The 230,686-nt window shown below is 54.9% G+C and carries 203 protein-coding genes, 6 tRNA genes, 3 pseudogenes and 1 other annotated feature (2 of these 213 cut by a window edge); of the genes and pseudogenes, 95 read left to right on the top strand and 117 right to left on the bottom strand.

Features of this window, described 5'->3' with window-relative positions:
* The 8 genes from carB to ribF all read right to left on the bottom strand — a co-directional run.
* Nucleotides 1–2,673, bottom strand: the 5' portion of a protein-coding gene (gene carB / locus ACYAC5_RS03370; protein ID WP_101762143.1) for a carbamoyl-phosphate synthase large subunit. 552 nt of this gene lie to the left of the window's left edge; only the first 2,673 of its 3,225 coding nucleotides appear in the window; it begins with the start codon at nucleotides 2,671–2,673; the stop codon falls past the left edge of the window.
* Nucleotides 2,674–2,686: 13 nt separating this feature from the next.
* Nucleotides 2,687–3,835, bottom strand: coding sequence for a glutamine-hydrolyzing carbamoyl-phosphate synthase small subunit (gene carA, locus ACYAC5_RS03365; RefSeq protein ID WP_309835968.1), 1,149 nt, complete (start codon nucleotides 3,833–3,835; stop codon nucleotides 2,687–2,689).
* Between the two features lie 469 nt (nucleotides 3,836–4,304).
* Entirely contained in the window at nucleotides 4,305–5,120 is an 816-nt protein-coding gene (gene dapB / locus ACYAC5_RS03360) for a 4-hydroxy-tetrahydrodipicolinate reductase (protein WP_008108654.1), read from the bottom strand.
* A gap of 221 nt (nucleotides 5,121–5,341) precedes the next feature.
* Complete coding sequence (gene ispH, locus ACYAC5_RS03355) at nucleotides 5,342–6,295, bottom strand: 4-hydroxy-3-methylbut-2-enyl diphosphate reductase (protein ID WP_064737614.1); 954 nt, start codon at nucleotides 6,293–6,295, stop codon at nucleotides 5,342–5,344.
* A complete protein-coding gene (fkpB, locus tag ACYAC5_RS03350) occupies nucleotides 6,276–6,746 on the bottom strand; it encodes an FKBP-type peptidyl-prolyl cis-trans isomerase (protein ID WP_101762146.1) in 471 nt (156 codons plus the stop codon). The genes ispH and fkpB overlap by 20 nt, the downstream gene beginning before the upstream one ends.
* Before the next feature lie 3 nt (nucleotides 6,747–6,749).
* Nucleotides 6,750–7,256 carry a signal peptidase II gene (gene lspA, locus ACYAC5_RS03345; RefSeq protein WP_101762147.1) on the bottom strand — a complete coding sequence of 169 codons (507 nt, stop codon included), beginning with the start codon at nucleotides 7,254–7,256 and terminating at the stop codon, nucleotides 6,750–6,752.
* Nucleotides 7,256–10,075 carry an isoleucine--tRNA ligase gene (gene ileS / locus ACYAC5_RS03340; RefSeq protein WP_192412412.1) on the bottom strand — a complete coding sequence of 940 codons (2,820 nt, stop codon included), beginning with the start codon at nucleotides 10,073–10,075 and terminating at the stop codon, nucleotides 7,256–7,258. The genes lspA and ileS overlap by 1 nt, the downstream gene beginning before the upstream one ends.
* Before the next feature lie 27 nt (nucleotides 10,076–10,102).
* Complete coding sequence (ribF, locus tag ACYAC5_RS03335) at nucleotides 10,103–11,041, bottom strand: bifunctional riboflavin kinase/FAD synthetase (protein ID WP_101762149.1); 939 nt, start codon at nucleotides 11,039–11,041, stop codon at nucleotides 10,103–10,105.
* Nucleotides 11,042–11,359: 318 nt separating this feature from the next.
* On the opposite strand from ribF, the gene rpsT reads away from it, so the two are divergent.
* Nucleotides 11,360–11,623 carry a 30S ribosomal protein S20 gene (rpsT, locus tag ACYAC5_RS03330; protein WP_036619798.1) on the top strand — a complete coding sequence of 88 codons (264 nt, stop codon included), beginning with the start codon at nucleotides 11,360–11,362 and terminating at the stop codon, nucleotides 11,621–11,623.
* A gap of 53 nt (nucleotides 11,624–11,676) precedes the next feature.
* On the opposite strand, the gene nhaR is transcribed toward rpsT, so the two are convergent.
* The 4 genes from nhaR to dnaK form a co-directional block, all read right to left on the bottom strand.
* Nucleotides 11,677–12,579, bottom strand: a complete 903-nt coding sequence (nhaR, locus tag ACYAC5_RS03325; RefSeq protein WP_101762150.1) for a transcriptional activator NhaR — start codon at nucleotides 12,577–12,579, stop codon at nucleotides 11,677–11,679.
* Between the two features lie 34 nt (nucleotides 12,580–12,613).
* Entirely contained in the window at nucleotides 12,614–13,792 is a 1,179-nt protein-coding gene (gene nhaA / locus ACYAC5_RS03320; protein WP_210080887.1) for a Na+/H+ antiporter NhaA, read from the bottom strand.
* 231 nt (nucleotides 13,793–14,023) lie between these two features.
* Nucleotides 14,024–15,157 carry a molecular chaperone DnaJ gene (dnaJ, locus tag ACYAC5_RS03315; protein ID WP_462062401.1) on the bottom strand — a complete coding sequence of 378 codons (1,134 nt, stop codon included), beginning with the start codon at nucleotides 15,155–15,157 and terminating at the stop codon, nucleotides 14,024–14,026.
* A gap of 104 nt (nucleotides 15,158–15,261) precedes the next feature.
* A complete protein-coding gene (gene dnaK, locus ACYAC5_RS03310; protein WP_101762153.1) occupies nucleotides 15,262–17,166 on the bottom strand; it encodes a molecular chaperone DnaK in 1,905 nt (634 codons plus the stop codon).
* 300 nt (nucleotides 17,167–17,466) lie between these two features.
* Between dnaK and satP the strand changes: the two genes are divergently transcribed.
* A complete protein-coding gene (satP, locus tag ACYAC5_RS03305) occupies nucleotides 17,467–18,027 on the top strand; it encodes an acetate uptake transporter (protein ID WP_101762154.1) in 561 nt (186 codons plus the stop codon).
* A 38-nt stretch (nucleotides 18,028–18,065) separates the two neighbouring features.
* Here satP and ACYAC5_RS03300 read toward each other — a convergent pair whose 3' ends face one another.
* The 3 genes from ACYAC5_RS03300 to tal form a co-directional block, all read right to left on the bottom strand.
* A complete protein-coding gene (locus ACYAC5_RS03300; RefSeq protein WP_192235756.1) occupies nucleotides 18,066–19,376 on the bottom strand; it encodes an MFS transporter in 1,311 nt (436 codons plus the stop codon).
* A 110-nt stretch (nucleotides 19,377–19,486) separates the two neighbouring features.
* Nucleotides 19,487–20,074, bottom strand: coding sequence for a molybdopterin adenylyltransferase (gene mog / locus ACYAC5_RS03295; protein WP_101762156.1), 588 nt, complete (start codon nucleotides 20,072–20,074; stop codon nucleotides 19,487–19,489).
* A gap of 120 nt (nucleotides 20,075–20,194) precedes the next feature.
* A complete protein-coding gene (gene tal, locus ACYAC5_RS03290) occupies nucleotides 20,195–21,148 on the bottom strand; it encodes a transaldolase (protein WP_137385129.1) in 954 nt (317 codons plus the stop codon).
* Between the two features lie 212 nt (nucleotides 21,149–21,360).
* Between tal and yaaA the strand changes: the two genes are divergently transcribed.
* On the top strand, nucleotides 21,361–22,137 hold the full coding sequence (gene yaaA / locus ACYAC5_RS03285) for a peroxide stress protein YaaA (RefSeq protein WP_222234420.1): 777 nt from the start codon (nucleotides 21,361–21,363) through the stop codon (nucleotides 22,135–22,137).
* 204 nt (nucleotides 22,138–22,341) lie between these two features.
* Here the strand turns inward: yaaA and thrC are convergent, their stop codons facing one another.
* From thrC to ACYAC5_RS03260, 5 genes are all read right to left on the bottom strand, one after another.
* Nucleotides 22,342–23,625 carry a threonine synthase gene (gene thrC / locus ACYAC5_RS03280; protein WP_008108676.1) on the bottom strand — a complete coding sequence of 428 codons (1,284 nt, stop codon included), beginning with the start codon at nucleotides 23,623–23,625 and terminating at the stop codon, nucleotides 22,342–22,344.
* 3 nt (nucleotides 23,626–23,628) lie between these two features.
* Complete coding sequence (gene thrB, locus ACYAC5_RS03275) at nucleotides 23,629–24,558, bottom strand: homoserine kinase (RefSeq protein ID WP_462062945.1); 930 nt, start codon at nucleotides 24,556–24,558, stop codon at nucleotides 23,629–23,631.
* Nucleotides 24,559–24,560: 2 nt separating this feature from the next.
* Nucleotides 24,561–27,023 (bottom strand): bifunctional aspartate kinase/homoserine dehydrogenase I, encoded by a 2,463-nt coding sequence (thrA, locus tag ACYAC5_RS03270; protein WP_110867500.1) that lies wholly within the window; start codon nucleotides 27,021–27,023, stop codon nucleotides 24,561–24,563.
* A gap of 26 nt (nucleotides 27,024–27,049) precedes the next feature.
* Nucleotides 27,050–27,172 (bottom strand) — a sequence feature (Thr leader region).
* Nucleotides 27,108–27,179 carry a thr operon leader peptide gene (gene thrL / locus ACYAC5_RS03265; protein ID WP_071531027.1) on the bottom strand — a complete coding sequence of 24 codons (72 nt, stop codon included), beginning with the start codon at nucleotides 27,177–27,179 and terminating at the stop codon, nucleotides 27,108–27,110. It overlaps the preceding feature by 65 nt.
* 189 nt (nucleotides 27,180–27,368) lie before the next feature.
* Nucleotides 27,369–28,073, bottom strand: a complete 705-nt coding sequence (locus tag ACYAC5_RS03260; protein WP_101762160.1) for a tRNA/rRNA methyltransferase — start codon at nucleotides 28,071–28,073, stop codon at nucleotides 27,369–27,371.
* A gap of 588 nt (nucleotides 28,074–28,661) precedes the next feature.
* Between ACYAC5_RS03260 and arcA the strand changes: the two genes are divergently transcribed.
* Nucleotides 28,662–29,378, top strand: coding sequence for a two-component system response regulator ArcA (arcA, locus tag ACYAC5_RS03255; RefSeq protein ID WP_137385127.1), 717 nt, complete (start codon nucleotides 28,662–28,664; stop codon nucleotides 29,376–29,378).
* 46 nt (nucleotides 29,379–29,424) lie between these two features.
* Here arcA and creA read toward each other — a convergent pair whose 3' ends face one another.
* Nucleotides 29,425–29,898 (bottom strand): protein CreA, encoded by a 474-nt coding sequence (gene creA / locus ACYAC5_RS03250; protein ID WP_101762161.1) that lies wholly within the window; start codon nucleotides 29,896–29,898, stop codon nucleotides 29,425–29,427.
* A 194-nt stretch (nucleotides 29,899–30,092) separates the two neighbouring features.
* Here creA and robA point away from each other — a divergent pair, with 194 nt between their 5' ends.
* On the top strand, nucleotides 30,093–30,971 hold the full coding sequence (robA, locus tag ACYAC5_RS03245; RefSeq protein WP_101762162.1) for an MDR efflux pump AcrAB transcriptional activator RobA: 879 nt from the start codon (nucleotides 30,093–30,095) through the stop codon (nucleotides 30,969–30,971).
* 40 nt (nucleotides 30,972–31,011) lie between these two features.
* Here robA and gpmB read toward each other — a convergent pair whose 3' ends face one another.
* Nucleotides 31,012–31,659 (bottom strand): 2,3-diphosphoglycerate-dependent phosphoglycerate mutase GpmB, encoded by a 648-nt coding sequence (gene gpmB / locus ACYAC5_RS03240; protein ID WP_101762163.1) that lies wholly within the window; start codon nucleotides 31,657–31,659, stop codon nucleotides 31,012–31,014.
* Nucleotides 31,660–31,710: 51 nt separating this feature from the next.
* On the opposite strand from gpmB, the gene yjjX reads away from it, so the two are divergent.
* Entirely contained in the window at nucleotides 31,711–32,232 is a 522-nt protein-coding gene (gene yjjX / locus ACYAC5_RS03235; RefSeq protein ID WP_217549141.1) for an inosine/xanthosine triphosphatase, read from the top strand.
* On the opposite strand, the gene trpR is transcribed toward yjjX, so the two are convergent.
* Both trpR and sltY read right to left on the bottom strand, forming a co-directional pair.
* Nucleotides 32,229–32,552, bottom strand: coding sequence for a trp operon repressor (gene trpR, locus ACYAC5_RS03230; protein ID WP_101762165.1), 324 nt, complete (start codon nucleotides 32,550–32,552; stop codon nucleotides 32,229–32,231). The genes yjjX and trpR overlap by 4 nt on opposite strands.
* A 44-nt stretch (nucleotides 32,553–32,596) precedes the next feature.
* On the bottom strand, nucleotides 32,597–34,516 hold the full coding sequence (gene sltY / locus ACYAC5_RS03225) for a murein transglycosylase (protein ID WP_110867496.1): 1,920 nt from the start codon (nucleotides 34,514–34,516) through the stop codon (nucleotides 32,597–32,599).
* Nucleotides 34,517–34,774: 258 nt separating this feature from the next.
* On the opposite strand from sltY, the gene atzF reads away from it, so the two are divergent.
* From atzF to urtE, 8 genes are all read left to right on the top strand, one after another.
* A complete protein-coding gene (atzF, locus tag ACYAC5_RS03220) occupies nucleotides 34,775–36,571 on the top strand; it encodes an allophanate hydrolase (protein ID WP_309835992.1) in 1,797 nt (598 codons plus the stop codon).
* Between the two features lie 2 nt (nucleotides 36,572–36,573).
* Nucleotides 36,574–40,191, top strand: coding sequence for an urea carboxylase (uca, locus tag ACYAC5_RS03215; RefSeq protein WP_309835995.1), 3,618 nt, complete (start codon nucleotides 36,574–36,576; stop codon nucleotides 40,189–40,191).
* A gap of 9 nt (nucleotides 40,192–40,200) precedes the next feature.
* Entirely contained in the window at nucleotides 40,201–40,899 is a 699-nt protein-coding gene (locus tag ACYAC5_RS03210) for a GntR family transcriptional regulator (RefSeq protein WP_192412422.1), read from the top strand.
* A gap of 28 nt (nucleotides 40,900–40,927) precedes the next feature.
* On the top strand, nucleotides 40,928–42,196 hold the full coding sequence (gene urtA, locus ACYAC5_RS03205; protein ID WP_110867492.1) for an urea ABC transporter substrate-binding protein: 1,269 nt from the start codon (nucleotides 40,928–40,930) through the stop codon (nucleotides 42,194–42,196).
* Between the two features lie 185 nt (nucleotides 42,197–42,381).
* Nucleotides 42,382–43,947: an urea ABC transporter permease subunit UrtB gene (gene urtB, locus ACYAC5_RS03200; protein WP_277974502.1), complete on the top strand. Its 1,566-nt coding sequence runs from the start codon at nucleotides 42,382–42,384 to the stop codon at nucleotides 43,945–43,947.
* Nucleotides 43,947–45,023 carry an urea ABC transporter permease subunit UrtC gene (urtC, locus tag ACYAC5_RS03195; RefSeq protein WP_462062394.1) on the top strand — a complete coding sequence of 359 codons (1,077 nt, stop codon included), beginning with the start codon at nucleotides 43,947–43,949 and terminating at the stop codon, nucleotides 45,021–45,023. The genes urtB and urtC overlap by 1 nt, the downstream gene beginning before the upstream one ends.
* On the top strand, nucleotides 45,016–45,807 hold the full coding sequence (gene urtD, locus ACYAC5_RS03190; protein WP_462062392.1) for an urea ABC transporter ATP-binding protein UrtD: 792 nt from the start codon (nucleotides 45,016–45,018) through the stop codon (nucleotides 45,805–45,807). The genes urtC and urtD overlap by 8 nt, the downstream gene beginning before the upstream one ends.
* 1 nt (nucleotide 45,808) lies before the next feature.
* Nucleotides 45,809–46,507: an urea ABC transporter ATP-binding subunit UrtE gene (urtE, locus tag ACYAC5_RS03185; RefSeq protein ID WP_277974499.1), complete on the top strand. Its 699-nt coding sequence runs from the start codon at nucleotides 45,809–45,811 to the stop codon at nucleotides 46,505–46,507.
* Nucleotides 46,508–46,592: 85 nt separating this feature from the next.
* On the opposite strand, the gene ACYAC5_RS03180 is transcribed toward urtE, so the two are convergent.
* From ACYAC5_RS03180 to rbsK, 5 genes are all read right to left on the bottom strand, one after another.
* Nucleotides 46,593–46,994, bottom strand: a complete 402-nt coding sequence (locus tag ACYAC5_RS03180) for a hypothetical protein (RefSeq protein ID WP_277974498.1) — start codon at nucleotides 46,992–46,994, stop codon at nucleotides 46,593–46,595.
* The gene (locus tag ACYAC5_RS03175) at nucleotides 46,972–47,358 is read right to left on the bottom strand and encodes a polymorphic toxin type 44 domain-containing protein (protein WP_192412430.1); all 387 of its coding nucleotides are present in this window, start codon (nucleotides 47,356–47,358) and stop codon (nucleotides 46,972–46,974) included. The genes ACYAC5_RS03180 and ACYAC5_RS03175 overlap by 23 nt, the downstream gene beginning before the upstream one ends.
* 198 nt (nucleotides 47,359–47,556) lie before the next feature.
* Nucleotides 47,557–48,570, bottom strand: a complete 1,014-nt coding sequence (locus ACYAC5_RS03170; protein ID WP_309836001.1) for an aldose 1-epimerase family protein — start codon at nucleotides 48,568–48,570, stop codon at nucleotides 47,557–47,559.
* Nucleotides 48,567–49,892 carry an L-fucose:H+ symporter permease gene (gene fucP, locus ACYAC5_RS03165; RefSeq protein WP_101762178.1) on the bottom strand — a complete coding sequence of 442 codons (1,326 nt, stop codon included), beginning with the start codon at nucleotides 49,890–49,892 and terminating at the stop codon, nucleotides 48,567–48,569. The genes ACYAC5_RS03170 and fucP overlap by 4 nt, the downstream gene beginning before the upstream one ends.
* A gap of 9 nt (nucleotides 49,893–49,901) precedes the next feature.
* Nucleotides 49,902–50,819 (bottom strand): ribokinase, encoded by a 918-nt coding sequence (gene rbsK, locus ACYAC5_RS03160; RefSeq protein ID WP_462062391.1) that lies wholly within the window; start codon nucleotides 50,817–50,819, stop codon nucleotides 49,902–49,904.
* Nucleotides 50,820–51,179: 360 nt separating this feature from the next.
* On the opposite strand from rbsK, the gene deoR reads away from it, so the two are divergent.
* Both deoR and ettA read left to right on the top strand, forming a co-directional pair.
* Nucleotides 51,180–51,950 carry a DNA-binding transcriptional repressor DeoR gene (gene deoR / locus ACYAC5_RS03155; protein WP_101762370.1) on the top strand — a complete coding sequence of 257 codons (771 nt, stop codon included), beginning with the start codon at nucleotides 51,180–51,182 and terminating at the stop codon, nucleotides 51,948–51,950.
* Nucleotides 51,951–52,182: 232 nt separating this feature from the next.
* Complete coding sequence (gene ettA, locus ACYAC5_RS03150) at nucleotides 52,183–53,850, top strand: energy-dependent translational throttle protein EttA (protein WP_008101764.1); 1,668 nt, start codon at nucleotides 52,183–52,185, stop codon at nucleotides 53,848–53,850.
* A gap of 50 nt (nucleotides 53,851–53,900) precedes the next feature.
* Here ettA and nadR read toward each other — a convergent pair whose 3' ends face one another.
* The 3 genes from nadR to serB all read right to left on the bottom strand — a co-directional run bounded on the left by nadR (nucleotide 53,901) and on the right by serB (nucleotide 57,609).
* On the bottom strand, nucleotides 53,901–55,127 hold the full coding sequence (gene nadR / locus ACYAC5_RS03145) for a multifunctional transcriptional regulator/nicotinamide-nucleotide adenylyltransferase/ribosylnicotinamide kinase NadR (protein ID WP_110867484.1): 1,227 nt from the start codon (nucleotides 55,125–55,127) through the stop codon (nucleotides 53,901–53,903).
* A 105-nt stretch (nucleotides 55,128–55,232) separates the two neighbouring features.
* Entirely contained in the window at nucleotides 55,233–56,618 is a 1,386-nt protein-coding gene (gene radA, locus ACYAC5_RS03140; RefSeq protein ID WP_007886867.1) for a DNA repair protein RadA, read from the bottom strand.
* Between the two features lie 13 nt (nucleotides 56,619–56,631).
* On the bottom strand, nucleotides 56,632–57,609 hold the full coding sequence (gene serB / locus ACYAC5_RS03135) for a phosphoserine phosphatase (RefSeq protein WP_101762181.1): 978 nt from the start codon (nucleotides 57,607–57,609) through the stop codon (nucleotides 56,632–56,634).
* Nucleotides 57,610–57,716: 107 nt separating this feature from the next.
* Here serB and ACYAC5_RS03130 point away from each other — a divergent pair, with 107 nt between their 5' ends.
* On the top strand, nucleotides 57,717–58,397 hold the full coding sequence (locus tag ACYAC5_RS03130; RefSeq protein WP_101762182.1) for a YtjB family periplasmic protein: 681 nt from the start codon (nucleotides 57,717–57,719) through the stop codon (nucleotides 58,395–58,397).
* Here the strand turns inward: ACYAC5_RS03130 and yjjJ are convergent.
* From yjjJ to ACYAC5_RS03110, 4 genes are all read right to left on the bottom strand, one after another.
* Nucleotides 58,394–59,716 (bottom strand): type II toxin-antitoxin system HipA family toxin YjjJ, encoded by a 1,323-nt coding sequence (gene yjjJ, locus ACYAC5_RS03125; RefSeq protein ID WP_280172434.1) that lies wholly within the window; start codon nucleotides 59,714–59,716, stop codon nucleotides 58,394–58,396. The two genes, ACYAC5_RS03130 and yjjJ, sit on opposite strands and share 4 nt — an antisense overlap.
* Nucleotides 59,717–59,837: 121 nt before the next feature.
* Nucleotides 59,838–60,521 carry a pyrimidine 5'-nucleotidase gene (yjjG, locus tag ACYAC5_RS03120; RefSeq protein ID WP_137385112.1) on the bottom strand — a complete coding sequence of 228 codons (684 nt, stop codon included), beginning with the start codon at nucleotides 60,519–60,521 and terminating at the stop codon, nucleotides 59,838–59,840.
* A gap of 8 nt (nucleotides 60,522–60,529) precedes the next feature.
* Nucleotides 60,530–60,970: a ribosomal protein S18-alanine N-acetyltransferase gene (rimI, locus tag ACYAC5_RS03115; RefSeq protein WP_101762185.1), complete on the bottom strand. Its 441-nt coding sequence runs from the start codon at nucleotides 60,968–60,970 to the stop codon at nucleotides 60,530–60,532.
* Nucleotides 60,942–61,352 carry a DNA polymerase III subunit psi gene (locus ACYAC5_RS03110; RefSeq protein ID WP_101762186.1) on the bottom strand — a complete coding sequence of 137 codons (411 nt, stop codon included), beginning with the start codon at nucleotides 61,350–61,352 and terminating at the stop codon, nucleotides 60,942–60,944. The genes rimI and ACYAC5_RS03110 overlap by 29 nt, the downstream gene beginning before the upstream one ends.
* 232 nt (nucleotides 61,353–61,584) lie before the next feature.
* Here ACYAC5_RS03110 and rsmC point away from each other — a divergent pair, with 232 nt between their 5' ends.
* The 4 genes from rsmC (at nucleotide 61,585) to ACYAC5_RS03090 (ending at nucleotide 63,072) form a co-directional block, all read left to right on the top strand.
* A complete protein-coding gene (gene rsmC / locus ACYAC5_RS03105; RefSeq protein WP_101762187.1) occupies nucleotides 61,585–62,616 on the top strand; it encodes a 16S rRNA (guanine(1207)-N(2))-methyltransferase RsmC in 1,032 nt (343 codons plus the stop codon).
* A gap of 132 nt (nucleotides 62,617–62,748) precedes the next feature.
* Nucleotides 62,749–62,835: transfer RNA gene (locus ACYAC5_RS03100), tRNA-Leu, on the top strand.
* 34 nt (nucleotides 62,836–62,869) lie between these two features.
* Nucleotides 62,870–62,956, top strand: a tRNA-Leu gene (locus ACYAC5_RS03095).
* 29 nt (nucleotides 62,957–62,985) lie between these two features.
* Nucleotides 62,986–63,072, top strand: a tRNA-Leu gene (locus tag ACYAC5_RS03090).
* A gap of 93 nt (nucleotides 63,073–63,165) precedes the next feature.
* On the opposite strand, the gene ACYAC5_RS03085 is transcribed toward ACYAC5_RS03090, so the two are convergent.
* A complete protein-coding gene (locus tag ACYAC5_RS03085) occupies nucleotides 63,166–63,450 on the bottom strand; it encodes a DUF1435 domain-containing protein (RefSeq protein ID WP_110867479.1) in 285 nt (94 codons plus the stop codon).
* A gap of 227 nt (nucleotides 63,451–63,677) precedes the next feature.
* On the opposite strand from ACYAC5_RS03085, the gene ACYAC5_RS03080 reads away from it, so the two are divergent.
* From ACYAC5_RS03080 to ACYAC5_RS03070, 3 genes are all read left to right on the top strand, one after another.
* Entirely contained in the window at nucleotides 63,678–64,772 is a 1,095-nt protein-coding gene (locus tag ACYAC5_RS03080) for a GGDEF domain-containing protein (RefSeq protein ID WP_137385109.1), read from the top strand.
* A 166-nt stretch (nucleotides 64,773–64,938) separates the two neighbouring features.
* The gene (gene fhuF, locus ACYAC5_RS03075) at nucleotides 64,939–65,733 is read left to right on the top strand and encodes a siderophore-iron reductase FhuF (RefSeq protein WP_101762190.1); all 795 of its coding nucleotides are present in this window, start codon (nucleotides 64,939–64,941) and stop codon (nucleotides 65,731–65,733) included.
* 95 nt (nucleotides 65,734–65,828) lie between these two features.
* Complete coding sequence (locus ACYAC5_RS03070; RefSeq protein WP_008107722.1) at nucleotides 65,829–66,293, top strand: YbaK/EbsC family protein; 465 nt, start codon at nucleotides 65,829–65,831, stop codon at nucleotides 66,291–66,293.
* Here ACYAC5_RS03070 and ACYAC5_RS03065 read toward each other — a convergent pair.
* The 4 genes from ACYAC5_RS03065 to ACYAC5_RS03050 form a co-directional block, all read right to left on the bottom strand.
* Nucleotides 66,290–67,510, bottom strand: a complete 1,221-nt coding sequence (locus ACYAC5_RS03065; protein ID WP_101762192.1) for an MFS transporter — start codon at nucleotides 67,508–67,510, stop codon at nucleotides 66,290–66,292. The two genes, ACYAC5_RS03070 and ACYAC5_RS03065, sit on opposite strands and share 4 nt — an antisense overlap.
* A gap of 241 nt (nucleotides 67,511–67,751) precedes the next feature.
* On the bottom strand, nucleotides 67,752–68,729 hold the full coding sequence (locus tag ACYAC5_RS03060) for a nucleoside hydrolase (protein ID WP_110867476.1): 978 nt from the start codon (nucleotides 68,727–68,729) through the stop codon (nucleotides 67,752–67,754).
* Nucleotides 68,730–68,741: 12 nt separating this feature from the next.
* Nucleotides 68,742–69,764 carry a LacI family DNA-binding transcriptional regulator gene (locus ACYAC5_RS03055; protein WP_101762194.1) on the bottom strand — a complete coding sequence of 341 codons (1,023 nt, stop codon included), beginning with the start codon at nucleotides 69,762–69,764 and terminating at the stop codon, nucleotides 68,742–68,744.
* 75 nt (nucleotides 69,765–69,839) lie between these two features.
* On the bottom strand, nucleotides 69,840–71,222 hold the full coding sequence (locus ACYAC5_RS03050; protein WP_101762195.1) for an MFS transporter: 1,383 nt from the start codon (nucleotides 71,220–71,222) through the stop codon (nucleotides 69,840–69,842).
* 584 nt (nucleotides 71,223–71,806) lie between these two features.
* Between ACYAC5_RS03050 and ACYAC5_RS03045 the strand changes: the two genes are divergently transcribed.
* Nucleotides 71,807–72,361: a histidine phosphatase family protein gene (locus ACYAC5_RS03045; protein ID WP_110867474.1), complete on the top strand. Its 555-nt coding sequence runs from the start codon at nucleotides 71,807–71,809 to the stop codon at nucleotides 72,359–72,361.
* On the opposite strand, the gene ACYAC5_RS03040 is transcribed toward ACYAC5_RS03045, so the two are convergent.
* The gene (locus tag ACYAC5_RS03040; protein ID WP_192412442.1) at nucleotides 72,358–73,311 is read right to left on the bottom strand and encodes a YncE family protein; all 954 of its coding nucleotides are present in this window, start codon (nucleotides 73,309–73,311) and stop codon (nucleotides 72,358–72,360) included. The two genes, ACYAC5_RS03045 and ACYAC5_RS03040, sit on opposite strands and share 4 nt — an antisense overlap.
* Before the next feature lie 414 nt (nucleotides 73,312–73,725).
* Here ACYAC5_RS03040 and ACYAC5_RS03035 point away from each other — a divergent pair, with 414 nt between their 5' ends.
* The gene (locus tag ACYAC5_RS03035) at nucleotides 73,726–74,739 is read left to right on the top strand and encodes a glycosyltransferase family 32 protein (RefSeq protein WP_101762198.1); all 1,014 of its coding nucleotides are present in this window, start codon (nucleotides 73,726–73,728) and stop codon (nucleotides 74,737–74,739) included.
* On the opposite strand, the gene ACYAC5_RS03030 is transcribed toward ACYAC5_RS03035, so the two are convergent.
* Nucleotides 74,713–75,636 (bottom strand): LysR family transcriptional regulator, encoded by a 924-nt coding sequence (locus ACYAC5_RS03030; protein ID WP_192412446.1) that lies wholly within the window; start codon nucleotides 75,634–75,636, stop codon nucleotides 74,713–74,715. The two genes, ACYAC5_RS03035 and ACYAC5_RS03030, sit on opposite strands and share 27 nt — an antisense overlap.
* A 120-nt stretch (nucleotides 75,637–75,756) precedes the next feature.
* Between ACYAC5_RS03030 and ACYAC5_RS03025 the strand changes: the two genes are divergently transcribed.
* On the top strand, nucleotides 75,757–76,146 hold the full coding sequence (locus tag ACYAC5_RS03025) for a tautomerase family protein (RefSeq protein WP_101762200.1): 390 nt from the start codon (nucleotides 75,757–75,759) through the stop codon (nucleotides 76,144–76,146).
* A 213-nt stretch (nucleotides 76,147–76,359) separates the two neighbouring features.
* Nucleotides 76,360–78,651, top strand: a complete 2,292-nt coding sequence (gene opgB, locus ACYAC5_RS03020; protein WP_192412448.1) for a phosphatidylglycerol--membrane-oligosaccharide glycerophosphotransferase — start codon at nucleotides 76,360–76,362, stop codon at nucleotides 78,649–78,651.
* Here the strand turns inward: opgB and ACYAC5_RS03015 are convergent.
* Nucleotides 78,648–79,361, bottom strand: a complete 714-nt coding sequence (locus tag ACYAC5_RS03015; protein WP_192412450.1) for a GNAT family N-acetyltransferase — start codon at nucleotides 79,359–79,361, stop codon at nucleotides 78,648–78,650. The two genes, opgB and ACYAC5_RS03015, sit on opposite strands and share 4 nt — an antisense overlap.
* Nucleotides 79,362–79,468: 107 nt before the next feature.
* On the opposite strand from ACYAC5_RS03015, the gene pdxR (ACYAC5_RS03010) reads away from it, so the two are divergent.
* Entirely contained in the window at nucleotides 79,469–80,917 is a 1,449-nt protein-coding gene (gene pdxR, locus ACYAC5_RS03010) for a MocR-like pyridoxine biosynthesis transcription factor PdxR (RefSeq protein WP_192412451.1), read from the top strand.
* On the opposite strand, the gene ACYAC5_RS03005 is transcribed toward pdxR (ACYAC5_RS03010), so the two are convergent.
* From ACYAC5_RS03005 to ACYAC5_RS02990, 4 genes are all read right to left on the bottom strand, one after another.
* A complete protein-coding gene (locus ACYAC5_RS03005) occupies nucleotides 80,914–81,426 on the bottom strand; it encodes an RcnB family protein (protein WP_192412452.1) in 513 nt (170 codons plus the stop codon). The two genes, pdxR (ACYAC5_RS03010) and ACYAC5_RS03005, sit on opposite strands and share 4 nt — an antisense overlap.
* A gap of 156 nt (nucleotides 81,427–81,582) precedes the next feature.
* A complete protein-coding gene (locus ACYAC5_RS03000; RefSeq protein ID WP_225614464.1) occupies nucleotides 81,583–82,728 on the bottom strand; it encodes a serine hydrolase domain-containing protein in 1,146 nt (381 codons plus the stop codon).
* Nucleotides 82,729–82,911: 183 nt separating this feature from the next.
* On the bottom strand, nucleotides 82,912–83,694 hold the full coding sequence (locus tag ACYAC5_RS02995) for a MetQ/NlpA family ABC transporter substrate-binding protein (protein ID WP_101762205.1): 783 nt from the start codon (nucleotides 83,692–83,694) through the stop codon (nucleotides 82,912–82,914).
* 17 nt (nucleotides 83,695–83,711) lie between these two features.
* A complete protein-coding gene (locus tag ACYAC5_RS02990; RefSeq protein ID WP_192412454.1) occupies nucleotides 83,712–84,728 on the bottom strand; it encodes an isopenicillin N synthase family dioxygenase in 1,017 nt (338 codons plus the stop codon).
* 215 nt (nucleotides 84,729–84,943) lie between these two features.
* Here ACYAC5_RS02990 and ACYAC5_RS02985 point away from each other — a divergent pair, with 215 nt between their 5' ends.
* Nucleotides 84,944–85,621, top strand: coding sequence for a YecA/YgfB family protein (locus tag ACYAC5_RS02985; protein ID WP_176970789.1), 678 nt, complete (start codon nucleotides 84,944–84,946; stop codon nucleotides 85,619–85,621).
* Between the two features lie 82 nt (nucleotides 85,622–85,703).
* On the opposite strand, the gene ACYAC5_RS02980 is transcribed toward ACYAC5_RS02985, so the two are convergent.
* On the bottom strand, nucleotides 85,704–86,753 hold the full coding sequence (locus ACYAC5_RS02980; RefSeq protein ID WP_192412455.1) for a DUF1176 domain-containing protein: 1,050 nt from the start codon (nucleotides 86,751–86,753) through the stop codon (nucleotides 85,704–85,706).
* A gap of 212 nt (nucleotides 86,754–86,965) precedes the next feature.
* On the opposite strand from ACYAC5_RS02980, the gene ACYAC5_RS02975 reads away from it, so the two are divergent.
* The gene (locus tag ACYAC5_RS02975) at nucleotides 86,966–90,208 is read left to right on the top strand and encodes a DEAD/DEAH box helicase (protein WP_192412456.1); all 3,243 of its coding nucleotides are present in this window, start codon (nucleotides 86,966–86,968) and stop codon (nucleotides 90,206–90,208) included.
* Here ACYAC5_RS02975 and ACYAC5_RS02970 read toward each other — a convergent pair.
* Nucleotides 90,205–91,107, bottom strand: a complete 903-nt coding sequence (locus tag ACYAC5_RS02970) for a LysR family transcriptional regulator (RefSeq protein ID WP_192412753.1) — start codon at nucleotides 91,105–91,107, stop codon at nucleotides 90,205–90,207. The two genes, ACYAC5_RS02975 and ACYAC5_RS02970, sit on opposite strands and share 4 nt — an antisense overlap.
* Nucleotides 91,108–91,195: 88 nt before the next feature.
* Here ACYAC5_RS02970 and ACYAC5_RS02965 point away from each other — a divergent pair, with 88 nt between their 5' ends.
* On the top strand, nucleotides 91,196–91,975 hold the full coding sequence (locus ACYAC5_RS02965) for an NAD(P)H-dependent oxidoreductase (RefSeq protein ID WP_462062379.1): 780 nt from the start codon (nucleotides 91,196–91,198) through the stop codon (nucleotides 91,973–91,975).
* A 30-nt stretch (nucleotides 91,976–92,005) separates the two neighbouring features.
* Here ACYAC5_RS02965 and ACYAC5_RS02960 read toward each other — a convergent pair whose 3' ends face one another.
* From ACYAC5_RS02960 to ACYAC5_RS02950, 3 genes are all read right to left on the bottom strand, one after another.
* On the bottom strand, nucleotides 92,006–92,335 hold the full coding sequence (locus tag ACYAC5_RS02960; protein ID WP_008107769.1) for a DUF1493 family protein: 330 nt from the start codon (nucleotides 92,333–92,335) through the stop codon (nucleotides 92,006–92,008).
* 128 nt (nucleotides 92,336–92,463) lie between these two features.
* Entirely contained in the window at nucleotides 92,464–92,850 is a 387-nt protein-coding gene (locus ACYAC5_RS02955) for a DUF1090 domain-containing protein (RefSeq protein ID WP_192412458.1), read from the bottom strand.
* Between the two features lie 468 nt (nucleotides 92,851–93,318).
* Nucleotides 93,319–94,029, bottom strand: coding sequence for an IclR family transcriptional regulator (locus ACYAC5_RS02950; RefSeq protein ID WP_192412459.1), 711 nt, complete (start codon nucleotides 94,027–94,029; stop codon nucleotides 93,319–93,321).
* A gap of 171 nt (nucleotides 94,030–94,200) precedes the next feature.
* Between ACYAC5_RS02950 and ACYAC5_RS02945 the strand changes: the two genes are divergently transcribed.
* Both ACYAC5_RS02945 and ACYAC5_RS02940 read left to right on the top strand, forming a co-directional pair.
* Nucleotides 94,201–94,893, top strand: coding sequence for an RraA family protein (locus ACYAC5_RS02945; RefSeq protein WP_462062376.1), 693 nt, complete (start codon nucleotides 94,201–94,203; stop codon nucleotides 94,891–94,893).
* A complete protein-coding gene (locus tag ACYAC5_RS02940) occupies nucleotides 94,893–95,843 on the top strand; it encodes an NAD(P)-dependent oxidoreductase (protein WP_462062374.1) in 951 nt (316 codons plus the stop codon). Before ACYAC5_RS02945 ends, ACYAC5_RS02940 begins: the two co-directional genes overlap by 1 nt.
* 309 nt (nucleotides 95,844–96,152) lie before the next feature.
* Here ACYAC5_RS02940 and ACYAC5_RS02935 read toward each other — a convergent pair whose 3' ends face one another.
* Nucleotides 96,153–97,493 (bottom strand): MFS transporter, encoded by a 1,341-nt coding sequence (locus ACYAC5_RS02935; RefSeq protein WP_110867458.1) that lies wholly within the window; start codon nucleotides 97,491–97,493, stop codon nucleotides 96,153–96,155.
* Nucleotides 97,494–99,030: 1,537 nt separating this feature from the next.
* On the opposite strand from ACYAC5_RS02935, the pseudogene ACYAC5_RS02930 reads away from it, so the two are divergent.
* Nucleotides 99,031–99,765 (top strand): annotated as a pseudogene (locus tag ACYAC5_RS02930) (SDR family oxidoreductase).
* Between the two features lie 681 nt (nucleotides 99,766–100,446).
* Here the strand turns inward: ACYAC5_RS02930 and ACYAC5_RS02925 are convergent.
* A complete protein-coding gene (locus ACYAC5_RS02925; RefSeq protein WP_225614465.1) occupies nucleotides 100,447–100,770 on the bottom strand; it encodes a hypothetical protein in 324 nt (107 codons plus the stop codon).
* Nucleotides 100,771–101,372: 602 nt separating this feature from the next.
* Here ACYAC5_RS02925 and ACYAC5_RS02920 point away from each other — a divergent pair.
* From ACYAC5_RS02920 to ACYAC5_RS02910, 3 genes and pseudogenes are all read left to right on the top strand, one after another.
* Nucleotides 101,373–102,263: a GNAT family protein gene (locus tag ACYAC5_RS02920; RefSeq protein ID WP_309836047.1), complete on the top strand. Its 891-nt coding sequence runs from the start codon at nucleotides 101,373–101,375 to the stop codon at nucleotides 102,261–102,263.
* A gap of 292 nt (nucleotides 102,264–102,555) precedes the next feature.
* Nucleotides 102,556–103,593, top strand: coding sequence for an efflux RND transporter periplasmic adaptor subunit (locus ACYAC5_RS02915; RefSeq protein WP_110868042.1), 1,038 nt, complete (start codon nucleotides 102,556–102,558; stop codon nucleotides 103,591–103,593).
* A gap of 1 nt (nucleotide 103,594) precedes the next feature.
* Nucleotides 103,595–103,708: pseudogene (locus ACYAC5_RS02910) on the top strand (efflux RND transporter permease subunit); the annotation flags it as partial.
* A gap of 311 nt (nucleotides 103,709–104,019) precedes the next feature.
* On the opposite strand, the gene ACYAC5_RS02905 reads toward ACYAC5_RS02910, so the two are convergent.
* Nucleotides 104,020–104,104, bottom strand: a tRNA-Leu gene (locus ACYAC5_RS02905).
* 273 nt (nucleotides 104,105–104,377) lie between these two features.
* On the opposite strand from ACYAC5_RS02905, the gene ACYAC5_RS02900 reads away from it, so the two are divergent.
* Complete coding sequence (locus tag ACYAC5_RS02900; protein ID WP_101762213.1) at nucleotides 104,378–104,887, top strand: YjjA family protein; 510 nt, start codon at nucleotides 104,378–104,380, stop codon at nucleotides 104,885–104,887.
* A 45-nt stretch (nucleotides 104,888–104,932) separates the two neighbouring features.
* Here the strand turns inward: ACYAC5_RS02900 and pdxR (ACYAC5_RS02895) are convergent, their stop codons facing one another.
* Nucleotides 104,933–106,309 (bottom strand): MocR-like pyridoxine biosynthesis transcription factor PdxR, encoded by a 1,377-nt coding sequence (gene pdxR / locus ACYAC5_RS02895; protein WP_462062373.1) that lies wholly within the window; start codon nucleotides 106,307–106,309, stop codon nucleotides 104,933–104,935.
* A 110-nt stretch (nucleotides 106,310–106,419) separates the two neighbouring features.
* Here pdxR (ACYAC5_RS02895) and ACYAC5_RS02890 point away from each other — a divergent pair, with 110 nt between their 5' ends.
* From ACYAC5_RS02890 to ACYAC5_RS02880, 3 genes are all read left to right on the top strand, one after another.
* Nucleotides 106,420–106,899 carry a carboxymuconolactone decarboxylase family protein gene (locus tag ACYAC5_RS02890; protein ID WP_192235827.1) on the top strand — a complete coding sequence of 160 codons (480 nt, stop codon included), beginning with the start codon at nucleotides 106,420–106,422 and terminating at the stop codon, nucleotides 106,897–106,899.
* Nucleotides 106,900–106,994: 95 nt separating this feature from the next.
* A complete protein-coding gene (locus tag ACYAC5_RS02885) occupies nucleotides 106,995–107,630 on the top strand; it encodes a hypothetical protein (protein ID WP_101762216.1) in 636 nt (211 codons plus the stop codon).
* A 133-nt stretch (nucleotides 107,631–107,763) separates the two neighbouring features.
* Nucleotides 107,764–108,441, top strand: coding sequence for a MarC family NAAT transporter (locus tag ACYAC5_RS02880; RefSeq protein WP_110868046.1), 678 nt, complete (start codon nucleotides 107,764–107,766; stop codon nucleotides 108,439–108,441).
* 90 nt (nucleotides 108,442–108,531) lie between these two features.
* Here ACYAC5_RS02880 and ACYAC5_RS02875 read toward each other — a convergent pair whose 3' ends face one another.
* The 3 genes from ACYAC5_RS02875 to ACYAC5_RS02865 are packed head-to-tail and all read right to left on the bottom strand — an operon-like array spanning nucleotide 108,532 to nucleotide 112,331.
* Nucleotides 108,532–109,788, bottom strand: a complete 1,257-nt coding sequence (locus ACYAC5_RS02875) for a c-type cytochrome (RefSeq protein ID WP_280172412.1) — start codon at nucleotides 109,786–109,788, stop codon at nucleotides 108,532–108,534.
* A gap of 4 nt (nucleotides 109,789–109,792) precedes the next feature.
* Nucleotides 109,793–111,562, bottom strand: a complete 1,770-nt coding sequence (locus ACYAC5_RS02870; RefSeq protein ID WP_110868048.1) for a GMC family oxidoreductase — start codon at nucleotides 111,560–111,562, stop codon at nucleotides 109,793–109,795.
* A 37-nt stretch (nucleotides 111,563–111,599) separates the two neighbouring features.
* Nucleotides 111,600–112,331: a gluconate 2-dehydrogenase subunit 3 family protein gene (locus ACYAC5_RS02865; protein ID WP_101762220.1), complete on the bottom strand. Its 732-nt coding sequence runs from the start codon at nucleotides 112,329–112,331 to the stop codon at nucleotides 111,600–111,602.
* A 532-nt stretch (nucleotides 112,332–112,863) separates the two neighbouring features.
* Between ACYAC5_RS02865 and ACYAC5_RS02860 the strand changes: the two genes are divergently transcribed.
* The 3 genes from ACYAC5_RS02860 (at nucleotide 112,864) to ACYAC5_RS02850 (ending at nucleotide 117,588) form a co-directional block, all read left to right on the top strand.
* Nucleotides 112,864–114,432, top strand: a complete 1,569-nt coding sequence (locus ACYAC5_RS02860) for an ABC transporter substrate-binding protein (RefSeq protein WP_462062371.1) — start codon at nucleotides 112,864–112,866, stop codon at nucleotides 114,430–114,432.
* A gap of 295 nt (nucleotides 114,433–114,727) precedes the next feature.
* On the top strand, nucleotides 114,728–116,230 hold the full coding sequence (locus tag ACYAC5_RS02855; RefSeq protein WP_277974458.1) for a helicase HerA-like C-terminal domain-containing protein: 1,503 nt from the start codon (nucleotides 114,728–114,730) through the stop codon (nucleotides 116,228–116,230).
* Nucleotides 116,231–116,310: 80 nt separating this feature from the next.
* Nucleotides 116,311–117,588 (top strand): DUF445 domain-containing protein, encoded by a 1,278-nt coding sequence (locus ACYAC5_RS02850; RefSeq protein ID WP_210080925.1) that lies wholly within the window; start codon nucleotides 116,311–116,313, stop codon nucleotides 117,586–117,588.
* Nucleotides 117,589–117,620: 32 nt separating this feature from the next.
* Here the strand turns inward: ACYAC5_RS02850 and lptG are convergent, their stop codons facing one another.
* Nucleotides 117,621–118,697 carry an LPS export ABC transporter permease LptG gene (gene lptG / locus ACYAC5_RS02845; RefSeq protein WP_137385080.1) on the bottom strand — a complete coding sequence of 359 codons (1,077 nt, stop codon included), beginning with the start codon at nucleotides 118,695–118,697 and terminating at the stop codon, nucleotides 117,621–117,623.
* Complete coding sequence (gene lptF, locus ACYAC5_RS02840; RefSeq protein ID WP_110868051.1) at nucleotides 118,697–119,797, bottom strand: LPS export ABC transporter permease LptF; 1,101 nt, start codon at nucleotides 119,795–119,797, stop codon at nucleotides 118,697–118,699. Before lptF ends, lptG begins: the two co-directional genes overlap by 1 nt.
* Before the next feature lie 269 nt (nucleotides 119,798–120,066).
* Between lptF and pepA the strand changes: the two genes are divergently transcribed.
* The 4 genes from pepA (at nucleotide 120,067) to ACYAC5_RS02820 (ending at nucleotide 125,639) form a co-directional block, all read left to right on the top strand.
* Complete coding sequence (gene pepA, locus ACYAC5_RS02835; protein WP_101762227.1) at nucleotides 120,067–121,578, top strand: leucyl aminopeptidase; 1,512 nt, start codon at nucleotides 120,067–120,069, stop codon at nucleotides 121,576–121,578.
* Between the two features lie 171 nt (nucleotides 121,579–121,749).
* Nucleotides 121,750–122,211 carry a DNA polymerase III subunit chi gene (locus ACYAC5_RS02830; RefSeq protein WP_061718226.1) on the top strand — a complete coding sequence of 154 codons (462 nt, stop codon included), beginning with the start codon at nucleotides 121,750–121,752 and terminating at the stop codon, nucleotides 122,209–122,211.
* 2 nt (nucleotides 122,212–122,213) lie between these two features.
* On the top strand, nucleotides 122,214–125,069 hold the full coding sequence (locus tag ACYAC5_RS02825) for a valine--tRNA ligase (RefSeq protein ID WP_101762228.1): 2,856 nt from the start codon (nucleotides 122,214–122,216) through the stop codon (nucleotides 125,067–125,069).
* A gap of 66 nt (nucleotides 125,070–125,135) precedes the next feature.
* Nucleotides 125,136–125,639, top strand: coding sequence for a GNAT family N-acetyltransferase (locus tag ACYAC5_RS02820; RefSeq protein ID WP_192236081.1), 504 nt, complete (start codon nucleotides 125,136–125,138; stop codon nucleotides 125,637–125,639).
* Nucleotides 125,640–125,794: 155 nt separating this feature from the next.
* Here ACYAC5_RS02820 and miaE read toward each other — a convergent pair whose 3' ends face one another.
* Nucleotides 125,795–126,556, bottom strand: coding sequence for a tRNA isopentenyl-2-thiomethyl-A-37 hydroxylase MiaE (gene miaE, locus ACYAC5_RS02815; RefSeq protein WP_101762230.1), 762 nt, complete (start codon nucleotides 126,554–126,556; stop codon nucleotides 125,795–125,797).
* Between the two features lie 60 nt (nucleotides 126,557–126,616).
* Nucleotides 126,617–127,039, bottom strand: coding sequence for a ribonuclease E inhibitor RraB (gene rraB / locus ACYAC5_RS02810; protein ID WP_008104254.1), 423 nt, complete (start codon nucleotides 127,037–127,039; stop codon nucleotides 126,617–126,619).
* A gap of 161 nt (nucleotides 127,040–127,200) precedes the next feature.
* Here rraB and argF point away from each other — a divergent pair, with 161 nt between their 5' ends.
* The 4 genes from argF to ridA all read left to right on the top strand — a co-directional run bounded on the left by argF (nucleotide 127,201) and on the right by ridA (nucleotide 130,327).
* A complete protein-coding gene (gene argF / locus ACYAC5_RS02805; protein ID WP_137385078.1) occupies nucleotides 127,201–128,208 on the top strand; it encodes an ornithine carbamoyltransferase in 1,008 nt (335 codons plus the stop codon).
* A 243-nt stretch (nucleotides 128,209–128,451) separates the two neighbouring features.
* Nucleotides 128,452–129,387 carry an aspartate carbamoyltransferase gene (pyrB, locus tag ACYAC5_RS02800; protein WP_137385077.1) on the top strand — a complete coding sequence of 312 codons (936 nt, stop codon included), beginning with the start codon at nucleotides 128,452–128,454 and terminating at the stop codon, nucleotides 129,385–129,387.
* Nucleotides 129,388–129,397: 10 nt separating this feature from the next.
* Nucleotides 129,398–129,862 (top strand): aspartate carbamoyltransferase regulatory subunit, encoded by a 465-nt coding sequence (gene pyrI, locus ACYAC5_RS02795; RefSeq protein ID WP_007886734.1) that lies wholly within the window; start codon nucleotides 129,398–129,400, stop codon nucleotides 129,860–129,862.
* A gap of 78 nt (nucleotides 129,863–129,940) precedes the next feature.
* Nucleotides 129,941–130,327: a 2-iminobutanoate/2-iminopropanoate deaminase gene (gene ridA / locus ACYAC5_RS02790; protein ID WP_061718232.1), complete on the top strand. Its 387-nt coding sequence runs from the start codon at nucleotides 129,941–129,943 to the stop codon at nucleotides 130,325–130,327.
* Between the two features lie 156 nt (nucleotides 130,328–130,483).
* Here the strand turns inward: ridA and ACYAC5_RS02785 are convergent, their stop codons facing one another.
* Entirely contained in the window at nucleotides 130,484–132,868 is a 2,385-nt protein-coding gene (locus tag ACYAC5_RS02785; protein ID WP_192412480.1) for a beta-N-acetylhexosaminidase, read from the bottom strand.
* A gap of 268 nt (nucleotides 132,869–133,136) precedes the next feature.
* On the opposite strand from ACYAC5_RS02785, the gene nrdD reads away from it, so the two are divergent.
* Both nrdD and nrdG read left to right on the top strand, forming a co-directional pair.
* Entirely contained in the window at nucleotides 133,137–135,275 is a 2,139-nt protein-coding gene (gene nrdD / locus ACYAC5_RS02780; RefSeq protein ID WP_192412482.1) for an anaerobic ribonucleoside-triphosphate reductase, read from the top strand.
* Entirely contained in the window at nucleotides 135,272–135,838 is a 567-nt protein-coding gene (gene nrdG, locus ACYAC5_RS02775; RefSeq protein ID WP_192412485.1) for an anaerobic ribonucleoside-triphosphate reductase-activating protein, read from the top strand. The genes nrdD and nrdG overlap by 4 nt, the downstream gene beginning before the upstream one ends.
* Here the strand turns inward: nrdG and ACYAC5_RS02770 are convergent.
* Nucleotides 135,731–136,765 carry a permease gene (locus ACYAC5_RS02770; protein WP_192412487.1) on the bottom strand — a complete coding sequence of 345 codons (1,035 nt, stop codon included), beginning with the start codon at nucleotides 136,763–136,765 and terminating at the stop codon, nucleotides 135,731–135,733. The genes nrdG and ACYAC5_RS02770 overlap by 108 nt on opposite strands.
* A 239-nt stretch (nucleotides 136,766–137,004) precedes the next feature.
* Between ACYAC5_RS02770 and ACYAC5_RS02765 the strand changes: the two genes are divergently transcribed.
* A complete protein-coding gene (locus ACYAC5_RS02765) occupies nucleotides 137,005–137,526 on the top strand; it encodes a type 1 glutamine amidotransferase domain-containing protein (RefSeq protein WP_101762238.1) in 522 nt (173 codons plus the stop codon).
* Nucleotides 137,527–137,564: 38 nt separating this feature from the next.
* On the opposite strand, the gene ACYAC5_RS02760 is transcribed toward ACYAC5_RS02765, so the two are convergent.
* A complete protein-coding gene (locus ACYAC5_RS02760) occupies nucleotides 137,565–137,990 on the bottom strand; it encodes a YhbP family protein (RefSeq protein ID WP_192235854.1) in 426 nt (141 codons plus the stop codon).
* Between the two features lie 80 nt (nucleotides 137,991–138,070).
* Between ACYAC5_RS02760 and ACYAC5_RS02755 the strand changes: the two genes are divergently transcribed.
* Nucleotides 138,071–138,358 carry a GIY-YIG nuclease family protein gene (locus tag ACYAC5_RS02755; RefSeq protein WP_101762240.1) on the top strand — a complete coding sequence of 96 codons (288 nt, stop codon included), beginning with the start codon at nucleotides 138,071–138,073 and terminating at the stop codon, nucleotides 138,356–138,358.
* Here ACYAC5_RS02755 and ACYAC5_RS02750 read toward each other — a convergent pair.
* Nucleotides 138,342–138,848: a GNAT family N-acetyltransferase gene (locus ACYAC5_RS02750; protein WP_101762241.1), complete on the bottom strand. Its 507-nt coding sequence runs from the start codon at nucleotides 138,846–138,848 to the stop codon at nucleotides 138,342–138,344. The genes ACYAC5_RS02755 and ACYAC5_RS02750 overlap by 17 nt on opposite strands.
* Entirely contained in the window at nucleotides 138,842–139,366 is a 525-nt protein-coding gene (gene ubiT / locus ACYAC5_RS02745) for a ubiquinone anaerobic biosynthesis accessory factor UbiT (RefSeq protein WP_192412755.1), read from the bottom strand. The genes ACYAC5_RS02750 and ubiT overlap by 7 nt, the downstream gene beginning before the upstream one ends.
* Nucleotides 139,367–139,569: 203 nt before the next feature.
* On the opposite strand from ubiT, the gene ubiU reads away from it, so the two are divergent.
* The 3 genes from ubiU to ACYAC5_RS02730 all read left to right on the top strand — a co-directional run bounded on the left by ubiU (nucleotide 139,570) and on the right by ACYAC5_RS02730 (nucleotide 142,587).
* The gene (gene ubiU / locus ACYAC5_RS02740; protein WP_137385068.1) at nucleotides 139,570–140,565 is read left to right on the top strand and encodes a ubiquinone anaerobic biosynthesis protein UbiU; all 996 of its coding nucleotides are present in this window, start codon (nucleotides 139,570–139,572) and stop codon (nucleotides 140,563–140,565) included.
* Between the two features lie 9 nt (nucleotides 140,566–140,574).
* On the top strand, nucleotides 140,575–141,459 hold the full coding sequence (locus ACYAC5_RS02735; RefSeq protein ID WP_192412489.1) for a U32 family peptidase: 885 nt from the start codon (nucleotides 140,575–140,577) through the stop codon (nucleotides 141,457–141,459).
* Between the two features lie 117 nt (nucleotides 141,460–141,576).
* Complete coding sequence (locus tag ACYAC5_RS02730; protein ID WP_192412491.1) at nucleotides 141,577–142,587, top strand: luciferase-like monooxygenase; 1,011 nt, start codon at nucleotides 141,577–141,579, stop codon at nucleotides 142,585–142,587.
* A 3-nt stretch (nucleotides 142,588–142,590) separates the two neighbouring features.
* On the opposite strand, the gene ACYAC5_RS02725 is transcribed toward ACYAC5_RS02730, so the two are convergent.
* A complete protein-coding gene (locus ACYAC5_RS02725; RefSeq protein WP_192412493.1) occupies nucleotides 142,591–143,508 on the bottom strand; it encodes an AraC family transcriptional regulator in 918 nt (305 codons plus the stop codon).
* Between the two features lie 183 nt (nucleotides 143,509–143,691).
* On the opposite strand from ACYAC5_RS02725, the pseudogene ACYAC5_RS02720 reads away from it, so the two are divergent.
* A pseudogene (locus tag ACYAC5_RS02720) lies at nucleotides 143,692–144,434 on the top strand (SDR family NAD(P)-dependent oxidoreductase).
* 68 nt (nucleotides 144,435–144,502) lie between these two features.
* On the opposite strand, the gene ACYAC5_RS02715 reads toward ACYAC5_RS02720, so the two are convergent.
* The 17 genes from ACYAC5_RS02715 to rlmE form a co-directional block, all read right to left on the bottom strand.
* Nucleotides 144,503–146,413, bottom strand: a complete 1,911-nt coding sequence (locus tag ACYAC5_RS02715) for a DEAD/DEAH family ATP-dependent RNA helicase (protein ID WP_137385063.1) — start codon at nucleotides 146,411–146,413, stop codon at nucleotides 144,503–144,505.
* Between the two features lie 16 nt (nucleotides 146,414–146,429).
* Nucleotides 146,430–146,486 (bottom strand): protein YrbN, encoded by a 57-nt coding sequence (gene yrbN / locus ACYAC5_RS02710; protein WP_098053093.1) that lies wholly within the window; start codon nucleotides 146,484–146,486, stop codon nucleotides 146,430–146,432.
* 104 nt (nucleotides 146,487–146,590) lie between these two features.
* Entirely contained in the window at nucleotides 146,591–147,475 is an 885-nt protein-coding gene (nlpI, locus tag ACYAC5_RS02705; RefSeq protein WP_008104288.1) for a lipoprotein NlpI, read from the bottom strand.
* 129 nt (nucleotides 147,476–147,604) lie between these two features.
* Nucleotides 147,605–149,743, bottom strand: coding sequence for a polyribonucleotide nucleotidyltransferase (pnp, locus tag ACYAC5_RS02700; protein WP_101762248.1), 2,139 nt, complete (start codon nucleotides 149,741–149,743; stop codon nucleotides 147,605–147,607).
* Nucleotides 149,744–150,052: 309 nt separating this feature from the next.
* Nucleotides 150,053–150,322 (bottom strand): 30S ribosomal protein S15, encoded by a 270-nt coding sequence (gene rpsO, locus ACYAC5_RS02695; protein WP_036620269.1) that lies wholly within the window; start codon nucleotides 150,320–150,322, stop codon nucleotides 150,053–150,055.
* A 133-nt stretch (nucleotides 150,323–150,455) separates the two neighbouring features.
* Nucleotides 150,456–151,400, bottom strand: a complete 945-nt coding sequence (truB, locus tag ACYAC5_RS02690) for a tRNA pseudouridine(55) synthase TruB (RefSeq protein WP_277974450.1) — start codon at nucleotides 151,398–151,400, stop codon at nucleotides 150,456–150,458.
* Nucleotides 151,400–151,807, bottom strand: a complete 408-nt coding sequence (rbfA, locus tag ACYAC5_RS02685; RefSeq protein WP_101762250.1) for a 30S ribosome-binding factor RbfA — start codon at nucleotides 151,805–151,807, stop codon at nucleotides 151,400–151,402. The genes truB and rbfA overlap by 1 nt, the downstream gene beginning before the upstream one ends.
* A gap of 65 nt (nucleotides 151,808–151,872) precedes the next feature.
* The gene (gene infB, locus ACYAC5_RS02680; protein WP_064737725.1) at nucleotides 151,873–154,563 is read right to left on the bottom strand and encodes a translation initiation factor IF-2; all 2,691 of its coding nucleotides are present in this window, start codon (nucleotides 154,561–154,563) and stop codon (nucleotides 151,873–151,875) included.
* A gap of 17 nt (nucleotides 154,564–154,580) precedes the next feature.
* The gene (gene nusA, locus ACYAC5_RS02675; protein WP_101762251.1) at nucleotides 154,581–156,068 is read right to left on the bottom strand and encodes a transcription termination factor NusA; all 1,488 of its coding nucleotides are present in this window, start codon (nucleotides 156,066–156,068) and stop codon (nucleotides 154,581–154,583) included.
* A gap of 24 nt (nucleotides 156,069–156,092) precedes the next feature.
* Nucleotides 156,093–156,545 (bottom strand): ribosome maturation factor RimP, encoded by a 453-nt coding sequence (gene rimP, locus ACYAC5_RS02670; RefSeq protein ID WP_137386838.1) that lies wholly within the window; start codon nucleotides 156,543–156,545, stop codon nucleotides 156,093–156,095.
* 212 nt (nucleotides 156,546–156,757) lie between these two features.
* Nucleotides 156,758–156,834: transfer RNA gene (locus ACYAC5_RS02665), tRNA-Met, on the bottom strand.
* 59 nt (nucleotides 156,835–156,893) lie between these two features.
* Nucleotides 156,894–156,980: transfer RNA gene (locus tag ACYAC5_RS02660), tRNA-Leu, on the bottom strand.
* Between the two features lie 49 nt (nucleotides 156,981–157,029).
* Complete coding sequence (gene secG / locus ACYAC5_RS02655) at nucleotides 157,030–157,365, bottom strand: preprotein translocase subunit SecG (protein ID WP_007886689.1); 336 nt, start codon at nucleotides 157,363–157,365, stop codon at nucleotides 157,030–157,032.
* A gap of 214 nt (nucleotides 157,366–157,579) precedes the next feature.
* Complete coding sequence (gene glmM / locus ACYAC5_RS02650; protein WP_101762253.1) at nucleotides 157,580–158,914, bottom strand: phosphoglucosamine mutase; 1,335 nt, start codon at nucleotides 158,912–158,914, stop codon at nucleotides 157,580–157,582.
* 3 nt (nucleotides 158,915–158,917) lie between these two features.
* Entirely contained in the window at nucleotides 158,918–159,751 is an 834-nt protein-coding gene (gene folP / locus ACYAC5_RS02645) for a dihydropteroate synthase (RefSeq protein WP_101762254.1), read from the bottom strand.
* 130 nt (nucleotides 159,752–159,881) lie between these two features.
* On the bottom strand, nucleotides 159,882–161,789 hold the full coding sequence (gene ftsH, locus ACYAC5_RS02640) for an ATP-dependent zinc metalloprotease FtsH (protein ID WP_036620266.1): 1,908 nt from the start codon (nucleotides 161,787–161,789) through the stop codon (nucleotides 159,882–159,884).
* Between the two features lie 175 nt (nucleotides 161,790–161,964).
* A complete protein-coding gene (gene rlmE, locus ACYAC5_RS02635; RefSeq protein WP_007886684.1) occupies nucleotides 161,965–162,594 on the bottom strand; it encodes a 23S rRNA (uridine(2552)-2'-O)-methyltransferase RlmE in 630 nt (209 codons plus the stop codon).
* A gap of 125 nt (nucleotides 162,595–162,719) precedes the next feature.
* On the opposite strand from rlmE, the gene yhbY reads away from it, so the two are divergent.
* Nucleotides 162,720–163,013 carry a ribosome assembly RNA-binding protein YhbY gene (gene yhbY / locus ACYAC5_RS02630; RefSeq protein WP_007886683.1) on the top strand — a complete coding sequence of 98 codons (294 nt, stop codon included), beginning with the start codon at nucleotides 162,720–162,722 and terminating at the stop codon, nucleotides 163,011–163,013.
* Nucleotides 163,014–163,139: 126 nt separating this feature from the next.
* Here the strand turns inward: yhbY and greA are convergent, their stop codons facing one another.
* Nucleotides 163,140–163,616 (bottom strand): transcription elongation factor GreA, encoded by a 477-nt coding sequence (gene greA, locus ACYAC5_RS02625; protein ID WP_110868068.1) that lies wholly within the window; start codon nucleotides 163,614–163,616, stop codon nucleotides 163,140–163,142.
* Between the two features lie 246 nt (nucleotides 163,617–163,862).
* Here greA and dacB point away from each other — a divergent pair, with 246 nt between their 5' ends.
* From dacB to pmrB, 3 genes are read left to right on the top strand one after another with little or no spacing between them, the layout of a single operon-like run.
* The gene (gene dacB / locus ACYAC5_RS02620; RefSeq protein WP_137386837.1) at nucleotides 163,863–165,296 is read left to right on the top strand and encodes a serine-type D-Ala-D-Ala carboxypeptidase; all 1,434 of its coding nucleotides are present in this window, start codon (nucleotides 163,863–163,865) and stop codon (nucleotides 165,294–165,296) included.
* Nucleotides 165,296–165,958 (top strand): two-component system response regulator PmrA, encoded by a 663-nt coding sequence (pmrA, locus tag ACYAC5_RS02615; protein ID WP_101762257.1) that lies wholly within the window; start codon nucleotides 165,296–165,298, stop codon nucleotides 165,956–165,958. Before dacB ends, pmrA begins: the two co-directional genes overlap by 1 nt.
* Nucleotides 165,955–167,016 (top strand): two-component system sensor histidine kinase PmrB, encoded by a 1,062-nt coding sequence (pmrB, locus tag ACYAC5_RS02610; protein ID WP_277974448.1) that lies wholly within the window; start codon nucleotides 165,955–165,957, stop codon nucleotides 167,014–167,016. The genes pmrA and pmrB overlap by 4 nt, the downstream gene beginning before the upstream one ends.
* 6 nt (nucleotides 167,017–167,022) lie before the next feature.
* Here pmrB and ACYAC5_RS02605 read toward each other — a convergent pair whose 3' ends face one another.
* On the bottom strand, nucleotides 167,023–169,293 hold the full coding sequence (locus tag ACYAC5_RS02605; RefSeq protein ID WP_277974447.1) for a TonB-dependent siderophore receptor: 2,271 nt from the start codon (nucleotides 169,291–169,293) through the stop codon (nucleotides 167,023–167,025).
* A gap of 259 nt (nucleotides 169,294–169,552) precedes the next feature.
* Here ACYAC5_RS02605 and fes point away from each other — a divergent pair, with 259 nt between their 5' ends.
* Both fes and ACYAC5_RS02595 read left to right on the top strand, forming a co-directional pair.
* Nucleotides 169,553–170,782, top strand: coding sequence for an enterochelin esterase (gene fes / locus ACYAC5_RS02600; protein WP_277974446.1), 1,230 nt, complete (start codon nucleotides 169,553–169,555; stop codon nucleotides 170,780–170,782).
* Nucleotides 170,767–174,678 (top strand): enterobactin synthase subunit F, encoded by a 3,912-nt coding sequence (locus tag ACYAC5_RS02595; RefSeq protein WP_277974445.1) that lies wholly within the window; start codon nucleotides 170,767–170,769, stop codon nucleotides 174,676–174,678. Before fes ends, ACYAC5_RS02595 begins: the two co-directional genes overlap by 16 nt.
* Nucleotides 174,679–174,853: 175 nt before the next feature.
* Here the strand turns inward: ACYAC5_RS02595 and ACYAC5_RS02590 are convergent, their stop codons facing one another.
* The 3 genes from ACYAC5_RS02590 to fepD are packed head-to-tail and all read right to left on the bottom strand — an operon-like array spanning nucleotide 174,854 to nucleotide 177,617.
* Nucleotides 174,854–175,651, bottom strand: a complete 798-nt coding sequence (locus ACYAC5_RS02590) for an ATP-binding cassette domain-containing protein (protein WP_192412514.1) — start codon at nucleotides 175,649–175,651, stop codon at nucleotides 174,854–174,856.
* Entirely contained in the window at nucleotides 175,648–176,631 is a 984-nt protein-coding gene (gene fepG, locus ACYAC5_RS02585) for an iron-enterobactin ABC transporter permease (RefSeq protein WP_192412516.1), read from the bottom strand. The genes ACYAC5_RS02590 and fepG overlap by 4 nt, the downstream gene beginning before the upstream one ends.
* Entirely contained in the window at nucleotides 176,628–177,617 is a 990-nt protein-coding gene (fepD, locus tag ACYAC5_RS02580) for a Fe(3+)-siderophore ABC transporter permease (protein ID WP_192412518.1), read from the bottom strand. The genes fepG and fepD overlap by 4 nt, the downstream gene beginning before the upstream one ends.
* 141 nt (nucleotides 177,618–177,758) lie before the next feature.
* Here fepD and entS point away from each other — a divergent pair, with 141 nt between their 5' ends.
* Nucleotides 177,759–179,009 carry an enterobactin transporter EntS gene (entS, locus tag ACYAC5_RS02575; RefSeq protein ID WP_462062361.1) on the top strand — a complete coding sequence of 417 codons (1,251 nt, stop codon included), beginning with the start codon at nucleotides 177,759–177,761 and terminating at the stop codon, nucleotides 179,007–179,009.
* Here entS and fepB read toward each other — a convergent pair.
* Nucleotides 179,004–179,969 carry a Fe2+-enterobactin ABC transporter substrate-binding protein gene (fepB, locus tag ACYAC5_RS02570; protein ID WP_210080947.1) on the bottom strand — a complete coding sequence of 322 codons (966 nt, stop codon included), beginning with the start codon at nucleotides 179,967–179,969 and terminating at the stop codon, nucleotides 179,004–179,006. The genes entS and fepB overlap by 6 nt on opposite strands.
* 176 nt (nucleotides 179,970–180,145) lie before the next feature.
* Here fepB and ACYAC5_RS02565 point away from each other — a divergent pair, with 176 nt between their 5' ends.
* Genes ACYAC5_RS02565 through ACYAC5_RS02545 form a run of 5 tightly spaced genes read left to right on the top strand, consistent with a single transcriptional unit; the run spans nucleotide 180,146 to nucleotide 185,002 of the window.
* Nucleotides 180,146–181,327 carry an isochorismate synthase gene (locus ACYAC5_RS02565; RefSeq protein ID WP_192412532.1) on the top strand — a complete coding sequence of 394 codons (1,182 nt, stop codon included), beginning with the start codon at nucleotides 180,146–180,148 and terminating at the stop codon, nucleotides 181,325–181,327.
* A 10-nt stretch (nucleotides 181,328–181,337) separates the two neighbouring features.
* Complete coding sequence (locus tag ACYAC5_RS02560) at nucleotides 181,338–182,954, top strand: (2,3-dihydroxybenzoyl)adenylate synthase (protein ID WP_192412535.1); 1,617 nt, start codon at nucleotides 181,338–181,340, stop codon at nucleotides 182,952–182,954.
* An 18-nt stretch (nucleotides 182,955–182,972) separates the two neighbouring features.
* Nucleotides 182,973–183,827 (top strand): isochorismatase, encoded by an 855-nt coding sequence (locus tag ACYAC5_RS02555; RefSeq protein ID WP_110868078.1) that lies wholly within the window; start codon nucleotides 182,973–182,975, stop codon nucleotides 183,825–183,827.
* Nucleotides 183,824–184,582: a 2,3-dihydro-2,3-dihydroxybenzoate dehydrogenase gene (gene dhbA, locus ACYAC5_RS02550; RefSeq protein ID WP_277974442.1), complete on the top strand. Its 759-nt coding sequence runs from the start codon at nucleotides 183,824–183,826 to the stop codon at nucleotides 184,580–184,582. Before ACYAC5_RS02555 ends, dhbA begins: the two co-directional genes overlap by 4 nt.
* Before the next feature lie 3 nt (nucleotides 184,583–184,585).
* The gene (locus tag ACYAC5_RS02545; RefSeq protein ID WP_137385048.1) at nucleotides 184,586–185,002 is read left to right on the top strand and encodes a hotdog fold thioesterase; all 417 of its coding nucleotides are present in this window, start codon (nucleotides 184,586–184,588) and stop codon (nucleotides 185,000–185,002) included.
* Between the two features lie 41 nt (nucleotides 185,003–185,043).
* Here the strand turns inward: ACYAC5_RS02545 and cgtA are convergent, their stop codons facing one another.
* From cgtA to rplU, 3 genes are all read right to left on the bottom strand, one after another.
* On the bottom strand, nucleotides 185,044–186,219 hold the full coding sequence (gene cgtA, locus ACYAC5_RS02540; RefSeq protein ID WP_008104343.1) for an Obg family GTPase CgtA: 1,176 nt from the start codon (nucleotides 186,217–186,219) through the stop codon (nucleotides 185,044–185,046).
* A gap of 249 nt (nucleotides 186,220–186,468) precedes the next feature.
* On the bottom strand, nucleotides 186,469–186,726 hold the full coding sequence (rpmA, locus tag ACYAC5_RS02535; RefSeq protein ID WP_007886647.1) for a 50S ribosomal protein L27: 258 nt from the start codon (nucleotides 186,724–186,726) through the stop codon (nucleotides 186,469–186,471).
* A 15-nt stretch (nucleotides 186,727–186,741) separates the two neighbouring features.
* Nucleotides 186,742–187,053, bottom strand: coding sequence for a 50S ribosomal protein L21 (rplU, locus tag ACYAC5_RS02530; RefSeq protein WP_007886644.1), 312 nt, complete (start codon nucleotides 187,051–187,053; stop codon nucleotides 186,742–186,744).
* 252 nt (nucleotides 187,054–187,305) lie between these two features.
* On the opposite strand from rplU, the gene ispB reads away from it, so the two are divergent.
* The gene (gene ispB, locus ACYAC5_RS02525) at nucleotides 187,306–188,277 is read left to right on the top strand and encodes an octaprenyl diphosphate synthase (protein ID WP_101762272.1); all 972 of its coding nucleotides are present in this window, start codon (nucleotides 187,306–187,308) and stop codon (nucleotides 188,275–188,277) included.
* A gap of 236 nt (nucleotides 188,278–188,513) precedes the next feature.
* Nucleotides 188,514–188,795 (top strand): helix-turn-helix domain-containing protein, encoded by a 282-nt coding sequence (locus ACYAC5_RS02520; RefSeq protein ID WP_101762273.1) that lies wholly within the window; start codon nucleotides 188,514–188,516, stop codon nucleotides 188,793–188,795.
* Nucleotides 188,796–188,863: 68 nt separating this feature from the next.
* Here ACYAC5_RS02520 and murA read toward each other — a convergent pair whose 3' ends face one another.
* The 7 genes from murA to mlaF all read right to left on the bottom strand — a co-directional run bounded on the left by murA (nucleotide 188,864) and on the right by mlaF (nucleotide 193,644).
* Nucleotides 188,864–190,123, bottom strand: coding sequence for a UDP-N-acetylglucosamine 1-carboxyvinyltransferase (gene murA, locus ACYAC5_RS02515; protein WP_110868080.1), 1,260 nt, complete (start codon nucleotides 190,121–190,123; stop codon nucleotides 188,864–188,866).
* 46 nt (nucleotides 190,124–190,169) lie between these two features.
* The gene (ibaG, locus tag ACYAC5_RS02510) at nucleotides 190,170–190,427 is read right to left on the bottom strand and encodes a BolA family iron metabolism protein IbaG (protein WP_008104351.1); all 258 of its coding nucleotides are present in this window, start codon (nucleotides 190,425–190,427) and stop codon (nucleotides 190,170–190,172) included.
* Between the two features lie 114 nt (nucleotides 190,428–190,541).
* Complete coding sequence (mlaB, locus tag ACYAC5_RS02505; RefSeq protein ID WP_277974441.1) at nucleotides 190,542–190,847, bottom strand: lipid asymmetry maintenance protein MlaB; 306 nt, start codon at nucleotides 190,845–190,847, stop codon at nucleotides 190,542–190,544.
* Nucleotides 190,847–191,482, bottom strand: coding sequence for a phospholipid-binding protein MlaC (mlaC, locus tag ACYAC5_RS02500; RefSeq protein WP_101762276.1), 636 nt, complete (start codon nucleotides 191,480–191,482; stop codon nucleotides 190,847–190,849). Before mlaC ends, mlaB begins: the two co-directional genes overlap by 1 nt.
* A gap of 18 nt (nucleotides 191,483–191,500) precedes the next feature.
* Nucleotides 191,501–192,037: an outer membrane lipid asymmetry maintenance protein MlaD gene (gene mlaD / locus ACYAC5_RS02495; protein WP_137385047.1), complete on the bottom strand. Its 537-nt coding sequence runs from the start codon at nucleotides 192,035–192,037 to the stop codon at nucleotides 191,501–191,503.
* 4 nt (nucleotides 192,038–192,041) lie between these two features.
* Nucleotides 192,042–192,824, bottom strand: coding sequence for a lipid asymmetry maintenance ABC transporter permease subunit MlaE (gene mlaE / locus ACYAC5_RS02490; protein WP_007886633.1), 783 nt, complete (start codon nucleotides 192,822–192,824; stop codon nucleotides 192,042–192,044).
* 4 nt (nucleotides 192,825–192,828) lie between these two features.
* Complete coding sequence (mlaF, locus tag ACYAC5_RS02485; RefSeq protein ID WP_192412539.1) at nucleotides 192,829–193,644, bottom strand: phospholipid ABC transporter ATP-binding protein MlaF; 816 nt, start codon at nucleotides 193,642–193,644, stop codon at nucleotides 192,829–192,831.
* A 227-nt stretch (nucleotides 193,645–193,871) separates the two neighbouring features.
* Here mlaF and ACYAC5_RS02480 point away from each other — a divergent pair, with 227 nt between their 5' ends.
* The 11 genes from ACYAC5_RS02480 to npr all read left to right on the top strand — a co-directional run bounded on the left by ACYAC5_RS02480 (nucleotide 193,872) and on the right by npr (nucleotide 201,873).
* Complete coding sequence (locus tag ACYAC5_RS02480) at nucleotides 193,872–194,855, top strand: calcium/sodium antiporter (protein WP_137385046.1); 984 nt, start codon at nucleotides 193,872–193,874, stop codon at nucleotides 194,853–194,855.
* A 13-nt stretch (nucleotides 194,856–194,868) separates the two neighbouring features.
* Complete coding sequence (kdsD, locus tag ACYAC5_RS02475) at nucleotides 194,869–195,849, top strand: arabinose-5-phosphate isomerase KdsD (protein ID WP_110868082.1); 981 nt, start codon at nucleotides 194,869–194,871, stop codon at nucleotides 195,847–195,849.
* A gap of 12 nt (nucleotides 195,850–195,861) precedes the next feature.
* On the top strand, nucleotides 195,862–196,428 hold the full coding sequence (gene kdsC / locus ACYAC5_RS02470) for a 3-deoxy-manno-octulosonate-8-phosphatase KdsC (RefSeq protein WP_101762280.1): 567 nt from the start codon (nucleotides 195,862–195,864) through the stop codon (nucleotides 196,426–196,428).
* On the top strand, nucleotides 196,425–196,997 hold the full coding sequence (gene lptC / locus ACYAC5_RS02465) for an LPS export ABC transporter periplasmic protein LptC (RefSeq protein ID WP_101762281.1): 573 nt from the start codon (nucleotides 196,425–196,427) through the stop codon (nucleotides 196,995–196,997). Before kdsC ends, lptC begins: the two co-directional genes overlap by 4 nt.
* Nucleotides 196,972–197,526, top strand: coding sequence for a lipopolysaccharide ABC transporter substrate-binding protein LptA (lptA, locus tag ACYAC5_RS02460; RefSeq protein ID WP_462062359.1), 555 nt, complete (start codon nucleotides 196,972–196,974; stop codon nucleotides 197,524–197,526). The genes lptC and lptA overlap by 26 nt, the downstream gene beginning before the upstream one ends.
* Nucleotides 197,527–197,531: 5 nt before the next feature.
* Entirely contained in the window at nucleotides 197,532–198,257 is a 726-nt protein-coding gene (gene lptB / locus ACYAC5_RS02455) for an LPS export ABC transporter ATP-binding protein (RefSeq protein ID WP_008104371.1), read from the top strand.
* Nucleotides 198,258–198,305: 48 nt separating this feature from the next.
* Nucleotides 198,306–199,745, top strand: coding sequence for an RNA polymerase factor sigma-54 (gene rpoN, locus ACYAC5_RS02450; RefSeq protein ID WP_101762282.1), 1,440 nt, complete (start codon nucleotides 198,306–198,308; stop codon nucleotides 199,743–199,745).
* Nucleotides 199,746–199,766: 21 nt separating this feature from the next.
* Nucleotides 199,767–200,054 (top strand): ribosome hibernation promoting factor, encoded by a 288-nt coding sequence (gene hpf, locus ACYAC5_RS02445; protein WP_101762283.1) that lies wholly within the window; start codon nucleotides 199,767–199,769, stop codon nucleotides 200,052–200,054.
* 160 nt (nucleotides 200,055–200,214) lie between these two features.
* The gene (ptsN, locus tag ACYAC5_RS02440) at nucleotides 200,215–200,697 is read left to right on the top strand and encodes a PTS IIA-like nitrogen regulatory protein PtsN (protein ID WP_176970221.1); all 483 of its coding nucleotides are present in this window, start codon (nucleotides 200,215–200,217) and stop codon (nucleotides 200,695–200,697) included.
* A gap of 52 nt (nucleotides 200,698–200,749) precedes the next feature.
* The gene (gene rapZ, locus ACYAC5_RS02435; protein ID WP_101762285.1) at nucleotides 200,750–201,604 is read left to right on the top strand and encodes an RNase adapter RapZ; all 855 of its coding nucleotides are present in this window, start codon (nucleotides 200,750–200,752) and stop codon (nucleotides 201,602–201,604) included.
* Entirely contained in the window at nucleotides 201,601–201,873 is a 273-nt protein-coding gene (gene npr / locus ACYAC5_RS02430) for a PTS phosphocarrier protein NPr (RefSeq protein WP_008104379.1), read from the top strand. The genes rapZ and npr overlap by 4 nt, the downstream gene beginning before the upstream one ends.
* Before the next feature lie 5 nt (nucleotides 201,874–201,878).
* On the opposite strand, the gene mtgA is transcribed toward npr, so the two are convergent.
* Nucleotides 201,879–202,601 carry a monofunctional biosynthetic peptidoglycan transglycosylase gene (mtgA, locus tag ACYAC5_RS02425; RefSeq protein ID WP_192412544.1) on the bottom strand — a complete coding sequence of 241 codons (723 nt, stop codon included), beginning with the start codon at nucleotides 202,599–202,601 and terminating at the stop codon, nucleotides 201,879–201,881.
* Nucleotides 202,602–203,477: 876 nt separating this feature from the next.
* The gene (gene arcB / locus ACYAC5_RS02420; RefSeq protein ID WP_192412546.1) at nucleotides 203,478–205,832 is read right to left on the bottom strand and encodes an aerobic respiration two-component sensor histidine kinase ArcB; all 2,355 of its coding nucleotides are present in this window, start codon (nucleotides 205,830–205,832) and stop codon (nucleotides 203,478–203,480) included.
* 902 nt (nucleotides 205,833–206,734) lie between these two features.
* On the opposite strand from arcB, the gene ACYAC5_RS02415 reads away from it, so the two are divergent.
* Nucleotides 206,735–212,266 carry a glutamate synthase-related protein gene (locus ACYAC5_RS02415; RefSeq protein WP_280172393.1) on the top strand — a complete coding sequence of 1,844 codons (5,532 nt, stop codon included), beginning with the start codon at nucleotides 206,735–206,737 and terminating at the stop codon, nucleotides 212,264–212,266.
* 129 nt (nucleotides 212,267–212,395) lie between these two features.
* Nucleotides 212,396–214,150: a sulfite reductase subunit alpha gene (locus tag ACYAC5_RS02410; RefSeq protein WP_192412549.1), complete on the top strand. Its 1,755-nt coding sequence runs from the start codon at nucleotides 212,396–212,398 to the stop codon at nucleotides 214,148–214,150.
* Nucleotides 214,151–214,202: 52 nt separating this feature from the next.
* Here the strand turns inward: ACYAC5_RS02410 and sspB are convergent, their stop codons facing one another.
* The 5 genes from sspB to zapE form a co-directional block, all read right to left on the bottom strand.
* Nucleotides 214,203–214,691, bottom strand: coding sequence for a ClpXP protease specificity-enhancing factor (sspB, locus tag ACYAC5_RS02405; protein WP_462062358.1), 489 nt, complete (start codon nucleotides 214,689–214,691; stop codon nucleotides 214,203–214,205).
* A 3-nt stretch (nucleotides 214,692–214,694) separates the two neighbouring features.
* A complete protein-coding gene (sspA, locus tag ACYAC5_RS02400) occupies nucleotides 214,695–215,336 on the bottom strand; it encodes a stringent starvation protein SspA (RefSeq protein WP_008104394.1) in 642 nt (213 codons plus the stop codon).
* Between the two features lie 329 nt (nucleotides 215,337–215,665).
* Complete coding sequence (rpsI, locus tag ACYAC5_RS02395; protein ID WP_007886600.1) at nucleotides 215,666–216,058, bottom strand: 30S ribosomal protein S9; 393 nt, start codon at nucleotides 216,056–216,058, stop codon at nucleotides 215,666–215,668.
* Nucleotides 216,059–216,073: 15 nt separating this feature from the next.
* Nucleotides 216,074–216,502, bottom strand: coding sequence for a 50S ribosomal protein L13 (gene rplM / locus ACYAC5_RS02390; protein WP_007886599.1), 429 nt, complete (start codon nucleotides 216,500–216,502; stop codon nucleotides 216,074–216,076).
* Between the two features lie 238 nt (nucleotides 216,503–216,740).
* Nucleotides 216,741–217,868: a cell division protein ZapE gene (zapE, locus tag ACYAC5_RS02385; protein WP_192412560.1), complete on the bottom strand. Its 1,128-nt coding sequence runs from the start codon at nucleotides 217,866–217,868 to the stop codon at nucleotides 216,741–216,743.
* A gap of 190 nt (nucleotides 217,869–218,058) precedes the next feature.
* Between zapE and zapG the strand changes: the two genes are divergently transcribed.
* The 3 genes from zapG (at nucleotide 218,059) to degS (ending at nucleotide 221,104) form a co-directional block, all read left to right on the top strand.
* Entirely contained in the window at nucleotides 218,059–218,463 is a 405-nt protein-coding gene (gene zapG, locus ACYAC5_RS02380) for a Z-ring associated protein ZapG (protein WP_064737767.1), read from the top strand.
* A 104-nt stretch (nucleotides 218,464–218,567) separates the two neighbouring features.
* Entirely contained in the window at nucleotides 218,568–219,938 is a 1,371-nt protein-coding gene (gene degQ / locus ACYAC5_RS02375; protein ID WP_101762291.1) for a serine endoprotease DegQ, read from the top strand.
* A gap of 86 nt (nucleotides 219,939–220,024) precedes the next feature.
* Nucleotides 220,025–221,104 (top strand): outer membrane-stress sensor serine endopeptidase DegS, encoded by a 1,080-nt coding sequence (gene degS / locus ACYAC5_RS02370; protein ID WP_110868088.1) that lies wholly within the window; start codon nucleotides 220,025–220,027, stop codon nucleotides 221,102–221,104.
* Between the two features lie 23 nt (nucleotides 221,105–221,127).
* On the opposite strand, the gene epmA is transcribed toward degS, so the two are convergent.
* The gene (gene epmA / locus ACYAC5_RS02365) at nucleotides 221,128–222,105 is read right to left on the bottom strand and encodes an elongation factor P--(R)-beta-lysine ligase (protein WP_101762293.1); all 978 of its coding nucleotides are present in this window, start codon (nucleotides 222,103–222,105) and stop codon (nucleotides 221,128–221,130) included.
* Between the two features lie 136 nt (nucleotides 222,106–222,241).
* Here epmA and ACYAC5_RS02360 point away from each other — a divergent pair, with 136 nt between their 5' ends.
* Nucleotides 222,242–222,766 (top strand): lipocalin family protein, encoded by a 525-nt coding sequence (locus ACYAC5_RS02360; RefSeq protein ID WP_101762294.1) that lies wholly within the window; start codon nucleotides 222,242–222,244, stop codon nucleotides 222,764–222,766.
* A gap of 39 nt (nucleotides 222,767–222,805) precedes the next feature.
* Here ACYAC5_RS02360 and ACYAC5_RS02355 read toward each other — a convergent pair whose 3' ends face one another.
* Both ACYAC5_RS02355 and efp read right to left on the bottom strand, forming a co-directional pair.
* Nucleotides 222,806–222,940 (bottom strand): entericidin A/B family lipoprotein, encoded by a 135-nt coding sequence (locus ACYAC5_RS02355; protein WP_007886592.1) that lies wholly within the window; start codon nucleotides 222,938–222,940, stop codon nucleotides 222,806–222,808.
* Between the two features lie 145 nt (nucleotides 222,941–223,085).
* Complete coding sequence (gene efp / locus ACYAC5_RS02350; protein WP_034826669.1) at nucleotides 223,086–223,652, bottom strand: elongation factor P; 567 nt, start codon at nucleotides 223,650–223,652, stop codon at nucleotides 223,086–223,088.
* Between the two features lie 42 nt (nucleotides 223,653–223,694).
* On the opposite strand from efp, the gene epmB reads away from it, so the two are divergent.
* Entirely contained in the window at nucleotides 223,695–224,723 is a 1,029-nt protein-coding gene (gene epmB / locus ACYAC5_RS02345; protein ID WP_192235896.1) for an EF-P beta-lysylation protein EpmB, read from the top strand.
* A 37-nt stretch (nucleotides 224,724–224,760) separates the two neighbouring features.
* Here the strand turns inward: epmB and ACYAC5_RS02340 are convergent, their stop codons facing one another.
* The 4 genes from ACYAC5_RS02340 to ACYAC5_RS02325 form a co-directional block, all read right to left on the bottom strand.
* On the bottom strand, nucleotides 224,761–225,108 hold the full coding sequence (locus ACYAC5_RS02340) for a DUF4156 domain-containing protein (protein WP_008104416.1): 348 nt from the start codon (nucleotides 225,106–225,108) through the stop codon (nucleotides 224,761–224,763).
* Nucleotides 225,109–225,305: 197 nt separating this feature from the next.
* Nucleotides 225,306–226,958 (bottom strand): chaperonin GroEL, encoded by a 1,653-nt coding sequence (gene groL / locus ACYAC5_RS02335; RefSeq protein WP_101762297.1) that lies wholly within the window; start codon nucleotides 226,956–226,958, stop codon nucleotides 225,306–225,308.
* 46 nt (nucleotides 226,959–227,004) lie between these two features.
* Nucleotides 227,005–227,298 (bottom strand): co-chaperone GroES, encoded by a 294-nt coding sequence (locus ACYAC5_RS02330; RefSeq protein WP_101762298.1) that lies wholly within the window; start codon nucleotides 227,296–227,298, stop codon nucleotides 227,005–227,007.
* A gap of 191 nt (nucleotides 227,299–227,489) precedes the next feature.
* Nucleotides 227,490–227,942 carry an FxsA family protein gene (locus ACYAC5_RS02325; RefSeq protein ID WP_192236087.1) on the bottom strand — a complete coding sequence of 151 codons (453 nt, stop codon included), beginning with the start codon at nucleotides 227,940–227,942 and terminating at the stop codon, nucleotides 227,490–227,492.
* 375 nt (nucleotides 227,943–228,317) lie between these two features.
* Here ACYAC5_RS02325 and aspA point away from each other — a divergent pair, with 375 nt between their 5' ends.
* Nucleotides 228,318–229,754: an aspartate ammonia-lyase gene (gene aspA, locus ACYAC5_RS02320; RefSeq protein WP_101762300.1), complete on the top strand. Its 1,437-nt coding sequence runs from the start codon at nucleotides 228,318–228,320 to the stop codon at nucleotides 229,752–229,754.
* Nucleotides 229,755–229,871: 117 nt separating this feature from the next.
* On the top strand, nucleotides 229,872–230,686 hold the 5' portion of the coding sequence (locus tag ACYAC5_RS02315; RefSeq protein WP_101762301.1) for an anaerobic C4-dicarboxylate transporter. 487 nt of this gene lie beyond the right edge of the window; 815 of the gene's 1,302 nt are visible here — the first part of the coding sequence; the start codon lies at nucleotides 229,872–229,874; its stop codon lies off the right edge, out of view.

Below are 230,686 nucleotides of genomic sequence, written 5' to 3'. Positions count from 1 at the left end.
TTTCACCGAGTAATACGGTGGAATCACTTCTTTAGTGACGCCCTGCTCAGCCAGCGTTTTACCTGCCATCACGCGCGCGGCAACCTTCGCCAGCGCCACGCCAGTGGCTTTCGACACGAACGGCACGGTACGCGCGGCACGTGGATTCACCTCAATCAGGTAAACTTCATTGTCCTTCACCGCGAACTGCACGTTCATCAGGCCACGTACGTTCAGCTCGAAGGCCAGTTTTTCCACCTGCTGACGCATCACGTTCTGGATTTCAGTGCTCAGCGTGTAGGCCGGCAGTGAACACGCGGAGTCACCGGAGTGCACGCCCGCCTGCTCGATGTGCTCCATGATGCCGCCAATCAGCACGCGCTCGCCGTCGCAAATCGCATCGACATCCACTTCAACCGCGTCGTCGAGGAAGCGATCCAGCAGCACTGGCGCATCGTTAGACACCGATACAGCGGTCTGGAAGTAACGCTTCAGGTCGATTTCGTCGTAAACGATCTCCATCGCGCGGCCGCCCAGCACATAAGAAGGACGCACCACCAGCGGATAACCGATCCCAGCCGCTTTCTCAACGGCCTGTTCCAGCGTGGCAACGGTGGCGTTAGCCGGCTGCTTCAGGCTCAGGCGATCAACCGCCTGCTGGAAACGCTCACGGTCTTCTGCACGGTCAATCGAGTCCGGGCTGGTACCAATCACCGGCACGCCAGCCGCTTCCAGCGCGCGTGCCAGTTTCAGCGGCGTCTGGCCGCCGTACTGTACGATGACGCCTTTCGGCTTCTCGATACGCACGATTTCCAGCACATCTTCCAGCGTGACCGGCTCGAAGTACAGGCGATCCGAGGTGTCGTAGTCGGTTGAGACGGTTTCCGGGTTACAGTTGACCATGATGGTCTCGTAACCGTCTTCACGCAGCGCCAGCGCCGCATGCACGCAGCAGTAATCAAACTCGATGCCCTGGCCGATACGGTTTGGACCGCCGCCCAGAATCATGATTTTTTCACGATCCTGGTTTGGATTGGCTTCGCACTCTTCCTCGTAAGTTGAGTACATATAGGCGGTGTCGGTGGCGAATTCAGCCGCGCAGGTATCAACGCGTTTATAAACCGGATGCAGGTTAAATTGCTGACGCAGCTTACGGATTTCGCCTTCAGATACGCCCGCCAGCGCGGCCAGACGGACATCAGCAAAGCCTTTACGCTTCAGCGCGCGCAGGAACTCCGCGTTCAGCGAGTTCACACCTTCGCGTTCAACCTGCTCTTCCAGACGCACCAGCTCTTCAATCTGCACCAGGAACCAGCGATCAATGTTGGTGAGGTTGAACACACCATCAACTGACATGCCGGCGCGGAACGCATCGGCGATGTACCAGATACGGTCAGAACCGGCATCTTTCAGTTCGCGGCGAATGCGCGTTAACGCTTCTGGATCGTCGAGGCTGACTTTCGGGTCGAAACCGTTGGCACCGACTTCCAGACCGCGCAGCGCTTTCTGCATCGATTCCTGGAAGGTGCGGCCAATCGCCATCACTTCACCGACCGATTTCATCTGCGTGGTCAGACGATCGTTGGCACCGGCGAACTTCTCGAAGTTGAAGCGAGGAATCTTGGTAACAACGTAGTCGATAGAGGGTTCGAACGACGCAGGCGTTAAGCCGCCGGTGATGTCGTTCATCAGCTCATCAAGGGTAAAGCCCACCGCCAGTTTCGCCGCCACTTTGGCAATCGGGAAGCCGGTCGCTTTTGAAGCCAGCGCTGACGAACGCGATACGCGCGGGTTCATTTCGATGACGATCATACGGCCATCTTTCGGATTCACCGAGAACTGCACGTTCGAACCACCGGTTTCGACACCGATTTCACGCAGTACCGCCAGCGAGGCGTTACGCATGATTTGATACTCTTTGTCGGTCAGAGTTTGCGCGGGCGCCACGGTGATAGAGTCACCGGTGTGGATGCCCATTGCATCGAAGTTTTCGATCGAGCAGACGATGATACAGTTGTCGTTTTTATCGCGTACCACTTCCATCTCGTACTCTTTCCAGCCAATCAGCGACTCATCAATCAGCAGCTCATTGGTTGGCGACAAGTCCAGACCGCGTTCGCAAATCTCTTCGAACTCTTCGCGGTTATAGGCGATACCGCCGCCAGTGCCGCCCATCGTAAAGGAAGGGCGGATGATGCACGGGAAGCCAACGTCTTCGGCCACCGCCAGCGCTTCTTCCATGGTATGCGCGATACCGGAACGTGCGGTGCCCAGACCAATGCTCTTCATCGCCACGTCGAAGCGACGACGATCTTCGGCTTTATCAATGGCATCGGCAGTTGCACCAATCATGGTAACGCCGAACTCAGCCAGCACGCCCTGACGCTCCAGCTCCAGCGCACAGTTCAGCGCTGTCTGGCCGCCCATGGTTGGCAGCACCGCATCCGGACGCTCTTTTTCGATAATCTTGCGTACCACTTCCCAGTGAATCGGCTCGATGTAAGTCGCATCGGCCATTTCCGGGTCGGTCATAATGGTTGCCGGGTTCGAGTTCACCAGAATGACACGGTAGCCCTCTTCACGCAGCGCTTTACACGCCTGCGCACCGGAGTAGTCAAATTCACATGCCTGGCCGATAACGATCGGGCCAGCACCAAGAATCAGGATGGATTTTATGTCTGTACGTTTTGGCATCGTGGGCTCCTGATTACTTCGCGTTAGAACGGTATGCTTCGATCAGTTCGATAAAGTGATCGAACAGTGGCGCCGCATCGTGCGGGCCTGGGCTCGCTTCCGGGTGTCCCTGGAAGCTGAAGGCCGGTTTGTCAGTGCGATGAATGCCCTGCACGGTTTGGTCGAACAGCGACACATGCGTCACGCGCAGATTGGCCGGTAATTGGCTGTCATCAACCGCAAAACCGTGGTTCTGTGCGGTGATCATCACGGTGTTGTTATCAAGATCCTTCACCGGATGGTTGCCGCCGTGGTGGCCGAGTTTCATCTTGATGGTTTTGGCGCCGCTCGCCAGCGCTAACAGCTGGTGCCCAAGGCAGATACCGAATACCGGAACATCGGTTTTCAGGAACGCCTGAATGGCGTTAATGGCGTAGTCGCATGGCTCCGGGTCGCCAGGACCGTTCGACAGGAAAATACCGTCTGGATTAAGTGCCAGAACCTCTTCTGCCGAAGTTTGCGCCGGCACGACCGTCAGGCGGCAGCCGCGATCCACCAGCATACGCAGGATGTTGCGCTTAGCGCCGTAATCGTACGCCACCACATGGAACGGCAGCTCTTCCGCCGTTTTCTGCTCCGGCAGGTCACCTTCCAGTGTCCAGCTACCTTGCTGCCACGCGTAGGTTTCCGCGGTGGTCACTTCTTTCGCCAGATCCATGCCTTTCAAGCCCGGGAACGCCTGCGCTTTCTGCAGCGCCAGTGCGGCATCCGGATTATCACCCGCAATAATGCAGCCGCTCTGTGCACCCTTCTCGCGCAGCAAACGGGTCAGTTTACGCGTGTCGATATCGGCGATGCCAACGATGTTATTGCGCTGCAGGTAAGCTGCCAGACTTTCTTCGCTGCGGAAGTTGCTGGTAATCAGCGGCAGATCGCGAATAACGAGGCCTTGAGCATGGATTTGGCTGGATTCTTCATCGGCGGCGTTAACGCCAACATTGCCGATATGGGGATAAGTGAGGGTAACGATTTGGCGGGAATAGGAAGGATCAGTGAGGATTTCTTGATAACCGGTCATTGAAGTGTTGAAAACAACTTCCCCCACTGCCGACCCCGTAGCCCCGATGGCCCGACCGTGGAATTGGGTTCCGTCTTCCAGAACCAAGAGCGCTGACTTAATCAAAACATCCTCCAGGGAATAAACAGTCACAATATTTGCATATTAATTCAAAAGGAGTACCAGAATCAATGCAAAACCCGCCTGAGTACTCGAATTTTGGCAAATTGCGCGCATTCTAATGATCGCCCCGCACCTTGTCTACAATATGTGGTTATTTTTTTGTATATTTCGGGCAACTGAATGTTAAAAACGGTGAAAGGCGATAAAAGAGTGAGACAACTCGGAAAAATAATCGGTTGCCTGACGGCGATAATGGCAAACTGGTGCTGGCGCGCATAAATTTTTGACCAAACGGTCAAAATTAGCCATCGCAAGCCTGATAATCACTCATCAACTTCGACAAATAAGCACTTCGAACCAATAATATAGCAAAATGGTCATTTACAGATAAAATAAAGGGCAATGATCACATTGCCCTAGTCAATCAAGGTCTTACCGATTGAAATAACCACATCACGATGGTTCACAACACTCACAACATCGATAAATCCAGCACATCACGCATGTCGTAAAGGCCAGATTTCTTGTTCTTTAACCAGCTTGCCGCTTTAACTGCACCATTTGCAAAGGTCATACGGCTGGAAGCCTTGTGGGTAATCTCTACGCGCTCACCAATATCTGCAAACATCGCGGTGTGTTCGCCGACGATATCACCAGCGCGCACGGTAGCAAATCCGATGGTTTGCGCTTTACGCTCACCGGTATGACCTTCACGGGCATACACCGCGTGCTCATCCAGATTCCACTTCATGGCATCGGCAATCGCTTCGCCCATCGCCAGCGCAGTACCTGATGGTGCATCAACTTTGTGACGATGGTGCGCTTCAACGATTTCAATGTCCGCGTAGTCGCCCATCACCTTCGCTGCCTGCTGCAGCAGATTCAGCACCAAGTTGACGCCCACGCTGAAGTTAGCGGCAAACACGATGCCAATCTCTTCAGCAGCCGCGCGAATCGCCGCTTTACCGGCTTCATCAAAACCGGTGGTACCGATCACCATCGCTTTGTTGTGCTGTCGGCAAAACGCCAGATACTCCAGCGTGCCTTCCGGACGGGTGAAATCGATCAGGACATCGAAGTCGTTAACCACCTTTTGCAGGTCGTCAGAGACGATCACGCCCGTTTTGCCGATGCCCGCCAGTTCGCCAGCATCTACGCCCAGCAATGACGAACCGCTACGCGCCAGTGCTGCGCCTAACGCAACACCTTCCGCCTGCTGTACGGCCTGAATCAAATTGCGTCCCATGCGACCCGGCGCACCAACGATAGCAATGCGGATTTCACTCATAATTATTCATTCCTGATACAAATCTATGCATGTAAAGCGTAAACAGGTTAACGGTCAGATAACAGTCACGCCACAACAATAAAGGGATATAAGAATTTTATGCCAGCCGCGAAACATTATCAGTAAAAGCAATCCCGCATGCTGGAAGCAGGATTTTCTACAGCGACAGGCAAAGAAAAGGCCGAACAATGTCGGCCTGATTTTACTGCGGTGTAAACCGCTTACTGCACGTTTCGCACGTCGACGCGCAGCTCTTTTGGCACTTCAAACACGATGTTCTCTTCACGGCCAATCAGCTCAATCGCCGCTTCACCGCCGAGCTCACGCAGACGTTGAATCACCTGTTGCACCAGAATATCAGGAGCAGAAGCGCCCGCTGTTACGCCGATGACCTGCTTGTCTTTGACCCACTCTTCCTGGATGTCATCAGCCGAATCAATCAGCTTCGCCAGCTTACCAGCACGCTGCGCCAGTTCGGCCAGACGGTTCGAGTTAGAGGAGTTTTTCGATCCCACTACCAGCACCACTTCAGCATCACGCGCTAAGACGCGTACCGCTTCCTGACGGTTGGTGGTGGCGTAGCAGATGTCATCTTTACGTGGACCGATAATCGCCGGGAAGCGCTGACGCAGTGCATCAATCACGTCCGAAGTATCATCGACTGAAAGTGTGGTCTGCGTCATAAAGCACAGGTTGCTCTCATCTTTGACGTTCAGCTTGAACACATCTTCCGGCGATTCCACCAGATACATGCCGCCGTTAGGATTGCTGTACTGGCCCATGGTGCCTTCCACTTCCGGATGCCCCGCGTGACCAATAAGAATCGCTTCAACACCTTTACGGCTAGCGCGCGCCACTTCCATATGCACTTTGGTCACCAGCGGACAGGTCGCATCAAACAGCATGGTGAGGTTACGCGCTTTGGCTTCGGCGCGAACCGCTTGCGATACGCCGTGCGCGGAGAAGATCAGAATGGCGTTATCCGGCACTTCAGCGATCTCTTCAATGAAGATCGCCCCACGTTCGCGTAAGCTACTCACCACGTAGCGGTTATGCACCACTTCGTGACGCACGTAGATGGGCGCGCCGTACATCTCCAGCGCGCGCTCAACGATGCTGATGGCGCGATCAACGCCTGCGCAAAAACCGCGTGGGTTAGCTAACAGGATTTGCATCGTTGGCCTCCAGCGCCGGATCAATCTCCAGCACTTCAATGTCAAACTGAATGCGCTGGCCCGCCAGCGGATGGTTGAAGTCTACGGTGATCGAGTCACCGGAAACTTCACGGATCACGCCAGGCATTTCGCTGCCGCCGCGGCCGCTGAACAGCATGATGGCACCCACTTCCGGCTCGCCCGCATCGTTAAAGTCACGACGTGAGAAGTACTGAACCAGATCCGGGCTGGTGCCGCCAAACGCATCTTCCGGCTCCAGCGTAAATGCGTGCTTGTCGCCCACTTTACGCCCGAGTAGCTGCTGTTCCAGCGCACCCGACAGGCTGCCATCACCCAGACGGAACAGCGCAGGTTTGCCGTTGGCGCGCGTGGATTCGGCCGTCGAGCCATCCTCCAGCTTCAGCGTAAAATGCACCAGCAACGCGCTATCGCGCTGAACTAAGTCTGTCATCAGTTACCCTTTCTGTTTAGCCGGTTTGCCGTTCGGGCTGAGAAAACCTTCCAGCACCACCAGCGCCGCGCCGATGCAGATGGCACAGTCGGCGATGTTAAAGGTCGCGAAGTGCCAGTCACCGACATAGAAGTCGATAAAATCGACCACAAAACCGTGATACGAACGGTCAAACAGGTTACCCAACGCCCCGCCGATAATCAGCGCGTAGGCAATATTGGTTAATTTGTTGCTGGCAGCGTTGCGATACATCATCACCAACAGCGCCACCACGATAGCAATGGCGATGCCGGCGAAGAACCAGCGCTGCCAGCCGCCTTTGTCGGCCAGGAAGCTGAACGCCGCGCCATAATTATGTGCGTAGAACAGGTTCAGGAACGGCATCAGCGGCTGCGTTTCATGCAGCATCATGTTGTTGATGACCCACATCTTGCTGCCAAAATCGATGGCAATCACCACCAGCACCAGCCAAAGCCAGCGCAAACCGGTTGAAGAGAGCGCTTTACTCATCAGGCAAATTTCCGCTGTTCGCCATTGCCGGCGACGTTGGTGTAGCAACGACCACACACCGCAGCATGCTCCGGGTTCTGGCCAACGTCAGTAGTGTAATGCCAGCAGCGCGGACATTTCTCGCCTTCTGCTTTGTGCAGCGCGATTTTCAGACCTTTGAACAGCTCGCTCTGCTGCGCTTCATCGCTGGCAGTGGCGTAATCCGCCACGGTCGCGCCTGAAGTTAACAGCACGAAACGCAGCTCATCGCCCAGCGCCTGCAGCTTGGCTGCCAGCTCGGCATCCGCATACAGCGTCACCGTCGCTTCCAGCGCACCGCCGATGCGTTTGTCGCTACGCGCTTGCTCAATCACCTTGTTCACTTCACCGCGGACTTTCAGCACATCATCCCAATAAGCATCGTTCAGCGTTTCGTTATCTGCCAGACCAAACAGATCCTGATACCACTCTTCGGTGAACACGTACTTCGCGCGCTCGCCCGGCAGGTAGCCCCAGATTTCGTCTGCGGTGAAGGACATGATTGGCGCCATCCAGCGCACCAGCGCTTCAACGATGTGCCACAGCGCGGTTTGGCAGCTGCGACGCGCCAGGCTGTCGCCTTTCGCGGTGTACTGACGATCTTTGATCACATCGAGATAGAACGAGCCCATTTCGATTGAGCAGAAGTGCATCAGACGCTGCACCACTTCGTGGAAATCGTAGTTTTCGTAGGAGTGCACGATATCCTGCTGCGCTGCCAGCGCACGGCCAACCGCCCAGCGATCCACCACCACCATCTCTTCCGGCTTGACGCAATCGGTCGCCGGGTTAAAGCCAGCAAGGTTTGCCAGCAGGAAACGCGCGGTGTTACGGATACGACGATAGCTGTCTGCGGCACGCTTCAGGATTTCGTCGGAAACCGCCATCTCACCGGAATAATCGGTAGAAGCGACCCACAGACGCAGAATGTCCGCACCCAGCTTATCCATCACATCCTGCGGCGCCACGGTGTTGCCGATCGATTTCGACATCTTGCGGCCCTGACCATCCACGGTGAAACCGTGCGTCAGTACCTGACGATAAGGCGCTTTGCCTTTCATCGCCGTGGAGATCATCAGAGAAGACATGAACCAGCCGCGATGCTGATCCGAACCTTCCAGGTACATATCTGGCGTATGGCCGCCGAATTCAGGACGCGCATCCACCACCGCGTAGCTGGTTGATCCGGAGTCGAACCAGACATCTAAGGTGTCTGGCACTTTGACGTAATGGTCAGCGTCGTCGCCCATCAGGTCGCGCGGATCGAGATCCCACCACGCCTGAATGCCGTCCTGCTCAACCCGTTTCGCGACTTTCTCCATCAGCTCCAGCGTATCCGGATGCAGCTGCTCGCTCTCTTTATGCACGAACAGCGCCATCGGCACGCCCCACGTACGCTGACGTGAGATACACCAGTCCGGACGGTTCGCTACCATCGCTTCGATACGCGCCTGGCCCCAATCCGGGATCCACTGCACGCCTTTGATCTCTTTCAGCGACTGCGCACGCAGGCCTTTCTGATCCATGCTGATGAACCATTGTGGCGTGGCACGGAAGATGATTGGCGTTTTATGACGCCAGCAGTGCGGGTAGCTGTGCAGCAGTTTCTCAACGTGCAGCAGCGCGCCCTTCTCTTTCAGCAGCTCAACGATCATGTCGTTGGCTTTAAAGACGTTTACGCCATCCAGCGTCGGGTAGGTGCCTGGCAGATACGCGCCATCCGGCCCCACCGGATTGGCGGTTTCCAGACCGTATTTCTGACCGATAACATAGTCATCCGGGCCATGGCCTGGTGCGGTATGTACCGCACCGGTACCGGCTTCCAGCGTCACGTGCTCACCCAATACCACTTTCGATTGGATCTGCTCGAGGAACGGATGCTGGAACAGCTGCAGCTCCAGCGCCGCGCCGTTGCATTCGCCCAGCACGGTCCAGTCGCTGATGCCCGCGCGCTTCATCACGCTCTCAACCATCTCTTTGGCGAGAATCAGGCTGCGACCGTCGATCTGCAGCAGCTGGTATTCAAATTCAGGATGCAGCGAGATACCGCGGTTGGCTGGCATGGTCCACGGCGTGGTGGTCCAGATCACCAGTGAAACCGGGCCTTCTGAAGCAGCGACGCCAAACTTCGCGCGCACCGCATCGGCATCCACGGCATTGAACATCACATCGATGGATGGCGAAGTTTTGTCGTAATACTCCACTTCCGCTTCAGCCAGCGCCGAACGGCAATCCATGCACCAGTGCACCGGCTTAGCGCCTTTGTGCAGATGGCCGTTGCCGATGATTTTACCCAGCGCACGGATGATGTTGGCTTCGGTCTGGAAATTCATCGTCAGATAAGGACGATCCCAGTCACCGAGCACGCCGAGGCGGATGAAGTCATTTTTCTGGCCTTCAACCTGCTCTGCCGCATATTGGCGGCAAGCGGCACGGAATTCAGACGCGCTCACTTTTTCGCCCGGCTTACCAATCATCTGTTCAACTTTGTGCTCAATCGGCAAGCCGTGGCAGTCCCAACCTGGAACGTACGGCGAGTCGTAGCCCGCCATGCCTTTCGACTTAACGATAATGTCTTTCAGAATCTTGTTAACTGAGTGACCAATATGAATGCTGCCGTTCGCATAAGGAGGGCCATCGTGCAAAATAAAGGTTTTTTTCCCTTTTTTGGCTTCGCGGATGATGCCGTACAGGTTGTCATCATACCAACGTTGCAGCATTCCCGGTTCACGCTTGGCCAGATCGCCACGCATCGGGAACCCCGTTTCCGGCAAATTCAGGGTAGATTTATAGTCACTCATCAGATTCTCGATTCCGTATTTCGGTCATTAAACCGGTGTTTTTAGCCCAAAGAATTGGCGGGCTGTCACCACATCTTTCGCAATTTGTTCTTTCAGCGCGTCCAGCGAAGCGAAACGCTGTTCATCGCGAATCTTCTGTTTCAGCACCACTTCAATGTGACGCCCATAGAGATTCATATGTGTGTCGAGCAGATGAACTTCAAGCTGCTGACGTAAACCTTTTACCGTTGGGCGCGTACCAATATTGGCCACGCCGGGCAGCGGCTGATCGCCAAGGCCCAACACTGCCACCGCAAACACGCCTTTAACCGGCGTAACGGTGCGACGCAAAGGGAGATTAGCCGTTGGGAAACCGATGGTGCGCCCGAGTGCATCGCCGTGCACTACGCGGCCTGAGATGCTGAACGGATGGCCCAGCAGCGCTTCGGCTTGCGCAAAATCATCCTGCGCCAGCGCCTGACGAACGGCGGTGCTGCTGATGCGCTTGCCGCTGTCACAATAGGTCTGGGTGCTGATAACCTCAAAGCCATACTCCGCACCGGCTTTCTGTAATAACAGGAAATCCCCCTGGCGACCAGCGCCGAAGCGGAAATCATCGCCTACGGCCAGGAACTTGACGTTGAGCTTGTCTACCAGCAATTCGGAAATAAAACTCTGCGCCGAATGCGCAGCGAAGCGACGATCAAAACGTACGCAGAGTACGGCATCAACGCCCGCTTGTTCGAGGTACTTCAGCTTTTCACGCAAACGCGTAAGGCGCGCCGGGGCTTTGTCGCCGGCAAACAGCTCAAGCGGTTGTGGCTCAAATACCATCACCACCACCGGCAGATTGCGTTTTCGTCCTTCGGCAATCAGCTGCGCCATCAAAGCCTGGTGGCCGCGATGTACGCCGTCGAAATTGCCAATGGTCAGGACGCAGCCGCGATGCTGCTCTTTCAGATTATAAATACCGCGGATAAACTTCATGGCTGACTCAAACCGGTGGAAATCGGCGGATTATACCCTTGAATGGCGTTTAGGTTAACCCGTATACGTGCCTTTCCTGCTTCTGGCGCGGCTTATTCCACGCGTGGGCAATTGCTTAGCAAGGATCTGAAGATTTTTGCTGCGAAATACTGTATTCAACGCCGCGTTGCTGGTAGAATCCTGCGCCATCAATTACGTAATCGAGTGTTGTTTTTAAAACGACGCTTATTTGCACAAATCCATTGACATAAGAAGGCGCAAAAGGCATAGTCCTCGGCCTTTGATTTGTCCATATAGATCACATTTGGGAGTTGGACCTTGGCTAATATCAAATCAGCTAAGAAACGCGCCGTAACATCTGAGAAACGTCGCAAGCATAACGCAAGCAACCGTTCAATGATGCGTACTTTCATCAAGAAAGTATACGCGGCTATCGCAACAGGCGACAAAGCTGCTGCGCAGAACGCATTCAACGAAATGCAACCACTCGTGGACCGTCAGGCTGCTAAAGGTCTGATCCACAAAAACAAAGCTGCACGTCATAAAGCAAACCTGACTGCTCAGATCAACAAACTGGCTTAATCGCCCGTCTGTTAATCGCTTTGTAAAAAAGAACCGGCGTTTAGCCGGTTTTTTTATGCCTGCAATTCAGGGGTAAACAGCGCACTAAAGTCGCGATGGCAGATCCGCTGTACCGCCGGATGCTGAATCATCCGTTCGGCAAAGATCACGTGATACTCCTCCATCACCGCATCCAACCGCCCAATCTCTTTGATGGCGTCATCCCGGTAAATCTCGTCGCCATACAGCGTCGGAGCCACAAATATCGCGTTGTTAAGCGCACCAAAAGCTTTCATTAATGCCGCATCATCAAACTCGCCCAGAATCTCCACTTGCAATCCCTGGCTGTGAATCCAGTTCAGCAGTTTACGACCCAGCATCGAGCGACGCCCCGGAATCAGCAAACGCCGCTCTTCCAGGCTGGCAGGAAACGGCAGCGTCGGTAACGGTGTGTTGCACCAGAAGCTGATCGGACACTCGCCCAGCTTGACCGAAAACAGCCCTTCCTGCTGAGTCGAATCAATTGGGCAATCGGAAAGAATCATATCCAGCTTGTGCTGGCTTAACTGTTCCAGCAGCATCTCGTGCGTTGATTCAAAGCAGCGCAGATGGATTCCCTCTTCAGCCACCACCGCAGCCTGCAGCACCTTGCTCACCAGTTGCTTAGACAAGGCATCCGCTACGCCAACATCAAACAGCAGATGCGACTCTTTGCGGTAGTTAACGATATCGAGCATCTCCTGGCTCAGCATGAACATGCGGTCGGCATAGCGGAACACCAGCTGACCAAGCTCCGTCGGCACTAAACCGCGCCCCTGACGACGAAACAGCACGCCGCCGAGTTGCTCTTCCAGCGATTTAATCTGGCCAGTAACCGTCTGTGGCGCCAGGCACAGCACATCCGCCGCGCGCACTACCGAACCGGTTTTACACACCTGCCAGAAATAGTAGAGATGATTAAAGTTGAGCTGATTCATCGGCAAAAAAGGAGGCTTTCGCCCCCTTCCTCTTTTAACGCAATTTGATGCGCAGCAGCGTGTAACCAATCACCGCTGAGAGCAGCGAGCCACTGAGAATCCCCAGCTTGGAGAAGGTCACCAGTTGCTCATGGGCGGCATCAAACGCCAGCGAACTGATAAAGATCGACATGGTGAAGCCGATACCGCACAGCACACCAATCGCCATGATATCGCGTATCGTGGTGCCCGCCGGCAACACCGCCAGCCGCCACTTCACCGCCAGCCAGCAGAACAGCGTGATACCCAACGGTTTACCAATCAGCAAGCCGAGAATGATGCCCAGCGGCTCTGGCGACAGCGTATCCATAAAGGTAATGCCGCTCAGCGAAATGCCGGCGTTGGCAAAAGCGAACAGCGGCAGAATCAGCCAGTTTACCCACGGCATTAAACCATGCGCCAGGTGCTCGGCTGGAGAGTGGCCGTTCTTCTCTTCCAGCGGCACGAAGAAGCCAACAATCACGCCCGCTAACGTTGCGTGCACACCCGATTTGAGCACCGCCGTCCACAGCACAATGCCGACCAACATATAGATGGCAATGTTACGCACGCCACAACGATTGAGAATCGCCAGCAGCACAATCGCACCTGCCGCCACGCTCAGCGACAGCACGGAGAGATCGCTGGTATAGAACAGCGCGATAATCACGATAGCGCCGAGATCATCAATAATCGCCAGCGCCATCAGGAACACTTTCAGCGCGGTTGGCACGCGGCTGCCCAACAGTGCCAGCACGCCCAAAGCAAAGGCGATATCAGTAGCAGTAGGAATTGCCCAGCCGTTACGTGCAATAGGATCGCCATGATTGAGCAGCAGGAAAATCAGTCCCGGCATAACCATGCCGCCAATTGCCGCAATCACCGGGAAAATGGCGCGATCGCGGCTGGCGAGTTCACCGGTGATCAGTTCACGTTTCACTTCCAAACCAATTAACAGGAAAAACAGCGCCATCATGGCATCGTTGATCCACAGCAGCAGGTTTTTGCTGATGTCTAATGCACCGAAGCGAATCTGCACCGGTTCGGCGAGAAACGATTGATAAGCTTGAGCGGTTTCCGCGCTGTTAGCCAAAATCATTGCCGCGACGGCCGCCAGAATCAGCACCATGCCGTTGCTGGCATCGCTGGCAATAAAGCTTTTCAGTAAGCTTCGAAGAGAACGGGGTTTGTTCACAACTCCTCCTGAGTAGAGACATTTAGGCTGAGAAGTGTAGCGACTCAAACACCTCGTTAAAAGCAGCTTATGTCTCGTTAACGACTCGATAATACCGATGCATTACGAAACGGTTTCTGCTTTTATCTCACGCCAGGCAGATTGAGCTTATATCAGGAGCGACGCGTTGGCGGGAAAACATAAAAAAAGCGGAGAGTTTCCTCTCCGCTTTATTAAGCATGCCAGACGGGATTAACGTGTTAAATCGTCAAAAAACTTCTTCACGCCGTCGAGGAAGCTTTTGGAGCGCGGGCTGTTTTTCTCACCGCTCGGGCCGCCAAAACTCTCTTCCAGTTCACGCAGTAACGCTTTCTGTTTGTCATTGAGGCTAACTGGCGTTTCCACCACCACACGACACAGCAAATCGCCTACCGCACCACCACGCACCGATTTCACGCCTTTACCGCGCATGCGGAACAGCTTGCCAGTTTGCGTTTCAGAAGGCACTTTCAGGTTCACACGTCCATCAAGCGTCGGCACTTCAATCTCGCCACCTAATGCTGCCATCGCAAAGTTAATCGGCACTTCGCAATATAGGTTGTTATCTTCACGCTCGAAGATCGGGTGCTTTTTCACCGAAACCTGAACGTACAGATCGCCCGCTGGTGCGCCCTGTTCGCCCGCTTCACCTTCGCCGGTCAGACGAATGCGATCGCCGGTATCCACGCCTGCTGGAATTTTCACCGACAGGGTTTTACTGCGCTCAACGCGACCGTGACCATGACAAGCATTGCAAGGATCTTTGATCACTGAACCGCGACCGTGACAGGTCGGACACGCCTGCTGCACGGTGAAGAAGCCCTGACGCATCTGCACCTGGCCTGCGCCATGACAGGTATGGCAGGTCTGCGGTTTGGTCCCCGGTTTCGCGCCGCTGCCGTGGCAGACATCGCACTCTTCCAGTGTTGGAATGCGGATCTCTTTGGTCACGCCGCGTACCGCTTCTTCCAGCGTTAGCTCCATGTTGTAGCGTAAATCGGCGCCACGTGCGGCACGCTGACGGCGGCCACCACCAAAAATATCGCCAAATACGTCGCCAAAGATATCGCTGAAGTCGGCACCGCCGCCGCCGAAGCCACCACCGCCGCCCATGCCGCCTTGTTCAAAGGCTGCGTGACCATATTGGTCGTAGGCCGCACGCTTCTGTGCGTCGGTCAGAATTTCGTAGGCTTCCTTAATTTCTTTAAACTTCGCTTCGGCTTCTTTATTGTCCGGATTACGGTCCGGATGGTATTTCATCGCCAGGCGCTTATAAGCCTTTTTGATTTCACGCTCATCTGCGGATTTAGAGACGCCTAAGATCTCGTATAAATCACTCTTAGCCATATTTGTTCTGCCCTTAACATGATCGCACGGGCGTGGAGAGATCTCCTACGCCCGTGCTGGTTTCAACGGCTGTCAGGCCAGCCGTCGCGCCCGGTCAGGGGCAATTATTTTTTGTCTTTAACTTCTTCGAACTCAGCGTCGACAACGTCGTCTTCTTTCTGTGCAGAAGCATCGCCTGCATCAGCTGCCTGACCCTGCTGCTGTGCCAGCTCCATCAGTTTGCTGGACACTTCCATCAATGCCTGCATTTTGGCTTCGATTTCTGCTTTGTCTTCGCCTTTCAGCGCGGTGTTCAGCTCGGTCAACGCAGCTTCGATTGGCGCTTTGTCGTCAGCAGACAGTTTGTCGCCCGCTTCGTCCAGCTGCTTACGGGTGCTGTGCGAAATCTGATCGCCCTGGTTACGGGTCTGAACCAGCTCTTCGAACTTGCGGTCAGACTCGGCGTTCGCTTCCGCGTCACGCACCATTTTTTCGATCTCTTCTTCATTCAGACCAGAAGAAGCCTTGATGGTGATCTTCTGCTCTTTACCGCTGTTTTTGTCTTTCGCAGACACGTGCAGGATACCATCCGCATCGATATCGAAGGTGACTTCGATCTGCGGCATACCGCGCGGTGCAGCCTGGATACCGTCGAGGTTGAACTGGCCCAGGGATTTGTTATCACCTGAACGCTTACGCTCACCCTGCAGCACGTGAATCGTCACGGCAGACTGGTTATCTTCAGCGGTAGAGAACACCTGGCTGTGCTTGGTTGGGATGGTGGTGTTCTTGCTAATCAGCGAAGTCATCACGCCGCCCATGGTTTCGATACCCAGCGACAGCGGAGTCACGTCCAGCAGCAGAACGTCTTTCACTTCACCCGCCAACACGCCGCCCTGAACCGCAGCACCCACGGCTACCGCTTCATCCGGGTTCACATCTTTACGTGGCTCTTTACCAAAGAACTCAGTCACTTTGGCCTGAACCATTGGCATACGCGTTTGACCGCCCACCAGGATCACGTCGTTGATGTCTGAAACAGACAGACCTGCATCTTGCAGAGCCACTTTCAACGGCTCGATAGAGCGAGAAACCAAGTCTTCAACCAGTGATTCCAGTTTCGCACGTGTTACTTTGATGTTCAGGTGCTTAGGACCGGTCGCATCCGCCGTGATGTACGGCAGGTTAACGTCGGTCTGCTGTGCTGAAGACAGCTCGATCTTGGCTTTCTCTGCCGCTTCTTTCAGACGCTGCATGGCCAGCGGATCGTTGTGCAGATCGATGCCCTGATCTTTCTTAAATTCAGCCACCAGATAGTTAATCAGACGGCTATCGAAGTCTTCACCACCAAGGTGGGTATCACCGTTGGTTGCCAGAACTTCAAAGGTTTTCTCGCCATCAACGTCATCGATCTCAATGATTGAGATATCGAAAGTACCGCCGCCCAGGTCGTATACCGCGATGGTGCGGTTGCCCTGACCTTTATCCAGGCCGTAAGCCAGTGCAGCTGCGGTTGGTTCGTTGATGATACGTTTTACTTCCAGACCCGCGATACGGCCGGCGTCTTTGGTCGCCTGACGCTGCGCATCGTTGAAGTAAGCTGGAACAGTAATAACCGCTTCAGTGACGGCTTCACCGAGGAAATCTTCCGCGGTTTTCTTCATCTTTTTCAGCACTTCAGCAGAAATCTGCGGCGGTGCCATTTTCTGGCCTTTTACGTCCAGCCATGCGTCGCCGTTATCTGCGCCGATGATTTTGTACGGCATAATTTTAATATCACGCTGTACTTCTTCGTCCTGGAAGCGACGGCCAATCAGGCGCTTGATCGCAAACAGGGTGTTCTGCGGGTTGGTCACAGACTGACGTTTAGCCGGTTGACCCACCAGAGTTTCGCCATCCTGTGCATACGCAATGATCGACGGCGTGGTGCGATCGCCTTCGGCGTTTTCCAGTACGCGTGCTTTACCACCATCCATAACTGCAACACATGAGTTGGTTGTACCCAAGTCAATACCAATAATCTTGCCCATCTAAACGTCTCCTACTTAAATTCTTTGCCAATTTGGGTTGTGAAACAGAGATGCGGTCAAACTGACCACTTTCAACTGCTGAAGCAGGCTTTTTTTGCTGCCTCACAACGCTCGATGACAAGTAAATGGGGCCGGTTCGATGCGCATCAAGGGTTAAAACTAAAAAAAATTTCACTCTCTCGTCGATTCAGATCAAAGTTGGCCAAAAAGAGGCCGCTTATTATGCAGCGCCTCGCGCCCCCAGCGGTTTGCGCGGGTGTAAAACACGAACAACATCTTCAACGCTGCTTCTGAGGAATTATGAGCAATACCACGCTGGCGAATCCCGCCCCGTTGGGCCTGATGGGATTCGGTATGACCACCATCCTGCTCAACTTACACAACACCGGCCTGTTTGCGATGGATGTGATCATCCTGGCGATGGGGATTTTCTACGGCGGCATCGCACAAATTTTTGCCGGGCTGCTGGAGTATAAGAAAGGCAACACCTTCGGGCTGACCGCCTTTACCTCTTACGGCAGCTTCTGGTTAACGTTGGTGGCGATTCTACTGCTGCCAAAACTGGGGCTGGCAGAGGCGGCCGACGGCCACTTCCTTGGCGCGTATCTCGCGCTGTGGGGCGTGTTCACTGCATTCCTGTTTTTCGGCACGCTGAAGTCACCGAAAATGCTGCAGTTCATCTTCGCCAGCCTGACGCTGCTGTTTGCGCTGCTGGCTATCGGCCACCTGACCGACAACGCGGGGTTGCTGCGCGTTGCCGGCTGGATTGGCATTATTTGCGGTTCGAGTGCGTTCTATCTGGCGATGGGCGAAGTGCTGAACGAGAAGTTTGGTCGTACGGTATTGCCGATTGGCGAGTGACAAATGAATAGCGGAGCTGTTTGGCTCCGCTTTTTGCATTATGACGAGTGCAGCGACATATCTAACTGCGCATACTGCTGACGGCTATCGCGCCACAGCCAGATTCCCACCATAAAGCCAATTATCGCCAGCGCCAGCACATACCAGGCAGGCGCCATTGGCGTCAGGCTCATCATCAGCGTTACGCTAATCGGCGTCAGACCACCGAAAATCGCGTAAGCAACATTGTACGAGAATGAGATGCCGGTAAAGCGCACCGCCGCCGGGAATGCGCGCACCATCACCAACGGCACTACACCGACGACCCCCACGCTCAGGCCCGCTAAACCGTACCAAACAAACAGCATTTCCGGCGTGCTACTTAACTGATGGAAGAAGTTCCAGCTGCCGATCGCCAGCAGTATTGAACCGACCATCAGCGAACGCGCCGCGCCGAAGCGATCCACCAGCCATCCGGCGATAACACAACCCAGCAGCAGCATAATGGTGGCGAAGCTGTTGGCCTGCAGACTGAGCGCGGCGGGAATGCCATGCTGTTTTTGCATCAGCGTCGGCGCCATCAAAATCACCACCACAATGCAGGCCGACAGAAGCCAGGTGAGCAGCATCGAAATTACGATGCCGCGCTTATGGCTGGCAAAAATGGTTTGCAGCGGCATTTTTTCTGCCAGCGCTTTACGCTGCTGCATCTGCTGGAACACCGGGGTTTCATGCAGCCAGCGACGCAGATACATCGCCAGCAAGCCAAACACACCGCCGAGGAAGAAAGGAATGCGCCAGCCATGATCGCGCATCGCAGCCGGTGACAGCGTGGTGTTCAGCACCGTTGCCACCAGCGAACCGAGCAGAATCCCTGCGGTTAAGCCTGCGGTCAGCGTGCCGCAGGCAAAACCAATGCGTTTTTCAGGCACATGTTCGGCGACAAACACCCACGCGCCAGGCACTTCACCGCCGATAGCCGCGCCTTGCAGCACGCGCATTAGCAGCATCAATAACGGCGCAGCGATGCCAATGCTGGCATAAGTGGGCAATGCGCCCATCGCCAACGTCGGCAGCGCCATCAGCAGAATACTGAGGCTGAACATCTTCTTACGCCCCACTTTGTCACCAAAGTGCGCCATGATAATGCCGCCTAACGGACGCGCCAGATAACCCGCAGCAAAGATGGCGAAAGTCTGCACCTGACGCAACCATTCAGGAATGTCAGGCGGGAAGAATAGTTCGCCAATCACGGCGGCAAAGAAGACGAAGATAATGAAGTCGTAGAATTCCAGCGCCCCACCAAGGGCGGCCAGCGACAGGGTTTTGTAATCCTGCCCGTTGAGTCGGCGCGTTGCGTGCGTATCCATAATCCAGCGGTATCCAGAGGCAAAACAACTTATGTAAAGATTGAATTACTATACCGTCAATATTTTGCCACACCAGTGCCGCTGGATTTTATGCCTGAAAATGCCGATTTTTAGTCATTTGTCTCACGACGGGCGCTTTTTGGGCGAAAAGCTGCTACCACATCGGCATGAGTTTCCACATACGGCCCTTCCAGTAGCTGTAAACAATAAGGTACAGCGGCAAAAATCCCCGGCACCTTTACCGTTCCATCTTCCGCTTTCAGCCCTTCCAGCGTTTCTTTAATGGATTTTGGCTGGCCCGGCAGATTGAGGATCAGCGACTGCTTGCGGATCACGCCAACCTGGCGAGACAAAATAGCGGTCGGCACAAATTGCAGGCTAATTTGGCGCATCTGCTCGCCGAAGCCCGGCATTTCACGGTCGGCAACCGCCAATGTGGCATCTGGCGTCACATCACGCCGCGCCGGTCCGGTGCCGCCGGTGGTGAGGACCAAATTGCAGAACAGCTCATCGACCAGCTCGCAAATCGCCTGCTCAATCATTGGCTGCTCATCCGGTACCAGACGCGTTTCAATTTCAAACGGCGTAGCCAGCGCGGCGGTGAGCCAGCTCTCTAACGCCGGAATGCCCTGATCCTGATAGATGCCGTTAGCAGCACGATCGGAAACGGAAATTAATCCAATTCGTAAAGTATCCATAGAGTTATCGCTGTGGTTAGCTGCATGGCAGCAAATGACGTGAGTAGTTAGAAGGATAATACAAGAAGCGGGGGAAAAAACGTAAAACCGTGGCAGCGGTTGCCGCCACGGCCAATCACCTTACAGCAGCTCGGCGATCATCTTCTCAAGTTTGCCCTGATCGATGGCAAAGTTGCGGATACCTTCAGCCAGTTTGGTAACGGCCATTGGATCCTGGTTGTGCTGCCAGAAGAACTCAGCTTCGGTCATCTTCGCTGGACGCGCTTTCACTTCGCCGGTGTAGCTCAGTTTACGCTCAACGGTGCCTTCGCTCTCAGCCAGCTCTTTCAGCAGGCCCGGAGAGATGGTCAGACGGTCGCAGCCAGCCAGCTCAATGATTTCACCAACGTTACGGAAGCTTGCGCCCATTACCACGGTTTCATAACCGTGCTGCTTGTAGTAGCTGTAGATTTCAGCCACAGACACCACGCCTGGATCTTCGTGGGCTGCATACTCTTTCTTATCGGTGTTCTGCTTGTACCAGTCGAGGATACGGCCAACGAATGGGGAGATCAGGAACACGCCCGCTTCGGCACAGGCACGCGCCTGCGCGAAGGAGAACAGCAGCGTCAGGTTACAGTTGATACCTTCTTTTTCCAGCTGCTCAGCAGCACGAATGCCCTGCCAGGTTGACGCCAGTTTGATCAGGATACGGTCATTGCTGATGCCCGCATCGTTGTACAGTTTGATCAGGCTACGCGCTTTAGCGATGCTCGCTTCAGTGTCGTAAGAGAGGCGCGCATCGACTTCAGTCGAGATGCGACCAGGGATCAGTTTGAGAATTTCCAGACCAATGTTGACGGCCAGCTTGTCAGAAACCAGCGCCAGCTGATCTTCTTTGTTGCTGCTCTGCTGACGTGCCCAGGTAATGGCTTCGTCAATCAGTTTGCGGTATTCAGGGATTTGAGCGGCGTTGAGAATCAAAGAAGGGTTCGTGGTCGCGTCCTGCGGCTGGTAAAGTTTCATCGCCGCGATATCACCGGTGTCGGCGACCACAGTAGTCAGCTGACGCAAGGAAGTAAGTTTGTCCGTCATGGTTCTCTTTCTCTTAGGTTGACTGTCAGGGTGTAAAAGGCTGTTGCGATAATATCACGCACAAGTGACGGCGCAACACCACGAAGTGCCCTTTACGATAGCGCTAACAAATGGGAGCGATTTGCCGATCCATGCCGCTTTTTTGCTACACTCCTTGCGACATTTTCCCTTCAATTCCCTGATAAACCTGCGGGTCAAAGAGGACGTACACGATGCTGATGGTTATCTCACCAGCGAAGACACTGGACTATGAAAGCCCGCTGGCGACACAACGTTTTACCCAACCGGCGCTGTTAGAAAAATCACACCAATTAATTGACGTTGCGCGCGATCTTTCACCGGCGCAAATCAGCTCACTGATGGGCATTAGTGACAAGCTGGCGCACCTGAATGCCGATCGTTTTAACCAATGGCAGCCGCCCTTCTCGCTGGAGAATGCGCGTCAGGCGATCCTGGCGTTCAAAGGCGATGTGTATACCGGTTTGCAGGCCGAAACTTTTAGCGACGACGATTTTGACTTTGCCCAGCAGCACCTGCGCATGTTGTCGGGTCTTTACGGCCTGCTGCGCCCACTCGATTTGATGCAGCCTTATCGCCTGGAGATGGGCATCAAGCTGGCGAATCCGGCCGGGAAAGATCTTTACGGCTTCTGGGGCGATTTGCTGACTGAGAAGTTAAACGAGGCGATTGCTGAGCAAGGCGATGACGTGCTGATCAATCTGGCATCCGATGAGTATTTCAAAGCCATCAAGCCGAAGAAACTCAACGCCGAGTTGATCAAGCCGGTGTTCCTCGATGAGAAGAATGGCAAATTTAAAGTCATCAGCTTTTACGCCAAGAAAGCGCGCGGTTTGATGAGCCGCTATGTGATTCAGAACCGCCTGACCAACCCTGCGCAGCTGAAGAAGTTCGATGTGGATGGATATTTCTTTGACACGGCAGAAAGTAAAGATAACGAGCTGGTGTTTAAGCGCCGCGAACAGAAATAGTTCAGCAAGCGCTGCCCTGGATTGTGCTCGCTGCCCCCCTCCTTGGTTCGTGCTCGCTGCCCCCCTCCTCGGTCCTCCCCCATAAATGGGGGAGGAAGATGCTGCAATATGTGAGTTTGGAGGCTGCGTGTGGCAGCGTCTCCTTCCCCCGCTAGCGGGGGAAGGCCGGGATGGGGGACAGCGAGCACTGACCCCAGTCAGCACTTACTTCAGCAAAAACGCCCGCAGCTCCGCGAAATCGCCTTTCAGGTTGTGCGACAGCAGTGGCAAATCGGCGCGCTCGGCCAGCTCTTTTGGCAGCGGCAGATCCTGACCCAGAATCTCATCCACGCTCTCTTTGAACTTCGCCGGATGCGCAGTCCCGAGGAACAGGCCATATTCGCCCTCCTGCAGGTTGTCGCGCAGCAAACGGTAAGCAATCGCCGCATGCGGTTCAGAGATATAGCCAATCTCTGCCAGCTCGCGCATGGTGGATTTGGTAGTTTCATCGGTTACCGCGCCGTACGCCAGATCGGTCAAACGCCAGGTTTTGCGGCGGAACAGCTCTTCCACGCGCGGCCAGTTGTTCGGCTGGCTGACATCCATGGCGTTCGACAGCGTTGCTACCGTGGCGTTTGGCTGCCATGCGCCATTGCCGAGGAAGCGTGGCACGGTATCGTTCGCATTGGTCGCAGCGATAAAGCGCTTAATCGGCAGACCCAAAGATTTCGCCAGCAGGCCAGCCGTTAAGTCACCGAAGTTACCGCTCGGTACCGACACCACCAGCTGATTGCGCTTCTCTTGTGGCAGCTGCGCCACCGCTTCGAAGTAGTAGCAAATCTGCGCCAGCAGACGGCTAATGTTGATAGAGTTCGCCGAGTTCAGGCCAATCGCCTTTTTCAGCTCTTCATCATCAAACGCCTGCTTCACCAACGCCTGACACGCATCGAAATCGCCTTCAACCGCGATGGTTTCGATGTTGCCGCCCAGCGTACAGAACAGTTTCTCCTGCAGCGGGCTGATTTTGCCCTGCGGATAGAGAATCACCACGCGCACGTTTTCCATGCCGTAGAAGGCATGCGCCACGGCGGCGCCGGTATCGCCGGAAGTGGCGGTCAGAATGGTGATCTGCTCATCCGCACCGCTCACATAGGAAAGCATCTGCGCCATAAAGCGGCCGCCGAAGTCTTTGAACGCCAGCGTTGGACCGTGGAACAGCTCGAGGCAAGCCACATCATCGCTGACCTTCGCCACAGGCGCCGGGAAAGCAAAGGCGTTTTTCACGCGCTCGGCCAGCTGATGCGCCGCAATTTCATCGCCAATGTAGGCAGAGAGAATTTTGCTGCTGCGGCTGACGAAATCCATCTCCAGCATGGCATCGATATCGGTCAGTTCGAATTCCGGCAGTTCGAGCGGGAAAAACAGCCCTTGCTGCGAGCCGAGGCCCTGTTTAACGGCCTGAGCAAAACTAACCTGCTCGTTGTGATCCTTAAGGTTGTAGAGTTTCATGCGTTATCCCAATTTACGTGCGCCAGCCGTATCAAGACGGCAGATGTGGACGAAACCTTCTTCATTCTGCAGATAGTGCTGGCTCAGCCAGTCCGCCATCCGCTGTGCCGTTGCCATCTCGTTGCAAACGGCGAAAAGTGTCGGGCCGGAACCCGAAATGCCGCACGCCTGCGCGCCAACATCCTGCGCTGCTTTACGCGCATCGGCGAAGCCCGGCAGCAGTTTGGTGCGATACGGCTCGGCGATAACATCCTGCATAAGTTTAGCCGCCAGCCCAGGCTGACGCGTATGACAAGCGTGAATAAAGCCTGCCAGCAGGCGGCCATGCTTAATGGCATCCTCTTTGCGGTACTGTGCCGGCAGAATGGCACGCGCTTCGGCGGTGGAGACTTTAATCCCCGGATACGCCATCACCCACAGCCATTCGTCAAAGCACGGCACGTCCTGACTGATGATGCCGTTCTCTTCAATCATCAGCTGCACGCCGCCAAGGAAGCACGGCGCAACGTTATCAAAGTGTACGCTGCCGGAAATACGCCCTTCCAGCTCGCCCATCAGCGCCAGCAGTTCGGTGTCGTTGAGCGGTTTGCCGCAGAATTCGTTCATCGCCATCAAACCGGCAACCACCGAACAAGCACTTGAGCCGAGTCCGGAACCAATCGGCATATTCTTTTCCAGCGTCATCGCCACCGGAACTTGCTTGCCAATCGCCTGGCAAAAACGCTCCCAGCACTGATAAACGATGTTCTCCTGCGGATTGGTCGGCAGTTTGCTGACAAAACGCCCGGAGTTCACCAGGCTAAAGCTGTCGGCGGCTTCCACGGAAACACAGTCCCCCAGCAAGGTGCCATCCACCGGCGAAACCGCCGCGCCAAGCACATCAAAGCCGACGCTGACGTTACCTATCGAGGCCGGTGCATAAATTTTTACCATCATCAAACTCCCAACTTCCACGACAGCGTACGCAGCAGGTCAGCAAATACGCCCGCTGCTGTGACATCATTCCCTGCACCATATCCACGCAGAACCAGCGGGATTGGCTGATAGTAGCGGCTGTAGAATGCCAGCGCATTCTCACCGTTCTTCACTTTGTACAGCGGATCGTTGCCGTCCACCGCGTCAATCTTCACTTTGCAGACGCCACCCTCTTCTATCGCGCCGACGAAGCGTAATACTTTACCTTCGTCACGCGCTTTGGCAACGCGCGCGGCAAAGGCGTTATCCAGCTCCGGCAGACGTTGCATAAACTGCTCAACGTCGGCGATCTCCGTCAGGCTGGCGGGCAGCAGCGGTTCGATATCGATATCGCTAAGCTCCAGCTGATGCCCCGCTTCACGCGCCAGAATCAGCAGCTTACGCGCCACATCGGTGCCAGAAAGATCGTCACGTGGATCCGGCTCGGTAAAGCCCATCTCACGCGCCATTTTGGTCGCTTCCGACAGCGAAACACCCTCATCAAGCTTGCCGAAGATAAAGGAGAGCGAGCCAGAGAGAATACCGGAGAACTTGATCAGTTCATCCCCGGCATTCATCAGGTTTTGCAGGTTTTCGATCACCGGCAGACCGGCACCGACGTTGGTGTCGTACAGGAACTTTCGGCGCGATTTTGCTGCCGCTGCACGCATCTGCTGGTAATAATTCCACGACGACGTGTTGGCCTTTTTGTTCGGCGTGACGACATGGAAACCTTCGGCGAGGAAATCGGCATATTGATCGGCAACCGCCTGGCTGGAGGTACAATCGACGATCACCGGGTTTAGCAGATGATACTCTTTCACCAAACGCATCAAGCGACCAAGATTGAACGGCTCTTTGGCTTCGTTCAGTTCTGCCTTCCAGTTGCTGAGATCGATACCGTGTACGTTGGTCAACAGCGCCCGCGAGTTAGCGATGCCGCACACGCGCAGATCGATATGCTTCTGTTTCAGCCAGGTCTGCTGGCGATGCAGCTGATCCAGCAACGCTGCGCCCACACCGCCAACGCCGACCACGAACACTTCAATGACCTGATCGGTAGCGAACAGCATCTGATGCACCACACGCACGCCGGTGGTGACTTCATCGTTGCTCACTACCACCGAGATGGAACGCTCAGACGAGCCCTGCGCAATCGCCACGATATTGATGTTGGCTCGCGCCAGCGCCGAGAAGAATTTAGCCGAGATGCCGCGCAGCGTGCGCATGCCATCACCGACCACCGAGATCACCGCCAGCTGTTCCAGCACGTCCAGCGGATCGAGTAAGCCATCTTTCAACTCCAGATAGAACTCCTCCTCCAGCACGCGACGCGCACGCGCCTGCTCGCTTTGCGGTACGCAGAAGCTGATGCTGTATTCCGAAGAGGATTGGGTGATCAGCACCACGGAGATGCCGGTGCGTGACATTGCGGCGAAAACGCGCGCCGCCATGCCGACCATGCCTTTCATGCCCGGACCTGACACGTTGAACATCGCCATGTTATTCAGGTTAGTAATGCCTTTCACCGGATTCTCATCCAGCTCGCCTTCGCCACCAATTAAGGTGCCCGGCGCTTGCGGGTTAGCGGTGTTTTTGATCAGGCAAGGAATCTGGAACTGGGCGATGGGCGCGATGGTACGCGGATGCAAGACTTTGGCGCCGAAGTAGGAGAGCTCCATTGCTTCCTGATACGACATCGATTTTAGTAAGCGCGCATCAGGTACCTGGCGCGGGTCGCAGGTATAAACGCCGTCAACATCGGTCCAGATTTCACAGCAATCAGCGCGCAAACACGCAGCCAACACGGCGGCGGAGTAGTCAGAACCGTTGCGGCCCAGCACCACCAGTTCACCTTTCTCGTTCCCGGCGGTGAAACCGGCCATCAGGATAAAGTGATCGGCTGGGATCTGGCTGGCGGCGATGCGACGCGTGGATTCGGCGATATCAACGGTGGATTCAAGGTAATGACCAATCGCCAGCAACTTCTCCACCGGATCGATAACGGTAACTTTGTGGCCGCGCGCCTGCAGCAGCGCTTCCATAATAGCAATCGACAGCTTTTCGCCACGGCAGATGATGGCGGCATTCACAGCGTCCGGGCATTGGCCCAGCAGGCTGATGCCGTGCAGCACTTGTTTCAGCTGTGCAAATTCCAGTTCAACGCGGGTTTTCAGTCCGTCATAATCAAAGCCCGGCTGCGCATCACGCAAGCCTTGCAACAGATCGGCAAAAATACGTTCGGCATCGCTGATATTCGGCAACGTGTCCAGGCCGCTGATGGTTTTCTCAATCATCGCCACCAGATGATTGGTAATTTTTGCTGGTGCAGAGAGTACGGTCGCAACCTGTCCCTGTTGTGCATTGCTTTCCAGAATATCCGCCACACGGAGAAAACGTTCCGCATTGGCTACTGAGGTTCCGCCGAATTTCAGCACTCGCATATTTGAAGCTCTCCTGAATTTTTGCCGAAAAAAAAGCCCGCACTGTTTAGGTGCGGGCTTTTTTCTTTGTTTTTCCTGTATGCGTCAGCCCGCACCGTTACCTGTGGTAATGGTGGTGGTAATAATAATTGTGGTGTTCAGGCTGAGTTTACGCATTTAGATTTTTTTCTGTCTGTCTTTGTCTTGTCCGTCTGCCTTCCAGAAGTAAAGCAAAGCGCACGTTAAGTCAACGAATTTGTCTTAGCCGCGCCGTCCCTGGCGTTGCGCAGTGCTGCGCTTGCTGAGGCAAAAATTATCGCGATCGTTCAGGAGATGCGGCGGATTGCCGCATCAGTCACTAGCATCTCAGGATTTATCCGAGCAATTATCTATAAGTTTTTTTTCTACGTCGTGTAACAAACGATGCAGCATGGCGCTGTCACGCTGTTCCAGCAGGCCGATGCGCTGATCGATCCAGTCCGCCATTTTGACGTCATCACTCACATCCAGCTTGACCAGCAACTGATGAAAGCGCTGGCGCAATGCCTGCAACTGCTGCTCATTCGCCACTTCTGCGGTCTCAGCCGCAATCTGATTGAGCGCCGACAGCTGATAGCAATACACCATCACTGCCTGACCGAGATTCAGCGACGGATAATCATTGGCCATCGGAATGCCGGTTAACAGATCGACCTGCTCCAGCTCTTCATTGGTTAAGCCGCTGTCTTCACGGCCAAACACCAACGCGATGCGGCTCAGCCATTGGCGCTTCTCCTGCAGGATGTTTTCAACCTGGCTGGGCGTAGCGTAATAGCGGAATTTCGCGCGGCTACGTGCGGTGGTCGCTACGGAAAAATCGACATCCTTGAGCGCCTCGCTCAGCGTGGCGTAGGTTTTGACGTTATCGAGGATCTCACCGGCGCCGTGCGCCACTCGACGTGCTGCGGGATCTTGCCAGGCATCGCTGGCGACAATGCGCAGCTCGCTAAATCCCATGGTTTTCATAGCGCGAGCAGCCGCACCGATATTTTCCGGACGAGCGGGAGAGACAAGGATTAAGGGGAAATGCATGATTTTTCCATCGAACTGTTAACAACTCGCATTATGTTGGCATGCAGCAGAGAAAATACCAACTGCGGCTAGTGGAAAAATAAGATGTTAACGATGTTAAAAGAGGGATAAATCCAGCTGTAGTGGAAATTAGCGGGCATAAGCAAAATTATCGGACCTATTGAATATAAAACCCTTTTCTTTCATATCATTGAAATATAATTTCCTGTGTGTTTTAGTTTTGGTTTTATAAGGACGAAATGTAGCAAAAATGCTGCATTTTGTGAGCTAAACTAGCAATCCTGGAGAAGTTTTTCATAAAAGTGTTAACGTGCTACACTTGCATTTGATATAAGTCAACGAAGCGTTGTTTTTATGCTTATCGGTTGTTGTTGGTGCTGTTAGGTTGCTGTTAATACGGTTAGGATGAGCGCCTGTCCGAGATCCTCGGGGCGTGCAAATATCCATCCTGACTGGCTGAGCTAACACTGAAGTTGACGTAGATGGATGGTGTATTCCGAAGATTATTTCGTATACCGGTTGCAGCACATTAGCGTAACCGACGTACGCCCTGTTTTCGATTTGTTGGCAAATTTTAGGTAGCGAAACATGCAGACCCCGCACATTCTTATCGTTGAAGACGAACTGGTCACGCGTAACACCCTCAAAAGTATCTTTGAGGCAGAAGGTTACGTGGTCTATGAAGCCACCGACGGCGCCGAGATGCATCAGGTTTTGACGGACAATGACGTCAATCTGGTGATTATGGATATCAACCTGCCAGGTAAAAACGGTTTGCTGTTGGCGCGCGAATTGCGTGAGCAAGCAAACGTCGCGCTGATGTTCCTTACCGGCCGTGATAATGAAGTGGATAAAATCCTCGGTCTGGAAATCGGTGCCGATGATTACATCACCAAACCGTTCAACCCGCGTGAGTTGACGATTCGTGCACGCAATTTGCTGTCGCGCACCATGAATCTGGCGATGCCAAGTGAAGAACGCCGTACCGTTGAAAGCTATCGCTTCAACGGTTGGGAGCTGGATATCAACAGCCGCTCACTGATCAGTCCAAACGGCGACCAGTACAAGCTGCCGCGCAGTGAATTCCGCGCCATGCTGCACTTCTGTGAGAACCCAGGCAAAATCCAGACGCGTGGTGACTTGCTGAAGAAGATGACCGGCCGCGAGCTGAAGCCGCATGACCGTACCGTGGATGTCACCATCCGCCGTATTCGTAAGCATTTCGAATCCACGCCAGACACGCCAGAAATCATCGCCACCATTCACGGCGAAGGTTACCGCTTCTGCGGCGAACTGCAGGATTAAAAATTGAAAGAAAAAACGCCCGTCAGGGCGTTTTTTTATGCCTGCATCAATGCCACGGCATAATCGGCACGGCGCTCAGCGCATTCTTCGGCGATCCATCCACCACCTTGTCGGAATAGCTCAGGTACACCAGCGCATGACGTTTCTGGTCAAAGAAGCGCACCACCTGCAGCTTCTTAAACACCAATGATGTGCGTTTTTTGAACACCACTTCACCTTGCGCCTTGCCTTGTGCGATTTTCTCGCTAAGCTCTACCGGTCCCACCTGTTGACAGGAGATGGCCGCGTCGGACGTGTCTTCCGCCAAACCTAGTCCCCCTTTGATACCGCCGGTTTTTGCCCGGCTGATATAACAGGTTACATTTTTTACGTCGGGGTCATCGAAGGCTTCTACCACGATCTTATGATCGGGGCCAAATATCTTGAATACCGTGTCAACTGAGCCGATCTCTTCGGCCTGAACGCCAGCACTGAATACATATGTTGCCAACGTGATTATAAGAATACGAGCTATTGTCATTGAGTTACCATTGCCAATCGAATAGATGAGAATGTAATGTACCGTCAATCGAACAGAGAACCAAACCTAAAAGGGTTTTAACCCACATTGACTTAGCACACTCGATTAGCAAACCGCCCCCACGCTTTTGTGCATTTCGTGCTATTATTCGACGACTTCATAGTTGCGCCACCAGAGAGTTATGAGGATGTTTTATGGACCAAGCCGGTATCATTCGCGATTTGCTTGTCTGGCTGGAGAGCCATCTGGATCAACCGCTTTCATTAGATAACGTTGCGCAGAAAGCAGGCTACTCCAAGTGGCATCTACAGCGGATGTTCAAGGAAGTAACCAGCCACGCGATTGGTGCGTACATTCGCGCGCGTAGGCTGTCGAAAGCCGCGGTGGCGCTTCGCCTGACCAGCCGCCCCATCCTCGACATCGCGTTACAATATCGCTTCGATTCGCAGCAGACCTTTACCCGTGCGTTTAAAAAGCAATTCAACCAAACGCCGGCCTGGTATCGTCGCTCATCGGAGTGGAACTCGTTTGGCATTCGCCCGCCAATTCGTCTCGACGATAACAGCATGCCGGAAGCGCAGTTTGTCACGCTGCCTGAAACGGTGCTGGTCGGCCAGACGCAGAGTTACTCCTGTACGCTGGAGCAGATTTCCAGCTATCGCGATGAGATGCGCCTGCATTTCTGGAAGCAGTTCCTGCTGGAAACCGACACGGTGCCGCCGGTGCTGTATGGCTTGCATCAGGTGCGCGCCAGCCATGAAAAAGATGATGAGCAGGAGATTCTCTACACCACTGCGGTGCCTGCCGATCAGCTGGCAAAAAGCATGCAGTCGAATCAGAGCGTGATTGTGGAAGCCGGTGATTACGTGCAGTTCACCTACAACGGTGCGCGCAGCGCGCTGGGTGAATTTATCCTGCTGCTGTACGGCACTTGTATGCCAACGCTGGGATTAGTGCGTCGTCAGGGACAGGACATCGAGCGTTTCTACACGCACGGGGGTAAAAAGCGTAGCGAGCCGCCAACGGAAATCCGCTGCGAATACCTGATTCCGATTCGCCAACAGAATAACTAATAAAAAAATGCCGTCATCGCGACGGCATTTTTATTTTGGCTTAGCGTTGAAGCTCGTCTAACGCTGGCGCATCCAGATGCGACACATCTCCCGCCGTCTCAACCACCCAACCGGCCGCCAGCCACGCGCTCTGCTGATGATCCACGCGCGAGATCGAGCAATTCCGCAAACGCAAACGACGTTCCGCATGCGCAGGCAAACCGAGAATGGTACTGACCAACACGCCCAGCGCCATCCCGTGGCTGACAATCAGCGGACGGCTGCCGGCAGGCAACTCCAGCAGTGCATTCAGCGCTTCGTGCATACGCGTCGCCATCTCCGCCATCGATTCGCCACCCGGAATACGTCCAGCAGTGGTGCCATCCACCAGCGTTTTCCGCCAGTGTTCCTCTTCTTCGGTTAAGCCATCGAGTGGACGTTGTTCCAGGCAGCCCATATTGAGCTCGCGCAGACGCGCATCGAGCGTCACGGTGCAGCCACACGCATCGGCGATAATCTCTGCCGTACGCCGCGTCCGTCCCAAATCGCTGGCAATCACATGGGTAATGCCCAGCGATTTCACTCGCTCGCCCACTTGCTGAGCCTGCTGCTCACCTTTTTCCGTTAACGGGCTGTCAGACTGCCCCTGAATGCGCCGAGCCGCATTCCATACCGTTTCACCGTGACGAACAAGATAGACCTGTAGCATGCTTAATTTCCGTTATACTGCGACAAATTTGCCTCGAGGGTTCAAACAATTATGTACCATGTTGTCGCAGCCACCATCAACCCGGCAAAAATTCGCGCGATTGCTCAGGCGTTCAACGACGTTTTCGGCGAAGGATCCTGCCACATCGAAGGGGTTGAGGTCGAGAGCGGCGTCGCAGCCCAGCCACTTAGTGATGTTGAAACGCGAACTGGCGCACGTCAGCGGGTAGAGAACGCGCGTCAAACGCGTCCACGGGCCGATTATTGGGTGGCGATCGAAGCGGGCATTGAAGGCGATTGCGCCTTTGCGTGGATGGTGGTTGAAAACGCGCAGCAGCGCGGAGAATCACGTTCGGCCAGCTTTACGCTGCCGCCGATTGTCGTGGCAGGCTTAGCCGCCGGGCATGAACTGGGTGATGAGATGGCACGCTTAACCGGTGTGGAGAATATCAAACACAAAGGTGGCGCGATTGGTGCCCTCACCCACGGCCTGCTTAGCCGCTCCAGCGTCTACCATCAGGCGTTGATTCTGGCGCTGTGTCCGTTCACCCATCCGCTCTACAGCCAGCGTTAACCGCGGCCAAGACGCGCTTCCAGCCAGCGTTTCAGCTCTGGCGGCGCCTCTTTGAGACTATTAGACCCGCGCGTGATGGTGGCGATGCCGACGCCCAACTCATTCTTCAGTTCACGCTGGCTCATATCGCCGTTCATCAGCTCTTCAATAATGCGCAAACGCGTCCCGTAGGATTCACGTTCATCCGGCGTCATCATCAGTTGTAATAACGGCAGCGCCACGCCATCGGCAAAGGCATTTTGCATCAGTTCGATAAATCGCAGCCAGTTATCTTCAACAGGCTGAGCCGATTCCGGCTGGGAAGAAAGGGGTTGGCTCATGAAGGGCTTCCGTACTCATTAACGAGTACGGAAGCATAGCACAGTCAATACTGGCGATTCCACTCACTGTCGGCGAGAATCTTGTCCGGTTTGCCCATGAAGTAACGGTAATAGGCATCGTAGGCCAGCACGTTTTTCACGTAGCCACGCGTTTCGGAGAACGGGATGGTTTCGATAAACGCCACCGCATCCAGATTACCGCCGCTGGTTTTCTGCCAGCTGCGCACGCGTCCCGGACCGGCATTATAGGCGGCCGAAGAGAAGATGCGGTTCTGACCAAACTGCTGATAGACATACTCCAGATACTGCGTACCGATCTGAATATTGGTCTGCGGATCCAGCAGCTGGCTGCTGTTCACATAGCCGGGAATGTTATACATCTTCACGGTATGCGTCGCCGTAGCGGGCATCACCTGCATCAATCCGCTGGCGCCCACCGGTGAACGCGCTTTCGGATTCCACGCGCTCTCCTGGCGTGAAATCGCCATCGCATAACTCTGCGGAATGCCTTTGTCGCTGGTGTATTGCTGGTAAAGGTTTTGCCACGCCAGCGGGAAGCGCTCTTTCAGGCTATCCCACATTTTCGCGGTGATGGTGGCCTGCACGCTGAGATCCCACCAATCCTGCTCGTTAGCGTAACGCGCCAGCATCTGCTGCTGCGAACGGGTTTTGCTGGAGATCAGATTGGCCCACTCGCTGCGTGCCAGGTTATCCAGCCCCCAATACATCAGTTCACGCACGCGCGCCATTTCCGCACCTTGCGTCACGCTGCTGTCGGCTGCCGGAGCCTTGTCGACCTGCAACGGATACTCCACGCCCAAACGCTGCGCCGCGACCATCGGATAGAAGCCGCGCGCCTGCATCAGCTTCCGCAGAATATCGTTGGCTTCCTCTTTGCGGCCCTGCGAAATCAGCAAATCCGCCTGCCAGTATTGCCACTCATCTTTCTCTTTGGCTTCCACAGGCAAACGCGCGATCCAGGTATTGAGACCACGACGATCGTTCTGGCTCAGCGCCAGGCGTACGCGGCGCTCCACCAGCGCGGTAGATTCGCTGTTCATCACCACCGCATCACGCCAGCGCGCCTGCTCGCTGGTGAGATCCGCGCCCATCATGCGCCACACCACGGTCTCTTTCAGGTCCTGCTCATCGGCCTGGCTCATCTTCTGCGCCTGCACCAGCTGCGGGATCATCATGCGCGCGTTATCCATATCCTCACGCGCCACGCGGGCGAAGGCGTAGCTGGTCGCCATGCGGGTGAAATCGGTGGGTCCCATGCTGCTGGCAAAGGTGGTGACGGTTTGCGGATTCTGCTGCAGCGCAATCAGCGCGCTGGCGGTGGTTTGATAATCCGCCGGCAGCATTTTCGCCAGGTAATTCACCAGGCTGTCGTTACCGGCTTTCATCGCCAGACGAATACGCTCGAGAATGGTGATCGGCGAGAGTTGCCCGCTGGCTTGCCATACCGAAAACAGCTTGTCGCAGTCGTTCGGCAACGCGGTGCCGCGCAGCCAAATCTCTTTCGCACCGGCAAACGCCGCCTGCTGCTGGCCGGTCGCCCACTTAGCGTAGTACCAGTTACAGCGCGCCTGCACCGGTTTCGGTTCATCCGGGCTGAAGCTGAGTACGCCCTGCCAATCCTGACGGTTCGCCAGCACATTCACAAAGCGCGTTGAGAGCGAGCGTGCCGGTGGCAGCGTAGGATACTGTTGAATAAAGTTCTTCACCGCCAGCGGCGTCTCTTGATCGAGATCCTGCGCCAGCAGGCGATATTGCAGATACGGGTAGAGCGGATAATCCTGCAGCGTCGGCATCAGCTGCGTCACCTGGTCCATCTGTTTGTTATCCCAGGCTTGCTTGATTTGCGCATAGCGCTGTCGCTGCTGATCCAGCGAATCGGCCCATACGCTGCTGGCCGTGCTGACCAGACAGATCCCTAGCATCCAGTAACGCCACTTCTCCATTACGCTCTCCTCTCAGTGCTGCGATCCAGCTCATGCCAGACTTCCTTCATGCTAACCAGGCCAACCGTCTCTTGCCATGTTCTTCACAAAATTTACGCTCGCGCACCGCCGTTGCGCAGCGTTTGCGCCGCCGTTGTGCAATTTATCATCAGAAAAACGTATTACACATCAATTAACTACGCGGTTTCATCGGCTTACAAAAATGGCACGCGCTTTGCTCTGTTGAATTCCATCTTGTATACCAGTTGGAATTCACACATGGCATTGACCTTTGGCTTTACGCTCCAGGATTGGCAACGCAGTTACCAACAGGATCCACAACAGATTACCGCCTTGCTGGCGGCTCATCTCGACGCCATCGACGCGCAGGATAACGCGTGGCTCTATCTTGCCACGCCCGCGCAACTGCAGGCACAGATTGAACCGCTGCTGGCGAGCTATCAGCGCAACCCGGCGGCGCTGCCGCTGTTTGGCGTGCCGTTTGCGGTAAAAGATAATATTGATGTCGCCGGCTGGCCGACCAGCGCCGCCTGCCCGGCCTTCACCTACACCGCCGAAGCCGATGCCTTTGTTGTCGCGCAGCTCAAAGCAGCAGGCGCGGTGGTGATTGGCAAAACCAACCTCGACCAATACGCCACCGGCTTAGTCGGCACGCGTTCGCCGTTTGGTGCGGTGAGCAACACCTTCAATCCTGATTACGTCAGCGGCGGCTCCAGCTCCGGTTCTGCGTCGGTGCTGGCGCGCGGTCTGGTGGGCTTCTCGCTCGGCACCGACACCGCCGGTTCGGGCCGCGTGCCCGCCGGTTTTAACAACATTGTCGGCCTCAAGCCGACCAAAGGTTGGTTCTCTGCCAGCGGCGTGGTGCCCGCTTGCCGCCTCAATGACACCATTTCCGTTTTCGCGTTAACCGTCGAAGATGCCTTCGCGGTGGCTACCGCAGCGGGCGGCTATGACGCGGGCGATGCCTATTCGCGCAGCAATCCGCACACCGCGCCAGCCAGCTTCAAAGCGCAGCCCGATTTCGCCATTCCCGCCACGCCTGAATTCTTCGGCGACAAGCAAGCCGAAGCGGCCTGGCTGGCGGCGCTGGAGCAATTGCAGGCCGGCGGCGCCACACTGCATCCAATCGATTTTTCTCTGTTCCATCAACTCGCCGAGCAGCTCTATTACGGTCCGTGGGTTGCCGAGCGCACCGTGGCGGTGGGCGAGATGATCCATCGCCCGGAAGAGATGGATCCGGTGGTGTACGGCATCGTCAGCAGCGGCCTGAAATACACGGCGGTGGAAGCCTATCAGGCGGAATACCTACGCGCCGAACTGACGCGCCAGATTCAGCAAACGCTGGCGCAGTTCGATGCGCTGTTGGTGCCCACCTCGCCAACCATCCATACGCTGGACGAAATGCAGCAGGAGCCGGTGCACTACAACTCGCAGTTCGGCACCTACACCAATTTCACCAACCTGGCCGATCTCAGCGCGCTGGCGCTGCCTGCGCCGTTCCGCGCCGATGGATTGCCCGCCGGCATCACGCTGATTGCACCTGCGTGGCACGATCGCGCACTGGCTGGTTTTGGCCTGCGCTGGCAGCAGCAGATGGCGCTGCCGCTCGGTGCCACTGGCAAAGCAGCGCCCGCACAATCATACGCGCTGCCGATTTCAACCGATCACGTCCGCGTGGCGGTGGTGGGTGCGCATCTCACCGGCATGCCGCTCAACTTCCAGCTCACCACGCGCCAGGCGGTGCTGGTCGAGGAGACGCAAACCGCCAGCCATTACCGTCTGTTCGCCCTGCTCGATGGCCCGATTAAGAAGCCGGGCCTGCTGCGTGGCGAGAGCGGTGCGGCGATCACCGTGGAACTGTGGGATATCCCGCTGGCGCGCTTTGGCGAGTTCGTGGCGGAAATCCCGGCCCCGCTCGGCATTGGCTCGCTGACGCTGGCCGACGGACGCATCGTAAAAGGCTTTATCTGTGAACCGGCGGTGCTGTCGCAGGCGCTGGAAATTACCGAATTTGGCGGCTGGCGCAACTGGCTGGCCTCTCTGGGGAGTAAATAAGCATGTTCAGCACCGTTCTGATTGCTAACCGTGGCGAAATCGCCTGCCGCGCCATTCGCACCTTAAAACGCCTCGGCGTGAAAAGCGTCGCCGTCTATTCCGATGCTGACCGCAACGCGCGCCACGTCAAAGAAGCAGACGTCGCCATCGCCCTCGGCGGCGACAAAGCCAGCGACAGCTATTTACGCATCGATAAAATCCTCGCCGCCGCGCAGGAAACCGGCGCGCAAGCCATTTGGCCGGGCTACGGTTTCCTGTCAGAAAGCCTGCCGTTTGCCGATGCCTGTGAAAAAGCCGGCATCGCCTTTGTCGGCCCCACCGCGCAGCAGATTGGCGAGTTTGGCCTGAAACACCGCGCGCGTGAGCTCGCCGCCAGCGCAGGCGTGCCGATGACGCCGGGCACGCCGCTGCTGAGTTCGCTGGAAGAAGCTTTAAGCGCCGCCGACACCATCGGCTATCCGGTGATGCTGAAAAGCACGGCAGGCGGTGGCGGCATTGGCCTGACGCGCTGCGCCGACGCCGATGCGCTGCGCAATGCGTGGGAGAGCGTGCGCCGCCTTGGCGAGCAGTTCTTCAGCGATGCGGGCGTGTTTTTAGAACGCTGCATCGATCGCGCGCGCCACGTTGAAGTGCAGATTTTTGGCGACGGCAGCGGCAAAGTGATCGCGCTCGGCGAACGCGACTGTTCGCTGCAGCGCCGCAACCAGAAAGTGGTGGAAGAGACGCCTGCCCCCAATCTGCCGCAGGCAACGCGTGAAGCGCTGCTCTCTTCTGCAGTACGCCTTGGCGAGCTGGTGAATTATCGCAGCGCCGGTACGGTGGAATACATCTACGACGCCGAACAAGATGCCTTCTACTTCCTCGAAGTAAACACCCGCCTGCAGGTTGAACATCCTGTCACCGAATGCGTCACCGGCCTCGATCTGGTTGAGTGCATGCTGAAAGTCGCCGCTGGCGATGCCCTCGACTGGGCGCGCCTGCAGCAAGCGCCCGCTGGCGCATCGATTGAAGTGCGTATCTACGCCGAAGATCCGCTGAAAAACTTCCAGCCCAGCCCCGGCGTGCTGACCCACGTCAGTTTCCCGGATGACGTGCGCGTTGATGGCTGGATCGCTACCGGCACCGAAGTCTCGGCGTTTTACGATCCGATGGTCGCCAAACTGATCGTGCATGCCGACACGCGCGCAGCGGCGCTGGCGAAGATGCAGCAGGCGCTCGACGCCACGCAGCTGCACGGCATCGCCAGCAATCTCGATTATCTGCGCCAGATCGTCGCCACCGACGCCTTCCGCAGCGGCAACGTGTGGACGCGCTTCCTCGATAGCTTCACACCAGCCGCCAGCGTGATTGAAGTGCTGCAACCCGGCACCTTCAGCAGCATTCAGGATTTCCCTGGCCGCCTCGGTTATTGGGATATCGGCGTGCCACCGTCCGGCCCAATGGACGATTTCGCCTTCCGCCTCGCCAACCGCATTGTTGGCAACCACGACAGCGCCGCCGGACTGGAATTCACGCTGCAAGGCCCCACGCTGCGCTTCCACAGCGATGCCGTTATCGCCCTGACCGGCGCTGATTGCCCAGCCGACGTCGATGGCGAAAACATCGCCTACTGGCAGCCCGTCAGCGTCATAGCGGGACAAACCCTGACGCTGGGCCGCGCGCAGAGCGGCTGCCGCACCTACTTAGCGGTACGCAACGGGTTCGATGTGCCGGAATATCTCGGCAGCCGATCCACCTTCTCACTCGGCCAGTTTGGCGGCCACGCCGGACGCACTCTGCGCGTCGCCGACATGCTGCCAATTTCTCAGCCGCAGCTCGCTGCCTGCACCACGCCCGCGCCGGTCAGCGCACCGCAGGCGCTCGATCATGCGCTGGTGCCGCACTACGGCACTGAATGGCGCATCGGCGTATTGTATGGACCGCATGGCGCACCGGATTTCTTCACTCAGGCGGCGATTGATGAGTTCTTTGCCAGCGACTGGCAGGTGCACTACAACTCCAACCGCCTCGGCGTGCGTTTGGTTGGCCCGAAACCGACATGGACGCGCGCCAACGGCGGCGAAGCCGGCCTGCATCCGTCCAACGTGCATGACTGCGAATACGCCATCGGCGCGGTGAACTTCACCGGCGACTTCCCGGTGATCCTGACGCACGACGGCCCTAGCCTCGGCGGCTTCGTCTGCCCGGTGACCATCGCCAAAGCCGAACTGTGGAAAGTCGGCCAGGTGAAACCGGGCGATAAAATTCGCTTCCACCCAATCAGCGCCGACGAAGCGGTGGCGCTGGAAAAAGCCCAGGCGCACAGCGTGGCCACGCTGCGCAGCAGCCACGCGCCGGCCTTTGCGGTGCCCTCTTTAGCAGCCAGCGCTATCGGTTCCGCCACCTTGCTGGCGGCGCTCCCCGCCACGGCAACCACGCCAGCGGCGGTTTATCGCCAGGCGGGCGACAAATATGTGCTGATTGAGTACGGCGATAACGTGCTGGATCTGGCGCTGCGTCTGCGCGTGCATCTGCTGATGAATGCGCTACGTGAACGCGCGGTGCCGGGCGTGGAAGAGCTGTCGCCGGGCGTGCGCTCTCTGCAGGTACGCTACGACAGCCTGATTCTCAGCCAGAAACAGCTGATGCAGCTGCTGCTGGAACTGGAAGCCGGGCTCGGCGATGTCAGCCAGCTGAAAGTGCCGTCGCGCATTGTCTGGATGCCGATGGCCTTCGAAGATAGCGCCACGCTCGGCGCGGTCGAACGTTATCAGGAAACCGTGCGTGCCAGCGCGCCGTGGCTGCCAAATAACGTCGATTTTATCCAGCGTATTAATGGCCTGCCGAGCCGCGAAGCGGTGCGCGACACCCTTTTTGATGCCAGCTACCTGATTCTCGGCCTTGGCGATGTCTATCTCGGCGCGCCGTGCGCGGTACCGATCGATCCACGCCATCGCCTGCTGAGCTCCAAATACAGCCCGGCGCGCACCTTTACCGCCGAAGGCACGGTTGGCATTGGCGGCATGTACATGTGCATCTACGGCATGGATTCACCCGGCGGTTATCAGCTGGTGGGCCGCACGCTGCCAATCTGGAACAAGTTCCTCAAAAATGAACAGTTTGCGGCCGACGAGCCGTGGCTGCTGCACTTCTTCGATCAGGTGCGCTTTTATCCGGTAACGGAAAACGAACTGACGCAGCTGCGCGATGACTTCCGCGAAGGCCGCGCCACGGTGCGCATCGAAGAAACGGTCTTCGACTTCGCCGCCCATCATCAATTCCTGGCGGAAAATGCCGCATCGATCAGTGATTTCCGCCAGCGTCAGTCCGCCGCCTTCGAACAGGAAGTGACGCTGTGGGCGCAGGAAGAGCAGAACGCGCCGCTCACCAGCGAGGAGACGCTGGTGGTGGCCGAAGCCGACGACGATGCGCTGGCGGTGTGCGCCGATATGAACGGCAACATCTGGAAAGTGCTGGTGCAGCCGGGCGACGCGGTGGAAGCCGGTCAAACGCTGATCATCGTGGAAGCGATGAAAATGGAACTGGCGATTGTCGCGCCGCAGGCCGGCACGGTGAAACGCATTGCCTGCCAGGCAGGACGTCCGGTGAGTCCGGGCGATGCCCTGCTGTGGCTGGAATAAGGAGCTGGCATGAACACGAGCCCTCGTAGCAAAGGTCGTCCGGAAGCACTGGCCGAAAAGGTTTATCAGGCGCTGAAACAGGACATTTTTGAGTTCCGACTGATGCCGGGCGATCGCTTCAGCGAAAACGAAATCGCCGATCGGCTGGAAGTGAGCCGCACGCCGGTGCGTCAGGCGCTGTTCTGGCTGGAGCGCGAGGGCTACGTCGAAGTGTGGTTCCGCAGCGGCTGGCAGGTGAAGCCGTTTGACTTTGAATATTTCGAAGAGCTGTACGACTTTCGCACCGTGCTGGAGTGCGAAGCGGTGCGCCGCTTGTGCGCACTGCCCGCACCGCAGTGCATCGACATGCTCACCGCGCTGAAAAGCTTCTGGATGGATGCACCGCCTCTGGCGGATGGCAAAGCGGTTTCGGCGCAGGATGAAGCCTTTCACATGGCGCTGGTGGCCGCCGCTGGCAATCAGGAGATGGCGCGCATCCACGCCGAACTGACCGAAAAAATCCGCATCATTCGCCGTCTCGATTTTACCCGAGACGACCGAATGGAGGCGACATACCGCGAGCACGCTCAGATTTTACGGGCGATTTTCCAGCAACAAACCGAGGAGGCGCAGCGCATTTTAACCGACCACATCGCCGTCAGTAAGGCAGAGGTCAGAAAGATCACATTGCATATGTTACAGCAGGCTCGACTTCAACCCATTGAATAACAATACAAACATCGTGAGGGTTTTACTGATGAAAAGACGTTCGTTGCTCAAGGCTTTCGCGCTCTCTGCCTCTGTGGCCAGCATGGGCTTTGCCTTTGCGGCGCAGGCTGCTGACACCATCAAGGTGGGCATTATGTCCTCGCTCTCCGGCACCATGGCGATCTCCGAAACGCCGCTGAAGGATGTGGCGCTGATGACTATCGATGAGATCAACGCCAAAGGCGGCGTGCTGGGCAAAAAGCTGGAACCGGTGGTGGTCGATCCGGCCTCCAACTGGCCGCTTTTCGCTGAGAAAGCGCGCCAGCTGCTGACCCAAGACAAAGTGGCGGCGGTGTTTGGCTGCTGGACTTCGGTATCGCGTAAATCGGTGCTACCGGTGTTTGAGGAGCTGAACGGCCTGCTGTTCTATCCGGTGCAGTACGAAGGCGAAGAGATGTCGCCGAACGTGTTCTACACCGGCGCCGCGCCGAACCAACAGGCGATTCCGGCGGTGGAATACCTGATGAGTGAAGATGGCGGCAGCGCGAAACGCTTCTTCCTGCTGGGCACCGACTACGTCTATCCGCGCACCACCAACAAGATTCTGCGCGCCTTCCTGCACACCAAAGGGGTACAGGATAAAGACATCGAAGAGGTCTATACGCCGTTTGGTTACAGCGATTATCAGACCATCGTCTCCAACATTAAGAAGTTCTCTGCCGGTGGCAAAACCGCGGTGATCTCCACCATCAACGGCGACTCCAACGTGCCGTTCTACAAAGAACTGGCCAATCAGGGCATCAAAGCCACGGATATCCCGGTGATCGCCTTCTCCGTCGGCGAGGAAGAGTTGCGCGGCATTGATACCAAACCGCTGGTCGGTCAGCTAGCGGCGTGGAACTACTTCGAGTCGGTGGATAACCCAACTAACCAGAAGTTCGTCGCGGATTACCGCGCCTACGCTAAGGCGCACAACCTGCCGAACGCCAACACCGTGGTGACGAATGACCCGATGGAAGCGACCTACGTTGGCCTGCACATGTGGGCGCAGGCGGTAGAGAAAGCGGGCACCACCGATGTGGATAAAGTGCGCGCGGCGATGGCGGGACAGACCTTTAAAGCCCCGGACGGTTTCACCCTGACCATGGATAAAACCAACCATCACCTGCATAAGCCAGTGATGATTGGTGAAGTGGAAGAGAACGGTCAGTTCAACGTGGTGTGGCAGACCGAGCAACCGGTACGCGCCCAGCCGTGGAGCCCGTACATCGCGGGTAACGATAAGAAGCCGGACCATCCGGTGAAATCAACGCAGTAGGGGTTGTGCTGGCTGTCCCCCATCCCGGCCTTCCCCCATAAATGGGGGAAGGAGACGCTGCCACATGCATGTTCATTGCTGGCATTGGGCAACGTCTTCCTCCCCCATTTATGGGGGAGGACCGAGGAGGGGGACAGCCACACCAATCCAAACCAAAACAACTTCTCACCATCAGGGCCAGAACCATGACAATCCGCCGTTATCTCTGCTGTCTGCTGTTACTGCTGCCCTGGCTCGCCCAGGCGGGCGATGGCGCAGACTTCGCGGCCGCCAGCCGCGCGCAACAAGCCACGCTGCTCCAGCAGTGGGCCGCCGCACCGCAGGCCAGTCGCTTGCCGCTGCTGCAGGCGCTGCGCAATGAAACCGTGGTCATCGACCAAAAACAGCAGCCGTTCAGCAAACAAGGCGAAGCGTTGCAGCCGCTCGACAGCGCGCAACAGCCCGACGGCGACACCAAAAAGCTGTTCATGAACAACCGCCTGCGCGTATTGATCGCCAGCGCCCTCGCCGCCCATCAGCTGGTGAGCGATGATGCCGCGATCCGTTTACGTGCCGCACAACAACTGCAAAATGATGGCGTCGCCGATATGCTGCCGCTGATTGAGCAGCGTCTGACGCTGGAAAAAGACGCGAAAGTGCACGACGTACTGCTGATGGCAGCGGCCAACCTGCAACTCGCCAGCCCGGATGCGGCGCTGCGCCTTAAGGCTGTCAAACTGCTCGGCGAATCCAGCGATCCCAACATGCAGGCCAGCCTCACGCGCTTAACCCAGGCCAGCAATGAACCCGATGCCAGCGTGCGTGATGCCGCCGCCGCCAGCCTGAAGCAGATTAAACAGCGCCTGATGTGGGGCGATCTGCTCGGTCAGGCGTTTACCGGCCTGTCGCTCGGTTCGATTCTGCTGCTGGCCGCGCTCGGTCTGGCGATCACCTACGGCCTGCTGGGCGTAATCAACATGGCGCACGGCGAAATGCTGATGCTGGGTGCCTACGCCACCTGGTTTGTACAAAGCCTGTTCCAGCAGTTCGCACCGCAGTGGCTGGCCTGGTATCCGCTGCTGGCGCTGCCGGTGGCCTTTCTGGTCACCGCCTGCATGGGCATGCTGCTGGAGCGCACCATCATCCGCCATCTGTACGGACGTCCGCTGGAAACGCTGCTCGCCACCTGGGGTATCAGCCTGATGCTGATTCAGCTGGTGCGCATGCTGTTTGGCGCGCAGAACCTGGAAGTGGCTAACCCAGGCTGGCTCTCCGGCGGGCTGCAGCTGTTACCGAATCTGGTGCTGCCGTACAACCGTATCGCGGTGATCCTGTTCGTGTTTGCCGTGCTGGGCCTCACCTGGCTGCTGCTGAATAAAACCCGTCTCGGCCTGAGCGTGCGCGCCGTGACGCAGAACCGCGCAATGGCTGACTGCTGCGGCGTGCCGACCGGACGCATCGATATGCTGGCGTTTGGCCTCGGTTCTGGCATCGCCGGACTCGGCGGCGTGGCGCTGTCACAGCTCGGCAACGTCGGGCCGGAGCTCGGTCAGGGCTACATCATCGACTCCTTCCTCGTGGTGGTGCTGGGTGGCGTCGGCCAACTGGCGGGCACCGTGGTCGCGGCCTTTGGTCTTGGCATTCTTAACAAAGTGCTGGAGCCGCAGATTGGCGCGGTGCTGGGAAAAATCCTCATCCTCGTGCTGATCGTGCTGTTTATCCAGAAACGTCCGCAGGGCCTGTTTGCCTTCAAAGGGAGGGTGATTGACTGATGAGCCAGCCAATGACGTTAACTATTGCGCGCAAAGCGCCACGCCTGACGCTCAGCCTCGGCGTGGTGATCGCTGTGCTGCTGCTGGCGCTGCCGTTCTGCGCCCTGCTGCCCGCCACCCATCCGCTGGCGATCTCCACCTACACGCTAACGCTGGTCGGCAAGATTCTCTGTTACGCAGTGGTCGCGGTGGCGCTCGATTTAGTGTGGGGTTACGCCGGGCTGCTGTCGCTCGGTCACGGCCTGTTCTTCGCGCTTGGCGGCTATGCGATGGGCATGTATTTGATGCGCCAGGCCTCCGGCGACGGCCTGCCCGCGTTCATGTCTTTTCTTTCATGGAGTGAGCTGCCGTGGTTTTGGGCGGGCACGCAACATTTTGTCTGGGCGCTGTGCCTGATCATGCTGGTGCCGGGTTTACTGGCGCTGGTGTTTGGCTTCTTCGCCTTCCGCTCGAAAATCAAAGGCGTTTACTTCTCAATCATGACGCAGGCGCTGACCTACGCTGGCATGCTGCTGTTTTTCCGCAACGAAACCGGCTTCGGCGGTAATAACGGCTTTACCGGCTTCACCACATTGCTCGGCTTTAACGTCACCGCTACCGGCACACGTATTGGGCTGTTTGTCGCCACGGTGCTGCTGCTGCTGGTCAGCCTCGGCATTGGCTTCGCGCTGGCACGCAGCAAGTTTGGCCGCGTGTTGACCGCGGTGCGCGATGCGGAGAACCGCCTGATGTTCGTCGGTTACGATCCCAAAGGCTTCAAGCTGTTTGTCTGGACGCTGTCGGCGGTGCTGTGCGGGCTGGCGGGCGCGCTCTACGTGCCGCAGGTTGGCATTATCAACCCCAGCGAAATGTCGCCAACCAACTCGATTGAAGCGGCGATATGGGTGGCGCTGGGCGGACGCGGCACGCTGATTGGTCCGCTGCTTGGCGCGGCCATCGTTAACGGAGCCAAAAGCTGGTTCACCGTCGCCTTCCCGGAATATTGGCTGTTTTTCCTTGGCCTGATGTTTATCCTGGTCACGCTGTTCCTGCCGCGTGGCGTGATTGGCCTGCTGCGCCGGAGGCGTGATGACTGAACACCTGTTTACCCAACCTCATCCCTCGGATCGCTATCGTGAACAAAGCGATCCGGTATTGCAGCTGGAGAAGATCAACGTGTCGTTCGACGGCTTTCGTGCGCTCACCGATCTCTCACTGAAGATCGGCGTGGGCGAACTGCGCTGCGTGATCGGCCCCAACGGCGCGGGAAAAACCACGCTGATGGATGTGATCACCGGTAAAACCCGGCCGGATAATGGCCAGGTGATCTACGACCAAAATACCGATCTCAGCAAAATGTCGCCGGTGGAGATCGCGCGCGCCGGTATTGGGCGCAAGTTCCAGAAACCCACGGTATTCGAAGCGCTGACGGTGTTTGAGAATCTGGAAATCGCGCTGAAAAACGACAAATCAGTGTGGGCCAGCCTGCGCGCGCGGTTGAACAGCGAGCAGCAGGATCGCATTGATGAGGTGCTAAAACTGTTGCGATTGGGCGGCGAGCGTCAGCGCAAAGCCGGTTTGCTGTCGCACGGTCAAAAGCAGTTTCTGGAAATCGGCATGCTGCTGGTACAGGACCCGCATCTGCTGCTGCTGGATGAACCGGCAGCCGGCATGACCGATGCCGAAACCGAATACACCGCCGAGCTGTTTCGCAGCCTCGCCGGCAAGCATTCGCTGATGGTGGTCGAGCACGACATGGGCTTTGTTGAAACCATTGCCGATCACGTCACCGTGCTGCATCAGGGCCAGGTTTTGGCCGAGGGATCGTTACGCGAAGTGCAGGCGGACGATCGGGTTATCGACGTTTATCTGGGGCGTTAACATGCTGCAAGTCGCGGAACTGAATCAATATTACGGCGGCAGCCACATTCTGCGCGGCCTGTCGTTTGAAGCGAAGCCGGGTGAAATTACCTGCATGCTGGGACGTAACGGCGTGGGTAAAACCACGTTACTGAAATGTTTGATGGGGCTGATTCCGGCTAAATCCGGCGAAATTCGCTGGCAGGATAATGTGATCAACAGCCGCAAGCCGCATCAGCGCGTGCAGGCCGGTATCGCTTATGTGCCGCAGGGGCGCGAAATCTTCCCGCGTCTGACGGTGGAAGAGAATCTGCTGATGGGGCTGGCGCGTTTTTCTGGCGCACAGGCCAAAGCGGTGCCGGAGGAGATCTATCAACTGTTTCCGGTGCTGCGTGAGATGAAAGCGCGCCGCGGCGGCGACCTGTCGGGCGGACAACAGCAGCAATTAGCGATTGGCCGCGCCCTCGCCTGTTCACCAAAGCTGTTGATCCTCGATGAGCCAACCGAAGGGATCCAGCCGTCGGTGATCAAGGAGATCGGGGCGGTGATCCGCCAGCTGGCGCAGCGCGGCGATATGGCGATCCTGCTCGTTGAGCAGTTTTATGATTTCGCCGCCGAACTGGCCGACAGCTATCTAGTGATGTCGCGCGGCGAGATCGTGCAGCGCGGCGCCGGATCCGCCATGGAAGCCGACGGCGTACGCGGATTAGTAGCGATTTAGTTGAGCTTGATAATTCAAAAGAGCGGCTTAACGGCCGCGTCTACAAGCAGGAGGCACGTCGTTTCGAGCATTTTAAATATTTTAATTAATTTTCAAATTCAAAATCTGCCGTGCCAACTTTACTGCTCACTGACACTATTTTTCCACTCCATCCAAAGGTGATATGCCCATTAGCTGATATGTTAATTGAGCGGATGCTTCCTACACCTTCAATGAGAGGTTCCAACGTTTTAAGTTTATTTAAAACTTGTTTTTCGTTGCCGGTAATCTCACTGGTTAAATAATATCGATAAATAACAGGAACAGTGGCACCGCCAGCACTGTATTCAGTCATATATAGCCAGGAAGATTGATTGATTTTTTGACTACGCTTCAACACATCATTATCGCGTGAGCTTTCATTACCGATGACTAAAAAACCAATAATAATCAGCAAAAGAAGAGTCAGTATCAAATGAAATCGCTTAATAACCGTGCTGTTTAGCATACTCAATTCCCTCGCGTATATTGCGTTGATCTGTGGGATCATCTCCATAGGGAGGAACATCATACCACTTTCCCCAGCGAGGTTTTGATGTGCCAGCGAGTGTTTGAGCAAATCCCGCGCCCATCAGCAAAATGTCATCGGGTATGCCAGCCGCTCTGCCTGAAGCGCCAAAATTGAAGTTTCCAAAAGCAGCCCAATTGAAGTCGAATTGTTTGTAATCCCAAGGGCCGCGATTGCGTACTTTTTGATAAAACCAGTAATAGGTTGCCGGTGTCGCCATACCTCTCGACATACCATTACATCTGGCTTCACGCATATTATTCTGAATAATTAATGCACCAGGTCCTATCGGTACAGATGCCATAACCCTTCCCTGAACGTAAATTTAAATCAAATTACTATAATGCACATCCTCTTATTTAATAATTTGATCTAAATCATTAGGTCATTGCAATTAACCGAGGGGAGATAGGGGTATATTTGATATTTTTTAAATGATTTTTAATATCAACATCCGCTGTTGATATTGATTTTAAAATGGCGATCCTAAGACCGCCATTGATTACAAAATCCCGGTCTCAACGCTGAAATGGCGCTGTTCGCCGGGGGCCAGCTCAATCAGCGTGCCAGCGCGCTGTGCGGCTTTGAAACCCTCCGGGCGGCAGGTTGACGGCAGCACATAGGCGGCGACCTGCTGATCGCGGTTATGCAGCATCCAGCGCGTGGCGTGCGGGAATTGCTGGCTGGAAAAGCGCGTCATCAGGGCAAACCCTTGCGGTGAGTGCAGCTCGAACTGCATCTCATCGCCGTACTGCTGGAGATCGTCGGCGAAAAACACGATCTCCGGATCGCACATCTGCGGCTGATCCAGCTGCTGAAACGCCTGCGGATCGCGCGCCAGTTGATCGGTATATGCGCGCCACTGTGGGGTAGGCTTGACGTGCGCCGGGATCGAGCTGCGCAGCTGGAACGCACCGGTCGGGATCGACTGCTGGAAACGCCCTTGATCCAGCCAGGCGCTGTTCAGATGACACATATACTGCAGCGGCATCGGAGCGCCTGCCAGGTTAGTGACGTTCATCTCAATGTGCAGGCGCGCAGCATTGGCCTCAAGGCGCACCGCCGGTGCGGCAAGATAGTGATGGCCAAAGCCCTTCACATATTCGGTTTCGCCCTCCAGCGACAGGCGATCGTCCTCCAGCACGATCCATGCGCTGTCCATGCGCGCGCAGGCCATTTCGCCATGCAGCGGATGATCGTCATCCTCTGCCGGACAGCCGTTGGCCAGCAGCCCGGAGTGGAAAGCGAAACAGCCGTAGGTATCAATGATCGAACTGCCAGGCAGCGGCTGCTTAAAGCTGTGGCTCATGGTCAGCGAATGGCCGTCAAAGTTAGCGTCCCACACCATCTGACCGTAAAACGGCAGTACGATCACCGTGCCGCGTGGATTGCTGATGCACACCGCTTCCACACCTGCGGGATAGCGAAACAGCTCGACGTGGAACGTCTCGTTGCGCAGCAGCGTGGCTGGCGTTTCATGAAACTGCTCACGACGTAACGGTAAACGGGTTTTCATGGCATCTCCTCAACTAAACGACCGGCTGCTTCTGCCTGTTTTTTATGACGCAGCTCGCCCCAGAAGAAGTAACCCACCCAGGCGAAGCACAGCAGCGAAACGCCGAACGCCAGCTGCATCGAGCCCAGATGATCGGAGACGAAGCCCTGAATCGCAGGAATAAAGGCAGCACCGACAATCGACATCACGATAAACGCGCCCGCCACTTCGGTGTATTTGTTATCGACGGTAGCCAGCGTTCCAGCGTAGATCGTCGCCCAGCACGGACCAAACAGCGCACTGACCAGGATGGCGGCATACACGGCGGTAAAGTTCGGCACAAACATCACATACGCCAACGCCAGAACACCCAGCAGCGAGTAGGCAATCAACACTTTTTCCGCACGGAAGCGCGTCATCAGGACGTTGGCGATAAATTTACCGATAAAGAAGCCGATGAAGCTGTAAATCATAAAGTTAGAGGCATGGCGCTCATTGACCGCGCCGAGCGTCAGCGCCAGACGAATGGTGAACGACCACACCGCCACCTGCATGCCGACATACAAGAACTGCGCCAGAATCCCGCGTTTGAAGTGACGATTCGCCGCCAGATAGCGGAAAGTTTCGCCGAGCGACGGCAACGATTTTTCACTGCTTTCCGGTTTGCAGCGCGGATAGCGGGTGAACAGAAACAGCAGCATCACTACCACCAAAACCATCACCAGATATTTGTAGGGTTCCAGCGTGTGCTCCAGCATGGTGAGACGGAACGCATGCGCCTGTTCCGCATTCATGCCGGCCAGCTGACTTTCCAGACTGTCGCCCTCCTGAAACACCAGATATTTGCCCAGCACGATGCCCATCAGTGCGCCCACCGGATAGAAAGTCTGGCTGATATTCAGGCGCAGCGTGGCGTGATCGCGATGACCAATCATCGAGCTGTAGGTGTTGGCGGCGGTTTCGAGGAAGCTCAAACCGATAGCGATGGCGAAAATCGCTGCCAGGAACATGGTGTAGGTTGCCATGTGCGACGCAGGATAGAACAGCACGCAGCCCACAATATACAGCGCCAGGCCCAATAAAATCGCCAGTTTATAGGTGGCTTTGCGGATCACCAGCGAGGCCGGAATAGCGATCAGGAAGTAGCCGCCGTAGAACGCGCTCTGCACCAGCGCGCTGGCGAAATCGCTTAACGCGAACACGCTTTTGAACTGGGTGATCAGGATGTCGTTCAGACTCGCCGCACAGCCCCACAACGGGAACAGGCACGAGAGCAAAATGAACTGGAACAGCGGCGTTTTATTCAGATAGCCATCAGATTGCTGAACAATGTTCGGTTGCATAACTCGACCTCAGTGAACGTTGAGAAAACGCTGGAAGGTTTCCGCGTCGGGATAGGAGCGCTGCGTGCCGCGACCGGTCACGCTGCAGGCGGCATAAGCCGAGGCTTGCGCCATCGCGGCCGGGATATCGCCGCTTTTCACCAACTCGTGGGCGAAGCAGCCGATAAAGGCATCGCCCGCGCCGCTGGTATCCACCGCTTTTACCGCGGTGGGGGCAACCTGATGCACGCTGTCGCCAGACATCCACAGCGAACCGCGCCCGCCCAGCGTGATGATCAGATTTTTCAGCCCGCGTTTGAGCAGCGATTGCCCCGCCAGCTTCACCTCTTCATCCGTGGTGACCGGCATGCCGGTGAGGATCTCCAACTCGGTTTCATTCGGCATGAAAAAGTCGCATTTGCAGGCGTAGTCGATATTGAGATCCGCCACCGCCGGTGCCGGATTGAGGATCACTTTGATGTCATGCTGACGGGCAAAATCAATGGCGTAATAAACAGTCTCCAGCGGGATCTCCAGCTGCAGGATGATCAACTGGCAGCTTTTCAGTGCTTCGGCGGCGGCATCGATATCGGCTGGCTTCAACTGCTGGTTGGCACCTTTGATAATCAGAATGCGGTTCTGCGACTGATCGTCGACGAAGATCGGTGCCACGCCGCTGGAGGTGCCTGGCGCGGTGGTGACGAAGCGGGTATCAACGCCTTGCTGCTGCAGATTGGCCACGGTATTCGGCGCGAACAGATCGTCGCCGACTTTACTCACCATCATCACGCTGCCGCCCATCTTCGCCGCTGCCACAGCCTGATTGGCACCTTTACCCCCGCAGCCGATGGCAAAATCGGGTGCTTCCAGCGTTTCGCCCGCTTTAGGCAGCTGATTGGTATAGGTAATGAGGTCCACCATATTTGACCCAATAACCGCAATATCCATTGTTTTCTCCCGGTGAATTTTTAGCTTTATAATGTTATTAAAATAACAATATCAGGTTAATAAAGTTAATTGTGTGATAAATTTCACACCTCGACATCCTGATAAAAAGCCGATAAACAGCCATTAATTGGTAGAAATGAATGTTATTATTCTAACAATGGAACAACATTGAGAATCAGAGCGAAGCGGCTTGAGAGCAACACGTTGGCGGCATTGCATGAGGTTTGCGGGCCGATCTCATTACAGGTAAGATTGAAAACTGGCCTGCTGGATACGTCGCAAATCATTAAAATATGTGAGATTTATCGTGATTTTTGACCAGGCCACTTCGACTTCAGGATTAATTACGCAGAGATGATCATGGAAACCCGGCGCGACGAACGTATTCACAAGTTGGCTCAGGCGCTGAAACGCACCGATAAACTGCACCTGAAAGACGCGGCGCAGCTGCTCGGCGTGTCGGAAATGACCATTCGCCGCGATCTCACCGAACCGGCTTCAACCGTGGTGCTGCTGGGCGGCTATATCGTCAGCGATCCGAAAAGCCACGCCGGACACTATTTCATCTCCGATCAGCACGGTCAGAACGCCGCACGCAAACAGCGCCTGGCGCAGGCTGCTGCGGATCTGATCAGTGAAAATGACACGGTATTTTTTGATTGCGGCACCACGCTGCCGTACATCGTAGATGCGATTCCTGACACCTTGCCGTTCACCGCCATCTGCTGCGCGATGAACACTTTCCTGGCGTTGAAAGAGAAACCGGCCTGCAACGTGATCCTGAGCGGCGGTGAGTTCCACGCCGATAACGCGCTGTTCACGCCGATTGGCGCGCACTCGATCCTCGACGATCTCTGCCCGACGCTGGCCTTTATTTCGGCGGCAGGTATCGATCAGGAACAGGGCGCCACCTGCTACAACATTAACGAGCTGGCGATGAAGCACCACGCGATGCTGCGCGCACGTCAGCGCGTGCTGGTGGCGGACAGCAGTAAATTTGGCAAAGTGCTGCCCGCGCGTATCGGTGAATTGCGCCGTTTTGATTTGCTGGTCAGCGATAGCGCACCCGAACCGGCGCTGAAGAGCTGGCTGGCACAACAGAATATTCCGCTGCGATTGCCTAAAGCTTAGAATTCCTCTGTTTCTATTACCGGGAAACAAAACCAGACCCTAAATACTTCGTGTTGCAGGAAGGCGGCAAGTGGGTTCATCCCCAGGCGCATACATTAGTATGTGACTGGGGTGGACACACGCAGCCAACGCACCTGCAGCGCGAAGTATGACGGGTATGAATAAAGGGTGAAAACAGCTAAACTTCTGTACCTAAAGTTCATAACTCACAGACCAAAAGGCTCAATACAACGTGGCTCAATTCGTCTATAGCATGCATCGCGTCGGCAAGGTCGTTCCGCCGAAGCGTCACATCCTGAAGAATATTTCTCTTAGCTTCTTCCCTGGAGCAAAAATCGGTGTACTCGGCCTGAACGGCTCGGGTAAATCGACGCTGCTGCGCATCATGGCCGGTATCGATACCGATATCGAAGGGGAAGCACGCCCACAGCCGGGCATCAATGTGGGTTATCTGCCGCAGGAACCGCAGTTGAACCCGGAGCACACCGTGCGTGAATCCGTTGAAGAAGCGGTATCCGAAGTGGTTGGCGCGCTGAAGCGCCTCGACGAAGTGTATGCGCTGTATGCCGATCCCGATGCGGATTTCGACAAGCTGGCCGCTGAACAGGGCCGTCTGGAAGAAGTGATCCAGGCGCACGATGGTCACAACCTCGATACCCAGCTGAACCGTGCCGCCGATGCGATGCGTCTGCCAGACTGGGATGCCAAAATCGCTACCCTTTCCGGTGGTGAGCGCCGCCGCGTTGCGCTGTGCCGTCTGCTGCTGGAAAAGCCAGACATGCTGCTGCTCGATGAACCGACCAACCACCTGGATGCCGAATCCGTGGCGTGGCTCGAGCGCTTCCTGCACGACTTCGAAGGGACCGTTGTGGCGATCACGCATGACCGTTACTTCCTGGATAACGTGGCTGGCTGGATTCTGGAACTGGACCGCGGTGAAGGTATTCCGTGGGAAGGTAACTACTCTTCCTGGCTGGAGCAAAAAGATCAGCGTCTGGCGCAGGAAGCTTCTTCTGAAGCGGCGCGTCGCAAATCTATCGAGAAAGAGCTGGAGTGGGTGCGTCAAGGCGCGAAAGGCCGTCAGTCGAAGGGCAAAGCCCGTCTGGCACGCTTTGAAGAGTTGAACAACACCGATTACCAGAAGCGTAACGAAACCAACGAACTCTTCATTCCACCTGGCGCTCGCCTTGGCGACAAAGTGCTGGAAGTGACCAACCTGAAGAAATCGTATGGCGATCGCGTGCTGATCGACGATCTGACCTTCTCTGTACCGAAAGGCGCGATTGTCGGCATCATCGGCCCGAACGGCGCGGGTAAATCTACGCTGTTCCGCATGATGTCAGGCCAGGAGCAACCCGATTCCGGCACCATCGAGCTGGGCGAAACCGTCAAGCTGGCGTCGGTTGATCAGTTCCGTGACGCGATGGACAATTCCAAAACCGTGTTTGAAGAAGTGTCTGGCGGTCAGGACATTATGCGCGTTGGCAACACCGAGATGCCAAGCCGTGCCTACGTTGGTCGCTTCAACTTCAAAGGCACCGATCAGGGCAAACGCGTGGGCGAGCTGTCAGGGGGTGAGCGCGGTCGTCTGCACCTCGCCAAGCTGCTGCAAGTCGGCGGCAACCTGCTGCTGCTCGATGAACCAACCAACGACCTCGACATCGAAACTCTGCGCGCGCTGGAAAACGCCCTGCTGGAATTCCCGGGCTGTGCCATGGTGATCTCGCATGACCGTTGGTTCCTGGACCGTATCGCCACCCACATCATCGATTATCAGGATGAAGGCAAAGTGGAGTTCTTCGAAGGTAACTTTACCGAGTACGAAGAGTACAAGAAACGCACCCTCGGCGCCGACGCGCTCGAGCCGAAGCGTATCAAGTACAAGCGTATGACGAAGTAAGTCTGTTGCTGTGAAAAAGGCGCCATTAGGCGCCTTTTTTTATGGCTGAATCAGCTGCCCAGCATCTGCTTTACTAACTCGACACAACGCAGGAAGCGCGTGTCATAGTCATCTTCTTTAACGTGCACAAACTCGATATTGTTTTCACGCAGCATGGTGATCAGCATGGTCTGGAACTCGCGACGATCCATTGAGCTGCCGAGGCTGCGCAATCCATCCGCCACCCAGGGCACGTTGTTTTCCAGCAAAATCACCAGGTCGAAACGGTATTCATCAATTAACGCCTGCACAAACGGGTGCTCGCGACCTTCGTACTTGAGGCAAAACGCCTGCGTAGTGATGAAATCGGTATCGATAAAGGCGACTTTACTGGCGTACTTTACGGCGAAGTCGATGTACTGGGCCTGACCGAGCGCGATTTTGTCGTAGTCGGAATATTGCAGCGCCATCTCGTCGCCACCGAGGTGCGAGAAGACATAATCGCGGCCATATTCCCATGCGCTGGTGGTGTTGAAGATGTTCGCCAGCTTGTTCACCAGCGTTGATTTGCCGCTCGACTCGCCGCCCAGCACCGCCACGGTGCGCACGAAGAATGGCTTCACTTCGGTCGGGATGTATTCCCAGTAGCGGAACGGATCCTGACGAATCTGCCCGCCGCTGATGTTCATAAAGGATCGATTGGGATCGATCACCACCGCCGGAATGCCGAGGTGCTGCTCATACATCGCGGCATCCGGCTCTTCACTGGTGTAGATACAATTCGGCTCAATGCCCTGCTCAGCCAGAAAGGTTTTGACGCCGCCGCTCCACACATCCCAGCCGTGCGGATAAGGTTCAATGCCCTCTTCATCAAACGAATGGATGCGGATATTTTTCTGGTATTTGAAGGTTTGCAGCAACCAGCGTAGTCGATCGCTGATGGTCGGCTGCTGCGACATGGCGCTGTTTTCAAACAGTTCACGATCGCGCGGCTCGTCGTGGCCCATGATGATATGCAGCTCATCCACCTGACTGCAGGCGCGCTGGATTAAATATATGTGGCCGGTATGCAGCGGATAAAATTTCCCGAACACCACGCCAACGGTTTTATCGCGGCGCGGAAATTCCAGGCCAAGAAAACGGTGCAGCGCTTCCAGCTTCTGCGCACTCGGGCTTTTAATTTTGGCGTTGAGCAGCTGGCTTAAGTAGCCTTTGGTCATTCCGCTGGCGTCGGCAACCTGCTGCAGCGTGTGGCCTTGCTGGCGAATGGCTGTTTTCAGGTAGTCAAACGATGACATTTAGTGCCTCCTGCGTGGAATAAAGGGCGGTGCGGCCTTTAAGACGGTGCGCATAAATGCGCACCCTACAAACGTAGGGTCGGCATTCATGCCGACCGGTAAAACTTACAACTCATCCAGAATCGCTAACGCATCCGCCAGCTTCTTCGCGCTGTACACCTTCATCCCTTCGACCGGTTTCTTCGGTGCATTACCGGCCGGGACGATGGCGCGCTTAAAGCCGTGTTTCGCCGCTTCGGAAATGCGCTCCTGGCCGCTCGGCACCGGGCGAATTTCGCCGGCAAGGCCCACTTCACCAAAGATCACCAGATCCTGCGGCAGCGGACGATCGCGGAAGCTCGATACCATCGCCATCAGCAGCGCCAAATCGACGCTGGTTTCGGTGACTTTTACGCCGCCGACCACGTTAACGAACACATCCTGATCCGCCATCTGCAAGCCACCGTGGCGATGCAGCACCGCTAACAGGATTGCCAGGCGATTCTGCTCCAGACCCACCGCGACGCGGCGTGGGTTGCCCATCATCGAATGGTCCACCAGCGCCTGAATCTCGACCAGCAGCGGACGCGTACCTTCCCACAGCACCATCACCGAACTGCCCGAGGTGATCTCATCACCGCGAGACAGGAAAATGGCCGATGGATTGCTGACTTCGCGCATGCCTTGTTCGGTCATGGCGAACACGCCGAGCTCATTCACCGCGCCAAAGCGGTTTTTATGGCTGCGTAAGGTGCGGAAACGGGAATCAGCGTCGCCATCCAGCATCACCGAACAGTCGATACAGTGTTCCAGCACTTTCGGGCCGGCCAGCGAACCGTCTTTGGTGACGTGACCGACCATGATGATCGCCACGCCGCGCGTTTTGGCGAAGCGTGTCAGGTAGGCGGCCGTTTCACGCACCTGCGCTACGCTGCCCGGCGAGGATTGGATCTCCGCCATGTGCATTACCTGAATCGAGTCGATCACCATCAATTTCGGCTGCTCCTGCTCGGCGATCAGGCAGATCTGCTCGATGCTGGTTTCCGACAACATATTGAGGTTTTCGGTCGGTAATCCCAGACGATGGGCGCGCATCGCCACCTGTTGCAGTGACTCTTCGCCGGTGACATACAGGGTTTTCATCCCTTCTGCCAGCTTGCACATCACCTGCAGCAGCAGCGTCGATTTACCGGCACCCGGATTACCACCAATTAAGATGGCGCTGCCCGGCACCACGCCGCCGCCCAATACGCGATCGAACTCTTTGAAACTGGTTGAGAAACGCGGCAGGGCTTCGAGGCTGATCTCCGACAGCTTCTGCACGCGGCTAACGCCCGCGTTGCCGCCGGCATAACCGCTCAGGCGCTCATTACGCGCCGCCGCAGGCGAGGCGGCAATGCGCACCTCGGTGATGGTGTTCCACGCATGGCAGGCGCTGCATTGCCCCTGCCAGCGCGGATAATCAGCGCCGCATTCGTTACAAACGAAGGCGCGTTTTGCCGCTTTGGCCAAATCAAATCCTCAGTTAACGCTCTTCGTGAATCAGGCTGCCGGTCAGGATGCAGAACACACCCATCAGGTCAGCATGACGGATGATGATTTCCGTCTGCTCATTCACTTTAGGTTTAGCATGATAGGCGATACCCAGCGCCGCGGTTTTAATCATCGGCAGATCGTTGGCACCATCGCCAATCGCCACGGTTTGTTCCGGAGCAATTTCAAAGCGCTGTGCCAGATCGTTCAGGGTATCGGCTTTAAATTGGGCGTCGACAATTTGTCCCAGCACCTGGCCGGTTAACTTACCGTCGCGAATTTCCAGCTCGTTGGCCACCGCCGCGGCTAAATGCAGCGTCTGGCGCAAATAGTCGGCGTAGAAGGTAAAGCCGCCCGAGGCGATCGCCACCTGCCAGCCCAGCGCCTGCAGCTTCTGCACCAGCGTGGTTAAGCCTGGCATCAGCGGCAGCGCATCGCGCACTTGCATCAGGATATTGGCATCGGCGCCCGCCAGGGTGCCGACGCGCTCGCGCAGGCTGGCTTTGAAATCCAGCTCGCCGCGCATCGCGCGCTCGGTGACTTCCGCCACCTGCTCGCCGCAACCCGCCAGTTTGGCGATCTCATCGATGCACTCAATCTGGATCGCGGTGGAATCCATGTCCATCACCAGCAAACCTGGCGTTTTCAGATGCGGGATTTTGCCGAGCGGTGCCACATCAAAACCGGCTTCATGCGCCAGTTTGCTGGCGCGCGGCGTCAGCGAGCCTGCCAGACGTATCACCTGATACTCATCGACATTCCAGGCGCTGACGATCACCATCGCCGCCCCCAGCTTATGCTGATAATCGGTGAGTTTTTGTTTATCGAGCCCGCGCCCATACAGCAACCAGCCAGTCCGACCAGCACGGTAATCCAGCGGCATCACTTCATCACCGCTGAGGGAAAGGGGTAAACCCGGCCAAAGTGAAACATCGGCGGGCAGATCGCACCAGGTAAGACGATTTGGCATTACAGCTCCTGTAGGGACAACAAAACCACGCAAGAGGCTACCTTGTCTGCGCGGGTTCTGGCAACATAATTGCCAGCCTTTCTGCTGTTACATCACACGGGTTTCTGATGGTTAAAACCGCACTGAAATTTCGCCTGCATCGCACGGTGATTGTTCTTATCTCGCTGGCTCTGTTAGTGGTTCTGATGCAAGGCGCATCCTGGTTTAGCCTCGGCCATCAAATGGCTCGCTCTGAACAAGTGGAAGAACTGGCGCGCACGCTGACCAAACAGGTGGCGTTTAGCCTTAAACCGTTGATGGATAACAGCGACGATAACCGCACGCAGATTGCCGCCATCCTCAATCAGATGACCGACAACAGCCGCATTCTTGATGCTTCCGTTTACGCCGATGATGGCAGCCTGGTGGCGCACAGCGGCGAAAGCATTAATGTGCGCGATCGGCTGTCGCTGGATGGCAAACGCGCTGGTAGCTACTTCAACCATCAAATTGTGCAGCCGCTGGAAGGCAAAGATGGCCCGCAAGGTTTCCTGCGCGTCACGCTGGATACTCACGTGCTGGTGACGGAATCACGTCAGGTGGATAACACCACCAACATCCTGCGCCTGATGATGTTACTGGCGCTGGCCATCGGCATTATCCTGACGCGCACCCTGCTGCGCGACCGTCGCACCCGCTGGCAGCAATCGCCGTTCCTGCTAACGGCGAGCCGCACGGTGAAAGAGGATAAAGAGAAAGAGCAAGAAGAGGCGGCGGCAGCAACCACAGAGACTGAAAAAGAGCGTTAAGCCATTTTATGCATTGTTACTTCCATCGCTTCCAGTTGCTGTAATGCCTGCCCGGCAATGCTGCGGAAGTTCGCGCTGAACGCAGCATCCTCTGCAATCGCCTGCCAGTAGATTTTCGCCATAGCGCTGGCAGCGCGCCACACGGCGCCTGACAGCGCGAAATCCAGCGTCAGTTTGACTTCATCGCGCATGTGCCCCTGAGAATTGGGCGCCAGCGCCATCGGCAGCATGTCGTAAGCCGGTGTCAGGCTGAAACGTTCTTCATCAGTAAAGAAAGACAGATTGCCCGCGTGCATGTCGCTATTGGCAATCAGTCGTCCAAACGCCCACTGCAAAGTCCCGCGTTCAACCGCTACCGCATCAACACGTTGCTGACGCTGCAACTCACGCAGCGCATCCGGCCAGTGTTGTTGATGGCCGATAAACTCTGCGCTTACCGCTTCTAATGAACTCATGCAGCGTCGACCACGTTGATGAATGCGATCAAAACGCTGCACTTCGAGGAACAATTGTCCTTCACTATCAATCAGCTGGCTATGTGCGGCAGGCAATCCCGCCGCCAGTAAATGTTGCAACGCCAGATGCTCCGCGCGTAACAAATCACGCCAGCGCTCAGCATTATCACTTTGACGGGCGACGGTAAATTTCACCAGACAATGACGATCGCCATTCGCCGTTGCGGCATAGCACAGGAATTTCGGTTGTTCGCCGCCAGCCGATGAGCCCGGTTCATCGCCGCTCAGCGCCTGTTGTGCCATCAGCGGATAACGCGCGATTTTTTGCGCCTCGCTGATGGCTTGCGGTGCGGGCTGTTGCAGCCAACGCTGGTATGTCATGTCGCCAACAATAAAAGCGCCCGGCATATCGATGCCGCCGCTTGCCAGCGCCATCAGGCACTGCTCATCACTCCAGAGACGAATATCATCCGTCAGCCCGAGCTGTGGCGCGTATTCACGGCCCCATTGTCGGCCCAGAAAACCTTGCGGACGCATCTCCTGCAGGAACCACGGTAAGCCGTCATAAAAGCGGCCTTGATCGTGCTGGTCCAGATGCAGACAACTGCCCTGCGGCCAGGTTGGCAAAAGGATGCCAGCGGGCGATGCCTGACCTTCAGCAGAAATACGATACAGCGGGAAGCGGCTTTCACCCCGGATGGGCCGCAGCAACGCATAACGCGTCGCGCGCGCTTTGCCCCATTTGATAATCTGCGGCTGCTGACACAGTTGGCGTGAAAGCGTGGCCTGGCTGATATGCAATCGAGCCAGCAGATCCGCCGCGCTAAGCGGTCCTTCCAGCAGCAAACTTTGTAGCTCAGCCATTGCCGCCACCTTGTCTGATGAATAGATTAATGAATAGATTCATGCATAGATAATAACATAAAAAAAGCCCGCACAGCGGGCTTCTCAGCATCATCACGATGGTAACGATGAATAGATACTTTTAACCTTCAGTCAAAATCGCTTCCAGCTCGGCCAGCGTTTTCACCTGCCAGGTTGGCGTGATGTGATCGGGTAACGGACGCGTGCCGTGATCGATCCAGCAGGTCTTCAGGCCGGCATTCATGCCGCCGAGAATATCTGATTCTGGCGTATCGCCGACCATCAGCACGCGGCTGCGATCCGGGTTGCCCAGCAAGGCCAGCGTGTGATCAAAAATCGCCACGTCAGGTTTCGGTACGCCAACTTCTTCAGAAATCACCAGCGCATCAAACACATCGAGGAATCCGGTACGCTCAAGTCGCGCCTGCTGTAACGCAGTGAAACCGTTGGTGATGATAGCGATTTTCACTTTGCCTTTCAGCGTTGATAACAGGTGGGCTGCGCCTTCCAGCGGCAGGCAGATATCGGCCATTGCGCTGAGGAAATCACTGTTGAGTACTTCGGGTGCGACGCTCAGCTTTTCGCCCCACAAGGTGAAGCGGCGCGTTTGCAGCTGCAGTGCGGAAATGGTGCCGTTCTGGTAATCGACCCACAGCGGCTTGTTGATCGCCTGATAATCGGTGTAATCCTGCGCAGAAAATTGCACGTCATAGCGGGCAAACATGCGCTGCAAACCAGCGTAAGCATCGAAATGGAAAAGCGTTTCGTCTGCATCAAACAGGATGCAGTCCCAATCGTTTAGCATGGTGCTCCTTAAAGCGTTAGCGCCATAATGATGGCATCTTCTCGTCCGCTGGCAGTGGGATAATAGTTGGGGCGTACGCTCACCTGATGGAAATCCAGCTGCTCATACAACGCAATCGCCGGCATATTTGAGGCGCGCACTTCCAGCCATAACGTCATGACGTCGCGCTGCTCGAGCTCAGCAATCAGATGCTGCAACAGCTGGCGCGCCAGGCCGCGGCGCTGGAAGTCGGGATCCACCGCAATATTGAACAGCGACGCTTCATCCAGCACCACTTGGGTGATGGCGAATCCGGCCAGCTTACCTTCAACTTCAATGCGGATATTAACGAAACGTTCGCCTTGATTGCTGCTAAACGTCTGCTCGCTCCACGGAAAAGCATGTGCGCGGCGCTCAATCGCCAGCAGCTGCGGCTGGTCTTCAGGGGTGACTAAAGAGATGGCTGTCATGGTTACACATCTGTTGCCACAGGGCGCGTTTTGCTGCGCCGCTGCTGATCAGTTCATTGAAAACGGCGGTGTTGAAGGTAATGCCGTTAAACGGATGTTCGCTCTCAACGCCCAGCAGCCAACCGGCGCAATCGACCTGCTCCGGCAGCATTTGCAGCTGGTCTGGCGTTAACGCCATGACCTGCGCGGGTTGAATGTTCAGCGCGCGCAGCACGTCGCGAATCAGCGGTTCTTGTAGCGTGGGTGCCTGTTCGGCCACCAAAACCAAACGCGTGTCGGGCAAAAGCGTGACGGCAATTTCTCCTTGCAGCACGCGCGGACGCCGCAGCTGATACTGCGTAATCCCCATTTGCTGTAGAAGCCAGTCGCGCCTTGTGCTCATGCTATTACCCGTTATGCTGCCAGAATGCGACGCTATGCTAGCAAACCCATCGAACATGCGCCAACAAAGCACCCTACACAAAATAATTCGAGTTAGAGGAAGGCGGCAAACGAGTGAAGCCCGATGAGCTTACTTCAGGTAAGTGATTCGGGTGAGCGAGAGCAGCCAACGCACCTGTAACTTGAAGTATGACGTGTATATAATCGTCGCTCTGATTTAACAGGAGTGCCCCATGTCTGCTTTTACCCCGGCCAGCGAAGTGATTCTGCGCCACAGTGATGAATTTACTGCCCGCAACGTTTTGTTTGCTGGCGACCTGCAGGATGACCTGCCCGCCCAGCTAGAAACCGCGTCGAGCCGCGTGCATACCCAGCAATATCATCACTGGCAGAACCTAAGCCATCGCCTTGGTGAACGTGCGGTTTACAGCATGGTTGCAACCGCTGCCGATGTTGAAGGCTGCGATACGCTGGTTTATTACTGGTCGAAGAACAAACCCGAAGCGCAGTACCAGCTGCAAAACCTGCTCTCTCTGCTGCCGGTAGGCTGCGATATCTTCGTGGTGGGTGAAAACCGCAGCGGCGTGCGCAGCGCCGAAGGCATGCTGGAAGCGTGGGCGACGCTGGAGAAAGTTGATAGCGCGCGTCGTTGTGGCCTGTATCACGGTCGTCTCGATAAGCAGCCAACCTTTGATGCCAGCAGCTACGGCCATACTTATCAGCTCGAGGATCTCACCATCCATACCTTGCCGGGCGTGTTCAGCCGTGATGGTCTGGATATCGGCAGCGATCTGCTGCTCTCCACGCTGACGCCGCATTTCCGTGGCAAAGTGCTGGATATCGGTTGTGGCAGCGGTGTGCTGGCAACTGTGATGGCGAAAGTGTCGCCGCGCGTGCGTCTGTGGCTGTGCGATGTGCATGCTGCTGCGATTGAAGCGAGTAAAGCCACGCTGGCCGCCAACGAACTGGAAGGTGAAGTGTTTGCCAGTAACGTGTTCTCTGACGTTACCGGCCGTTTCGACATGATCATCTCTAACCCGCCGTTCCACGATGGCCTGCAAACCAGCCTTGAAGCGGCTAACACGCTGATTCGCGGTGCGCTTAAGCATCTGAACAGCGGCGGCGAACTGCGTATCGTGGCTAACGCCTTCCTGCCATATCCACAAATTCTGGATGAAACCTTTGGCAATCACGAAGTGCTGGCGCAAACCGGACGCTTCAAAGTCTATCGCGCCGTATATGGTCGCGGTGCCAAAACGCGTTAACAGCAGCGCGGCGGCAGAAACGTTGCTTTTTACAGCGATCGTTTTGCCGTCGCGAAATATGTGTTGACGCAATGAGTAAAATCTCTAAAATGCGCCTCCGTGGTTAGCAATACTTTAGGGTGTTGTTAGTTTGCGATGGTGGCGGAATTGGTAGACGCGCTAGCTTCAGGTGTTAGTGTCCTTACGGACGTGAGGGTTCAAGTCCCTCCCTTCGCACCAAACTAAAATCACACAGTTTATATCTGCGCACTGAGCGATGGTGGCGGAATTGGTAGACGCGCTAGCTTCAGGTGTTAGTGTTCTTACGGACGTGAGGGTTCAAGTCCCTCCCTTCGCACCAATGCGACGATATAAACAGACAACTAAGATGCGATGGTGGCGGAATTGGTAGACGCGCTAGCTTCAGGTGTTAGTGTTCTTACGGACGTGAGGGTTCAAGTCCCTCCCTTCGCACCAACAGTTGTCACTCCTTTCGAGCAGTAAATCCCCCGAAAGATTTTTCAACGAACTTCACGCTCTCAGCGTGATGTTGTCGTTTCTGCGATTTGATCAGATAACGTGGAAATTGACCGACACCGCCGCTAAGCCGCCCGCCAATGCCAGACAAGATGGCAGCAACAGATAGTGACGCAGGCGATGGTGAAACAGCATCACCACGGTCAGCAGCAGTGCCACAATCATCACCACTCGCCATTGACTGAAACTCGGTTCCCATAACGCAAAAATCGGCATCGCCGCGCAGGGTAATAACACGCCCCAACCGCTATCCAGACGTTTACCCATTACCCAGCTCACGCCCCATAGTCCGCAGGCGGCTATTATCGCCATGATCATCGCGCAACCCTCAAATGATAAATATTCGCATTATCATATGACAATATTTCTCATCTTGCAGCGAATTTTTGTCGCAAGCCATGCCGGATGACAGAATTACTGGAAAATGCTAAATTGCCGCCGATAACAATATCGCTAACACAACAATAACGTGCTCTCTATCCGGGTAGGTAAACTATTACTTGCGGGTAGCGCTTTGATATATCAGGGCTGTCACGAGAATAATAATGAAATTACAATCTTATGATGAGTTGAAACAGAGTAAATATCGGCTGTCGCTGATGCTATTTCTGTTTCTTAATGTCGCCGTTTCGCTTTTTTGCCTGCTGCCGATTTTAGGCAGCGATAGCCCAATACGCTCGCTGCCGGTGGACGTTGTAGCGGGCTTCAGCTCCACGCTGCTGGTTATTTGCTTAATGGCGTCAAAACAAAAATTACCGCTATTAAATCCTGTGGCTTTTATTTTGGGTGCGCTGTGGGCGTGGCATATTAACCACAGATATCATCTGGTTTACTATTTTGATGGCAGCTTTTTAATTATCAGCCTGTTAAGCGTGTTCTTTATCAGTGCCATTGCGCTGAGTGATTATTTGATTGCATTCTGTTTACACATCACACCGCCGGTATTAACCGTGCTGTTATTGGATGATGGTCAGCATTTAATGATGATCTTATTCACCATTACGCTGCCATTAATCGGCTTTTCACTGCACCATTTAATGCGTCGTCGCTTTGATACCTTCACCCGTCGGCTGGTTAGCCAGCTGTATGAGGAAAAAGAGAGCTTCAGCGATTTGAGCATGCTCGATCCGCTTACCGGCTTGTACAACCGCCGTGGATTGAAGAATCGCCTTGATACCATTCTGGAAAACCACGCCGGCAGCCACTTTGTGCTGCTGCTGGATATCGACCACTTCAAAGCCTACAACGACAATTACGGCCATGCGATGGGCGATCAGGCGCTGGCGCGCGTGTCCGTGGCGATCCGCGACGCGGTGCGTTCGCGCGATGTGGTCACACGCTACGGTGGCGAAGAGTTTCTGGTGCTGATGACCAATGTAAACGCCTCAATCGCAATGAAACTGGCTGAACGCATTCGTCAGTACGTGGTGGATTTGGAAATTCCGCACCGCTTCAATGAGAAAGTCTCGACGCACGTCACCATCAGCGCTGGCATCGCGCCCATCTTTGCTGACGATTTTGACCAGGCAGTCGCCAATGCTGACCGCGCGCTGTATGTGGCGAAAAATCAGGGACGTAACACTATTCTGGCGTGGGAGGATTTGCCGAAATTGACGCAGGCGAGTAATGAACTGATATAAAGCCTTGTCATTACCCAACGCACACCTCGTCGCGGCGCAATTTATTGCGCGATAAAACGCGCCGCGACGAAATGTGCGTTAACAGTTGCATGTGCAGAAATGTTGTTCAAAATGCTGGGAACGATTATCATTTGTCTCTCGATTCCCGTTATCACTCAGGACCGGCATGGCCATCATCACGCGTCAGGATCATCGCTTCAGCGAGCATCCACTGATCTTTATGCAGAGCGATCGCAGTTTAGCGAGCGCACTGGAAGATCTGATGCGCGATCAACGCAGCTACATGCTGGATAACCTCAAGCTTGGCCAGCCGGCACCCGCCGGGACGTTAACTCTGGCTGAATGGTCCAATCCGCTTCACTATCGCCGCCTGACGCAGCGCTACAGCGATTATCTCTATCGCGATCATCCTGATGTGCAGCAGGAAGCTAAGCCGCTGCAATCGCTGTGGGCGCAGTGGTATTTTGGCCTGCTGCTGCCACCGCTGATGATGGCGTTATTGCAGGAACCGCGTGCGCTGAACTGCTCGCCGCATCTGATTCACGTTGAGTTCCACGAAAACGGCCATCCGTGCGCTTTCTGGCTGGATGTGCAGGAAGATGAGGATGCGCGCTACCTCAATGCACAGCAGCGTATCGATCGCCTGATTCAGCAATGCCTGATTCCGGCGGTTAACGGCATGACGCAGCACGGTGATATCAATGCGAAGCTTATCTGGAACAACATGGGCTTTTCGTTTTACTGGTTCCTTGGTGAATTGAAAAACCAGTTGCCAGAAGAGAAGATTTTGCAGCTGGAACAGGCGCTATTTTTCAGCAAATCCCTGCTCGATGGCAGCGATAATCCGCTGTATCGCACCATGATCCCGCGTAATGGCGAAATGGAACGACGCAGCTGCTGCCAGCGCTATCGTATCCCCGATGTAGAACGTTGCGGTAACTGCACGTTAAAAGCGGTGTAGCACCCGCGCATTCTGTTACAGATTCTCCTTTTCTCCCGTTTACACTTTTCCAGGCTTATGGCATTTTTTCGGCTCTGTTTTTACCGGAGATAACAATGAGCCTGGAGTCGGTACGGCACTTCTTTGCCGAACATGCACCGGATATCGACATCATCGAGATGCCGGAAAGCACCGCCACCGTTGAGCTGGCCGCACGCGTTCATGGCGTTCAGCCTGGGCAAATCGCCAAAACCCTGTCGCTGAAAGTGAAAGATGCCATCGTGCTGATCGTTACGCGCGGCGATGCGCGTCTCGACAACCGCAAGCTGAAAGCTGCGCTCGGCGCCAAGGCGCGCATGTTAAGCGTGGATGAGGTGGTGAACTGGACCGGACATCCGGTCGGCGGCGTTTGCCCGTTCGGGCTGGAAAATCCGCTTACCGTCTATTGCGATGTGTCGCTGCGCAGCTTTGATGAAGTGCTGCCCGCAGCCGGATCGATTCATAGCGCGGTGCGCATTTCGCCGCAGCGCATGGCGGAACTCACCGCGGCGAAATGGGTTGACGTCTGCGAGGCGCTTTAAGACGACTCGCGCGCGGCGGCACCGGAGATTTCGATGCCGCGCGTCTCGCGACCAAAGGCCACTAATACGCAAATCAGCACCGCCACCGTTCCGGCGACAATCGCCATGCCCAAACCATAATTGCCGCCGTGCGCCTCGGCGATACGCGACTGCAGCGTCGCATTCACGGAGGCGATCAAATTCCCCAGCTGATAGACAAAGCCCGGCAGCACCGCGCGCGCATTGGCGGGCACCAGTTCGGTAAGATAGGTCGGCACCACGCCCCACGCGCCCTGCACCATAAACTGCATCAGAAACGCGCCGATACCGATCATCCATGAACCGCTGGAGAAGGCCCACAGCGGCAACACCGGCAGCGCGAGGAATGACGCCAGAATAATCGCGCGCTTGCGGCCAATGCGCTCGGAGAGTGCACCAAAGGTAATGCCGCCCAGCATCGCCGCGATGTTGTAGCTGATGGCAATGATGCTGACGGTGTGCGGATCAAACTGATGCTGCACTTTCAGGAAGGTGGGATAGAGATCCTGCGTACCGTGGCTGAAGAAGTTAAAGCAGGCCATCAGCAGCACCATATAGATACAGATTTTCCAGTGCTGGCGGATAATCGGCAGCAGCGCATTGCTCTCTTTCCGCTCGCGCGCCGCCAGCCACACCGGCGATTCCGGCACTTTGAAGTAGATAAACGGCAGCAGCAGAATCGGCAACGCGCCAATCAGGAACATGCCGCGCCAGCCGACCGTTTCGAAGAACAAACCAAAAATCACCGACGCCAGCAGATAGCCGCACGGATAACCAGCCTGGAAGATGCCGGACATCAAGCCGCGCGAGCGATCCGGAATGGTTTCCAGCGCCAGCGACGACGCCACGCCCCAAATCCCCCCCATCGCCACGCCGTAAATCACGCGGAAACCGAGGAACGCCGTGAAGGTGGGGGACCACGCCGACAGCAGCTCAAACGCCGAGAACATCACGATATTGAGCATCAAAATCGGTCGGCGGCCGTACTTCTCCGCCAGCCGACCAAACAATAGCGCGCCGATCGGACGCACGGCGAGCGTGAGCATGATGGCAAGAGAAACATCGGAGACGCTGGTATGGAAATATTGGGCAAGATCGCTGAGGACAAACACTAAGATGAAGAAGTCGAACGCATCCAGCGTCCAGCTCGCGAAACTGGCAAAAGCCACGTTGCGCTGGGTCGCAGTCCAGTTGAACATGTTGGTATCCTGTCTGATGAGCTTCCGGTTCGTTGGCCGGATTTATAGTAGAAGTTACCGCGCGAATAATTTCACGGGTTACTAATTTGTTAACTATTTGTATATAGCATGTCAGAAAGGCGGGCTGTGGTAGGAATTGTCAGCGAGTGATGCGCGGTGTAAAAAAACGTGTCATTGATGGAGGCAATATCCTGTAGCGGCGCGTTTTATCGCGCCGTTACGGCAGGTGCAGTCAAGGGTTTTATAACTGATTAAATGCCTTTTCGATCATCTCAAGCAGCAGCGCATTATTAACGGTTTGAATCACATGCACCAAGGCGCCGGTCTGCGGTGGCACGCCAATATCCAGCCGCAGCGGCGTGCGATAACGCCAGCTTTTGCCGCGCGTGGCGCCAGGTCGCAGCTCAATATCCACATGATAATCCACGCCGTCGGCGACACGCTGATTCAGCAGCCACGCCACCACCAGCGCGTCGTGTATCCAGCAACCTGGCAGATGACGGGTGCGGATCGAATAATCGATCCACGGCCGCAACGTCTCGCGCACAAACTGCGGCAACGGATGATCGTTAGCGGTCAGCCGCGTGAGATCCTGCTGCGTCATCAGGGTTTGCGTGGTGGCGTCCATTGGTACCAGCGTGATGGCAGCACCGCTGTGCAGCACCTGATGCGCGGCTTCCGGATCGAGGCCAAAATTGGTGTCTTTGATGTAATCATCCAGCGCGAACACACCACCCATAATCACAATCTCTGCCACCGATTCAGCCATCTCTGGATAACGCTGCAGTGCCAGCGCCACGTTGGTCAACGGGCCAATGGCTACCAGCGTAAACTCGCCGGGATTGTCACAAATCAGTTGGCCCATTACACCAGCCGCATCATGTCCATCCGCCGGAATACGCTGCGGTTGACGAACGCCGCGCCACAGTTCACCGAGCTTTTCATCAGCAACGTGGTCAAGACGCGCACGCCACGGCGCAGGATCTTCACGCAGCGCCTGCAGCGCGCCCTGCACCACCGGAATGTTGCGTCCCAGCCGCTGCAGCAGATCTTTCGCAACCTGCGCACCCACCGCGCTCGGCGTGTTGCCGGTCACAGTGGTAATCAGTTCCAGCGACAGTGACTTTGAGGCCAATGCTAACGCCAGCGCGAGGCCATCGTCGGTGTTGGCGCCCGCTATACCGTTTCCCGGATCACAATCAATAATCAATCTTTTCATAGTGTTATAATTTTATTCTTGTTGAGTAAGCTGGCAGCCACAGGACTCACCGATTTCTAAATGGTGAGGAAATTCCGCCAGCTTTGCGTCGCCATCCCAATTTTTAAGCATGGCAATCGCACTGCGCGCCATATCGCGCAGCGGCTGACGTACGGTGGTGAGCGTCGGCACATGAAACGCCGACTGATCGGTACCGTTAAAACACACCAGCGCGACATCCTGCGGCACGCGCAGTCCATGCTCCGACAGCGCACGAATGCAGCCAATCGCCTGGCCTTCATTACTGGTAAACAGCGCGCGCGGCACACGACCGCTGGCCACCATGCGCTGCGCGGCGTCGTAACCGCCCTGCCGCGTGTAGCTGGCAGGGAAAATCATTGCCTCATCTGCCAGCAACCCTTTCTGCGCCAGCGCATCGCGCCAGCCGTGAATACGGTCCTGCGCGTTAAGCATGTCCAGTGGACCGCTGATCATGCCCACCTGCTGATAACCGTGGCTGAGCAGATGCGCGGTCACCTGGCACGCCGCTTCGCGCTCATTGACGCGCAGCATGCCAACGCCTGGACGCGGCTCAATGCGATCCAGCATCACCAGCGGCGTACCGCTGGCCTGAATCACATCGATGTAGGGATGGCGATCGACGCTGTTGTAAAACAGGCCATCAACCTGACGATTTAACAGGCCCTGAATAATCTCCAGCTCGCGTTTGCGATCGTCGCCGGCATCCCCCAACAGCATGACGTGGCCGTGATTCATCGACTCCTGCAACAGCATGTGCGCCATCGAGGCAACAAAGGGATTGCCGATGTTTGGCACCACTAAACCAAAGGTTTTAGTGCTGCCCGAAGCCAGCGCGCGCGCTACCGCGTTGGGGCGATAGCCGGTCTGTTTGATCGCCTCCAGCACGCGCTGACGCGTGGCTTCTGCCACCGGACGCGGGCCGTTATTGATCACGTAACTGACCACCGCCACCGAGGTGCCGGCGATTTTTGCCACGTCCGTGCGCGTTACGTTTCCGGTTGGAGATTTCGCCATTCCTTTGCCCCTGCGTAAATGCCATTGGCCGGAATATCCGGCCAATGGGGGTTGTGATTTACGCGATCCTGCTGGTCAGATGGCATCTTCCGGCAGATTGAGATCGCGTCCGCGCGTTTCCGGCGCCACGAAAGTGGTGAGAAAACCGATGCTGGCCATCGCCGTGAAGTAAACCGCGATCGGCCACCAGTGTCCGGTAAACGACAGCAGCGCCGCCGCCACTAATGGTGCGGTGCCTCCTGAAAGGATAGACCCCAGCTCTTTCGCTACCGCCATCTTGGTATAACGACGCTTCACGCCAAACATCTCGACGCCCCACGCTGCCTGCACGCCGAAAATACCCAGCGATGCCAGCGCCATGCCGACCACAATCACCGCGATGACAATCGTCGGGTCGCGGCTGTCCATCAGGCTAAAGGCGGGCCAGGCGTAGAACATCAGCAATAAGCAGAAGCAACGATAGGTTATACGGCGACCAAAGCGATCCGACAGCCAACCGGCAAACGGAATAATCACGAAGCCAAGTAACGAGGCGATGAACACCGCGGTGGTGGGCACCGACTTATCGATCATTAGCACTTTGGCGACGTAACCGACGATAAAGCCCTGCGCCAGATAAGAAGGGCCGTTTTCGCCGATGCGTAAACCCACCATGGTCCAGAAGGCGCGGGTGCGACGCCAGAAACTGCGCGTATCCACTTCTGCTTTCGCCTGCGCCAGCGTGGCGTTTCGTTCGGCCTGCAATTCCGCCTGCTGGCGTTCAAACACTGGCGTTTCTCGCAGATGACGACGGATCCACAACGCCACCACCGCAATCAGTACGCTGCTGAGGAACGGAATACGCCAGCCCCACGCCAGCAAGCTCTCTTTGTCCATCTGGATCACCGCCAGCCAAACCAGCGAGGCGATCAGCGTGCCGCTGTTCGAGCCCAGCGCAATCACCGATGAGACCAAACCACGACGCTCAACCGGCGCGTATTCGCCCAGCATCACTGTGCCGCCGGACAACTCTGCGCCCGCCCCCAAACCCTGGGTAAAGCGCAGCAGCACCAGACACGCCGGTGCCCAAACGCCAATGCTGGCATAGGAGGGAATCAAACCGATTAATGTAGTGGAGGCGCCCATCAGAATGATGGTCGAGATCATCACCGTTTTGCGGCCTTTACGATCGCCGATCCAGCCGAACAGCAAGGCACCAATCGGGCGGGCAATAAAGCCAACCGACCAGGTGGCAAAACTCGAGAGCAAGGCGATAGTCGGCGTGGCTTCGGGGAAGAAGACATCACCAAAGATAATGCCGGCAGCGAGGCCATACAGCGCAAAATCCGCATATTCCATCGCGGTGCCGAGCCAGCACGAGAAGGTGGCGCGCCAGAAATCTTTGCGGCCGGATGATGTTTCAAGCCGCGCGTCGGCAGCTGAGGAGGATGTCAGTGAGCTTTGTTGCGAAACCGTCATAACCCAATCCCTGAATGAGGTAAAAACAGCAAACGCCCTTCCGTGGGTCAGTTCCCTTGCAACAAGCGGAACTCCCCGGTGGCGACGTTCAGTAGGCAAACCTGGATGAAAAATCAGTAATGAATTCCCTGGTGTTGGAATCCGCTTCTTCGCCTGTTCCCGCCGATGTAATTTTCATCGATCGCATTAGTAAGGCAAATGTAACTGGGTCATCTCAAGGCCAACTTCGTCTCTGGCACCGTGAGTTATCACTATGGGCATAGTCTATCTACGCGCGTAGATAAATCAAGCAAAAATAGTGACATTTATTAGATAAACTTCACTATAACTCATGAGCACAAGATAAAAGAGGCGTTAATTCATGACATTACATCTAATGCGCGTATGCAAGAAATGTCTGATTACAACGTAATTAACGATTATTGCTTACCATTTAACGGCGCATACTGCATCTTCATCGCGCTGGTTTTCGCACAGTTCAGTTAAAGTTTAATGACACACCCGCAATATTCTTAAATGCCGTCACCGGTGCGCGACTGACTCAGCGTCTGCATTACACTGGAGAAAGATCACTCAGGAGCGCTATGACCATTATTCTTATGCGACACGGTAAACCCAATCATCCGGTCACGGGGCGCTTCACGGCTCGGGCGCTGGCCGACTGGTGTGAAGGTTACGATCAGGCTGATATTTGCGACTCCCCGCCGCCGCGCAGTCAGACCATTGCGCGCCTCGCGAGTGTGATCGCCACCAGCCCGCTGCCGCGCGCCCGTTCGTCATTAACGCGTCTCGGTTTACAGCCGCACGCGGTGGATGAGGTTTTTAGCGAAGTGGCGATACCGACGTTGCCGTTTGAACGCTTGCATCTGCCGCTCAACGTCTGGCTGGCGCTATTACGCTTGTTGTGGCTGTGCGGCTATGCCGGCCATGTCGAATCGGTGCAGCATGCGCGTGAACGTGCCCGTCTGGCGGCGGATAAACTGGTGGTGCTGTCGCAGCAAGGCACGGTGTTATTGGTTGGGCACGGCATCATGAATAAGCTGATTGCGCGCGAGTTACGCAAGCGCGGCTGGCAGGCCGAAAAACATGCCAGCAGCCGCCACTGGAGCAGTGCGATTTATCATCGCCCGTTTATTTAAGGTTTGAGCTGAAAGTAACTCAGCACTTCACAACCGGTACCGGCCTGCGGCGTGGCAATCACTTTCATCTGCTGCAGATCAATCAGGCTGAGCGAACCGTCGCCCTCATTAGCAATCAGCAAGCTGTGATTATCCTCACTGAAGCAGCCATCCATCGGCTTGTTGCCAACATGAATATCGCCGAGCGGATTGAGCAGCTCGTCAAACAGCGTCACCACCGGCTCCTGATCGCCAATCGCCACCAGCCGCTCGCCGTTGGCACTGAAGCGCACCACCTGACACGGTTGCTGGTGGCCCGGCAACGTCAGGCGCTGGCGGATGCGATGGCTTTGCCGATCCACCACATACAGCAGCGGCGCATCGGCGGCGCTCGCCACCAGATAAGGATGTTTCGGCGAGGCGGCGATGCCGGAAATCGGGCCGGGCATCAGAATATTGTCAATAATCCGCCCTTCCGCCTCACACAGATCCACTACGGTAATGCTGGCGTCCTCTTCATTCTCGGTGAACAACTTGCGACCGCTGGGCGACAAAGTGAGTCGGTGCGCATTGTGCGAAGGCAGCTGAATGGTTTTCTCCACGCGATCGCTAACGGGATCAATCACTGCCACCACCGCGCTGTTTTCACAGCAGAGATAAACTTTACCGTCTCGTCCCAGCTGGCCGCTGTGCGGTGCTTTTAACGGCGACAGATCGATAAAACCGCTGATCTGCCGTAGGCGCAGATCGATGATCGCCACTTTGCGCCCGGGATGCGGATTGTCGCCGTGAATGCCGTCGCCGTAGATCGGCACGTAAGCTTTCTCCAGCTGCGGCAGCATCAGAAGCTCGTGTGGACGCGGCGGAAAGGCATTTAACTCTTGTTCAACGGCAAAGGTTTCGGGATTGAGAAACAGCACGCGATTGCCCTGCTTATCGACCGCCAGTAATCCACGGTTGTGTCGCTGCATAGTGTCTCCTTTTGTTCGTCACCTCCTTTAAGCGTAGCCAACCCGCAATCAGGAGGGGATTTTCCCGGCAGACCAGCGAAAAATGTAGCGAGGTTAACACGTGATCTCACACGCAATTTTTAATCCGCCCCGCGACTTACGCCACGCCATTGTTATTTTATTAGGAATATTCTCAATGAGATAAAATAGAATAATCAACAATCCACGCGGTTATTTATCGTTAATTTAAAGCTTAACGGATCCTTGATTTTCCGGTTTATCTGAAAGGATCAAAAAGTGATAGCCGCGCCGCACAGAATGTTTTATTAAGCATAGGAGAGTACTTTTTACACACAGCCTAAAGGACAATCAAGAGCGCTCAGCGCCGCGATTCAGGGACGCCTTGCCAGCATAATCACAATAATCAGGTGCATCATGAATAAAAAACGCCTTCAGCCAGCGTTAACCCTCTGGCATAACTGGAAAAGACTCGCTTTTACCAGCCAGACTTTCCTGCAGAAAAAACAGCATAATGCGCTCTGTGCGCCGGAATACGATCCCAGCCAGGAGGACAATATCGTGTTACTTTCTGGCGAAAAAGATCTGCCAGAGATTCCAAAGAAAGTCTGGATGTATTGGGATAATGAATATTTACCGAAATCAATGGCGTTAAATATTAAAAAGATTCGTCAGGATAATCCCGATCATGAAATTCATTTATTAAATCGTTTAACGATAAAAGAAGTTTTACCGGATTTTATCTTTACCTCGACCCAATTAACCGCCCAACAACGCAGCGAAGTGATTCGTCTGGAATTACTGTTGCGTTATGGCGGCATTGCCATTGATTGCAGCACTTTATTATTTGAAGATCTCTCCTGGGTACATCGCGCGCATCAGGAACGTCGCATGGATGTGATTGGTTATTATCACGAAAACGCCACCGTCAACTATCTCGCGCCGGTGATTGAGAGCTGGTTCCTGGCGGCAACCGCCAATAATCCCTTTATCCGCGAGTGGCAAAAACATTACGCGCCGATCAAACATCTCGGCGAACAGAATTACTTCAGTGAATTAACCAAGCGCGATGATTATTCCCTGCTGACGCAGAAAATTGCGCAGCCGCAGCAGCAATTAGGTTCTCTGGCGCAGCAGATCGCCATGCGCGAACATCGCCGGGTGAATCTCTATCTGCGTAAATGCGAGGCGAACGCTTATTACTATCAGCGTTTAAGCGGCTGGAAAAGCGAGGCGTTTGCCCACGCGGTGCTGTTTCACCAGCGTCCACTCACGCCGCCACCGGTGATTAAACTCAGCGGCAATGAGCAGTTGCATCTCGACTTCAACCTGCGGCTCGGCAACTACAACCGCGGCAGTTTGTTGGGTCAGATGATGCAAACGCCTGCGCCGATCGCGCTGGCATCACCCATCAACAAAGCGCGCGCGTAACCAGTGAATTAAGGTGGTTACCGCCCGTGGTACCTGTGCGGCATACGGGCGCACCACCCACAACCGGTCGGCGAACGCATCCACCGCTTGCCACTGCGGCAGCACCTGCTGCAGCGTGCCGCTGGCGAGTGCCGCGCTGGCACTGAAATCCGGCAGCATCGCAATGCCCAAACCCTGCAATGCGGCATCGCGGATCGACTCGCTGTTGTTGGTGGCAAAGTTGCCCTGAATCTTCACCTGCACGGTTTCGCTGCCGCCGTCCGCTAATCGAAAGCGCCACTGCGGCGATTCGAGTCCGCGCGGATAATAAAGACAATTATGCTGCTGCAACGCCTGCGGTGAATCCGGCAGGCCGTTTTGCGCCAGATATGCCGGCGACGCCACCAGCAGCGCGCGGGTTTCACACAGCGGCAGCGCAACATGGGTTTCAGGCAGGCTATCACTGTGGCGAATCGCCAGATCAAAGCCTTCACTGCCGAGCGACACCAGACGATCGGTGACATCCAGCTGCAAGCGCACCTGCGGATAGTCGCGCAGGAAATCGCCAATGATCGGCACCAGTTGCTGACGCGCAAACGCCACCGGCGCTGTGACGCGCACCATGCCACGCACTGGACCGGCTTCATCGCGCACGCTGAAAAAGCTCTGCGCGATACTCGCGAAGGGATCGCGCAGCTCATCCACCAGCTTTTCACCGGCGGAAGTCAGTCGCACGCTGCGCGTGGTGCGCTGTACCAACGCCACGCCCGCCATCTTTTCCAGCTCTTTAATCTTCTGACTCATCGCCGCTTTGCTGACGTCTAATCGTTCCGCCGCGCGCGTAAAACTGCCGAGCTCAGCCAGCACGGTTAACCAGTGCAAATGGACCCAAAGGTTATCGGTTTTAATTTCTTTCATATCGATTGTTCAAAATAATAAATAATCAATTCAACCAGCGCGCTTTTTCTTTCCGGCAGCAAGCGGCAGCATAGCGCCACATCCTACTCTTTTCATGTGAGCAAAAACGAGGTTTTATTTATGCCGTTACTGACATTCGACGTTATTCAGGGCCGTTCAGAATCAGAAATCCGCACATTGCTGGATGCCGCACACCGTGCGGTCTTAACCGCCTTCAAAGTCCCGGCGCGCGATCGTTATCAGATTGTTCACGAAAACAAAGGTTATCAGATGGTCTTTCAGGATACCGGCTTGGGCTTTGCGCGAACCGACAATCTGGTCATGGTGCGCGTGTATACCAGCCCAAGAAGTGAAGAGCAGAAGTGCCTGTTTATGGCAGAGTTAGCACGCGAGCTGCTGGAAAATTGTGGCGTACAGGGCACGGATTTGATGATTAGTTTTATCACCAACAGTAAAGGCGACTGGAGCTTTGCCGACGGCGAAGCGCAATACCTCACTGGAAAACTCTGATTCCCTTCTCTGCCCTCACTGGCAGCAGTCCGTCCGTTGCTGCCAGGCTAAACCACAGTCAGCCTGAACCCGCCTTAAACGAATCGGAATGCATCGCACAAATCTGGTTGGATGTGTTGCAGCCATGTGACACCCAATATAGATTGTCGCAAAATCCCCGCAGAGGGTCGTTGGCGCAAGGATTGCGTATTCATTCAAAATGAGGATCTGACGTTGTCCGAATTGGTTTCGGTAGTACTCTTTTTGGCTGCGATTGCAGTCTACTCCTTCAAAGCCGGGCGAAATAAATTTTGGTTTAGTCTGATCCTGCTGCTGCTCACGCTGTTTATCGTGCTTAACGTCACGCTGGTCGCCAGCAACTATTTTACCGGCGATGGCATTAATGACGCGGTGCTGTATACCCTGACCAACAGCCTGACCGGCGCGGGCGTGAGCAAATATGTGGTGCCCGCCATCGGACTGATCATCGCGTTGTTCTCGCTATTTTGCCTGCTTTCATGGTTATTGCGCCGCCGTAAGCGGCCGCACCACCTCGGCTGGAGTTTGCTGGCGATTGCCTGTGCTGCGGGTTCGGTACAAACCACGCCTGCGTTCCGCCAGGTGAAAGAGCTGATCGCCTCACATTCGCGCCTCGCCGATTCGGACTTCGAAACCTATTACAAAACGCCTAATAAGGTGATCGCCGAGCCAAAGCTCAACCTGGTCTACATTTATGGCGAAAGTCTTGAACGGACCTACTTCGATCAGCAGGCATTTCCCGGTCTGGCCCCGGAACTCAGCCGCGAAAAAGATAACAGCATCGATTTCAGCCAAACCGAACAATTGCCTGGCACTGATTACACCATCGCGGGGATGGTGGCTTCACAGTGCGGCATCCCGCTGTTTGCGCCTTTTGATGGCAACGCCTCGGCCTCGCTCTCCAGCTTCTATCCGCAGAATATTTGTCTGGGCGACATTCTTAAAAACTCTGGCTATGAGAACTGGTTTATTCAGGGTGCCGATTTACGCTTCGCCGGTAAAGACACTTTTCTGCTGTCACATGGCTTTGATGCGGCCAATATGTATGGCTCGCAGGAGCTGAAAAGTCGCGTCGCCGATCCCGGCTATCGTAATAACTGGGGCTACTACGATGACACGGTGATGGACGAGGTGTTTGAGAAATATGAAGAGCTATCGCGCGCGCAAAAACGCTTCGCATTGTTCACTCTCACCGTCGACACCCATCACCCGGATGGTTTTATCTCGCGCAGCTGCCAGCGCAAAAGCTACAGCTATGATGGCAAACCAAACCAATCCTTTAGCGCGGTCGCCTGCTCGCAGGAGCATGTGGCGCGTCTGATTGAACGCATCAAAGCGTCGCCGTGGTTTAAAAACACCATCATCGTGGTGACCTCCGATCATCTGGCGATGAATAACACCGCGCATCGATACCTGATCAAGCAGCCGCGCCGTGACCTGTTTATGGTGATTCGTGGCGATCAGCCTCAGGCGGAAGTGCTCGACGCCAAACGCAGTACGCTGGATAACGGCGCCACGGTGCTGGATATTCTCGGCGGGGATAACGCGATTGGACTTGGTCGCAGCGGCCTCTCTTCCACCTCGCTGTCAACCGAGTTTGAAGACATGGCGAAGCGCGTCACGGCGTGGAAAGCGGATATCATTCAACTGTGGAATTTCCCCAGTAAGATGGACAGCTTTACCGTCGATCAACAAAAAAACACCTTCAGCTTCTCCGGCGCAACCTTCAAATTGCCGATTCTGTTCCGCGTCTCCGATAAGCATGTTGAACCGCTGCCCGAAGGCGAATACGCGGAGCCACTGCGTTATCAGCTGGCTAAATTTGCTGCCGACGACAAATTCGTTTGGGTTGATCGCTGCTTTAAAATGGCGCGCCTGTGGCAGCCAGATTTAGCTCTGTCGAACGATTTGTGTGTTTCGATGGGACAGATGGGCGCCAAACCCAGCGTTACCCGCATTGATAAACCGCAGTGGAAAGCGAAAGTCAGCTTCCCCAAAGCCGAAGTGAGTGCGGCAACCTTCCAGCTCAACGAGCAGCAGATTCGGATTGAAGACAACGCGATTCGCTACAACGCGGACAGCTTCCTGTTATCAGTGCCTGGCGCGCCAACCAGCGTCAAAAGTTTTAAAGGGATATCTCGCCCGGAAGAGTGGGGACGCTGGTCAAATGCCAATCTGGCCCCGGAAGTGAATATTGAGTACACCGATCCGCTGCCGGAACGCTTTGATGTGGTGATCACCGCGCGGGCGTTCGGTCCGAATGCGCACCGTCCGATTCCGGTGCGCGTTGGCGATGAAGAGCAGCAACTGAATTTAGGTGAAGATTTCTCCACCACCACGCTGCATTTCACCAATCCAACCGGCAGCCGCAATTTGATCATTGCGCCGCCGGAGCCGCAGGAGTCGAATGTCGGCAATATTATCGGCCAGGATCCCCGCAAACTGGGGATCGGCATGGTGGATATAAAAATAATTCCGCAAAACTAACGTAGGGTGCGCAGCGCCTCCAGCTTTTCGCGTTGCGTCCCCTCCGCCGTAAAGTTCTCTGCCGCCAGCCAGCTTTCGAAGCCCTGTTTCACCTGCGGCCAATCGCTATCAATAATCGAGAACCAGCAGGTATCCCGGCTGCGGCCTTTATAGACAATCGCCTGACGGAAAGTCCCTTCGAACTGAAACCCTAAACGCTGTGCCGCGTTTCGTGATGGCTGATTGCAGCTGTCACACTTCCACTCATAGCGCCGGTAGCCCAGTTGCTCAAAGGCGTAGCGCATCAGCAGATAGTGCGCTTCAGTAGCCATGCGCGTTTGTTTGAGCAACGGCGAGAAGGCGACGTGGCCGATCTCCACCGATCCGTTTGTCGCATCGATGCGCATTAACGCCAGGCTACCGACCGCGCGGTTGCTAACGGGATCGATCACCGCGAAATGCATCGGATCACGCCCGTTTTCCAGCTGACGCGCATAGGCAACATAGGCCGCTTCATCGGCAAAAGGTTCGGCGAACATATAGGTCCAGTCACGGCCATCTTCAGCCAGCGCATAGGCTGCATAGAGTTCGCGGCCATGACGCTCGGCACTCAGCGGTTCAAGGCGGCAATAGTCACCGGTGAAGGTTTCATAGCTCGGCCAGGCGCGGGGTTGCCAATCTGGCAGCGGAAATCCTACCGGTTGTCCGTAATCATTCGTGTGTTGCGACATAGCTTAATTCCTTTATCAGTCAGGGCCAGAATCGCAGAGTGCCACTTTGCTGGTGTGTTAAAAAGCGCCACAATGGTTGAAATTGATGGATCCACGGAACCGCGTAAATGAGTGATATTGCACTGCATCGATTATTATTGGCCCCGCTAGAGACCAACGGCGAGCTGACGCTGCAACAGCAGCTGTTCCAGCGTATCAAGCAGGCGATTCTGAGCGGCAAACTCGCTGCCGGTACGCGTTTGCCCGCAACACGCCAGCTGGCGCTGGATCTCGCGGTTTCACGCAATACGGTGATCGCCGTTTGGGCGCAACTGCAGGCTGAAGGATTTTTGCTGAGCGATCGCCAGGGCAGTCGCATCAGCAATATGGCGCAGCTACCGCAGGAAACTCAGCCGCCCGCCAGCAGCGAAATTGTCTTGTCACCACGCATCGCTCAGTTGCGATCCAGCCATCGCACATTGAGTCAGGAGATGGCGCTGCGGCCCGGCGTTCCTTTGTTGGCACATTTCCCGTTGGCTCAGTGGCGACGGGCGCTGAACCGCGTGATGCTGCATCAGCCGCAGCAACTGCTGGGCTATGGCGATCCGCTCGGCGAACGCACGCTACGCGCCGCGCTGGCGCAGCATCTGGCATTAGCGCGCGGCGTGCGCTGTACGCCCGAACAAATCGTAATTACCGAAGGCGCGCAGCAGGCATTAACGCTGTGCGTGGCGCTGCTCAGCAGCCCTGGCGACATCGGTTGGGTGGAGGAGCCGGGATATCGCGGGGCGAAAGCGGCGATGCGGCTGGGAGATATGCGTATTGAACCGATAGCGGTCGATGCACAAGGTCTGGCGCCGCAGCCGCAGGACTGGCAGCAGCGTCCGCCGCGCCTGATTTACACCACGCCAACGCACCAATATCCCACCGGCGCAATCATGAGCGCACCGCGTCGTCTGGCGCTGCTGGCGGCCGCGCGACAACAGCAAACGTGGATTATCGAAGATGATTACGACAGCGATTTTCGTTACAGCGGCGAGCCAATCGCCGCCATGCAAGGCATGACGCAGCCAACGCCGGTGATCTACGTCGGCTCGTTCAGCAAAACGCTGTTTCCGGCGCTACGGCTCGGGTTTATGGTATTGCCGCCGCAGCTGGTCTCGCCGCTGCGCCCTGCGCTGCATGAACTGCTGCGCGGCGGGAATCGTCCTGAGCAGCAGGCGCTGGCGCTGTTTTTACGCAGCGGTGATTTTAGCCGTCATCTGAGCAAAATGCGCCGTCTGTACCGCCAACGGCAGGCGACGTTGCGACAGGCATTACAGCAAACGTTTGGCACACAGGTTCCGTTGCTGGGCGGCGAATGCGGCATGCATCTGGTGTTATCACTGGCTGCGGATCAAAACGATATGGCATTGGTGGATCGGCTGATCCAGAGTGGCTACGCGCCGGGCGCGCTGTCGGGATTTTATCTCGGGGAGCAGAAGCAACAAGGGCTGGTGCTGGGTTACGGTAACACCAGCACCAGCCAGATTACGGCGGGCGTCGCGCAGTTAGCGCGTCTGCTGCGGGGGAATTAACCGCGGAAGAAGATTTCGCCTGATTTGCCCATCACGATCTTACCGGTGTCATCGGTGATCAGGATGTAGTTGGCATTGATGTACGCCCAGTGCGTGCCTGGCTGCGGCGCTGGCAGATGGCGTGGCTTCCACTCAACAATGGTGTACTGTTTTTTACGGTACTCATCTGGCACCACATCGCCCACTTTGTACTCTTTGTAGTCGATGATGATGGTGTTCAGATCGTAGTTGTTTGGCGCTGCCGCATTGCCGCTTTGCGGTGGACGAATCGGCGCGACATCGCCGCTGGATTCAGCCGGTTCATTGCTGGCAGGCGCATCAGCGGCCGGCGCCTGAGCAGGCGCATCAGCGGCGGGTGCCTGGGTTTGCGCGTCGGGTGCGGTTTGCTGCACCTGTGGCGGCATGGGTACGGCGTCTGTTTGCTCGCCTTCCGCCAGCGCGGCCGGAGCAAGGCTTAAAGCGCCCAGAAAAATTCCTGCAGAAAGAAGATTGACGTGTGTCCTGCGCATGGGTGATTTCCACTCTGGTTAATTATTAACTGTCCATTTAACTGACACGTTAAGCACGCAGAAGGTTCCCCCGGCGCGCTTAGCGCGTCAAATTTCGCTGCTCAGCATACCTCAGCTCAGGCGCTTTTTGGCGCAGTAAAATTGCAAGCAACCATGTTAGTTTTTGTCGTGCGCTTTATTTGCCAGATCCATCAATAACGCGATGCCCAGATAGTTACTCCAGTTAAACGCGTTCTGCAGCACCACAATCGCATTGCCGTTCTGTTTATCAAAGCCAATAAAGCTGGAGTAACCGCCGATATAGCCAACCTGATAGGTAATCTGCTGATCGCCGTAGGTATCCGTAACCCAGGCGATATTTTGTGACTGATTGCCGTGCTGTTCGTAGCCGTGATTGACCTGCGCAAACGCCGCATTGAGCGAAGCGCCCGCGCCGTCATGCAGGTGCGCATCCAGATAGCGAATCAAATCGCGCGCGTTGCTGTAGAGGCTGGCGGCCGCCACCATATTGTTTTTAAACGCCCAGTCCGGCGTGATTTGCCCGCGAGGAATCAGCTTAGGCTGATCGCCGGCATGACCGAGCGCACGCCACGGATAGCCGCGCAGGCTCTGCGGCTTGAAGCTGCTGCTGGTCATGCCCAGCGGCTGGAACAGATTACGCTGCGCCAGCGTTTCGATGTCCTGATGGAAGCGATATTTAAGGATGTAGCCCAACAGCGCATAGCCGAGATTGGAATAGCGCGCGCCAGGATGCGCGGGCGCGTCAAAGTCGGCCAGATAATCCAGCACGGCGTCGCTGTCGAGGTTGCCATAAAAGTTCTCTCCGCTACGCAGATAGCCCATAAATTTCATGAACATCGGCAAATCCATATCCTGACGCGGCAAGCCCGAGGTGTGCGTCACCAGCTGCAACAGCGTGATGCGTTTGGCATCGGCGCTCAGCGGCACGTTGGGCGGCAAAAGCGTCGCTAAGGTGTCGTTCCAGTGCAGTTCACCGCGATCCACCAGCTCTATAATCACCTCCGCGGTGATGCCTTTACTCAGCGAGCCGAGCGCAAATAAAGTGTCTGGCGTAATGGGATAACGGTGCAGCGCATCGGTGACACCAAAACTGTAAAATTCAGGCTGGCTGCGTTGATGGATAATGGCGATGCTGATGCCAGAAACCTGCTTTTGCTGCATGTAATGGCGCACGATGTCATCCACGTTTTCATTAAAAGTCGCGTGTGAAAGATAGACTTTATCGCTAACGGGCGCGGAGGTTTGCGACAAGGTGCCGCAGGCGCTGAGCAATACGCTCATGCCCAGCACAATGATGCATATTGTTAAACGATGGCACAGCACCCGTTTATTCCTGGCGAAGGTAATCATGGCAATGGATTGAGCGAATTTTTATGTTTTATAAAGGGTGCGACGGGTGTTGGTGGCGAAATATAGCACAGAAGAAAGTCAGCGCCACCTGCCAAAAACAGGTGGCGGCGGGGATTATTGATTAACGGGAATAACCGATCCTTTATAGTGCTGGTTAATAAATTCAGCAGTTTGCTTTGACTCCAGATCTTTCGCTAGTTCCAGAATACGCGGATCGTGCGCCAGTTTCGGCGTAGTGACCAGCACGTTGGCATATGGATTATCTTTCGCCTGTTCCAGCGCCAGCGCATCCTTCGACGGCACTAAACCAGCCTGCAACGCGTAGTTGCCATTGATGATCGCCAATTGCGCATCATCCAGCGCGCGCGGCAGCTGCGGCGCTTCCACTTCGATAATCTTCAGATGGTGCGGGTTGTCAGTAATGTCTGCGGAAGTCACCAGCGTGTTGGCGCTGCTGCTTTTCAGTTTGATCAAACCATTGGCCTGCAACAGATAAAGTGCGCGGCTCAGATTGGTGACATTATTCGGTACCGCCACCTGCGCGCCATCAGGCAGATCTTTCAGTGATTTCACTTTGTGCGAGTAGATGCCAAGTGGCTCAATATGCACGGTGGCGACCACAGAAAATTTCTCGCCCAGCGCTTTTTCCTGATCGCGCAGATAAGGCACATGCTGGAAGTAGTTGGCATCCACGTCACCGCGCGCCAGCAGTTCGTTGGCGTTGAGGTTGCCGTTGAGTTCAATCACTTTGAGATCGAGTTTCTTGTCGCTCTGTTTGATGTGGTTGAGGATTTCGCTGTGCGGTACGGCATCGGCCGCCACGCGCAGCGCGGCCGCCGAGGCGTAAGTGCTGAACACCGAAACCATCGCCAACGCGGCTATCACCTTTTTATTCATCTGCTTCCCTTAGTTTCTTATGATTTAACGCGATTGAGAGTGTCAGCGTAATAACGCTGCGCCACGTCGCGATGCGATCGCAAACGTCCTTTGAGATAGTTCCAGCCCACTTCACGCAGCAGCGGATTGCTGGGATCGCTGGTCGGTCCGCGCGCTTCTGCCGCCAGCTGCGGCGGTAATTGATACAGCGGCACTTCGGCGTCGAGCTGCGCGCCGAGGAAGAAAGCGATGGAGATGCGCTGCTGTTTTGCCGGCGGCGACACCACGCGATGCACGGTGGCGCGCAGATAACCGTTGGTGGCGATCTCCAGCAGTTCGCCGATGTTCACCACAAAAGCGCCCGGTTTCGGCAGCGCATCGATCCACTGATCTGGCGTGACTTCAACCTGCAATCCGCGTTGATCGTCCTGCAACAGAAAGGTCAGAAAGCCGGAATCCTTATGCGCGCCGACACCTTGCTGGCTAGCAGTGGCATCCTGACCAGGATAGCGAATCAGCTTCACATGTTCGTTGGGGTGCGTGCCGTACAGCGCGTCAAACGCGTCCGGCGGCAGCGACAGAGATTTGGCGAAGGCGCGCAGTAAACGCAGCGCCACGTCAGTCATCGCCTGCTGCCACGCGTGGATCACCGGACGCAGCTGCGGTAGCGCCTGCGGCCACAAATTGGGCCCTTGCAGCTGCTTCCACGCCGGATCGTCTGGTTGCAACGTCAGGGCGGCCCGTTCTGCACCGATATCAAATTGCTCACGCTGATCGCGCTGCTCACGGGTGTATTCCACGCCCGCGCGGTTGTAGCCGCGAAAATGCGGTGAATGGATCATCGAAACGCGCTGCTTCTCTTCATCTGGCAAGGCAAAGAACGCGCGCGTGATGCTTTGCACGTTCTGCAGCAGCTGCGGATTGATGCCATGATTCACCAGATAGAAGAAGCCGACGTCTCGCGCGGTTTCGCGCAGCTCGGCGAGGTATTGCGCCTGTTCCGCATCCGGCAGTTCCAGCAGGGCTAAATCCAGTACCGGCAATGTGCTGGCCATACTTTTGCATCCTTCGTGCAGAAAAATTCTGCCTTTACGCTGCCATCTGCTGACAAATGCAGCCAATACTGTTGCGCGATAAGTTATGGCGAATCATTTTTAGGAGAGGTTCAGCAATCGATATGCAAAAAGCGATAAATCGCGCCCGCTTCCCGCTATAATCGCCGCCAATTAACTTTGGGCATGGCCCATCAATGAACAGCAGGAGACGCCGTATGAACCAGGGTCCGTTAACCGAAAAAGAGCTCAACTGGCTTGAAGATATGCTGGAGAAATACGGCAACGAACACTCGGTGGTGGATACCGCTGAGCTGGACGGCATGCTGACGGCGTTGCTCTCAGGCCCGAACGACATCGAACCGAGCGAATGGCTGGTGGCGATGTGGGGCGGCAAAAAGCACATTCCAAAGTGGTCGAATGAGCGTGAGATGGATCGCTTTATGACGCTGACCTTCCAGCATCTGAACGACATCGCCGAGCGTCTGGCCGAGTTCCCGGAGCAGTTTGATCCGCTGTTTGGCACCCAAGAGATGGAAGGCCAGGAATTCACCGTGGTGGAAGATTGGTGCTATGGCTATTTGCGCGGCGTGGCGCTGGATGCGGACTGGTCGCTGCTGCCAGAATCACTGCAGCCGATGATGGAGGCGATTGCCTTGCACGGCAGCGAAGATCATCTGGCGAAGCGCGAAGCCTTCACCCCGGAAGAGTTTGAAGCCAGCATCGAGGCGATTCGCCCCGCGGCGCTGGAGCTGCATGAATACTGGCAGGAACAGCGCATGGCACAGCCCGATCCTGAACCTCAACTGCCGCACTTTGCCGGCGAGAAAACCGGCCGTAACGATCCTTGCCCGTGCGGCAGCGGTAAAAAATATAAGCAGTGCTGCGGTAAATAATATTTGCACCTTCCGTAGCGGCGCAATTTATTGCGCGTCCCTGGCCTTTTAATCGCGCCGCTACCGATATGTGCGGTTTTTATCAGGGAGCCGGTTTCACCTCGGTCACCCAGGTTGGCAACTGCCATGCGCCGCCCGCACGAATCGCGCGGCACATGCCGGTGGTGGCATCGCTGCTCTGCTCAAACGCTTTGCCATCCCACACCCACGCCGCTGTACTCCAGCAATCGCCGATGCCGCGCCCTTTCTGCGCTTCTGAGATCACACCTTCACTGTAATCAGAGCCGGAATCCGTCACCAGCTGCGGCGTGCCCTGCAATGCTTTATCGATCAGCCAATAGCCATAACCTTCGTTATACGCTCCGCGCCAGCACAGCGCGGCGATCAGCACATGCGCATCATCAACCGGCGTTAAGGTCAGCGGCTCCGCACCCTCTTCCGGCTGATCGTCGGACGGAGCCAGATTGTCGCAGCTGTCGTCGTCGGTGAGTGAGGCAATCAGCTTTGGCTTCAACAGCGCCAGCTCATCGGCCGTCAACGGACGCGCATCGGCCTTAGTCACTTTTACCTGCTGAATCACCGGCATCGCCATCGCTGCCGGTACGCTGCTTTCCGGCTTGTTGCCTTTGCGCACCAACGCGCCCGGCGTACTAAGACGACCTTGCGCATCATCCATCTTCAGCAGCACAGCAAATGCGCCATTGCTGGAGAGATCGAAAGGCTCATCACCACCGCGAAACTCCACTTTGCCGCTGCCTTTAATGCCGTTAATTAGCGCCTGGGTTTGTTCATCCGTCAGCGTCCATTCGTCGTTATCGGCTTTCGCCACGTCGCCCAGCGCACGGTCATCAATCCACAACGCTAAGTTGTTCACCACTTTAGAATCGTCATCGCCGGTATCGGCCAGCACCACGCGACCGTGCGTCACCGCATTGGGACCGCCCGCGCGCACCAGCAACACCGAGCCGCCCGCGCCCTCTTCGGCGCTGTAACCAGCGGCACGACAGGTCAGCGTGTTATCGCAGGCCAGTTCCCAGTCTTTGTGGCTAAAGGAGACGCCGTCTTGATCTGCCAACAGCGGCGCACTCAGGCTGGCAAGTAGCGACATCGCCAGCAGCAATCGGGTAATCATGCCATCTCTCCATAATGGTAAAGGTGGCTAGTGTGATGATTTTTGTGACGCGGGAGAAGTGAATTTTTAAGGTCACGTGGATGGCCAAGAACTAGCAGCCGCCGGGTCGTTTACCACTAACCATTCCACAGATGAGCTAATCATTGAAAGCTAAGCGTTCAAAGCAGTAGTATAAGAATTAGCAGGTAAACATTCAGAGGATATAAATTTTCATGGACGAGCAAAGCAAAATCTCGAGTACTCAACAGGCCATAAATATTCTTGATTATTGGCACAAAATAGAGTTTTTCGAATCAACTGACATTAAAGATCTTGAAGATAATGCGGATGGCGTAATTCAACTTAACATTGAAGAATTACAAGATATTACTTCACTTCCCTGGATTGAACCACAGCAAGTCAGGCGCGCAGGCAGTGACTATTTACCTGAGAAAAAATACCGCTACGAACTCTTTTTTGGCATTTTTGATCGTGACGAAATATTCCAGCAAGCCAAACCTTTCGTTGCTGAAAACAGTGATATCGAGAGTGATGCACTCGGTAATGAAGGTCGTACATGCTCGATAAAATGTAAGATTGACCATAATGGCGTTATCGATAGTGATAGTTTTGAATTTTCTACCGTAACCTGGGCATTAGGTCAGATAGCAGAAGGTGGATTAGATCGGCTTAACTTTGATTCATATGAAGTTGATACAAAAAAATTACAACAGCGCTTTAAAGAAATTATTACGGTCGCTGATAATTTAAAAAAACAACACCACCTACCGTCTGTTTTAACCACTTTCGAAATCATTGCGTTTTTAAAAGCAATGGCACAATGGACGCCTTTCACTCCTCAAATCCCTGCTCCTGCGTTATTCATTAAGTTAAATGAAACTACACCTAAAAAAATTCATATCTCGTCCCCGCTAGACCTGGATTTAATTTCAGGCCTGAGCGACATAGCTGAAAAGAAACTTTTAAACGAACCGGAGTATTCTTCGAACTCTGCCGCCCACTACTCAAATGAAATAAGTATATTAAACAGCTTCTACTTACGTGATATCGAGCTGATAATACAAGATATCAAGCGGAATAAGCTAGAAGCTAATTCTCCATTAGGTCGCTATCTAACCGGAAGTCGTAAAAGAAAAGCAGATCTTCTTCTACCGGCAGGACGAACGCTATTAATTGATAAATTACGATTATCCCAGCTTCCTGCCGGACGCTGGCTTTCAGATAGCAGACACAATATGAGTTTAATGCAACAATTTGCCATTAATACTCTTGAACAAGAACTGACGCATCAAGGGCTATATTCAGTTAATGGTCCTCCAGGAACGGGAAAAACCACATTACTACGTGATGTAATTGCGAATAATATAGTCAAGCGTGCTGCTATTCTTGCAAGTTTCGATCGGGTTGAGGATGCCTTTTCTGGCTCGTTTACCATCGACGTTAATGGCGACACACGAAAGATTCCCTGCCTGCGCTCTGAACTGTGTGGCTACGAAATGGTGGTTGTTTCAAGCAATAATGCTGCTGTTGAAAACATCTCTCGCGAACTACCGCAGTTAAAAAGTCTTGGCGATGATTGGCAACATCATGATTATTTTAAATCAGCCGCGCGTAAACTTGCAGCATTTTCACGCATTTTGAAAGAAGATGAAAAGCAAGAAGATAAAACCTATTTAATTAAACCTCTTGCGCCAGAAGATGATTGCTGGGGATTGATTGCTGTAGCTTTAGGTAAGAAAAAGAATCGCGATCGCTTCAAAGAAAGAGTTTTCACACAAAATCATACAAAAGCTGTAACTACACCACCGGCTGATGAATACAGACATCTGTTTGAATCCTTAAAAAATAAAGACATAGTGAGCTTCTCAACAGCTAAAAAAGCCTTTATTCAGGCGCAACAAAACTATCAAGGTATCATTCAGGAAGTTCAGCAACTTGAACGTCTGAATGATCTGTCCAATATTTTCCATCAACAGCAGCTTAAAATAGAACAGTTACGCTTACGAATATTTTCACTCCACGCCCGAACAACGCGGTGCGCTGAACGTTTACCAAAATGGTGGACGTTAAGATTTGGAAAGATCTCTCGTCTTAAAGTCATTATTAAAGGATTAAAAAAGAGATTAGGCTCTGCTTTGGCACTATTGGAGTTGACTGAACAACGTTTAAGTCAAACGAGACGTGAACTGGATGCAAAACAACAAGATTGCTCAACGTTAAAGATTAAATATCAAGATACCATTTTTGCTGCGGATGATTTCAATATTGAGGCTGAGGACATTCAACGTACCGCTTTCGGTCAAGGCGCAATATTGAATGCAGCCCGTAGTCGACTTTCAGCATGTGCCCTTGATTTACACCAATCATGGCTGAAAGAAGCTTATAAAGAGTGCAACTTACTTAAAGTTATATTCTCCGTCAGCGACGCCATTAACGGTGGTGTAGCAGATAGCAAAGCCTGCCGTGCGTTGTGGCAACTTCTATTTATGATTGTGCCGGTGGTTTCTTCTACATTTGCCTCCGTGCATCGTCAGTTCATGCATTTAGGTGCTGGCGATATTGGATGGTTATTTATTGATGAAGCTGGGCAGGCAACACCTCAACAAGCGGCTGGAGCATTATGGCGCGCGAAACGTACTGTTGTGGTGGGAGATCCATTACAGATTGAGCCCGTTTTTACTATTCCTCCAGCATTCGTTGAAGCTCTTGCACAGCGTGCCTTCGCTGATGATTGGCGCCAGTGGTCTCCAACAACACAATCAGTACAAAATCTTGCAGATAGAGTGAACCCCTATGGTTCAGCACAAATATCTAATAAGAATTGGCTCGGCAGTCCGCTGCGCGTCCATCGGCGCTGTGATGAGCCAATGTTCAGTATCGCCAACACAATTGCTTACAACAATAAAATGCTACATGGTCGGGACAAGCGTTGGCCTACTGAAAATGATATTTGGGGAGAGAGTTGCTGGTTAGATGTCTGTGGTGAAGTGGAAGGAAAACATTACGTTCCCGCACAGGGGAAAAAAGTCCTCATGATGGTAAAGGACTGGTTTGAATATCATGGCGCGCTGCCCGACGTCTATATTATTTCACCCTTCAAACAGATAAAAAACCAACTTAAATTCCTGTTGAGTCAGGAACTAAAAGGCATCAAGGATATCAATCGCTGGATTGATGATAGGATTGGTACTGTTCATACCTTTCAGGGAAAAGAAGAAAAAAATGTCATTATTGTGCTCGGTTTATCGGCTAATAATTCTGGCGGAGAGAAATGGGCATCTTCAAAACCCAATTTGTTAAACGTTGCAGTAACGCGTGCGCAGAAACGGGTTTATATCATCGGCAGCAAGGCCATTTGGGCAGGATGCGATTATTTTAATATCGCTAACGAAATGCTAAGCAAAATGGCGCCTCCGGAAATCTCGGAAAAACTTGAGGTTGTGCAGTTTGATTAAGAACGTGACAGCGCCGCCACAATCTGCTGCCGCAGCCACTGCTGGGCCGGATCGCGGTGTAGACGTTCATGCCACAGCAGCAAAATATCAAAGCCCGGCACCTCCAGCGGCAGATCGACAACCGCGAGGTGCGAAGCGTGACGCACCAACCGCTCGGGCAGCACCGCCACTAAATCACTGCTCGCCAGCGTTTCCTGCATAAACAAGAAGTGCGGCACCGACAGCACCACGCGGCGTGAACGCCCGAGCTTCGCCAGCGCATTATCGGTGGCGGCGCTAAAGCCACCGCCATCGGGCGATACCATGACAAATTCCAGCTGACAGAATTGATCCAGCGTCGGCAGACGTTGCAACTGCGGGTGATCGCACCGTCCCGCCAGCACATAGCGCTCGCTGAACAGTTTGCGTTGATGCAGCGTCGGCGGCGCGTTATCGCCCGTATGAAACACCACATCCAGCTCGCCTTTTTCCAACTGCTGCGCCACCAGCGGCGGATTCAGCGCCAATATCGCCATACGACTTTGCGGCGCAGCAGCGCGGATCAGGTTGAGCGCAGGCAGCACCAACGCTGACGAGGTGTAATCGGTGGCGGCGATGCGCCAGGTGTCATCGGCATTGGCCGGATTAAAGGCATCGGGCGGCGCGACCGCACGCTCAACCGCTTCCAGCGCCAGACGCAGCGGCTCACGCAGAGCTGCTGCGCGCGCCGTTGGCAGCATGCCACGCGGCCCCGGTAACAATAGCGGATCGTCAAAATGCCTACGCAATCGCGCCAACTGAGCGCTGACGGAAGGCTGCGAGAGATGCAAACGCTGCGCCGCGCGCGTGACGTTGAGTTCGCTTAACAGCACGTTGAGCGTCTGCAGCAGATTCAAATCCAGCGAGTCGATATTCACTATGGCTATACCTGAGATATCAGCAATTGATTTCCACTATAGCCAGCGCCGACTTAATCTGCAGTGGTTTTCATCTTACAGGATTAAGCCCATGAATGTACTGATTGTGTATGCCCATCCGGAACCGCGTTCGCTGAGCGGTTCACTCAAAGACTTTGCCGTGCAGCATTTGCAGCATGCAGGACATCAGGTGCAGGTCTCTGATCTCTATGCGATGCAGTGGAAAGCGCCGCTCGACGCTGCCGACACGCGCGCCCCGTTAGTGGGCGACCACTTCGATGCTACGGTGGATTCCCGCTTCGCCTACGATCATCAGTTGCAGGCCGCCGATATCGCCGCGGAGCAGGAAAAATTGCGCTGGGCCGATACGGTGATTTTTCAATTTCCACTGTGGTGGTTTTCGATGCCCGCCATCATGAAAGGCTGGTTTGACCGCGTTTACGCCAACGGTTTTGCTTACGGCGTGGGCGAGCACAACGAACAGCATTGGGGCGATCGTTACGGCGAAGGCAATCTTAGCGGCAAACGTGCAATGCTGGTGGTGACGACCGGCGGATGGGAATCGCATTACAGCCCGCGCGGCATTAACGGCCCGATCAACGATCTGCTGTTTCCGATTCAGCACGGCATGCTGTTTTATCCCGGCTTTAGCGTGCTGCCGCCGCTGGTTTTCTATCGTGTACAAAAGTCAGCAGCAGAACGATTTGCTGGCTGGTGCGATGCGCTGGCTACAAGGCTGGATACGTTGGCGGAAACCGCGCCCAGTGTCTACCGTCAGCAGAACAGCGGCGACTATGAGATTCCTGCGCTGACCTTAAAGGCGGAGTTTGTCCCGGAAGAGAGTGGCTTTGGCGTGCATGTGAAGCGGTGAAAGGTGGCAGACTCGGCGCTGAGCCTGCTGTTACTCGTACAGCCAGCGCCCCGCTTTTGCTGATTCAATCAACATTCCCAGCGTGAAATCGGGTACCACCGGCACTTCACGCTTATTGAATGGATTGAGAATCTGCGCCAGCGAGGGCTCATCGGGATAGTAGGTTTCAATGACGAATCCGCCGCGATCGACGCTGAACTCGCCGAAGAACTCATCCATCAGCGCAGCGGCTTCTTCACGCTCGAAGTTAAGATCGCTATCAATATCAATCTGCGGCGTCAGCGTCTTTTGCTTAAACAGGTAAACGCCGTCGTAACGCCGCACCAGCTCGTAGATACGCTGCTCAATTTCAACTGTCATCGCTTCTGCACCTCCACTGATTTCACCGGAGCGCCATTCTGCCATGCAATCCCAACAGTTGGATGAAAAAAATCTCTGCAGGAGAATTTTGAGACAAAGAGCCAGTTTTCCCAGCCGGGATGCCTGGTTTATTGCGTTAATGCATCCTGCGCTTCTTTCAACTCATCTCGCGCGTCAGCCAGTTTACGCTGCTGCTTCTCAATTTTATCGCCGCGGCCTTTGGCCTGCGCTTCCCTTAGATCTTGTTCGCGCTCCTGCACTTTCAATTGCTTCTCGGCCACTTTCTGCTGGCGCGCTGTAAGCAAGCCGCTGTCGGTGCAATTTGCCTTGGTTTCGCGTAACGCCTTTTCCAGACCGGCGATGCGCGCAGCATTGCCATGCTCACGCGCCATCGCCAGCTCTTGCTGGATATCCTGCTTTTTAGCGGCGCAGCCGGTGGCTGGGTTGGCAGCCTGAACAGACGTCACGGTCAAAGCAGAGAAAAGAATCGAAAGGGAAATCAGGGTGTTTTTCATGGTGAACTCTTGGTTTACATTGATGGGCGCTATTATACGAAGAGTTCTTAACAAGATCTTAAGTACCACACATCAGCACTAACTTTGCATAGAATCAGTATGGCTTTGCCGTGATAACGACGGGAATGGTATAAATGGAATTATTGTATTTATAAGCAGGGAGATTATTAAAAGAAAAAACCTTACCTTTCACATTCAAATAAATCACTCCATTTTCAATCTTACTTAGTGCTTTAGAATCAGAAGTAATGAGGAAGGGTGAATAATCATTACTTAAAGCCTTCTTGAATGCCTCTATAATTTATAAAAAAAGATGGTTAATTAAGCTGGTAGCGATGCAGGGTTATTTTCGCTGTGCGATTCACCCGGTTATCTTCTTCATACCCAGGTGAAATAGTTAGCATTCATACTGCCGAAGTTAGCAATACTCGCGGCATATCATTTACAAGGCGAACCTATCCAGGCCAGCTAGAGCGAATAAAAATGATCACATTTGATCTTAGGGGCGCCGAGCTTTAGGGAGAGTCTGTAAGCCGTCTCTTTCATTATCTTGCCCACACCGCTGTCGCGCATCGATTGCGTTAAACGCGATGACGGACCTGTTAATGCCAGCGCGGCGAGCAGTTTGTTTCCCTCACCAAAAACGGGAAGAGAGAATGCAGCAATGTGCGGATCACGCATGCCGGAGGTAAAGAGCGGTAATTCTGGGGCAGATTCAAGAAGCGGTTCATTGAGTCCCCAATGGCGAAGCACTTGCCCTATTGCTGAATTATCCAGCGGCAAAAGTGTACCGGGTAAGCGCGTTTCTCGTAATCCTTCGGAGGGCTCCGCTCTGAATAAGCAAAGCCTTTGACCGTTCTCAATCACATACCATGTGGCGCTTTCACCCGTCGCCGTCGCCAGCGCGTGCAGTTCAGGCTGGACAATACTAGCCAGATGAAATGACTGTTCATAGAGCTTGCCAAGATAAAGCAGTCTGGGACCCAACGTGTAAACGCCGCTGTCGCGTCTGATGACGTAGTTCATGCGTTCAAGTGAGTTCATAAGACGGTAAACCGTCGTTTTATGGTAGCCCGAAAATTGTGCCAGAGCGGTGAGCGTCAACGCCTCTTCGCCAGGCTTAAAACAATCCAGTAGTGCCAGCGCTTTCTCAACGGCAATTACGCCTTCATTCCCCATCGGTACGGTCTCCTGTTTGCGACGGTAAGAGTTTACCGTGCAATTTGTGATTCACATCGTATTTACATCACAAATGAAAGCTTAACGCTGGTGCGATCTGATTTAACATCGATATAGTGGTTTTACATAGTACAACATAGTTGTATCAGGTAAAACATGAAGAGGTGATTTATGCCACACGCAGAGAATACGTTCATCAAGCGCGACCTTACCCGTACAGCGCCCGAGCTGGTCAAACAGGCTGCTGAGTTTCAGGCCGCTATTCTTGCCGATGTTGCCGGACGTCGCGGTACGCTGCACGGTCGCGTAAAGCCCGTTTCACCCACCATGAAAGTTGCTGGCCCCGCCATCACGGTAGAGGTTCGGCCGGGCGATAACCTTGCCATTCACGCGGCGCTCGCCATCGCTCAGCCTGGCGATGTTATCGTCGTCGACGGTAAAGGCGATATCAGCTGTGCTTTGATTGGTGAAATCATGTCCACTCAGGCAGAAGCGTCGGGCATCGCAGGAATCATCATCGATGGTGCAGTTCGCGACGCCGACGCACTGTGCGAAAACGGCTTCCCGGTGTTTTCCGCAGGTCTGAATCCTTGTGGCCCGACCAAATCTGTCGCGGGCCGCGTTAACTATCCTGTTTCTGTTGCCGGAGCGACCATCCAGCCTGGTGATTTGATCATTGGTGATGTCGACGGCGTGGTCGTTCTGCCACGTGAAGATGTACCAGCGCTGATTGAGCTGGCACAGAAAAAACTGGATGCCGAGACCAAACGCATTGCCGCCATCCGTGAAGGCGATATTCGCGCACCCTGGCTGGAAAAAGCCCTGCTTGCGGCTGGAATGTTGAATGAAGGGGAGGAATTGTGATGGCATCTTCTCATCCCGTAATTTTGGTAACCGGCAGCGATTTGGCGCAGGAAGCGTTAGGCCTGCTCAAGGGCTTTGATATCGTTTACGCAGGCATAAAGCCCAGTGAAGACGAATTGTGTCAGCTGTGTCACCAACACGATCCGGTGGCGATTATTGTTCGATACGGCAAAATCAACGCCCGCATCATGGATGCCGCACCTCACCTGCGGGTTATTTCCAAGCACGGCAGCGGCATTGATGTTATCGATCAAAAAGCGGCGGCTGAGCGCCATATCAGCGTGCAGTCAGCGCCCGGTGCTAATGCAGCAGCGGTGGCTGAACATACATGGACGATGATATTGGCCTGCGCCAAAGCGGTTCTCCCGCTGGATCGCCGAATGCGTCAGGGACATTGGGACAAATCGACCCACAAGTCGGTTGAGCTTGAAGGCCGAACGCTGGGTCTGATTGGATTGGGTGCGATTGGCGGTCGGGTCGCTCGCATTGGCAAAGCGTTTGGTATGAAAGTCCTTGCCTATGACCCGTTCGCCAAGTCCTTTCCCGACGAGTGTGAATCCTCCACGCTTGAAGCTCTGCTACAACAGGCAGATGTGATTTCATTGCACTGCCCATTGACGGAACAGACACAGCACATCATCAACAGCGACAGGCTGAGTCAGTGTAAAAAAGGCGCGATTCTCGTCAATACTGCACGCGGTGGCCTGATCGATGATAACGCGCTTCTAACGGCGCTGGGTGACGGCACCCTTAGCTGGGCTGCTCTGGATAGTTTTGCTGTTGAGCCGCTGACCGCACCACATGTCTGGCAGGCTGTTGATAACGTCATCCTGTCGCCGCACATTGGTGGCGTCAGTGACAACTCATACGTGAAAATGGGAACAGCTGCAGCGAGTAACGTTTTGAAGGTGCTGGCTGAACCGATCAAAAGTGAAAGTGCCCTGTCTTAATGCATTAACCCTCCCCACCATTTGTTAAACGACCTTACCAACTTGCTTGCCGGTAAGGTCGTTCATCAACCTCGGCTATCACTGCAAATCTCCGTCACTCCCTCAGCGTTGCCCCTTCGATAAGACAGTTACGTCTTTCCAATCCAGACTTGTCACTGAGATCTCACTGACGTTTAGCGGCTTGATAACGAGAAGTGCATAGCTTGGATGAGGCGGAACGTGAACTTCTTTTGGAGTGGATTGATGGTGGGAGGAATGGGAGAAAAGCCTCCCGCAGACGCTCAGATAAGCGCCCGCGGGAGGGTGACGTTATTTACTCACCGGCGACGCGGTGTTTTCGACTTCAATGTTTAACTCTTTTTTGCGGCCCATGATCAGCACGGCGATACCGCCAATACCACACAGAATCGCCAGCGGCACCATAGCCAGTGTGTGGCTGCCCGTGGCCTGGTTGATGATGCCGTAAACGTTGACCATCAGTCCGCCGCCGATCAGGTTAGCCATGGCGCCAATCGCAGCCAGACCGGCGGCCGCAGTAGTGGAAGACATCCATCCCGATGCGAGCGCCCAGAACGGACCTTTCATTGAATACGCGCCTACCAGTACCAGCGACAGAATCACCACGCTGCCCGTCAAACTGTTGGTGATAAAGGCAGATAACAGACCACCCGCAATCAGGAAAAGGGTTAACGCGGTATGCCAGCGACGCTCGCCGCTGCGATCGGAGCTTCTGCCCCACACAATCATCAGGATAGATGCCAGACCGTAAGGGATGGCGTTCACCAAACCGGTGGTAAAGTTATCCAGGCCATATGATTTAAGCAGTTGCGGCGACCAGACGCTCAGCGTTGAGCCTGCCGCAGAAGCGCCGGCATAAATCAGCGCCATCACCCAGATATGTTTATGGCGCAGCAGTTGCCATAAAGAGATGTGGCCGATCGCTTTCTTCTTCGCGTTCTCGGCTTCAAGCGTGCTATTCAGCCACGCCTTTTGTTCCTGATTTAACCAGCTGGCATCGCTTGGTCTGTTGCTCAGCATAAAGAAGGCGGCAATACCCAAAACCACCGCTGGAATGCCTTCCAGGATGAACAACCAATGCCAGCCGCGCATGCCGTACCAGCCATCAAGTGACAATATGGCCCCAGAAATGGGCGAGCCGATAAAATTCGCTGCAGGGATGGCAACCATAAAGGTGGCGATCACGCGGGCGCGATATTTACCCGGAATCCAGTAAGTCAGATAAAGAATCACGCCAGGGAAGAATCCAGCCTCAGCTGCACCCAGTAAAAAACGCAATACGTAAAGTGTATTGGCACTCTCAACGAAGGCGGTACAGACCGAGATAATGCCCCACGAGACCATGATGCGAGAGATCCAAATCTTCGCACCGATTTTCTGCATCGCAAGGTTGCTGGGTACTTCAAAAAGAAAGTAACCCACAAAGAACAGGCTACTGGCCAGACCAAAAACGGCTTTAGATAATCCCAAATCTTCATTCATCTGTAGCGAGGCCATACCGATGTTGCCACGGTCAATGATGGCAATCAGATAGCAGACGATGAGAAAGGGCAAAATGCGCCAAACCACCTTCTTAACGGTCTGCTGCTCTATATCGGCAGAGAAAGACGTGGTGTGCTTTTTCTCAGACATGATAATCCTCACAAGTTTGTCATGGCCTTACGCGATGATATGTTCGCAATGCCGATTGTTGTACTGTGTAAAACTTAGATGTACAGAGTACAATCATTATCTCGACAAACGCCCTTCTGTGCCTGAAGTTGTAATCAGGTTGTGTCTTTTGTCACAGAAAGGTATCTGATGATTTTCATTTTTGTGATGCTGGCGAGATTTCTTTTTCGCGCGCACCGCGGGTCTACTGAAAATCATAAGAAATGAGGTAAGTAAAACGGCAGGAATGGAAAAATTAACTGAGACTAATAAAGGAAATATAAATCAGCAATATCAATCAATTAAATGTATTCCCCAATTTCGCAGGATGGATATCATCAACAGGCGCTGCTATTAAAACTCACTGTGACGATACAAAGCGAAACCAATAAACAAAAAGTCATGTTTTGATCGGGTGGGCGTTGAATTGTACTTCAGGAGAAAAAGACAATAGAAGAGGAAGTGCCCCGTCGACCTTAGCATAACCACAATAAGGCTCGGACGGATTTGGACCAAAAAAAAGCCTTTCGGCTTTAATTTTAGTAACTTGCGGACTGTTACGAAAGTGCTCGTATCTTTAAATGGTGCCGAAGGCCGGACTCGACAATCAATTCAAATGCTTGATTTTAAATAAAAAATAAAAATCCGGCACTGCTAATGCCCCCTTATGTGCCCCCGATTTTTTTTTTGGCGAAATCTTCATAGATATCCTTTCACTAAATATTTGTATTGCCCGTTTCAAGTAAAAGCCTGCTTAATGTGGCGGATTCGTTCTAAGGTTGAAATCCACATAATCATTTTCCACCTAAAAAAAGATTTTAATAATTATCCTTCACATTATTCACTTATTGATTTTTATGATTAGAAACATAACCTTATACTGTGAATGATTGGTGCAGGGTGATGATTATCATTCATATCAGGTGAAGTCTGGACGTAAAAAACCGGCTTTCGCCGGAAAATATAGTCATATTGCTGTGGGCTCATCGCACCCTAGCAGCTAATCGCTCGTGCTTTCTCCCGTGAGATCGAGATTGGATTGCATCACTGACTTTTTGTGAAGCTTTAGTCAGTGATGCCCCGCGCAACCGAATGATGCTCTTAAGTAGCAGGTCAAACATATTTATGTTATGCGGAATCGTATGGCGGTTGGCTTCAATGTAAGCGCGATAGGAATGATAGAAATAGCGCTTAGGGGCTGAAGTGGCCGAAAGCTCGCATTCTACATATTGAGTGCACTTGGCTCTTACGCCCTGTGGATGGCTGAAATGCTGCCCAGTTACAGCTAGAAAGTTGTTACCTGAGCTTGAAGCATCTCGCCTTCTCCCGCGTTTATTTAACCTAATGTCCGCTTTGTGCCAGAAGCGGACATTGCTAATCCCCTGACACACGCTAAACAGTTTGCAATGCAGCTTATTTCTGTTCCTCATGTAAAAAGGGCATTAACTGAAAGATGTCACTTAACTTCCTCATGTATATCTACATCCACACATAGTCATCAGGAAAAGGATGAATGAAGATGCAGAGAGGTAAAAGAGCTGTTATTACCGGTGGCGGCGGGGGATTTGGTCAGGCGCTGTGCGTGTGGCTGGCACGAGAGGGGGTAGAGGTGGATTTTTGCGGACGGCGGGCTGAAGATATTTAAAAAACCTGCAGCAGCATCACTGCTGAAAGCGGCATTGCAAAAGGGTATATCTGTGATTTAACCCGGCCTGAATCCATTTCTCAGTTTTCTTCACAGTTGTTAATTTCAAACAAGCCGATAGACATTTTAATCCTGAATGCTGCTCAGTGGTTGTCAGGGAGATTAGACGATCAGCCTGACACAGAAATTATCAACACCGTCAGTTCAGGTCTGACAGGTTCGATTCTACTGACTCAGGCTCTGCTGCCCGGGTTAAGACGTTCAGACAATGCTGATATCGTCTCAATTATATCTTCATGTGGGATCCCGAATTTTACGGATTCAATTGCGCACCCTGCTTTTTTCGCCAGCAAACATGGGTTTAGCGGGTTTATCACCAAACTGTCACAGCAGTTGTCCGAAGAAAACATACGTGTGACCGGGTTGTATCCACCGGATTTCGAACTTACAGGGTTAGATACGTCTTTTGATACAGAATCCAGAATGGGGGAACGTCTGATGAATGGGCACTCAGTCTGGGAAACAGTTCGTTTTTTGCTGACTCAGCCACGTAGTTGTCATATAAGCAGCATCTACTTTCAAGGTCCAACTCGCGAAGAACTGGGATAAGAGCGGATAAAAGCCAGTGGAGTTAAACAAACATTCATACTTCGGCATCTCGCTCACAGCCGAGATCCAAACGTTTTAATATTACGCCCTATCTCTGTGAGATCAGACAGGACACTCAACCATGGTCTGTACCCACGCATTCTTCCCCGGAGGAAGGTTACATTCAATGCGAAAAAAACCTACAGAGTCATATACATGAAATATCTCACAGTAGGACTCATTATGCTGGTATCCAGCCAGGCAATGGCAGGCATAAAATCTGCACAGACTTACCCTTCCTGCGGCATTGCAGGCCCAGCGTAACGTCAAAGCGGAAACGGGAGGCATCATCGAAGATCTGCTTGATGCGAATATTTCCTCAAGGGTCAACGTGTTGCAGGCTGATATCATAACGGCACGCAAGGCCCGTCAACTCACACAGGCACAGGCTGACACGCTATGGCAGCACTCCACACGGGTACGCAGATTTGTTAAGCAGCAGGGGTTCCTGAGCGCTACAGAGAGTACCTCCGCGCTGCGGGGATCTGTGTGGCAATCTGGCTGGAGGTTAGCCCTCTACGCGTTAACGTTGTTCGCAAACTGTGATATTCCAGGGACGCCCTGCTCATAATGAACAGGGCGACATAAATCGATCCCTGCCCCCACTTACGCTTCAGTATTTATTGCTTTTCCGATACCTGACTATTTAAAATCGACCTGCATCAGTTCGGCAATTGTCGCGTCACGCGTTGTCAGCACGCAGCGATCCAGATAATCGGTGAACCTGGAAGGCTTACTCATACCAAGCTGCAGCAGTTTAGAATTATCAAACACCACATTCAGATTTGAGAAATGGCCGTAAAGGTTCATCGCACGCAGCATGATCCGTTCGTTGCTCGGGCCAAACAGATCCTTAAATGTTCTTCTGCTGTCAGAAAGCTGTTTATAGGAAACCTTTTGATAATCAATACCCAGAGCCCTGCCCCCTAATAAACCTGTTGAACCAGTAATAAGGATATTTTTCATGATAGTGCCATTCCATTCTGGTTGATCAAAGGAAAGCTTTAACAGAACGCCTTCCGAACACAAAAAAACCAAAAAAAACACAAAAATAAATTAACTATTTATGGTGAATTTAAAGATAAATTAAGGATTGACGTTAGATCCCACACTGACGATTTAATCACTTATCAGGTCGTAAACCAGACCAGTATAAAGCTAATAACTATCGCCAGACTCAACAACAGTGTAGATACTTCATTGAACTTTTTCATTTAGCTTATGTTTATATTCCATGCGCAGGAAGCAATTCTTAAAAATCATTACCACCCTGTTGATTTCACAATCTGATTTGAACAATTCTTTCCATTTAGGATCAAGCTTTATTTGTATTTTTTTGCGAACTAATAATTAATTTAGTGAGTGAACCTTTTATGCGCTTATTTATTGAGGATCAGTTCAGACTGTGTGTAGAACATGTGTAGAAGCTAAAAAAGACAATTTATAGAATAAACCCCTGCATTTGTTTACCCCTTGTTTAATACTCATCAATTATACCCTTGCCTGTCATGAAATATTTGCGCACAAATCATTAAGCGGCCCCTTGTATTTCACTTTAGGTAACAGGCATGTTTACAACATATTTAAAACTTAAAAATACCGGCTGGGAAGAATGCACGCTTTCTGCGTATGCTCAGATTTACACTGCATTCGGGGGGAGCGTGTGCACCCATCCCCGCGTTCTCGCTTATCTTTCCGAGCGTGGAGGCGTCCGTATTCAGTACTATATGAAAAGGCAAGACGGGCAACCCATTGCTGGCGTGTTTTCTGTCAATGGCTCTCTGGAATATAAAAATTCAACGCTTCCCTTTGTTTTTGATGATCTTATCCTGCCGATAAAAGCGGGTGTAAAAGTCATACTTCCTTTTAAAACCAAGCGGTTATCACCTCATTCTCAGGGTGTCATATTTAACAGCATCCGTCACAATCTGTTTAAGAAAAAAATGGCTCACATCAAGTCCGATTTTTCCGTGAAAACCGCTAAGAAGCGTATCGGAGAGGTGCGACGATTTACAAAAGCGGGCGGAACAATTGAGGATGTGACTTCTTTTTCCCCTGCTGAACTTTCGGCTATCTATCAGCACCTGTTCGATTTGCGGTGGCAAAACAGTCTTAAGTGCACTGACACCGGGATCCTGACTGAGACGTTCTCCATGTTCAGAGACATGATCTTTGGCAAAATATTATTCATCAATGACTCACCCTGCGCTTTTGATCTCAACTATAAAGTTGAGTGCCCATCATGGTATTACTTCGAGGACTTTAATGGCGGTATCGACCCGCAGTTTAAATCTATGGGGGTCGGCTCTGTTTTGCTCTGGGAAAACATCCAGCACGCCAGAGCGTTAGCCGCGTCATTGGATAAGCAATTTATATTTTCTCTGGGTGCCTATAACCCAGACTGGTATTACAAAAAACAGTGGTGCGATATTATGCCCTCGGGTCGTACGCTGTTCTGAAGTTGGAAATATGGATTTTTTTGCATTTGCCTCCCGCATTTCACACAGGTAATACACGTACCTATATAGAGAAAAACATTTTGCTTCTACACACAATCTCAACACACTCTCAACGGTGAATAAACGCGTGTCCGGTAACATGGGTCATCACTCTTTAATACGAGAAACCCATGTTGTCCCTCAAACTGTTTTCTCTGCCTTTACTTCTGGTTGCCATAATTGCCGCGCTGACAGGCTGCGATGATAAAGCCGTTACGGAAGCTGAAGCACTGCACCTCAGGTTGCCGTTGAGGTGATTCAACCACAGGTGTTAGCGGTCAGCGAGACGCTTCCGGGCCGCGTTAACGCGCTGCAAACAGCAGAAATACGCCCGCAGGTGAGCGGTATCATTAAGCGCCGCCTGTTTGAACAGGGCGCAGAAATTAAAAAAGGGACGCCTCTTTTCCAGATCAATGCGGCACCTTTTGAAGCGGAAGTCTCCAGTGCGCAGGCCGGTTTACTGCGTGCTAAAGCCGCCAATGACAAAGCCCAACAGCAGGCTGCCCATCTGCGGCCACTGATGAAAACGGGCGCGGTGAGCCGTCAGAGTTTCGATGAGGCCATCGCGAATGCCCGACAGGCCGCGGCAGATGTGGCGCAGGCCAGCGCCGCGCTCAGGCGCAAAGAACTCGACCTGAGTTTTGCCACCGTCGGGGCCCCGATATCCGGACGTATAGATCAGGCTCTGGTTTCCGAAGAGGCTTATGTGACAGCCAGCGACAGCACTCCTCTGGCCCGCATTTACCAGACAGACCCCATTTATGTGGACATCCACCAGCCCGCCGGGGTTTACCACCAGCTGCGCCAGCAGTCGGCAAGTCAGAAGGCCACTACGACGGGCGTGCCGGTTAAGGTTTTGTTACCCGGTGGCGCTGTCTATCACCAGCCGGGCAGAATCCTTTTCTCCGGCATTAGCGTCGATACCGCGACAGGCGACGTTATAGTCCGCATCGAGGTGAGTAATCCGAATCGCGAACTCCTGCCCGGCATGTTTGTGCGGGTTGAGATCCCCCGTCAGCATTATGAGGATGCGCTGATGGTTCCCCAGCAGGCTGTCTCGCATCAGGAAGGTCACGCTGTACTCTGGGTGGTTGACAATGAGCAAAAGGCCCGCCAGATCAACGTCCGTGTCGGGGAGCTAATCCATGGCGCCTACCGCATTGCCGAAGGCTTACCTGCCGGCAGCCGTGTGGTCGTTCAGGGCATGGATAAGCTTGGCAACGGCATGAACGTCGCGGCAGTGATTTCAACCGCTTCCCCTGCAACACTGACCATGAAGGCCGGAGAGTAAAATGGCTCAGTTTTTCATTAAGCGCCCGGTTTTCGCTCGGGTGGTCGCATTGTTCATTATTCTTTTCGGGATTATTGCGATCCCGAAACTGCCGGTGAGACGCTGGCAGAGCCTGCATTTCGTATGCAGGTACGTTGAACCACCATAGACTTGTTTTGGGGCTGGAAAACGCCACACATCGGGCTTGAATGCGTGCGATCAAACTGTTTTGGGATATTTAGAGGCGTGGGCTGCGTCATAGCTTTTCAAGTTGACAACTGTACGTGTTTGAAGCTTGGAACTACACGCCGCTATGAGATAGTATTCCCGAAGATCTGCCACTACTAACTAAGCGGCAATTTCTGGTGAAAACTTAGATCATTTCTTACATACATGAGAGATAGAATTTTACGTCTAACTCACTGTTTAATAAGAAATTAAATTTAATGGTGCCGAAGGCCGGACTCGAACCGGCACGTATCTCTACGGTTGATTTTGAATCAACTGCGTCTACCGATTTCGCCACTTCGGCACTGAAGAGGATGCGGAAAACGTTGGGGATTATACCGTTACGAACAGCGTGCGCAACCGGAATCGTTAGGGATGTGCGCTAAGCGTTGAAAAAAACAGCACTTCGCGGATAACTGCTTGTTATACCATCGATCCCGCCAACCGACGTTCAAAAATTAAAACCCAGAACGGTCCCAATTTTCCCCAATCAGCCCGATTAACTGGAACTTTCCGAATTCAAACCTCTCTTAACCAAAACTGACGCAGTCAGAACATAAAAGACAACGAGGTTGAGATGAAAGTACAACGCATGATTTGGGGATGGGGCATCGCGGCAGCCATGGTTGCGGGGAGCGCATCGGCAGCAAGCTGGCAGGATCAGCTGAGCAGCGCGGCATCGCAGCTGTCACAGCAAAACAACAGCACCAGCAACACCAGCACCACGCAGAATGGCGGCATGTCGCTCTCATCGCTTACCGGCCTGCTCAACGGCGGCGATAAAGCGGTGAGTTCCAACAGCATGACCAACGCCGCAGGCGTGATGTCCTACTGCGTGCAGCACAACGTGGTGGATAACAACGTGAAGTCGGTAAAAGATCAGGTGCTGAGCAAACTCGGCCTGAACAGCACCACCGCGCAAGAGCAGAAAACCGATTACCAGCAGGGTTTGCAAGGCTTGCTTAACACTGGCAACGGTCAGCAACTGAATTTGCAAAGTCTGAGCAACTCGCCGATGGGTGAGAAGCTGAAAACCAAAGCCTGCGATGTGGTTCTGAAGCAAGGCAAAAAATATATCGGCATGTAAGGACGCGCCGATATCAAGGCGCGAGCTGTCCCTCGCGCCTTTTCTTTAGTCCAGTAACGCTCGCGTCTCCAGCACCGTTCTCTGCAACAACTCCCGCGCCTGGTCCAGCGACCGAATGTTGGTATAGCCAATCACCAGGCCATAGCGTTTCTGTGTCTGCATATACCAGCCAGAAAGCGGCAATACGCGCAGCTGATGCCGCTGCCAAATCTCCGCCAGCGCCGTGTCCTGCGTGCCGCGCGCCAGGAAGGCGACAATGTGCATGCCGCCATCCGTCAGTTCAAAATCAAACACATCCGGGAAACATGCCTGCAAGGCATCCAGCATCATGCGGCGTCGCTGCTGATAAAGCGTGCGCATCTTTTTGATATGACGATAGAAATGCCCTTCGCTGAGGAACTGCGCCAGAATCTTTTGCGGCAGCAGCGACATACCGGTTTCAAGAATTTCCCCCAACTCGCTGAAGCGCGCGATGGTCTCTTTCGGCATCACCAGATAACCCACGCGCATCGCCGGCATCATGGTTTTGCTGAAGGTGCCGGTGTAAATCACCCGATCGTGCACATCCAGGCTTTTCAGCGCCGGAATCACTTTGCGCGTGTAGTGAAACTCGCCGTCGTAATCATCTTCAATGATCCAGCTGTCATTGTGCTGTGCCCACTCCAGCAGTTGATGTTTGCGCGGCAGTGATAAGGTTACCGCCAGCGGGCTGTGATGCGTAGGCGTGACGATGGCGAAACGCGCATCGGCGTGATAGCGCAGCAGATAATCCACATCCATGCCTTGCCGATCGACCGGCACGTAATGCAGATTCGGCGCGATGCGCTTCAGCAGTTTTTGCCCGAAGAAATAGCCGGGATCTTCAAACATCACCTTGTCGCCAGGCTGCGCCAGCACCGCCAGAATCAGTCGCAGGTTGGCGCGATAGCCGCTGGTGATGAAAATCTGTTCCGGCTGGCAATTGAGCCCGCGCGAAATGTTCAGGTAGCTGGCGATGGCTTCCCGCAGCGGCTGATAACCCATGACCGGCGGCAAAATCATCTCATCCGCGCGCAGGCTGCGCGACGCTTTGCCGGAAATCAGCAGCCATTTTTTGTGCGGAAACGCATCCAGCGCCGGGATGCCAAGCCGCAGCTCGCCTTTGCTCTCACGCTGGGTTAACGCGCTCACTGGCGGCGCAGGCACTGCCGTTTTCCCGGTTGTTTCCGGCAGAATCAGTTCGGGATTAACGCGCGTGCCCTTCGCGCCCTGACTGACAAAATAGCCTTCGCCGATCAGGATTTCATAAGCGGCTTCCACCGTTTTTCGCGCCACTTGCAACTCACTCGCCAGCGTACGGATCGCCGGTACGCGGTCGCCCGGCTTCAGCTGCCCTGCAAGAATCTGCTGGCGATAACGCGCATAAATCTCTTTATAACCCACGCCATGCCCTACCTGTTTTTACGTTTTTTGACCCTTTTCACTCAGACATGGAAGTTTAAGATGCCCGCATCACCTTCGCATTGAAAAACGACTGACCTGAGGAAAAAAACTTGACTGCACGCGTTAACCACTTCAAAACCGTTCCGACACTGGTCAAAGCCATGTCCGATCTCTCCATGAACGTCAGTAATGTTTCATTAGAAACCTCACTGAAGCATCTGGTCGATCTGCGCGCCTCGCAGCTCAATCAATGCGCGTTCTGCGTCGACATGCATGTGAAAGAGGCCAAACTGCACGGCGAGCGCGAGCTGCGTCTGCATCATGTGGCGATCTGGCGCGAATCCCCGCTGTTCACCGCCAAAGAGAAAGCGGCGCTGGCGCTGACCGAAGCGCTGACGCGTCTGGGCGATAACGGCATCGACGAAGCGCTGTATAGCGAGGTGCGCGCGCACTTCTCCGAAGTGGAGACCAGCGAGCTGACGTTCTGTATCGCGGTGATCAACACCTGGAATCGCCTGATGGTGCTGTCGCAGATGACGCCGGGCGCACTGGACAGCGCTTATGGGTTGGATCGTGCTGATTTACGTTAATTTTTACCGCCAGTCGCTCATGCTGCTGGCGGCACCATGTTCATCTGCGCTGCCTGAGGCTATAGTGAGATTTTGCACCACACAGGACAGCGCACATGAAAGGCATCAACATTGCGATTTACTTCGATCCCGACCAGATTCACATCTGCGTTCACCAGCAGGATGACAGCTATCTCAGCCAACACTTTATTTACGACGACAGCGTAATTGAAGAGATCTATCAATGGCTGGAGCAGTTCACGCCTAATCGCACCCACATTTGCCTGATTGAGCACGATACCGCCGATATCCTTGCCGATGAGTTGGTGGATAACGGTTATCACGTCCATCAGGTGACGCAGCACGATCTCTTGACCTGGTTCGCCAACGAACCGCCTGCCGAACCCGATGGTTCACCGGTGCGCGCGCTGCTGCGTTATCTGGAGAACGAGCAGCCATCCGAATACCAGTCACGCACGCCGCAGATTGAAGCGTTGATGGATCTGCTGGATGAGCTGGACGATCTCGAAGGTGTGGATGAAGTTGAAGATGAAGACAATCTGCCGGATGACGTGCTGCGCCTGATGAAGCAGAAGAAGATCAGTGCGCAAGACGCCGCCCAACGCCTGCTGCCGGATGTGAATGAGCGCATTCGCGAGCATTTAATCAATTATCCCGAACTGATGACGCCTGAGCTGCTGCAGGATTTCTTCCCTGAGCTGATCGAGGCGCTGGATACGCCGAAGCACTAATCAATGAACGCACGCACCGCAGCGGCGCGATTTATCGCGCGGTTTTGACCGACTCTCCATCCTCTTAACGCGCAATAAATTGCGCCGCTACGAGCCGTGCGATTATCGAATAATTTTTCAAATGGGACATTTCATGCTGGAATTGTTTAAAGCCATCGGGCTGGGATTGGTGGTGATTTTGCCGCTCGCCAATCCGCTGACCACGGTGGCGCTGTTTCTCGGCCTGGCCGGAGAGATGAATTTCCAGGAGCGTAATCGCCAGGCGATGCAGGCCTCGATCTACGTGTTCCTGATCATGATGGTGGCGTGGTATGCCGGCAGCGCGGTGTTGCACACCTTTGGCATCTCCATTCCCGGCCTGCGCATGGCGGGCGGATTGATTGTGGCGTTTATCGGTTTTCGCATGCTATTTCCGGCGAAACCGGTCGGGCATTCGGTCGAAGCCGAGCACAAGCAGGATGAACTGGACGCGACCGACAGCAACCGTGAAACTGTAAACATCGCGTTTGTACCGCTGGCGATGCCGAGCACCGCGGGGCCGGGCACCATTGCGATGATCATCAGTTCCGCGTCGACGGTTAAATCGGGCGTAGATTTCCCGGCATGGGTGGTTGCCGTCGCGCCGGTGCTGACGTTTTTGGCCGTGTCGGTGATTTTGTGGATTTCGCTGCGCAGTTCCGGCGCCATCATGAAGCTGGTTGGTAAAGGTGGCATCGAAGCGATTTCACGTCTGATGGGCTTTTTGTTGGTGTGTATGGGCGTGCAGTTCGTGATTAACGGCGTGTTAGAAGTGATTCACAATTATCATTGAGACCACGTTAAAAGACGCGTAATGAATTGCGCCGCTACGGTATTTGCGCCTATCCGTAGCGGCGCGGTTTATCGCACAGTTTTAAGCGATTTACTCGCCTTTCAACGTTTTACGCACTTCTGCTACCTGATCTTTCGTCACCGCTGGCGCATTGTTGCTCCAGCCCTGACGAATGAAGGTCGCCAGTTTAGCCACTTGATCATCATCCAGACGCTTAGCAAAACCAGGCATTGCCAGCGTTGATGGCGCTTTCTCAGTGGATGGCTGCTGCGCACCGGCCAGAATGGTGTGGATCAAACCAGTTGGATCCTTGGCATTGACGATGGTCGCCTGATCCAGCTCCGGGAAGATCCCCGGCGCACCTTTACCGGTGACAAAGTGGCAGGCGCCGCAGTTGTCGATATACAGACGCTCACCTTCCGACAAGCCTTTCGCAGCGGTCAGTTTCGCTTCCGTCGCCTGCTGTTTCTTCACGTCATACGCCTGCAGCGCCGGGTTGCCGCCAAGGAACTTCAGATAGGAGGCAATCGCTTTCAAGTCGGCATCTGTCATGTGCGAGCTCGAGTGCTCAATCACTGACTTCATCTCACCGCCCACCGCCGCTTTATCGTTACGACCAGTTTGCAGGTAATCGACAATCTCCTGCTCGCTCCAGCGCGGCAGACCGCGCAGTGACGGCACATCCCAGCTGTTCAGGCTGCCACCAGCAAGGAACTGATCGTCGCCGCTATCCAGCGCTTTCTCATTCATGCCGAGGCCGCGTGGCGTATGGCAGCTGCCGCAGTGCCCCAGGCTTTCGACGATGTAAGCACCGCGATTAACCTCTTCTGACGCGCCGCCAATCGGCTGGAATGGCTTGTCAGAGGTAAACGCCCAGTTCCAGAAGCGCATGCCCCAACGCTGGCTGAACGGGAAGCTCAGATCGGTTTCCGGCGGCTGCTCGCTGCTCGGCTTCACGCCTTTCATGAAGTAGACGTAAAGCGCGTGCATATCGGCGTCGGAGATTTTGGCGTAATCCGGGTACGGCATCGCCGGATAGAGACGCGACCCGTTCGGCAATATGCCTTTGCGCACCGCGTCGGAGAACTGCTGCTCGCTGTAGTTGCCGATGCCGTGCTCTTTGTCCGGCGTGATGTTGGTGGAGTAAATGGTGCCGAGATTCGACTCAATCGCCAAACCACCAGCGTAATCCCCTTTACCGGAAACGGTATGGCACGCCATACAGTCGCCGAGACGCGACAGGTATTCACCCTGCTTGATCAATTGAGCTTCATCTTCCGCGTGTGCCTGCAGTGCAAAGCTGCCCAGCAGCACGGCGTTGGCGATTAACAATGATTTTAATTTCATGCGCTTATGCCTGTACCAGTGGACCGGGATTTTTCAGATAATGTTCTTTAATGGCTTGTGCCGCCATCAAGGTGATCGCGCCGATGGTATCGGTCGGGTTCGCCTGGAAGTTTTGCGGGAAGGCGTTGCCGCCCGGCACAAACACGTTATGAACATCCCAGCTCTGCAGGTACTTGTTCAGTGCAGAAGTTTTCGGGTTATCGCCCATCACCGCGCCGCCCACGTTGTGGGTCGAAACGTATTTGGTGAGGTCAAAGTCCGCGCCCATTGGCAGGAAGCTCATGCTCATGCTGTCTGGGTTCAGCTCTTTGGCGATGTTGCCGACGATGCCTTTCAGGTGCTGTTGCAGCTTCAGTTCGTTCTCTTTCCAGTTGAACGTCATGCGCAGCAACGGCTGACCGCGATGGTCGGTGTAATTCGGATCCAGATCCAGATAGATATCGCGATACGACTGGCAGGTGGTGGTGATGCTGATCTTCATGGAATGGTTGTACCACTCCTCCAGACCTTCTTTGTAACCCATGCCCCACGATGGCGTGCCTTTCGGCAGCGCAGCAGCCATTGGCGTGCCGGTGGCTTGCGAGCTGTGGATCTTGGCGCCGCCAAGGAAACCGAGGCCCGGACCGTCGAAGTTGCCTGGCGAGATGTCGTTGAACATCTGGCCGGTGGCGCCAGCGGTGGCGTAAGAGTTGAAGTTTTTGTCTTTGAAGAACAGGGTTGCGCCGCCGTTCGACAGGAACGCGTAGTTACGTCCCACCACACCTTCTTCGGTGATTGGGTTATACGGCTTGCCGATACCGGAGAGCAGCATCAGGCGCACGTTATAGAGCTGGAAGCTGGACAGCACCACGATCTTCGCCGGCTGGAACACTTCGTTGCCGTCCACATCGTAGTAAATCACTCCCTTGGCGGTTTTCTGGTCGTCATGCAGTACCACTTTCACCACTTCCGCATGCACTTCGTATGAGAAGTTCGGCATACGTTTCAACGCATCCATTACCGCCGTTTGTGGTGAGGCTTTAGAGTAGTTGAGGCACGGATATTTCGAGCAGTAGCCGCAGTAGTTACACGGTGCGATCTGGTTGCCGTACGGGTTTTTCCACGCGCGTGATACGCACGCAGATGGGTTCGGGAACGGATGGTAGCCGAGTTTGGTGGCCGCCTCTTTGAACATCACGTTGTTCAGCGTATCTTCCAGTGCAGGCAACGGATAAGGTTCAGAACGCGGACCTTCAAACGGATCGCCGCCCGGCAGAATCTGGCCGCGCAGGTTGCCGGTGGTGCCGGATTGACCGCAGATCAGCTCAAACTTGTAGTAATACGGCTCGATCTCTTCCCAGGTGAACGGGAAGTCCATCACGCGCATATCTTCCTGCAGGATGCCCGGCTTGTAGGCCTCATCGACGTAGGTTTTCAGCTTCAGGTCGGTTGGGGTTGGACGAATCAGCACCGCCGTCCAGTGCATGCCCGCGCCGCCCACGCCGGTTCCCGGCGCAAACGCGCCCCATTTACGGGTCGGCAACGCCGTCTGGCTGCTGTTGTAACGCACGGTGACCGCCACTTCTTTTGGCGTAGCGAACACTTTGTTACGCACGTTGTAGGCGTATTCATCAGCCGGTTTCGGATAAGCGAAATCCGGGTAATCACGCTCGCCGCCACGCTCTAATGCGCGCACGTCGAGTCCCGCCATCGCCAGTTCAATACTCATCAACGAGCCGGCCCAGCCGAGGCCGCAAACGACGACGTCGACTTCTTTCTTTGTAATCTGTGCCATGTTAATCCTGTCTCACATACCAAAAACGGGGGTGTGCTTACGCGCTTTCACCCAGGAGGCTGACCGGTCCCAGCGGGTACGGCACGTTGTGCTGCTTCACCCATTCGGTAAAGCTGGCGCGTGCGCCCGGGAAGCCGATGGCAATCCAGGCTTTCATGCCTTTGTTGCCGCCGTACATCGGGTCAGCGAGGTAGCCGTGTTTGGTATCTGCAAGCAGCTGGCCGAAGAACTGCGAGGCCTTCAGGTTCTCTTCGCCCAGGGCGGCGAAGTCAATGCCGTCGTTTTTGTTCACTTTGGTGAGCACCGCATCTTTCTCTTCCAGTGACAGCTCATGGAACGGTTTCTGGAAATTGCTTTGCGTCCACTGATTCACCAGCTTGATACCGGTTTGGTACATCTGCTGTGGCGTGAACGGGATTTGATAACCCATGGTGGCAGGTGCATGCACGTTGAACGGACCCTGCATGTAGATCTCTGCCCCGAACTCCGGGCTGTGCAGCTGCTGATCGATAAAGATCGGCACGTTGGTTTCCAGTGCACCTGGCGCTTTACCTTTGCCGCCGGCTGGAATCAGGCGATCGGTTGCGGCCAGAATAAATTGCCACTCATCAGCACTGAAAAAGATCGGTTTATAGTCGGCGAGCTCGGGTGCTGCCATTTCCGCAGCTTGCGCCGCAGTTAATCCCTTAAATACCAGGTCACTTAATGGCAAAGCCAAAAGCGACCCAAGTAAAAACTTACGTCTGGTGGTCGGTTTATTTAGAAGCATGGCGCGACGACTCTCACTTGCTAAGAAAGATAATTATTTTTGTTAATAGCTTTATAAATCGGTAAATAACCTGGCAATCTTAGGGATATAGGTATTTCAGAATGTAAAAATTCAATTATGGATGTGTTTTGATGAAATTCAGTCATCATGTTGAATTTAGGTTAAGGCTTGGTAAAAGGCTTTCGAGGCGAAAAAACAGGGTTTAACCGTACATTTGATGGGAAAGTGGCACGAATCAGTGGGCATTTGACCAGGAATTATCGCGCAAAGAAATAATCGCAGAAATGAACCAATGAAAAAAAATCATACTTCCATACCAGAGAACCATTCTCATTTATAACATCTTATTTACTTTATTGACCAGCAGATGAACAATCTATTTCGTGGAAATGACAAGTCGCGCACAAAATAAACGCAATAATTCCCCCAGGTAATCAATTTTTATATTCCGGCACAGCTCAGAACAAACCGGCATTTTGCCAAAGCGACGGCAGAGATAGAGTGAATTTATCTATCACTCAGGACAATAATAATGCGCTCACTGATTTTGCTCGTCGCTTTATGGGGCAGCAGTTTTGCACTGCACGCCGCCACACCGAAAGATACCCTTGTCGTCGCCGTCCCGCTCGACGGCATTATTAGCTTCGATCCCGCTGAAAGCTTCGAAACCGTCAGTAACAGCGTGCAGCACAACATCTACCAAACATTAGTGGAGGCGGATCGTCATGATCCGCAGAAGCTGGCACCGCTGCTGGCCACCCACTGGCAACAGGGCAGCACGCCGCACAGCTTAGTGTTCAACATTAAACCCAACGCACACTTCTCCAGCGGCAATCCGGTGACGGCGCAGGATGTGATCTTCTCACTGACGCGCGCGGTGCAGCTGAACAAAGCGCCCTCTTTCATCCTCGCCGAATTTGGCTGGACCAATGAAAACATCGCCAGCCAGTTCAAAGTGCTGAATGACCATCAGCTGGAGATTCAGTGGCCAGCGCAGATTGGTCAGAATCTGGCGCTGCGCCTGCTGACCGCGCCGGTGGCCTCGGTGGTGGATAGCAAAACCGTGCAGCAACACGTCGCCAATAACGATCTCGGCAACGGCTGGCTGCATACCCATTCCGCCGGCAGCGGCGCATTTATCCTTCAGCAATATGTGCCGCAGCAGGCGCTGGTGCTGAGCGCTAACCAACAAGCGAATCCGCAGCCGAAGCTGAAACGCATTCTGCTTAAAGGCGTGGCGGATGCCAGTGCGCGTCGTCTGCTGATTCAGCAAGGCGATGTTGATGTGGCGTATCAGCTTGGCCCGGATCAGATTGATGCGCTGAAGAGCGACAAGAATCTGCGCATTGAAGCCTTCCCTTCCAGCCTGGTTTACTACCTCGGTTTCAATACCAAAGATAAAGCGCAACCGGCCTTGGGCAATCCGGCGCTGTGGCAAGCCGCGCGCTGGTTGGTGGACTACAACACCCTCTCGAAGGATTTGCTGAAAGGTCAGTACCGCATTCATCAGAGCTTCCTGCCGCAGGGTTTTGACGGCGCGCTGGACGATCGGCCGTTCCACTACGATGTGGCGAAAGCCAAAGAGATTTTAGCCAAAGGCGGCATCAAGCCGGGGACGAAGTTTGCGCTGACGGTGATCAATCAGCCGCCCTACATTGACGTGGCGCAGGCGCTTCAGGCCAGCTTCGCCCAAGCGGATGTGCAGATTGAGTTGCAGCCGGTGGCGGAATCGGAGCTGTGGAGCAAAATGCGCGGTCGCGATTTTCAGTCGATCTTCATTTACTGGGGCGCAGACTATGTCGATCCAAACACCAACGCCAGCGCCTTTGCCTATAACGTGCCGGGCGGTTCCAAAACCCTGGCGTGGCGCGTCGGCTGGGATATTCCGGATCTGAGTGCGAAAACCCGCGCAGCGGCCGGTGAAAGCGATGCTGTTAAGCGCCGTGCGCTCTATACCGATTTGCAGAAAACCGTGCAGCAGAACTCACCGTTCGTGGTGACGCTGCAGGGCGCGCAGCAGGTTGCGGTGCGGAATAACGTGAATCATGTGCAGCAAGGGATTGGTGTGAGTTTGCTGTTTTTTGATACGGTGCAGAAATAGTTTTGGATTGTGCTCGCTTTCCCCCTCCTCGGTCCTCCCCCATAAATGGGGGAGGAAGATGCTGCCATATGTTCGTTCAGAAGCTGCATGTGGCAGCATCTCCTTCCCCCGTTTACGGGGGAAGGCCGGGATGGGGGGCAGCGCGCACCTAATCTCCTTCCCCCGTTTACGGGGGAAGGCCGGGATGGGGGACAGCAGGCACATAATTACGCCTTTTTCGGCACAATCCTCCTCCCTCCTCGCGCGCCGCTTGCTATCCTTCTGGCATAACCTATTGCCTGAGAGCGAAAAAATCATGACCACTCCGTTACTGATTGCCCAAACGCCTGACGTTCAACTGCATCTTCTCTCCAACATGGCGAACCGCCACGGTTTGATCACCGGCGCTACCGGCACCGGCAAAACCGTTACGCTGCAAAAGCTGGCGGAATCCTTCTCCGATATCGGCGTGCCGGTGTTTATGGCCGATGTGAAAGGCGATCTCACCGGCATTTCCGCCGCAGGCGAAGGATCCGAGAAGCTGCTGGCGCGCCTGGCGAAGATTGGCGTCAGCGACTGGCAGGCGCAGAAAAATCCGGTGATGGTGTGGGATATTTTTGGTCAGCAAGGCCATCCGGTGCGCGCCACGGTATCCGATCTCGGCCCGCTGCTGCTGGCGCGGCTGCTCAACCTTAACGACGTGCAATCGGGCGTGCTGCAAATCATCTTCCGCATCGCCGACGATCAGGGCTTGTTGCTGCTGGATTTCAAAGATCTGCGCGCCATGACGCAATACATCGGCGACAACGCCAAAGCCTTCCAGACGCAATACGGCAACATCAACAGCGCGTCCGTTGGGGCGATTCAGCGCGGATTACTGGCGCTGGAGCAGCAAGGTGCCGAGCACTTCTTTGGCGAGCCGATGCTGGATATCCGCGACTGGATGCGCTGCGATAGCAACGGCAAAGGCTTTATCAACATCCTCTCGGCAGAAAAGCTTTATCAAATGCCGAAACTCTACGCCACCAGCCTGCTGTGGCTGCTGGCCGAGCTGTATGAGCACTTGCCCGAAGCCGGCGATCTCGATAAGCCGAAAATGGTGTTTTTCTTCGACGAAGCGCATCTGCTGTTTACCGACGCGCCGCCGGTGCTGCTGGAGAAAGTTGAGCAGGTGATTCGCCTGATCCGTTCGAAAAGCGTTGGCGTCTATTTCGTTACGCAGAATCCCGCCGATATTCCCGATAACGTGCTGGGCCAGCTCGGCAACCGCGTGCAGCATGCGTTGCGCGCCTTTACCCCGAAAGATCAGAAAGCGGTAAAAAGTGCCGCCGAAACCATGCGCGCCAATCCGGCGTTTGATACCGTCGAGGCGATTCAGGCGCTCGGCACCGGCGAAGCGCTGATCTCCTTCCTCGATGAAAAAGGCAGTCCATCGATGGTGCAGCGGGCGATGGTGATTGCGCCCGGATCGCGCATGGGGCCGGTTACGCAGGATGAACGCAATGGCCTGATCAACAATTCGCCGCTGTACGGTAAATACGATAGCGAAGTCGATCGCGAGTCGGCGTTCGAAATGCTGCAAAAAGGCGTGCAGGCCACCACGCAGCAAGCCAATGCGCCGGAAGCCAAAGGCAACAAGGTCGCCGTTGATGACGGTATTCTCGGCGGTCTGAAGGACATTCTGTTCGGCACCACTGGCCCACGCGGCGGCAAGCGCGACGGCGTGGTGCAGAGCGTGGCGAAGAGTGCCGCGCGCCAGGTCACCAATCAGATCATTCGAGGTGTATTAGGAAGCCTTCTTGGCGGCCGCCGTCGCTAATACCCGGCATACTTCAAGCCGCAGGTGCGTTAGCTGTATGTCTTCCTGCAACTCGAATTGTTTAGGGTATTTAAGGAACTATGGATAAATTCCAACAACTTAAGCGCAGCAAACGTCTGGCGCTGTCACTGCTGCTGATTGCGGCAGCCACCTTTATTGTGACGCTGTTTCTGCCAGCCAACTTCTGGGTGCTTGGGCTGAAGGCAATCGCAGAAGCGGCGATGGTCGGCGCATTAGCCGACTGGTTCGCCGTGGTGGCGCTGTTCCGGCGCGTGCCGGTGCCGTTTATCTCGCGTCATACAGCAATTATTCCGCGCAATAAAGATCGCATTGGCGAGAATCTGGGTCGCTTCGTGCAGGAGAAATTCCTCGATACCGATTCGCTGCTGGCGCTGATTCGCCGCCACGATCCGTCGCAGATGCTGGCGCAGTGGCTGAACACGCCGGGCAACGCCGATCGCATTGGTCGTCATCTGTTACAGGTGATGCGCGGTTTTCTCGATCTCACCGATGATCAGCGCATTCAGCGCTTTCTGCGCCGTGCGGTGCATCGTGCGCTGGATAAGGTCGATCTCACCCAATCCAGCGCGCTGCTGCTGGATAGCCTGACGAAAAATAATCGCCATCAGGAGCTGCTGGATGCGGCGGTACAACAGCTGCTGCGCTTGCTGCACAAGCCCGGAACGCGCGAGTTTATCGCCGCGCAGATTGTGCGCTGGCTCAAGCGCGAACATCCGATCAAAGCCAAAATGCTGCCCACCGAATGGCTGGGCGAACACAGCGCCGATTTGGTGGCGAATGCGGTGGATTCGATACTCGATCAGGTCGCGCTCGATCAGGGGCATGAGTTGCGCCTGGGCTTTGACCGCGCGGTGCAGCGGCTGATTGAGCGGCTGAAAAGCGATCCTGAAATGGCGGAACGTGCTGAAAACATCAAGAGCTGGCTGAAGGAAGATGAGTCGTTCAATCGCTACATTGGCGAGCTGTGGCAGGATTTACGGGGCTGGCTGAAAGACGATCTAAATAGTGAGGATTCACGGGTGCAGGAGCGCGTCAGACTGGCCGCGCTGTGGCTGGGCGAGACGCTGGCGGCTGACGAAGCGCTGCGTGCCTCGATGAATCAGCATCTGGAAGATGCCGCACGCAGCGTAGCGCCGGAGTTTGCTGCCTTCCTGACGCGCCATATTAGCGATACGGTGAAAAGCTGGGATGCGCGCGATATGTCGCAGCAAATTGAGCTGAATATCGGCCGCGACCTGCAGTTTATCCGCATTAACGGCACGCTGGTTGGCGGGACGATTGGACTGATTTTGTATGTGTTGTCGCAGGTGCCGGGTTGGATCGAGCGTATTCAGTAAAAAGGTCGCCATGAATGGCGACCTTACAAGGCTTAGCGGCGTTTCATCAGCAGGAACAAGCTGATGGCGAAGAATGCTCCGCTCGGCAGAATCGCACCCAGAATCGGCGGCAAACCGTATACCAGGCTTAGCGGGCCAAAAATCTGGTCCAACACGTAGAACAGGAAGCCAAAGCTAATCCCCGTCACCACGCGCACGCCCATCGATACGCTTCGCAGCGGACCAAAGATAAACGACAGCGCCATCAGCATCATCACCGCCACAGAGAGCGGCTGGAAGATTTTGCTCCACATATTCAGCTGGTAGCGCCCTGCAACCTGGCCGCTCTGCTTGAGGTATTTGCTGTAGTTATACAGGCCGGTGATCGAGAGCGCGTCCGGGTCCAGCGCCACTACGCCGAGCTTGTCAGGCGTCAGGTTGGTTTTCCATTCGCCGCTCAGGCTTTGCGAGCCGGTAATTTGTTTGGCATCTTGCAGATCCGATTCATCGACCTGCGACAGCGCCCAGACCTTTTTATCCGCATTCCAGGCGGCACTCGCCGCATAGCGTACGCTGAGTAAACGGCGCTGATCGCTGAACTTATAGATGCTGACGCCATCAATCTCGTTATCGCCTTTGATGCGCTCGATGTAGATGAAGTCGTTGCCGTCTTTCGCCCACAGGCCGTTTTGCGTCGAAACCAGCGAGCCACCGTACAGCTGCTGCGCACGGTAGTTACGCGCCATCTGCTCACCCTGCGGTGCAACGAATTCGCCCACCGCCATGGTCAACAGCACCAGCGGAATCGCCGTTTTCATCACTGCCAGCGCTACCTGCATGCGGGTAAAGCCCGATGCCTGCATCACCACCAGTTCGCTACGCTGCGCCAGCGTGCCCAAACCGAGCAGTGCGCCCAGCAGCGCCGCCATCGGGAAGAAGATTTCGATATCTTTCGGTACGCTGAGCAGCGTGTAGTAACCGGCGTCGAGGGCGGTATAAGCGCCCTGCCCGGTTTTACGCAGCTGATCGACGAATTTGATAATGCCCGACAGCGACACCAGCATGAACAGCGTCAGCATGATGGTGTTAAAGATGGTTTTGCCGATATAGCGGTCAAGAACCTTAAACATCAGACCGATCCTCCACGGCTAAAGCGCGCGCGGATGCGACGCATCGGCACGGTATCCCACATGTTCAGCAGCACCGCCAAAGCCAGATAGGAGAAGTTCACCACCCACATCCAGATGGCCGGATCGAAGCGGCCTTTCGCGGCGTTGGAACGCAGAGAACTTTGCAGTAAGAAGAAGATCAGATATAGCAGCATGGCAGGCAGCATCGACAGCACGCGGCCCTGACGCGGGTTCACCACGCTAAGCGGCACCACCATCAACGCCATAACCAGTACGGCAAAGATCAGCGTCAAGCGCCAGTGCAACTCCGCCTGGAACTGCGGGGTTTTGGTCTTGAGCAGCGTGCTAATATCCGCCTGATCGGCATCGTTCGGATCGAGCGTGGCTTCTTTGTAGCCTATCACCGCCTGATAGTTGACGAAGTCGGTGATGCGGAAGTCACGCAGCAAGGCGGTGCCTTCAAAACGCGTGCCTTTATCCAGCGTCACCACCTGCGAGCCATCTTTGTGTTGCTCCATGTGGCCGCTATCAGCCAGCACCACCGAGGGACGCGCGTTGCCTTTCGGACGCAGCTGCGCCAGGAACACGTTGCCGAAGGTATTGCCCTTCACATCTTCAACAAACAGCACCGCATTGCCGTCGCTAGAGGTCTGGAACTGCCCAGCCGCCAGCGCCGCCGCGCCTGGGTTAGATTTGGCGTTTTGCGTCACTTCCTGCTGATAACGTGATGACCATGGCCCTAACCAAATGACGTTGACCGCCGCCACAAGCGAGGTGAACAGCATCAGGATCATCGCGGCTTTAATCAGCACACTTTTGCCCAGGCCGCAGGCATGCATCACCGTGATTTCACTTTCGGTGTACAGCCGCCCAAGGGTCATTAAAATCGCCAGAAACAGGCTTAGGGGCAGGATAAGTTGTGCCATTTCAGGCACGCCGAGTCCTAACAATGTCAGAACTAAGTTTGTTGGGATTTCGCCATCCACCGCAGCTCCCAAAATCCGCACTAACTTCTGACAAAAGAAGATCAGCAGCAGGATGAAGAGGATAGCCAGCTGGCTTTTGAGCGTTTCCCGAACCAGATATCTAATGATGATCACGCTTAGTACGCCTGTGATAACTTGTCTTTTTGCAGGAAAATCGCTAGTTTCAACGCTTATCAGCCATTTTTCTTCATCAATGGCCGTCATCGTAGCTAAAATAGTATGACGAACGCGTTAGTGTGGTGAAAAAACAACATACTTGTCACCACCACTCATTATGACTACCGGCGTTGAATTGTCATGGCGTCGCAACGAATTAATGAGTTACGAGCGCGCTACATTCTAACGACAGCCAAGGCCGTTGTCTTTAAGATTCAGGAGAGTGCATGGAGTTCAGTGTAAAAAGCGGTAGCCCGGAAAAACAGCGTAGCGCCTGCATTGTTGTTGGCGTTTTCGAACCGCGCCGTTTGTCACCCATTGCTGAGCAGCTGGATAAAATCAGCGATGGCTACATCAGCGCCCTGCTGCGCCGCGGTGAACTGGAAGGAAAAGTGGGCCAAACGCTGCTGCTGCACCATGTGCCGAATATCCTCTCCGAACGCATCCTGCTGATCGGCTGCGGTAAAGAGCGCGAGCTTGATGAGCGCCAGTATAAGCAGGTCATTCAGAAGACAATCAATACTTTGAACGACACCGGCTCAATGGAAGCGGTGTGCTTCCTGACTGAACTGCACGTCAAAGGTCGCAATACTTACTGGAAAGTGCGTCAGGCGGTCGAAACCTCTAAAGAAGCGCTCTACAACTTTGATCAGCTGAAAAGCAACAAAGTCGAGCCGCGCCGTCCGCTGCGTAAACTGGTGTTCAACGTGCCGACCCGCCGTGAACTTACCAGCGGCGAGCGTGCCATTCAGCACGGTTTGGCCGTAGCTGCCGGTGTTAAAGCCGCCAAAGATCTCAGCAATATGCCGCCAAATATTTGTAACGCCGCGTATCTGGCGTCGCAGGCGCGTCAGCTGGCGGATGCGTACAGCAAAAATGTCACCACCCGCGTCATCGGCGAACAGCAGATGAAAGAGTTGGGGATGAACGCCTATCTGGCGGTTGGCGCAGGTTCGCACAATGAATCGCTGATGTCGGTGATTGAGTACAAAGGCAATCACGATCCAGAAGCGCGCCCCATCGTGCTGGTTGGCAAAGGCTTAACCTTTGATTCCGGCGGTATCTCGATCAAACCGGCCGATTCCATGGATGAGATGAAGTACGACATGTGCGGTGCGGCGTCCGTTTACGGCGTGATGCGCATGGTGGCGGAACTGAATTTACCGCTGAACGTGGTGGGCGTGCTGGTGGGCTGTGAAAACATGCCTGATGGCAAATCGATGCGTCCGGGCGACGTGCTGACCACTATGTCAGGTCAAACCGTTGAAGTGCTGAATACCGATGCCGAAGGCCGTCTGGTGCTATGCGATGCGCTGACCTACGTTGAACGCTTCGAGCCAGAAGTGGTGATTGACGTGGCCACACTGACCGGCGCCTGCGTGATTGCGCTGGGTCATCACGTTAGCGGTTTGATGTCGAACCACAATCCGCTGGCGCACGAGCTGATCAGCGCATCTGAGCAGTCCGGCGACCGCGCCTGGCGTCTGCCGATGGCGGATGAGTATCAGGAGCAGCTGGAATCCAACTTTGCTGATATGGCGAACATTGGCGGCCGTCCTGGCGGTGCGATTACCGCCGCCTGCTTCCTCGCGCGCTTTGCGCGTAAGTTTAACTGGGCGCACCTGGATATCGCCGGTACCGCATGGCGTTCCGGTAAAGCCAAAGGCGCAACCGGCCGTCCGGTACCGCTGCTGTCGCAGTTCCTGCTGAATCGCGCAGGGTTGAACGGCGACGATTGATTTGGTGATGGCTGTCCCCCATCCCGGCCTTCCCCCACAAGTGGGGGAAGGAGACGCTGCTACATGCGAATTCACAACTAACATAGGGCAGCATCTTCCTCCCCCACTTGTGGGGGAGGACCGAGGTGGGGGACAGCAAGCACCCAGCCCCCCTCTCATCCAAAGGATCCCATGAAAAACGCCACTTTCTATGTGATGGAGTCTGAGAGCGCCGACGACGGCCTAACCGCCATCGAAGCGTTGGTGTGCTCTCTTGCCGAAACACGCTGGCGTGACGGCAAACGCATCCTGATTGCCTGCGAAAACGAAGAACAAGCCAATCGGCTGGATGAAGCGCTCTGGCAACTTCCGGCAAACGCTTTTGTGCCGCACAATCTGGCTGGAGAAGGCCCGCGCTACGGCGCTCCGGTTGAGCTGGCCTGGCCACAGCGTCGCGGCAGTTCACCGCGCGATCTGCTGATCAGCCTTCTGCCACAGTTCGCAGATTTTGCTACTGGTTTCCATGAAGTGATAGACTTCGTTCCTTATGAAGAATCCCTAAAACAACTGGCGCGCGATCGCTACAAAGCCTATCGCAGCGTTGGTTTCCAATTGAATACGGCGACGCCACCCTCGCCGCAAACGACAGTGTAGAAATGGAAAAGACATATAACCCGCAAGATATCGAGCAGCCGCTCTACGAGCACTGGGAACAGCAGGGCTACTTTAAACCGAATGGCGATACCAGCCAGGAAAGCTTTTGCATCATGATCCCGCCGCCGAACGTCACCGGCAGCTTGCATATGGGTCACGCTTTCCAGCAGACCATCATGGATACCATGATTCGCTACCAGCGCATGCAGGGTAAAAATACCTTGTGGCAGGCCGGTACCGATCACGCCGGTATCGCTACACAGATGGTGGTAGAACGCAAAATCGCCGCTGAAGAGGGCAAAACGCGCCAGGATTATGGCCGCGATGCATTCATCGACAAAATCTGGCAGTGGAAAGCGGAATCCGGCGGCACCATTACTCGCCAGATGCGTCGTCTCGGCAACTCGGTTGACTGGGAGCGCGAGCGCTTCACCATGGACGAAGGTCTGTCCAACGCCGTGCGCGAAGTGTTTGTCCGCCTGTACAAAGAGAACCTGATTTACCGTGGCAAACGCCTGGTAAACTGGGATCCAAAACTGCGTACCGCAATCTCCGATCTGGAAGTGGAAAACCGCGAGAGCAAAGGCTCGATGTGGCACATCCGCTATCCGCTGGCTGACGGCGTGAAAACCGCTGAAGGCAAAGATTATCTGGTGGTGGCGACCACGCGTCCGGAAACCCTGCTGGGCGATACCGGCGTCGCGGTTAACCCGGAAGATCCGCGTTATAAAGATCTGATCGGCAAAGAGCTGATCCTGCCGCTGGTGAACCGTCGTATTCCGATCGTTGGCGATGAACACGCTGATATGGAAAAAGGCACCGGCTGCGTGAAGATCACGCCTGCGCATGACTTCAACGACTACGAAGTGGGTCGTCGTCATAAGCTGCCGATGATCAACATTCTGACCTTTGATGGCGACATCCGCGAGCGCGCGGAAGTGTTCGATACCAATGGCGAAGTCAGCGATGCGTGCGCGGACGACATCCCGGCACAGTTCCAGAAAATGGAGCGTTTCGCCGCGCGTAAAGCGATGGTTGCCGCCATTGATGAGATTGGCCTGCTGGAAGAGATCAAACCGCACGACCTCACCGTGCCTTACGGCGATCGCGGCGGCGTGGTGATCGAGCCAATGCTGACCGACCAATGGTATGTGCGCACCGCACCGCTGGCGAAAGTCGCGGTTGAAGCGGTAGAAAATGGCGATATCCAGTTCGTGCCGAAGCAGTACGAAAACATGTACTTCTCATGGATGCGTGACATTCAGGATTGGTGCATTTCACGTCAGCTGTGGTGGGGACACCGCATCCCAGCATGGTACGACAACGACGGCAACGTCTATGTTGGCCGCACCGAGGACGAAGTGCGTCAGGAAAACAATCTGGCTGCCGATGTGGCGCTGCGCCAGGATGACGACGTGCTGGATACCTGGTTCTCGTCCGGTCTGTGGACCTTCTCGACGCTGGGCTGGCCGGAGAACACCGAAGCGCTGCGTACCTTCCATCCAACCAGCGTGCTGGTGAGCGGCTTCGACATCATCTTCTTCTGGATTGCGCGCATGATCATGCTGACCATGCACTTTATCAAAGATGAAAACGGCAAGCCGCAGGTGCCGTTCAAAACCGTTTATATGACCGGTTTGATACGCGATGAAGAAGGCCAGAAGATGTCCAAGTCGAAAGGTAACGTCATCGATCCGCTGGATATGATTGACGGCATTTCTCTGGAAGATCTGCTGGAGAAACGTACCGGCAACATGATGCAGCCGCAGCTGGCTGAGAAGATCCGCAAACGTACCGAAAAGCAGTTCCCGGACGGCATCGTGCCTTCAGGTACCGATGCGCTGCGCTTCACCCTTGCCGCGCTGGCTTCTACCGGTCGTGACATCAACTGGGATATGAAGCGCCTCGAAGGCTACCGCAACTTCTGCAACAAGTTGTGGAACGCCAGCCGCTTCGTGCTGATGAATACCGAAGAGCAGGATTGCGGACAAAACGGCGGCGAAATGAAGCTGTCGCTGGCGGATCGCTGGATTCTGAGCGAATTCAACCGCAGCGTAAAAGCCTACCGTGAAGCGCTGGATAACTATCGCTTTGATATCGCGGCCAACATTCTGTACGACTTCACCTGGAACCAGTTCTGTGACTGGTATCTGGAGTTGACCAAGCCGGTGATGACCAGCGGTAGCGAAGCGGAACTGCGCGGTACGCGTAATACGCTGGTCACCGTGCTGGAAGCGCTGCTGCGTCTGGCGCACCCGATCATTCCTTACATCACCGAAACCATCTGGCAGCGTGTGAAAGGCCTGAAAAACATCGATCACGATACCATCATGCTGCAGCCGTTCCCGCAGTATGACGCGGCGAAAGAGGATGCCGAAGCGCAAGCCGATATCGAGTGGATGAAGCAGGCGATCGTCGCGGTACGTAATATCCGTGCTGAGATGAACATCGCACCAAGCAAGCCGCTCGACGTGCTGCTGCGTGACTGCTCTGCCGCCGCGCAGCGTCGCGTCGAAGAGAACCGCACCTTCCTGTCGCGTCTGGCGCGTCTGGAAAGCCTGACCATTCTGCCTGCAGGCGAGAAAGGCCCGGTTTCGGTCACTAAGATTGTTGAAGGCGCTGAGTTGCTGATTCCGATGGCGGATCTGGTCAACAAAGAAGCCGAGCTGGAGCGTCTGGCGAAAGAGCTGGTGAAACTTGATGTCGAAATTGAGAAGATCCAGACCAAGCTGGCGAACGAAGGCTTTGTCTCACGTGCGCCGGAAGCGGTTGTCGCCAAAGAGCGTGAGCGCGTGGCTGAGCTTGAGCAATCAAAAGCAAAACTGTTTGAACAGCAGGGCGTGATTGCGGCATTGTAAGCGCTTCAGTCCAACTGCTTAATCGAAGCCGGGCACTGCCCGGCTTTTTTATACCGGAAGATAATGATGACCAGCGACGCTCCCATCAATTTAAAGGTGCGCCCCATTTCAGCCGCCGATAACCCGCTGATTGCGCAGGTGATCCGTGATGTGTCAGCCGAATTTGGCCTGACGGCGGATAAAGGCTACACCGTGTCCGATCCCCATCTCGATCGCCTATTCGAACTCTACAGCGAAGCCAACAGCGCTTACTGGATTGTGGAACATGACGGTGTGGTGGTGGGCGGCGGCGGCGTTGCACCGCTGGCCTGCAGCGCGCCGGATATCTGTGAGCTGCAGAAAATGTATTTCCTGCCGCAGGTGCGCGGCTTAGGTCTGGCACGCGATCTGGCGCTGCGTGCCATGGAATTCGCCCGTCAGCAGGGCTTTCAGCGCTGCTATCTGGAAACCACCGGCAGTTTGACGCGTGCGATTAAGTTGTATGAGTCGCTGGGGTTCGAGCTGATTGATAGCGCGATGGGTTGTACCGGGCATGTGGATTGTGAAGTGCGGATGCTGAAGGTGTTGTGATGTGCTGGCTGTGTGTGCTCGCTGTCCCCCTCCTCGGTCCTCCCCCATAAATGGGGGAGGAAGATGCTGCCACATGTCAGCGTTGAAGCTGCATGTGGCAGCATCTCCTTCCCCCGCTAGCGGGAAGGCCGGGATGGGGGACAGCGCGCACAAACCTAAACCGCCGGCACCCCACTATGAAACCGCAGTTCGCCATCCGGCTCGCTGATTAAGCGCGCTTCTGCCTCGCCAAACACCTGCACGCGCGGCGCAATCTCCTTCGGCGAAATCTGCTGCGCCAGCTTCAGGTAATCCTGATAGTGACGCGCTTCCGAGCGCAGCAGCGAAATATAGAACTTCTCCAGTTGCTCATCCAGATACGGCGCCAGGCTGGCGAAACGTTCGCAGGATCGCGCTTCGATGTACGCCCCGCAAATCAGCTTATCCACCAGCGCTTCCGGCTCGTATGTGCGAATCTCGCGAATCAAACCTTTGGCATAGCGGCTGGCAGTGATTTTGCGATACGGCAAACCGCGCGACTGCATGATTTCCCACACCTGATAGAAGTGGTGCAGCTCCTCTTTCACCAGCAGCACCATCATCTCCACCAAATCATCGGCCCACGGCAGCTCGTTGCGCACGATAATGCTTTTGGTCAGATTCTTGTGGGCATTGATAAAGTTGCCGTCCTGCTCGTCGCGGTAGATAAAATCTTCATACGGCTTGAGCCATGCCAGAATGGCATCACCACTTGGCTTATCCGCCACGTATTTACGGATGATGAACACCGCGGTTTGCGCGGCTTTTAATTCACAAACCATGTGATCGGTGAGCAGCAACGTCAGATTTTCCGGCTTGCGTGCTTCATCAATCCACGCTTGTGGCGTGCGGCAATGCAGGAATTGATAGATCGGTTCTAATAGCGGAGCGTAATTCATGGGCAGTCTTTTGTCTTACGGGGAAACGTGTTCAGGGCGGCGAGTGCCGCCCATTAATGCTTAGTGACGCACACCGTTGTCTTCTTCGTCGTCGATGAACTCGCCATCGTCGTCTTCATCTTCGGCATCAGGATCTTCAAAGTAGGTGCCCCACCCGTCGTAATCGACGTTGTAGCTGCCCGCCAGATTCACCAGCTGCTCAACCTGCGCATCAATCAGCTCTGGCTTCAACGCGCCTTCGCTCAGGATATCCACACACATTACGGTGGTGCCGTCTTCCAGCTCCAGCTCTTCTGGCTCGCTCACTTCGTAGCCCAGCTTGAAGGCATCAACCGCGACCTTCTCCAGCGAGTCGAAGTTGTTGCAGGAGAGATGATGCTCAATAGTGTAAAGCGCATCTGGATCGCTGCCGTCTTCCAGCAACTCTTCAATGATCAGTCGCGTCTCTTCGCGCTGTTCTTCCAGCAATGCTTCATATGCCATGGGTGTGTCCTCAAATATTCGGCTGAATTCAATTATTTTCCCACACTGCCTCGCGCGCCACTACACAAAACAACAAGTTTCTTAACGCCGGGGTTGAAAATGCATATTCATACGGTTAAATTGAATTTTAATTCATTTAATGTAGTCATCCGGAGCGCTGTATGAGTCAGCTACATCAAAGACATTTCCTGAGATTGCTGGATTTCACCCCAGCCGAAATCGATTCTCTGCTGAGTCTGGCAGGTGAATTAAAACACGCAAAGAAAAATGCCAGCGAAACGCAGTACCTGAAAGGCAAAAACATCGCGCTCATCTTCGAAAAAGACTCGACTCGTACCCGATGCTCTTTCGAAGTTGCCGCTTACGATCAGGGCGCTAACGTCACCTATCTCGGCCCAAGCGGCAGCCAAATCGGCCATAAAGAGTCGATGAAAGACACCGCGCGCGTGCTGGGACGCATGTATGACGGTATTCAATATCGCGGCTACGGCCAGGAACTGGTGGAAACCTTAGCGGAATTCGCTGGCGTGCCGGTGTGGAACGGCCTGACCACCGAATTCCACCCCACGCAGCTGCTGGCCGATCTGCTGACAATGCAGGAACATCTGCCGGGTAAATCGCTGAATGAAATGACGCTGGTTTACGTCGGCGATGCACGCAACAACATGGGCAACAGCATGCTGGAAGCCGCTGCGCTGGTCGGCCTCGATCTGCGTCTGGTGGCGCCAAAAGGCTGCTGGCCGGAAGCGGAACTGGTGGAGCAGTGCCGCGTGGCCGCACAGCAAACCGGTGGCAAAATCACCCTGACCGAAGATATCGCCGAAGGCGTGCAAGGTGCCGACTTCATCTACACGGATGTGTGGGTGTCGATGGGCGAAGCCAAATCAGTGTGGGAAGATCGCATCGCCCTGCTGCGTCCTTATCAGGTTAACAGCGCGATGCTGGCGCTGACCGGCAATCCGCAGGTGAAGTTCCTGCACTGCTTACCGGCCTTCCATGACGACAAAACCACGCTGGGCCGTCAAATGGCCGAGCAGCACGGTTTGCACGATGGCATGGAAGTGAGTAATGAGGTGTTTGAATCTGCGCACAGCATCGTGTTCGATCAGGCTGAAAACCGCATGCACACCATTAAAGCGGTGATGGTCGCGACACTCGGCAAGCTATGATTGGTGGCGCCGCAAACGTTTACCTCGCGCGCGATATTTGCTTGATGCAAATCAGTGAATGCGTATAATGCGGCCCAATTTGCCGGAGGAAACATGCAACAGCGCAGCGCACAATTTGACGCTCAACGACGCCTGACAGCGGGCGGCGCATCTGTTTCTTTCCGTCATCAATCGATCGTAAAAAAAGCCCCTTAAGCAGGGGCTTTTTTTTGTCCGCAATCCGGCAGCGCAGAGGAGAACGCTATGGCCAACCCGCTATATCGCAAGCACATTATTTCCATCAACGATCTCAACCGCGACGAGCTGGAGCTGGTGCTGCATACCGCTGCCCAGCTGAAAGCCAATCCCCAGCCGGAGCTGCTGAAACACAACGTGATCGCCAGCTGCTTCTTTGAGGCTTCAACGCGTACGCGTTTGTCGTTTGAAACCGCGATGCATCGTCTCGGCGCGTCAGTGGTGGGCTTCGCCGACGGTAGCAACACCTCGCTCGGCAAGAAAGGCGAAACCCTCGCCGATACCATTTCGGTGATAGGGACTTACGTTGATGCCATCGTGATGCGTCATCCGCAGGAAGGCGCCGCGCGTCTGGCGACGGAATTCTCCGGCGGCATTCCAATCCTCAACGCCGGTGATGGCGCTAACCAGCATCCAACGCAAACGCTGCTCGATCTCTTCACCATCCGAGAAACGCAAAATCGCCTGGATAACCTGAATGTGGCAATGGTCGGCGACCTGAAATATGGCCGCACCGTGCATTCACTGACGCAGGCGCTGGCGAAGTTTGATGGCAACCGCTTCTTCTTTATCGCGCCGGATGCGCTGGCGATGCCGGCGTACATCACCGATATGCTGGATGAGCAGAACATTGCCTGGTCACGCCACGACACCATCGAAGAAGTGATGCCAGAACTCGATATTCTGTATATGACGCGCGTGCAGAAAGAGCGCCTCGATCCGTCGGAATACGCCAACGTTAAAGCACAGTTCATTCTGCGTGCCGCTGATTTAGCCGGTGCGCGCGACAACATGAAAGTGCTGCATCCGCTGCCGCGTATCGACGAGATCACCACCGACGTGGATAGCACGCCGCACGCCTGGTATTTTCAGCAGGCTGGAAATGGCATCTTCGCTCGCCAGGCGCTGCTGGCGCTGGTACTGAATCGCGAACTGGCACTGTAAGGAGAAAGCGATGACTCACGATAATAAATTGCAGGTTGAAGCCATCAAACGCGGCACGGTGATTGACCATATCCCGGCGCAGGTCGGCTTTAAGTTACTTTCGCTGTTTCGTCTGACCGAAACCGATCAGCGCATCACCATCGGCCTCAACTTGCCGTCGGGCGAGATGGGCCGTAAAGATCTGATCAAGATCGAAAATACCTTCCTGACCGACGATCAGATCAATCAGTTGGCGGTTTATGCGCCGCTCGCCACGGTAAACCGCATTGACGAATACGAAGTGGTGGCGAAGATCGCCCCCACCTTGCCGGATCGTATTGACCGCGTGCTGACCTGCCCGAACAGCAACTGCATCAGCCGTAACGAGCCGGTATTCACCAGTTTTGCGGTGAAAAAGCGCGAAGATGATGTCCATCTGAAGTGCAAATATTGCGAGAAAGAGTTCGCGCGCCACGTGGTGCTCGGTCACTGGTAATCGCCCGCGTCGTCCCTATAATGGGACGATTCATTTCGCGGCGGACATCGGTCGGCCGCGCACTTTCAAGGAGAAACAATGTCTCGCGAAATCAGTACTTCAAACGCACCCGCAGCGATTGGCCCTTACGTGCAGGGCGTGGATCTCGGCAGCATGATCATCACTTCAGGCCAGATCCCGGTTGATCCGGCCACTGGCGCCGTGGCCGACGATGTTTCCGCGCAGGCACGTCAATCACTGGAAAATGTGAAGGCGATTGTCGAAGCCGCCGGCCTGAAAGTGGGCGATATCGTGAAAACCACCGTGTTTGTGAAGGATTTGAATGACTTCGCCACCGTGAACGCGACTTATGAAGCGTTCTTCACCGAGCACAACGCCAGCTTCCCAGCGCGTTCGTGCGTGGAAGTGGCGCGCCTGCCGAAAGATGTGAAGATTGAGATCGAGGCGATTGCGGTACGTCGTTGATTTGGTTGGTTGGTGCTGGCTGTCCCCCATCCCGGCCTTCCCCCGCAAGCGGGGGAAGGAGATGCTGCCACATGCAGCTTCATCACTGACATATGGCAGCCTCTTCCTCCCCCATTTATGGGGGAGGACCGAGGAGGGGGACAGCCAGCACAATATTTATTTAAACGATCGCAGCAACTTCTCCAGCGGCCGCACCAGCGCCAGCACTGTTTCGTCCTGCACCTGCGCTGCCGCATCCAGTTGTGAATGCATCTGCGCCACCTCACCTGCGCCATACGCCTGATTACGTTCCAGCGCATTGACCAAATCCAGTCCCATCCGGCTCAACTCTGCTACTTGCTGTACTTGCTGCTGCAGCGGCTTGAGCTGATAGCTGCGCAGAATTAGCGGCATCACCGCATCGCTGTTGTTCTGCCAGCGCTGCAATTGCTGACGGATGGCATGCGCCGCCGCATGATCGGCGCGATTGGCGATCAAGCGATCCACCTGCTTATCCAGCACACGCACCGCGTTGCTCTCGGCCGGCAACACATCCGCCAAACGATTGAGCGGTTCAAAATAGTCATAATGTCCCGCCTGAAATTTCAGATGCTGGCGCGTGTAGTATTGCGCTGGCTCCAGCACTTCGGCCAATATGCGCAGCGGCGTGATGTCACTGCTGTTCGCCAGTCGCATCATCTGCACTTCAGCCTGCTGATGCTGCTGCAAGCCGACAGAAACAGTGCTCCAGCGATCCACCGCGCTCAGGCGCTGATACATGTTATCGCTGTCGGTGACATCCTGCGCCGACCATAACCGCTCCGCCACCACAAAGGCGCGCGGCCACAGGCGTGTATCGATTACCCGGCTGTTAACATTCTCCGCCCACAGCGCCGCTTCGCCGCCAATCAGGTTGTTCTGCATCTGTTGCGGCGTCGGCAGCGATGGCGCAATGCCGGCTGGCACCTGCGGCAACTTGCTGCCTTCTGCGGGATAGCGCACGTTGCCCACCAGCATATAACCGGTCAGCTTGTCTTGCGTTAGCGTCACCATCGGCTGGAATGGCCCCATCCACGTATCGACGCTGAACGTCAGCTGTGTGGGCGACAGCCAGCGGATATCACTGATCATGCGACGCGCTTTGCCGCTGAAATCGATAAAGCCGCGCCAGCCTTTTTTCCCTTCTATGAGGGTTAAGCTGCCTTTCAGCGCGCTGCCTTTCAAACGCGGCATGGTGAATTGCCAGCTCTGCGCCTGCTCACCAGCCTGCACCTGATCCGCGCCGTTGAGCCCCTGCGGCCAGGGTTCATTGCGATAGTGGTAAGCGGCGGTTTGCGGCTGATCGAGATAGAAACCGGTGGAGAGGATGCCGCGGAAGTCGTTTTTCGCCACCGTGCCCAACGCATCCTGTCCTTGCCACGATTGAATCAGAATGCTTTTAGGCAGATCAGGATGGTAAACCTCATCCCAGCCGATCATGCGGCGCTGATGCGCTTCAAGGATTTTCTCAACGCGCTGATTAAACCAGGCTTGCAGCGCATGCGTATCCTTTAAACCGTGGTCGCGCATAAACTGCTGAATGCGTGTGGAATCATTCCACTGGGTTGGATCAACCTCATCACCGCCAATGTGGATGTAGGGATCGGGGAAGATCGCCGTCACTTCGCCCATTAAGGTGTCGATAAAGCGAAATACCGCTTCGTTGCTGGGATCGAGCAACGGCTTAAACACGCCCCAGCCGCGCTCCATCTGATACGGTCCCGGCGCGCTCATTAACTCCGGCATCGCTACTGCTATCGCCGACGAATGACCGGGCAGATCGATTTCCGGTACCACGCGTACGCCGCGCTGCGTGGCGTAGCGCACCACATCGCGCATCTGCTGCTGCGTGTAGTACAAGCCGTCACTGGCTTTCTCCTGCAGCTGCGGATAGTGGCTGGAGGCAAATCGCCAACCTTGATCGTCGGTTAAGTGCCAGTGAAACACGTTCATACGCGCGGCGGCGATGCCGTCGATTTGTCGTTTCACGGTTTCAATTGGCAGGAAGTGGCGCGCCGAATCGATCAGCACGCCGCGCCACGGAAAGCGCGGTTTGTCGTCAATGGTGACGTAGGGAATTTCGGTGCCATTTTCGGTGTTTTCAATCAGCTGCAGCACGGTTTCCATGCCGCGCATCGCGCCAAAGCGCGTGTTGGCTTTCAGCAAGACGCCATCGCTGTTAACCAGCAGATGATAACTTTCGTCGCTGTCTGGTTGGGGAAGCGGATCAACCGCCTGCGCGATTTGTACCTGAATGCTGGGATGATCGCTGGATGCGCTGGCCGGCAGCAGCGGCCAGCCGGTTTGCCGCGCAATGCGCGCGCGCCAGCGCGATTCAGCACCTTCCAGATGATCGCCCGAGATATGCAACGTGAGCTGCGGTGTTAACGCATACGCCCCGCCGCCGCCTGGCTGGACAACGCTTTGTGGCCACGGCATCAGCGGTAAATCTCCAGTCGGCGCGGCGAAGGCGGAAAAAGTCATGGATAAACAACAGGCAAGCAGAGTTCTTTGCAATGGCATCTGGGCATCCTTGTAAATGAAACAACGGACCAAAATGGGCAAAAGGCCCATTAAACCTGTTTCGCTTTGCAAAGCAAGTGGCGACAAACTGAAATCAAGGCGGGTTAATACTTTTGTATTTTAGCCAGATTAACCATTGCGCGGCTTTCATTCCTGGTTGTGGCTTCTTTGTTGTAGGTCAAACCGCCGGCGATTAATCTCAGCGCAAACACCACATATAGCGATTAAACTCCTTAAAATTATCTACATATAGTTTCATGGAGAAGAAATGGCGACGGTGGTGATTAAGCGTGACGGCTGCAGAGTGCCGTTTGATGCGCAGCGGATCGAGGCGGCAGTCAACGCGGCTGCAGCTGCGGCACAAATCGATGATACGGCGTGGTGCGCGCAAGTGGCGGCGCAGGTCAGTCAACAGCTGGCTGACAAGGCTGAAGTGGATATCCGCGACATCCAGTGTGCGGTGGAAGAGACGCTGATGAGCGGGCGCTGGCCGCAGCTGGCGCGTGCCTACATCGAATATCGCCATGACCGCGATTTAGCACGCGAGCAGCGCGGTAAACTGCATCACGCTATTCGCGGTTTAGTGGAGCAAACCAACGCCGCGCTGCTCAATGAAAACGCCAATAAAGACAGCAAAGTGATTCCCACCCAGCGCGATCTGCTGGCTGGCATCGTCGCCAAACATTACGCTCAGCAGCAACTCTTGCCACGCGATGTGGTGCTGGCGCATGAACGTGGTGACATCCACTATCACGATCTCGACTATTCCCCGTTCTTCCCGATGTTTAACTGCATGCTAATCGATCTGCACGGCATGCTGACCCACGGTTTTAAGATGGGCAACGCCGAGATCGAGCCGCCCAAATCAATCGCCACCGCCACGGCGGTGACCGCACAGATCATCGCGCAGGTCGCCAGCCACATTTACGGCGGCACCACCATCAATCGCATTGATGAAGTGCTGGCACCGTTCGTTACGCTCAGTCTGGAAAAACACCGCGCGGTGGCGCTGGAATGGCAGATTGCGGATGCCGAAGCCTATGCGCGCGTTCGCACCGAGAAAGAGTGCTACGACGCGTTTCAGTCGCTGGAATATGAAGTGAATACGCTGCACACCGCCAACGGCCAGACGCCGTTTGTCACCTTTGGCTTTGGCCTCGGCACCGACTGGGCCGCGCGCCTGATCCAGCAATCCATTCTGCGCAACCGCATTGCCGGATTGGGCAAAAATCACAAAACCGCGGTATTCCCGAAACTGGTGTTTGCTATCCGCGAAGGCGTGAATCATCGGCCTGGCGATGTTAATTACGATATCAAGCAGCTGGCGCTAGAGTGCGCCAGCAAGCGTATGTATCCGGATATCCTCAACTACGAAAAAGTGGTGGAAGTGACCGGCTCGTTTAAAACCCCGATGGGCTGCCGTAGCTTCCTTGGCGTCTACGAGGAGAACGGCGAGCAGATTCACGAAGGCCGCAACAATATTGGCGTCATTAGCCTCAATCTGCCGCGTATCGCCCTGCAAGCCAAAGGCGATGAAGCGCAGTTCTGGCGCTTGCTCGATGAACGTCTGGCGCTGGCGAAACGTGCCTTAATGACGCGTATCGCCCGGTTGGAAAAAACCAAAGCGCGCGTAGCGCCGATTCTCTATATGGAAGGTGCCTGCGGCGTGCGCCTGAAAGCGGATGACGAAGTGGGCGCCATTTTCCGCAACGGCCGCGCCTCAATTTCCCTTGGCTACATCGGCTTGCATGAAACGCTGAATGCGCTGAGCGGCAACCAAGTGCATCCGTATGACGCCAATTACCTGCGGGAAAAAGGCGTGGCGATTGTCACGCACCTGCGCCGCGCGGTGGATGCGTGGAAAGCGGAAACCGGCTACGGCTTCAGCTTGTACAGCACGCCGAGCGAGAATCTGTGCGACCGCTTCTGTCGCCTCGATGCCGCCGAATTTGGCGTGGTGGCCGGCGTTACCGACAAAGGGTATTACACCAATAGCTTCCATCTCGACGTGGAGAAGAAGGTCAATCCGTACGACAAGATCGACTTTGAAGCGCCCTATCCCGCCATCGCTAATGGCGGATTCATCTGTTACGGCGAATATCCCAACATCCAGCACAACCTCAAAGCGCTCGAAGATGTCTGGGATTACAGCTATCACCGCGTGCCCTATTACGGCACCAATACGCCGATTGATGAGTGCTACGAATGCGGCTTTAGCGGCGAGTTTAGCTGCACCAGCAAAGGGTTTACCTGCCCATGCTGTGGTAATCACGATCCGGCGCGCGTGTCGGTGACGCGCCGCGTGTGCGGCTATCTCGGCAGCCCGGATGCGCGTCCGTTTAACGCCGGTAAGCAGCAAGAAGTACAGCGGCGCGTTAAACATCTGGAGACAGGAAAACTGGGATGATGCGCATCCACGGCTATTATCCGGTTGATATCGTTAACGGGCCCGGCACGCGCTGCACGCTGTTTGTCGCGGGCTGCGAACATCAATGTCGCGGCTGCTACAACCAAAGCACGTGGCGGCTGGATTCCGGCGTGCCGTTTACGCTGGAGATGGAAGAGCAGCTGATCGCCGATCTTAACGATCGGCGCATTGTGCGCCAGGGCTTGTCGCTGAGCGGCGGCGATCCGCTGCATCCGCACAACGTGCCGCATATACGTCGTCTGGTGAAACGCGTGCGGCGTGAGTGTCCGGATAAGGATATCTGGCTGTGGACCGGATATGAAATGGCGGAACTCAGCGCGGCGCAGCGCGAAGTGGTGGAGGAAATTGATGTGCTGATTGATGGACGCTTTATCGAAGCGGAGAAAGATGCGCGGCTGCTGTGGCGCGGCAGCCGCAATCAGAAGATTTGGTGGTTACGCCAGCCACAAAGCGAGCACGCCGAGCAGCATGCCGCTGCCTGCCACGCCGATCAGCGCGATCCACAGCGCCCGTGCGGGAAAGGCGCGATGCAGCATCAATAACGACGGCACACTCACGGCGGGCAGCGTGACTAGTAACGCCAGCGCGGGCGCAATGCCCATGCCCGCCAGCATCATGGTCTGCACAATCGGGATTTCCGCGGCGGTAGGAATCACAAACAGGCAGCCGGCGATTGCCATCAACATCACCCAAAACAGCGTATTACCCACCGCGCCATCCGCGTGCGGGAACAGCCACACGCGCGCGGCGCCGAGCAACAATACCGCGACGATATACAGCGGAATGGTGTTGCAGAACAGTCGCCACATCACCCGCAGCCAGCGTGACAGAAACGGCTGTTCATCGCGGGCCGGGATAACGGGCGCGGTAACGGCTTGATCCGGCACGCTGCGCTGCACCAGCCACGCGATGCCCAACACCATCATCAAACCTGCCACCAGCCGAATCGCCGCAAAATGCCAGCCGAGCACAAAGCCCATAAAAATCAGCGTGGCAGGATTGAGCAGCGGATTCGCCAGCCAGAACGCCATCGCCGCACCGCTGGAAACCTGTGACTGACGTAAGCCAGCGGTCACTGGTGCCGCACAGCAGCTGCACATCATGCCCGGCAAACCTAATCCAGTGCCCATCAGCGTCGAGCCAAAGCGTGAGCTGCCCATCAGACGCAGCAGCCAGGCGCGCGGAATCAGCACCTGCACCAACGATCCGAGGATCACCCCGAGCACGGCCGCTTTCCACACGGCGAGGAAATAGACCATGGCGTAATCAAGCGCCGCGCGCCACGGTGAGTCCGCCGCATTGGCCAGAATCGATTTACCGATCGAATGCGTTTCGGCAGCAGTAAAGGCTTTGCCGTAATAAGGCTGCCATTTGACATACCACAGGCCGATTACTACCACGGCGAGGAACAGCAGCGGTTTCCACCAGGCGAAGCGTGTCGCCGGGGCATGAGAAGGGAGTTGGGTCATCACGGAATTCCGTATTCAACTGAATAACGATGCCGCGTTAGGATACGCGGCGGAAAGGCCTTAGTGTCATTCAGGTCATTTCATTGCGCCATGTGGAAATCGCCTAAACTTGATCCGGCGCGGAAATTTACCTCCCGGAAGAATTGCCGGCTGGCTTGCTTTTTGCGACATGGCTACCAGGCTTGTTGGGTTAGAAGTGCAACGAACATAAGGTTCGTGATCAACAAGGAGGAAAAAAGATGAGCAAGAAAATAGCGGTACTGATTACCGATGAATTTGAAGACTCAGAGTTTACCTCACCGGCGGAGGCTTACACTCAGGCGGGCCATGAAGTGGTTACCATCGAGTTTAAGGCCGGCAACATCGTTAAAGGGAAGCAGGGTAAAGCTGAGGTCAACATCGACAAGGCTATTGATGATGTGAATGCAGCCGAGTTCGATGCGCTGCTGCTGCCCGGCGGACACTCGCCCGATGCCCTGCGCGGTGACGATCGTTTCGTCAACTTCACCAGGGAGTTTGTCGCCAGCGGCAAGCCGGTGTTTGCCATTTGCCATGGCCCGCAGCTGCTGATCAGCGCGAACGGCGTGCGCGGCCGCAAAATGACCAGCGTAAAAGCCATCGCCATCGATCTGCGTAATGCCGGTGCGGATTTTTACGATAAAGAAGTGGTGGTGGATGATGACAAGTTAGTTACCAGCCGCACGCCTGAAGACCTGCCCGCGTTTAATCGCGAGTCGCTGCGGATTTTGAACGCGGCCTGATAGTTTTTCCTGCATTGGGGTCGCCGTGAATGGCGGCCCTAAGGCCGGGTCCAGATAATCTTTTTGCCAAAGCCCAGCGCATTGTCGGTCATCTTCACTTCGTCGAGCACGATTTCCCACAATGGTGCGGTGACCTTCTTTGCCACTGGAAAACGCTTCTGATAGGCGTGACGCGCAATAACTTCCCTGTCTCCGCTTAGCAGCTGAATCACGCCGCGATACTGCACGCCTTTAATCAGCAGCACACTTTTGGGCTGGCCATTCACCGTGCCCGCCACGCGCGGATTTGACTGGATTAATGCGCCATGGCGCGTGTCCGGTTCAGTCATCAGCCAGAACGCCATGTTCGCGGCATCAAATACATAAAAGCAGTTGGCACACCACAGATCGTCGCCGTGGCTGGCAGATAACGACAGCACGTGCTGTTTTTTTAAGTAGCGAATCAGATGAGCATGGTCGGACAAAATTGGACTCCGTGCGGCGAATAGCGATGCGGCCTGAAGCGCGCTACACTGCCTGCCAGCTAATTTTCGGGATAAGTATGATGGAACAAGGCTGGCAGCTTTATCTGCTACAAACCGCCGCAGGGATGCTATATACCGGCATCACCACCGATGTTAATCGTCGGCTGCAACAGCATCAGCAGGGACGCGGCGCGCGTTCGCTACGTGGCAAGGGCCCGCTGACGCTGGTGTTTCACTGCGATGCGGGCGATCGGGCGGCGGCGTCACGCCTGGAATATCAGGTGAAGCAGCTGAGCCGCGCGCAAAAGCTGCTGCTGGTTGCACAGCAGCCGCCCTGCTTAGTGGCTTGGTTTAGTCGAAACGGTTAAACGGCAGCGCGAATTCGATCAGCCCTTCTGCGCCGACAAACGCATCGTCGGCCAGTTTGTAAACCTGAAAGGCCGCTTCACTGCCTAACCAGCGACAGTGCAAACCATGACGTGCCGCCGGTTCAAAGCCGAGTGGATTGTAGAACTCAGGATCGCCCAGCACCACCACGGCGCTGTAGCTGAACTCATTCAGTGAATCCAATCCTTCATACACCAGCCGTTTAGCAAGGCCCTGTTTGCGCACCGATTCATCCACGGCGAGCGGCGCCAACGCGACCCAGTTGCGGTCTTCTCCCTGCAGGGTCACCGGACTGAAAGCGGCATAACCCAGCACCTGACCTTCATCATCCGTGGCAACTACACCGAGAGTCAGTAAGCCATCTTCGCGCAGTTGCTGTATCAGTTCCGCTTCGGCAGCGGTAGCAAAACTGCGCTTTAACAGGCTATCGATGCCTGCTGCATCAACGCCAATTTCAGTACGAATCAACATGAGATCCCCGCGCGCGCCTCAGCGGCCTTCGCGTCCTGTTTCATTCCTGTCTCAATAAAAGCAGCGAGCTGCTGCAATCCCGTGCGTAATGGCGTGGGCATGGCATCCAGTTCAATGGCATCCATCAGGTTTTTCACCTCAAGTCCCAGCTCAGTGTCACCTTCAATCACCAGACGGCGTTGAAAGAACAACATATCGGGATCCGCTTTGCGTGCTGCCACCAGCAACAGATCGTTGGCTTCACCGCGAAACCAGACATCAGCCTCGGTGTCGCGCGAAACGGTCAGGCGCCCTGCTTGCAGGGTGGTGATCCAGCGCAGATTCACATCGGCAACCTCAATCCCCAGATAACGCCCTTCCAGAAAGTCTAACTCACCTTCAGACAAAGCATGACGAAATTGCCAGTTTAGGAGTTGTTGCAGAATAGCTTTTTTTAGCGGGAAAGGGGTAATGGAAACAGGTAAAGCAAGGAATTCTGGCCCTTTTTTAACAATCAGACCGCGTAAGCGCGCAAACATCATCGTCATTCCCTTCAGAAAATTTCATCTATTTTGCCACATCTGACCGGCTTCGCCTCCACTGAGATCAAGGAAATCGCCGCCTGGCTGGACGAAAAACCTTCACTCCCGATCATCAATGCCGCTTTCACTGCCTTAAATCAACATTGCTGTCGGGTCAGTTATTTACACTCTTCGGCTTCAGAATCCGGGGAGGAAAATGTATGGAACTGCTGTGTCCGGCGGGGAATTTGCCTGCGCTGAAATCGGCGGTGGAGCATGGTGCTGACGCGGTGTATGTCGGCCTGAAAGACGATACCAATGCCCGCCACTTTGCTGGCCTCAATTTTACCGATAAGAAACTGGCTGAAGCCGCACGCTATCTGCATCAGCATCGGCGCAAACTGCATGTGGCAATCAACACCTTCGCCCATCCTGATGGCATCAATCGCTGGCAAAGCGCGATTGATGTTGCCGCTCAGAACGGCGCGGATGCGTTGATTCTGGCCGATATTGCCACGCTGGAGTACGCGGCAAAACACTATCCGCAGGTTGAGCGTCACCTTTCGGTACAGGCCTCCGCCACCAATCTGCAGGCCATCCATTTTTACCATCGTCATTTTCAACTCAGCCGCGTGGTGCTGCCGCGCGTGCTGTCGATGCATCAGGTCAAACAGCTGGCGCGTGAAACGCCGGTACCGCTGGAAGTGTTCGCTTTCGGTAGCCTGTGCATTATGGCTGAAGGCCGCTGCTACCTCTCTTCCTGGCTGACCGGCGAGTCGCCTAACAGCGCGGGAGCCTGCTCGCCGGCGAAATTTGTGCGTTGGCAGCAGACGCCAAAAGGCATGGAATCGCGCCTGAATGAGGTGCTGATTGACCGTTACGCACCCGACGAGAGCGCTGGCTATCCCACCTTGTGCAAAGGCCGTTACGAAGTGGATAACCAGCTCTATCACGTACTGGAGGAGCCCACCAGCCTGAACACCTTGTCGCTGCTGCCTGAACTGCTGCGCGCCAACATTGCCTCGGTGAAAATTGAAGGACGTCAGCGCAGCCCGGCCTATGTGGCGCAGGTAGCGAAAGTGTGGCGTCAGGCCATTGATCGCTGCATGGCATCGCCGGAACAGTATGCCGTGCAGGAACCCTGGATGCAGGCGTTGGGCGAGTTATCAGAAGGCAGCCAAACCACGCTCGGTGCTTATCACCGTGACTGGCAATAAGGAGATCGCATGAAATACGCCATCGGGCCGGTGCTGTGGTACTGGCCAACTGCAACGCTGGAAACCTTTTATCAACGCGCCGCCGAGAGCAGCGCGGAGATCATTTATCTCGGCGAAGCCGTCTGCAGTAAAAGACGCGCTACCTCGTTCCATCAATGGATGGACATCGCGCGCATGCTGGCGCTTCAGGGCAAGCAAGTGGTGCTGAGTACGTTGGCACTGCTGCAGTCGCCATCGGAAGTCAAAGAGCTGCGCCGCTATGTCGAGAACGGAGAGTTCCTGCTGGAAGCCAATGATATCGGCACCGTGAACATGGCGGCGGAGCGCAAATTGCCGTTTGTCGCCGGCCCAACGCTGAATGTGTATAACGCGCAGACGCTGCAACTGTTGCTGAAAGAAGGCATGACGCGCTGGTGCATTCCGGTGGAGATGTCCCGCGACTGGCTGATTCAACTGCTGCAACAGTGCGATGCGGCGGGTGTGCGCGAACAATTTGAGGTGGAAGTGCTTGGCTATGGTCATCTGCCGCTGGCGCTGTCAGCACGCTGCTTTACCGCACGCGCCGAGAATCGTGGCAAAGATGATTGCCAAACCTGCTGCATCAATTACCCAACCGGCCGTCGCGTGCTCTCGCAGGAAGGCCAGCAGGTGTTTGTGCTCAACGGCATTCAGACCATGAGCGGCTATTGCTACAACCTCGGCAATGACCTGAGCGGCATGCATAACTGGATCGACATTGTGCGTTTGTCGCCCCAGGGCGAAAGTACGCTCGCCGAAGTGGATCGCTTCCGCGCCAACGAAGGCGGTCAGGCACCGCTAATGATGGCGCGCGGCAGTGATTGTAATGGTTATTGGCGTCGCCTGGCGGGAATGGCACTGGAAGGCGGCAGGTAAAGGCACATTCCGGCTATATTCCTGCTGTTATTAGCAGTTTTAATATAGGTAACGATGAGTAATACTCACAAGCGCAGGTCCGACTAAACACCTGCGCCATCCCTATTTGGAGTGCCCATGTCTGAGAAAAAAACTGTTCGCCTGTCCGTGTTGGATCTGGCCCCTATTCCACAAGGTTCCACTGCACGCGACGCGTTCCATAATTCGCTGGCACTGGCCCGTCAGTCCGAAGCATTGGGCTTTCACCGCTACTGGCTGGCGGAACACCATAATATGACGGGGATTGCCAGCGCCGCGACGTCAGTGCTGATTGGCTATTTAGCGGCCAATACCGAAACGCTGCGCCTCGGTTCAGGCGGCATTATGCTGCCCAATCACGCGCCGCTGGTGATCGCCGAACAGTTTGGTACCCTCGAGTCACTCTATCCTGGGCGCATCGATTTGGGACTGGGCCGCGCGCCGGGTTCCGACCAACGCACCATGCTGGCGTTGCGTCGTCATCTTTCCAGCGGCCAGGCAGATAGTTTTCCGGAAGATGTCTCTGAACTGATTCGCTGGTTTGACGCCGAAGAGGGAGAACATCCACCAGTACAACCGGTTCCAGGTTTAGGATTGAAAATTCCGGTGTGGCTGCTCGGTTCCAGCCTGTACAGCGCGCAACTGGCCGCTCAGCTGGGTTTGCCGTTTGCATTTGCCTCGCATTTCGCGCCGGATCTGCTGTTCCAGGCGCTGCATCTCTATCGTGAGAAATTCAAACCTTCCACACGTCTGGCGAAGCCGTATGCGATGGTGTGCGTCAACGTCGTCGCAGCCGATAGCGAACGTGACGCCCGCTTCCTGTTCACCTCGATGCAGCAGCAGTTTATTAACCTGCGTCGCGGCAAACCGGGTCCGCTACCTGCGCCGGTGGAGAACATGGATAATCTGTGGTCGCCGTCCGAGCAATATGGCGTGCAGCAGGCACTCAGCATGTCGATTGTCGGCGATAGCGATAAAGTCCGCAGCGGCCTCGCCGCGCTGATGCGTGAAACCCAGGCGGACGAGATTATGGTTAACGGCCAGATTTACGATTCGCAGGCGCGTCTGCGCTCCTTCGCGCTGGCAATGGAAGCAGCGCGCACGCTGTAAACCTCATTGCGGTGGGTTTAACCACTCTGGGCCCACCGCAATGGTTCGCACGTCTCGCGCCGGTGACTGACCGTGAAAACGGCTGTATTCGCGACTGAACTGCGAAGCACTTTGATAACCCACCCGATAACCCGCCGTGCCGGCATCCAGCTTCTCAATCAACATCAAACGCCGCGCCTCGTTGAGCCGCAGCTGCTTTTGATACTGCATCGGCGTCATCGCCGTTACCGCTTTAAAGTGATGATGCAGCGACGAAATACTCATCCCTACGCTGCTCGCCAGAAAATCCATTTTCAACGGCTGATGAAAGTTTTCGCGTAGCCAACGCGCGGCGCGCGCCACTTTGTTGCCTGGCCGTTCCGTCAACGCCATGTTGAGAATGCGCGGCCCTTCGGGTCCAGTCAGCAAACGATAGAAAATCTCCTGCTCAATCAACGGTGCCAGCGCAGCAATGTCCTGCGGGTGATCCAGCAACTCGACCAAACGCATCACCGCATCCACCAACGGGGGCGCGACTTTATGCACGGCGATACCGCGCTCGCTCACCGCCGTGCTGCCGAGTTGATGGTGCGGAAAGTGTTCCAGATAACGCATCAGACGCGTTTCGTTGATGGTGATGCCCACACCAAGATTCGGTTTCTCTGGCGTTGCCATGACCACGCAGGATTGCACCGGCATATCAAGCGTCACCAACAGTAAATCGCCCGGCCCGTAATGCATCACTTCATCACCCATGCGCAGCGCTTTTTGCCCCTGCGCGATCAGGGCAAAGCTCGCCCAGGTCGCCACATGCGCCAAACTGGTGGGCTGAGAACTGCGGCCGAAAGAGAGAAAATCGATTGGGCAATAGTGACGACCATCCTGCGGTGCGTGGCGAGCAATAATTGTCACCAACTGCTGCCATTGTTCCTGATGAATCATGCGCTCGGTGCTCCGCGGTAAGAAATCACTGATTTAATATTCTCGCTTGTGGTTGGCGCTGCGACTAGTCCTTGAACAGCAGATTTGCAGGATCGTGCAAGAAGCTTGCAGGATTGCGCTACCACCCGATTGTATGGACAGCGCATGCTTTATTTTCCCCGAAATCTCAGGTGGAGAGACACGATGAAAACACTTGAAGGTAAAATTGCGCTGGTGACGGGCGCTTCGAAAGGCATTGGTGCCGCCATCGCCATGACTTTCGCGGCGGCCGGTGCTCGGGTAGTGGTGAATTATCTTCAGGACGAAGTGGGTGCGGCGGATGTGGTGACCGACATTCAGGCGCTGGGTAGCGACGCCATCGCCGTACAGGCTGATATCTCACGCGAGGCCGATGTGCAGCGCTTGTTCGCTAGCAGCATTGAGCAGTTTGGCGCGCCCGATATTGTGGTGAATAACGCCGGCATTTTTCACCACGGTGACTTTGCCGAGCTTAGCCTCAGCGAGATGCAGCAGCAGCTGAATGTGAATCTGCTGGGTACCTTGCTGGTGTGTCAGCAGGCGGCAAAACATTTCCCCGCACGCGGCGGTTCCATCATCAACCTTAGCGCTTTAAATAGCCAACGCAGCACGCCCGGCTCGGTTGGGCAGCAACCAAAGGCGCGATCGATACCTTAACGCAGGGCCTCGCACGCGAGCTTGGGCCACGTAATATTCGCGTCAATGCGTTAGCACCCGGCATTATTTTGACTGAAGGTTTGCTGGCGGCGAAGAAGATGCACCCGGAGTTGAAAGCACAGCTGATAGCGGCAACGCCGCTCGGACGCTTTGGCTTGCCGGAAGATGTGGCGCAGGTGGCGCTGTTTCTGGCGTCAGAAGAGTCAGCTTACGTTAGCGGTGAACGCGTGCTGATTGCTGGTGGCGTGTAAAATTTACTTTCCACAGGCATAAAAAAAGGGACGCATTAGCGTCCCTTTTTACTTTTCGCGTTTATCGCTTATGCGTCACGACGACGTGGTGCAGCAGCGCCTTCTGGACGCGGGCCACGACCACCTTCACGGCTGAAGCGTCCGCCTTCACGGCCACCTTCACGACGTTCGGAGAAGCGACGTGGAGCGCCTTCGCCACGTGGAGCACCATCACCGCGCGGTGCGCCATTGCCACGACGTTCGCCGCCAGCAGATGGACGACGTTCGCTACGCTCGTGCACTGGCGCATCACCCATCAGCTGCATATTCATCGGTTTGTTCAGAATACGCGTACGAGTGAAGTGCTGCAGCACTTCGCCCGGCATGCCTTTCGGCAGTTCGATGGTTGAGTGAGTACCAAACAGCTTGATGTTACCGATGTAACGGCTGCTGATGTCACCTTCGTTAGCGATCGCGCCAACGATGTGACGAACTTCAACACCATCATCACGGCCCACTTCAATGCGGTACAGCTGCATTTCGCCAACGTCACGACGTTCACGACGTGGACGATCACCATCACGGCTGTCACGGCTTTCGCGTGGACCACGAGAATCACGTGAATCGCGACGCTCACCACGGTCAGGACGATCGCTGAACTCGCGACGCGCTGGACGCGGTGCTTCTGGTGGCAGAATCAGTGGACGTTCGCCCTGAGCCATTTTCAGCAGTGCTGCGGCCAGCGTTTCGATATCCAGATCTTCGCCCGGCTGCATTTTGCTCAGCAGTGCGCGGTACTGGTCCAGATCGCTGCTTTCCAGCTGCTGCTGTACTTTAGCCGCGAACTTAGCCAGACGACGCTCACCCAGCAGTTCTGCGTTCGGCAGCTCAACTTCTGGAATAGTCAGCTTCATGGTGCGTTCGATGTTGCGCAGCAGACGACGCTCGCGGTTCTCGACGAACAGCAACGCACGACCTGCACGACCAGCACGGCCGGTACGGCCGATACGGTGAACGTAAGACTCTGCATCCATTGGGATATCAAAGTTTACGACCAGACTGATACGCTCAACGTCCAGACCACGTGCTGCAACGTCGGTTGCGATCAGGATGTCGAGACGACCATCTTTCAAACGCTCCAGCGTCTGCTCACGCAGTGCCTGGTTCATGTCGCCGTTCAGTGCTGCGCTGTTATAACCGCTGCGCTCCAGCGCTTCGGCCACTTCCAGCGTGGCATTTTTGGTACGCACGAAGATGATGGCTGCATCGAAATCTTCCGCTTCCAGGAAACGAACCAGCGCATCAGTTTTACGGCCGTAAGCGGTCCAGTAAGACTGAGAAATGTCCGGGCGCGTAGTCAGGCTTGACTGGATGCGCACTTCCTGTGGATCTTTCATGAAGCGCTTGGTAATACGACGAATCGCTTCTGGCATGGTGGCTGAGAACAGCGCGGTCTGATGACCGTCTGGAATCTGCGCCATGATGGTTTCAACGTCTTCGATGAAGCCCATACGCAGCATTTCATCCGCTTCGTCCAGCACCAGACCGCGCAGGTTAGACAGATCTAACGTGCCACGCTTCAGGTGATCCAGCAGACGACCAGGGGTACCGACAACAACTTGTGGTCCCTGACGCAGTGCGCGCAGCTGTACGTCATAACGTTGGCCGCCGTACAGGGCTACCACGTTAATGCCACGCATGTGTTTAGAGAATTCTGTGACGGCTTCAGCAACCTGTACCGCCAATTCGCGGGTAGGTGCCAGCACCAAAATTTGCGGTGCTTTAACAGTAGGATCAATGTTGTTTAGCAGCGGCAGTGAGAATGCCGCAGTTTTACCACTACCGGTCTGCGCCATACCCAACACGTCACGGCCAGCCAGCAGGTGAGGAATACACTCAGCCTGGATTGGAGAAGGCTTTACGTAGCCCATACCGTTCAGTGATTCGAGGATGTCGGCGTTCAGGCCAAGGTCAGCAAAAGTGGTTTGAATATCAGTCATGTAGTACACGTGCCTCTTAGATTGCGGCGGCCAGTCTACATAACTCGTCGTGAAAACTTTCAGTCATTTTCATCAAAAAGTGTGAACCGGCTCAAATTAGAAGTTTTGACGAACAGAAAAGCCCTCATCTCTGAAGATGATGACTTTACAGGTATTCAGGCAATAAAAGTTCGTCAGCTATTGCTGGTCAGATTCTGATAAATCGTCTTGTGTCTGGCCGAGTTGCGCCAGTTCCAACAATGCGTATCGGTGCTCAACAAAGTTATTAACGTTGTTGGCCACCGCCAGTTTGAACAACGCTTTCGCGTCGTCCTTCTCCCCCAGACTTAGGTAATACTTACCTAAATAGAAGTTGGTTTCACTGAGATGTTCAGCGAGCGAGGTGTTATCCGTTGCGTCCGCCTTGAGACGTTCCATCAGCGTTTTTTCACTGATGTCGCCAAGGTAGAACTCGACAATATTCCATCCCCATTGATCGCGAACCGCTTTGTCATGACGCTGTCTCAGCGTAACTTTTGCCTTGTCGGCATCCATATCGCTTTCAACGAGATAGAGCCAAAGGCTGCGGAATGGATCGTTAGGATCGTCTTGATAAAACGCCAGCAGATCATCTTGCGCTAACTTGTATCGACCGCCGTAATAGAGGGCGATACCACGGTTTAAATGCGCATAGTTGTAAGTTGGATCAAGCTCAAGTACAGAATCAAACGCTTCATAGGCAGCATCAAAGTTACCTGCCTGCGTTAAGTATATACCGAGATAGTTGAATACCTCAGGCATATCTGGTCTTATAGACAGCGCTTGCGAAAAATCGTTCCGCGCTAATGCCCTCAGACCCAAACTATCATACAACACTCCGCGCTCATATAATAGCTGTGCGCGTTCATCATCGGTCAGGGCACGACTGGCAAGAATTTGTTCCATTCGCGCCAGGATCACCTCTTGCTGCAGTGTGGGCTGCAAAGGTACTGCCAGAACTTCGTTCTTACGCCAATTGGAGTTGCTGCATCCTGCCAGCGTGATAGCTGTCGCAACAAAACACCAGCGCAAAAAAGGCTTCATTTCCCACTCCCGAATACAAACATTGGGACAACCATCCTGTCATCCTCCTGCTGTGCACAAGGATTCCCGCCCTCGCGATGATCTAAACACCTCTCCCCGCAAAGCAGGGAGAGGTAAATCGGTAAACGCTTACTCGGCGTCAGATGCATCAGATGCAGCGGTAGCAACTTCTTCCGCTGGTTTCTGCTCTGTCGCTTCTTTGATGCTCAGGCGTACACGGCCCTGACGGTCCACTTCCATGACTTTCACTGGAACTTCCTGGCCCATCTGCAGGTAATCGGTCACTTTCTCTACGCGCTTGTCGGCGATCTGAGAGATGTGCACCAAACCTTCTTTACCGCCGCCGATTGCCACGAAGGCACCGAAATCAACGATACGTGTCACTTTACCAGAGTAAACGCGACCAACTTCGATCTCAGCAGTGATCTCTTCGATACGACGAATGGCTTCTTTGGCTTTCAGGCCATCAGTAGCAGCAATCTTCACGGTACCGTCATCTTCGATTTCGATGGTGGTGCCGGTTTCTTCGGTCAGCGCACGGATCACTGAGCCGCCTTTACCGATGACATCTTTGATCTTGTCTGAACTGATTTTGATGGTGTAAATGCGCGGCGCGAACTCAGAAATTTCCTGACGCGGCGTGCTGATTGCCTGTTCCATCACGCTCAGAATGTGCAGACGCGCACCCTTCGCTTGGTTCAGAGCAACCTGCATGATTTCGCGGGTGATGCCTTCAATTTTGATATCCATCTGCAGCGCAGTGATACCATCGCGGCTACCCGCTACTTTAAAGTCCATATCGCCGAGGTGATCTTCGTCACCCAGGATATCAGACAGAACCACAAAGTTGTCGGCTTCTTTAACCAGACCCATCGCAATACCGGCTACGGCTGCTTTGATCGGTACGCCAGCATCCATCAGTGCCAGAGAAGCACCGCACACGGAAGCCATTGAAGAAGAACCGTTAGATTCGGTGATTTCTGAAACCACACGCACGGTGTAGGGGAAATCCGCTTGCTTAGGCATTACTGCCAGCACGCCGCGCTTCGCCAGACGACCGTGACCAATTTCACGACGCTTCGGTGAGCCAACCATACCGGTTTCGCCCACGCAGTATGGAGGGAAGTTGTAGTGGAACAGGAAGCTATCGGTACGCTCGCCCATCAACTCATCCAGATTCTGCGCATCACGTGCGGTACCCAATGTTGCGGTAACCAGCGCCTGCGTTTCACCACGGGTAAACAGTGAAGAACCGTGCGTGCGTGGCAGTACGCCAGTGCGCACATCCAGGCCACGAATCATATCTTTCTCACGGCCATCGATACGCGGTTCGCCACGGATGATGCGGCTACGAACAACGCTCTTCTCGAGATCGTGCACGATGTCAGCGATATCGCCAGCATCCAGCGTTTCATCTTCAGCCTGCAGTGCAGCGATGGTCGCGTCTTTCACTGCGCCAACCTGAGTGTAACGCTCTTGCTTATCAGTGATGCGGTAAGCGTCGCTGATGCCCGCTTCTGCCAGTGCAGTAACGCGTGCGATCAGTGCATCGTTAGTTGGCAGTGGCTGCCAATCCCAACGTGGTTTACCCGCTTCGGCAACCAGCGCGTTGATGTTTTCGATAACGATCTGCTGCTGGTCGTGGCCGTATACCACAGCGCCCAGCATCTGTTCTTCGGTCAGGATGTCAGCTTCTGATTCCACCATCAGCACCGCGTTCTGGGTACCGGCAACAACCAGGTTCAGACGTGATTCGTTGATTTCATCAGCAGTTGGGTTCAGTACGTACTGATCGTTGATATAACCCACGCGCGCTGCGCCGATTGGGCCATTGAACGGCAGGCCTGACAGAGCCAGCGCAGCAGAGGCACCGATCATCGCAACGATGTCTGGGTTAACCTGTGGGTTAACAGAAACAACGGTTGCAATAACCTGCACTTCGTTAATGAAGCCTTCCGGGAACAGCGGACGAACTGGACGGTCAATCAGGCGTGAGATCAGGGTTTCGCCTTCGCTTGGACGGCCTTCACGACGGAAGAAGCTACCCGGGATACGACCAGCAGCGTAAGTACGCTCCTGATAGTTAACCGTCAGCGGGAAGAAATCCTGACCTGGTTTAGTTTTTTTCTGGCCAACAACGGTAACGAATACAGCAGTGTCATCCATGCTCACCATTACTGCAGCGGTAGCCTGGCGCGCCATCATGCCGGTTTCCAGCGTGACGGTATGCTGACCATATTGGAATTTGCGTACGATCGGGTTCAGCAAAATTTAAGTCCTTAAATTCAGAGGCGCAGCCCATTCTGGCGCGCCGGGGATTACCGATCTTCAGTTGCATCCTCGCGACTAATGACAACCTTAACCGCCCATGCGGTAAAGCCTCTCATTAGCCGCGCGAACCTCTGCAAGCAAAGATCACTCTCTGCAACAATACATGAGTTTGGTCCGGATTGCTGCGGATTGCTCGAAAAAAGGGGCCATAAAGGCCCCCTTTTCGCGAAACTCGCACAAATCTGATCGTCAGATGCGTTTTTTTGCATGGTGCATGCGCTACATCCTTGATCAGATTCTTCAGACTTAGCGACGCAGACCCAGGCTTTCGATCAGACCGGTGTAGCGAGCAACGTCTTTACGCTTCAGGTAGTCCAGCAGCTTACGACGCTGAGATACCATGCGCAGCAGACCGCGACGGCTGTGGTGATCTTTCTTGTGCTCAGAGAAGTGACCCTGCAGGTGGTTAATCTGGGCAGTCAGCAGGGCAACCTGAACTTCAGTTGAACCGCTGTCGTTGGTACCACGACCGTATTTAGCAACGATCTCTGCTTTAGCTTCTACGCTTAGAGACATAATAAACTCCGTTAGATAATGAATGTATGGGTGCCGATCTCTAATTCAGCAGCCCGCTTTTAAAGCCGCGCCATTCTACTCCTCGCCTGATAGCAACGCAAATGCGCCGTTAGGTCAAATGCGAGAGGCTTGATTACGCAGGAAATTCTACCACCAGACGACGCGGCGCCACGCGCCCATCGTCGGCAATTTCGGCCATACCAATGAATTTGTGCTCATCACCTTCCGTCACGCGCACCAATCCTTGTTCCGGCGCATCCGCCACCTGAACCGGCATACCTTGTTTGAAATAAGCCGCCACCGTAGGCAGCAAATTCACCATCGGGAACTCTTCTGCCGGACTATCCATCGGCAGCAATAACGCATCGAGCGCACTGTAATCCGGCGTTTCCGCCATGTTGACGGTGGCCGCCACTTCCTGCAGCTGCTCCAGCGTCACCATTCTTTCGATCGGATAACGCGCCACCTGCAGACGACGCAGCATGATAACGTGCGCACCGCAGCCAAGCCGTTCACCGAGATCGTCGATGATAGTGCGGATGTAAGTGCCTTTAGAGACGTGAATCTCCAGCTCCAGTTCATCACCTTCCCAGCGAATAAACTGCAGCTCAAACACTTTGATCGGGCGCGCTTCACGCGGCACGGTTATGCCTTCACGTGCGTACTCGTACAGCTTGCGTCCCTGATACTTCAGCGCGGAGAACATGGTCGGCACCTGCATGGTGTCGCCACGAAAATAGTCCAGCGCTGCATTCAGTGCCGCCTGATCAAAAGTAATTGCACGCGTCTCAACAATATTACCGTCGGCATCAGACGTATCGGTGCGTTCACCCAGGCGAGCAATGACGCGATAACGCTTGTCCGAATCGAGCAGATACTGCGAAAACTTGGTGGCTTCGCCGAGGCAAATCGGCAGCATGCCGGTCGCCAGGGGATCGAGGGCGCCGGTGTGGCCCGCTTTGTTCGCGTTGAACAGACGTTTTACTTTCTGCAGCACATCATTGGAAGATGCGCCTTGGTGCTTATCCAGCAGAAACACACCGTGGACGTCGCGACCGCGACGACGAGGACGACTCATTAGTCCTCCTTGTCATCTTCCGCCGGGCTATCGCCACGACGCTCAACATCGCTCTTAATAACGTTGCTGACCAGGTTCGACATGCGCATACCTTCGATCAGCGAGTTGTCGTAGAAGAAGGTTAGCTCCGGCACGATGCGCAGGCGCATCGCTTTACCTACCAGCGTGCGGATATAGCCAGAGGCTTCTTTCAGCGCCTTCAGGCCGTTTTGCACTGCTTCTTCATCTTTATCATTCAAAAAGGTCACAAACACCTTGGCATAGGCAAGATCGCGCGACACTTCGACGCCCGAAACCGTCACCATCATACCGAGACGTGGATCTTTAATTTCGCGCTGCAGGATAATTGCGATCTCTTTCTGCAACTCCTGAGAAACGCGCTGTTGGCGGCCAAATTCTTTTGCCATTATTCTTTCTCCCAAATAATTCGGGAGGCCAGAGGCCTCCCAAATTGCAACACATCAAATGATGATCAATCGATGGTGCGTTTAATTTCAATCACTTCGAACACTTCGATCATATCGCCAACGCGAACGTCGTTATAGTTCTTCACGCCAATACCACATTCCATGCCGTTACGAACTTCGTTAACGTCATCTTTGAAGCGACGCAGTGATTCCAGTTCGCCTTCATAGATAACCACGTTGTCACGCAGTACACGGATTGGGTTGTGACGTTTGATGATACCTTCAGTGACCATACAGCCCGCGATGGCACCAAACTTCGGTGATTTGAACACGTCACGTACCGCAGCCAGACCGATAATCTGCTGTTTGAACTCTGGAGCCAGCATACCGCTCATCGCAGCTTTCACTTCGTCGATCAGATTATAGATGACGGAGTAATAACGCAGGTCAACGTTTTCAGCGTCAATCACGCGGCGAGCAGATGCATCAGCACGCACGTTGAAGCCGAGAATGATGGCGTTGGATGCTGCAGCCAGCGTGGCGTCGGTTTCGGTGATACCACCCACGCCTGAACCGATAATGCGTACTTTCACTTCGTCGGTAGAGAGTTTCAGCAACGAATCAGAGATGGCTTCAACAGAACCCTGTACGTCAGATTTCAGTACGATGTTCAGCTCAGACACTTCGCCTTCAGTCATGTTGGCGAACATGTTCTCCAACTTAGACTTCTGCTGACGCGCCAGCTTAACTTCGCGGAATTTGCCCTGACGATACAGTGCAACTTCACGCGCTTTCTTCTCATCACGTACTACAGTCGCTTCATCACCCGCAGCCGGCACACCGGACAGACCGAGGATTTCGACTGGAATGGATGGACCCGCTTCCAGTACTTCACGACCCAGTTCGTCACGCATCGCACGTACACGGCCATATTCGAAGCCGCACAGCACGATATCGCCTTTGTTCAGCGTACCTTCACGTACCAGCACGGTAGCAACCGGGCCACGACCTTTGTCGAGGAACGATTCAATCACCACGCCGCTCGCCATACCTTCACGGATAGCAGACAGTTCCAGAACTTCAGCTTGCAGCAGAATCGCATTCAGCAGGTCGTCGATACCGGTACCGGCTTTCGCAGAGACGTTAACGAACATGTTCTCACCGCCCCACTCTTCCGGAAGAATTCCGTATTGGGTCAGTTCGTTCTTAACGCGGTCTGGATCAGCATCTGGCTTATCAATTTTGTTAACCGCAACAACCACTGGCACACCGGCTGCTTTCGCATGCTGGATAGCTTCAACGGTCTGAGGCATCACGCCATCGTCAGCAGCCACAACCAGGATAACGATATCCGTGGCCTGCGCACCACGAGCACGCATTGCGGTAAACGCGGCGTGTCCCGGGGTATCGAGGAAGGTGATCATACCGTTGTCAGTTTCAACGTGGTAAGCACCAATATGCTGGGTAATACCGCCCGCTTCGCCTGATGCCACTTTCGTTGAACGAATGTAGTCAAGCAGCGAGGTTTTACCGTGGTCAACGTGACCCATGATGGTGACGACTGGCGCACGGCTTTCCTGCGCAGCATCGGTGTCACGATCGTCCATTACCGCTTCTTCCAGCTCATTCTCGCGGCGCAGGATCACTTTGTGACCCATCTCTTCCGCAACCATCTGAGCGGTTTCTTGATCGATAACCTGGTTAATGGTCGCCATGGCGCCCATCTTCATCATCGCTTTAACGACCAGAGAACCTTTGATCGCCATTTTGTTAGCCAGTTCAGCAACGGTGATGGTTTCACCGATTACAACATCGCGGTTAACCGCCTGAGCTGGCTTGTTAAAGCCCTGCTGCAGGGTGCTTGGCTTACGATGCTTACCGCCTTTGCCGCCACGCACCTGAGCACGCGCTTCTTCGCGATCGGTTTTAGCTTCAGAGTGCTTGTTGCCTTTCTTAACCGGACGAGCCGCTTTGGTGGTGCGGGCACGTGCACGGCCAGCTTCTACCTGGCGATCGTTCTCGTCTTCTGCCTGGCGGGCGTGAGTAGAGGTAGTGACGTGATAATCGCCTTTATCCTCTTCTTCAGGTTTTGCCCATTCAGCGCCTTTCTCTTCAGCCAGGCGGCGGGCTTCTTCAGCCACGCGGCGCGCATCTTCTTCCAGCTTACGGCGTGCTTCTTCTTCTGCTTTACGTTTCAGTTCGGCAGCTTCTGCTTCACGACGGGCTTTATCAGATTGCGCAGCCTTGGCTACTACATCGGTAGGTTGATTAGTCAATTTCTCTTTTTCCGCTGCTTCACGTTTAGCCTTGTCAGCGGCTTCGCGCTTGGCTTTGTCTTCGGCTTCACGTTGCGCTTTCTGTTCAGCTTCGCGACGGGCTTGTTCTTCCGCCTCGCGACGCGCCTGCTCTTCCGCTTCACGCTGCGCCTCGGCTTCCGCTTCTGCCTGAGCTTGCTCAGACTCTGCATCGCCTTTCACGTATGTGCGCTTTTTGCGGACTTCGATTTGTACCGACTTACTTTTACCCCCGGTGACGGGAATATTCAAGGTGCTGCGCGTCTTGCGCTGCAAAGTCAGCTTGCTTGAACCGGTCTGACCGTGCTCACGATTCAGGTGAGACAGTAAGGTTTCTTTCTCTTGCTGGGATACCGCATCGTTTTCAGACTTACGAATCCCTGCATCAGCAAATTGCTGTACCAGGCGATCGACCGGGGTCTGAATTTCGGCGGCCAGCGATTTTACGGTTACATCTGTCATGCTGTTCCTTCCTGTTATTACGCGTCATCGCCGAACCAGCAGATATTACGTGCAGCCATAATCAGCGCACCGGCTTTCTCGTCATCCAGCCCTTCAATATCTGTCAGATCGTCAACACCTTGCTCAGCGAGATCTTCCAGCGTGCAAACGCCTTTCGACGCCAGGCGATACGCCAGCGCACGATCCAAGCCCTCAAGATTCAGAAGATCCTCAGCGGGCTCCTGATTACCAAGGCTCTCTTCTTTCGCTAATGCCAGGGTGGTTAACGCATTTTTTGCTCGTTCACGCAGGGCTTCAATGGTCTCTTCATCGAGGCCGTCGATTTCCAGCAGCTCGTTGATTGGCACATAAGCCAATTCTTCCAGCGAAGAGAAGCCCTCTTCCACCAGAATGGTGGCGAACTCTTCGTCGATGTCGAGATGTTTGGTGAACATATCGATCGCTGCATGGGCTTCAGCTTGGTGCTTAGCCTGCAGATCATCGACGGTCATCACGTTCAGTTCCCAACCGCTCAGTTGGGAAGCCAGACGCACGTTTTGGCCGTTACGGCCGATCGCCTGAGCCAGATTGCCGGCTTCAACAGCGATATCCATGGTGTGATTATCTTCATCCACCACAATTGACGCCACATCGGCTGGCGCCATAGCGTTGATAACGAACTGCGCCGGGTTGTCGTCCCACAGCACAATGTCGATACGCTCGCCACCCAGCTCGCTCGAAACCGCCTGGACACGCGCACCGCGCATACCGACGCAAGCGCCCACTGGATCAATACGTTTATCGTTGGTCTTCACCGCGATTTTGGCGCGTGAGCCCGGATCGCGCGCTGCCGCTTTGATCTCGATAACTTCTTCGCCAATTTCTGGCACCTCAATGCGGAACAACTCGATCAGCATTTCTGGTTTAGAACGGGTGACGAACAGCTGCGCGCCACGCGCTTCAGGGCGAACGGCATACAGCACACCGCGGATACGATCACCTGGACGGAAGTTTTCACGCGGCAGCATGTCTTCACGCAAAATCACGGCTTCAGCATTGCTGCCGAGGTCCAGTGAAATGTTGTCACGGTTCACTTTCTTCACCACGCCGGTGATGATTTCGCCTTCGTGTTGACGGAACTGATCAACCACCATTGCACGCTCAGCTTCACGTACTTTTTGTACGATAACCTGCTTAGCAGTTTGGGTGGTGATACGGTCGAAGGTGACAGATTCAATCTGATCTTCGACAAATTCGCCCAGATTGAACGCTTCGTCTTCATAACGGGCTGCATCCAGCGTGATCTCGCGAGTCGGCTGCGTGACTTCTTCTACAATCTGCCAGCGACGAAAGGTGTCGAAATCGCCGCTGCGGCGATCAATGCTGACACGCACTTCGATCTCTTGCTCATACTTCTTTTTGGTCGCAGTGGCCAAAGCGCTCTCCAGCGCTTCGAAGATTTTCTCACGCGGCAGGGCTTTTTCGTTAGAAACGGCTTCTACTACAGCTAAGATCTCTTTGTTCATCCTGGTTAGCCTCAATCCGGACTTTTAAAAGTGGGGGACCAGGTTCGCTTTCTGAATGTTGCTCAGCGCGAACACTTCATCGTTACCCTCAACGGTCACCGTGATCATCTCGCCTTCAACAGACTTGATGATACCCTGCCATTTACGGCGGTTTTGTACGGCCATGCGTAGTACCAGGCTCACCTCGTCACCGACAAAACGTGCATAGTGTTCAGCAGTGAAAAGAGGACGTTCGAGACCCGGCGAGGAAACTTCAAGGTTGTAAGCCACGGTAATTGGATCTTCCACATCCATTACTGCGCTAACCTGGTGGCTAACATCGGCGCAATCATCAACATTGATACCCTCTTCACTATCAATATAGATGCGCAGGGTTGATGTGCGACCACGAATAAACTCAATACCGACTAATTCGTAGCCAAGCGCTTCTACTGGAGCAGAGATCAACTCTGTCAATTTTTGCTCTAATGTGGACAAGCCCACCCCCAAGACATAAAAAAAGGGCCTATAGCCCAGTGTTTCGATTTCCTGATAACAAAAAACCCCGAATATTCGGGGCTTTTTGTGACTGGACCCTGTACGCCGCATAGCGGCTTCGGAGCACAATCCAAAAGAATTTTTTTCAAAAATCACTGAGATTGCGTCCGTCGATGCATACAGTATATTTGAAAAAGAACTCTAAGGGAAAGTGGTTGCGGGGGCCGGATTTGAACCGACGACCTTCGGGTTATGAGCCCGACGAGCTACCAGGCTGCTCCACCCCGCGTCCGAAAACGTGGCGAATAATACGCCGACCTTGCAAAAAATGCAAGTTAAACTGAGATTTGGTACCGAGGACGGGACTTGAACCCGTAAGCCCTTTCGAGCACTACCACCTCAAGGTAGCGTGTCTACCAATTTCACCACCTCGGTACATCACTAGACTGCGACGTTGTTTTATCGCACTACAGCGTTGACGATCTTACTGCGGGATATCATTGCCCGGTGTTGCCGGTTTAGCTGGCTGAGTCTGCTGTTCAGACTGCGCCGGCGCAGTGAGGTTATCCCACTCGCTACCTTTGGCTGTTTTATTACTGTTCAGGTTACCCAGAACCAGGCTGATGATGAAGAACAGCGTAGCCAGTACCGCGGTCATACGAGTCATAAAGTTGCCAGACCCATTTGAACCAAACAGCGTACCAGAAGCGCCTGCACCGAATGAGGCTCCCATATCAGCGCCTTTGCCTTGCTGCAGCATGATCAAACCCACGAGGCCAATCGCTACAATAAGGAAAACAACTAACAGAGCTTCGTACATAATCAACCTGTTTCCTTGCGCGTATCTGCACAGTTAAAGCTTCAACCAATATCGATGGGGAGTCTCGTCATCACCCATCAGAAGCGGGTGTGAATACTAACCAAAGGCACATACCTCTGCAAGTGCAATTTTCACCATCGCTTTCGATTGCGGAAAAAAGCACCATCCCGGTGATTTTGCAGGCGGAAAGTTTAAAAACTCCCCGCCTGAAAACTTACACCGCTTTTACTGCATCCGCGATTTTATGCGCCAGCGCACTGACCTGCGCCTCATCTTCACCTTCCACCATCACACGAATCAGGGGTTCAGTACCGGATTTGCGCAGCAACACACGACCGCGTCCCGCCAGCGTTTTTTCAGCTTCCGCAGTCACAGCTTTCACGCTTTCGCTTTCCAGCGGATCGTGCTCGCCAGCGAAGCGCACATTGACCAGAATCTGCGGCAGCATTTTCATGCCGCTGCACAGGTCATGTAGCGTCATGTGGTTGCGTACGATTGCAGTGAGCACTTGCAAACTTGCTACAATGCCGTCGCCGGTGGTGGTTTTATCCAGCAGAATGACGTGACCGGAGTTTTCCGCTCCTAAACGCCAGCCCTTCTCCTGCATTTTTTCCAGCACATAGCGGTCGCCCACTTTCGCACGGGTAAACGGAATACCCAGCTGTTTCAGTGCCAGTTCCAGACCCATGTTGCTCATTAACGTGCCCACCACGCCACCGCGCAGCTGGCCCTGACGCAGCCCTTCACGCGCAATGATGTAGAGAATTTGATCGCCATCGACTTTGTGACCTAAATGGTCAACCATCATGATGCGGTCGCCATCACCGTCGTACGCCAGTCCGAGATCGGCCTTCTCTTCCAATACGCGATGCTGCAGCAAACGCAGATCGGTCGCACCGCAATCTTTGTTGATGTTCATGCCATCCGGCTGCACGCCGATAGCAATCACATTCGCACCCAGCTCACGCAGCACATTAGGCGCAATGTGATACGTCGCGCCATTCGCACAATCGACCACAATCTTTAGCCCATTCAGGCTCAGCTCGCTTGGGAAAGTCCCTTTGCAGAATTCGATGTAACGACCAGCAGCATCGACAATGCGACTGGCGCGGCCCAGTTCAGCCGACTCTACGCAGGTGATCGGCTTTTCCATCTCCAGTTCGATGGCTTCTTCAACTTCATCCGGCAGCTTGGTACCTTCAGCCGAGAAGAATTTGATGCCATTGTCGTCAAAGGGATTATGAGAAGCTGAAATGACAATACCCGCTTCCGCGCGGAAAGTGCGGGTCAGATAAGCAATTGCAGGTGTCGGCATCGGGCCGGTGAAGGCCGCTGACAATCCCGCCGCCGCCAGGCCCGCTTCCAGTGCCGATTCCAGCATATAGCCTGAAATACGCGTATCTTTACCAATCAATACTTTGCGTGAACCCTGGCGCGCCAGCACCTTACCCGCCGCCCAGCCCAACTTGAGTACAAAATCAGGGGTAATCGGTGCTTCACCGACTTTGCCGCGAATCCCATCTGTACCGAAATATTTACGATTACTCATGCTTTATCCTTTTGCTCTCCGTGTCGCTTCGACGACGCGCATCGCTTCGACAGTCTCTTTCACATCATGCACGCGAATAATTTGCGCCCCTTGCATGGCGGCAATCACCGCACAGCTGAGGCTTCCGGTCAGACGCTGGGCCGGACCGACATTTAGCAACTGCCCAACCATCGACTTGCGTGACATTCCTACCAACAGCGGTAAGCCGTAGTGGTGGAAATGGCTGAGGTTGGCCAGCAGTTCATAGTTGTGGCTGAGATTCTTACCGAAACCGAAGCCAGGATCGAGCATCAGGTTATCTTTTTTGATGCCGGCGGCTTCACATCGCGCAATCTGTGCAGCGAAGTAAGCATCCACTTCGCTCACGATGTGGCTATATTCCGGTGCCTGCTGCATGGTGCGCGGTTCTCCTTGCATATGCATCAGACACACCGGCAAGCCTGTTTCTGCCGCCGCCGCCAGCGCGCCCGGTTCGGACAAAGAACGAATGTCATTGATAATGTGAGCACCCACTCGCGCCGCTTCACGGATTACTTCTGGCTTGGAAGTATCGACCGAAATCCACACCTCAAAACGCTGCGCGATGGCTTCCACCACCGGAATAACGCGTGCCAGCTCCTCTTCCACGCTAACTTCATCAGCGCCCGGACGCGTTGATTCACCGCCCACATCAATAATGGTGGCACCGGCATTCACCATTTCATTGGTGTGCGTCAGCGCATCGACCAGCGTGTTGTGACTTCCACCATCAGAGAAAGAGTCCGGCGTGACATTCAAAATACCCATCACATGGGGAAAAGAGAGATCGAGATGGGAATCACGGGCGAACAACTTCATGGCGAGAATCTCCTTGAGGAATCACTGAATCGCGGAATGTAAAAAACCCCGGACTGACCGGGGTTTGCATTGTAACAAGTATTGCGGGAGGGAGAACTGGCGGTGAGCAACGCCTCCCGCCAGAATGCCATCACATGATCTTGTCTGAACCCGGCGTTTTCGGGTCATCAACAGGACGTGGAGCCTGCGTAGAGTCGCCGTTACCCACAGCAACTTTCGCCTCTTCCCAACCTGCTGGTGGACGCACTTCGCGGCGTGCCATCAGATCGCTGATCTGCGGTGCATCGATGGTCTCATACTTCATCAGCGCGTCTTTCATCGCGTGAAGGATGTCCATGTTTTCATTCAGAATACGGCGTGCGCGCTGATAGTTGGTATCAATAAGGTGTTTAACTTCCTGATCGATAATGCGCGCCGTTTCATCTGACATGTGTTTTGCTTTCGCCACTGAGCGACCGAGGAACACTTCGCCCTCTTCTTCAGCGTAAAGCAATGGACCCAGCTTCTCAGAGAAGCCCCACTGCGTGACCATGTTGCGTGCTACGCTGGTCGCCATTTTGATGTCAGATGAAGCACCGGTAGAAACATAGTCCGGACCATAAATGATCTCTTCCGCCAGACGTCCGCCGTAAGCCACAGAAATACGGCTTTCCAGCTTCTGACGGTTGGCGCTGATCTCATCACCTACTGGCAAGAAGAAAGCCACACCCAGAGCACGACCACGTGGAATGATGGTGACCTTGTGCACCGGATCGTAACCCGGAACCAGCGTACCCACGATCGCGTGACCCGCTTCATGATAAGCCGTCGATTCTTTCTGCTCTTCGGTCATCACCATGGAGCGACGTTCCGCACCCATCATGATTTTGTCTTTGGCTTTTTCAAACTCAACCATCGAAACAACACGCTTGTTGCCGCGAGCAGCAAACAGCGCAGCTTCGTTGACCAGGTTAGCCAAATCCGCACCGGAGAAACCAGGCGTACCACGTGCGATAACTGATGGATCCATATCGGTTGCCAGCGGCACACGACGCATATGGACTTTCAGAATCTGCTCACGACCACGCACGTCTGGCAGACCCACCACAACCTGACGGTCAAAGCGGCCTGGACGCAGCAGCGCCGGGTCAAGGACGTCTGGACGGTTAGTTGCCGCGATAACGATGATGCCTTCATTACCTTCAAAGCCATCCATCTCAACCAGCATCTGGTTCAGCGTTTGTTCACGTTCATCGTGACCACCGCCTAAACCGGCGCCACGCTGACGGCCAACCGCATCGATTTCATCAATAAAGATGATGCACGGTGCCGCTTTCTTCGCTTGTTCGAACATGTCACGCACACGAGATGCACCGACACCGACAAACATTTCCACGAAGTCAGAACCGGAAATGGTAAAGAACGGGACTTTCGCTTCACCAGCAATCGCTTTCGCCAGCAGCGTTTTACCGGTACCCGGAGGGCCGACCATCAGGACGCCTTTCGGAATTTTACCGCCCAGCTTCTGGAAACGGCTCGGCTCACGTAGATACTCAACCAGCTCACCAACTTCTTCTTTGGCCTCATCACAACCGGCCACGTCAGCAAAAGTGGTTTTGATCTGATCTTCGGTCAGCATGCGGGCTTTGCTCTTGCCGAAGGACATCGCGCCCTTGCCGCCGCCGCCCTGCATCTGCCGCATAAAGAAGATCCACACGCCAATTAGCAGCAGCATTGGGAACCATGAGATGAAGATGGAAGCCAGCAGGCTTGGTTCTTCAGGCGGTTCGCCAACGACTTTGACGTTTTTGGTCAACAGGTTATCGAGTAACTTAGGATCGTTGACGGGGATATAGGTGGTGTATTTATTGCTGTCTTTTTTGACAACGTTAATCTCACGCCCGTTAATTCGTGCCTCGCGGACCTGATCTTGGTTCACTTCCGATAGGAAAGTTGAATAATCAACCCTACGGCCATTCGACTCGCTGGGCCCAAAGCTCTGGAATACAGACATCAGCACGACCGCGATGACTAACCAGAGAATCAGGTTTTTCGCCATGTCACTCAAGGGATTAACCTCATATTACAACGATGTTAACAGACAGCGTAGGGTACTATAGATCCTTCATACCTGGAATCGCAGTGCGGATGATTTTGCTTGTTTACCCTGAAACTCAGAATTACACATCAGAGTAAACGCATTGGTCGTCTTGCTTTGATTCCGGCAATTCGGGCTAAAGTTTGCGCCCCGTCGCCACAATGTACACTTCGCGCGAACGTAATCGCGAAGCGTCCGGCTTACGAATTTTTACTTTCGTAAACAGGGAGCGAATTTCCCGCAGGTATTCATCGAAGCCATCTCCCTGAAACACTTTCACGACAAAACTGCCGCCTGGGGCCAGGATATCCCGACACATTTCCAGCGCCAATTCTACCAAATACATCGAACGTGGAATATCAACCGCAGGTGTACCGCTCATGTTGGGTGCCATATCAGACATCACCACCTGCACCTTTTGGTCGCCAACGCGCTCCAGTAAGGCGTTAAGTACCGCCTCATCACGAAAATCGCCCTGCAAAAAATCAACGCCGACAATCGGATCCATTGGTAACAGATCGCAGGCGATGATACGACCACTTGATCCGATAAGCTGAACCACGTATTGCGACCAACCGCCGGGTGCCGCACCGAGATCAACAACCGTCATCCCGGGTTTGAAAATCTTGTCACCCTGCTGAATTTCTTCAAGTTTAAACCAGGCACGCGAACGTAACCCTTTTTTCTGTGCCTGCAGCACATATTTATCGCTAAAGTGTTCCTGTAGCCAGCGACTGGAACTGGCCGAACGCTTTTTACCCGTCATAATTTTTCCAATTAAATCGTCATCGTAGCGATAAATCAGCACGCAATGGTCGCGTTGATTTGGCGATATACCCGAGATGGCGGTAGAATGAACCGTTTTCAATCCCTGAGTAAGCAAAAAATACGATGAATCTGAGTACCAAACAAAAACAGCACCTGAAAGGCCTTGCCCATCCGCTTAAGCCGGTTGTCATGCTGGGCGGAAATGGCCTGACCGAAGGCGTGCTTGCCGAAATCGAACTGGCGCTCGAGCATCACGAATTGATCAAGGTAAAAATTGCCTCGGAAGATCGTGAAACTAAGCAGCTGATCGTGGACGCTATCGTGCGTGAAACTAAAGCAGGCAACGTACAGGTAATCGGCAACACGCTGGTGCTGTATCGCCCTGCCAAAGAGCGTAAAATTACTCTTCCGCGTTAATCATGCCTTTAAAGGCGGCGACGGGCAAAGAAAGTGCCACGCTCCTGCATGTGATAAAAGGCCGCAATGCGGCCTTTTTCCTTTCTTTACAAAATGCAGCGACATATTGCAAAGCGTAGCAATATCTTAAAGGTATTCCACCTTCAGGACTTCATATTCCACATCCCCGCCTGGGGTTTTCACAATCGCGACATCGTCGGCTGATTTTCCAACCAATCCACGCGCCATCGGCGAATTCACTGAAATCAGGTTCTGCTTGAAGTCAGCTTCATCGTCACCCACGATGCGATAGGTGAACTCTTCATCCGTATCCACATTGAGAATGGTCACGGTAGCGCCAAAAATCACGCGACCGGTTTTCGGCATGGCAGTCACATCAATGACTTGCGCATTGGAAAGCTTGGCTTCAATCTCCTGAATACGCCCCTCGCAGAAACCCTGTTCTTCGCGAGCCGCATGATATTCGGCATTCTCTTTCAAATCGCCGTGCTCACGGGCTGTGGCGATGGAGGCGATGATGCGCGGACGCTTCACAGTTTTCAGTTCGTTCAGCTCTTCGCGCAGCTTCTCAGCGCCTTTCAACGTCATCGGAATCTGATTCATTTTGGCTCCTCGTCATCTATCCTGGTTAACGGCGTCATCCTGACCGGTGACAGCAGAAAACAGCTTCTGCAGCGCGTTACCTCTTTTCACAAGCAAAAGAAGCCTGACCCGGAAAGCTTTCCGGGTCAGGTTCGGTTTTGCATTTTGATACGTATTTTACCCCAGAGTTCCCTGTGGGTCATCGTTTACTTTGCACCGTCCGGGGACGTAGTATTGACGCCCTCACCCGTCAGTTACCGCGAGATTATGCGATTTTCACGACTTGTTACCGGATTAACCTGTGCGTTTATGCTGCAGGCACAAGCAGCTCCCGTTGAAGAATACATGCAGTATTTGCCAGACGGCGCAAACCTGGCGCTGATGGTACAAAAAGTGGGCGCATCCACCCCGATAATCGATTATCACGGCAAACAGATGGCGTTACCGGCCAGCACCATGAAAGTGGTGACAGCGCTGGCGGCTTTATTAGAGCTCGGGCCCGATTTTCGTTTCCAGACCACCATGGAAACCAAAGGAGCGGTCAATGACGGCACCCTGAATGGCGATTTAGTGGCACGATTTGGCGGCGATCCTACGCTGAGCCGCCAGGATCTGCGCAACATGGTCACAGCGCTGAAAAAGCAGGGCATCACCCATATTAAGGGCAATCTGGTGATCGACACCTCGGTGTTCGCCAGCCACGATATGGCGCCAGGCTGGCCGTGGAACGATTTGACGCAGTGCTTCAGTGCGCCACCGGCAGCGGCCATCGTCGATAAAAACTGTTTCTCAGTATCGCTGTATAGCGCCAATACACCGGGCGAAAACGCCTTTGTGCGTATCGCCTCCTATTATCCGGCCCATATGTTCAGTCAGGTGCGCACCATTGGCCGCAACAGCGGTGACGGACAATATTGCGAGCTGGATGTGGTGCCAGGCGAGCTCAATCGTTACACCTTAACCGGCTGCATGCGTCAACGGTCAGAGCCGCTGCCGCTGGCCTTTGCCGTGCAGGATGGTGCTGCGTGGGCCGGTGAGATACTTAAAGCCGAGCTGCGCGCCGCCGATATTGATTACAGCGGTCATTTGGTTCGCCAGGCGCAAGTGACGTCGCCGGGTACCGTGTTGGCTTCAACGCAATCAGCGCCGCTGCACACGCTGCTGCACACTATGCTGAAGAAGTCGGACAACATGATTGCCGACACCGTGTTCCGCACCATCGGCCATCATTACTTCAATGTGCCTGGCACCTTCCGAGCGGGTTCAGATGCGGTACGTCGTATTCTGCGCGAAAAAGCCGGGGTCGATCTCGGCAACAGCATTCAGGTTGATGGTTCCGGGCTGTCGCGTCATGACCTGATCGCGCCAGAAACCATGATGCAAGTGCTGCAATACATTGCGAAAAATGATTCGACGCTGAATTACATTTCGATGCTGCCGCTGGCCGGTTACGACGGCACGCTGCAATATCGCGGCGGTCTGCATGAAGCAGGGCTGGATGGCAAAGTCTCGGCGAAAACCGGTTCGCTGCAGGGCGTCTATAATCTGGCAGGATTCATCACCACCTCCAGCGGCGCGCGCGTCGCCTTTGTCCAGTTCCTGTCCGGTTACGCGGTACCGCCGGAAAATCAGAAAACGCGCCGCATTCCGCTGGTACGTTTTGAGAGCCGCCTCTATACGGATATCAACAAGAACAACTGATGAAACTGCTAATCGTTGAAGATGATGCGCTGTTGCAATCGGGCCTCGCGCAGGCATTAAGCTCGCAAGGCTACGCCATCGACTGCGCCAGTACCGCCGCAGAGAGCAACGCGCTGCTGCGTAGCGGTCAGTACAGCCTGATCGTGCTCGATCTCGGCTTGCCGGATCGCGATGGCGCATCACTGCTGCGACAATGGCGACGCGACGGCATTGCGGTGCCGGTACTGATCCTCACGGCGCGCGATGCGCTGGAGGATCGCGTTGATGGTTTGGATGCCGGCGCTGACGATTATCTGGTGAAGCCGTTTGCATTGGTTGAACTGCAGGCACGCGTGCGGGCGCTCATCCGCCGTTATCAGGGCCACAGCGATAACCTGCTGCAACAGGGCGATCTGACACTCAATCTCAGTTCACAACAGGTTCTGCTGGAAGATCAGCCGCTGGAGATCACGCCCAAAGAGTTCGCACTGCTCACCCGCTTACTGATGCGCGTGGGGCAAAACGTACACCGCGAAACGCTGCAACAGGATCTCTACAGCTGGAATGACGATCCCGGCTCCAACACTCTCGAAGTTCACATCCACAATTTGCGTCGCAAGCTCGGGAAAGATCGCATAAAAACCGTGCGCGGCGTCGGTTACCGTCTGGAAATCCGCGAATGAACAGCATGCGTCAGCGGTTATTGATTATGCTGGCGCTGATTCTCCTCACCTGTCAGGTGATGAGCGCCATCTGGCTCTGGCATGAAAGCCGCGAGCAGATCAGTTTTTTAGTCAACGAAACGCTCTCTGCGCAGGCGCGTAACGATCGGGTAGAAAACGAGATCCGTGAAGCCATTGCCTCGTTGCTGCTGCCTTCCTTAGTCATGGTCGCCCTTACCTTGCTGCTGTCGTTTTGGGCGATTAACTGGATTATTCGTCCGCTGAAATCGCTGCAGGACAGCCTTGCGCATCGTTCAGCGGATAATCTGACACCGTTGCCGATCTACTCCGAAATGGATGAAATCGTGGCGGTAACCACCTCGATCAACCAACTGTTTTCACGCCTCGATCACACGTTGCAGCAGGAGCGCCTGTTCACCGCCGATGCGGCGCACGAGCTGCGCACGCCGCTGGCCGGATTGCGCCTGCATCTCGAGCTGCTCCACCAGCAGAACGTGCCGCAGAGCGAGATGCTAATTGAACGTATCGATCAGCTGATGCACACCGTGGAACAGCTGTTGATGTTATCGCGCGCCGGGCAAGCGCTGGCGGGCGGTCACTATCAGCAGTTGCAGTGGCAACAGGACATCATGCAGCCGCTGGAGCCAGAAATGACCGAGCTGTATCAACAGCGTCAGCAAATCCTGCACTGGCCGCAGAACGACGATGTGCCGCAGCAAGGTGAAGCGGTACTGCTGCGCCTGATGCTGCGCAATCTGCTGGAAAACGCCTCGCGCTACAGCCCGGCTGGCAGCGAAGTCGTGGTGAAGATGCAGCAGGACCAGCAGCAGGTGATCATTGAAGTGTGGGATCAGGGTCCCGGCATTGAAGCCGCCGCTGCGGAAGAGCTGACGCAGGCGTTTCGTCGTCGCGATCAGCGTTATGGCGGCAGCGGTTTGGGTTTGAATATCGTGCTGCGCATCGTGCAGATGCATCGCGGCAGGCTGGAGCTGGTGAACCGTGAAGATCGCAGCGGGCTGATTGCCCGCTGCTATTTACCGCATCAACTGATTGGCTAAGCGCCGTTAGAAGTGGGTATTCAGGCTCATAAAGTAAGTACGACCAGATTCGTTGTAGGTATTCGCACCCGCTCCATACAGATAAGAGTTGGTGTTGGCGTTACCGGTGGTTTGCGCATTACCTTCGCGATAGTGACGTTTATCGAACAGGTTATCGATGCCCACCGTGACGCTGGCGTACTTGTTGATATCGTAGGTACCGCTCATACCGATAATTGAGTAAGGACTCACTTTATCCGTTGCGCTGCCGGTCGAAAGATTCCCTTTGTAATCATACTTCTTCGGCGTCTGCGTGCCGTACCAGGTCAGCGTAGTTTGCAGCGACAGATCCTGCGTCGCCTGCCAGCTCAGCGTCGAATTCAGCGTGTATTCCGGAATCACCGATAAACGATCGCCGGTCTCTTTGTTCTTACTCTGCAGCATATAGGTGAAGTTGTTATTCCACATCACGCTGTCGGAGAACGGCACGTTGACGGTGCCTTCCAGCCCTTCCACCACCGCTTTCGGTACGTTTTCCCACTTATAAATATCTGTGGTGCCATTGGATGCTTTGCTCACTGGCGAGTAACCGGCTTCGATCTTGTTGCGATAATCGTTGCGGAACCAGGTTAAACCGGCCTGATAACCTTCGTGTTTCCACTCCAGACCAATCTCTTTATTGATGCTGTTTTCCGCTTTCAGGTCGCTGTTACCCTGCAGATAACAGGCGCCGGTGCTGGCCGCACAACCCTGACCGTTGCTGTACAACAAGTAGTTCGGGTTGGTCTGATACAGGCTCGGCGCTTTATAGGCGCGACCAATCCCCATCTTCAGCGTGAAGTCATCGCCCAAACCTTGTGACAGGTTGAGCGACGGGCTCCAGTTATTGCCAACAATCGAGTGATGATCAAAACGCAGGCTTGGCGTCAGCATAGTGCTGTCGGTCAGCTCCATGTTGTCTTCCGCAAACAGCGAGAAAATCTCTGCCTGGGAATACGGGCTGCGACCGGTGTTATCGATGCCCGGCACCGAACCGTAGCTCGCTGCCTGCGTGTTGGAAGAGCCATCCTTCATGCGCTGCTGGTTCCATTCGGTACCCAGCGTCGCCGTTTGGTTAAACAGCAGCTCAAATGGAATGCTGACTTCGCTATGCAGCAGCACGTCATCCAGCTGAATGGTGTTGAAACCGCTGTTAGAGAAGATGCCTTCGGTGCCGCCGGCCAAACCTTCATTGATGCGCGAGTTGCGGGTTTTCTCGTAGCGCGCGTAGGTATTGGTGCTGACGCCGTTATCCCATGCGCCGGTCCATTTCAATGAGACGTTCTGGCGATACAGGCGGTTAGTTTCATCACCGTACAGACTTTTCACCAGCGAGCTGGTGTTGGTGTTCTGCGTATCACCCGCATACAGGTTGCCCTGACGGCTGTAACCGGCCTGCAGCTCCAGCGTCTGCATCGGTGCAAACGCCCAGCTCAGCAAGGCATTGATATCTTTATTAACTGAACCTTCACGACCGGCCGGATAGCTGCCCGCATAGCTGCCGGTGCGCGCCGCCGCATGCCCTTCGTTGATGTCATAGGCATCGGCCTGGGTTTTGGCTAAACCACCGTACAAACGGAAGTTGAAATCATCGCCCAGCGGCCCTTCCAGACTGAAGTTAGTGCGCTTAGTGGCGCCTTCCGCTTTATGTTCCGGCACGTTGTAATAGGTGTTCCAGGAACCGTGCCACTGCTGATCGGTCTGTTTTTTGGTGATGATATTCACCACACCGCCCGCCGCGCCGTTACCGTAACGCACCGCCGCCGGTCCGCGAATCACGTCGATGTGATCGATCATCTCCGGCGGCACCCAGTTGGTGTCGCCACGCGTATCACGCTCGCCACGCCAGCCAAGGCGCACCGAGTTGCGGCTGGTGATCGGCATGCCGTCCACCATGATCAAGGTGTTTTCCGGGCCCATACCACGAATATCGATCTGGCGATTGTTACCGCGCTGGCCGCTGGTGGAGTTGCCTGTCAGGTTAACGCCTGGCATGGTACGGATAATTTCAGACACATCACGCGCGGGCGGATGTTTTTTGATTTCGTCGGCGGTAATGGTTGAGACGCCCGGCGCTTGCAGGTTCTGCTGCTGCGCGGTGACCATCAAGGTGCCGCCGTCCATTGATTGTGCGTCAGTCGTGCTGGCAGAGGTTTTGCTGGAGGAAGTCTCTGCTGCCCAGGCGCTGCTGGAAAGCAGTGAGGCGCTGAGCCCCAGTTCAATCAGAATGGCTAACGATAACCGTGAGTAATTTTTCATTTTATACGTTCCTGGATGGCCAGCAAAAAGCCGTTGAATGCTTAACTGGCGAGCCGGTGAGAAGATCCCTGTCCATATCGCGCCCAGTTCCAGACCCTTCAAACCATCCGTAGCGCAACCTTACCGAACGGTAAGCATCTGGCGGAACAGGCGTGCTCATTTTTGAGCGCAGTCACCCTATTGCAAATGCAAATTATTATCAATAGTATTATTCATCAAGCTTATGTAAATCTCCGCGTAAACACCGACTGGCAGCCCTATGACCTGGCGAAATGATGTAACCGGCAGTGCGGCCTGGTGGCAGGCGCAACAATCCCAAGGTATTCCCCGCATTGAGTTAGTAGACGATGGCCAATGTCAGGTCACTTTCTTCTGGCGTGATCCGCAAGGCGATGAGACGCAATCGTCGACCCAGCGCGTGTGGATTAACATTACCGGCGTGACCGATCACCACCAGCGCCGCCCGCCGCAGTCGTTAATGCGTGTGGCGGGCACCAACGTCTGGTATTGGCAGACCTCGCTGCCCGCCAACTGGCGCGGCAGTTACTGTTTGATGCCCGATGAACAGGCCACGGACTTCACTGGCGTTGCCGACATGTCCACGCTGCGCAACTGGTGGCGCGACAAATTTCCGACGGCGCAGGCCGATCCTTTGAACAGCTTACGTGGCTGGTCCGGTGGTCGCGGCATGGGCGTCTCGCCGCTGCATCTGCCTCACGCACCCGATCAACAGCTGTGGCAAGCGGTGGATAACGGCACAGCGCCAACCATTGAACTGCAACAGCAACAATGGGATAGCGCGCTATTAGGCAACAGCCGCAAGGTGTGGATTTACACCACCGGCGCAGCCAATCCCGCACAGCGTCCGCTGGCCATCATGCTTGACGGGCAATTCTGGGCGCACAGCATGCCGATTGCCGGACCGCTGCAGCAGCTCACTGATGCCGGTTCTTTGCCGCCAGCGGTGTATCTGTTTATCGACATCATTGACCGCGAACACCGCAGCCGCGAGCTGCCGTGTAACGCGCAGTTTTGGCAAGCCATTCAGCAAGAACTGTTACCGCAAATTGCACAATCAACGCCTTATCGCCAGCAGGCGGACAGTACCATCGTCGCCGGACAAAGCTTTGGCGGCCTGGCGTCGGTGTTTGCCGCGCTGCACTGGCCGGAAACCTTTGGCAACGCGCTCAGCTTATCGGGCTCCTTCTGGTGGCCGGAACGCGGCAATCCGCACGGCTGGCTGCTGCAGGCGCTGGATAACGGTCTTGCACCGCGTCAACCGCTGCGTTTCTGGCTCGAAGCGGGCAAACGCGAAGGCTTGATTCTGCAAGCTAATCAACAACTTCAACAGCAGCTTAGCGCTGCCGGCTATCAGGTGAATTACCTGCCGGTGGAAGGCGGCCATGACGCGCTCTGTTGGCGCGGCGGCCTGCTGAATGGCCTGCAAGCGCTGTGGAGCAAACCGGAGCATCCATGTCCGAATCCCTGATGAATAAGCCTATGACCGACCAACAAACCTTGCCGTTAGTCGCGGCACAGCCCGGCATCTGGATTGCCGATCAGCTGTCACCTCATCACAACGCTTACGCGGTGGCGCACTTTGTCGAACTGCGCGGTGAGATTGATAGCGCCCTGTTGGCGCAGGCGATCGTTGCGGGCATGCAGGAAGCCGACACGCTGAATATGGCCTTTGGTGAGGTGGAAGGCGAAGCCTTGCAGTGGCCGCAGCCACACGCCTTTAGCCTGCCGCAGATTGTCGATTTGCGCGCGGAGGCCGATGCGCCCGCCAAAGCGCGCGCGCTGATGCGTGACGATATGAATGGCGAACTGCGCGTATTGAGCGGCGCAAAGCTGTGGCATCACCGCCTGTTCCGTCTCGACGATCAGCATTGGTTTTGGTATCAGCGCTATCATCATTTGGTGGTGGATGGCTTCAGCTTTACCGCGCTGACGCGCCGCATAGCCAATCTCTACAGCGCGGCCGTACGTCAGCAAGCCGCTGAACCGACGCCGTTTATTCCGTTTAGCGAAGTGGTGGACGAGTATCAGCGCTACCGCGAATCCTCCTCCTTTATGCGTGACAGCCAGTTCTGGCGCGAAAAAGGCGCGGCGCTGCCCTCACCGGCTTCGCTCTCGCCGCTGCCGCTCGCCGGACAACATGCCAGCACCGATCTGCTGCGCCACAGCGTTACGCTGGATCGCAGCACCTTCCAGAGGCTAGTGCAGCAGCATCCGCACGCCAGCGCGGCCGATCTCGCCTTTGCGCTGGTGGCGCTGTGGCTGGCGCGTCTCAGCGGGCAAAACGACTTTGCCGCTGGCTTCATCTTTATGCGCCGCATCGGCTCGGCCGCCTTGTGCGCCACCGGTCCGGTGATCAACGTATTGCCGATGGCAATCCATTACGATCCGACGCAGCCGATCGGCGCGCTCGCCGCCCAGCTGGCGGGTGAAGTGAAAAAGATGCGTCGTCATCAGCGCTATGACGCCGAACAGGTGCAGCGCGATCTCGGCCGCCTCGGCGATGGCGATCCGCTGTACGGTCCGGTGATCAACCTGAAGATGTTTGACTACCAGCTCGATTTCGCTGGCGTGGAAGGCATCACCCATCAACTGGCGTCCGGGCCGGTGCGCGATCTGGAGATCGCCATTTACATCAGCGAGCACGGTGAACTGACGCTGGAGCTGCTGGCCAATGCCGAACGCTACAGCGAACAAACTTTGCAGCGTCATGCCAGCCGCTTTGCCCTGCTGCTCGATCAGCTGGCGCAACAGCCGCAGCAGCCGTGCGGCGAACTCGATCTGCTCACTGCCGAAGAGCATGCGCAGATTGCCGCAATCAACCAAACCGCCTATCCGCTGCCAGCAGAAACGCTGGCGTCACTGTTAGCGCAGCAGGCGGCACGCACCCCCGATGCACCGGCGCTGGCCGATGCGCAGCATCAGCTTAGCTATCGCGCGATGCAACAGCAGGTGTTTGCGCTGGCCGCCGATCTCAGCGCCGCCGGCGTGCAGCGTGGCGATATTGTCGCCGTGGCGCTGCCGCGTTCAGTGCAGCTCTCCCTGGCGCTACAGGCGATTGTTTCGCTCGGCGCTGCCTATTTGCCGCTCGATACGGGTTATCCGGATGACCGCTTACAGCTGATGCTGGAAGACGCCGCGCCAAAAACGCTGATCACCTGCGCAGCGCTCAGCGCGCGCTTCAGCGCCATCGCGTCGGTCAATCAGCTGCATTTTGATGTGCTGTATCACAATGCCCATGCACCGCAGCCGGCCAGCGCGCCGACGCCGCAGGATGGCGCCTACATCATTTACACCTCAGGTTCGACCGGTCGCCCTAAAGGCGTGCTGGTGGGGCATGAAGCCATCGTCAATCGCCTGTTGTGGATGCAGGATCGCTATCCGCTGCAAGCCGACGACGTGGTGCTGCAAAAAACCCCGAGCAGCTTCGACGTTTCGGTGTGGGAATTCTTCTGGCCGCTGCTGGTCGGTGCGCGGTTGGTGATGGCACCGCCAGAAGCCCATCGCGACCCGGAAGCGCTGCAGCAGCTGTTTGCCCGCTACAAAGTCACCACCACGCATTTCGTCCCCTCAATGCTGGCGGCCTTTGTCGCGGCGCTGGACGATCAAGCGGCGATTGCCCGCTGCGCCAGCCTGCGTAACGTGTTCTGCAGCGGTGAAGCGCTGCCGACGGATTTATCGCGCGAGTGGGAAAAACTGACGCGCGTGCCGCTGCACAATCTGTATGGCCCAACCGAAGCGGCGGTGGATGTCAGCTGGTATCCGGCGTTTGGGGCTGCCCTGGCCGCCGTCGAAGGTGCCAGCGTGCCGATTGGTTTCCCGGTGTGGAATACCGGCCTGCGCATCCTTGATGCCCGCATGCAGCCGGTGCCGCCGGGCGTGGCGGGCGATCTCTACTTAACCGGCGTGCAGCTGGCGCATGGCTATCTCGGCCGTCCCGATCTTACTGCCAGCCGCTTTATCGCCGATCCTTTCATGCCTGGCGAGCGCATGTATCTCACCGGCGACGTGGCGCGCTGGCTGGATAACGGTGCGGTGGAATATCTCGGCCGCAGCGACGATCAGCTGAAGATTCGCGGTCAGCGTATCGAACTGAATGAGATCGATCATGTGCTCAGCGCGCAGCCCGGCATTGAGCAGGCGGTCACACACGCGGTGATACTTGGCGATACCGCGGCGCAAGGTGATGCGCGTCAGCTGGTCGGCTACGTGATTGCCGGGCAGCCGGTTGATAGCGACGCGCTGCGCCAGGCGCTGGCGCAACGCTTGCCCGCGCATATGGTGCCGGTAGCCATTGTGCAGCTCGACGCCTTCCCGCTCAGCAGCAATGGCAAGCTGGATCGCAAAGCGCTGCCGTTGCCCGCATCCGCCGGCGCCAGTGCGGGACGTGCACCGCACGCCGGGCTGGAAACCACCTTAGCTAATGCTTTCTGTCAGCTGCTGGCGCGCGAGGAAATCAGCGCGCAGGATGACTTTTTCGCCCTCGGCGGCCATTCGCTGCTGGCGATGCGCTTAGCGGCGCAGCTGCGCCGTGAGCTGCAACAGCCGGTGTCGGTGGGACAAATCATGGTGGCCTCCACGGTGGAGAAGCTGGCAACGCTGCTCAGTGATACGCAATCCCATCAGCAAGCCGGTTTCGAAGCGGTGCTGCCGCTGCGTCAGGGCAACGGACCAACGCTGTTCTGCTTCCATCCGGCGTCAGGGTTTGCCTGGCAATTCAGCATCCTGCAGCGTTATCTCGATGCGCGCTGGTCGCTGGTCGGCATTCAGTCGCCGGATATCAGTAGCCCGCTGAACCAAAGCGCGCATCTGGATGACGTGTGCGACGCCCATCTGCAAACCCTGCGCGACGTGCAGCCGCACGGACCTTACTATTTCCTCGGCTATTCGCTTGGCGGCACCCTGGCGCAAGGCATTGCGGCCCGGCTGGAAGCGGCCGGTGAAGAGGTGGCGTTCCTCGGCCTGCTGGATACCTGGCCACCAGAAACGCAAAACTGGGATGAGAAACGCGGCGAGAACGTGCTGGATCCGGCGGTGCTGGAAGAGGTGAACCGCGAGCGCGAGCAGTTTATCGCCGCGCAGCGCCATCAGGCCGGCGAAGAGATGCGTGCGATGTTCGATACCATCGAGGCCAACTACGCCAGTTCGGTGCGCCTGCTGGCGACCGCACGCAGCGCGCGTTTCAACGGTCGCGCCACGCTGTTCCTCGCCGAACAGACGCAGCAGCCAGGACAAGATGCGCGCCGCGCCTGGGCACCCTATGTTGGTGAACTGGAAGTGTGGCCGATGGATTGCGCCCACGTGGAGATCATTTCACCGCAGATGTTTGAGCAGATTGGACCGTTGTTGCAGCGGTTGTTGGGATAGCGATCTTTCCCTCACACTAACCCTCTCCCGCAAGCGGGAGAGGGAACAATCAGGAGCCGCTGACGGGAGAGGGAATGTTTAGGTGTGGTAACGGGTGTAACATACAAGCTGGGTCGGCCCCTGCTCCCGCAAGCGGGAGAAGGCTGGGATGAGGGCCCGCGCGCACCGTGTTTAATTATCCCCCGCGCCCCAGCGGCACAATCATTGGCGTATGCGCCACCGGATCGTCCACAATCACGCAGCGCAAGCCATACACCTGCTCGATCAACGCGGGCGTCACAATCTCCGACGGCTTCCCTTCGGCAACAATCCTGCCGTCACGCATCGCAATCAAATGCGTGGCATAGCGACAAGCGTGATTAAGATCGTGCAGCACCACCACCAGCGTTCGCCCATGCTGTTGATTCAGCTCCTGCATCAATTCCAGCAGCTCAATTTGATGGGTGATATCCAGCCAGGTGGTCGGTTCATCCAGCAGCAGCAGCGGCGTTTCCTGCGCCAGCACCATGGCAATCCACACGCGCTGACGCTGACCGCCCGATAACGTATCCACCGACTGCTGGGCCAAATCGGCCACGCCGGTGGCGCGCATCGCGTTCTGCACCGCCGCTTCATCTTCCGCACGCCAGCGACCAAACAGCGCCTGATGCGGATAACGTCCGCGCGCCACCAGCTCGGTGACGCTGATGCCCGCCGGCGCGTTGGAACTTTGCGGCAGCAGACCCAAACGCCTCGCCACTTCTTTGGTGGGATAGCTGGCAATGGCCGCGCCATCCAGCAACACCTCACCTTTTAACGGCGTATGCAGGCGACTCAACGTGCGCAGCAGCGTCGATTTTCCGCAGGCGTTAGGGCCGATAATCACCGTCAGCTCACCTTGCGGAATCGTCACTGACAGATTCTCTGCCACCACCTTTTTGTCATAGCTCAGCGTTAGGCTATCGCCGCGCAGACGTGAAGGGATATCGGTCATTGGCGTCGCGCCTCCCGCACCAGTAAAGCGATCAGATAAAGTCCACCGAGAATGACGGTTATCACGCCAACCGGTAATTGATATGGCAGGAACAGATGCTGTGCGGCGAAGTCTGCAGCAATCAATAACAGCGCACCGCACAGCGCCGCCAGCGGCAAGGCACCTTTGACGCCGCCGCCAAGACGACGGGCAATCTGCGGCGCCAGCAGCGCGACAAACGAAATCGGCCCGACCAGCGCGGTTGACGCCGCCGTGAGCACCACGCCAATCAGCATCAGCCACATGCGGCTGCGCTCCACCGGCACGCCAAGCGCGCAGGCGGTATCGTCGCCCATCTCTAGCAAACGCATCCGCCGCGCCAGCAGCGCCATCAACAGTAACGCCAGCAGCAGTACCGCAATCACCGGCGGCGTTTTTGCCCAGGTAATGCCGTTGAGCGATCCGGCGCTCCACAAGCCCGCACTCAGCGCCGACTCCAGCGAGGCGCTGATAATCAGCCAGGAATTCAACGCCATCAGCAGCGCGCGCACGCTGATGCCGACGATAATCAGCCGGAAGGTCTCTACGCCGTTGCGCCAGGCAAACAGATAGACCAGCGCCGCCGTGGCGATGCCGCCAATCAACGCTGCGCCGGTCATCGCCGTGACGCTTTGATTAAACAGCACCAGCGCCACCAGCACGCCGCTGTAAGCGCCGGTGTTGAAACCGAGAATGTCCGGGCTGCCGAGCGGATTACGCAGCAGCGACTGGAAAATTGCGCCGCTGATGCCTAACGCCGCACCAATCAGCAGCGCCATTAGCACGCGCGGCAAGCGCCATTCCAGCACGATCAGTTTGACGTTGCTGGCGCCCTGCCCGAGCAGAATTTGCCAGATTTGATCACTGCTGATCTGCAATGCACCGCGCGTCATCGCCATATAAGCCAGCAGAGCGCAGGCGCACAGCAGCCAAAGCGTATGTAACCCGACACGACGCGTCATAGTGCACCCCGGCCCAATTTACGGCGCACCAGCGCAATCAGCATCGGCGCACCGAGCATCGCCGTGACGATGGAAACCCGCAGCTCGCCCGCCACCAGCAGGCGGCCAAGGATATCGGCGGCGAGCAGCAGAATCGGCGTGATCAGCGCGGTCGCAGGCAGCATCCAGCGGTGATCGTTGCCCACCAGCCAGCGGGCAAAGTGCGGCGTCATTAAACCGACAAAGGCAATCGGGCCCACCGCCGCGGTGGCTGCGCCGCACAGCAGCGCAATCGCCAACAGGCCAAGCAGTTGGGTGCGCGCCACCCGCGTGCCGAGCGCGGTCGCCATGTCGCCACCCATACTCAAACTGTTCAGCGCCTGCGATAGCGCAATGGCCACCACGCTGCCGATCAGCACCGCCGGGAACAGCGTGCGCAGCGTGGTGAAATTGCGAATATCCAGCGAGCCGCTGTGCCAGAAGCGCAGATGATCGTAGATGTCGGGATTGAGCAGCGACAGGCCAGAGGTTAATCCTTCCAGCACCGCGCCCAGCGCCACGCCGGCCAGCGTCAGACGCACCGGATTGACACGCCCGCCGCCAATCGCGCCGGTCATCGCCACCAGCACGGACGCCAGCAGCGCGCCGCCAAAGGCGAAGCCGAGCCAATCCACCGGCGAGTCAGCACCGAACAGCGCAATGCCAATTACCACCGCGAAACCTGCTCCGGCGTTGACGCCAAGAATGCCGGGATCGGCCAGCGGATTGCGCGTCAGGCTCTGCATCAACGCACCAGCGAGGCCGAGCGCCACGCCCGCCAGCAAACCGGCCAGCGTACGCGGCAGGCGCGCGTCACGCACAATGACGCACTCCGCGCTGTGACAGGAGGTGGTAAGCGAATGATAAACATCGGGAAGCGGTATTGATTTTGCCCCCAGCATTAAGCTGAGCGCGATGAGGAGCAAGAGCAGAATCCCTGAGCCTGCTAATGCACGAATCTGGCGCATAGCGTTCTAAACCTTCACTGTTCAACGTCGTTGCATGCGCGATGTAACTTGATAATGGTTATCGTTATTACTCGCGTTCAGCTATGTTACCATGACTCGCCTCGCGGACGATGAGGAAAATTGGTGCAATAAGGCGAACACATGAACAAATCTTCCCACTTTATCGATCTCTCGCTGCTGAAAACTCACCCGGCTTTTCGCGCGGTGTTTATCGCGCGTTTTATCTCGATTGTCGCGCTCGGCATGCTCGCTGTGGCGGTGCCGGTGCAGATTCAGCACATGACCCATTCACCGCTGCTGGTGGGCTTGGCGGTGACGCTGGCCGCTGCCGGCATGTTTATCGGCCTGCTCACCGGCGGCGTTTTGGCGGATCGCCATGAACGCAAAAAGCTGATTTTGTTTGCCCGATCCACCTGCGGCTTAGGTTTTATCGCGCTGGCGATTAACGCCGCGCTGCCAGAACCCTCTCTGATCGCGGTTTATCTGCTGGGTTTCTGGGATGGTTTTTTCGGCGCGATTGGCGTCACCGCGCTGCTGGCGGCGACGCCCGCGCTGGTCGGTAGGGAAAACATTATGCAGGCGGGCGCTATCACCATGTTGACGGTGCGCTTCGGCTCCATTTTATCGCCCGCGATTGCTGGTCTGGTGATTGCTCACGGCGGCGTGACGTGGAACTACGCACTCGCTGCCTTTGGCACCTTACTTACCGTGTTAACGCTGCTGAAATTGCCCACTTTGCCGCCGCCGCCACAACCGCGTGAACATCCGCTGAAATCCCTCGCCGCTGGCGTGCAGTTTCTTTTCGCCAGCCCGATTGTCGGCATGGTGGCGCTGATTGGCGCATTAGTCACGCTGGCCAGCGCGGTGCGCGTGCTCTATCCGTCGCTTGCGCCGCATTGGTCAGTGAGCGCTGACCAGCTTGGCCTGATGTATGCCGCCGTGCCGCTCGGCGCAGCTATCGGCGCGTTCACCAGCGGTAAACTGAAACACGCCGCGCGTCCCGGACAGCTGGTGCTCGGCAGTGCGATTGCAGCGTTTGTCGCGTTGGGTTTGTTTAGCCAGATGCCGAACCTGCCGCTGGCGTTAGCCTGTTTAGTCGCTTTCGGTTACTTCAGCGCCATCAACAGCCTGGTGCAGTACGCGATGATTCAGGCATTAACGCCAGATCATCTGTTAGGCCGCATCAACGGCTTGTGGACCGCGCAGAACGTGACCGGCGATGCGATTGGTGCGGCGGTGATTGGTGCGATGGGTTCATGGCTGCTGCCACCGCAGGCCGCCGCGGTATTTGGCTTTACGTCGGCGCTGCTCGGCATCGTGATGTGGTGGGTGATGGGCCGTTTACGTCGTTACCATCCGCCAGCACCGGAGCTGACGGAACAGGCATCATGATTTAACGAACAGCTTCTCCAGACGCGCCAGTAGATTGCTGGCGCTGTAGTAATCAAGACGGAAGGAATCGACGCCCAGCTCGTAAACCTGCTTGCCCTGCACCGCCGCGTTTTGTGCAAGGAACGGATTGTTCAACACCGATTGCGTGGTTTTATCGTCAGCGGCGAACAGCAGGAAGGTTTTACCGGTCAGGCCGCTGGCAACGTTTTCGCCCGACAGCTGAATGATGTCTTTGCGCTGTCCCATGCTGTGTCCCTGCTCAACCGTCGCCGGTGGCGTTGCCAGGGTGAAGCCAAGTTGTTCCAGCAGCTTGCCCTGCGCCGAAGCCGCGGTCCACACATTGACTGCGCGTCCGCCGCCGTTCCATACCATGGCGGAGACCGGCTGCGGTGGCAGCGTGATGGCTTTTTTCAGCGCCGCTTCACGATCGTCGAAAGCTTTAATACGTTGCGCCGCCTGCGCTTCATGCCCGGTCGCCTGGCCTAACTGCGTGACGACCTCCTGCCAGCTTTTGTCGTCGTAATTGACCACCAGCGTCGGTGCAATAGCCGAAAACTGTTCGGCGAGCTTGATGGCAGAATCGTTGCCGGTGGCGCTGACGATAATCAGATCCGGCGCTTGCGCGGCAACCGCTTCGGCATTCGGCTCACCGATATACAGACGTTGAAGATGTTGCTTTTTGGCAACGTCGCTCCACTGGCGGAAGAAACCCTGATCGTCGGCCAGGCGACTGTTCGGCGCAGTCGCGCCGGAAGCAATCACCGGCGCATCAATGGCCAGCAGCGATCCGGTCAGCGTGACGCTGGTCGAGACAATGCGCTGCGGCGCGTGATTGAGCGTGATCGATCCGTTGGCACCCTGAACGGTGCGCGGCCAACCCTGTTCGGCATGAGCGACGCTGGTGAAAATCTGGAAAACACCTATAAGGGCTGCAATGCCCCAAAAACCGCATTTATTCATAAGTTTTGGTCCACTTTTTAGCATATTTCCCTGCTGAGCGTCAGCGCCTGATTACGGCTAAACGCAGCTGAAATCCCGCGAATGGATTGACACTTTTGCCCAATCGACGTAGGTTACAGGCCCATAATAAAAATGATAATCATTCTTAATAATCTTATCATTTATAGGTGAAAATTATGGTGGAATCTTCCACGTTTGAAAATGCCTGGCTGAAGGATTATTCCGCGCTAAGCCGTGGTTTCCTCTTTACCTCGCCATGGCGTAGTTTGGCAACGCAAGGATGCTATACCACCGTTACCGCGCCGGTAGATGACGCCGCGTCGCTGGACGGTGATTTCCAACAACAGTTACGTCAGCATTTTGCCGCGGCGAAAAAACAGGGCATCGACAATCCGATTCTGGTCGGGGCGATCCCGTTTGACGTCAGCCAGCCCGCCGCGCTGTTTATTCCTGAATCCTATCAGACGTTTAATCGCGCTGACCTGCAAAACGCGTTGCCGGAAAACGTCAGCGATCTGCCGCAGGTGCGACGTCGCACCGCAGTGCCGGATCACGATGTGTTTACCACGATGGTGGCAGATGCGGTGGCGGCCACGCAGCGCGGCGATCTGGATAAAGTGGTGCTGTCGCGTCTGATGGATATCGTTAGCGAACAGCCGGTTGATACCGCAGCGCTGATGCAGCGCGTGATTGCGCAGAACCCCAACAGCTACCATTTCCATCTGCCGCTGCCGCAAGGCGGTGCGCTGATTGGTGCCAGTCCGGAGCTGATGCTGCGCAAACAGGGGCGCGATTTTAGCTCTTGTCCGCTGGCGGGCTCAGCGCGGCGCAATCACGACGATGCCCAGCAGGATCGTGCCGCTGGCGATACGCTGATGGATTCCGGCAAAGATCGTCATGAGCACAAACTGGTGACCGACGCGATGCGCGACACCTTGCAGCCGCGCAGCCGTTTGCTGTCGGTGCCGACCATTCCGTCGCTGATTACCACCGCCACGCTGTGGCATCTCGCCACGCAAATCGACGGCGAAGTGCAGGATGAGCGCGAAAATGCGCTGTCGCTGGCCTGCCTGCTGCACCCGACGCCTGCGTTGAGCGGTTTCCCCCATCAGCGCGCGCAGCAGCTTATTCAGCAGCTGGAACCTTTTGATCGCCAACTATTTGGCGGCATCGTCGGCTGGTGCGATAGCCAGGGCAATGGCGAATGGGTGGTCACCATCCGCTGCGGCACCGTGCATGGCACGCGGGTGCGCCTGTTTGCCGGCGCGGGCATCGTGGCCGACTCACAACCCGAATCAGAATGGCGTGAAACCGGCGTGAAGCTGGACACCATGTTGCGCGCCTTTGGACTGCAATAAAGGAAAGAACATGAGCATTCCCTATACTCGCTGGCCGGACGACCTGGCTGCGCGCTATCGCGAAAAAGGTTACTGGCTGGATGTGCCTATGACCGACATTCTGGCGCGTCATCAGCATAATGATGCCATCGCGGTGATTGATGGCGATCGCCAGATCAGCTATCGCGAAATGGACGTGCTGAGCAGCAACCTGGCCGCCGCGCTGCAGCGCCGTGGCCTGCAAAATGGCGATACTGCGCTGGTGCAGCTTGGCAACGTGGCCGATTTTTATGTCACGGTATTTGCGCTGTTTAAGCTCGGCGTAGCGTCAGTATTTGCGCTGTTCAGCCATCAGCGCACCGAACTAAGCGCCTATGCGGCGCAGATCGAACCTAAACTGCTGATTGCCGATCGCACTCACACGCTGTTTGCTGATGATAGCTTTATCAACGCGCTGTGCGCCGCGCAGCCTTCGCTGCAGCAGGTGATTCTGCGTAATGACAACCAGCCGGAAAATACGCTGGAAGCGCTGATGGCGGAAGCCGCGGGTGATTACCTCGCCACACCAACCGCCGCTGATGAAGTGGCGTTTTTCCAGCTCTCCGGCGGCAGCACCGGCACGCCGAAGCTGATTCCGCGCACCCACAACGACTATTACTACAGCATTCGCGCCAGTGATGAGATTTGTCAGGTGACCGCCGATACGCGTTATCTCATCGCCCTGCCCGCGCCGCATAACTTTGCCATGAGCTCCCCGGGTTCGCTCGGTGTGTTTTATGCCGGTGGTCAGGTAATTCTGGCTGCCGATCCCAGCGCCACGCTCTGCTTCCCGCTGATTGAGAAGCATCAGGTCACCGATACCGGTTTGGTGCCGCCGGCGGTGAGTTTGTGGCTACAGGCGATTCAGGAATGGGGCAGCAATAAACAGCTGGCTTCGCTGCAACGCATTCAGGTGGGCGGCGCCAAGCTGGGCGAAACCCTTGCGGCACGTATTCAGCGTGAAATTGGCTGTCAGCTGCAGCAGGTTTTCGGCATGGCCGAAGGTCTGGTGAACTACACGCGCTTTGGCGACGATGAGAACATCATTCTCACCACGCAAGGCCGCCCGATCTCTGAAGATGACGAAGTGTGGGTCGCTGACGAGCACGGCAACGCGCTGCCAACCGGCACCATCGGTCGCCTGATGACGCGCGGCCCCTACACCTTCCGTGGCTATTACAAGAGCCCGGAACATAACGCCGCCAGCTTCGACGCCAACGGGTTTTACTGTTCGGGCGATCTGATTGAGATCGACGCGCAGGGCTACATCACCGTGCAAGGGCGCGAAAAGGATCAGATCAATCGCGGTGGCGAGAAGATCGCCGCGGAAGAGATCGAAAATCTGCTGCAACGCCATCCGGATGTGATCCACGCCGCGCTGGTGTCGATGAACGACGAATTGATGGGTGAAAAGAGCTGCGCCTTTATCGTTGCTAGCCAACCGATCAAAGCGGTGGCGTTGCGTCGTCACCTGCGAGAACTGGGTGTGGCCGAGTTCAAATTACCTGACCGTATTACCTGCGTCGATGCTCTGCCGCTGACGCCTGTCGGCAAGGTGGATAAAAAACGTTTACGTCAACAGCTTGCCGACCAACAAGCGCAAGCCTGACCTGTTCCGGAGATTGTAATGGCTATTCCAAAACTGAACGCTTACGCGCTACCCGCAGCAACTGAACTGCCAACCAATAAAGTGAAGTGGGCGCTTGAGCCTCAGCGTGCCGCGCTGCTGATTCACGATATGCAGGCTTACTTCCTTAATTTCTGGGGCGAAAACAGCCCGCTGGTTAATCAGGTGGTGGAAAACATCGCTCGTCTGCGTGCTTACTGCAAAGCGCAGGGCATACCGGTGTTCTATACCGCTCAGCCGAACGAACAGAGCGATGCCGATCGCGCACTCCTCAACGACATGTGGGGACCGGGCCTGAACAAACATCCGGATCAGCAGAAGATCGTGGATGCGCTGGCGCCGGATCAGGACGATCAGGTACTGACCAAATGGCGATACAGCGCCTTCGTGCGCTCACCGCTGGAATCGATCCTGCAGGAGATGGGCCGCGATCAGTTGATCATCACCGGCGTGTACGCGCACATCGGTTGCCTGACCACCGCGACTGACGCCTTTATGCGTAATATCCAGCCGTTTATGGTGGCGGATGCGCTGGCCGACTTCACGCGCGAAGAGCACATGATGGCGCTGACTTACACCGCAGGTCGCAGCGGTAAAGTAGTGATGACCGCCGACCTGATGCCGCTGCCGTTGAGCAAAGACGATCTGCGTGCGCTGATTCTGCCGCTGCTGGAAGATGACGATGTGCCTGCAGATGACGAGAACCTGATCGATTACGGTCTGGATTCAGTACGCGTGATGGCGCTGGCGGCGCGCTGGCGTCAGGTGCACAGCGACATCGATTTCGTCAGTCTGGCAAAAAATCCGACCATCGATGGCTGGTGGGCGCTGTTATCAAGGGTGCCAGCTAAATGAGTGCAACTTTCGATTTCAATGGAAAAATCGTCTGGGTAACCGGCGCAGGCAAAGGGATTGGTTACCACACCGCGCTGAGCTTCCATCAGGCGGGCGCGCAGGTTATCGGCTTCGATCTGCGTTTCGATCAGGCCGACTATCCTTTCGCCACGCAGGTGCTGGATGTGGCGAACGCCGCCGAGGTGAAAGCGGTTTGTCAGCGTTTGCTGGCAGATCAGCCACGTCTCGATGTGCTGGTGAACGGTGCCGGCATCCTGCGTATTGGCAGCACCGATGAACTGTCGTTCGACGATTGGCAGGCGTGTCTGGCGGTGAATGCCGGCGGCGCGTTCAACCTGTTTCAGCAAACCTTGCCGGTGTTTCGCCAGCAGCGTGCGGGTGCGATTGTGACTATCGCCTCTAATGCGGCACATGCGCCGCGCCTTGGTATGTCCGCTTATGGCGCTTCCAAAGCGGCGTTGCGCAGCTTGTGTCTGACCGTGGGTTTAGAGATGGCGCCTTACGGCGTGCGCTGCAATATCGTTTCTCCGGGTTCCACCGATACCGATATGCAACGCAGCCTGTGGCATACGCCAGAAGCCGAGCAGGAGATGATCAATGGTTTCCCGGATCAGTACAAGCTGGGGATCCCGCTGCGTAAGATCGCTAAACCGCAGGAGATCGTTGCTAACGTGATGTTCCTCGCGTCGGATCTTGCCAGCCACGTGGTGCTGCAGGATATTGTGGTCGACGGTGGCGCAACGCTGGGATCCTAAGTTATGGCAATCTGGAAACGTTCGGTCGATGTTGAAACGTTGAATAAGATGGGTGAAAACTCGCTGGTGGCACACGTTGGCATTGTGTTTACCACCATCGGTGAAGATTATCTCGAAGCCACCATGCCGGTGGATGCCCGCACGCAGCAGCCGTTTGGCCTGCTGCACGGCGGCGCTTCTGTGGTGCTGGCGGAGTCGATGGGATCGATCGCCGGTTATCTCAGCATCGAAGAAGGTAAAAGCGTGGTGGGGATTGAGGTGAGCGCCAGCCACCATCGTGCAGTAAGCAGCGGTGAAGTGCGCGGCATTTGCCGCCCGCTGCACCTTGGTGCGCGTAATCAAAGCTGGCAGATTGAGATTCGTAACGCCCGCAATCAGCTGTGCTGCACCTCGAGATTGACGGTGGCGGTGCTGGGTTAAGACATAAAAAAAGCGGCCTTCGGGCCGCTTTTTTTGTGCGATTAACGCTGGTAAATGATTTCGACGCCTTCGTCGTCCTCTTCGTCCCAGTCGTCATCCCAATCGTCGTCTTCTTCCACTTCCTGCGCCGTTTCCATGGCTTCACGGTGATAATCATCCCACATGAAGGCCACTTTCTCTGGCTCTTTAGCTTCTTCTTCGGCTTCTTTTGGATTTTCGATGATAAAGCTCATCACATCCCAGCAAAGATCTTTCACGCCATCATGGCTAGCCGCAGAGATTAGGTAATATTTTTCTTCCCAGCCTAATGCTTCCACTACCGCTTTGGCACGGCTTTCCGCTTCTTCTCGGCTCAGCAGGTCACATTTGTTGAATACTAACCAGCGCGGCTTCTGGAACAGCTTATCGCTGTATTTTTCCAATTCGCCAAGAATGATGCGGGCATTTTCTACCGGATCAGATTCATCGATAGGGGCAAGATCGATCAGGTGCAACAGCACGCGGCAGCGCTCAAGGTGCTTCAGGAAGCGAATACCCAGACCTGCGCCATCCGCTGCACCTTCAATCAGGCCAGGAATGTCGGCGACAACAAAGCTCTTTTCGTTGTCCATACGCACCACGCCAAGGCTTGGCACCAGCGTAGTGAACGGATAATCCGCAACTTTGGGTTTCGCTGCGGATACCGAGCGAATAAAGGTCGATTTACCGGCATTCGGCAGACCCAACATACCAACGTCAGCCAGCAGCATCAGTTCCAGTTGCAGATCACGCTTCTCGCCCGGTGTTCCCATGGTTTTTTGACGCGGGGAACGGTTAACTGAGGATTTAAAGCGCGTGTTACCAAGGCCATGCCAGCCGCCTTTCGCCACCATCAGCTTCTGCTCATGACGCGTCATGTCGCCCAGCGTTTCGCCGGTACCCTGGTCAATTACGCGGGTACCAACGGGCACTTTAACGATGATGTCTTTACCACGTTTACCGGTGCAATCACGGCTTTGGCCATTCTGGCCACGTTCGGCACGGAAAGACTTTTCAAAGCGATAATCGATCAGGGTGTTGAGGTTTTCATCCGCCAACAAATACACGTCGCCGCCGTCGCCGCCGTCGCCGCCATCCGGGCCGCCTCTTGGAATATATTTTTCACGGCGGAAGCTTACGCAACCATTGCCGCCATCACCCGCGACCGCAAGGATCGTCGCTTCATCTACAAACTTCATTTTATTTCTCCGTCACGCTGTCGTTCACGGCAGCTTGCAGGCCGCAAACGGGTCCGCCAGGGTCTTCTGCGCTGACCGACGGCGGATAATACAAGACTGGCAAAGCCAGGAGTACATAAATTGTACAACAACTGTGCTAAAGCGTAACTGTTATCCAGCAAGCTCAGTAGCAGAATGTAAAAAGCCCCGCAAAGCTGCGGGGCCTTTCATTCGTGTATTCAGACGTTAGACGTCTGCAGCACGACAACCTTACTCAGCAACGATGCTGATATATTTACGGTTGTTCGGGCCTTTAATCTCGAATTTTACTTTGCCGTCTGCGGTGGCAAACAGGGTGTGGTCACGACCACAACCTACGTTGCTACCTGCGTGGAATTTGGTGCCACGCTGACGAACGATGATGCTACCTGCCAGAACAGATTCGCCACCGAAACGTTTTACACCCAGACGTTTTGCGTTGGAGTCGCGACCGTTACGGGTCGAGCCACCAGCCTTCTTATGTGCCATTTGTCAGATCTCCTCTTACGCGCCGATCACAGTGATTTTCACATCTGTGAACCACTGACGGTGACCAGCTTGCTTACGGTAGTGTTTACGACGACGAAACTTAACGATTTTAATTTTCTCGCCACGACCGTGAGCAACAACTTCTGCCTTGATCACACCGCCTGAAACCAGTGGCGCGCCGATTTTCACGTCTTCGCCATTTGCGATCATCAGAACCTGGTCAAACTCAATGGTTTCACCGGTTGCGATGTCCAGCTTTTCCAGGCGAACGGTCTGACCTTCGCTTACTCGGTGTTGTTTACCACCACTTTGGAAAACCGCGTACATATAAAACTCCGCTTCTGCGCGTGCCTTTCTATTCATCAGGCGGCGCGATAAATATTCACAATAGGGCGCGAATTCTACGCAATACTCCAGCAGAAGACAAGAGCACTTTGCACTCTCTTGCAGAAAAAAAGCGCAAGGCGAATGCAAACGTTTCGCAACCCGATTTTTCAAGTACAATCAGTAACAGATTACCTGAACTCACGCTGTGTAAAGCGCTTACCATGCAAAAAACGAGTAAAGCTGAAAAGACGAATGAACTTAGAACAGATTAATGAATTAACCGCGCAGGACATGGCGGCCGTCAACCAGACCATCCTCGAGCAGCTGAATTCAGAAGTCTCACTGATTAACCAGTTGGGCTATTACATCATCAGCGGCGGGGGCAAACGCATCCGTCCGATGATCGCTGTGCTGTCGGCACGCGCGCTGAATTATCAGGGATCGTTGCACATCACTAATGCGGCGCTGATCGAATTTATCCATACGGCGACGCTGCTGCACGATGATGTGGTGGATGAATCCGATATGCGCCGTGGCAAAGCCACCGCTAACGCCGCGTTCGGTAATGCGGCAAGCGTGCTGGTGGGCGATTTTATCTATACGCGCTCATTCCAGATGATGACCAGCATGGGATCCTTAAAGATCCTTGCGCTGATGTCGGAAGCGGTCAACGTGATCGCCGAAGGAGAAGTGCTGCAGTTAATGAACTGCAACGATCCCGATATCACTGAAGAGAGCTACATGCGGGTGATCTACAGCAAAACCGCTCGCCTGTTCGAAGCTGCTTCGCAAGCGTCGGCGATTTTAGCTGAGGCGACGCCCGCGCAGGAAAAGGCGTTACAGGATTATGGTCGCTACCTTGGCACCGCTTTCCAGTTAATTGATGATTTGCTGGATTACAGCGCAGATGGCGAAACGCTGGGCAAAAATACCGGTGATGACCTGAGCGAAGGTAAACCGACGCTGCCATTGCTGCACGCGATGCACAACGGGACGCTTGAGCAGGCGCAGATGATCCGTAAAGCCATTGAAGAAGGTAACGGTCGTCATCTGCTGGAACCGGTGCTGGCAGCGATGCAACAGACTGGCTCGCTGGAGTGGACGCGCAAACGCGCTGAAGAAGAGGCAGATAAAGCCATCGCAGCCCTGCAGGTATTACCCGAAAGCCCGTGGCGCAGCGCCCTCGAAGCGCTGGCGCACATGTCAGTACAGCGCGATTTCTGATTTCAACGGGGCCTTCTCTGGCCCCGTTTCCTTCCTCACTATTCTCCCTTTTTACTTACATCTCTTGCATCGCTTTTGCGAAAAGCGACGCAGTTTCGTGCGCCAGCCAAACATTTACTGGAAAATTACGGGAAACATTTGCTATAAAAACGCGGGTTTTTTCCAGATATCTCTGCCACGGGAGCGCCTTTTTACAGCGGAGATGAAGTAATAACACGGACATGGAGAAGAGAGTTATGTACACAAGGAAAGCGGATTGGCACCCGGCAGATATCATTGCTGCATTACGTAAGAAAGGCACATCACTGGCAGCGCTGTCACGCGAATCAGGGCTCAGCTCCTCAACGCTGGCCAATGCGCTGTCGCGTCCCTGGCCCAAAGGTGAGTGGCTAATCGCCAATGCGATCAAGGTTCATCCGGCAGACATCTGGCCAAGCCGATATTACGATCCTGTTACCGGCCAGTTATTGGATCGCAAGAAGTGCATACGATCGCCGAAGGATCGTAAAAAGATCTGACTGTAATACCAATGAAAAAAAACCAGCCGCGTTGCCGTGACTGGTTTTTTTGATCTACGAAGCAGAAATTATTCGCCGCTTACGCGCTCGATATTTGCACCCATCGCTTTCAACTTATCTTCGATGTGCTCGTAGCCACGGTCGATGTGATAGATACGATCCACTATCGTGGTGCCTTCCGCGATACAACCCGCCAGCACCAGACTCGCTGATGCACGCAGATCGGTGGCCATCACCTGCGCGCCCGACAAGGTTTCTACGCCATGACAAATCGCTGTATTGCTCTCAATTTCCGCGTGCGCGCCCATACGAATCAGCTCAGGGATATGCATAAAGCGGTTTTCGAAGATGGTTTCGGTAATCACACCGGTTCCTTCTGCCACCAGGTTCAACAGTGTGAACTGCGCCTGCATGTCAGTAGGGAAGCCAGGATGCGGCGCGGTACGGATATTCACCGCTTTTGGACGCTTACCGTGCATATCCAGGCTGATCCAATCTTCGCCCACTTCGATCTCTGCACCAGCCTCACGCAATTTAGACAGCACGGCATCCAGCGTATCTGGCTTCGTGTTGTGGCAAACAACTTTGCCCCGTGAAATGGCTGCTGCGACCAGGAAAGTACCGGTTTCGATACGATCTGGCAGCACGCGATAAACGCCGCCGCCCAGACGCTCAACACCTTCAATGGTAATTTTGTCTGTGCCCGCGCCGGTGATTTTCGCACCCAACGTGTTGAGGAAGTTTGCCGTATCGACAATCTCCGGCTCACGCGCGGCGTTCTCAATGATGGTGATGCCGGTGGCCAGCGTGGCCGCGCTCATGATGGTAACGGTAGCGCCGACAGACACTTTATCCATCACGATATGCGCGCCCTTCAGACGGCCATTGACAGAAGCTTTAACGTAGCCCTCTTCCAGCTTAATTTCCGCACCCAGCTGTTCCAGGCCAGTAATGTGCAGATCGACCGGGCGTGCACCGATAGCGCAGCCGCCCGGCAGTGAAACCTGGCCCTGACCAAAACGCGCCACCAGCGGACCCAGCGCCCAAATCGAAGCACGCATGGTTTTCACTAAATCGTATGGCGCACTGAAAACATTAACTTCGCGAGCATCAACGTGGACCGAACCATTGCGCTCAACGCGCGCACCCAGCAGATTCAGCAGCTTCATGGTGGTATCGATATCACGCAGCTTCGGTACGTTCTGAATCTCTACCGGCTCTTCAGCCAGCAGCGCAGCAAACAGAATCGGCAACGCAGCATTCTTCGCCCCGGAAATGGTCACTTCACCACTTAAACGGGTGGGGCCTTGCACACGAAATTTGTCCATTAACACCGCTCTCAATTATCTATCAATAAAACAACCGGTGAGGCACTTAGAAACCGTTGAGTTTACGGTCGCGCGCCCACTCGGCTGGGGTATAAGTTTTGATGGAAACCGCATGAATACGGTTATCCGCAATATATTCCATCAGCGGCGCGTACACAGCCTGCTGCTTCTTCACGCGGCTCAGTTCGCCGAACATTTCGCCCACCGCGATGACCTGAAAATGGCTGCCATCGTTGCTGAGTACGTGTACTTCTTCTAATGCCAGCGCCTGCATCAGCACGGCCTGAACTTCACTATTTTCCATCGCTCGTTACTTCGCTTAATAATAATAAGGCAGACATCTTAGAGGAAAGCGCCTGACTCTTAAATACGCAAAAGCCCCTGAAAAAATCAGGGGCTTAGCATCGACATCATTCGATCAGGCGATTTTTTCCGCAGAAACAATAATCTGCTGCAGGTTATACAGCGTGATCAGTGACTGGAGTTTATCGGAGATCCCAGAGAAAAGTGGTGCGCTGCCTTGAGCACGCGCAATTTCACGCAGATGCACCAATAGCGCTAAACCCGCTGAATCCACCCTTTCCAGCCCGGCGACATCAATGGTGGTGATATCCGCCACCGCAGTGTTACGTTCCTGCCACAAGGTCAGCAAAGTATCACGATCTAATTTGCCGCTTAAGGCCAGCGTACTGGCAGTGCGCTGCCAGCTTAACGGTTCACTCATTATTGCTTTTTATCCAGGGTGATCGGCTGTGCGGCATAGGTTTTCAGCTGAGCCGTCAAGCCATCAATGCCTTTGGTACGCAGCAGATCGCCCCACTCATTCTGTTTCGTGGTGATCATGCTGATGCCTTCGGCCACCATATCATACGCCTGCCAGTTGCCAGTTTGGCTGTTCTTACGCCACTGGAAATCGAGACGCACAGGCGGACGCCCATTAGGATCGATGATGGTGACGCGAATCGCCACGATATTGGCATCGCCAATCGGCTGCTCCGGCTGAATCTGGTAGGTTTGACCGTTGTACAGCGCCAGCGCCTGGCCGTAAGCCTGTGCCAGATAATCACCGAACGCGGCAAAGTAGGCATCACGTTGCGCTGGTGTCGCATCGCGATAATAGCGACCAAGAACCAACGCACCGGCATATTTTATCTGTACGTACGGCATCAGTTCCTGACGTACCACTTCGCGCAGATAGTTCGGATCCTGCTTAATCTTCGGCTGTTCGTTTTTCAGGCGGGTGAAGGTCTTTTCCGCCGCTTCGTTCATCAGCTTGTAAGGATTAGTTTGATCCGCTGCGGCGTTGGCTGCCAGCGGTGCGATTGCCAACAGGGCAATCATCAGTAAACGTTTAAACATCATGTTTTACCTCGTAGGTTATTCCGTTGTTGCAGGTGCTGCCGGTGCACTCTGCGCACCCTGTGATTTATCGTCAGATTTATTATCGCCGCTTTTATAGAGGAATTGACCGATCAGGTCTTCCAGCACCAGCGCCGACTTGGTGTCACGCAGCGTGCCGCCATCTTTCAGCATAGAAGAACCAAGCTCGGGATCGTCAAAACCTAAATTCAGCGCCAGGAACTGTTCACCGAGCAGGCCTTGAGTACGGATGGCTAATGAGCTGGTGTCGGGAATCTTATCAGCGTATTTATCGCTAATATCCATGGTCACACGCGGTGAGAGGGTTTTCTCATCCAGCGCAATATCTGACACCCGGCCAATTAACACGCCGCCAATTTTCACCGGAGAACTGACTTTCAGTCCGCCGATATTATCGAAGGTGGCATACATCTTCCACGTTGGTTCGGTGCCGATAGTTTTGAGATCGGCAACGCGCAGGCCGAGGAATAACAGCGCCAGCAGCGCAGCCAGCATGAAGACGCCAACCCAGATTTCGTTTTTCTTGCTTTGCATTGCATCAATTCCCAAACATCAGTGCTGTCAGCACAAAATCCAAACCGAGTACCGCCAGTGAAGCATGCACCACGGTACGCGTTGTCGCACGACTGATCCCTTCCGAGGTCGGGATGGCATCATAGCCATTAAAGAGCGCAATCCAGGTTACCGTGACGGCAAAGACTGCGCTTTTGATCATGCAGTTAACGACATCAGTGCGGAAATCTACCGCGTTCTGCATCGCCGACCAGAAGAAACCGGGATCGATCCCTTTCCAGCTCACGCCAACCAGCGCGCCACCGGCAATACCAACGGCGGTAAAGATCAACGCCAGCAACGGCATGCTGATAAATCCTGCCCAGAAGCGCGGTGAGACCACGCGTCGTAGCGGATCGACGGCCATCATCTCCATGCTGGAGAGCTGTTCGGTGGCTTTCATCAGCCCGATTTCAGCGGTTAACGCTGAACCCGCACGGCCTGCAAACAGCAACGCCGTGACGACCGGACCGAGCTCACGCAGCAGCGAGAGCGCCACCAGCATGCCAAGGCTGGTTTCCGCATTGTAAGTGGTGAGCACCAGATAGCCTTGCAGACCCAGCACCATGCCAATAAACAAGCCAGATACCACGATGATCAGTAACGATAACACGCCCACGCTATACAACTGTTTTACCAGCAGCGGCGCATGGCGACGAAACGCCGGCTTACCGACTAACGCATGAAATAACATGAGGCCTGCGCGGCCAAAAGCGGCACAGGTATTGATTCCCTGACGTCCAAATGACGCTAGCGCCTGTAACAACATCAGTTTACGTTCTCCCTGAGCGGGTCAAGTCGCTGAGATAATCGCCAGCGGCAAAGCGGAAAGGCACCGGACCATCCGCATGACCCTCGATAAACTGGCGCACACGCGGATCGGGATTTTCTCGCAGTTCCGGCGCGCTACCCTGAGCAATGATTTTTTGTCCGGCAACAATATAGGCATGATCGGCAATGCTCAAGACCTCAGGCACATCGTGTGAAACCACGATGCAGGTCAGGCCCAGGGCATGATTCAGTTCGTCAATTAACTTCACCAGCACGCCCATGGTAATTGGATCCTGGCCGACAAAAGGCTCATCGAGCATGATCAATTCGGGTTCCAGCGCGATAGCACGCGCCAGCGCCGCACGGCGGGCCATACCGCCAGAGAGTTCGGCAGGCATTAGTTTAGCGGCTCCGCGCAAACCCACCGCTTCCAGCTTCATCAATACGGTGCTGTGCAACAGTTCTGGCGGCAGCTGCGTATGTTCACGCAACGGCCAGGCAACGTTTTCATACACGTTGAGATCGGTAAACAGCGCGCCGGACTGAAACAGCATGCTCATTTTTTTACGCGCTTCGTACAATTTGGTGCGGGAAAGCGTCGGGATATTTTGATCGCGGAACCAAATCTCGCCTTTATCGGGCTGTAATTGCCCACCGATCAGACGCAATAATGTGGTTTTGCCAATTCCGGACGGGCCCATAATCGCGGTAACTTTACCGGCAGGAACCGTTAACGAGATGTCGTCGAAGATAGTACGATCTCCGCGCGTGAAACTGACGCCACGAACCTCAACCAGATTCGTTTGCTGCTGGATCATCTTTACCTCTTTATGCGGATCGGGCGCTATCAAAGCTGTGGATGGTAGCCTGGTAGCCTCGAATGCACGATAGTTTTACAGAAACTTACCCACTTAGTGTGGCGAAAACGGCCTTAAAATTTACTTTTGCCTCTCAGACAGTCAAAATCAGCGCCTGTTAGTGCGTGCAGAATGTTTTTACCCGTCGGACAAGGTTCGCCGACACCTCCATCCATCAAGGATTTTTAATGTTCGTAGCCTCTGCCTTGCTGTTTATCGGATTGATTTTACTGGTTTACGGTGCCGACCGTTTGGTATTTAGCGCCGCGATCCTCTGTCGATCCTTTGGCATCCCACCGCTGATCATTGGTATGACGGTGGTGAGCATTGGCACATCATTACCGGAATTGATCGTCTCGTTTTCGGCCGCACAGCATGGACAGATGGATTTAGCGGTTGGCACCGCGCTGGGCTCGAACATCACCAATATTCTATTAATTCTGGGCGGCGCGGCACTGCTCCACCCATTGACAGTACACTCCAATCTGATTCGGCGCGAATTGCCATTAATGCTGCTAGTCTCACTGCTCTGCGGCATCATGCTGTTTGATAACTATTTAAGTCGACTCGACGGCATCGCGTTACTGCTGATTGCATTGGGTTATCTGCTGGTGGTGATTCGCATTGCTCGCCGTGCTGAACGCGATAATAACGACACGCTAACCCGCGAACAGCTGGCGGAGCTGCCGCGCGATGAGGCCGGTAACACCGTGGCCTTTCTGTGGCTGGCGGTTGCACTGATTATTTTGCCGATGTCGACGCGTATGGTGATCGACAACGCTACCGTCTTTGCCGACTACTTTGGTGTGAGCGAACTGGTGATGGGCCTGACGCTGATCGCCGTCGGCACCAGTTTGCCCGAACTGGCCACCGTGGTGGCTGGCGCGCTGAAAGGTGAGGACGATATCGCGATCGGTAACCTGATCGGCGCCAATATTTTCAATCTGGCGATTGTTCTCGGCCTGCCGGCGCTGATTCATCCCGGCAGCGTTGATGCGCATGCCTTCGCACGTGATTACTGGGTGATGCTGGCAGTGAGCGTACTGTTCGCCCTGCTCTGCCTGCTGCGCAAACGCCGTATTGGTCGTATCGCAGGCACACTATTATTAGGTGGTTTTATCGCGTGGGTGCTGTGGCTATGGCTGAGCCCCATGCTTATCACAAGCTATTAAGGACGGACTGACCATGTCACATCAGCAACCGGATTTCGATTTTCAGCAAGCAGGCAAAGCGGTGCTGCGCATCGAACGCGAAGGGCTGGAGCAGCTTGATCAATATATCAATGATGATTTCGATCGCGCCTGCGCGATGATCTTTGCCTGTCGCGGCAAAGTGGTGGTGATGGGCATGGGCAAATCCGGGCATATCGGGAAAAAAATGGCCGCGACTTTTGCCAGCACCGGTACACCTTCGTTCTTTGTGCATCCCGGCGAAGCCAGCCACGGCGATCTCGGCATGGTCAGCACCAATGATGTGGTGATCGCGATTTCTAACAGCGGTGAATCCGGAGAAATCCTTGCGTTGGTGCCGGTGTTAAAGCGCCAGAAAGTGCAGCTGATTTGTATCACCGGCCGTCCTGAGAGCGCGATGGGCCGCGCTGCAGATGTGCATCTGTGCGTGAAAGTGCCGCAGGAAGCTTGTCCGCTCGGCCTGGCACCGACCACCAGCACCACCGCGACGTTAGTCATGGGCGATGCGCTGGCCGTGGCGTTATTGGAAGCGCGCGGATTTACCCAGGAAGATTTTGCGCTGTCGCATCCTGGCGGTGCGCTGGGCCGCAAACTGCTGCTGCACGTCAGCGATATCATGCACAGCGGCGATGAGATCCCGCACGTTAGCCGTGATGCGTCGATGCGTGATGCGCTGCTGGAAATTACCCGTAAGAATCTCGGTTTGACGGTGATCGTCGATGACCTAATGAAAATCGAAGGCATCTTTACCGATGGTGACTTGCGTCGCGTGTTCGATATGGGCATCGATTTCCAGAAAGCCACCATTCAGGAAGTGATGACCAGCGGCGGCATTCGCGTGCGCCCCAATATGCTGGCTGTTGACGCCCTTAATTTGATGCAAAACAAAAACATCACCGCCCTGCTGGTGGCCGATGACGATCGCCTGCTCGGTGTGGTACATATGCATGACATGCTGCGCGCTGGCGTGGTCTAACAGGAAGAAATAATGAGTGCTGAAACGGCGATGGTCGAGACTTGCTACGGTCCGGTGAGCGCGGACGTCATGGCGCGTGCTGCGAAGATTCGCCTGCTGATTTGTGACGTTGATGGCGTGATGTCCGATGGCGTCATTTATATGGGCAACAGCGGTGAAGAGCTGAAAGCTTTTAACGTGCGTGATGGTTATGGCGTGCGTTGCCTGCTGACCTCCGGCGTCGAAGTGGCTATTATTACCGGCCGCAAAGCAAAATTGCTGGAAGATCGCTGTAAGACGCTCGGCATTACGCATCTTTACCAGGGACAATCGGATAAGCTTTTGGCCTGGCGGGAACTCCTGGATAAACTGTCATTAACGGCCGATCAGGTCGCCTATATTGGCGATGACCTGATCGACTGGCCGGTAATGGCGCAGGCGGGGTTGAGCGTTGCCGTTGCTGATGCTCACCCGATTTTACTGCCGCGCGCGCATTATGTGACCCGCATTGCCGGTGGCCGCGGTGCGGTACGTGAGTTGTGCGATCTGATTTTGATGGCGCAGAACAAATTTGAGGATGCCAAAGGGCAATCAATATGAGTAAGAGCAGGCGTTGGATGACGCTGATCCTGGCCTTGATCGCCTTAGTGCTGATCGGCTGGAATCTCACCAACCAGGATGACGACAGAACGCCGGTGGCAACCAACGATCAAGCGCCAACCTACACCAGCGAGAAATCGAACACGGTGGTGTATAACCCCACAGGCGCGCTGGGCTATAAGCTGGTCTCCGATAAAGTGACCTACTTTGCTGCCGATGAGATAAGTTGGTTCGATAATCCGGTGATGACCACCTATGACGTTAATAAAGTGGCGACATGGTCGGTGCGCGCCGATAAGGCAAAGCTGACCAAAGATCGTATGCTTTATCTTTACGGCAACGTTGTTGTCAATTCTTTGACTCAGGATTCACAGCTTGAGCGCATCCTTACCGATAACGCTCAGGTTAATTTGGTCACCCAGGATGTGACATCTGACGATCAAGTCACCCTTTTTGGCCGCAGTTTTAATTCCACTGGCATGAAAATGCGCGGCAATTTACGGACGAAACATGCTGAGCTGCTTGAAAAGGTCAAAACTTCCTATGAAATTCAAAATGAACAAAAATAGCCTTAAGTTATTGCTGGTGAGTACGCTGCTGGCAACGAGCCTGCCTGCGCTGGCATTAACCGGCGACTCAGACAAACCGGTAAATATCGACTCCGTTAACCAGGCGCTGGATTTGCAGGGCAACGTTGCGACCTTTACCGGCAACGTCATTGTGACGCAGGGTTCCATCAAGATTACCGCCGATAAAGTGGTGGTCACTCGTCCGGGCGGCGATAGCAAAAAAACCATCGTTGATGCTTACGGCGCGCCAGCCACCTTCTATCAGATGCAGGATAACGGCAAGCCGGTGCAAGGCCACGCCAGTAAACTGCACTATGAATTGGCGAACGATTTTGTTGAGCTGACCGGCAATGCCTTCATTCAGCAGCAGGACAGCAACATCAAAGGCGACCGCATTACTTACCTGGTGAAAGAGCAGAAAATGCAGGCGTTCAGCCAGGGCGACAGCAAGCGCGTGACCACCGTTCTGGTACCGTCGCAGCTGCAGGACAAAAACGGTTCGTCCGCGAGCCCTAAAAAGAGTAACTGATTGCTATGGCAACACTAATCGCTGAGAACCTGGCGAAAGCCTACAAAGGCCGCCGCGTGGTGGAAGATGTTAGCCTGCAGGTAAAATCCGGCGAGATTGTCGGCCTGCTGGGCCCAAACGGTGCCGGTAAAACCACCACCTTCTACATGGTGGTGGGTATTGTGCCGCGCGATGCCGGCCGCATCGTGATTGATGATGAAGACATCAGCATTCTGCCGCTGCATGCGCGCGCCCGTCGCGGCATCGGCTATCTGCCGCAGGAAGCCTCGATCTTCCGTCGCCTGAGCGTGTACGACAACCTGATGGCTGTGCTGCAGATCCGTGATGATTTAACCGAAGAACAGCGTCAGGATCGGGCCAACGAGCTGATGGAAGAGTTCCATATTGGCCATCTGCGCGACAGCATGGGCCAGGCGCTGTCGGGTGGTGAACGCCGTCGTGTGGAAATTGCCCGCGCGCTGGCGGCTAATCCGAAATTCATCCTGCTGGACGAACCTTTTGCTGGTGTTGACCCGATCTCGGTTATCGACATCAAGAAAATCATCGAGCATCTGCGTGACAGCGGCCTTGGCGTGCTGATTACCGACCACAACGTGCGTGAAACCCTCGCGGTGTGTGAACGCGCCTATATCGTCAGCCAGGGACATTTAATTGCCCATGGCACGCCTGATGAAATTCTTGTAGATGAGCAGGTTAAGCGTGTTTATTTGGGCGAAGAGTTCAGACTCTGATAAGGTGTTGTAACACCCTACGTTTGCTTAGGAAATTCTTACCGAATTATGAAGCAAGGTTTGCAACTCAGGCTCAGCCAACAGCTGGCGATGACTCCACAGTTGCAGCAAGCCATTCGCTTGCTGCAACTCTCTACGCTTGAACTCCAGCAAGAACTGCAACTGGCGCTGGAAAGCAATCCGCTGCTTGAACAAACCGAACTGCACGAAGAAGTTGACGCACGTGAATTTCAGGATCAGGAAAGTGATTCGTTAGACACGCGCGAAGCGCTTGAGCAGAAAGATATGCCTGAAGAGCTTCCGCTCGACGCTACCTGGGACGAAATCTACACCGCAGGCACACCGTCAGGCACCGGCACCGATTACCAGGATGACGAATTGCCGATCTACCAAGGCGAAACCACCCAATCGCTGCAGGATTACCTGATGTGGCAGGTTGAGTTAACGCCGTTCACTGATACCGATCGCGCGATTGCCACGTCAATTGTTGATGCCATTGATGACACCGGCTACCTCACCGTCAGCTTACAAGACATTTATGACAGCATTGGTGATGAAGAGCTGGCGCTGGAAGAAGTCGAAGCCGTGCTCAAGCGCGTGCAGCGTTTTGATCCAATCGGCGTCGGTGCACGTGATTTGCGTGATTGCCTGTTAGTCCAGCTGTCGCAATATGCTGCCGACACGCCCATGCTGGCGGAAGCACGCCTGATTGTTAGCGAACATCTCGATCTGCTGGCCAACCATGATTTCCGCAGCCTAATGCGCGTAACCCGTCTGAAGGAAGAAGTGCTGAAAGAGGCGATGCTGCTGATTCAGTCACTCGATCCGCGCCCAGGCCAGTCAATTAACACCAGCGAACCGGAATATGTCATTCCCGATGTTCTGGTGCGCAAAATCAGTAAGCGCTGGACGGTTGAACTCAATTCGGACAGCATGCCGCGCCTGAAAATCAATCAGCAGTATGCGGCGATGGGCGGAGCTGGCCGTAATGAAAGCGATAACCAGTTTATTCGCAGCAACTTACAGGAAGCCAAGTGGCTGATTAAGAGCCTGGAGAGCCGCAACGACACGCTGCTGAAAGTGACACGCTGTATCGTTGAACAGCAGCAGGCGTTTTTTGAGCAGGGTGAGGAGTACATGCGTCCGATGGTGTTGGCGGATATCGCTCAAGCTGTTGATATGCATGAATCCACCATTTCCCGCGTGACCACGCAAAAGTATTTACACAGCCCGCGTGGCATCTTTGAACTGAAGTATTTTTTCTCCAGTCACGTCAACACCGAAGGCGGCGGCGAAGCCTCTTCCACGGCGATTCGTGCATTAGTGAAAAAATTAATCTCGGCGGAAAACCCCGCAAAACCCTTGAGCGACAGCAAACTGACCTCCATGTTGTCTGAACAGGGCATCATGGTTGCGCGACGTACGGTTGCTAAATATCGCGAGTCTTTATCTATACCGCCATCAAACCAGCGCAAGCAATTGGTTTGACCGAACGAAGAAGGAAGACCTATGCAGCTAAACCTTACCGGACTTAATGTTGAAATTACCGAACCTCTGCGTGAATTTGTAAATACCAAATTTGCCAAACTGGAACACTATTTTGATCGTATCAATCAGGTTTATATTGTTCTGAAGGTAGAGAAGGTGACGCAGGTTGCGGATGCAACACTGCACGTTAACGGCGGAGAGCTGCACGCCACATCGGAAGCGGAAGACATGTACGCGGCCATCGACGGGTTAATCGATAAACTTTCCCGTCAGCTGACCAAACACAAAGACAAACTGAAAAAACACTAACCTTCACGCTTGCAGAGTGCTGACTGATTCGGCACTTAGAGCATAAATGGGGCGGAACTTACCGCCCCGTTTTGTCATCTGCGCAAGCGCCAGCGGGTGAACGGTAATGAAATCAATTGCCTGAAACTCGCGGCTATGTGAACTCGCAAGTGAAACGATGATGAACAACGATCTAACACTGGAATTGAGCTCGGTCCTTTCACTGGACTGTACCCGTAGCGGCGTACACTGCCAGAGTAAAAAACGCGCGCTGGAGATTATCAGCGAGCTGGCAGCGAAGCAGCTCAATCTGCCGCACCAGACGCTTTTCGAAGCCATCCTGACCCGCGAACGCATGGGCAGTACCGGTATTGGTAACGGCATCGCCATTCCACATGGCAAGCTGGAAGAGGACACCTTACGCGCTGTCGGCGTGTTTATTAGCCTCGATCAGCCTATCGCTTTTGATGCGGTAGATAATCAGCCGGTTGACCTGCTGTTTGCCCTGCTGGTACCTGCGGACCAGTGTAAAACCCACTTACACACGCTTTCGCTGGTTGCAAAACGCCTCGCAGATAAAACCGTCTGTCGTCGTTTGCGCGCGGCACAGAGCGACCAAGAGCTCTACGCCATTATCACAGAAGCTCAGGAAGCACACTCTTAAGCGAGAAACACTTTTACCGGCGTTTTCGCCGGTTTAAAACGGGAGAAATGTGATGGTGCTGATGATCGTTAGCGGTCGGTCAGGCTCAGGAAAATCAGTCGCGCTGCGTGCCCTCGAAGATATGGGCTTTTACTGTGTCGACAACTTGCCGGTGGTGCTGCTACCGGAGCTGGCGAATACCTTAACCGAACGCAATATTTCTGCGGCAGTCAGCATTGATGTGCGTAACATGCCGGAATCACCGGAAGTCTTTGAAGCGGCGCTCAACAATCTGCCCGATGCCTTTTCGCCGCAGCTGCTGTTTCTTGATACCGATCGCAACACGCTGATTCGCCGCTACAGCGATACGCGCCGCCTGCATCCGCTCTCCAGCAAAAACCTGTCGCTGGAGAGTGCCATCGATGAAGAGAACGATCTGTTGGAGCCACTGCGCTCACGCGCCGATCTGATTATCGATACGTCTGAGATGTCGGTTCATGAGCTGGCGGAGATGCTGCGTACCCGCCTGTTAGGCAAGCGTGAGCGTGAACTGACCATGGTGTTTGAGTCATTCGGCTTCAAACACGGCATTCCGATCGACGCCGATTATGTCTTCGATGTGCGCTTCCTGCCAAACCCGCACTGGGATCCTAAGCTGCGCCCGATGACCGGTCTGGATCGCCCGGTGGCCGCCTTCCTCGATCGTCACACCGAAGTGCACAACTTTATCTATCAAACGCGCAGCTATCTGGAACTGTGGCTGCCGATGCTGGAAACCAATAACCGTAGCTATCTCACCGTCGCCATTGGCTGTACCGGCGGTAAGCATCGTTCGGTGTATATCGCGGAACAACTGGCGGATTATTTCCGTTCACGCGGTAAAAACGTGCAGTCTCGTCATCGCACTCTGGAAAAACGCAAATCATGACCGTGAAGCAAACCGTTGAAATTCGTAACAAACTGGGCATGCACGCGCGCCCAGCGATGAAGCTGTTCGAGCTGGTGCAGAGTTTTGATGCTGAAGTGTTGCTGCGTAACGAATCGGGCACCGAAGCGGAAGCCAGCAGCGTGATTGCGTTGCTGATGCTCGACTCAGCGAAAGGCGGTCATATTGAAATCGAAGCCAGCGGCCCGCAGGAAGAGCAGGCGCTGGCAGCGGTTATCGAACTGTTTGAAGCGGGCTTTGACGAAGATTAAACCTTTCAGTGCAGCTTGTAGCGATTCAGGAAACCCTCGCCGCCTAACTGGCGCATCTGCCGCATAATCCACTGCTGGCGCTGTCGCGTGTAGCCTGAAGGCGCATCGGCACGGAAGCGGATCGGATTGGGTAGAACCGCCGCCAGTAACGCGGCTTCAGACATCGTCAGGCGGCTGGCGGGTTTATGGAAATAGCGCTGTGAGGCCTCTTCCACGCCAAATACGCCATCGCCAAATTCTGCAATATTGAGATAAACCGTCAGGATGCGCCGCTTGGTCCACACGGTTTCGATTCCCACCGTGAGTCCCGCTTCCAGCCCTTTACGTACCCAGCTGCGGCCATCCCATAGAAACAGGTTTTTCGCCGTCTGCTGAGACAAGGTTGAAGCTCCGCGCATGCGTTCATTGCCATCGTTATCCAGCACTGATTGAATGGCATCAACATCAAAGCCCCAATGCTCGGGAAACTTTTGATCTTCAGAAGCGATAACCGCTAAAGCCATCCACGGCGAGATCTCATCCATGCCGACCCAATCCGAGTGCGCCACATAATCAAAACGCCCTGTAAACCAGGCACCGATTTGCCGCTCCATCATTACCGCCGAAAACGGTACCGGTAAAAAAGCAAACAGCAGAATGCCCGCTAACCAGATGCCGAGCCAGGCCAGCAGCACTTTAGCAATCAGTACTTTAATACGTTTTCCCAGCGTCCCTTTACTCTTGCTCATGCAATTTTCTCTTACCTGTTCCCTGTATTAATCAATCACCCAAGTCACAATAGCTAACACCAACGATTAACCACTAAATTTTATCCTCTGATTGGCAAAAACGTCAGTGAAATTGTTGCCTGCGCAATCAACGTTCCTCTATTAGAGCCAATCACATCAAGCACTTCCGCCAAAAAGGAATCGGTTCCATGATGTTAAATGCACCAGGCGCTGCGTGCATGAACACTTAACTGAATGTGATATCGCTCACGCAAAAGCTTTCATGAAGCTTAACTATCATTTTTTATGATGTTCGAACTTGTTCATTGATTACAGAGACCATTCTGAAAAATGCGACCAAATCTGTCTGATCCTGCCTGCATTCGGCCTCAATGATGGTAAAGCGATTTACCGCACAATTGGTTTACATCATTCAATAAACTATAAACTGGAACTTTCCGTTTAAGGTTTCCAAAACGTTTTGGATAAGCCGTCAGAAAACCTGACTTTATTCATAAATATCAGCATGTTAATCTAACTTAACTTCAATTTTTTGTCAGAATCACATTTTCCATGCTCGTGTCAGGCTTTTCCTGCTAACGACTGAAGCAAAACCAGGCAAAAAGCAGAACAATTGGTCAAAAAAGGTGCAATATGGCAAAGAAATTAATTCCTTGCTTGACTGTGTCAGCAAATTAATGTTTTCTGTATTTAATCGCTGCTCAACATCACACAATTTAATGAATCTTGTCACAAGCATTGGCGAATTTGTTAAGGTGATTTGGAAGCGTTAACCAATACCGAACTGCTGCTTTCTTATTCGATTTCTAATAATAGCAGCAGTGCCCATTTCCCTGGTGTTGGCGCAGTATTCGCGCACCCCAGTTTCGACTGGGGTCATTTTTTTCTAACGTCCTGTAATTTTTCCCGCTCCGCTACCCATTCACGTAACACGTTCACGTCTTTCAGCCACTCTTGTTTTAACTCATCGACCCACTCTTGCACGTTGTCCCACCACGCTGGCAATTCCGGCGACTGAATCTGCTTCGCCAACTGCTGTATATGCAGTAAGCCAACCGAACCTGCCGCACCTTTGATCTTGTGCCCTTCTTCAGCAATGCCTTTTTGATCGCGCGCCATCATGTTGGAATCCAGCACCTCGAGGTAGCCCGGCATCATCTGCTCAAACATGGTCAGGCTTTGGGTAATCAATCCTGGGCCAACCAGTTCAATGTATTGCTCCAGCATCGCCACATCTAACAGCGTGCGCGACTGCGCGTCTGATGATTCGGTGGCGATCTCTTCCAGCTCCGGCTGATAATCCCAGAACTTCTTGATCACCGCCGTAAGCGCTGGCACAGCAAGCGGTTTGCTCAACACATCATCCATGCCGGCATCGAGATACTCTTTTTTGTCTTTCAGCACATTGGCGGTCAATGCCACCAGCGGCGGCAGCGCCACATCTGCGTAATGCTGATGGATGGCACGTGACACGTCGAGGCCCGTCATATCCGGAAGCTGAATATCGAGCAGCACCAGATCGAACTCCTGCGGATCAAACATCGCCAGCGCGTCCGTACCGGTCATCGCGACTTCGACGCTGCAACCCAGCTTCTCCAGTACCGAACGCGCAACAATCACGTTGAGTTCAATATCTTCCACCAGTAATACGTGCAGCGCCGGCAACGGCATACTGTCATCCAGATTGTCGTCTTCCACTTCCTCAGCGACGCGTGGCGCGTTGATCTCCACGGTGAAGCAGGAACCCTGCCCCGCGACGCTACTCACGCTAATATCGCCGCCCATCGCCTGGGCTAAACGACGCGAGACCGCTAAACCGATGCCGGTGCCCGTCGCCGGCTTGCCGCCGTGCTGATCTTTCACCTGGTAATACATGGCGAAGATCTTATCCTGCTCTTCCTGCGGAATGCCCATGCCGGAATCCTGCACTTCAAAGTGCAGCGTTTCATCCTGACGATAGGCAACGCGCACCACAATCTCGCCCTGCTGAGTAAATTTCACGGCATTGCCGATCAGGTTCCACAGAATCTGACGCAGACGCGTGCCATCCGCCGAAATTTTATGGGGCAGCGGCAGCTCCGGCGCCATGACAAATTTCAGCCCTTTTGGCTGCGCCAGCAGACCGGAGAGGTTTTCCAGATCGGCGAGGAAACCGGTGAAATCCAGCGGCTGATTATCCAGCTGCACTTTGCGGCGTTCGATTTTGTCCACTTCAATTACATCATTGAAGATGTTGCCCAGCGTGATGGCCGACACGTGGATGGTTTTGAGGTACTTCAGCTGCTCCTGATTGAGATCGGTATCCAGCAGGATGCGGCTCAGCCCGACGATGCCATTCAGCGGCGTACGCAGCTCATGGCTGATAGTCGAAATAAAGGTTGTCTTCTCACGGCTGGCGTTCTCCAGCGCGTCCTGATAGCGCTTACGCTCGGTAATGTCGCGGCCAAAGCCCATCAGGCCACTGCGTTTGCCGACGCGGTCGTAATAGGGCACTTTACGGATTTCGAAACAGGCTTTGCGCCCGTCGGGATATTGCAGCCACTGTTCGTAGGTTAGCGACACATTGTGGCGGAACACCTTCTCATCGGTTTCCAGCACTTTGGTGGCGGCTTCGTCATCGTAGATATCGCGTGGTGTCAGGCCAATCAGCTGCTTTTCACTCATGCCGGTTAGCAGTTCCATGGCGCGATTACAGCCGGAGAACTGCTTATCAATGTTGCGGTAGAACACCAAATCCGGTGACGCATCAAGGAAGGAGCGCAGGAAGGAGGATTGCTGTTCCAACTCAATTTGCGCCTGCTCGCGTCGTGCCATCTCTTCGCGCAGCTTATCCATCACCTGCTCGCGCGCCTGCTCGGCTTTAATACGGTCGTTAATTTCCTGATTAAGCTGGGTGATGGTCTCTTTCATCTGCTGGTTCAGCTCGAGATCGCGCGTACGCATCTCTTCCAGCTTATCCACCAGTTTCGACAGGCGCTGGCGCGACTCTTCCAGCTGATCGACCACCACTGAGAGGAAATAGACCGCCCAGGGCGTAATCAACAGACCGAAGAAGATGGAGCGGACGACGTCGATGCTCTCCACATGCCCGCGCAATACCATGGTGACGGCCATCTGTACCACCATCGCCAGCACCACCAGCGCTGAGGCTAACAGCAGCGAAAAGCGCACCAGGCCGAGTTTGACCATCAAATCAACGTAGTACTGCGCTAAAAGACGAATCTGTTTCATTACGAGCTCCCTGAACGAAATCTGGCTCATGATAGCGTAATTATCGCTGCGCTGCCCCGCTTCACCCGGCCATATCACGCAGGTTATGCCCTGTAATGGTGCATCGCAGCGTGATTTCGCCGACGTTCCCTTCTATATGCGCAAAGCGCTTGACTAATTCTGCCAACTGAATAATCTGGAGGGCCGCGCTTTTGCGAACCTTTCCTCAACATCCGGTGCTAATCAGCACCCTGGCAGCCATTCATCCTGATGGTTGCACCTCTTTATTGCATACCCATTCAATTTAAATGACTTTCTACGCATGCTTTGCGTGATTAATTTTACTAATGGCAGCGCCATTTTGATTCAAATATAACGCCATAAGAAAAACAGATACATGCTGTGTATCAACTGCCCCTAACAGCATTAAATGCTGTTATAACCCTTTCTGCCAGCATTGTTTGGATATTAGAGGGCTGGGTCACAGTGAGACGGCTCACACTTCCTGGGGGAATGCGCAGCGGGATATTGACATAAATTTACGCAACAAAGCCTTATTAATCATTTAGTTAAGTGACAAGAACGGCGATTACCCGCATTAAAGCTGGCTATTTGACCTGAGTTCGCTTTCCCGATAAGTTGGAATTCCACTGGAAGCTTTCCTGGTGGGCCTGTGTCTCGGCATATCTATGCAGCAAGAAGCCTCCCTCTGGATGCAAGCTATCTCCCGAAAGAGACCGGAATAAAAAGAGCAGCTCATTAAGGACGTGACAACAGTGTCTTGAGAGCCCTTGCTCGGTGCTGCGACGCCTGCTCTTTACTGAGCGGCACAAGAATTGATACCGCCGCGCTGGCTTACATTGTCACGCTGCGGTACACGAAATAATGCAGGTAATGTCAAAAGAAGTTTAAGGAGACTCTCAATGTCCACGCAAAAACCGAATCCCTATGGTTTGTATGACCCATCAGCTGGCAGTGACAGCTGTGGTGTAGGTTTCATTACCCGTAAGGACGGCGAGCAGACTCATGAGATTCTGCGGATGGCCCATAGCGCGCTGTGCACGGTTCCGCACCGTGGCGGCATGTCTGCCGAAGGCGTGGGCGATGGCGCGGGTGTGAACGTCGATCTCTCCCTGAACTTCTTCCGCAAGGTCACCGGTCTGGCGCTGGAAGCCGGACGTTTTGGCGTCGGTAACTTCTTTGTGCCAAAAGACGCAGAACTGCGTGCAAACGCTGAGCGTCTGGTTGAAGAAACGCTGGCGGCGCATAACTTCCCGGTATTAGTGAAACGCGATATGCCGCTGGACGGCAGCGTGACGCGCCCGGCCGCCCTGCAATTCCAGCTGCCGATTGTGCAGTGGATTTTTGCCGCGCCGCAGGAAGTGACTGAACAACTCGAATTCGAGCGCCAGATTTATCGCGCGCTGCTGGATATCGAAGCGCGCGCCTTTACCGAAAGCGAATTCGGCGGCCTCTATCCGCTGTCGCTCTCTTCGCGCACGCAGGTATTTAAAGCGCGTCTGAACTCCAACGAAGTGATTCCTTACTTCAAAGATTTGACCGATGCCGATCATCAGGTGCGCGGGCTGTTCTTCCACACCCGTTTCTCGACCAACACCGATCCGCATACCACCATGGCGCAGCCATTCCGCTTAATGGCGCACAACGGCGAGCTGAACACCGATCGTAAAAACCGCATTGCCGAAGCGGCACTGATGCTGGCGCGCGGTAAAAAAATCGTGCGTCCAAAAGGTCAGTCCGACAGTTCGCGTCTCGACCAGAGCATCCATAGCCGTTTGATGGAAGATAACCTCGACCTGATCAACGCCGTAGTTTCGATGATGCCGCCAGCGTGGGAGAACGATACCTCGCTCTCGAACGAAGTGCGCGCCATGCTCGAGTACTTCTCTTTATATGAAGAGAAGAACGATGGCCCAGCTGCGCTGATCTTCGGTAACGGTGAAGTGATCGGCGCGCGACTTGACCGCCTCGGTCTGCGTCCGCTGCGTTCCGTTGAAACCGCGGAGTACATCGGAGCGATGTCTGAAGCGGGCCAGATCGCCTTCCCACCGGAAAGCGTGCTGCGTCGTGGCCGTATCGAAGCGGGCGGCATGCTCTATTACGATCACAAAGAGAAACGCTCTTACACTACGGTTGAAGCGCTGGAAAAACTGGCCGCTGAAAAAGATTATCTGTCACTGCTGAGCAAAGCGCGTATCGATCTCGCCGACCTGCCAGAAATTCAGGCAGAGCAGCTCGGCTCGCCGCTGCGTTATCGTGGTGACCTCAAAACCTATCAACGTTTTGTCGCCTACTACTACAACCAGGAAAGCTTCAAATTCATGATGGATCCGATGCTGCAAACCGGCGCTGAGAAGATCTCAGCCATGGGTTACGGCAACGCCATCAACGGCCTGTCTGACCACGAAGGCGGCATGGCGCACTACTTCTCACAACGATTTGCCCAGGTTACCAACCCGCCGCTCGACTCCATTCGTGAAGCGGACGGCATGACGCTGCGTGTGGCGCTGGGTGCGAAGCCGCATCTCGGCCGCAGCAAAGGTCAGCAAATCATTGTTCCGACGCCAATCCTGACGCACCTCGACATGCTGCGCCTGCGCGAGCAAACCGTCGCTCCTTATGCGCGTTTCGAGATGCTGTATGAGCCGGTGGTCGGCAAAGATATCGTCAGCCGTGCGGCCAACGCCAACGCGCTGGAAAAAGCCATTGATGACTTAGCCCAGCAGGTAGTGGATTTCGCACGCCAGCAAGGCGGCATCGCGGTGATCACCGATCGTCATATCTCTTCAACTCACGCAGCGATCCCGATGCTGCTGATGGTGTCGGCGATCAACCAACGTCTGGTGCAGGAAGGTCTGCGTCTGGATGTTTCGCTGGTGGTCGAAAGTGGTCAAAGCATCTCTTCACACCATATCGCGGCGACGCTGGGCTTCGGTGCTTCTGCCGTTTACCCACTCGGCGTGCAGATGCGTGCGGAAGAGAAATTCGGTGAAGGCGAAGAAGGCAATAAAGCCTTTAAACGCTATGCCAAAGCAGCCGAAAAAGCGCTGATGAAAACCATGGGTAAAGTCGGCCTTTGTACCGTTGAGAGCTACAGCTGCGGCGAGTTCTTCGAGCCGAACTTCCTGAATACCGACGATCCGGTATTGAAAAAGTATTTCCCGAATATCAAAACGCCGGTCGGCGGCGCGGGCTTCCCGGCGATCGCCCAAATGGCGGTAGACTGGCATCAAAGCGCATTAAAAATTCAGGGCGAAGCGGAAGTGCCGTTGCTCGGCCTGTTCAAAGAGCGTGCTGAAGGCGCGGGCCACTCATACGGCACCATCGCGGTGCGTACCTTCATTGATATGACGGAACAACCGATTCGCTTTGCTAACAAAGAGCGCGAAGAGGACAACTTTATTCGTTTGATGACGCTGGCCAAACTGGATAACGCGTTCAACATCAAAGCGGAAGCCTTTAAAGACAGCAGCTTCGAGCGTATCCCAAATGAGGTGATCGACAGCTTTGCCATCACGCCAGATTACCGTCAGTTCTCCAGCCTGATGCATGCCGAGCGTAAACGCCGTCCTGCGGCGCTACGTGACATCCTCGCGCTGCCGTGCGATTTGACCCACGTAGACAGCGAAGCCGAATTCGGCCGTAAACTGGGCCGCTACTCGCTGGTGAACAACGGTTTCGCTACGCGTGGCCTGAAATGTGAAGCAGTGAACGGTAGTCTGAACCAGTTCGAGCTGCGTCTGATCGATGCCATTGCTGGCCTGAAACCGGAAAGCGAGCGTCTGGAAGCGCTGGCGCGGGCGCTGAAAACCCGTTTCACCGACGATATCGAAAACAGCAACGTGGCGAATGGCGTGCTGCACATCACCGCTTACGGCAAAGCAGCCGATTATCTGTCGCTGATCTTCACCGCGCTGCCATCGCTGCCGCTGGAAGAGATTCAGCCAGCCCACGAAATCACCCGTACCTTTGCTTCCGGTGCGATGAGCCACGGTGCGTTGGTTGCGCCGGCGCACGAAGCTGTCGCGCACGGTACGAACATGGTTGGCGGCATGAGTAACTGTGGTGAAGGTGGCGAGCACTATTCACGTCACGGCACCATCCGCGCGTCACGTATCAAGCAGTTGGCATCCGGGCGTTTCGGCGTGTGGGCGGCTTATCTTGCTGACCCAATGTTGGAAGAGCTGGAGATCAAAATCGGTCAGGGCGCGAAGCCCGGTGAAGGCGGCCAGCTGCCGGCACCAAAAGTGACCGTTGAGATTGCCGCAGCGCGTGGCGGTACGCCGGGCGTTGAGCTGGTTTCACCGCCGCCGCACCACGACACTTACTCCATCGAGGATTTGGCGCAGCTGATCCACGACTGTAAAGCCGCGCGCGTGCGCGTCATCGTCAAACTGGTTTCCTCTGAAGGTATCGGCACCATCGCCGTCGGCGTGGCGAAAGCCGGCGCGGATGTCATTAACGTCGCGGGTAACACCGGCGGCACCGGCGCAGCGTCCGTTACCAGCCTGAAATATACCGGCCGCGTTGCGGAAATCGGCATCGCTGAAGTGCATCAGGCGCTGTGTGCCAACGGCCTGCGCGACAAAGTGCAGCTGCGCTGCTCTGGCGCGCAGCAAACCGGCAGCGATGTGATCAAATCTGCCCTGCTCGGCGGCGATAGCTTCGAGTTCGGCACCACCGCGCTGATGATGCTGAAATGCGTGATGGCGAAAAACTGTAACGTCAAATGCCCGGCCGGTTTAACCACCAACGCCGAAGCCTTTGATGGTGATCCGCGTCAGCTGGCGCAGTACTTCATCAACGTGGCGCAGGAAGTGCGTGAGTTCCTCGCCCGCCTCGGTCTGCGTTCCCTGCGTGAAGCGCGTGGCCGTTCGGATCTGCTGCACTTGATGGATCACCCGCTGGAAGTCGGCAAACTGGATCTGCGTGCGATGTTGACCGTGGTGCCAGAGCAGAAAATTGCCAAGCCGGTGTATCTGGAAAAAGACTTTGAGCTGGATGATGGCTGGGTCAGCGAGCTGAAAACGCAGCTGGTTGGCGCGGCAAGCCGTGAAATCGCGCTGGGCGCGGGCATCACGCTGAACAACCGTAACAAAAGCGTCGGTGGTCAGCTGGCGATCGATATCGAACGCATGCTGAACCATGAACTCTCGAAAGAGCAGCTGGCTGCATTGCCAGCGGTGCTGAAAGACGATCGCGGTCGTCACTATCTGGCGCCAGCCACCGTGCTGATTAACACCAGCGGCTCTGCTGGCCAGTCGTTCGGCGCGTTCTGCAACGACGGCATGCAGATGAAGCATTACGGCACCTGTAACGACGGTGTCGGCAAAGGCCAGTGCGGCGGCGAGTTGGTGGTGATGTCACCAGGCGGCGGCGCACTGGATAGCGATGGCAACGTGTTGATCGGTAACTTCGCGCTGTTTGGCGCGACTGGTGGTCGTCTGTTCGTTCAGGGCCAGGCGGGTGACCGCTTCGCCGTGCGTAACTCCGGCGCAACCGCGGTAGTGGAAGGCGTTGGTGACTTCTGCTGCGAATACATGACCAACGGCGCCATCCTCAACCTTGGCACCTTTGGTAAAGGCTTTGGCAACGGCATGAGCGGCGGTTTCGCTTACCAGTACGATCCGTATGGATCGCTGGCAGCCCACGCAGCAGGTGATTCGGTGCTGTTTGGTTCTATCGCCGATGAAGATGAAATGGCGCAAGTGCACAAACAAGCGGTGCTGACCATGCTGAACTGGCATCTGGAAGCAACCCAATCGCCACGCGCGGCCTGGCTGCTGGATAACTGGGAAACCGAGTGCCACCACTTTGTTTATGTGATGCCGCGTTCACTGCTGCTGTATCAGGATGGCACCGAGATCCTGAAAGCCAAATCACGTAAAGACCTGCTTGAAGAGCTGTCAACCTCGCTGGCTGCGCATCAGGTTGCGAAGTTCAAATCAGCGTGGCGTGACGGTAAAACCATTGCCAACGGCGCAGTTCCGGCTTATGGCGCGACCGATACGCTGGAGATGTTTGTTCTGCTGAACAACTACACCGTTCTCAGCCTCGCACAGCAGCTGGCGCTGGGCAAACTGCCGAAAGGCACGGCGGTGGAAGATCCAGCAGTAGAAAAAGCGGTACGTAATCTGCTGATGACCGAAGATTTCACGCTCATCAGCAAGCTGCAACGTCATGCACGCTCGGCGATTGAGAGTTACAGCGATGACGAGCTGGCAAGCCTGATCGCTGCGAAACGAATGTCAGATTACAAAGCGGCATTAACGCAGCGCAACATTCGCTCGATGGACAGCCTGGCGACTTACGGCTGGATCATCTATCAGGATGCCTGCAACCGTGAAGTGCTTGGTCATCTGCCTGATTTTGAAGAGCTGTTTGCGCGTGCTGCACTGCCAGAAATCGCTGCTGCGGTCGGGAAACTTTCCTGATTACAGCGCCCATGAACAAGTGTAATTTTGACCTTTCCCTCACTACTTCAAGGTGCAGAAAGGCGGCAAACGCATCTGCAACCTGAAGTATGACAGGGATAAAATTTTGAACAGGATTGAGCCTTACCGATGAAAATTCCTTACATTCCTGAAGATGCACCGTTTAACGGTGAGCAGAAATACTGGCTGGCGGGCTTCCTCGCCGGTCTCCATTCGCGCCTGCTGGTATTAGAAGACAAGCAGAGCGCACCGGCTGCAGGTGCCAGCACCAATACGCAGTTGCACATCCTGTTCGGTTCACAGACCGGCAACGCTGAAGCGCTGTCGCAAACGGCCGCTAAAGCCGCACGCGCCAAAGGTTTGGTGCCGGTGGTTCAAGCGCTGGGCGAAGTGGATCTGGATGTGTTCGCTACCATGCGTCACGTTCTGATCGTCACCTCGACCTACGGCGAAGGCGAAATGCCGGACAACGCCCAGCTGTTCTGGAACGCGATTTCAGCCAGCACCGCGCCGCGTCTGGAGCAGATGCACTTTGCGGTATTGGCGATTGGCGACACCGGCTACGACGGTTTCTGCCAGGCAGGTAAATTCATCGATATGCGTCTTGAGCAGCTCGGTGCAAAACGCGTCGCCGATCGTATCGACTGCGATATCGACTTCGAAGAGCCATCCAGCGCGTGGATTGGTACGGCGATGCCGCAATTCGCCGCCAGTGCAGGCAGCAGCGGTACAGCATTAGAAAGCGCGCCAGAAGCGCCCGTCATTCCGGGCAGCAATAAGCAAAACCCCTATGCGGCTGCGTTGGTGACTAACAAGCGTCTTTCGGCAGAAGAGTCGGCGAAAGATATTCGTCACTTCGAGTTTGATCTCACCGACAGCGGTTTGAAATATGAAGCGGGCGATGCGCTGGGTGTGATCCCGGTGAACGACGCAGCACTGGTTTCACTGCTGCTGACTCAGCTCAAAGCAGATTACGAAACGCCAGTTCCCAGCTTTGATCGCAACCTCGGCGATCTGCTGACTTATCAGTTCGAAATTTCCGAGCCATCACGCAAACTGATTGAGTGGGTTGGCCAGCACACCACCAACCAGGAACTGCGTCACGTCCTGCAGCACGACGATAAAGATACCCTTGCCGTTTGGCTGTGGGGCAAAGACACGCTGGATCTGCTGCAGCTCGAGCTGACGCGCAGCCTGTCGGTGCCGGAATTCGTTGCCATGCTGCGTCCGTTACAGCATCGCGCTTACTCCATCTCGTCGAGCTCGAAAGCCCACCCAAATCAGGTACATCTGACCATTGCTTCCGTGCGCTATCACAGCAGCGGCCGCGAGCGTAAAGGCGTGTGCTCAACTTATCTGGCTGAACGTGTACGTCGCGGCGAAAAGCCGGCGATCTTCATCTCACCAAATAAAGCGTTCCGTGTACCGTCAAACGGCAATGCGCCGCTGATCATGGTTGGACCAGGCACCGGTATCGCACCGTTCCGCGCCTTCCTGCAGGAACGTCAGGCAACGGGCGCAGAAGGTAAAAACTGGCTGTTCTTCGGTGACCAGCATCAGGCACACGATTACATCTACGAAGAAGAGTTGAAGGCATGGCAGGAGAAAGGTCTGCTGACTAATCTGGATCTGGCCTTCTCGCGCGATCAGGAAGAGAAGATCTACGTGCAGAACCGCATGCTGGAGAAAGGCGCTGAGCTTTACGCCTGGCTGCAGGATGGCGCTTACTTCTACGTGTGTGGCGACGCATCTCGCATGGCAAAAGACGTTGATGCGGCGCTGTATGAAGTGGTTCGTCAGTTCGGTGGCTTGTCCAGCGAGCGCGCGGCGGCTTACGTTGATCAGCTGAAGAAAGATAAACGCTACCTGCGCGACGTCTACTAAGACGCGCAGGCATAAAAAAAACGGGCCAATTGGCCCGTTTTTATTGCACGTTTTACTTCACCACACGCAGTGAAGGTCGTCCGCCACGCGGCGGCGGCTCATCATCTGGCGAATGATCGTCGTCAGTCGTATCATCCGGACGATCGCCATCAATCACAGACATCATTGTCTCTTCCTGACCGCTACCTTCCTGCTCGTCCGTCGCCAGCTCGTAAGCCGGTTCCGGCTCGAACATGGTGCCAGCGCCGTTTTCACGGGCATAAATCGCCAGAACTGCAGCCATCGGCACAGAAACCTGACGCGGTACGCCACCGAAACGCGCGTTGAAACGCACTTCATCATTGGCGAGGTCAAGATTGCCTACCGCACGCGGCGCGATGTTCAGAACGATCTGTCCATCACGCGCATATTCCAGCGGCACCTGCACACCAGGCAGATTGATGTCGACCACCAAATGCGGCGTCAACTGGTTATCCAGCAACCAGTCGTAGAACGCCCGCAACAGGTAAGGACGACGCGCCGTTAGTTGCGACATTTCCATACATTAGCCCCGAGCTTGCAGGCGCATTTCACGTTCTGCTTCCGTCAGTGACGCAAGGAAAGAGTCACGTTCAAACACACGCGTCATATAGCCTTTCAGCTCTTTAGAACCGGCGCCAGACAGGTCAACGCCCATCTGCGGCAGACGCCACAGCAGCGGTGCCAGATAGCAATCCACCAGGCTGAACTCTTCGCTCATGAAGAACGGTGTGCGTGCGAACAGTGGTGCAATCGCCAGCAGCTCTTCGCGCAGTTGCTTACGCGCTGCATCGGCTTCGGCACCGTTGGCGGTTTCGATGGTGCGCATCAGGCTGTACCAATCCTGCTCAATGCGGTGCATCATCAGACGGCTTTCACCGCGCGCTACCGGGTAAACCGGCATCAGCGGTGGATGCGGGAAACGCTCATCGAGGTATTCCATGATGATGCGTGATTCATACAGCGTCAGTTCACGGTCGACCAGCGTCGGTACGGTGCGATACGGGTTGAGGTCAATCAGATCCTGCGGCAGGTTATCCGTTTCAACCTGCTCGATCTCCACGCTGACGCCCTTCTCAGCCAGTACGATACGTACCTGATGGCTGAAAATGTCAGTCGGACCAGAAAACAGCGTCATTACCGAACGTTTGTTGGCAGCGACAGCCATGAAAACCTCCAAGTTTGTTCACAAAAAGATACTGCGAATAGCCAACCACGCGGCGACTCACCGGCTCATCAGATTCGCCTACCGTCAGCGTCAGGAGCATCGACCGGTCTTCCGGACAGGAACGACATGCACAACGCTGCGTCTTGCAGGCGCAAAGTGACAGTGAGTTTACCAGATTTTAAGCAGCTTGTGGGGCGGGCGTGATGATTTGCGGGCAAAATGCGGGTAAAGCTCGCGTTTTTCGTGGGAAAAAATCATTAATGCAGGCAATAAAAAACCCGCCGAAGCGGGTTTTTTGAGCCAACTGCCGCTGCCGAAGCAGCAAACAATTAACGCTTGGAGAACTGCGGACGACGACGTGCTTTACGCAGGCCGACTTTCTTACGTTCAACTTCACGCGCATCACGGGTAACGAAGCCCGCTTTACGCAGTTCAGAACGCAGAGACTCGTCGTACTCCATCAGAGCGCGTGTGATACCGTGACGGATCGCACCAGCCTGACCAGAAATACCACCACCTTTAACGGTGATGTACAGGTCAAATTTACCAACCATATCAACCAGCTCCAGCGGCTGACGCACGACCATGCGTGCAGTCTCGCGACCGAAGTACTGCTCCAAAGAGCGCTGGTTAATTACGATGTTACCGCTACCCGGCTTGATGAAGACGCGAGCGGCAGAGCTTTTGCGGCGACCAGTGCCGTAGTTTTGAGTTTCAGCCATTGCCTATAATCCCGATTAAATGTCAAGAACTTGCGGTTGCTGCGCCGCGTGGTTGTGCTCGTTGCCTGCGTAAACTTTCAGTTTACGGTACATAGCACGACCCAGTGGGCCTTTCGGCAGCATGCCTTTAACCGCGATTTCAATCACACGCTCAGGACGGCGCTCGATCATCTCTGCAAAGGTCGCTTGCTTGATACCACCGATGTGGCCAGTGTGGTGATAGTAAATCTTGTCAGTACGCTTGTTGCCGGTTACAGCAACTTTTTCTGCGTTCAGAACGATGATGTAATCACCGGTATCAACGTGCGGAGTGTATTCCGCTTTGTGCTTACCACGCAGACGGCGCGCCAGTTCAGTCGCCAGGCGACCCAAGGTTTTGCCCGTTGCGTCAACAACATACCAGTCACGCTGTACGGTTTCTGGTTTAGCTGTAAAAGTTTTCATTGAAAAGCTTACCCAAATAAAAAGTTACACGTTGGTGAAATCCCAAACGCTAAGTAAACGATTGAGGCTCACACGACCATTTTGCCCAGCAAGCCACCCCTTCAAGTGAGTTACCGGATCACATCGAGTTCTTGGGAAAGAAAACCGATGCTGTAACGTGGGGTCGCAAGATTATAGAGAAGTCGAACTCAAAGATCGAACCTTTTTGCATCTAAAACCTACGATTTATGCCACGTCATCAGGGCAGATGCGGCAGACGCAAATACTCTTCGCTCTGCATCTCCTGCAAACGCGACAAGCAGCGCTGATACTCAAACTTCAAGCGTGTGCCCTGATAAATTTCAAACAGTGATGTTTCAGCCGCGACAACCAGTTTCACGTGGCGTTCGTAGAACTCATCGACCAACGCAAGGAAGCGGCGCGCCTGATCTTCGGTCTTATAAATCATCACCGGCACATCATACAGCAAGACGCTGTGAAAACGGCGCGAGAGCTCAATATAGTCGTGCTGACTGCGCCCTTCGCCGCACAGCGTCAGGAAATTGATCGCCAGCACGCCTTCATGCACGCCCAGCGTGGGCATCTGGCGATGGTTGATTTCCAGCACCGGCGCGTCTTCACGCGCTTTGCCGGACAGCGCGCGGAACATGCGCTCCATTTCGCTATGCGTGGCCTCGTTGAGCGGGAAGTTCCACAAATGCGCCGACGTTAGTGTGCGCAAACGGTAATCGATACCGGCGTCCACGTTCATCACTTCACAATGACGCTTGATTTGTTCGATGGCAGGCAGGAAACGCGGGCGCTGCAGGCCGTTGCGATAGAGCTCATCCGGCGGAATGTTCGAGGTGGCTACCAGCGAGATGCCGCGCGCAAACAGCGCTTCCATCAGCGTGCCCAGCAGCATGGCGTCGGTGATATCTGAGACAAAAAACTCATCGAAGCAGAGAATGTCAGTTTCCGCTTTAAAGCGATCGGCGACAATCAGCAGCGGATCGCTGTGGCCTTGCAGCTGCGTCAGTTCCTGATGGACACGCAGCATAAAGCGGTGGAAATGCAGGCGCAGCTTACGATCACCAGGAATTGACTGAAAAAACAGATCCATCACCCAGGTTTTACCGCGTCCTACACCGCCCCACATATACAGTCCGCGCACTGGCGCTTCGCGGGTGCTTTTCTCTTTATTCATTATCTTAGACAAGCGGCCAAACAGACCTTTGGCAGCCGGTTCAACCTGTTGCTGGCGGGCAATCAATCCTTGCTGGATGGTATCTAAGCGGGTAATCGCTTCTCGTTGTACGTCATCCGGGCGGAATTCGCCCTGCGACAGCGCCTGCTCGTAGCGTGCAAGCGGAGATGAGGTTTGCATGGTTCTCACAGAATCCCTGAAAAAGTCCGATTCACGGGTCGGTTGACGAAAATTAGGCCGCTCTACACTAAGCGATGCAGCCCGATAGTTCCACTTCCAATAGATTATTGGGTATAGTGGCTGCTATTGAAGTTGATGTTGCAACAGAAGCAATGCCCTACGAAACAACGGAAATTACACGGGAGTCATTATGACCTGGGAATACGGGCTGATTGGTTTAGTGATTGGCATTATTGTCGGCGCAGTCGTCATGCGTTTTGGCAACAAGAAGCTGCGTGAGCAGCGTAGCATGCAGTATGAACTGGAAAAATCGAAGGCTGAGCTGGCCGATTACCGCGAGGAGCTCACCAACCACTTCGCCCGCAGCGCCGAGCTGCTGGACAATATGGCGCATGATTATCGCCAGCTGTATCAGCACATGGCGAAAGGGTCTAACGACCTGCTGCCAAATCTGCCCGGCGAGAAAAATCCGTTTGCCTACCAGTTAACGGAAGCCGAAGCGGATAACGATCAGGCGCCGGTGCAGATGCCGCGTGATTACTCTGAAGGCGCATCCGGCCTGTTACGTGGCAGCGACCGCGCTCCGCGTAATTAATCCTTTTGGGGCACAGCTTAGCTGTGCCCTTTTCGTTTTCGAACACAAACCACAAACTACTGTCACACTTCTTTTATCCCTTTCGCAGCGAGAGCGTTGTAGCAATGAAAAAACAAGCACGTCTGTTAAGCGCATTAGCCTTAGGTATCGGGATGAGTTTGGCTGCGGCGCCGAGTGCGCTGGCAACTCTTCCCGCCCAGATTCAGGGACAAGCATTGCCAAGCCTGGCACCGATGCTGGAAAAAGTTCTGCCCGCAGTAGTGAGCGTGCGTGTTGAAGGTACCGACAGCGGTCAGCAGGCGCAGGATATTCCTGAACCACTGAAGCGCTTTTTTGGTCAGGCACCGGGACAATCGCAGCCGCAACCTTTTGAAGGTCTGGGTTCTGGCGTGATCATTGATGCCGCTAAAGGCTATATCCTCACCAATAACCATGTGGTCAGCAACGCCGATAAAATCAGCGTGCAGCTGGGTGATGGCAACGAATATGACGCTAAGTTAATTGGTCACGATGAACAAACCGACATCGCATTGATCCAGGTTGAAGGCGCGAAAAACCTGACGCAGGTGAAAATCGCCGACTCTGATTCGCTGAAAGTGGGTGATTTTGCCGTGGCCATCGGTAATCCGTTTGGTCTGGGTCAAACCGCCACGTCGGGCATCATCTCTGCGCTCGGTCGTAGCGGCCTGAATCTGGAAGGACTGGAAAACTTCATTCAGACCGATGCCGCGATTAACCGCGGTAACTCCGGTGGTGCGCTGGTGAACCTGAATGGTGAGTTGATTGGTATCAACACCGCGATTCTGGCGTCAAGCGGCGGCAACATCGGCATTGGCTTTGCCATTCCCGCCAATATGGCGATGAACCTGGCGCAGCAGCTGATTCAGTTCGGCGAAGTGAAGCGCGGTCAGCTTGGTATCAAAGGTACGGAAATGACCGCCGATATCGCCAAAGCGTTTAACGTTGATGCGCAGCGCGGTGCCTTTGTTTCGGAAGTTCTGCCGAAGTCAGCCGCCGAGAAAGCGGGCATCAAAGCCGGCGATATCATCACCTCCATCAATGATAAGCCAATCACCAGCTTTGCTGAGCTGCGTGTGAAAGTCGGCACCACGCCGCCGGGCCAGGATGTGAAAATCGGCCTGCTGCGTGAAGGCAAACCGGTCAACGTCACTGTCACGCTGGAACAGAGCGCGCAAACCACCGCCAGCGCGCAGCTGATGTCGCCTGCACTGCAAGGCGCAACGCTGAGCGACGGCGCGACCAAAACCGGTGATAAAGGCGTGAAAGTCGATGCCATTGAAAAAGGCACGCCAGCGGAGCAAGTCGGTTTGCAGAAAGATGATGTGATCATCGGCGTAAACCGCAATCGCGTCGCTTCTATTGCCGAAATGCGCAAAGTGCTGGAAGGCAAACCGCCGGTGCTGGCACTGAACGTGGTGCGCGGCGAAGAGACGATTTACCTGCTTCTGCGATAATCCTCGCAACAGGCGGACAAGCAGGTGTTTGTCCGCCTTTCTCATGCTATTCTGCCCTGCGATCTCACCTGGCTTGAAATAACACCATGTTTCTTAAACTTTTGCGTTCTGTGGTGATGGGCCTGATCGTGGCTGGCTTACTGCTCGTCGCGATCCCTGCGCTGCGTATGGGCAGCAACGTCACCTTTGATCAAGACAACAGCGACGATGAAGCACCCGTTAGTTTTAATCAGGGTGTGCGACGTGCCGTGCCCGCGGTCGTTAACGTCTATAACCGCAGCGCCCACGGCAACAATAATCGCGGAATCACCACGCTGGGTTCCGGCGTCATCATGAACGGCAAAGGCTACATCCTCACTAACAAACACGTGATTAATAACGCCGACCAAATCATCGTCGCGCTGCAGGATGGACGCTTCTTCGAAGCCACCTTAGTGGGTTCCGATGCCATGACCGATTTAGCGGTGCTGAAAATCAGCGCCTCCAACTTGCCGGTTATCCCCATCAACGCCAAACGTATCGCGCACATCGGCGACGTCGTCATGGCGATCGGCAACCCATACAACCTCGGCCAAACCGTGACGCAAGGCATTATCAGCGCCACCGGACGCGTGGGTCTGAGCTCATCCGGACGACAAAACTTCCTGCAGACCGATGCCTCGATCAATCAGGGCAACTCGGGCGGCGCATTGATTAACTCGCTGGGTGAACTGATGGGCATTAACACCTTGACGTTTGATAAAAGCAGCGATGGCGAAACGCCGGAAGGAATTGGTTTCGCCATTCCCACCGCGCTGGCGAGCAAAATCATGGATAAGCTGATTCGTGATGGTCGGGTGATTCGCGGCTACATCGGCATCACCGGGCGCGAACTGCCGCCGCTGCACGGCCAGGGCAGTAATCTTGATCGCGTGCAGGGCATTATCGTTAGCGACGTCACGCCGGGCGGCCCCGCCGATAGCGCCGGCATTCAGGCCAATGACGTGCTGCTGGAAGTGAATGGTAAACCGGCGCTCTCGGCGCAGGAAACCATGGATCAGGTGGCAGAAATTCGGCCGGGCTCGGTGATTGACGTGCAGATCTTGCGTAATGAAAAGAAAATGACCTTGCCGGTGACGATTCAGGAATTCCCGGAAGTGACCGCGCCCGCCACCACCACGCCATAAGGGCGCTTGCGCGCCCTGATGATTTAGCTGCGATCGACCGGGAAGGCGATCACTTCGCTTAGCGAGCTGGCTTTCAGCGCCAGCATGATCAAACGATCCACGCCCAACGCCACGCCAGAACAGGCAGGCATACCGTGCGCCAGCGCATCCAGCAGATAGGTATCGATAGGATGTTGCGGCAGGCCACGCGCAGCACGACGACGATTGTCCTGCTCAAAGCGCTGACGCTGCTCGCGGCTATCGGTTAATTCACGGAAACCGTTCGCCAGCTCAATCCCTTTGTAATAGACCTCAAAGCGCTCGGCGACGCGGTGATCTTCTGTACTGATCTCCGCCAGCGCGGCCTGCGTCGCCGGGAAATGGTAGACGAAGCACGGCTTATCGTTACCAATCTTCGGCTCAACGCCCAGCATAAACAGCAGCTGCAGCAGCGTATCGCGGTCTTCTTCACGATTGGCCAACTCGCCCTCGCCCAGCTTCTCCGCCACTTCGCGTAGCTGCGCTTTATCAGCCGATAACGGATCGACTTCCAGATGGCGGATAAACGCCTGCTGGTACGACAGAGATTCCGCGCTGTCGCACTCCAGCACCTGCTGCATCAAATCGTCCACCTCATTCATGAGGCGGTACATGTCGTAGTGCGGACGATACCACTCCAGCATGGTGAACTCGGGATTGTGGTGACGCCCGGCCTCCTCATTACGGAAGCTGCGACCCATCTGGTAAATCGGACCACTTCCGGCCGCCAGCAGGCGCTTCATGTGATATTCCGGACTGGTCATCAGCCACAGATCGCGCCCTTCGGCTGCGCCTGGCCCAACAAAACGCGTCTGGAACGGCACCAGATGGATGTCAGTGATGGTCGCCTGGCTCATCGCCGGGGTATCGACCTCCAGCACGCCGCGATCGGCAAAGAAACGACGTATTTCCGCCATGATAGCGGCGCGTTTCAACAAATTGGCAATGGGTGCGCTCGGCTGCCAGCTTGCCGTTTCGCTCATGTTGATGACTCCTCATACAGATAAGGGGTGGAAGTCTACCCGCAATGCCGAAGGCAAACAACGGCAGCGGGCGCAGGCAGCAATTTGCTAGCGGGCAGCTATACTTAACCCATTAAAATCGTAGAGGAATCCCACAATGTCCCCATGGAAAACCCTGCTTGCCAGCCTGAGCGCGTTTCTCTCCGTTGCCTGCTCAACCGCGCCGCCTAAAGGTGTTACGGTAGTAGAAGGTTTCGACAGTCAGCGCTATCTCGGCCAATGGTATGAAATCGCCCGACTCGATCACCGCTTTGAGCGAGGATTACAACAGGTTACCGCTAATTATAGTCCGCGCGAGGACGGCGGCTTGAAGGTGATCAACCGCGGCTACAATCAGCAGAAACAGCGCTGGCAAGAGAGCGTTGGCAAAGCCTATTTCACCGGCGATAAACAGCGCGCCGCGCTGAAGGTGTCGTTCTTTGGCCCGTTCTATGGCGGCTACAACGTGATCGCACTGGATCCTGACTATCGCTATGCGCTGGTGTGCGGGCCGAATCGTAGCTACTTGTGGATTCTGTCACGTACGCCGCAGCTGGATGAAAATGTTAAGCAACGCCTGGTTGAACAGGCCAGAAGTGCCGGATTCCCGGTGGATGAGCTGATTTGGGTGGAGCAGAAATAAGGAGGACCGGTGCGAAAGTCGCTTTCGCACCGGACTATCTTACTGTGCGCTGCGCTGGATTGCCTTGCCGCCCGCCGAAACGTCTTCGCCAACACCACGCGTGGTGTTACAAGCGGTCAGAACGGATGAGAGCACCAGCACGGAAAAAATCGCGACAATACTTTTCTTTAACATAGCCATATCCTTTTTGGTTGCAGTAAAAGTACAGCTCTTAAAGCATAGCCTTGATCTGTAAAACTGCGGATTGGACGGATGAAAAAAGAGAAGGGAGACACACAGTGAGAAAAAAGGCGCATCAATGATGCGCCTGATTTGACGATTATTTTACGCGAGAAACGTATTCGCCAGAGCGGGTATCTACTTTTACTACTTCGCCAATCTGTACGAACAGTGGCACTTTGATTACCGCGCCAGTCGACAGCGTAGCGGGCTTACCGCCGGTACCTGCGGTATCACCCTTCAGGCCTGGATCGGTTTCGATAACTTCCGCTTCGATGAAGTTCGGTGGCTGAACAGCGATCGCTTTATCGTTCCACAGGGTAACTATACAATCCGCATTGTCCTGCAGCCACTTGGTCACGTCATCCAGCACTTTAGATTCGATCTGATACTGCTCGAAAGATTCTGGGTGCATGAAGTAGTAGAAGTCGCCGTCGTTGTAAGAGTATTGCAGCGTCATATCACGAACGTCTGCGCCTTCGGCAGAGTCAGTAGATTTGAAGGTCTTCTCAACGCGAGAACCGGTCAGCAGACGACGCATTTTAACGCGCGCAAATGCCTGGCCTTTACCCGGCTTAACGAACTCACTGGCTTCGATGGCATATGGCTCGCCTTCGAACATGATTTTAAGACCGGGACGGAAATCGTTGCTAAGATAAGTCGCCATAAAGGCCCTCTGTAAATATTGAACTGGTAAATAGCCAAAAAAATGGCACACATTGTAACCCTAAATCCCCCCGTCAGAGAAGATTGGTTGCAGCAACTAGCTGATGTTGTCACCGAACCTGCTGAATTACTGCAACTTTTATCTCTTGATCAGCATGCTGATCTGGCTGCAGGCGCCGATGCGCGCAAGCTTTTTGCCCTGCGCGTACCGCGCGCCTTCATCGCACGCATGAAAAAAGGCGATGCGACCGACCCGCTGCTGCTGCAAGTGCTCACCAGCCGTCAGGAATTTATCGATGCGCCAGGTTATAGCACCGATCCGCTGGATGAACAAAGCAGCGTTGTGCCGGGTTTACTGCATAAGTATAGAAACCGAGCGCTGCTGCTGGTAAAAGGCGGCTGTGCGGTCAACTGCCGCTACTGTTTCCGCCGTCATTTCCCCTATCAGGATAATCAGGGCAACAAGCGCAACTGGCAGGCAGCGATTGACTACATCGCCACGCATCCGGAACTGGACGAGATCATATTCTCCGGCGGCGATCCGCTGATGGCGAAAGATCATGAACTGGCATGGCTGGTGGGCGCGCTGGAGAAAATCCCGCATCTCAAACGCCTGCGTATTCACAGCCGCTTGCCGGTGGTAATCCCGTCGCGTATCACCGAAAGCTTGTGTCAGATTCTGGCGGACACGCGCCTGCAGGTATTGATGGTGAGCCATATCAACCATGCGCAGGAAATTGATGATGAGCTGCGTTACGGCATGCAGATGCTGAAGCGTGCCGGCGTGACGCTGCTCAATCAGAGCGTGTTGCTGCGTGATGTGAATGATGATGCGCAGACGCTAGCGGATCTCAGTAATGCGCTGTTTGATGCTGGCATTCTGCCCTACTACCTGCACGTGCTGGATAAGGTGCAAGGCGCGGCGCACTTCTTTGTGTCAGATGAGGAAGCACGTGGGCTGATGCGCCAGCTGCTGCCGATGGTTTCCGGTTATATGGTGCCGAAACTGGCGCGTGAGATTGGCGGCGAGCCAAGCAAGACGCCGCTGGATTTGCAGCTGCGTCAGGCATAAAAAAAGCCGCATCAGCGGCTTTTTTTACAACTGCAACTTACGGGCACTTATACACCTGGCCGGTCATTTTGCTGTCGAGCGGTGCGAAAGCTGACAGCAGATTCTGCGTCGGGCTGGTGGCGCCATAAATCACGTTGCCGCCCATTTCTGCCGCGCGGTTGCGTAGGTCGTTAGCTGCGCCACGCAGTGAACTGCCTTCACCGCCTGAACCGCTCAGCCAGTTGCTCTGAGAGCCGGTAAGCGTTCCCAGCAGCTGACATTGACTTGCGGGTTGTTGGTCGACGAAGGTCACACGTTCGCCGCCAGCACTCAGTTGATTGGAGCTGCTACAGCCCGCCAGCAGTAAAGTTCCAACTGCCAGACCGAGCAAGAGGTTAATCCGCATTGTAATCCCCATTTATTATCATCAGTGTCGGGCGGCAGCGTAGCAGAAAAGCGCACTTTTTTTCTGAACATTCATTGCCCTAAACCCGTAAAGCCGAAGTATTGCGCCCTTACTTATACCTTGTTCCCCAGCAAAAGAAAAACCCCCGACCGTTTCCGATCGGGGGTTTTCCAGATGACTTAAGCAGTCAGGGGCAATTACATCATGCCGCCCATTCCGCCCATGCCACCCATACCGCCAGCGCCGCCTAAATCAGGTGCGTCGCTTTTTGGCAGGTCAGTCACCATCGCTTCGGTGGTGATCATCAGGCCCGCAACCGATGAAGCGTACTGCAGCGCAGAACGAGTCACTTTGGTTGGATCCAGGATACCGAAGTCGATCATGTTGCCGTACTCTTCAGTCTGCGCGTTGTAACCGTAGTTACCGTCGCCTGCTTTCACGTTGTTAGCAACAACTGAAGGCTCTTCGCCGGCGTTGGAAACGATCTGACGCAGCGGGGCTTCCATTGCGCGCAGCGCAACTTTGATACCCACGTTCTGATCTTCGTTATCGCCTTTCAGGCCAGATGCGGCGATTTTCGCTGCAACGCGAACCAGCGCCACACCACCACCGGCAACCACGCCTTCTTCAACCGCAGCACGGGTCGCGTGCAGGGCATCTTCAACGCGTGCTTTCTTCTCTTTCATTTCAACTTCAGTTGCTGCGCCCACTTTTAGCACGGCTACGCCGCCTGCCAGTTTCGCTACGCGCTCCTGCAGTTTCTCTTTGTCGTAATCAGAGGTTGCTTCTTCGATCTGCTGACGAATCTGCGTTACGCGGCCAGAGATAGCGCCTTGATCACCCACGCCATCGATGATGGTGGTGGTGTCTTTGTTGATCACAACGCGTTTTGCCTGACCCAGATCTTCCAGGGTGGCTTTCTCCAGCTCCATACCTATCTCTTCAGAGATCACGGTACCGCCGGTCAGGATAGCGATATCCTGCAGCATCGCTTTACGACGGTCGCCGAAGCCAGGTGCTTTAACCGCAGCCACTTTGACGATACCGCGCATGGTGTTCACCACCAGCGTTGCCAGGGCTTCACCTTCCACGTCTTCTGCAATGATCAGCAGTGGCTTACCGGCTTTCGCAACGGCTTCCAGCACTGGCAGCATTTCGCGGATGTTAGAGATTTTCTTATCAGCCAGCAGGATGAACGGGGTTTCCAGCTCAACTGCGCCTGTTTCTGGCTTGTTGATGAAGTACGGAGACAGGTAGCCACGGTCAAACTGCATACCTTCAACCACGTCCAGCTCATCTTGCAGGCCGGTGCCTTCTTCAACGGTGATAACGCCTTCTTTGCCCACTTTGTCCATCGCGTCTGCAATCAGTTTGCCCACGGTTTCATCAGAGTTAGCAGAGATGGTACCAACCTGTGCAATCGCGCGTGAATCCTGGCAAGGCACAGACAGGGTTTTCAGTTCTTCAACGGCGGCGATAACGGCTTTATCGATACCGCGCTTCAGATCCATCGGGTTCATGCCCGCAGCGACGGCTTTCAGGCCTTCGGTGATGATGGCCTGAGCCAGTACAGTTGCGGTGGTGGTGCCGTCGCCTGCTGCGTCGTTCGCTTTAGAGGCCACTTCTTTCACCATCTGTGCGCCCATGTTTTCGAACTTGTCTTCCAGCTCGATTTCACGCGCAACAGAAACACCATCTTTGGTGATGGTCGGTGCACCAAAAGATTTATCCAGAACCACGTTACGGCCTTTCGGGCCCAGGGTAACTTTTACTGCATCTGCCAGTACGTTTACGCCGCGCAGCATTTTTACGCGTGCGTCATTACCGAATTTTACGTCTTTAGCTGCCATTTCAAATATCCCTTAAATTCGTTTCGTTCAGTGAATTGCGCGTAAATTACGCTTCAACAACTGCCAGGATGTCGCTTTCGGAGATGATCAGAACTTCTTCGTTGTCGATTTTCTCGGTTTTGGCACCGTAGCCTTCGCTGAAAATCACCAGATCACCCACTTTTACGTCCAGTGGCTTAACTTCACCGTTTTCCAGGATGCGGCCTTTGCCAACAGCCAGGATTTCACCGCGGGTAGATTTACCGGCAGCTGAACCGGTCAGCACGATGCCGCCCGCTGATTTAGCTTCGACTTCTTTACGCTTGACGATAACGCGATCGTGCAATGGACGAATTTTCATTTGATAGCTCTCCTTTAGAAAGTCCAATCATTCATTTTTGGGGTTGAGCCGGACAGCAGGGCTTCCAGCCTCGTGCTGGAAGAGATAGGGGCAATAAGTGGGCTTTCAAGGGCAAAAAATATAAATATTTTCGTTTCTGCAACAGACGGCGAAAAAAGCAACAAAAAGGCGGCTTGCGCCGCCTTGATTATCTAATGGTCTTTGTCATGACCTATTTGGTCCTGATCTTTGCGCTCATATTCACCGTCCACGGTGAAACCCGCATCCGGACCGGCGCCCGGACCTCGCCATACGCGCAAGTGCGGCATCAGCTTCAACGTCAGATGCTTCTGCACCGGCGGCAACAGCAGCAGTAAACCGAGGAAGTCGGTGAAGAAACCGGGCAACAGCAGCAGGAAGCCGGAGATAATCAGCGAAACGCTTTTGGTCATCTCAGCCGCCGGGCTTTCGTTACGCGCCAGCTTCTCCTGCATCAAACGGAAGTTCTTCATGCCCTGATTTTTCACCAGCGACACACCAATACACGAGGTGAAGATCACCAATAGCATGGTGAGCAGCACGCCCAGCGCATGCGCGACCTGAATGAAGATTGAGATCTCAATCCAGGCCAAAACAAAAAAAATCACGAACGGTAACCAGCGCACCGAGTTCTCCTGTGAGTTGAAGCTGCCCCGCAAATGGCCAGGCAGCAGAAAGGGAGGGTCTGTATGACCGTATTGATAGAGATGGGCATTTGCACCGGCATTTTCAACCGCTCCTGCCATTTTTTTCCCACTGACTTAAAATTGCGAAGTACATCACATATCGTTATTACCGCTGGGCCTGCAAAAGCCCGTAAAGTGATCTGTGCACAAACAATTCTGTAACATCAGAATATGATCGTGCCCGTCAGTGCGAAGATGGATAATATGTCGGCGCTGACATTCCACGACAATATAATCGCTTCACCTGCACGTTGTTTGCCGCCCGTCCATCCCGACGCCCGGCAGTAACCAGGCAGCAATAACAAGAAGGTAATCATGGCGAACAACATTCGTATCGAAGAAGACCTGTTAGGCATGCGCGAAGTTCCGGCAGACGCTTACTACGGTGTTCATACTCTGCGTGCGATTGAAAACTTCTACATTAGTAATAACAAAATCAGCGACATACCGGAGTTTGTCCGCGGTATGGTGATGGTGAAGAAAGCAGCCGCGCTCGCCAACAAAGAGTTGCAGACCATTCCCCGCAATATCGCCAACACCATTATTCAGGCCTGTGATGAAGTGCTGAATAACGGTAAATGCATGGATCAGTTCCCGGTTGACGTCTATCAGGGCGGCGCGGGCACCTCGGTCAACATGAACACCAATGAAGTGCTGGCCAACATCGGCCTGGAGCTGATGGGCCACCAGAAAGGTGAATATCAGTACCTCAATCCCAACGATCACGTGAACAAGTGTCAGTCCACCAACGATGCTTATCCAACCGGTTTTCGTATCGCGGTGTACGCTTCGATCCTGAAACTGCTCGACGGCATCAATCAGCTGAGCGAAGGTTTCCAGCGCAAAGCGGTTGAATTCGAAAGCATTCTGAAAATGGGTCGTACTCAGCTGCAGGATGCAGTGCCGATGACGCTTGGCCAGGAGTTCCACGCGTTTAACGTGCTGCTGAATGAAGAGACTCGCAGCATTCTGCGCACCGCTGAACTGCTGCTGGAAGTGAACCTCGGCGCCACCGCCATCGGCACACGTCTCAATACGCCGGATGGCTATCAGCAGCTGGCGGTACAGCGTCTGGCGGAAGTGAGTAATCTGCCGGTGGTGCCTGCAGAAGATTTGATTGAAGCCACCTCCGACTGCGGCGCGTACGTGATGGTGCACTCGGCGCTGAAACGCCTGGCCGTGAAACTATCGAAAATCTGTAACGACCTGCGCCTGCTCTCCTCCGGTCCGCGCGCCGGCCTGAATGAGATCAATCTGCCTGAACTGCAGGCCGGTTCATCAATCATGCCCGCCAAAGTCAATCCGGTGGTGCCAGAAGTGGTGAACCAGGTGTGCTTCAAAGTGATCGGCAATGACATCACCGTCACCATGGCGTCAGAAGCGGGTCAGCTGCAGCTCAACGTGATGGAGCCAGTGATTGGCCAGGCGCTGTTTGAATCGATCAGCATCCTGACTAACGCCTGCTTCAACCTGCTGGAAAAATGCGTCAACGGCATCACCGCCAACAAAGCGGTGTGTGAAGCTTACGTGTTCAACTCGATTGGTATCGTCACTTACCTCAACCCGTACATCGGCCACCACAACGGCGATATCGTCGGTAAGATTTGCGCCGAAACCGGTAAAAGCGTGCGTGAAGTGGTGCTGGAGCGCGGCCTGCTGACGGAAACCGAACTGGATGACATTTTCTCCATTCAGAACCTGATGCATCCGGCGTACAAAGCCAAACGCTACACCGACGAAAACGAACAGTAATCCGTTCCGGATCAAGTTGCCAACAGCACGCCCATATACAATGCGGCGTGCTTTTTTCATTTTGGCGGCTACAACTTTAAGAGTCGGGATTTCTCCGCGGCTCAGGGAGTGGAACGAATGGTAGTAGTGGAGTTGGTTATTGTCCTGCTGGCGATCTGGCTCGGTGCGCGTCTGGGCGGCATCGGTATTGGTTTCGCGGGCGGTTTAGGTGTGCTGGCGTTGACGCTGATTTGCGGCTTGAAACCCGGCGCGATTCCCTTTGATGTAATCGAAATTATCATGGCGGTGATTGCCGCAATTGCCGCGATGCAGATCGCCGGTGGTCTCGATTATCTGGTGGGATTAGCAGAACGCCTGCTGCGCCGCCATCCACGCTATGTCACCTTCCTTGCGCCGCTGGTCACCTATGTCATGACGCTGCTGGCCGGCACCGGCCACACCGCCTTCTCCACCTTGCCGGTGATTGCCGAAGTGGCGAAAGAGCAAGGCGTGCGCCCGTCGCGTCCGTTGTCGATTGCGGTCGTCGCCTCGCAGATTGCCATTACCGCCTCGCCGCTCTCGGCGGCGGTGGTATTCTTCGCTTCAATCCTTGAACCGCATGGCGTGAGTTATCTGGCGCTGCTGGGTGTGGCGATTCCCTCTACCATGGCAGCGATCTTCTGCGCCGCCATCATCACCAGTTTTCTCGGCAAGGAGCTCAGGGATGATGAGAAATATCAGGCGCGTTTAGCGAAAGGTGAAGTGAAACTGCGCGGTGAGCAGGTTTATGACATCAAACCGGGCGCGAAGCGTGCCGTATTGCTGTTCCTGATCGGCATCGCCGCCGTGGTGCTCTACGCCACCGCGATTAGCGACAGTGTTGGCCTGATCAGCAATCCCGTGCTGCCGCGCAACGAAGCCATCGTGGTGTTTATGCTGACCGTTGCCACGCT

Source organism: Pantoea sp. y20 (genome assembly GCF_054903455.1).
The sequence above is the reverse complement of the archived record's forward strand: the minus strand, read 5'-3'. Positions and strand labels throughout refer to the sequence as shown.

Coding starts and splice junctions, on each gene's coding strand:
- dapB (WP_008108654.1), bottom strand. CDS start 5,120: ATGAGTGAAATCCGCATTGCTATCGTTGGTGCGCCGGGTCGCATGGGA.
- ispH (WP_064737614.1), bottom strand. CDS start 6,295: ATGCAAATCCTGTTAGCTAACCCACGCGGTTTTTGCGCAGGCGTTGAT.
- fkpB (WP_101762146.1), bottom strand. CDS start 6,746: ATGACAGACTTAGTTCAGCGCGATAGCGCGTTGCTGGTGCATTTTACG.
- lspA (WP_101762147.1), bottom strand. CDS start 7,256: ATGAGTAAAGCGCTCTCTTCAACCGGTTTGCGCTGGCTTTGGCTGGTG.
- ileS (WP_192412412.1), bottom strand. CDS start 10,075: ATGAGTGACTATAAATCTACCCTGAATTTGCCGGAAACGGGGTTCCCG.
- ribF (WP_101762149.1), bottom strand. CDS start 11,041: ATGAAGTTTATCCGCGGTATTTATAATCTGAAAGAGCAGCATCGCGGC.
- nhaR (WP_101762150.1), bottom strand. CDS start 12,579: ATGAATCAGCTCAACTTTAATCATCTCTACTATTTCTGGCAGGTGTGT.
- dnaJ (WP_462062401.1), bottom strand. CDS start 15,157: ATGGCTAAGAGTGATTTATACGAGATCTTAGGCGTCTCTAAATCCGCA.
- dnaK (WP_101762153.1), bottom strand. CDS start 17,166: ATGGGCAAGATTATTGGTATTGACTTGGGTACAACCAACTCATGTGTT.
- satP (WP_101762154.1), top strand. CDS start 17,467: ATGAGCAATACCACGCTGGCGAATCCCGCCCCGTTGGGCCTGATGGGA.
- ACYAC5_RS03300 (WP_192235756.1), bottom strand. CDS start 19,376: ATGGATACGCACGCAACGCGCCGACTCAACGGGCAGGATTACAAAACC.
- mog (WP_101762156.1), bottom strand. CDS start 20,074: ATGGATACTTTACGAATTGGATTAATTTCCGTTTCCGATCGTGCTGCT.
- tal (WP_137385129.1), bottom strand. CDS start 21,148: ATGACGGACAAACTTACTTCCTTGCGTCAGCTGACTACTGTGGTCGCC.
- yaaA (WP_222234420.1), top strand. CDS start 21,361: ATGCTGATGGTTATCTCACCAGCGAAGACACTGGACTATGAAAGCCCG.
- thrC (WP_008108676.1), bottom strand. CDS start 23,625: ATGAAACTCTACAACCTTAAGGATCACAACGAGCAGGTTAGTTTTGCT.
- thrB (WP_462062945.1), bottom strand. CDS start 24,558: ATGGTAAAAATTTATGCACCGGCCTCGATAGGTAACGTCAGCGTCGGC.
- thrA (WP_110867500.1), bottom strand. CDS start 27,023: ATGCGAGTGCTGAAATTCGGCGGAACCTCAGTAGCCAATGCGGAACGT.
- ACYAC5_RS03260 (WP_101762160.1), bottom strand. CDS start 28,073: ATGCATTTCCCCTTAATCCTTGTCTCTCCCGCTCGTCCGGAAAATATC.
- arcA (WP_137385127.1), top strand. CDS start 28,662: ATGCAGACCCCGCACATTCTTATCGTTGAAGACGAACTGGTCACGCGT.
- creA (WP_101762161.1), bottom strand. CDS start 29,898: ATGACAATAGCTCGTATTCTTATAATCACGTTGGCAACATATGTATTC.
- robA (WP_101762162.1), top strand. CDS start 30,093: ATGGACCAAGCCGGTATCATTCGCGATTTGCTTGTCTGGCTGGAGAGC.
- gpmB (WP_101762163.1), bottom strand. CDS start 31,659: ATGCTACAGGTCTATCTTGTTCGTCACGGTGAAACGGTATGGAATGCG.
- yjjX (WP_217549141.1), top strand. CDS start 31,711: ATGTACCATGTTGTCGCAGCCACCATCAACCCGGCAAAAATTCGCGCG.
- trpR (WP_101762165.1), bottom strand. CDS start 32,552: ATGAGCCAACCCCTTTCTTCCCAGCCGGAATCGGCTCAGCCTGTTGAA.
- sltY (WP_110867496.1), bottom strand. CDS start 34,516: ATGGAGAAGTGGCGTTACTGGATGCTAGGGATCTGTCTGGTCAGCACG.
- atzF (WP_309835992.1), top strand. CDS start 34,775: ATGGCATTGACCTTTGGCTTTACGCTCCAGGATTGGCAACGCAGTTAC.
- uca (WP_309835995.1), top strand. CDS start 36,574: ATGTTCAGCACCGTTCTGATTGCTAACCGTGGCGAAATCGCCTGCCGC.
- ACYAC5_RS03210 (WP_192412422.1), top strand. CDS start 40,201: ATGAACACGAGCCCTCGTAGCAAAGGTCGTCCGGAAGCACTGGCCGAA.
- urtA (WP_110867492.1), top strand. CDS start 40,928: ATGAAAAGACGTTCGTTGCTCAAGGCTTTCGCGCTCTCTGCCTCTGTG.
- urtB (WP_277974502.1), top strand. CDS start 42,382: ATGACAATCCGCCGTTATCTCTGCTGTCTGCTGTTACTGCTGCCCTGG.
- urtC (WP_462062394.1), top strand. CDS start 43,947: ATGAGCCAGCCAATGACGTTAACTATTGCGCGCAAAGCGCCACGCCTG.
- urtD (WP_462062392.1), top strand. CDS start 45,016: ATGACTGAACACCTGTTTACCCAACCTCATCCCTCGGATCGCTATCGT.
- urtE (WP_277974499.1), top strand. CDS start 45,809: ATGCTGCAAGTCGCGGAACTGAATCAATATTACGGCGGCAGCCACATT.
- ACYAC5_RS03180 (WP_277974498.1), bottom strand. CDS start 46,994: ATGCTAAACAGCACGGTTATTAAGCGATTTCATTTGATACTGACTCTT.
- ACYAC5_RS03175 (WP_192412430.1), bottom strand. CDS start 47,358: ATGGCATCTGTACCGATAGGACCTGGTGCATTAATTATTCAGAATAAT.
- ACYAC5_RS03170 (WP_309836001.1), bottom strand. CDS start 48,570: ATGAAAACCCGTTTACCGTTACGTCGTGAGCAGTTTCATGAAACGCCA.
- fucP (WP_101762178.1), bottom strand. CDS start 49,892: ATGCAACCGAACATTGTTCAGCAATCTGATGGCTATCTGAATAAAACG.
- rbsK (WP_462062391.1), bottom strand. CDS start 50,819: ATGGATATTGCGGTTATTGGGTCAAATATGGTGGACCTCATTACCTAT.
- deoR (WP_101762370.1), top strand. CDS start 51,180: ATGGAAACCCGGCGCGACGAACGTATTCACAAGTTGGCTCAGGCGCTG.
- nadR (WP_110867484.1), bottom strand. CDS start 55,127: ATGTCATCGTTTGACTACCTGAAAACAGCCATTCGCCAGCAAGGCCAC.
- serB (WP_101762181.1), bottom strand. CDS start 57,609: ATGCCAAATCGTCTTACCTGGTGCGATCTGCCCGCCGATGTTTCACTT.
- ACYAC5_RS03130 (WP_101762182.1), top strand. CDS start 57,717: ATGGTTAAAACCGCACTGAAATTTCGCCTGCATCGCACGGTGATTGTT.
- yjjJ (WP_280172434.1), bottom strand. CDS start 59,716: ATGGCTGAGCTACAAAGTTTGCTGCTGGAAGGACCGCTTAGCGCGGCG.
- yjjG (WP_137385112.1), bottom strand. CDS start 60,521: ATGCTAAACGATTGGGACTGCATCCTGTTTGATGCAGACGAAACGCTT.
- rimI (WP_101762185.1), bottom strand. CDS start 60,970: ATGACAGCCATCTCTTTAGTCACCCCTGAAGACCAGCCGCAGCTGCTG.
- ACYAC5_RS03110 (WP_101762186.1), bottom strand. CDS start 61,352: ATGAGCACAAGGCGCGACTGGCTTCTACAGCAAATGGGGATTACGCAG.
- rsmC (WP_101762187.1), top strand. CDS start 61,585: ATGTCTGCTTTTACCCCGGCCAGCGAAGTGATTCTGCGCCACAGTGAT.
- ACYAC5_RS03085 (WP_110867479.1), bottom strand. CDS start 63,450: ATGATCATGGCGATAATAGCCGCCTGCGGACTATGGGGCGTGAGCTGG.
- ACYAC5_RS03080 (WP_137385109.1), top strand. CDS start 63,678: ATGAAATTACAATCTTATGATGAGTTGAAACAGAGTAAATATCGGCTG.
- fhuF (WP_101762190.1), top strand. CDS start 64,939: ATGGCCATCATCACGCGTCAGGATCATCGCTTCAGCGAGCATCCACTG.
- ACYAC5_RS03070 (WP_008107722.1), top strand. CDS start 65,829: ATGAGCCTGGAGTCGGTACGGCACTTCTTTGCCGAACATGCACCGGAT.
- ACYAC5_RS03065 (WP_101762192.1), bottom strand. CDS start 67,510: ATGTTCAACTGGACTGCGACCCAGCGCAACGTGGCTTTTGCCAGTTTC.
- ACYAC5_RS03060 (WP_110867476.1), bottom strand. CDS start 68,729: ATGAAAAGATTGATTATTGATTGTGATCCGGGAAACGGTATAGCGGGC.
- ACYAC5_RS03055 (WP_101762194.1), bottom strand. CDS start 69,764: ATGGCGAAATCTCCAACCGGAAACGTAACGCGCACGGACGTGGCAAAA.
- ACYAC5_RS03050 (WP_101762195.1), bottom strand. CDS start 71,222: ATGACGGTTTCGCAACAAAGCTCACTGACATCCTCCTCAGCTGCCGAC.
- ACYAC5_RS03045 (WP_110867474.1), top strand. CDS start 71,807: ATGACCATTATTCTTATGCGACACGGTAAACCCAATCATCCGGTCACG.
- ACYAC5_RS03040 (WP_192412442.1), bottom strand. CDS start 73,311: ATGCAGCGACACAACCGTGGATTACTGGCGGTCGATAAGCAGGGCAAT.
- ACYAC5_RS03035 (WP_101762198.1), top strand. CDS start 73,726: ATGAATAAAAAACGCCTTCAGCCAGCGTTAACCCTCTGGCATAACTGG.
- ACYAC5_RS03030 (WP_192412446.1), bottom strand. CDS start 75,636: ATGAAAGAAATTAAAACCGATAACCTTTGGGTCCATTTGCACTGGTTA.
- ACYAC5_RS03025 (WP_101762200.1), top strand. CDS start 75,757: ATGCCGTTACTGACATTCGACGTTATTCAGGGCCGTTCAGAATCAGAA.
- ACYAC5_RS03015 (WP_192412450.1), bottom strand. CDS start 79,361: ATGTCGCAACACACGAATGATTACGGACAACCGGTAGGATTTCCGCTG.
- pdxR (WP_192412451.1), top strand. CDS start 79,469: ATGAGTGATATTGCACTGCATCGATTATTATTGGCCCCGCTAGAGACC.
- ACYAC5_RS03005 (WP_192412452.1), bottom strand. CDS start 81,426: ATGCGCAGGACACACGTCAATCTTCTTTCTGCAGGAATTTTTCTGGGC.
- ACYAC5_RS03000 (WP_225614464.1), bottom strand. CDS start 82,728: ATGAGCGTATTGCTCAGCGCCTGCGGCACCTTGTCGCAAACCTCCGCG.
- ACYAC5_RS02995 (WP_101762205.1), bottom strand. CDS start 83,694: ATGAATAAAAAGGTGATAGCCGCGTTGGCGATGGTTTCGGTGTTCAGC.
- ACYAC5_RS02990 (WP_192412454.1), bottom strand. CDS start 84,728: ATGGCCAGCACATTGCCGGTACTGGATTTAGCCCTGCTGGAACTGCCG.
- ACYAC5_RS02985 (WP_176970789.1), top strand. CDS start 84,944: ATGAACCAGGGTCCGTTAACCGAAAAAGAGCTCAACTGGCTTGAAGAT.
- ACYAC5_RS02980 (WP_192412455.1), bottom strand. CDS start 86,753: ATGATTACCCGATTGCTGCTGGCGATGTCGCTACTTGCCAGCCTGAGT.
- ACYAC5_RS02975 (WP_192412456.1), top strand. CDS start 86,966: ATGGACGAGCAAAGCAAAATCTCGAGTACTCAACAGGCCATAAATATT.
- ACYAC5_RS02965 (WP_462062379.1), top strand. CDS start 91,196: ATGAATGTACTGATTGTGTATGCCCATCCGGAACCGCGTTCGCTGAGC.
- ACYAC5_RS02960 (WP_008107769.1), bottom strand. CDS start 92,335: ATGACAGTTGAAATTGAGCAGCGTATCTACGAGCTGGTGCGGCGTTAC.
- ACYAC5_RS02955 (WP_192412458.1), bottom strand. CDS start 92,850: ATGAAAAACACCCTGATTTCCCTTTCGATTCTTTTCTCTGCTTTGACC.
- ACYAC5_RS02950 (WP_192412459.1), bottom strand. CDS start 94,029: ATGGGGAATGAAGGCGTAATTGCCGTTGAGAAAGCGCTGGCACTACTG.
- ACYAC5_RS02945 (WP_462062376.1), top strand. CDS start 94,201: ATGCCACACGCAGAGAATACGTTCATCAAGCGCGACCTTACCCGTACA.
- ACYAC5_RS02940 (WP_462062374.1), top strand. CDS start 94,893: ATGGCATCTTCTCATCCCGTAATTTTGGTAACCGGCAGCGATTTGGCG.
- ACYAC5_RS02935 (WP_110867458.1), bottom strand. CDS start 97,493: ATGTCTGAGAAAAAGCACACCACGTCTTTCTCTGCCGATATAGAGCAG.
- ACYAC5_RS02925 (WP_225614465.1), bottom strand. CDS start 100,770: ATGAAAAATATCCTTATTACTGGTTCAACAGGTTTATTAGGGGGCAGG.
- ACYAC5_RS02920 (WP_309836047.1), top strand. CDS start 101,373: ATGTTTACAACATATTTAAAACTTAAAAATACCGGCTGGGAAGAATGC.
- ACYAC5_RS02900 (WP_101762213.1), top strand. CDS start 104,378: ATGAAAGTACAACGCATGATTTGGGGATGGGGCATCGCGGCAGCCATG.
- ACYAC5_RS02885 (WP_101762216.1), top strand. CDS start 106,995: ATGAAAGGCATCAACATTGCGATTTACTTCGATCCCGACCAGATTCAC.
- ACYAC5_RS02880 (WP_110868046.1), top strand. CDS start 107,764: ATGCTGGAATTGTTTAAAGCCATCGGGCTGGGATTGGTGGTGATTTTG.
- ACYAC5_RS02875 (WP_280172412.1), bottom strand. CDS start 109,788: ATGAAATTAAAATCATTGTTAATCGCCAACGCCGTGCTGCTGGGCAGC.
- ACYAC5_RS02870 (WP_110868048.1), bottom strand. CDS start 111,562: ATGGCACAGATTACAAAGAAAGAAGTCGACGTCGTCGTTTGCGGCCTC.
- ACYAC5_RS02865 (WP_101762220.1), bottom strand. CDS start 112,331: ATGCTTCTAAATAAACCGACCACCAGACGTAAGTTTTTACTTGGGTCG.
- ACYAC5_RS02860 (WP_462062371.1), top strand. CDS start 112,864: ATGCGCTCACTGATTTTGCTCGTCGCTTTATGGGGCAGCAGTTTTGCA.
- ACYAC5_RS02855 (WP_277974458.1), top strand. CDS start 114,728: ATGACCACTCCGTTACTGATTGCCCAAACGCCTGACGTTCAACTGCAT.
- ACYAC5_RS02850 (WP_210080925.1), top strand. CDS start 116,311: ATGGATAAATTCCAACAACTTAAGCGCAGCAAACGTCTGGCGCTGTCA.
- lptG (WP_137385080.1), bottom strand. CDS start 118,697: ATGTTTAAGGTTCTTGACCGCTATATCGGCAAAACCATCTTTAACACC.
- pepA (WP_101762227.1), top strand. CDS start 120,067: ATGGAGTTCAGTGTAAAAAGCGGTAGCCCGGAAAAACAGCGTAGCGCC.
- ACYAC5_RS02830 (WP_061718226.1), top strand. CDS start 121,750: ATGAAAAACGCCACTTTCTATGTGATGGAGTCTGAGAGCGCCGACGAC.
- ACYAC5_RS02825 (WP_101762228.1), top strand. CDS start 122,214: ATGGAAAAGACATATAACCCGCAAGATATCGAGCAGCCGCTCTACGAG.
- ACYAC5_RS02820 (WP_192236081.1), top strand. CDS start 125,136: ATGACCAGCGACGCTCCCATCAATTTAAAGGTGCGCCCCATTTCAGCC.
- miaE (WP_101762230.1), bottom strand. CDS start 126,556: ATGAATTACGCTCCGCTATTAGAACCGATCTATCAATTCCTGCATTGC.
- rraB (WP_008104254.1), bottom strand. CDS start 127,039: ATGGCATATGAAGCATTGCTGGAAGAACAGCGCGAAGAGACGCGACTG.
- argF (WP_137385078.1), top strand. CDS start 127,201: ATGAGTCAGCTACATCAAAGACATTTCCTGAGATTGCTGGATTTCACC.
- pyrB (WP_137385077.1), top strand. CDS start 128,452: ATGGCCAACCCGCTATATCGCAAGCACATTATTTCCATCAACGATCTC.
- pyrI (WP_007886734.1), top strand. CDS start 129,398: ATGACTCACGATAATAAATTGCAGGTTGAAGCCATCAAACGCGGCACG.
- ridA (WP_061718232.1), top strand. CDS start 129,941: ATGTCTCGCGAAATCAGTACTTCAAACGCACCCGCAGCGATTGGCCCT.
- ACYAC5_RS02785 (WP_192412480.1), bottom strand. CDS start 132,868: ATGCCATTGCAAAGAACTCTGCTTGCCTGTTGTTTATCCATGACTTTT.
- nrdD (WP_192412482.1), top strand. CDS start 133,137: ATGGCGACGGTGGTGATTAAGCGTGACGGCTGCAGAGTGCCGTTTGAT.
- nrdG (WP_192412485.1), top strand. CDS start 135,272: ATGATGCGCATCCACGGCTATTATCCGGTTGATATCGTTAACGGGCCC.
- ACYAC5_RS02770 (WP_192412487.1), bottom strand. CDS start 136,765: ATGACCCAACTCCCTTCTCATGCCCCGGCGACACGCTTCGCCTGGTGG.
- ACYAC5_RS02765 (WP_101762238.1), top strand. CDS start 137,005: ATGAGCAAGAAAATAGCGGTACTGATTACCGATGAATTTGAAGACTCA.
- ACYAC5_RS02755 (WP_101762240.1), top strand. CDS start 138,071: ATGGAACAAGGCTGGCAGCTTTATCTGCTACAAACCGCCGCAGGGATG.
- ACYAC5_RS02750 (WP_101762241.1), bottom strand. CDS start 138,848: ATGTTGATTCGTACTGAAATTGGCGTTGATGCAGCAGGCATCGATAGC.
- ubiT (WP_192412755.1), bottom strand. CDS start 139,366: ATGTTTGCGCGCTTACGCGGTCTGATTGTTAAAAAAGGGCCAGAATTC.
- ubiU (WP_137385068.1), top strand. CDS start 139,570: ATGGAACTGCTGTGTCCGGCGGGGAATTTGCCTGCGCTGAAATCGGCG.
- ACYAC5_RS02735 (WP_192412489.1), top strand. CDS start 140,575: ATGAAATACGCCATCGGGCCGGTGCTGTGGTACTGGCCAACTGCAACG.
- ACYAC5_RS02730 (WP_192412491.1), top strand. CDS start 141,577: ATGTCTGAGAAAAAAACTGTTCGCCTGTCCGTGTTGGATCTGGCCCCT.
- ACYAC5_RS02725 (WP_192412493.1), bottom strand. CDS start 143,508: ATGATTCATCAGGAACAATGGCAGCAGTTGGTGACAATTATTGCTCGC.
- ACYAC5_RS02715 (WP_137385063.1), bottom strand. CDS start 146,413: ATGACTGATATTCAAACCACTTTTGCTGACCTTGGCCTGAACGCCGAC.
- nlpI (WP_008104288.1), bottom strand. CDS start 147,475: ATGAAGCCTTTTTTGCGCTGGTGTTTTGTTGCGACAGCTATCACGCTG.
- rpsO (WP_036620269.1), bottom strand. CDS start 150,322: ATGTCTCTAAGCGTAGAAGCTAAAGCAGAGATCGTTGCTAAATACGGT.
- truB (WP_277974450.1), bottom strand. CDS start 151,400: ATGAGTCGTCCTCGTCGTCGCGGTCGCGACGTCCACGGTGTGTTTCTG.
- rbfA (WP_101762250.1), bottom strand. CDS start 151,807: ATGGCAAAAGAATTTGGCCGCCAACAGCGCGTTTCTCAGGAGTTGCAG.
- infB (WP_064737725.1), bottom strand. CDS start 154,563: ATGACAGATGTAACCGTAAAATCGCTGGCCGCCGAAATTCAGACCCCG.
- nusA (WP_101762251.1), bottom strand. CDS start 156,068: ATGAACAAAGAGATCTTAGCTGTAGTAGAAGCCGTTTCTAACGAAAAA.
- secG (WP_007886689.1), bottom strand. CDS start 157,365: ATGTACGAAGCTCTGTTAGTTGTTTTCCTTATTGTAGCGATTGGCCTC.
- glmM (WP_101762253.1), bottom strand. CDS start 158,914: ATGAGTAATCGTAAATATTTCGGTACAGATGGGATTCGCGGCAAAGTC.
- folP (WP_101762254.1), bottom strand. CDS start 159,751: ATGAAGTTGTTCGCCCGTGATTCCCATCTCGATCTCTCTTTTCCCCAT.
- ftsH (WP_036620266.1), bottom strand. CDS start 161,789: ATGGCGAAAAACCTGATTCTCTGGTTAGTCATCGCGGTCGTGCTGATG.
- rlmE (WP_007886684.1), bottom strand. CDS start 162,594: ATGACGGGTAAAAAGCGTTCGGCCAGTTCCAGTCGCTGGCTACAGGAA.
- yhbY (WP_007886683.1), top strand. CDS start 162,720: ATGAATCTGAGTACCAAACAAAAACAGCACCTGAAAGGCCTTGCCCAT.
- greA (WP_110868068.1), bottom strand. CDS start 163,616: ATGAATCAGATTCCGATGACGTTGAAAGGCGCTGAGAAGCTGCGCGAA.
- dacB (WP_137386837.1), top strand. CDS start 163,863: ATGCGATTTTCACGACTTGTTACCGGATTAACCTGTGCGTTTATGCTG.
- pmrA (WP_101762257.1), top strand. CDS start 165,296: ATGAAACTGCTAATCGTTGAAGATGATGCGCTGTTGCAATCGGGCCTC.
- pmrB (WP_277974448.1), top strand. CDS start 165,955: ATGAACAGCATGCGTCAGCGGTTATTGATTATGCTGGCGCTGATTCTC.
- ACYAC5_RS02605 (WP_277974447.1), bottom strand. CDS start 169,293: ATGAAAAATTACTCACGGTTATCGTTAGCCATTCTGATTGAACTGGGG.
- fes (WP_277974446.1), top strand. CDS start 169,553: ATGACCTGGCGAAATGATGTAACCGGCAGTGCGGCCTGGTGGCAGGCG.
- ACYAC5_RS02595 (WP_277974445.1), top strand. CDS start 170,767: ATGTCCGAATCCCTGATGAATAAGCCTATGACCGACCAACAAACCTTG.
- ACYAC5_RS02590 (WP_192412514.1), bottom strand. CDS start 175,651: ATGACCGATATCCCTTCACGTCTGCGCGGCGATAGCCTAACGCTGAGC.
- fepG (WP_192412516.1), bottom strand. CDS start 176,631: ATGACGCGTCGTGTCGGGTTACATACGCTTTGGCTGCTGTGCGCCTGC.
- fepD (WP_192412518.1), bottom strand. CDS start 177,617: ATGCGCCAGATTCGTGCATTAGCAGGCTCAGGGATTCTGCTCTTGCTC.
- entS (WP_462062361.1), top strand. CDS start 177,759: ATGAACAAATCTTCCCACTTTATCGATCTCTCGCTGCTGAAAACTCAC.
- fepB (WP_210080947.1), bottom strand. CDS start 179,969: ATGAATAAATGCGGTTTTTGGGGCATTGCAGCCCTTATAGGTGTTTTC.
- ACYAC5_RS02565 (WP_192412532.1), top strand. CDS start 180,146: ATGGTGGAATCTTCCACGTTTGAAAATGCCTGGCTGAAGGATTATTCC.
- ACYAC5_RS02560 (WP_192412535.1), top strand. CDS start 181,338: ATGAGCATTCCCTATACTCGCTGGCCGGACGACCTGGCTGCGCGCTAT.
- ACYAC5_RS02555 (WP_110868078.1), top strand. CDS start 182,973: ATGGCTATTCCAAAACTGAACGCTTACGCGCTACCCGCAGCAACTGAA.
- dhbA (WP_277974442.1), top strand. CDS start 183,824: ATGAGTGCAACTTTCGATTTCAATGGAAAAATCGTCTGGGTAACCGGC.
- ACYAC5_RS02545 (WP_137385048.1), top strand. CDS start 184,586: ATGGCAATCTGGAAACGTTCGGTCGATGTTGAAACGTTGAATAAGATG.
- cgtA (WP_008104343.1), bottom strand. CDS start 186,219: ATGAAGTTTGTAGATGAAGCGACGATCCTTGCGGTCGCGGGTGATGGC.
- rpmA (WP_007886647.1), bottom strand. CDS start 186,726: ATGGCACATAAGAAGGCTGGTGGCTCGACCCGTAACGGTCGCGACTCC.
- rplU (WP_007886644.1), bottom strand. CDS start 187,053: ATGTACGCGGTTTTCCAAAGTGGTGGTAAACAACACCGAGTAAGCGAA.
- ispB (WP_101762272.1), top strand. CDS start 187,306: ATGAACTTAGAACAGATTAATGAATTAACCGCGCAGGACATGGCGGCC.
- ACYAC5_RS02520 (WP_101762273.1), top strand. CDS start 188,514: ATGTACACAAGGAAAGCGGATTGGCACCCGGCAGATATCATTGCTGCA.
- murA (WP_110868080.1), bottom strand. CDS start 190,123: ATGGACAAATTTCGTGTGCAAGGCCCCACCCGTTTAAGTGGTGAAGTG.
- ibaG (WP_008104351.1), bottom strand. CDS start 190,427: ATGGAAAATAGTGAAGTTCAGGCCGTGCTGATGCAGGCGCTGGCATTA.
- mlaB (WP_277974441.1), bottom strand. CDS start 190,847: ATGAGTGAACCGTTAAGCTGGCAGCGCACTGCCAGTACGCTGGCCTTA.
- mlaC (WP_101762276.1), bottom strand. CDS start 191,482: ATGTTTAAACGTTTACTGATGATTGCCCTGTTGGCAATCGCACCGCTG.
- mlaD (WP_137385047.1), bottom strand. CDS start 192,037: ATGCAAAGCAAGAAAAACGAAATCTGGGTTGGCGTCTTCATGCTGGCT.
- mlaE (WP_007886633.1), bottom strand. CDS start 192,824: ATGTTGTTACAGGCGCTAGCGTCATTTGGACGTCAGGGAATCAATACC.
- mlaF (WP_192412539.1), bottom strand. CDS start 193,644: ATGATCCAGCAGCAAACGAATCTGGTTGAGGTTCGTGGCGTCAGTTTC.
- ACYAC5_RS02480 (WP_137385046.1), top strand. CDS start 193,872: ATGTTCGTAGCCTCTGCCTTGCTGTTTATCGGATTGATTTTACTGGTT.
- kdsD (WP_110868082.1), top strand. CDS start 194,869: ATGTCACATCAGCAACCGGATTTCGATTTTCAGCAAGCAGGCAAAGCG.
- kdsC (WP_101762280.1), top strand. CDS start 195,862: ATGAGTGCTGAAACGGCGATGGTCGAGACTTGCTACGGTCCGGTGAGC.
- lptC (WP_101762281.1), top strand. CDS start 196,425: ATGAGTAAGAGCAGGCGTTGGATGACGCTGATCCTGGCCTTGATCGCC.
- lptA (WP_462062359.1), top strand. CDS start 196,972: ATGAAATTCAAAATGAACAAAAATAGCCTTAAGTTATTGCTGGTGAGT.
- lptB (WP_008104371.1), top strand. CDS start 197,532: ATGGCAACACTAATCGCTGAGAACCTGGCGAAAGCCTACAAAGGCCGC.
- rpoN (WP_101762282.1), top strand. CDS start 198,306: ATGAAGCAAGGTTTGCAACTCAGGCTCAGCCAACAGCTGGCGATGACT.
- hpf (WP_101762283.1), top strand. CDS start 199,767: ATGCAGCTAAACCTTACCGGACTTAATGTTGAAATTACCGAACCTCTG.
- ptsN (WP_176970221.1), top strand. CDS start 200,215: ATGAACAACGATCTAACACTGGAATTGAGCTCGGTCCTTTCACTGGAC.
- rapZ (WP_101762285.1), top strand. CDS start 200,750: ATGGTGCTGATGATCGTTAGCGGTCGGTCAGGCTCAGGAAAATCAGTC.
- npr (WP_008104379.1), top strand. CDS start 201,601: ATGACCGTGAAGCAAACCGTTGAAATTCGTAACAAACTGGGCATGCAC.
- mtgA (WP_192412544.1), bottom strand. CDS start 202,601: ATGAGCAAGAGTAAAGGGACGCTGGGAAAACGTATTAAAGTACTGATT.
- arcB (WP_192412546.1), bottom strand. CDS start 205,832: ATGAAACAGATTCGTCTTTTAGCGCAGTACTACGTTGATTTGATGGTC.
- ACYAC5_RS02415 (WP_280172393.1), top strand. CDS start 206,735: ATGTCCACGCAAAAACCGAATCCCTATGGTTTGTATGACCCATCAGCT.
- ACYAC5_RS02410 (WP_192412549.1), top strand. CDS start 212,396: ATGAAAATTCCTTACATTCCTGAAGATGCACCGTTTAACGGTGAGCAG.
- sspB (WP_462062358.1), bottom strand. CDS start 214,691: ATGGAAATGTCGCAACTAACGGCGCGTCGTCCTTACCTGTTGCGGGCG.
- sspA (WP_008104394.1), bottom strand. CDS start 215,336: ATGGCTGTCGCTGCCAACAAACGTTCGGTAATGACGCTGTTTTCTGGT.
- rpsI (WP_007886600.1), bottom strand. CDS start 216,058: ATGGCTGAAACTCAAAACTACGGCACTGGTCGCCGCAAAAGCTCTGCC.
- rplM (WP_007886599.1), bottom strand. CDS start 216,502: ATGAAAACTTTTACAGCTAAACCAGAAACCGTACAGCGTGACTGGTAT.
- zapE (WP_192412560.1), bottom strand. CDS start 217,868: ATGCAAACCTCATCTCCGCTTGCACGCTACGAGCAGGCGCTGTCGCAG.
- zapG (WP_064737767.1), top strand. CDS start 218,059: ATGACCTGGGAATACGGGCTGATTGGTTTAGTGATTGGCATTATTGTC.
- degQ (WP_101762291.1), top strand. CDS start 218,568: ATGAAAAAACAAGCACGTCTGTTAAGCGCATTAGCCTTAGGTATCGGG.
- degS (WP_110868088.1), top strand. CDS start 220,025: ATGTTTCTTAAACTTTTGCGTTCTGTGGTGATGGGCCTGATCGTGGCT.
- epmA (WP_101762293.1), bottom strand. CDS start 222,105: ATGAGCGAAACGGCAAGCTGGCAGCCGAGCGCACCCATTGCCAATTTG.
- ACYAC5_RS02360 (WP_101762294.1), top strand. CDS start 222,242: ATGTCCCCATGGAAAACCCTGCTTGCCAGCCTGAGCGCGTTTCTCTCC.
- ACYAC5_RS02355 (WP_007886592.1), bottom strand. CDS start 222,940: ATGTTAAAGAAAAGTATTGTCGCGATTTTTTCCGTGCTGGTGCTCTCA.
- efp (WP_034826669.1), bottom strand. CDS start 223,652: ATGGCGACTTATCTTAGCAACGATTTCCGTCCCGGTCTTAAAATCATG.
- epmB (WP_192235896.1), top strand. CDS start 223,695: ATGGCACACATTGTAACCCTAAATCCCCCCGTCAGAGAAGATTGGTTG.
- ACYAC5_RS02340 (WP_008104416.1), bottom strand. CDS start 225,108: ATGCGGATTAACCTCTTGCTCGGTCTGGCAGTTGGAACTTTACTGCTG.
- groL (WP_101762297.1), bottom strand. CDS start 226,958: ATGGCAGCTAAAGACGTAAAATTCGGTAATGACGCACGCGTAAAAATG.
- ACYAC5_RS02330 (WP_101762298.1), bottom strand. CDS start 227,298: ATGAAAATTCGTCCATTGCACGATCGCGTTATCGTCAAGCGTAAAGAA.
- aspA (WP_101762300.1), top strand. CDS start 228,318: ATGGCGAACAACATTCGTATCGAAGAAGACCTGTTAGGCATGCGCGAA.